We start from the raw sequence: 227959 nt of genomic DNA, 5'->3' as shown, positions 1-227959 counted from the left end.
CTGGCCCGCTACCCGCGCATGCTGTGACTGCGCCGCCGTGATCGCCTTCGTCGTGATATGAGTAGCGTTGTATGCCTTACGTTTCCGATATCCAACGAGCGCTCCAGCGCCGGGAAATATGTACTCAGCAATGCACGGAGTCGATTGATGGTGCGGGTTCGGTCCCGCATCAGATCGGTACGCCTCAAGGTCAGGACGGCCAGTTCGATACTGATCTCGTCGCCGGCCAGCACCGGATGCAGATCTCGGCGCATCCGCACCTGATCTCGCCGAAGTCATCGCGCGCACGGGCTGTGAGTTCCAGGCACATGGTTGTCCCGAGGAGTGAACTCTGATCCCAGGCGTGGACGGACACCCCGACGTAGCACCCGCCCCATCTGCCGATGAACGCCAGGTAGCCGTCGTCCGGCACGATGAATTCGGCAGCCAACCGCTCACGTGCTGCTGCTTCGGGAATGGGCCGTCCCGACCATAGGCTGCGGCCGCGACGTCAATGCGTTCGATCAGAGAGTTGGAGAACTCCCGAAGCGACACCGATTGTCCTCCTCTCGGACTGAGGCAAGCCTCGTCTCTGGTACGAATCTCCGGACCGCAGTGTGGCCGGCGAGCAAATGCTCACCGGCCAAACTACTTTCGACGGAAACTCAGATCAACGCGAAAGCAGCAAATGCTCCCAGTGCGATCAGTGCGGCGCCCGTGATGCTCTGCACCCGACGGTCTACGACGCACATGACCGAGAGGAAACCGGGCATCGAGCCACCGCGATTGGTGTGCACGATTGCCGCGAGGCTGGGCATGCAGCGGCCGAGGGAGACAACGGTGAACAGTGCAGCGCCGAGAGCCGGTGAGCCCGAGGCGATAACACCGAGTGCAAGGAGGTAGTACGCACTCGAGCGGATGAAGATCAGGAATCCGGGCCCGATGATAGCGCCGAAGATCAGTGAGACCTTCCACGGCGCCATGGTGCGGCGCAGATGGCGCGGAAGCTGTTGGCGCCGCATCGGAGTCGGCATCGTGAGAACACCCAACTCGTGCAGACCGTACGCAAGTGCCACAACAGCCCAGGCACCCAACGCCCAGCCGATCGGAATGAAACCGGACACCGCGGCGCCGAGAGCGCCGATCAGGGCGCCGGTGACGGCACCTGTCGTGACGGAACCCACTGCATGCCAACCGAGTCGGCGTACCGGAGTTGACGATCCCTTACGGTCGGCTTGCTTCGGTGCGGCAACAACTCCGGCAACCGACATTCCGCAGGTCGACCAGTTGGCGGCCAGTGAGGTGACCAGTCCGGCTCCGACAACCGCAGTGGTCAAAGCTGTTGTCGCAGAAGGCGCAGCCACGAGTGCAATGCCGGCACCCGCCGCAGCACCTGCGGCGATGAGGCTGGCGCGAGTAGCCGTGCCGACCGAGCCTTGAAGGGTCGGCCGGATGTCAGGGACATCGGTCTGGAGTGGGCCGTGTGAGAGAACGGTAGTCATCAGATCCTCCAAAATGTATGTAGTTCACGAAAAATGATGAGCCAGTAGTCACAGCACTGTGATGACTCCGATCATGTACGGGTGCACGGAGCACGAGTACTCGTAGACGCCTGCTTTCTCGAACGTGTGCCGGAAGGTTCCGTCTCCGGTGATGCCACTGTCGAACAGTCCGGGTGATTCCACATGATGCAGAAGTCCGCCGTCGTCGAAACGCCACTCGACGGTGCCGCCATGTTCAACGGTGACGTCCATCGGGCTGAACTGAACATTGCTGATCTCGACCACGACGTCGGGGGCGGGATCTTCTGTGCCGCAGGCTGGAACACACGTTGCTGCGACGGCAAGGCCGAAGACGGCGATCCACCTCCTCACTATTGAACGATCACGGTGCCGACCATCATCGGATGGGGCGTGCAGTGGTAGGTGAAGGTACCGGCGTCGTCGAACGTGAACGAGAAGGTTCCCTCGGTGAGCAACTCGCTCTTCAGTTTCCCTTCGAGCTCACCGTTACCGACCACGTCGTGGGGGAGTCCGCCGTCGTCGAACTTCCACTCGACGGTCTGGCCCTTTTCGATCGTGACCGACGCCGGTGTGTAGGCCATGTTCTTCACCTCGATCACGACGGCGGGTTCGTCCGACGCCGAACTGTCGCTGCTGCAGGCGGTGAGACTCAAAGCCGCACAAGCGGCGAGGAAAGCGGGAACGAGCTTCTTCATGAGAGGTCCTCTCGATTCTTCTTACTTGTCAGCGGACGTAACGCAGATTTGCCGTCATTCCGGCTTCGAAGTGGTAGGCATTGTGGCAGTGGAACATCCACTCGCCGGGGTTGTCGGCATCGAACTCGATGGCGAGTTCGCTGCCTGGTAGCACGTTGACGGTGTCACGGCGAAGCCCGCCGTAATCCGGTACCGCAAAGGTGTGGCCGTGAGTGTGCATGGGATGCCACATGGTGGACGTGTTCTTCATCGTAATCCGAACGCGTTCACCCTGTTTCATCACGAGTTTGCCCGCATCGGCACCGGCCATGCCCCACACGTAACGATCTCCGGCTTGGATCAACTCGATGTGGTAGTCGCGATCGGGTGACTTCGTCTCGAGGCGTGTGGATTCCGCGGGACGGAGAGCGCTTTCGAGCACCAAACGGCCGCCCAACTCCGAGATCACACCACCCACATCCGGATTCGAGAGTGCCAACGCGTCGGTGCTGCGCAGGACGGTCGACGCGTATCCGTCGCGGCCCTCGACCTTGGCGACCACCGGCCAGGTTCCCGACTTGACCGTCACGAGTACGTCGTAGCGCTGAGCCATTCCGACGATGATGGCGTCGGCGGGAGTCGGCTCCACGTCGGAGCCATCGGTGGCTACGATCGTCATCTCATGCCCGGCCACGGCAAACCGGTACGGAGTTTCGGCCGCCGCGTTGATGATTCGTAGTCGCAGAGTCGAACCGGGCGCAGCGGTCACCACAGCTGGATCGTTGGGCGGTCGCCCGTTGATCAAGTGCAATGGATACGCGATGTGTTGTGTCATGCCGCCCAAAGGCTCGGACGAACCATGGCCGGCGCTCACCAACTGCTGCGCAACTGCCATGTCACCCTCGGCGTGCTCAACGGGTGTTGATGCGGCTCCGCCATGGCCGCCGTGGCCGCCGGCAATTGCCGGATTGAGTGCCATCAGTATGGAATCCGGTGTGGTACCCAATCCGTCGACCCAGTCGTCGAGTACCAGAACGGCATCGGCGTCGGCCCCACTGGAGTCGTTCGGGTCCTCGACGATCATGGCGCCGAAGAGTCCGCGGTCTGCCTGTAGTCCGCTGTGCGAGTGGTACCAGTACGTTCCCGGATCCGGGGCGACGAAGTTGTAGTCGAAGGTCGAAGCCGCCGCGATGGGAGCCTGCGTGGTTGGTGCCGCGCCGTCCATGTCGTTGCGGATTCGAATTCCGTGCCAGTGCAGCGTGGTTTCGGCATCGAGGTTGTTCTGGACGGAGACGTTCACCCGGTCACCGGATTTCAGCCGAAGTTCCGGAGCGACAGCAGCGCCACCGTACGTCCATGTGTCCACGAGGCGTCCGCCGAGATCAACCGTCGAGAATCCGGCTGCCAAGGCAAACGCGGCGGTGGTTCCGTTCCAGGCTCGTGCCGACTCTGCAGCAGCAACTTCGGGGTCGGTGGGCATGATGAAGTCGAGATCGGTCAGCGGCGTCGGAGTTGCTGCAGTGGAACTGCATCCGGCGATCGTTCCCACGGCGCCGAGCCCGATTGCCCCGGCGCCGAGTGCTCCCAGACTCAGGAAGCGGCGCCGGCCCATCACTACACCGGATCCGGGACGACTCATCGAAGTACTTCTGGTGTGATCAACCCGGTGACATCACCGACATTGCCCGAGATATCCACGGAACTGACCTGCTCACCGGTGGTTGCGTTGTAGCCCACGATCTTCTGCGGAGCGGAGCCTTCTACCTCCGGTCCGGTGCCGAGCACGTAGAACGTTGCACCGTCAACTGAGAAGGCGGTGCTTCCGATATCGGTGAGGCCGAGGTCGGCCAGAGAAAGACTCTTGATCGGGGCGAACGTAGCCGCGTCGAAGAGATCGATCTTCACGATCGAACCACCGCGAGCGGAGTCCGGGTGAATTGCGCTGTCGGTGTATTCGATTGCCAGACGCGTTGCATCCGCATTGATGAGGTTCTCGGAGAAGCGTCCGGAATCCTGGCCCGCATTTCCGATGGGCTTGACGGCTTCCTTGGGTAGTCCGTTCGAGAAGTCGAAGACGAAGACGTCACCGTTCTCGCTGACCAACAACGCTTTCTGTGCGTCGGCCGCCCACGTCACTTTGCGAGTCGAGACGAAATCGTCGGGCAAGACCTTGGATCGGGCGGTCTGGGTGGGGACTCCGTCGTCGCTGATCGTGACCTGCAGCAGCTCACGGGTGTCCTCGCACACGCTGTAGAGCTCGTGTCCGACCATCCAGGTGAACGGTCCACATCCGACGATTTGGAGGGCGCCGGTCGCCTCCTGCTTCTCCAAGTCGACAACACGGATGCCGTACAGGCCGTCGTCCCAGGTGACAAAGAACTTGCCGTCGGAGGTGACGGCATTGGAGCCGGCACGCGAATGCACACGTGCGACGTCCGGAAGCATGACCTCGGCCGGCTCCAGCAGGTTGCCGGAGTAGGTGCTGACCGTGAAATCGGCTGCGCCACGCGAACCTCGGGGACGCCACACTTCGGCGGCGAGCACCGCTGGGTCATCGTCGGAGTCACCGACGAATCCGTGGATGACGGGATCCCAGATACCGGGTCCGACGGTGATGCGGCTCTCGGCCACACCGGTTTTCGGATCGATGACGTTAACGCTGAGTTCGAGCTGACCGAAGCCACCTTCGACGCCGAGGAGTCGGTCAGCGGCAATCGGAGTGATCGAGCCGACGTGCAGGGGTTCGGGAATGGTGTCGCCGATTTCCTGATCGTCGTGACCGAGCGAAATGCCATCACCAGGAGCAGTGAACGGGACGGTGGGATAGGTGACATCACCTGCGCTGGAAGGTTCGTCGTTGTCGGACGAACTGCAACCAGCCAGTGCGAGCACAACGGTGAGAGGCAGTATTGCGACGGCGGGACGGGCGAGCTTTCGGGTTCGTGAACTGATCATGATCCGGCACCGACCTTGGGGCGTGCAGCCGGACGGGTCTGGCAGTCCTCACCGATGATGGGAGCCATGGTGCAGGTGTACGCCTGCGATTCGTCGGAGACACACCAGATGATTTCCTGGTCGTAGCTGCCGGAAACCGGGTTGTACATCACTGCCTGCATGTCCGGCTCGCCGCAGAAGGCGTTGGAACACGAAGGCGCACCGCAGCAGTCGTAGTACGCGATCAGATAGGTCTTTCCGGTATCGGGATTGGTGCAGCAGCCAACCCAGAACTCGGCGCCTGGCTTACTGCCGGGCGCGCACGTGGTGACACCGCCGCCGTTGCAGGCAGCGCAGGATGTGCCGTCCATGTTGCACCAGCGCCAGTATTCACATTCCGCGGGATCCTTGCCGTCGTACACGGGAACAAGCGGTTCCGGGCCCGGTGCCGGAGCGGGAGGCGCGGCTTCTTGAGCAAACGCGGTACGAGTGACGGGCAAGGTGCTGATCAGCGCTACGCCGGATACTCCCATGGTCCACTTGCCGATTCGGCTGATCATCGACCGCCGCGAGACGCGTTCGGAGAGCTTGCGGCCGGTGCGGCTGGTCAGTGAACCACCTTGGCCTGCCATCCATTCGGCCTGTGCTTGAACGGTTGCCTCGTCTACCGGATATCGGTTCTCTGTCATGTTGTGCTGTGGAAACGCATTGTCGTCCAACAAATTTCTCCTGATTCGTGAAGAGGAACGAGCAGAACTCAGGGTGATCAGGCCGCGCTGCCCGACTTAGCCTGCGCATGAAGGTGCTGGAGTGAGGGGGTGCCGGACTCGAGTGCGTTGAGCAGGCTCTCGACCTGAGCCATGTGGTTGCACAGGCCCTTGCCGCGAATCTTGCCGTGCTCGTCGAGAATCACGCCGTACGGAGTGGTGCCCACCTGGTAGGCGATGCCGACGTCACGAGCGTCGATGTAGCTGAGCTCGGAACCGATGCCGCTGCCGGCCAAGAACTCTCGGTGTTCCTCGGGGGTTCCGTCGGAGATGATGACAACGTCGAGGTCGGATTCGGCTCGGGCCATTGCCCGCACGCCGGGAAGCAGGCTCTTGCAGGTCGAGCAACTCGGTGCTGTGAACAGCAGGAGCTGAGCCTTGTCTCGATGACCACCAACTCCGACGGTTCGACCTTCCTGGTCGATCAAACCGGCAAACGACGGCCCAACCTGTTCGACCTTGGGACCGGTATCCATCATTCGGGCACCGAGTGGTCCGAGACGCACCTGCACACGGCCGATTTCACGGGCGAGAGCGAGAACCATCAAGAACAGTACGGCCACGGCGATCACGAGAATCACGGTCGCTACGAGTAGAAAAGTAGTCATCGTCGAAGTCCTGCCTTTGCGCAGTCGGTGAATAGGGAGAAGGTCAAACGCCGTACCGAGACGTGGCGCCGGCGGCACGCAGTCGGACGGAAGCACTCGAGAGGTAGTCGTCGACGGGGCGCTTGCCGAAATGAACGACGGATCGGATCTGTGCGATGGCGACGCCGGCCAGCACCAGGAGGAGTGCGAGGGTGGCAGCTGTTGCTTGCGCGCCCGCGCCCGCGGCGCTGCCGATTGCCAGGATGGAGAGTGACGCAGCGGCAAGGATTCCGGCACGTACCGCGTGGAACCATCCGATACGCGGGATCTCGCCGATGCCGAATGCGAAGCAACCACAGTCGAGGTCGCGTCGTCCGCGAGCAAGGTTGACGACAAGGCCGACAAAGAACGACGCGAACATGAGTGCGGCAACCCCGGCCGCCCACTGCCGGGCGATGCCGGTCACGAGAAGTGCGCCCGCCACGGTCTCGGCGATGGGAAGTGCCCGGGCAACCGGTCCTTCGAGCCCGCTCGGAAGGACTTTGTATCCACGTACCGAACGCAGAACACCGTCGTAGTCCGTCAGCTTGGGGATGCCGGCGAGCAGTAGGACAAACCCGATGATCGCCGATACGGCAGCGATGGTGAAGTCCATGATTCCTCCCTTTCAGGTCGGCAAGCGCTGGTGTGTGGGACACATCCTGTACTGGTGATGCGGCGAACATGCTTCGGTGTCGATACGTCCGGGGGATACGCAACTGGGAATGCGCACCGCCGGTGAGAATCGATATTTGTGCAGGTCAGTAGGTTTCTTCGGCACGGGATCGACATGGTTCGGAGCTGTGGCAGGGCCAGCGGGCGAGACCTCGAGCGCGCGGATTCCCACTTGGATCGTCACTGCGCGCCACGGTGGAAACTGCCCGGAAACAAATGCGGACTAACTTGACCGAAATCGGTGAATCGGATATCGGACGGACGGTGAGACATGGCCGTGACGGCGGCGTTGCGCGCGGCACTCGCGCGGGCACAGAGTGCGGATCAGGACGGCGAGCCGGTGTACTCGCCGTTGCGCGGTCTGGGTCGGCGGCGGCTGACGCCGATCGATCTTCTCGGACAGTCGTTGTCGACCATCGCACCGGCTACGGGAATGGTGTTCATCGCATTGTGGATGATCACGTACAGCCCTGGGTACGCAGGTTTGGCCGCCATCGCCGCGACAACGTCGGCAGTTTTTCTGGTTGCGCTCTGCATCACGCATTTCACCCGCAGGCTGGCGGCGGCTGGTTCGCTCTACAGCTTTGTCTTCCAAGGTACCGGAACCCGAAGTGCGCTTTTAGTCGGAGCCGCGTTGGTCGTCGGGTATCTCGGGATCTCGATATCGGTGTTGGCCCAGGCGGTTCCCAGTCTGCTGGACACGATTTCGCTCATCGGCACCAATGTAGGCGGGCCGCTTTCGACGGTAGTCGTGACTGTACTGATCTCCCTCACCGTTGCCTGGATAGCGGTGCGTGGAGTTCGGTTTGCGACCCGCGCGATTCTGGTGATCGAAAGCTGTTCGCTGATCTTGATCATCGCGGTGATGCTGGCAACCCGTACCGATACGACAAGCACTGTGTCACTGCCGAATCAGTCTTTGAGCGTGGTTCCTTTTCTGGCGATGCTGACTGTTCTGAGTATGGCCGGATTCGAGAGTGCAGCATTCTTCGGTCCAGAGGCCAAGCGCCCGTTGATCACTGTCACACGCACAGTGCTGATTTCGCCGATCATCTGCGGGCTACTATTCGTCTTTGCAGCGTGGGCGGCGATGACGGGGCATGGCGCAACCATCGTCGGGGCGTACTTCCAGGGGACGGCATCCGGTGCCAGCGCCGGGGTGGTTCTGGCCGTCAAGATCGGTATGACGTGCTCGTGGCTGGCATGCACTCTCGGCTGCGCGCAAGCGGGTTCGAGGTTGTTGTACTCCATGGGCGTCGAACGGGTGCTGCCGTCATCGCTCGCCCGGATGCACCGTCGATTCCGAACCCCTTACATTGCGGTCCTCGCGTTTGTCTCCGTCAGCACAGTCGGCGTTCTTCTGTTTTCCGATGCGGTGAGAGATGATTCAGGCTCTTTCGACGGAGTGGTGGAAATTGCCCTCGTGTGTGCGTACACGTTGGTGGCCTTTGCGTCCTGGAAGTTCTTGAACCGAATCGGCGAGCACACAGCGGTGACGCGACTGTGCACGTTGTCGGTCAGCGTCGCCGGGGCCGGTTTGCTTGTGTACATCATTCTCGACGGTGCCGTCCACGGAATCTGGGCGCTGCCGTGTGCAGCTGGGGCGCTTGCTGCATCCGGAGTGATCTGGAGTGCAATTCTCCGGCGGGTGCGGCCTGAGAGTCTCACGGCGGTGGGAGCTTTCGACAGCCTTGAAACTGCGGACCTCCTGCCTGGCGCCGGAACACTCCTTATCGGCGACGACGGTCGACGACGCCTGGTGCCGGATCGTTCTGCCGCAGACCGCGACCTACCGGAGTGGGGCGAGTGAGCGCCGACCGCGCCACCACCGGCACCAGAGTCGGCAAACGGACCAGCGAAGAATCGCACTTCAGCGGGCAGCAACCTAAAGCGGTTCAGAAAGCGCTCGGGATGCTCGAGGCGGTTGCGCATCTAGGACCGGGAACAACCGCGAAGGAGATCGCCACTTTCGCGGGAGTTCCATCGGCCACGGCGTATCGGATGCTGAATCTGTTGGTGGCAGAGGGTTTTCTCGTGCGGGTACCTGACCTGTCCGGCTTTGCGTTGGGGCGTCGGACGGCTGAGTTGTCGCATGCCGCAACAACGAGTGGCCCGGCGCCGTCGCTGCACGAACAAGTCGAAGACATGCGTACCCACACGAGATACGGATTGCATGTTGCGTCGTTCAACGCCGGGCGACTCCGATTTATCGACAAGGACCCTGACCACGAGATCATCGGGATAACCACGCTTTCGAAGAACATCCATGCAAATGCGCTGGGCAAACTTCTGTTGGCCTACGACGAGCGGCTCGTTGTCGATCTGGAACTACGTCGACTCACCGAATTCACGATCGATGATCGTGCCATGCTGGCCGAGCAGTTGCGTTCGGTTCGATTGCAGGGGTTCGCGTTCGAGAATCAGGAATCCCGGCTCGGACGGTCGGCGTTAGCGGTACCTATTCGCGATCATGCCGACCTGGTCGCCGGCGGATTGTGTATCCAGGGTTCCTGCGAACGTGTCACTGTGGAAGACCGAGAGTTGGTGGGCTTTCTCCTCGATTGCGCGCGGCGTCTGACCGGGCTGATCTGAAATGTCAGCGTAGACGGGTGGGTAGTCCCGCGGTCATCAGGACAACCGACTCGGACGCATCGGCGATCCGGGCGTTCACTAGGCCTAGTAGATCGCGAAAGAGGCGACCGGACTTGGTTTCCGGAACAACCCCACTGCCGACTTCGTTGGTGACTGCAATGATCGGGACGGGGCAGGACTTCCAGGCCGCTAGCAACTGATCGATGTCTTCGCGAACCGCAGCCGTGTCGCCGTCCAGCCAGGCATCGTGGCGATTCATCCGTGCTGTCAGCCAGGTACCCAGGCAATCGAGCAGGATGGGGTCGGTTGCGCCGGAGAGTATTTCGATTATATCGACGGTTTCGAGCGTTGCCCAGGTTGCCGGCCGCCGCGCGCGATGTGACGCCACCCTTTCCGTCCAGTCGGGATCGTCGTCATGCGGATCTCCGGTGGCGATGTATGTGACGTGCCGGTATCCGGACAGTAATGCTTCGGCGTAGGTGGACTTGCCCGCCCGGGCGCCACCGGTAACCAGAGTTCGGCCAGTCGCTCTGGAGCCGATGCGCAGCACTGTGCCGTCGAGAATGGTTCGTGCGCCGCACTGTTCTAGTGCTGCCGAGAGTTCGTGTGCGAGCGGGTTGTGGTGGCCGAGGTGGACGGCCACGATGTCGGTTCTGTCTGTGACCGCGCCGATTTCGCGCAGTGTGGCGACCGTCCGGGCGAAGCTGGGCAGATCGTGGTGCCCGGTGCCATGATCGGTCTTGAATCCGAAGGTTTCCTCGAGGAAAAGGGCGTCGAACGAGGCGTTTGCGAGCTCGGCGATTGTCGACGGTGCGAGGGGCCCGGTGTCGGTGGCCCAGAAGATGCGGGCACCGGCATTGTCGGTGATGTCGTAGAGCAGGGTCGGAACTTCATGTGTCGCTTCGAGAGCACGAACGTCATAGGTACCCAGTGTGACCGATTGGCCGGCGACAAGCGGTGTGAAGGTGACCGGGTCGTGTGGCCCCACCCAGTCGCGGCAGAGATCAAGGGCGTCAGGCGGTCCGAGTACCTGCAGTGGTTCGGTGCGATCGGCCCATGACCGGAAGAGCAGCGCCATCGGGCCGAGATGATCGGGATGCGAGTGAGTGAGCAGGATGTGTTCGACTCCGGCAAGGGTGCGGCCGGATCGCGAAGCGGCGCGTGGTACTTCGGGGCCGCAGTCGAGCAGGATTCGATTGTCCAGCAGGGCCGCTGTGTGCCCTCGAACCGTGCCGCTTGCCAGTGCGGCGGTGCAGGATGTGCACTCGCAGAAGGGGTTGGGCCAACCGTCGGCGGCGCCGGTACCCAGCATCAGCAGTTCCATCAGCGGCCGTCCTTCTCGCGGATCGGTACCACGACGGGTCCGCTCGGTCGATCGAGAACCTCGACGCGGGCGCCGTAGATCTCGCCGAGGAGGTCGGAACGTAGAACGTCGGCCGGTGGTCCGTCTGCCACCACGCGGCCCCGATCGAGCAAGACGATGCGCGATCCGTACTGCCCCGCGAGAGTGAGATCGTGCATCGCGGCAATCACGGTGATGTTGTCCGACAAGCGCATTGCCTCCACAAGATCGAGGACCTGCTGCTGGTGTCCGATGTCGAGGGCGCTGGTGGGCTCGTCGAGGAGCAGCACTTTCGGTTCCTGCGCGAGCGCTCGGGCCAGCACTACTCGCTGCAATTCACCGCCGGACAGTTCGGTAGCCCGGCGATCGGCAAATTCAGTGAGGTCCAGGCGCTGAATGACGTTGTTGATCACCATGCGATCGGCGGCGGTCTCCGTGCCGAAGCGTCGTAGATACGGAGTTCGGCCGAGCGCGACAAGTTCGGTGACTGTTGCGCCCTCCGGTACCACGGGCCGTTGTGGCATCAGCGCGACAACTTGAGACATGGCTTTGCGACCGGCATCTCGAGGGTTACGGCCGGAGACGGTGAGTTGGCCGGCAGACGGAATCAACCCGGCGAGCGCATGCATCAGCGTGGTTTTCCCGGCGCCGTTCGGTCCCACAACAGCAACCCATTCACCCTCTGCAACGTCGAGTCCGATGCCGTCGACAACGTTGTTGCCGCCCAGGACAACCCGAAGGTCCTGGCAGTGAACGGCAAACTCGGTCATGCCGACACCCGACTGCGGCGTAGGACGAGCAGGAAGAACGGGGCGCCGATCATGGCTGTCACAACGCCGATGGGAAGTTCGGCGGGGGACATCAATGATCGGGCGGCAACGTCGGTGAGGACGAGGAACGCTGCGCCCAGCATCAGCGACAGCGGGAGAAGCAGTCGATGCGAAGGTCCTGCGACCAGTCGAACGGCATGGGGAACAACAATTCCCACAAAGCCGATGAGGCCGCTGGCACTGACCACTGCTGCTGTTCCGAGAGTTGCCGCAAGAACCAGGACGAGTCGAGAGCGGGCGGGATCCACACCGAGACTGGCTGCCTCCACGTCGCCAACTGCCATGACGTCGAGTACTCGACGGTGAATCAGGATGACTGCCGAGGCCACAATCACGTACGGCAGTACAACAAGAACTTCCGACCAACCGTCCGTCGACAGACCGCCGAGCAACCACGAATAGACCTCGCGCAGTGAATCGTCGAACCGTTGCTGCACAAAAGTTTGCGCGGCATTGGTGAACGCGGCCACCGCAACGCCGGCCAGAATGATGACGACCGCGTTCTGGGCGCCGCCGATACTGCGGCCCAGAGCGTACGTGATGAACACGGCTAGAACGCCACCGACAAAGGCGGCCATGGGGATTCCGAACATTCCCACAGCCCCGCCGGAGACGATAGCCAACGTTGCGCCAAGTCCGGCACCACTGGACACTCCCAGAAGATACGGATCGGCCAACGGATTTCGGAACACACCCTGATATGCGGCTCCCGCGACGGCCAGCATCGCGCCCACCAAGGCACCCAGGACTACGCGGGGAAGTCGGATCTGCCAGAGAATTGCCTGCTGTTGAACGGTCAGCCCGGAATCGATATCGACGCCCGGAATCCCGTCGAGCAGTTCGAGAATGACCCGATCAGGGGTAAGGCCTGCCGGTCCCACCAGAACGCCGATCAACAGTGACACGCATAAAATGAGTGCGGCACCGACCAGCGCGGTGGTTCGATGGTTCGCGAGACCGGCTTTGTGCATCAGAGAACTCAGGCCGTCGGAACCTGCGCCACGATCGCGGCAACAGCTTTCACCTGGTCGGTGACGCGGGGTCCCCATCGACTGGACAGGTCTTCGTCGAGTACGTGGATCTGGTTGCCGGTCACAGCCTTCATCCCGTTCCAACCGGGGCGCGCTGCAACAGCTTCCGCGGTGACACCGCAGCACTGCGAGTCCGCCAGGAAGATCAGATCAGGGTTGGCCTGAACCACGAACTCCGCCGAAAGCTGCGGGTAATCGCCCTGAGCGGCTGCGTCGGCGATGCTCTTCATGCCGAACAGGCCGTAGATCTGGCCGATGAAACTTGTGCTCGTCACCGTGTAGAGCGAGGAGTCGAGTTCGTGGAAGTACGTGAGGGGCTGCTCGCGGGCCGGAACGCTCGCCACCGCTGCGTCGATTTCGGCGCGCATGTCACTGACCACCTCGGCGCCCTCTGCCTCGTGGCCGGTTGCGATCGCGACGCGCTCGATCTGTGCGTAGACGTCGTCGATGCTCGTTGCCGCCGGCAGAAGGAGAGTCGGCACCTTTGCCTTCTGAAGCCCGGACACGAGGTCGTTCATGTCGTCGGACGCAATAACCAGATCCGGTGCGTAGCCGAGGATGGCTTCGACGTTGGGCGAGAAGCCGGACAGGTCGGTGACCGGGATGCCGGCCGGGTAGTCGGACTGGTTGTCGACGGCCTTGACCTGATCGCCCGCGCCAACAGCCCACAGCGTCTCGGTAGCGCTGGGGCTGAGTGAGACGATCGACGTCGGACGCGCCGCGATCGTGATGTCGGTGCCAGAACCGGTGGGACCGGATTCCACCGTCACGGGGAATGAGCCGTCGGAGACCGCTGACGTGGTGGGGGCGTCGGAGGTGGTGGAACTGCTGCAGGCACCGGCCAACAGCGCCGTACTCACCGCCAGCGCCGCAAAGATCGATCGGAACGTGCGTGTCGGCCGAATGTTCACAGCCACCCCTCCATCAGTGCGGAGAAAGTCGCCATGCGGCGCGGCCGGAGGGCTGGGCTGCACGAGCGTCCTTCGTCCGAGGACCATCGTGTCGCCACGAGGCTGGGTGACCTGACTCGTTCATCCGTGGGTACACGGACAACTTCACAGTTGCGTCGACAGTGCCGGGCTTTCACCGGACTTCACAAGCAGCGTGGCACCCCGGAAACCCGGGGCATGTGCACTTTACAGGGGCGGCCGCTCTTGACTCGAGCGGCAAAGGCACGGTAAATATCTATTCCACTAATGAACTAGTGAAAGGGTTCGGATGATCGACTTCCGTATCGACCGCCGATCCGGCATTCCCACCTACGTGCAATTGGTCGTCCAGGTGAAGCAGGCACTACGGCTCGGTGACCTACAGGTCGGTGACCGTCTGCCTACCGCCAAGGACGTTGTGGGGGCTCTTGCCATCAACCCCAACACAGTTCTGAAGGCTTACAAGGAACTCGAACGCGACGGTCTTGTTGCGCCGCGGCCGGGGTTGGGGACGTTCGTGACCAAGTCGCTCGCGAAGCCGGGCATGGCGGAGAACTCCGCTCTACGGGCAGAGCTTTCCCGGTGGATGCGTGATGCGGTGGCCGCAGGACTGGAGCGCACGGATATCGAGGCACTGGTCGACATGGAACTCGAGCGTGAGTTCGTCAAATCTGATTCGTCCGAGATTGAGGGGGAGACATCGTGACCGACCAAGAATCTGCGCTCACCATGGCTGACGTGGACAAGCGCTTCGGGCGCAAGAAGGTGCTCGACGCATGCACCTTCGAAGTCGAGGCAGGGAGCATCACCGCGCTTGTCGGCGTCAACGGTGCCGGCAAGTCGACACTCATGTCCTTGGCAGTGGGATTGACGACGCCGGATCACGGCGCGATTTCCGTACTCGGCGCCGCTCCGAGTCGTGACGGCATCAGCCCGGGCCTGGCCTATCTGGCCCAGCACAAGCCTTTGTATCCGAAATTCACTGTTGCGGAACTGCTTCGGTTCGGTGCCTACACCAACGACAACTGGGATGCGAAATACGCGCTTGGTTTGGTGGAACGTGCCGACATTCCGCTCGATGCGAAGGCCAAGACGCTTTCACCTGGCCAACGAACCAGGGTGGCATTGGCTTTGGCGCTCGGACGTAGGCCGAAGCTGTTGCTTCTCGACGAACCGCTGGCAGATCTGGATCCCCTTGCCCGACGGTCTGTCGCCACCTCGCTGCTCGAAGATGTCGCAGAGCACGGCACAACGGTCCTGTTGTCCTCGCACATCATTTCCGAATTGGCAGATGTTTCGGATCGGTTACTTCTTCTCGGCGACGGCAATGCTCGACTCTCCGGATCGTTGGATGAATTGGTCTCAGCCCATTACGTATTGGTTGGTGATGGCGATCCGTCGGACGTGGTAGGTGGCGGCACTGTTGTTCACACCGATGTCGGGCTGCGCCGAAATTCCCACCTCGTAGCCGGTCGTCGACCGAATGAACTACCAGGTTGGAGTGTCGACGATGCAACTCTGGACGATCTAGTGCTCGGGCATCTGAGCGCAGAAGCGAAGGTGTCGGCATGATCTGGGTTACCTGGCGGCACCATCGAACGTCGCTCATTGTCTCACTGGGAATCATTGCGGTGCTCGCGCTTACGGGCTTGGTCGGTGGTGCAATTATCAAGAGCGACGGCAGTGGCCGCCCCTTCGGATCGTTTTTCGGTTGTTTCGGCAACACAACGGCGATCTGTGCGGCTGAAACTGCTCTGACCGCGACCACTCTCATTGCAACGATGCTGCCGGTGTTCCTGGGAGCATTGGTTGGTGTAACAGTGTTTTCCCGGGATATCGAGCAGGGAACACATGTGTTGGGGCTTACCCAGTCGGTCAGCCGGGCTCGCTGGTTCTGGACCAGAGTGCTGGTTGTCTTTGTTCCGCTGACCGTCGCTGCTGCGTTGCTCGGTTTCGTGTTGGAGTGGACTCGGAGGCTGCCCGCCAACAGCAACTTCGCATTTGTTGCCGGCCGAGCGACATTCGTCGACCAACCGAACCTGTCGTATCCTTTCTTTCAGTCCAGCGGATTAGCCTTGGGTGCATACACATTCATGGCTCTGATTCTTGGCGCGGCTCTCGCGTTGCTGGTGCGGAGTTCGATCGGTGCAATGGCGCTGACTATGGTCGGCGTAGTTGGTGTACTGGTGATGTTTCAGTTTGTTGCCAGGCCGCACTACGCGCCGGTGGGGATCGAGAAGTCACCCCTGTCCGGGGGAAGAATTTACACGGCTGTTGAAGGTGCATTTGTTCCCGGACTGAATTGGGAAATCGAGCAGGGTTACGTCGATATCCAAGGCAATTTTGTGGACGTTCGCTACGACGAATGCACCTGGAGTGGATCGGACGACGGGAACGACCCGTACGAACAGCGGTCCGAGGAGACCGGCGCCCAGTACGACGTTCGTATGGAGGCGGTCTTGGCCCAGCAGGATCGGGACATGGAGGTCTGCTTGCACGAGCAAGGAGCAGACCACTACGAGGTCCGCTACCATTCGGCCGATCAGTTCCGCCGATTCCAGTTGACGGAAGCTGCTCTGACTCTCGTTCTTTCGGGACTGTTCTTGATCCCCGCGCTCTGGGGTCTACGACGCCTCAAGCCGTAATGCTCAGCCGGTGACCGGTGCGACGCTCAGCTGATTGATGTTCGCGCCGGTCATCGAGCAACCCTCGGTGGGGTAGGGGAGGAACACCGCATCGTAGGAGTTGGGCGGGTACACACGTAGTCCGGCGACGTCGGTGACACCACACTGGTCGGCCGGATAGTTCTCGACGTTGGTGGCGCGAACCAAGGCGGTTCCAGCGGAACCCGGTGCGAGGGAGACCGCAGATCCGGAGCCAGTGCGCGTTGCCGCTGCGCCCACCTCGCTGCCGTCTGCGCCGGTTACGTAGGAAACGCCGGGAAACCCGTCGAGGGTGCAGGTGCGCGTGCTGGTGTTGGTGAAGACCACCGGTAGTTCGGTGGAACCGGCGGCGCCGCTTGCCTGTCCGAGGGTGACGCTGAGTTCTGCGACCGTGCAGTTCTCAGGACTGACCTGTGTACTCGATGCTGCCGAGTGGGTCGCGTGCGTAGTTGTTGCCGGAGCCGGGCCGGGCGCTGCGGATGTCGGTAGCGCCGAGGTAGTGGTGGGAACAGTAGTGCTGGTGGCTGTGTCGGAGCTGTCGGATCCGCAACCGCTGACGAGGGCAATTGCGGTCAGCGGTGCTGCGAGCAGGACGATCCGACGTATTACTGTGGGATTCATGGTTCGCTCCTCCGGCCAGCCGACATGTGTGTCCGGTATATCCGAATCATGGCTGGGATGTGCGGGAATGCGGCAACTGAGTGCGCCATTTCACGCACCGAACGTGAGGAGATTCGATGCCGACAGTTCCGAACGCGAGGCCTGATCCCGACCCACATGACATCAAGCGCTGGCGACGCTATCTCGCCGACGAGCAGGCAGAAGCCGCGGTGTACCGCGACCTCGCAGGGCGGCGCACCGGTGAGGAACGCGAGATCCTCCTTGCGCTCGCCGAAGCTGAGGGTCGGCACGAGGCACACTGGCGTGCCCTCCTCGGCGAACACGTCGGAAAGCCGATGCCCGGCGACATACGCACTCGTATCCTCGGGTTCCTCGCCCGACGATTCGGCTCGGTTTTCGTTCTTGCGCTCGCTCAACGTGCAGAGACCCGATCGCCTTACCCGAACGACGCGGATGCAACTGCCTCGATGGGTGCCGACGAGAAGATCCACGAAGAAGTGGTGCGCGCGCTGGCAACTCGTGGGCGCAATCGGCTTTCGGGGACCTTCCGCGCGGCCGTGTTCGGCGCAAACGACGGTCTGGTGAGTAACTTGGCCCTGGTTCTCGGTATCAGTGGTAGTGGCGTCTCGAATCAGATCGTGTTGCTCACCGGCATGGCCGGACTGCTTGCAGGCGCACTGTCGATGGGTGCCGGTGAATACGTTTCCGTCCGCTCGCAACGTGAATTGTTGGAAGCGTCCACTCCAGGTACCGACGCGCGCGATGCCGTCGGATTGCTCGACGTCGACGCCAACGAGTTGGCTCTGGTGTACCGAGCCCGCGGTATGACGGCAGAGGAAGCCGAAGTGAGAGCGGCGGAGGTCCTGAAGCACAACAACTTCGGTGTGACAGATGTCGAAGACACTCACGAGTCTGTCGGCACCGGTTTGGGAGCTGCAGCCGCCAGCTTCTGTTTCTTTGCCTCCGGCGCAATCATTCCCGTGCTGCCGTACCTGTTCGGGCTGGAAGGTGTGACGGCCCTGATTGTGGCTTCGCTGCTGGTGGGTATTGCCCTTCTGGGCACCGGCGTTGTTGTCGGACTGCTCTCCGGCGGGCCGCCTTTCAAGCGGGCGCTCCGTCAGCTTGCCATCGGTTACGGCGCCGCGGCGGCAACATATCTACTCGGAATGCTGTTCGGGACATCGTTGTAGAGCACCGGCCTCGAGGCCGCACGATCTCGAGGCCGGCGTCACCAGCTCGCTACAGGTCTCGGGCCAGCGCTCGGCCTGCCGCGCGGCCCGAGAAGATGCAACCACCGAGGAAGGTTCCCTCCAAGGCGCTGTACCCGTGGACGCCACCGCCACCGAAGCCGGCAACCTCGCCAGCTGCATAGAGGCCGTCGAAGACGCTGCCATCGGCCTTGATCACTTGCGAGTCCAGATTGGTTTCCAAGCCGCCGAGCGTCTTTCGGGTGAGGAGGTGCAGGCGAACAGCGATCAGTGGGCCGTTCTTGGGGTCCAGGATCTTGTGCGGAGCAACGACGCGCACGATTTTGTCTGCCAGCAGATTACGGGCACCGTGGATGGCGGTGACCTGGAAGTCCTTGCTGTACTTGTTGTCTACCTCGCGGTCGCGGGCGATCATTTCGCGCTCGATGTCCTCGAAATCGAGTAGTGGCGTGTCGGTCAGGGCATTCATGCCGTCGACCAAGTCGCGAAGGTTGTTGCGCACCACGAAGTCCGCGCCCTTCTGCTTGAAGGCTTCGACAGGGCCGGGTGCACCCTTCTTGATGCGTTCGAGGAGGAGCTTGAAATCTCGATTGGTGAAGTCCGGATTCTGCTCCGATCCCGAGAGTGCAAACTCCTTCTCGATGATCTTCTGATCGAGGATGAACCACGTGTACTCGTGGCCGCTGTCGAGGATGTACTTGAAGGTGCCCATCGTGTCGAACCCGGGGAAGTTGGGTACCGGAAGACGCTTGCCGGTAGCGTCGAACCACATCGACGACGGTCCGGGGATGATGCGGATTCCGTGGTTGGGCCAGATGGGATTCCAGTTCTGGATGCCTTCTGTGTAGTGCCACATGCGGTCGCGGTTGACGATGTTTCCGCCCGCTGATTCGGTGATTTCGAGCATCCGTCCGTCGACGTGTGCGGGTACGCCGGTCAGCATGTGCTTCGGCGCCTTGCCGAGTCGTTCCGGCCAGTTCTTCTTCACCAGCTCGTAGTTGCCGCCGATTCCGCCGGAGGTCACCACGACGGCCTGTGCGGCGAACTCGAATTCGCCGACCGGGGTCCGGGAACTCTCAACTCCGCGAAGGTTGTTGGAAGGTTCCAGAACGGTGCCGCGGACGCCGGTGACAGCGCCGTCGGTGACCACCAGTTGATCGACCTGGTGGCGGTGCTTGAACGTGACCAGTCCGCGTTTCTGGGCGGCGATCACTCGGCTCAGGAACACGTCGACGACGCCGGGGCCAGTTCCCCAGGTGAGATGGAATCGCGGTACGGAATTGCCGTGTCCGAGAGCCATTCCGCGGCCGCGCTCGGCCCAGCCGACGTTGGGCATCAACCGAAGCCCCAAGTCGTGCAGGTACTGACGCTTGTCGCCGGCCGCGAATTCGACGTACGCCTTTGCCCATTGACGAGGCCAGTGGTCTTCGCGATCCCGATCGAAGGCCGCGGTACCCATCCAGTCCTGCATGGCGAGGTCGAGTGAGTCCTTGATGCCGAGTCGGCGTTGTTCCGGACTGTTGACGAGGAACAGTCCGCCGAGTGACCAGAACGCCTGAGCGCCGAGGTTGGCTGCATTTTCCTGTTCTACGACAAGGACTTTGCGTCCCGCCCGGGTCAGTTCGTACGTGGCGACAAGGCCGGCAAGCCCGGCCCCGACAACGATGACGTCGGCATGTTCGCTCATGGGGACTCCTCTGATGATGGGTGGGGCGGGATTGGTTCGGTGTAGGACAGCAGGATTCGAGTAAAGATGTCGAGGCGAAGGGCAAACGCGGCGTCGGTGTCGGGATCGACCAGGCACTGCACGCTGGTGCCGTCGTGAACGGCGACCAGGGCGCGCCCCAATGTGGTCGGATCTCCCACGATGCGCCGTCCGACGTCACCGAGTGCGGACTGCACCAGGGGAAGCAAAGTCTGGAGTATCGCGTCTTCGCGGTCGGCCACTGCAGTTCGCAGTGCATCGTTGCGGAGTGCGTGCGCCGTGAACTCGGCATTGATCCGGTACCACTGCGCGTCTACCGGGACTACGGAAACAATCCGTCCGACGACGGCAGTCATGTCGAGGGAGTCGGTACTGATTGCGGCGGTGGCTGACTTCAGGTCAGCGAGCATTGCGGCGGACTTTTGTTCCCACATGGCAAAAAACAGTTGGTCAAGGGAGTCGAAGTTGGAGTAGAAGGCGCCACGTGAGTATCCGCCTCGTTCGCAGATCTGCTCGACGGTTGCGTGTCCGAATCCCTGGTCGCCAAAAACCTCAGCGGCGGCGTCGAGAAGTCGTTGACGCGTTTGACCTCGACGTTTAGTGACACGTTTTGTAGGGGAGGTGTCAACATCCGTCATCGGTACCTCCTTGTGCTGGTTTCCTAAACGATACACGGATGTATCCGATGCGATCGCGTATCGATAAATTTGCCTTTGACCGGTGTTTCTATCCGTATCTAGAAAATTCACAAGATTAACGAATATCTGTATATGTGCGGTGGCTGACGGTAAGAATCATCGCGATTTCAACCCTGTTGCCGGGCGCGCTCGAACGGTCTAATGGAGTCTTTGCCCCTGTTTGTTGTTGTCGATCCGAAGGAACTGCCATGTCCTTGCGCTTCCACTGGTACCTGCCCACCTATGGCGATTCCCGGAATCTGATGGCCGGTGGCCACGGCAGTGGCATGTCCGGAGATCGACCGGCCACACTGAAGTACCTCAATCAGATCGGCGCCGCAGCCGAGGCCAACGGCTTCGAAGCAGTCCTCACTCCCACGGGAGCCTGGTGCGAGGATGCCTGGCTGACGACGGCGATGATGATCGACACCACCGAAACCCTGAAATTCCTTGTCGCTCTGCGGCCCGGCCTGACGAGTCCGACGTTGGCAGCTCAGATGGCAGCAACATTTCAGTGGCAATCAGGTGGACGGTTGCTCCTGAACGTCGTGACCGGCGGCGAGGACTACGAGCAGCGGACGTTCGGCGACTTCCTGGACAAGAATCAGCGTTACGCGCGTTGCGGCGAGTACCTCGACGTCGTCCGTCAACTGTGGGCAGGCAACGGTCCGGTCGATTTCTCCGGCGAGTACGTCAGCGTGGAAAATGCTGAGCTGCATCGCCTTCCGGACCCGGTTCCGCCCGTCTTCTTCGGCGGATCGTCGCCCGCTGCGGGAACCGTCGCTTCGCGCTTTGCCGATACCTACCTCACCTGGGGTGAAACACCATCTGCTGTTGCCGCGAAAATCGCGTGGATCAGGGACTTGGCGGAGATCCAGGGGCGGCGGCTCGATTACGGAATTCGTTTGCATGTCATCAGTCGTGACACGGCCGAAGAAGCCTGGGCCGAGGCTGATCGTCTGCTCGGCGCTCTGGATCCGGCGACGGTGGAGCGTGCGCAGGCGAACCTCGCCCGGTCGAATTCGGAGGGCCAGCGCCTGATGAACGAACTGCATGGCGGTGGATCCGCATACCGGGAAGGCATCGGTGCGCGTTCACTGGAAATTGCGCCCAACCTGTGGACGGGAGTCGGATTGGTGCGCGGTGGTGCGGGTACCGCTCTGGTCGGTTCGCACGAGGAAGTTGCCGACAGAATTGCGGAATACGCGGCAATCGGGTTGGACCACTTCATCTTGTCGGGCTATCCACATCTCGAGGAGACCTACCAGTTCGGTGAGGGAGTTCGTCCCATCCTCGAGCGTCGTGGTCTGGTTCGCGGCGCAGTGGCGACTCGGGTGTAACCGCATGCGGGACATTGGTCCTTGATCTGCCTTCGGTCCATGCGACTCCGGCGGTTCGAACGACCCGGCAGGATGGGTGGTTCTACCCTTTGCTGGTTGCCGTCGAACGTGATCGAGAGGGATGTCAATGCTGATTCAGCGCCGAAGTGCAGTTCGTCGTGTAGTCGGGACCGTCGCTGTAGCAGCGGCAGCGCTCGGTGTCGGGGTGCTGATCAACCCGGCAGTCGCGTCGGCAGCAACGACGGCTCCCGAGGTGTCGTACTCGGTTGACGGTAACGACCTGACGCTGACGGTGCGCAATACCAACACGACGATCACCTCGTGGTGCCAGGTATTTGTCCTGAACGCGGCGGACGCGGCGGCTGTTGCCCAGGAGCCCGGCAAACTACTCGATCCGAATGTTGTTGTTTATCCGGATGTTTCGGATCCATCCACGCTTTTCGGAGTCGGAGTGGGCTCGACCGTTACCAAGACTGCACCTGATCTTCCCGACGGTACGTACGCCGTTGTCGGCGGATGCGTCGACTTCCGCGACGGAAGTGGACTCACCCCGACAATCGGAACTCCCGCCGTGGTTATCATCGGCGGTCCCCTCGGCGGCATCAATACCGGTAGTCTCACAGGACTGTTCGGCAGCTGAGCGGAGAAGGTTATGGCCACACGTGGATTCACCAGAATTCTCAGCGGAATTGCACTGGCGTCCGCTGCGGCGATCGGAATGGCATTTCTGACGCCGGCTGCTGCGTCGGCAGAACGGGTTGTATTGCCACCCCCGCTCGCGGTGAGTGTGTCGGGCAACAACATTACGTTCACTATCAAGAATCCGAATCCGCGACTGAGCCTGATCAACTGCACACCGGCGATTGTCGATATCAGGAATCTGCCCGCCGTCATCAGTGACCCGGCGTCGTTGCTCGATCCCGGTGTCCTTGTCTATCCACAGGTTACGAACATCGGTGATCTGTTCGGAGTCCTTCCGCAGCGAGAGCTGACCAAGACTGTCACCGATATTCCCACCGGGGTTTACGCGGTTGTCGGTGCCTGCGTGTTCATTCCGAGTCTCATTCCGCCGATCACGACGCTTCCGGCAATAAGCTTGCCCGAAGTTGTGGTTGTCGGCGGATTCTTCGAAGGGCTCGGAACGGGAAGTGTTTCAGGCTCGTTGGAAGGTCTCGGGTTCGAGAGTGTGAACGATCTCATCGAGGCCTGGGAGCGGATCTCCGCCGGAAGTAGTGATTCGGGTAGCGGTAACGGCAGTGCCGTCAACACCGGTAGCAACAGCGAGAGCCTCGGCGCCAATCTCGGGAGCTTCGACTTCCAAGGCGGCTCGGGCATAGATGTAGTCGTGCCCACCTCGTAGCGAGTTCAGGTTCGCGCGCGATGGCGTCGTACCGCGTCTCGATTTGAACAGGTCGGGGAGCAGTACCGTTGTCTGCCGTTGCGTGAGGTGTCCGCATAGATGTTGGTGCACTCCTCGAGGGAACATCGGCCCAGACGATGCATTCCGCGGCCCACGAGGTGTAGTGCCGTCCCAACTGAAAACAAGGCTTTCAGGACCTCGGCAAGCGACTGCTGTGGATCGCGGTAGTGCAGATGCCAGCCATCGCCCGCGTGATTGGTCATGCGCGGGTAGGCCGACGCTTGCTCCAACATGACGTTCACCAGTTCGGCACGGGCATTCTCATCTGTGACGTCGACGATTTTCGACCATTCGATCAGGAGGTCGAGCGTCTCTCCGAGGTCTTTCTCGGCGATGGGGAAATCGAGAATGATGCCCGCCTCGACGCAACGTTCGACGAGTTCATTCAGGTTCTGGGGATGGCGATTGGCCAGGTCGGCGGCCAAAGTCACTGCATATTCGCCGTAAGGGTTGAGATGCATAATGGCATTACATCATGGTTGTCGTATGAAGAAAACAGAACTTGCCAGCGTCAGGTGCATCCACCGGTGGGAAATCGAATCGCGTCATCGGACCAGCGAAGGGACTGTCACCTACCTGCGCTGCCACTGCGGGTCGTGGCAAACCCTGCTCACCGAATGGATGTCGGGGGGTACTGGCTCAGCCATATCGGCACCGACAAAGGCGCGGTCCAGGTCGTGATCGAATGCGCCGGTTAGTCGGCGCGTTCGGGTTAGTGTGCCGACATGGGCTTCTCGTTGACCTTCATGCGCATCAAGCAGGACGAGCAGGTTGATGCCGACCGCGGCGGCGTCGCCGACTTCCTCGAACGGCGTGGCCTGCAACTCGTTGCGGGCCGGTACGGAGGAGAGATCTTCGATCTCGACGGCAAGCCTCTGAGCTTCGACGATCGTTTCTCTGACCTGTACCTCGACCCACTGGACCAGAGTGATCCTTTGAGTGGCGGTATCTTTCATGCCAGCCTTACCGGTGCAGAGTGCGAGTTCATCTACGAGCTGTGTGTCGCTGCCGGTTTCATGATCGTCAACCCCTCTGGTGATCCGACGTTTCTTGTGCCGCAGCGCAACCACGCGCCTGAAGACCTTCCGGAACTCGACGACGCGGCTTGGGTGGAGAGCCCCGCCGAACTTTTACAGGCCCTCACCGGGAGCTTCGACGAGTTCCGCGCGTATCGGAATAAAGTGCTCTCGCAGTACCCAGATCCCGGCAGAAAGCGCCTATAGCGTCAAAATCCAAGTGTCGCTGCCTCCGTCGAGGTGCCAATCCTGTCGCGGGCCATCCCATTCGCGTGCGACATCCGTGAGCCAGATGGTGGTGTCGGGGTCCCATCCGCCAATGACCGAAGCGGTCTCGGTGTCGACGTGCAGGACCCGCGTCGCGCTACTGAGATAGCCTAAAAGCGTGAGGTGCACGGCGTCCCACTCATTCGCGACACGCTCCCAATCGGGGATGACCCACCGGCCGTCGCGGCCGGTCGCCTGAAACCACACATGTCGGCGGGACGCGGTGACCTCGAGCGGAAACTCACGGCACAGCAGGATCCAGTCCTCGGCCGAACGAACCTCGAACGTCCGCCCGGCCCCGCGGACCGGGATCGCGGTCGCTTGCTTCCACCCGTAGCCGTCTTCCTCGAGGCCCAACCCAGCAGGAAGTCGACCGATAGTCTTGACAAGTCCGAGGGGGATTGACCACCATGTTCCGCCCCAACTGGCGTTGGGGTCGCGTGGGCGTTCCCGCGCGGCGCGTTCTTCTTCGGCGCGTTCCTCGATTGCCCACTGGCGCAGGGTTTGTCGCGGATGTTTCGGCAGTGGTGGCCAGGCATTGGCCGATCGCCAGTCGATGGCCCACTGCTCGGTCCGGCGAGACTCCGTGAACCACTCCATGATCGGGGACGTCGCAATTCGCTCGGCAATGTAGGCGAGGGCTGATCGGATGATCGGGTGGCCCGCGAGCACGTCAGCACCGTCCGGCTCCTGCCAGTACATGGCAGAGTTCACCGATCGTCCCAGAGCGGTCACTGTCTGCGTGGTGTCGAGGCCGGACAGATCGAGCGACGCAAGGTCCGCGGAGAGGTGCTCCAGCATGGAAGCGGGGAAGGGTTCGGCGTCGTCCACCCATGGCGCGGGAACGAGAATCCCCTCACTTGTTTTCTCGACACCGTGGGCGAGCCGGAAGATTGCGCTGGCAATGTCCGGTTCCAACTCCCTGGCAGGTTCGAGGCACAAACGTCGACCTCGCGGCCCTTCCAGGATCGATTCCACATGTGGGGTCATCTGACTACCTTTGCATCCAGTCGATATTGCGCTTACTAGTTCTCTCTAGGACACGCCCTAGATGACGGCATATTCGGCTAGCTGACTTGTACCGTCGATGGGCATGGACCCCGTACGCAATCCATATGCCCCTGGCGCCGGCCAACGGCCGCCGGAACTGGCCGGTCGAGACAAGCAGATAGACGCGTTCGACGTCGTGCTCGAGCGCATCGCGCGCGGTCGACCCGAGCGCAGTGTTGTCCTGACCGGGCTCCGCGGTGTGGGAAAGACCGTGCTGCTGAACCAGCTCAGGTCGGCGGCCATCTCGAAGAGTTGGGGGACGGGCAAGATCGAGGCTCGCCCCGACCAAGACCTACGACGCCCACTGTCGTCGGCCCTGCACATGGCCGTCCGGGAGATTGCGGTCTCGCATCGCGATCCTGAGCGGGTCGAGCAGTTTCTCGGTGTTCTGAAATCGTTTGCGCTCCGGGCGACGGCAGACAAGGGGATGCGTGAGCGGTGGCAACCAGGTATTGATGCGCCGGCGCTCAAAGGGCGGGCCGACAGTGGCGATATCGAAATCGACTTGGTCGAATTGCTGATGGATGCGTCGTCGCTGGCGCGGGACGTCGGTGTCGGTATCGCGATTTTCATCGACGAGATGCAGGACCTCGGTGCGGCGGACGTATCGGCGATCTGTGGTGCCTGCCACGAATTGAGTCAGGACGCAGCACCTTTGATCGTCGTGGGAGCGGGTCTTCCGCACCTGCCTGCAGTGTTGTCGGCGTCGAAAAGCTATTCGGAGCGGCTGTTCAGCTACCACCGGATCGATCGACTCGAACGTGATGCGGCAGACCAGGCGTTGATCGCACCCGCCGCACGTGAGGATGTCGAATTCACGGACGCAGCGCTCGACGCTCTGTACGACGCGGCGGACGGCTACCCCTATTTTGTTCAGGCTTACGGAAAAGCCACGTGGGATGTGGCCGCGTCGAGTCCGATCACGAAAGACGATGTGCGGGTAGGTGCTCCGACGGCCGAGGAGGAATTGGCAGTCGGGTTCTTCGGATCACGGTATGAGAGAGCAACTCCGGCAGAGCGGGAGTACATGCGAGCCATGGCAGACCTGTCCGGTGACGACGGGCCGGTGGCGACGGCAGCGATCGCGGTTGAACTCGGACGCAAGCCCGCGTCGTTGTCGCCGGCGCGTGACGGCCTGATCAAGAAGGGACTGATCTACTCCGCGGAGCGAGGCTCGATCGGATTCACGGTGCCGCACTTCGGCCGCTACTTGCGTGGGCAGGCAGAGTGAACGCGCTCGAGACCGCGTGGGATCGGGTTACGGCGATCAGCCCTGCTCCGCAAGCCTGGGTAGTTCCGCTGGCAGCGCTTGTCGCCGTGGTGATCGTCCTCGAACCACACCTGTGGCAGGTTGCCCGTAACGTCGTGACCATCGCGCACGAGGGCGCTCATCTCATTGTTGCTGTCCTGGTCGGCCGACGGTTGAAAGGTCTTCGGCTGCACTCGGATACGTCGGGGGTTGCCATCTCTTCGGGTAAACCGACGGGATTCGGCGTCATCGTGATGACGTTCGCGGGCTATGTGGGTCCGTCGATTCTCGGACTGGGAGCGGCCGCGTTGTTGGGTGCGCAACGGGCGGTGTTGGTGTTGTGGATCGGACTGTTTGTTGTTGCGGTGATGATGGTATTGATCCGCAATCTGTACGGAGTGTTCTCGCTTGCCGTTGTGGGGGCGGCGCTGTTTGCTCTCGTCTGGTGGGGATCGGCGGAACTGCAAGTGGCTGCCGCATACTTCTTGACGCTCTTCCTGCTGTTTGCCGGACCCCGCCCGGTCGTCGAACTGCAGCGTCAGCGGAGCCGCCGCGGCGGTGCGCCGGATTCCGATGCGGATCAACTGGCCAGACTCTCGCCGATACCCGCGATCGTGTGGGTCACGTTGTTCTTCGTGGTGAACGTGGGAGTGCTGGCTGTCGGCGGTTGGTGGATCCTGCGTCCAGTGATTGCTTGAGTATCGATTGATCTATCTACAAGTATCTAGCTAATGGGCTAGATACCTGTAGATATTGATCACGCGATGTCTTCCTCGTCGCCTGCAGCCACCCTCTGCAAACCTCGGTAAGCGTCGTTGGCGCTTTGACGGCCGGCGATGACCGCCTCGACCTCCGCCGCGATCGGCATGTCCACGCCGTACTCGCGGGCCAGAGCCATGACCGTCGGAGCGGTTTTCACGCCCTCGGCAACTTGACCCAGCTTCTCGACGGCTTCCTCGACTGTCAGCCCCTGCGCCAGTGCTTCGCCCACCCGGCGGTTGCGGGAGGTGGGAGCCATGCAGGTGGCAATCAGATCGCCGACGCCGGTCAAGCCGGCAAAGGTTCGTGGATTGGCGCCCATCGCTTCGCCCATCCGGGTCATCTCCGCGAGCCCACGAGCCAACACCATGGCGCGGGTGTTGTCGCCGACGCCCAGACCGTCGGCCATTCCGGACGCAATCGCGACGATGTTCTTGAGGACGCCGCCGAGTTCACATCCCAGGACGTCGGTGTTGCGATAGACGCGGAACACCGACGACGCAAAGAGTGGCTGCAGTGCTGCGGCAACGCGGTCGTCCTGCGTCGCGACGACGGAGGCGGCGGCCATGCCGTCGACAATCTCCTTGGCGATGTTGGGTCCGGCGAGAAGCCCGACAGGGTGTCCGGGCAGGCACTCGGCGATCACCTCGGTGGGTCGCTGACGCGTACCGGGTTCGAGACCCTTCGCGAGCGACAGGATCGGTACCCACGCGCGAACCTCGTTGGAGATCTCGGCAAGTGTGGAACGAACGGCATGCGACGGAACGCCGCAGACCAGAACGTCGGCCTCGCGCGCTGCCTGAACCAGGTCGGATGTCGATTTCAACCCTTTCGGAAGCCTGCGTTCACCGAGGTACCTGCTGTTGGTGCGCTGGGAGTTGATCTCGTCAGCGGTGTCCGCACTGCGTGCCCACAACAAGGTAGGGGTGTTGCGGGCGGCCAGTCCGGCAACCGTGGTTCCCCAGGATCCTGCGCCGAGTACAACGACGCGTACCGGGCGGGCCATCAGAGTGCGCTCTCGGGCGTAGCGAGTGATGTCATGGTTCCAAGCGTTCCACTTGCGGAGCGGTTGCGGAGCAAATCAGCAGAGTCTGTGGCTCGGCTTACTTACGGCGTGCTCGGCGGCGCGGATGTGCGCATGGTTTCGACGGCGTCGGCGGACTCCGCGACTATCGACCGCATCGCGGCTTCGGCGGCGTCGGCGTCACCGGACTGGATTGCCGACGCGACCACTCCGTGCAGGTGAATGGCTTCCGGATCAGCTTCGTGGGGCATCAGGGCATGGCGGGTTCGGCCCTCGAGGATCTCCACGACGATCTGTGACATCGCACGCAGCATCGGGTTTCCGGACGCTGCGAGCAGTGTGCGATGAAAGTCCGAATCATGCCCCAGATAGGCGTCGGTGTCTGCAGCCCGTGAGGTAGCTGACATTCCGATCACAGCCGCAGTGAGCGCGCCGCACTGCTGCGGGGTGGCCCGGGTCGCGGCCAAGCGAGCGGCCAGAGGTTCGATTCCCGAGCGTAGTTCGCTGAGGATCGACAGTTGCTCGAACCGACCGGGGCCGGCCAATTGCCAGCGGATGACAGTGGGATCGAGCGCGTTCCAATGCTCCGATCCGAGGATCGTGATTCCGACGCGTCGACGCACCGATGCGAGGCCGAGTGATTCGAGTACTCGCACGACTTCCCGGATGACTGTGCGGGACACGTCGTAGCGGGTTGCGACTTCATCCGCGGAGATCGTGGTGCCCGGCGCGAGGGCACCACTGACGATGTCCTGACCCAGTTGTTCCAGCATCGAGTCATGCAGTTGCTGAAACGGGAGTGAGGCCATGCGTAGATCGTCCCATGTGTATGGATTAAGCCCGATGAAAGTCCGATAAATACTACAAATTAGTGTCTGGTCTTGAAATTGTAGGTTAATTGAGGAACAGTGACCTCCATCACTCGTTGGACTGGAGTCCCTATGAACACCACAGCACTGCTGGCAGCCGAGGTCGTCCCGGCTGGAAGCGATGCTCGACTGATCATCGCCGCCGTTGCGGGCGTCGCCGTGATCATCGCGCTCATTACCTGGCTCGATCTGCACCCCTTTCTTGCTCTGTCGATCGGAGCGGTAGGCGTCGGATTGGCTGCCGGACTCGGATCGGCTGAGTCCGTTGCGGCCTTCGCGACAGGGTTCGGCTCGACGATGGGCGGCGTCGGCATTCTCATCGGCTTCGGTGCCATGTTCGGCAAACTGCTGGCCGACTCCGGCGGTGCTGATCGAATAGTGGACACCCTCGTCAGTCGATCCAGTGACCGGGCGCTGCCGTGGACGATGGCTCTGGTTGGCGCCGTCATCGGTCTGCCGATGTTCTTCGAGATCGGCCTCGTCCTGTTGATGCCCGTCATCATTCTGGTGGCCAGGCGGTCCGGGCAGTCCTTGATTCGTATCGCGATTCCCACCCTCGCGGGTCTGTCTGCGATGCACGGTTTGGTTCCGCCGCACCCCGGACCGCTGGTCGCCGTTTCCGCGTTGAACGCCAACCTCGGTCTGACATTGGCGCTTGGTGTACTCGTTGCCATCCCGACGGTGATCCTGGCCGGCCCGGTCTTCGGCAAGATCGCTGCCCGCTGGGTAGATGTCAAAGTTCCCGATCTCTTTGTCACAGGCGAGGATCGGGGCGAAGAGGAGAAGGTGCAGCGCCCCAGTTTTGCGGCCACTCTTGCCTCGATCATGCTTCCCGTGGTGCTCATGCTCGGCAAAGCTCTGGCCGAGGTCATCGCCCCTGATTCCGAATCGCTCCCCAAATCGGTACTGGACTTCCTCGGAACCCCGGTTGTCGCTTTGGGACTCGCAGTTCTGGTCGGCATGGTGCTGCTCGGACGCGGCGGCGGAATGGATCGCAAGGCCATTTCGAAGTCACTCGAGAGTTCACTGCCGCCGATTGCCGGCATCTTGCTGATCGTCGGCGCCGGTGGTGGTTTCAAGCAGGTGCTTATCGACACCGGTATCGCTGACGTGATTGCCGACGCGATCAAGGGCAGCAGCTTGCCGGTGCTCTTCCTCGCGTGGCTGGTCGCTGTATTGATCCGCGTCGCAACAGGTTCGGCAACCGTGGCGACAGTCACGGCTTCCGGGATCCTGGCTCCTGTTGCCGCCGAGCTCTCTTCGACTCACGTTTCGTTGATGGTGCTGGCAATCGGCGCGGGTTCGCTCTTCCTTTCTCACGTCAACGACGCAGGATTCTGGTTGGTCAAGGAATACCTCGGCGTCACCGTTGTGCAGAACCTCAAGACGTGGACGGTGATGGAGTGCATTATCTCGGTGTCCGGACTTGCCGGTGTCCTTGTCCTGAGCGCAATTATCTAGGGGTTGGGCATGACTGAGAAAGCAGCACAGAAGAATCCCGTGCTTGTCGTGATGGGTGTATCGGGCTCCGGCAAATCGACTGTCGGCGGAATGATTGCCGGCGCGATGGGCTGGGATCTCCAAGAGGGCGACGATCTGCACCCGCAGGCCAACATCGAGAAGATGGCTACCGGGCATCCGTTGAACGACGACGACCGTTGGCCGTGGTTGGACAAGATCGCGCAGTGGATCACGCAACATACCGATGCAGGGCAGCCGGGCATCGTCACGTGCTCGGCACTCAAACGCAGTTACCGCGACATACTGCGGGGTGAGAACGTCGTGTTCATTCATCTTGCCGGTTCGCGCGATCAGATCGGCCAGCGGCTGACTGCGCGCCTCGACCACTACATGCCGCCGTCACTGCTGGACTCGCAGATCTCCACGCTCGAGCCGATCGACCCGGATGAACAGGCGATCATCATCGACGTCGGTGGTAGTCCAGTCGAGATAGTGGAGGAAATTCTGCGACGGCTCGAAGAGCTCGGATACTGAGTTCGGGCGCCAGCCTGTCCTGTCGAAATTGCGTCGGTTATCGTTCAGTCAAGGTATGTGTAACTCGGATACACAAAATGCCTTGACCTGGGAGGACGCTATGCGGACGCGAGATTCGACGGTATGGCACTGGAACGTGAGCCCGCGCGCACGGTTCATCTTTGCTGTGACCAGGACATTTGTGAAGCCCGCATTCACCTACTGGCCGACCAGTGACCGCGGGATCCGGCAACTCGAAAAGCTCGACGCACTTGCCGACCGCCTGCCCAAGCCCAAGAATCTCGACATCGAACCGCTGACGATGGGCGGGGTTTCCTGCGAGAAGGTCACGCACCCGCGCCGCGCTACCGGCGCGCTCGAGGGAGCCACCATTCTCTACTTCCACGGCGGTGGATTCATCTTCTGCGGACTTGCCACCCACCGAGCACTGTGTGGCCTCCTGTCCGCCAAAGCCGGCGTCCCGGTGATCTCCGTTCGGTACCGGCAGTTGCCCGAAGGGTCGATCGGCACGTCCGTGGTTGACGCCATGGCCGCGTACACGGCACTTCTCGAGACCGCGGAAGACCCGAACAAGATTGTGGTTGCCGGTGATTCGGCAGGCGGCTACCTGGCAATGAAGGTCGCCGAGATAGCAGCGCTGCGCGGAATCACACGCCCGGCCGCCGTTGTCGGGTACTCGCCGCTCCTCAACGTAGACCTCGAAGAGCACGATCCTGATTTCATGAAACGCGATGCGTACCTGCCGATGTCGCAGGTCGAGAAACTCAAGGATCGATGGTTGAACGGACCGGACAACATTGTCGGCGAGCAGTCACCGATCAACGCCGATCCGAAGTTGCTTGCGCCCTCGTTTCTGGTGTGCGCCGAGTACGAACTGATGCGCCCGGACGTCGAAATAATGACCGAAAACTTCATCAAGGCAGAGCAAACCGTCGAAACCCACATCTGGAGTGGGCAGATCCATGCCTTCCCGGTGATCGGCAAGGCGCTGCGCGAAGGGCGCACGATCGTTGATCTGAGTATCGCGTTCCTGGAACGTACCTTGGCGTCGAAGCGTCAGATCAGCGCCTGACTTTTCTCTATTGGTCGGCTTCTGTCCGGGTAAGGAATGCCAGAACGGCCGAGACCCAGGCGTCGCGGGCCTCGATCATCGTCCAGTGACCGCACCTGGGGAAGATGTGTACTTCACCGTTGGGAATGTCGCGCATCGGCAGAATCGCCATGTCGACGGGGCTGACGCGGTCATCGCGACCCCAGGTGAGCAGTGTCGGAGCCTTGATCTTGTTCAACTGTGCCCAGTACGGAACATCCGTCGACGCAGCAGCGGCGGCGCCCATAGCGGCCATGGCCTTGCTGCTGTACATCCGGCGTGCGATCTCGAGGGTCGTCGGCTCGGTGGCGAGCGCCCAACGCTCTTCGATGAGCTGCTCGGTGACAACGGCCGGGTCGAAGACCATCGACTGCAGCCAACGAATCAGGGCTTCGCGGGTGGGGTTGTCGGTGAATTCCATGAGGAGCTTGATGCCTTCACCGGGGCCGGGCGAGAAGGTGTTCTTGCCCATGCCACCGATGGTGACGAGCTTGCTGACGCGGTGCGGTTCGTCGATCGCGACCTTGGTGGCGACAATGCCGCCCATGGAGTTGCCGATCAGGTGGACGGGACCGAGACCGAGTCCGTCGAGGAACGCGCTGACCGAAGCCTGAGCCATCATCATCGGATGGCCGTCGCCCGGGTCGCTGACGCCGAAGCCGGGGAACTCGAGAACGTAGCAGTGGAAGTGCTCGGCGAAGTCCGCGAGAACGCCGCGGTAGTTGCGCCACCCGGTGACTCCGGGACCTGATCCGTGCAGCAGCACCAGCGGCGGACCGTCGCCGGCCTCGTGGTACCGGAGCACACCGAGATCGGTCTGCAGCTCTTTCAGAGTGTCCTCGTAGCTCAGTTCAGTCGTCATATTCCCAACGGTGCCACCATAGTCGGATGCGCACCATCGCTCCTCCCGATCAGAGAGAACCTCGGTGCTGGAAGTGAAAGTCCTCCCGCCTGACGGTCATTCGAATTCCGTCGACTCCAGGTAGTCGGATATGACTGTCCGATGCACCTGGGAATCGTTACACCAGTTCTGATTCAGCATCCGAATACTCGAGCCGGCTGGGAGTCGAGTGCCGGAATCAACGAGGTCGCGCAGATCGCGGAGACGGCTGATCGGCTCGGATTTCATCATCTCACGTGCAGCGAGCACATCGCCGTACCCGAAGCGATTGCATTGGAACGCGGTGGAACGTACTGGGATCCACTCGCCACACTGGGTTTCTTGGCAGCACGAACGGATAACATCCGTCTTGCGACTCAGGTGCTTGTTCTCGGGTATCACCATCCACTCGAGATCGCGAAGCGGTACGGGACACTCGATCGAGTCAGCAACGGTCGCCTGGTTCTGGGGCTCGGGGTCGGATCACTAGAGGAGGAATTCGAACTCATCGGCGCACCCTTCGAAAGCCGAGGTTCCCGAGCGGACGATTCTCTTGCTGCGCTTCGTGTTTCACTATCAGTCCCGTGTCCAGAGTTTCACGGCGAGTTCTATAGTTACACGGGGTTTGTCGTGGAACCGCACGCGCTGCAGCCGCGTGTGCCACGGTGGATCGGTGGGCGGACGAAGCGGTCGTTGCGCCGCGCGACAACACACGGCGACGGCTGGGTACCGTTCGGGCTGCAGCTGTCCGAACTCGAAGAGATGCTTGCAGTGACGACGCTCCCCGACGGTTTCGATGTCGTCCTGTCCACTGGGGCATCACTCGACCCACTCGGTGATTCCGAATCGACGTCCCGCGCTCTGGCCGGAGTGCGAGATGCCGGCGCAACCATCGCGAGTAGTTCGATTCATGCAACGGACGTCGGGCACTACTGCGATCAAGTCAATGAGTTGCACCGTATTGCCCTCTCCGAGGGTGTCGATTTCACTACTTCCTGATTCAAACATCTCTCATTCGAAGGGCCGGAATATGAACGACTCCACCAATTTGATTGAATCCTTGTGCGCCCGTGTGGAACTTCTCGAGGACAAGCTGGCTATCACCGAACTCCTCACCACGTACGGTCCTGCCGTGGACAGTGGCTCTGCCGACGTGGTTGCAGGTATGTGGCTCGAAAATGGCGTCTATCACGTCGATTCCGGCCCTATGCATGGTCGTGGCGAGATCCGCACAATGGTCCACAGTGCCGCTCACCAGAACTGGATCATGAACGGTAGCGCACATATGATGACGCCGGCGCATATTCGAATCGATGGCAACAACGCTGTCGCGACCTGTCATTCACAGCTTGTGATCAAGGATCCCGAGAATCCAGCTGGATTCAAGGTACTTCGGATTACCGCGAATCGTTGGGAACTGGTCAAGGTTGACGGAGTATGGCAGGTCGAACTCCGCACCGGACACGTTCTCGACGGGAGTCCGCAGGCTCGTGCGCTTTTGGGAGCCGGTGTAAGCAACTGATTTTCACTGACGGAGCGACTCGATGCGGTCCGCGGACAAATCCCACAGGGTGTACTCACGATCTGCGAGTGCACCCTGTGGAGTATGCGCGGATCAGGAGCGATTCAGCAGAGCGCGCATCGCATCGGCAGCACCCTTGACCAGAGTGTTACGGGGGAACCCGCTCTGTCGCTCGGCCGACTCCTGATTACCTGTTGTAATCCAGATCGGACCGTCCGCGAGGTGCTCTAGCCCCTCGCGCGCAACATCTTCTGGCTCGGAGGCCTTCATTCCGGGCAGATCGAAATTCAGTCCAGCGCGAACCATCGCCGGGGTCCTCGTGAGTCCGAGGATCAACTCGAGAACATGCACGCCATAGGGAGCCAATTCCAGCCACAGGCTTTCGGCGAAGATTCGTCCGAAGGCCTTGGATGCAGCGTAGATGCCCAACTGCTCGGAGCCGATGTAGCCCGACAGTGAACCGAGCAGCAGGATGCCACCGCGTCCGCGATCTTTCATCAATCCGCCGAAATGATGCGAGAGTTCGAGCTGCTTGTTGACATTCAGTTCGATGACGCCCCGGAATCCGTCGAGGTCGCCGGTGACAAACTCATGCCCGTAGCTGTTTGCGCCGGCATTGAAGATGAGCAGGCCCACCTCGAGGTCGTCGGTGAGGACACGAATTTGGTCGAGCGCGTCCGGAACAAGCAGATCGAGTGCGAGAGTGCGTACTTCGACACCGCTGGCGCGTGCTTTTGCTGCAGTTTCTTCGAGAGGATCCGGCTTGCGGGCAATGAGTACGAGATTGACGCCGATCTTACTGAGCTCGTCGGCAAAACTCGCGCCTACGCCTTCGGAACCGCCCGCGATAACTGCCCACGGTCCGTAATACTGAGGATCGATCACACTAGCTCCTTTGAAAATTGTTCGTGCACAGTGGATTACTTCATCATGTGTTCGATTGCCCGATAGGAAAACACCATTGCCGTTCCGAGTGGGATACCGGGCCCGGGGTAGTGTCGACCGGTCAGGGATGCTGCCGTATTGCCAGCCGCGTAGAGGCCGTCGATGGCGGAGCCATCCGGTCGAAGAACACGCGCGTCGGCGTCCGTCCGGAGGCCGCCCTTTGTGCCGAGATCGCTGAGAACGATCCGTGCGGCGTAGAACGGTCCTTGTGAAATCCCATGCAGCGCAGGGTTGGGGGAGCCGCCCGAATTCGACGGCGGGCAGAAGAACAGGTCGTACGGATCTTCGCCGCGCGCAAAGTCTTCGTCGACTCCATGCTTTGCGAAGTCATTGAACCGCTCAACGGTTGTAGTCAGATTCGCTGCAGGCACATTGATCGCTGCTGCGAGGGCTTCGATGGTGTCGGCTCGTACCCAGGTTTCAGCGGCTAAGTGATCGGCCGCACTGACGGACGGAACCGAAATCGCGGGAAGGACGCCTTCCCCTTCTCTCGAATCGAACACCAAATAGGACGGAATCGCCTGTATCGACTTGTTCTGGGCGATCATCGCGCGGCCGAATTGATCGTAGGGAAGTGACTCGTTGAGGTAGCGGTCACCATGCGCGTCGACAACGATTCCGCCGCGGATACCGACCAGGAAAGCTCCTCTACCATCGGGGAGTTCGATACCCGGGCACCACCAGGCCTCGTCCAGCAGATCGGTGTCGGCGCCGAGTGCGACCGCAGCAGTCAAGAGGTCGCCGGTATTGGCCCCGCGTGGACCCATGCTCCACTGTGCTCGCCCGGGAGTGCTGTGCGCTGCTCGTATCTCGTCGCTGCCTTCGATTCCACCTGCGGCAAGCAGCACACCGTGTTTGGCTCTGATGTGGATGATGGCGCCGTCAGGGGCAGTGGCTTCGATTCCGACTACGCGCCCATCATCGACGATCAGCTTTTGGGCAGCGGTGTTGCTGCGTAGATCCGCATGTCCGGTTGCCTCGAGTGCAAGCAATAGTCGGCCGATCAAAGCGCGTCCGCCTACCAAGGTCTCCTCGGGCTGCGACCCGCCGGCGCGGTCGACACCGGGCTCCGGCCGTACCAGATGGCGGAGCTCTCCAATGTCGCTGCTGGGCAGATCGATCGGATTGATTGCTCGACCGGAGTCCATACGACCAGGACGCTTGTAGTAATCGGGAAAGGGCCGCCACTCGAACTCTATGTTCGGATCCTTCTCCAGGAATTCGACAACCCTCGAGGCTGTGTCGACAAACGCCTCCTGGCGTTCTAGTTCGTCGTCTCCGAGGAGGGCGCGAAGATAGGTGCGAGCCTTTTCGGGGGAATCACCGATTCCGGCGCGTTCCTGAACAGACGTTCCAGCAAGCCAGATTGCTGCGCCCGAGTAGGCGGAGGTACCGCCGAATCTAGCTGTCTTCTCAACAACGATGGTCTTCAAGCCCTGTGCTGCAGCGGTATACGCTCCGGTAAGCGCTCCGCCGCCGGAACCCACGACCAGCACGTCGCATTCCACTGTCTCGTTCTGCATGTTCGGTATCCTCACTGCAAATATGTTGAATCTCTACGCAATACCTTCTCGAGGGTGTTCGCCAGGGTGAATCCCATTGGTGGGTTATCGTTTCGAGTCGGCAACTGGGCCGCAGATTGCCGCCGCCGTCGCACAGCATTTCACCGTGGTGAGTTGTCCGTTCATCGGAACAAGGCGTTGTCCGCAGGCAGGCGCGCTGGCACCCTTGCGAAATGGGAAACGAAATCACTTTGACCGTGGGCGAACAACTCCTGGCCATCGAAAGTATCAAGAATACTTTTGCTGCCCGATTACGTTGCATGGACAACAAGCAATGGGAAATATATCCGACTCTACATACTGAAGACGTTGTCTCGGAGACGTGGGGAGGCGCGCCCATAGACAGGCAGCCGCAGACTGACGGTGTTGCGAATCGCGTTGTGGGTAACGAACGATTGGCGCGCACGATCAGTGCGCTGCTCGATGGCGCCACCAAGATCGCATCAGTTCATCACGGGCATACGCCAGAGATCGAATTGACGTCGAACACTACTGCGCGCGGTGTCTGGGCGATGGAGGACAAACTGTGGTGGACGAACGGAGATCATGAAGAGCATTTGCACGGGTACGGTCATTACCATGAGGAGTACCGCCAGGAAGGCGGTCGGTGGCTTATCAGTTATCGGTCGTTGACTCGGTTAAGGGTCGACGCCACTCCCGGCTTCCACTCGTCTGCCCGGTACTGATTGTAGGAGTGCGTGTGCGCTGCAACGAAAGATGCGTGGCCGGCAGATCGTTCGACTTCTGCCGGCCACGATACGTGGAGGAATAGACTGTGCGCCAATGGATGCGAAGACCTAGGGTTACGAAGCTTCGCGATGGTCCCCTGATTTGAGGTCATTCGCAACGCACGCGTCCCAGATGTTTCGAGCTGCGATGCGAACCGTGCCGACAAGCTGATTCATCTTCATGTCTTCGATGGGCCCACAGACCGAGATCGCTGCCCGATTGCCGTAGTGGTGGTCCCGGGGGCCGATTGATGTTGCAACACAGCCGATCCCCGGCACTGATTCTTCACGATCCATCGCCACGCCGTGATCGCGGACGCGTTCGAGTTCCTCGTGGAGCCGCTCGTGCGAGGTGATGCTGTAAGGCGTCGACTGACGAAGCGGACCCGCCGTCGCGTCGTGCATTCGTTCGGGTTCGAGATTGGCCAATATGGCTTTGCCTACGCCGGTCAGGTGCGCTGGGATCCGGGCTCCCACCTTGGTCGGAAGCGACAGGGGCTTCCGACCGGGGATGCGATCCAGATACAGAGCGTCACCCTTGTTCAGGACTGCAAGATGCACCGTGAGTCCGGAAGAGCGAGCCAGTCGGTTCAATACGGGAAGAGCACCATGACGGAGTCGGTTCTGATTGAGTGCCCATTGTCCGACTTCGTATGATCTGGTGCCGAATTCGTACCGGTGCTCTTCTCGCGCAACCCATTGCGCCTCTACAAGTTGCTCGAGAAGTCGGTGAGCGGTCGAACGAGGAATTCCGGTCTTGTGGGTTATCTGTGAAAGCGTCAGAGGGCCTGCCCCTTTGAAGGATTCGAGGATGACCGAAATTCGATCGACGACAGATACCAGATCGTCTACGTTGCGTGTACTTCTCACCGGATCTCCTGACCTTGACCTCAATGCTGTGATGGTCGTCACCCTAACGACGGTGGGTTGGTCTTCGCAAACGACTGACCCACCTCGCGGGAAAATCCGGTGCATCGATGCGTGGCTGCATATTTGCTGTCCGGGTAGTCGGCGGAGGTCTGATCGGAGTTACGGCTACTTTTGTCGAAATGCTCTGTTCGGGAGTGCTTCAGAGGCCGTAGCTGCCTCGGAAGAAAACCAGGGGCGACTCGTTCTCTCGCTCGACGCGGAGCTCACGAACTGCACCGACAACGATGTGGTGGTCGCCGCCGTCGTGGACCGTCTCGATGTCGCAGTCGATCCAAGCAAGTGCGTTCGCTATCAGAACGGCCCCGTGTCGGGTCGTCCACGGTGCAGATTCGAATTTGGTGCCGGTGGATGACCCGAACGCAACGCACACAGCTTGTTGGTCGTGTGCGAGGACGTTTGCTGTGAAGCGGCCGGTGGCGGCGATGCGTGGCCAACTCGTCGAGGTCTTGCCGGGGCACACGAGTATCTGCGGCGGGTCGATCGACAACGAAGTGAATGATTGGCAGGCGAAGCCGATCGGGTGCCCGTCCGAGGACAGGCCGGTGATCACGGTGACTCCGCTGCAGAAGTTTCCGAGTGTATATCTGAACTGCGCGGCATCCGGTCGCGCTTCGTTGCCGGGTTCGCGACGATCGCTTTGAATCATGTGTAGAGCATCGTCAGTAGGTATGTGTGGTAGGGACATTCGTCTCCCTCGGTGACTGTCGGCACGTGATGTGCAGAAGCAATTCTGGGGTTTCACGGATGTCACCGGAGCTGGCATTCCCGTCAGTCGGGAGGAAAAGTGGGTGTTCCATTCAGCGGGGACAGCCTTAGGCTGTGAATGCATGTCGTTGTTAGTCTTGGTCCGTGCCCGATCTCAATGACGCATCCTTACCGGCTTTGCCCGCGACGAGTTGGGCAGTGCTGGGAATGCTCACGTTCGGTGAAGAATTGAGCGGCACCGATCTGAAGAAGTGGGCAGATTGGAGCGTGGGGTTTTATTACTGGAGTCCGTCGCTCAGTCAGGTCTACACAGAGTTGAAGAAACTCGAGACAGTTGGCTTCGTTCAATCGCGAGAGATCTCCGAATGGGGCGAACGCACCCGCCGCGTCTATGGAATAACGCAGTCCGGAGTCGACGCCGTCCGGATATGGTCGCGGGAGTCGCCCGTTGAGTTTCCGGTACTGAAGCACGGTGTCATGTTGCGTTTGTGGATGGGGCATCTGAACGATCCGGATCACTTGAAGGCGATCGTCTGCAATCACATCGCGAACGTCGAAGAAAAGATGGCTAAAGCAACCCAGCATGCCGATCACTCGGAAGGTGAACCGGGATGGGCGTTTTCGAAGATGAGTCTCCGCTGGGCGGCACGCCACTTCCAAGCCGAGATCGACTTGGCTTATGATTTACTCGAAGAAATTGACGAAGCTGCCGAACTGTTCGCGCAGAGTCGTGTCGACGAACTCGGCCTACCGACTCCGGTCGATCCGGGAATATGGAAGTCTGTTGACGATGAAGTCCGGAAGCCCCAGTCTGACTGAACTTCCCTGAACAGTTGCGATGCAGATGGGATCAGCGAGCCGTTGATCCGTGCGGAGTTGACCGTAAGGTCTTGCTGCGCTGCATTGTTGGAACAACATGGTTGTTGACGCGACGCCAGACTGCGGTAGCGGTACTGACCAGGATTTCCGTCAGTCGTGGATCTGGTGGATTCAAGGGGAGTTGGTGACTCGGTCCGGAGAGCGATAGTGCCGTTGATGCCGACCCAATTGGCCCGATTGGGGCGGCGATCGAGCCGAATCCTTCGATCGGTGTATGCCGCTCACATGCGATACCGGTTTCACGAAGTCGGTCGTACGACGCTCCTGATGCTCCGTTGTACGCCAGCAAGATCCTGCCGAGTGCAACCCGGTCTGCTTTGTCGCGTGAGCCGACGCGATTCGGGACAGCGCCGGCAAGTCGGCCGCCGACGTACTCGTGAAATACGAGTTCGTCGCCGTCGAGGGCTGCAAGTTGAACCGCGAGTCCGGTGGCACGATGCAGTTCGTGTAGGTGCGGAATGATGGCCGAGTGCAGTCGGTCCTGTCGCACCGCCAATGATCCGAGTTCCATCAGACGCAAGCCCAGCGTGTAGTCGTGACCGTCACGCTGTAGCCATCGCAGTTGGACGAGATGCTCGAGCATGCGATGTGCCGATGAACGCGGCAATCCTGTGCGGCGAACAATCTGAGCCAGCGTCAGGTTTGCGCTCCCGTCGAAGGTGTCGAGCAGAAGAGAAATGCGATCGAGAAAGGCGCTCGGGGTTGAGCGGTCGATCGTCGACTGGATCGTCATTGGGCTAGCTCCTGTTCCGCTGTTTCTCCACCAAAAGCCTTGTACTTCGGTATTCCTATTAGGAATCATGACACGGCGTGGTGGATTTGTGAAGCAGCTCACCGGTCGAGGGTCATTGTTGTGGGGCGACCGCTGGACGGGAGATCTGGTTCTCATCGCCTGTTGGGCAACTTATCGTGGCGGCAAGCAAGTGTTCCGGTTGTCGGACATCGGCGACGGATTTCGAGAGGGATGTCGCATCGTGAGTACCAGTAAAAGTGTGGGCAAGAGTAGTGCCGACGTCGACGTAATAGTTGTCGGAGCGGGTATAGCGGGGATGTACGCAGTGCATACCCTGCGGCAACGGGGATTGAGGGTTCAGGGATACGAATCGGCTTCGGGCGTTGGTGGAACCTGGTATCACAACCGCTATCCTGGCGCGCGATGCGACATCGAAAGCTTGGACTACTCCTACTCGTTCTCCGAAGAGCTTCAGCAGGATTGGGAGTGGAGTGAGCGTTACGCCACCCAGCCGGAGATATTGAGCTATCTCGAACACGTGGCGGAACGGTTCGACCTGAATCGGAGCTTCCAGTTCGATACCCGAATCGCCTCGGCTACGTTCGACGAATCCACGTCGAGATGGCATGTCGTCACCGAAGGGAACGATCAAGCGTCAGCGAAATTTTGCATTTTCGCGACGGGATGCCTGTCGGCCGCGAATCTGCCTGATATAGCCGGGCGAGACGATTACACAGGCGAGTCGTACCACACCGGGCAGTGGCCGCACGACGGAGTTGACTTCGGAGGCAAACGCGTTGGCGTCATCGGAACCGGCTCGTCGGGTATTCAATCGATACCGCTGATCGCGGAGTCTGCGGAACATGTGTACGTCTTCCAGCGTAGCGCCAACTACTCGATCCCAGCCGGTAACCATCCGTTGGCTCCGGAGGCAAGGCACGAAAGCAAGGCGAATTACGCAGAGCGGCGAAGGCTTTCATGGATGAGCGGTGGTGGGTCGCCATTCACTCCGTATCCCAAGCGCGCGATGGAGGTCGACGACGCCGAGCGAACCCGCGTGTACGAGGAATGGTGGAAGCGTGGGGGAGTCCTTTTCGGTAAAGCCTTTCCTGATCAGACCGCGAGCATCGAAGCCAACGACACGGCGCGTAGGTTCGCGGAGGCGAAGATACGCGAACTGGTGCACGATCCGGAGATTGCCGAGGCGCTGACACCGAAGGATCATCCGATCGGTACCAAGCGCATTGTGACCGATGACGGGTATTACGAGACGTTCAATCGCGACAACGTCTCGCTCGTGGACTTGCGCAAGGCACCGATCGATCGCATTACCGCCGACGGTATCAAGACGAGCGCCGAGGACTTCGAACTCGATATGATCGTTTACGCAACCGGTTTCGATGCGATGACCGGATCGTTGAATCGCATCGACATTCGCGGGCGCGGGGGCCGTCAGCTCGGCAGCGAATGGTCCGCCGGACCGCGTACATATCTCGGACTGGGTGTGCACGGCTTTCCGAACATGTTCATCGTGACCGGGCCTGGCAGTCCGAGTGTGCTGTCGAATATGGTCCTCGCCGCTGAACAACACGTCAATTGGATTGCAAACTGCCTGGATTACATGGCCGAGCACGGTGCCGAAACAATCGAAGCGAGCGCCGAGGCGGTGGAGACGTGGGTCGAGGAATGCAACGACCGAGCGTCGGCAACTCTCTTTCCCATAGCGAATTCGTGGTACATGGGAGCCAATATTCCCGGCAAGCCCCGAGTGTTCATGCCCTACATCGGCGGCTTCGGCGTCTATGGGCAAATCTTGCGCGAGGTTGCGGAGGCCGGATACAAAGGATTTGAACTGGATGGTGCGGTGGCCCCGTAACAGACGATTTCCACACCCAGATAACAGAATTCGTAGACGATCAGGAGATCATTCATGGCAGTGCATCCCGAAGTTGCGGCAATGCTTTCCGCGCTGGAATCCGGATTCCCGGACGTCACAAAATTTCCACCAGTCGAATTGCGTGAGCTGATCCGTAGTCGACGTGCTCCACTGCAGGCTCTACCCGACATGCTTGCGGTTGACGATCTCACCATCGACGGTCCCGGGGGAGACTTGCCGTTGAGGGTGTTCCGGCCGCACGAAGATCGCCAAGATCTGCCGGTTGTAGTGTTCGCTCACGGCGGTGGTTTTGTATTCTGCGACCTGGATAGTCATGACGAATTCTGTCGCTCGATGGCGGAAGGCGTTGGCGCTGTTGTGGTTGCGGTCGACTACAGGCTTGCTCCCGAACATCAGGCTCCGGCTGCGCACGATGATGTGTACGCAGCCTTGGAGTGGGTGGCGAAGAACGCGGGCGACTATGGCGCAGATCCGTCCAAGATCGTCCTCGCCGGCGACAGCGCCGGTGGAAATCTAGCAGCCACGGTATCTATTGCCGCGAGAGATCGAGGTGGCCCGGCAATTGCGGCACAGGTTCTCATGTACCCGGTGATAGATGATGATTTCGAGACGGAATCGTATCGGCTGTACGGCACTGGTCACTACAACACCACCTCGGCGATGAAGTGGTACTGGCAGCAGTATGCTCCCCACGGGACCGACGATCCGCGTGTGGTTCCGACGCGGGCAGAGACTCTTGCCGGCCTACCGCCGGCGGTAATCGTCACCGCCGAGCTGGATCCGCCCTGCACATCGGGGGACACGTACGCGCAGATGCTGGAGATGGCCGGTGTGCCCGTCCGGCATCACCGTTTCGACGGACTGTTTCACGGATTTCTGACGTTCACGTCGCTCTCGTTCACGGAACCCGCTCGTCGTGATATCTGGACGATGCTTCGCGGAGTGCTCGACGAGAGTTAGGAGCGATTGGGGACCTGTGAAGCTTGAATGACAATCGAGTTCGGGTTGGCCGTGGCGGTGGACGAGGGCGCCCGCGGTCAACCCGAACTCGTTCCTCGGTTCAGGCCCGTAGGCCACGCCCTGATGTGAGTTCCTACTGGACTGAACCTTAACTGACACTTGGTAGTTCGATCCGGCTCTCGGTAAGTTCCTGTGAGCGCACCGCGTTGTCGATGCTGCGTCGCAACGCCGGGCAGGCCCGGTCGTTGTCTCCCAGGGGGCGGTGCGCTTCCGCGATGAACGTGCAGTCGTTCGCGTCGTCGACCCACTGGATGGTGGTGTGGGCAGTGCTGAACTTTTCGACGAGTACGCAACGGTCACACACTTCACACGTCAATTTCTGCAGCGTCATCGTAGATCCTCCTGTTGGTTCGGCGGGCGGCTATCCAAGGCTCGCTCAGTTCGCCGGAAATTAGTACGGGTAATCCCGTTGGGCCGACGCTCTTCTTGTGCGTCGGGTGTGCCGTCCCCGAATAGTTCTTGTGAATTGCTTCGGCGTAGTGCTCGAATGGGTATCGTCAGGTCAAATCTGGATCCAATTTTGAGTCCCAAGTTACCGGGCGTCAAAGAAATTAGTTGACAATCCGCATATACCAAGTAGTGTGAACGGCATCACATGCCCAAGGTTCGCCTTTGGATCCCTTGCATAGCAGCATGTTTCGTTGTTTATGGCGAGCGCATGGACGCCGCCACGGAAGGAAAAGTCATGACCAATGCCGTTGCTGACGCAGTTGCAGGCGCACGCATCCTCGAAGCGAACGAGATTGCCAAGGGATTCTCGTGGCCGGAGTGCCCCCGCTGGCACGACGGCGCCCTGTGGTTCTCGGACATGTACACGTCGACGATCAAGACTGTTGACGCGACCGGTGAGGTCCGCACGGTAGTCGACGCGACCTCGCGGGCGGCTGACACCACAGTTCCTATCGTGCTGGGAGGATTCGGTTGGCTGCCCGACGGACGCATGATCGTCACGTCCATGCATGAAAAGCTGGTGCTGGTGGTCGACGGCGAATCCTTGGAGGAGTACTCGGATCTGTCCGCGCACGCGCCGGGGCCTGTCAACGACATGGTGGTCGACGCAGACGGTCGTGCCTACGTCACGCAGCTCGGGTTCGATCTCTTCAACGGTGCGGAGCCGGTAGCGGCACCGCTGATCTCGGTCGAGATGGATGGCTCCGCCGCTGCAATCGACTCGATCGGTCCGCTCATGGGAGCCAACGGAATTGCCCTCTCCGAGGATGGAACTCGCCTGTACACGGCAGAGGCATTTGCCAACCGGCTTCTCGTCATCGATCGTGCGGCTGACGGCACGCTGTCGAACCCCCGCGAATTTGCACCGGCCCCGTTCCTTCCGGACGGTATTTGCCTGGACTCCGACGGTGGCGTCTGGGCGGCTATGCCGGGAAGTGGATACGTCGGCCGTTTCGTGGAGGGCGGCGAGATCACCGATGCGATCGCGATTCCTCTCGAGCGGGGTGTCGGGTCTGCCTGCATGCTGGGCGGTTCGGATCGCTCAACTCTCTTTGTCACGGTAGGTGTCGAGGTGTTCGATTTCGAGAAGTCTGCGCGCGAAGCACTCGCGTCGATCTGGTCGGCCGAAGTCCATCACGGTGGCGGCGGCACCCGTCCCTGATCTGCCAGACACGATTGATCCTGCACCGCATAGCCCTGGAAGAGGAAAGAGTATGAGCGAGTTACGTTTCGACGATCGTGTTGTTGTCATCACCGGAGCCGGGCGCGGAATCGGGCGAGAGTATGCATTGCTGCTCGGAGCACGGGGTGCAAGCGTGGTGGTCGGTGATCTTGGTGCCCGAACCGACGGGTCGGGAGTTGACGGCGACAACCCCGCTGCTGATGTGGCTGCTGAAATCGCTGCTACCGGGGGACGCGCCGTAGCCTGCACTGCCGACGTATCCACCGATGAAGGAGCACGCGCGTTGGTCGCGGCGGCAGTCTCCAACTTTGGACGACTCGACGCCGTCATTAACAATGCCGGAATAGTGCGCACCGCTTCCTGGACCGAAGTTGCGGACGAAGAATACCAGCGCCACTTGGACGTTCACTACTTCGGCTCGCTCATGCTCGCGCGTGCTGCCTGGCCGCACCTCGTCGAATCCGGTTCCGGCAGAATCGTCAACACTGTCTCGGCGGCGATGTTGGGTAACTCGATGATGACCCATTACGGGAGCTCCAAGGGCGCTGTGTTCGGACTGACCCGAAATCTTGCACTTGAAGGCGCTGAACACGGAATCAAGGTCAACGCTATTGCGCCCGGCGCGAGTACGCGAATGGCGGAGGCCGCAGCGGGTGGTCTGCCGCCCGAAGTCCTTGAATACATGCGTACTTCGCTTCGAGCTGAGCAGGTGGCACCTGTCGGTGCATATCTGGTCCACGCTGATACTGCAGTGACCGGTGAGGTGTTCAACGTGGCAGGCGGCGCAGTGAATCGCATGGCAATTGTCAACACGGTTGGTATTGCCGATCCCGAGTTGTCGATCGAAACGGTTGCAAACCGGTTCGACGAGATCATGGCAGTTACCACCGATGCCGTACCCCAGGTCGTCACCCCGCCGCATGTACCGGCTTCTTGACTCTCTCTGCCTCACATCCTCTTTGGAGATGACATGACTACCGTTGAAGAACCCGTAGCGGACACTACGTATCCGTTTGCCGCGGTCCCGCCCACCGAAGCTGCCGCCCGGTACAAGGCAATCGCAGCCGATCGACCGATGACCAAGGTGACGATGCCGATCGGCGGTGACGTCTGGATCATCCACCGCAACAGCACTGCCCGCGCCATGCTCAGCGATCCTCGGTTCGTGCGTGAGCCTTTCCGCACAGGTGAACGTAAGGTCCCCTACTTCGTGGAGTTCCCGGACTTCCTCAAGACGACCATTCAGTTCGAGGATCCGCCCCAGCACAGTAAGCTCCGTCGGTTGGTTCAGAAGTCCATCTCGCCGAAACGTGTTCGCGGTATGCGTGATTCGGCAGTCGAATTCGCGAACACCCTTATCGGCGAGATGGTAGCAAAGGGCTCACCGTCCAACCTCGTCGACGACTACGCCGTTGCGTTGCCCATTCAGATGATTTGCAATCTTCTCGGAGTCCCTCCGGAGGATCGGTCGAAATTCCAAAAGTGGAGTTCCGCGACTCTTGCGGTGGCGAATATGCCCGAGGAAGAGGTCATGACCAACATGGGTGAGCTAATCCAGTACATGATGGCCTTGATCGACGAGCGTCGTCGTGAGCCGCGCGAGGATCTGCTCAGCGATTTGGCCAACGCGCGAGACAAAGACGACAGCCTTACCGACGCTGAAATTATGCCGATCGCATTGATTCTCATTGTCGCCGGCTTCGACAATACCGCCAACTTCATTTGCTCGGGTGTGTACTCGCTTCTGAATAATCCCGACCAGCTCGCCGTCCTACTCGAGGACGTCGACGGCGTTGCGCCGACAGCGGTGGAGGAGATTCTGCGGCACGGACGATTCGAACTCGGTCAAGATATCGCCGGCAGTGGCGGTTTGGTTCCGTTTGTTGCCACCGAGGACATCGAACTCGACGGTCAGCTCGTGGCTGAGGGCGAGGCGATTCTCGTTGATCCTGCAGCGACAGCCCATGACGGGATCGCGGTCGAGGATGGCGAGCGTTTCGATGTCACCCGCGCAGACAATCCGCATTTGACTTTGAGCTACGGCCTGCATCATTGCCTTGGTGCGCCACTTGCGCGAATGGAGATGCAGGTCGGCATCGCCGAGTTGTTCCGGCGCTTGCCTGATATTCGACTCGCGGGCGACGTCGTTGTCGATTTCGACAATCTTGTGCAGCCGATCACGTCTCTCCCGGTCGCCTGGTAGGGGGGCACACATGCCAAAGGTTTTCTACACGCAGGCGGACGGGTCGGAGAAGGTGATCGACGGTGTTGCCGGCGACTCCGTGATGCAGACCGCTGTAAGAAACGGAGTTAGTGGGATTGTCGGACAGTGCGGTGGGGTGCTCTCGTGCGCGACGTGCCACGTTTTCCTTGCCGAGTCGGACATGGACAAGTTTTCCGGGCCAAGTGAAGACGAGGACGACATGCTCGACTGCGCGGCTACGGACCGTGAGGAGACCTCGCGGCTGTCCTGTCAATTGACGCTGCAGGACGGTGTTGATCTGCATTGCACGATTCCCAAGCTTCAACTCTGATTTGTTTGAACATCTATCCGCCTCCCGTATGTGGGGAAGGCGGATAGATGCGTTGGGAAGCTGTTCTTTTGGATGAGTTGTTGTGGAGGCGAAGTAGTGATGATGTCTGATTATTCACGGGATGATTTGTTTATCGGCGGTCGTTGGCTTCCCCCGGCGTCTGGTGATTCACTGATGCTGCTCGAGGCGGCAACCGGAAAGCCTTTGGGGGCAGCGCCTTTGGGAGGCTTGGCGGATGTCGATTCGGCGGTGCAGGCAGCGCGAGCGGCTTTCGATTCGGGACCGTGGCCGCGTTTGACCCCCGTAGAGCGTGCACAGGTTCTGCGGCGCTTCGCGGAGGAGTTGTCGGTGCGCGGTGATGCCACGGCGGAGCTGATCAGTCGTGAGAACGGGTCGCCGATAGCAGTGTCGCGCGGGGCTAATATTGCTGTGCCGGTGAGGCTTTTGCACCAGTACGCCGATCTGATCGAATCCGGATGGTTGGAGGAGATCAGACCCAGTGGCCGTGGGGCGACAATTGTTCGGAAGGCACCGGTCGGTGTGGTGGCAGCTATTGTTCCGTGGAATTTTCCGCTGCTGATTGCCGTGGCAAAGATTGCCCCGGCGCTTGCCGCCGGGTGTTCGGTGGTGGTGAAGCCGTCGCCGGAGACGGCGCTGGATGCGTTTGTGCTGGCGGATGCTGCGGAGGCAGCGGGGTTGCCGCCGGGTGTGCTCAATGTTGTACCCGCAGATCGGGCAGTCAGTGCAGCCTTGGTGGCACATCCCGGTGTCGACAAGGTGTCGTTCACCGGTAGTACCGCTGCGGGGCGTCGGATCGGGGAGTCGTGTGGCCGGCTGGTGCGGCGGGTGACGCTCGAGCTGGGTGGTAAGTCGGCCTCGATCGTGTGTGAGGATGCCGATCTGGATGTCTTTGCGGCAAACCTGAACTCGACGTCGTTCATCAACAATGGGCAGGCATGTGTTCTGCATTCGCGTGTTCTGGCACCTCGATCGCGCTACGACGAGGTGGTGGAGGTGGTGGAACAGGCCGCTCGTTCGTTGGTTCTCGGCGATCCGTTGAATCCGGAGGTGACCTGTGGACCGATGGTGTCGAGTGCTCATCGAGATCGGGTGCTCGGCTATGTCGACGCGGCCAAGGCTTCGGGTGCCCGCGTGGTAACCGGCGGTGGACGCCCGAAGTCGCTTCCGGACGGATGGTTCGTAGAACCGACAGTTGTAGCGGACGTGGACAATTCGAGTGAATTAGCGCAGGAAGAGGTATTCGGCCCTGTTGTGGCGGTGATCCCGTACGACGGGGTGGAGCAGGCTGTTGCGTTGGCGAATGCCAGTGAATTCGGATTGGCGGGCTCGGTGTGGACTCGCGACGAACAGCGCGGGATCGATATTGCGCGTGGCGTCCGTACCGGCACGTTCGGGGTGAATTACTACCAGATGGATCTGGGTTCGCCGTTCGGTGGTTTCAAGTCCAGTGGCATCGGCCGCGAGTTCGGTCCTGAGGGTTTGGCGTCGTTTGTGGAGTATCAGTCGATTTACGTCAGTGCCGATCAGTTGGCGGGGTCGGCGCGAGAAGAGGGAGAGGTCGAATAGTGAAGACTCGTGCGGCGGTGTTGTGGGCTCCGGGAGAGCCGTGGTCGGTGGAGGAGATCGAGCTCGACGAGCCCAAAAACGGTGAGGTGCTGGTTAAGATGACGGCCACGGGGCTATGTCATTCCGACGAGCATATGCGTGACGGCACGAACGTTATGCAGTACCCGTTCATCGGCGGCCACGAAGGTTCAGGTGTGGTGGAGCGTATCGGTTCCGGCGTCACGGACCTGGCCCCAGGTGACCATGTGGTGTTCAGTTTCATTCCGGCGTGTGGGCGTTGTCGCGCGTGCGCGAGGGGGATGTCGAGCGTGTGCGACATGGGCGCGCATATCGGTGTCGGCACGCAGATCAGTGACGATACCTCGCGACATCACGTGCGGGGCAAGGATGCTCGCCTGATGTGCATCGTCGGGACGTTTTCCGAGTACACGGTGGTCAATCAGGCCTCATGCGTGAAGATCACCAATGACGTGCCATTGGACAAGGCGGCTTTGGTCGGGTGCGGTGTCACCACAGGGTGGGGTTCGTCGGTGTACGTGGGCAAGGTGACAGCCGGCGATACCGTCGTGGTTCTGGGCATGGGTGGTGTGGGATGTGGTGCCGTGCAGGGCGCGGCTCAGGCTGGTGCGCGTCATGTTGTTGTCGTCGACCCGTCCGAGTTCAAGCGATCGGAGGCGAAGCGCTTCGGTGCAACTCATACGGCGGCCGATATCGAAGAGGCGCAGTCACTTCTCGTTGACCTGACGTGGGGCGCGATGGCGGACGTCGTGGTGATCACGGTAGGCAAGATGTCGCGGGATCTGTTGGCTCCTGCGGTGAATATGTTGGGCAAAGGTGGTGTGTGTGTCCAGGTTTCGATCGGCGATCCGCTCGAGATGACAGTTGATCTGAGTTTGATCGGTCTGACGTCGATGCGGAAGTCGATTTCGGGATCGTGGTACGGCAATGCCAATCCGCGTTCGGATATTCCGCTACTGCTACGGATGTACATGGAGGGAAAGATCCTTCTCGACGAAATGGTCACCAAGACGTACGTGTTGGATGAGATCAACGAGGCGTTCGAGGACATGCGGGCGGCGTCGATTATTCGCGGAATGATCCTGTTCTGATTATGCACTCGGATGAGCGTTCGGCACCGAACAGTTCTGAGACAGTGCGATGACGGCTGTCGTCGACGGGATTCGGGGTCTGCAAGCGAGGACGTTTGCTTCGCTGTCGAATCCTAATTTTCGATTGTTCATGTCGGGGCAGTCGGTCTCGTTGACGGGCAATTGGATGCAGACGATTGCTCAGTCCTGGTTGGTTCTCGAGTTAACCGGTTCTGCGACGGCAATCGGCATCGTGTTGGCGTTGCAAACGATTCCGATGTTGCTGCTCGGACCGTACGGGGGAGTGATCGCCGATCGATTCGACAGGCGCACTTTGATGATCGGATTGCAGACGACGTTGGGATTGCTCGCCCTCGTCCTCGGAGTTCTGGTTGTCCTCGACGTCGTCGCTTTGTGGCACGTGTACGTGATTGCCGGTCTGTTCGGTTTGGTGCAGTGCTTCGAGAATCCGGCCAGGCAGGCATTTGTCGCGGAGTTGGTCGGTCACGGAGATCTTCGTAACGCGGTCAGCCTGAACTCGACTGTGGGCAGCGTGGCCAGGGCCGTGGGACCGGCGCTCGCCGGCGTGACGATTGCTGCGGGCGGATTGGGGATCTGTTTTCTGGTCAATGCCGTGGGGTACGGCGCCGTGGTCGTATCGCTTGCCCGATTGGATGTCTCGGCACTGGTCGCTGCGCCGGGTATCGGCCGGGTCAAGCGTCAGATGAGAGATGGTCTGGCCTATGTGCGGTCCGAGACGAAACTTCTGACGCCACTTCTGATGATGGCTTTGGTTGGATGTTTGACGTACGAATTTCACGTGGTTTTCCCGATTGTCGCCACGCAGACGTTCGGAGCCGACGCGCAGATGTACGGGTTCATGACGACGGCTATGGCGATCGGTGCTGTGATCGGCGGTTTGCTGATGGCTGCGTGGGGCAGGACGGGGGTCATGCCGTTGCTTACCAGCTGCGCGGTATTCGGGTTGGCTCTTGTAGTGGCCGCTGTTTCGCCGGCGCAATGGATTTTGCTGGCGGTGTTGGTGGCCGTCGGGATGTGCAGTGTTTCGTTTGCGGTGACAGTGAGTAGCTCTCTGCAGCTCGAAGCGGATCCGGCGATGCGAGGGCGGGTCATGTCTTTATGGTCGGCCGCGTTCATTGGGTCCTCGGCGGTCGGCGCGCCAATTGCGGGTTGGGTGTGTCAGGAGTGGGGAGGCAGAGCGGGACTACTGCTCGGTGCCTTTACCTGCTTTGCGGCAACGGTACTCGGGTCGGTGTTGTTCGTGCGTAACCGAGTGACGGCCGCACGAGTTCCCTGACCCGCTGTCGACCCCCGGTACTCAGCCGTATCGGACCGCCGTCATGTCGGCAGTACTCAGAACGTCGTCGAGGTAGTGATCGTTAAGCACTGCGTAGTGCTGCGCCAGGTCCTGGTCGATATCGGCGAATAGGTTCCGCAGGCTGTCGAGTCGAGAGGTTCGTATCCGGGCCAGTATGGACGCGCCACTTGCCGTCGTTTCGACAGGACGACTGCGTCGATCGCTTCCTCCGTCGGTTCGGAGGACCAGGTTTTCCGATTCCAGAAACGAAATAGTCCGGGACGCGGCGGCTTGATCGAGCGCGAGTCGCGAAACAACGTCCGATACGCTCGTCGGCCCGAACCACCCGATGTCTTGAAGAACGAAGTACTGGGAGGGACTGAGTGATACGCGCGCTTTGGCGAGGGCAGCATCGAAATCGGCTCGACCGATCAGATAGACAAAATCTGCGATCGCGCTCAAACACCTTGCTTCTACGGGGTTTCCGGCGATCTCCGATATCGCAATCCGGGTTCCGCTCTGCTCGGCGACATCCGGTTCCGTTCCAGCGGGAACGGGAAGCGTTCTCCGAACTCGGTCGACTGCGCACTCGATCCAGTCGGCAAACCCATTGACGTCGTCGTCCGCCCACGTGTCCAGGGGGCGTCGCATTTCCGTCAACCACGATCTCTGCCATCTGAGCACAACTTGCAATCCGTAGTCGGACAGGAAGTGCACGATGCGCCGGCCGTCGTCCGGTGCACGCTCTTTGATCACTAGTCCTGCTCGCACCAGGCGTGTCACCTGACGACTCGATTGTGTGATGTCGACCCGGAGAGTTGCGGCGAGCTCACTCCCTGTGAGCGGGCTGTTCGCGAGAATCTCCAGCGTCTCGATGCCTGAACGAGGAACGGCCACACCGGTAGCCGACTCGAAACGTCGCCGGCTTGCACTGCTGTGTGAGGAGAAGGCAAGAAGGTCGATGTATCGAAGCAGTGCGACAGGAAGGGATGGAGTACGTGACACCGAAGGAATCGTAGTCCGCTTCCCGCTCCGGGGGAGTCACCGAGTGCCGGCGAACCGTGCTGCGACGAGTCCGCCAACCTCCGACATGGCGATTCGAGCGCGTTTTACCGACTGCGTCTGCATGAAGAATCCGTGCGCTACGCCGGGGTAGCGAATGATTGCCGTGGGCACCCCTGCGTCTTGGAGTCGATGGCCGTAATCTTCCACCGCGTCACGCAGCGGATCGGCGTATCCCGATACGACGACCGCGGGCGGCAGGTCCGTGAGGTCGGATGCCAGTGCTGGGACACCGTACTCGTCGTCGCGGCTGGAATCCTCGCCGAGGTACAACGACTTCATCCAGTCGATGTCGGCCGTGCACAGGAACGGGCTGTCGCCGAACTCGCGCATCGAGGGCCGGTCCTGCCGACGCTCGAGGCCTGGGTAGATCAGGACTTGTTGTGCGATGTGAGGACCGTGCTCGTTCCTTGACCGAAGCGCTGTCGCGGCAGCCAGGCTCCCGCCGGCGCTGTCTCCGCCTACGCCGATACGGAGTGGATCGATGCCGAAACGATCGGCTTCGCTGTGGGCCCATGCAAGTGCTTCGTAGGCTTCGTCATTCGCGACGGGGTACCGATGTTCCGGTGCGAGCCGATAGTCGACGTTCAGGATCACCGCAGAGGTCGCGGCGGCGATCTCACGCGCGAGCAGATCGAAGGAATCGAGCGAACCCATGATCATGCCGCCGCCGTGGAACCAAACGAGTGCGGGCGCTCCCGTCTCAGGTGCCGTGAATGGAATGTATACGCGCACAGGTACTTCGCCGTGTATTCCAGTGAACGACGTCGTCTCGACGGTGCGCATGTCGGGTCCGGGGCCGCGCACAATCGACTCGAGTGCGCGCCGGGATTCCTCGACCCCTCTTTCGTGGGATCGAGGAACGTTGTTCCGCTTCATGGTCTCGGCCATCGCCGCGACCTCGGGGTCCAGTTGATGATTCGTCCGGCTCGATTTCGAGTGTGGTGTGGCGGACATGGTCATGATTTCTGTGAGCCTCCGTCGAGGAAATATCTACCGAGCATCGGGGGTGAAGTGTCACCCACGGTACACGGATCATCTAAAAAGAATCATAAATTGGATCCAATAACGTATGGTGAGTTCGACGGGTCTTCGACAGACCGGACGAGGAGGGTGCTGTGACCGCCACCGAGATGGCGCCAACTACTGGAAGTGCTGATTCGACGCATCGAGAATTGCGAAACGAAGTTCGCAAATTTCTCGCGGCCGAGATCAGCACCGGGACTTTCATCCCACAATGCGATAGTTGGATGGCTGGCTTCGACCCTGCTTTCAGTGCGCGAGTCGGAGAGCGAGGTTGGCTCGGCATGGTCGTGCCTACTGCCTATGGAGGGCATGGCCGCAGCCCCCTCGAGCGACTGGTCGTCGCCGAGGAGATGCTTGCGCACGGAGCGCCCGTTGCCGCCCATTGGATCGCGGACCGGCAAACGGCACCAAACCTGCTGAAGTTCGGCACCGAGGAGCAGAAGGAACGCTATCTTCCCGGAATTGCCTCCGGTACAACCTTTTTTGCCATCGGAATGAGCGAACCGGATGCCGGGTCCGACTTGGCATCCGTTCGAACCAAGGCCGTCGAGGACGGCGACAGCTGGCGTCTGACCGGAACGAAGGTATGGACCACCGGAGCGCATCTCGCGCACGCCATGATCGTTCTCGCCCGTACAGACACTGACGAGTCGGGCCGCCACGGGGGACTGTCTCAGTTCGTGGTAGACCTACCGAACCCGAACATCGAGATTCGCCCGATCCGGAGCATCGACGGAGCGGCGCATTTCAACGAAGTCATCTTCCACGATGCGAAGATTCCCGGCTCGGCGCTACTCGGGACACGGGCCGACGGCTGGGTGCAGGTGATGAGTGAACTCGCCTTCGAACGTTCGGGGCCTGAGCGGTATCTGAGCACGATGCCGTTGCTGCGGGCGTGGGCGGAAAGGCTACGAGCACAGGGAGCTACGCCAGAACAACGCGTGGCTTTGGGCATGCTCACGTCCCGAGCATGGACATTGCGCAGGATGTCGTTGATCGTCGCCACGGAACTGGCGGCAGGACGGTCACCCGACGTCATGGCTGCGATGGTCAAGGATCTGGGTTCGACGTTCGAGGGAGATCTCGTCGACGTTGTCCGGCGATCGAGTGCCGTGGCCGCGCGTCTGCACACCGAGGATCCGTTTGCGGAATTGCTTGCGCAGAGCCTGTTGCACACACCAGCGTTCACCCTTCGTGGCGGAACCAACGAAATCCTGCGCTCCATCATCGGACGCGGAATGGGGCTCAGATGAGTGAATATCGAGCGGATCTCATCGATGCCGCGAACGCGATGATCGACCGCGCCGGCCCAAGCCACGAGGTGCCCCTCCAGCATGCGGACGACGCAGTATGGCGTGCGTTGCATGACGCCGGTTTCACCACGCTGGGAGTGCCGGAAGAATCGGGTGGAAGCGGTGGAAGCCTTTTCGACGCGCTCGAAATCGTGAGTGTCCTCTCTCGTCGCGGTGCCGCAACACCGATCGTGGAGCACGGTGTGTTGGCCGCCTGGATTGCTGCCGAAGCCGGTTTGAGTCTCGGCGACGACATTGCAACGGTATCGACGAAGGGCGAAATCGCTGTGCGTGACGATGGCGCCGGCGGCCTGATTCTCGACGGTCGACTCGAGGCAGTCGTGTGGGGTGAACTGGCGCGAACTGTTGTTGTCGTGATCCCACGCGAGCCGACCTGCCATGTTGCGCTGGTATCCACGGACCACGCATCGGTCACGGTGTTGCCCGGGACGGATACGACCGGAATTCCGGTGAACGACATAGTGCTCAGCGGAACGCCGGTTACCTGCCACGGCTGCGCCGAGAACGTAGATCGAGACGATGTGATCCGTCGAGGTGCGTTGGCGTACACAACCGCGTCGGCGGCGGCCGCACGCGCGGTTTGTGATGCGACCGTCCGATACGCCGGCGAACGAACACAGTTCGGCCGGCCACTGGCGAAGTTTCAGGCTGTGCAACAGCGCCTGGCCCAGTTGGCAAGCGTTACGAAGGCTGTCGAGACCGCAGCAGCGACGGCGCGCGCATCAGTTGACGCCGACGCGCCGTCGTCGGCAGTGGACGTAGCTGCCGCAGCCACTTTCGTGTTTGCATCGGCGCGTGAGATCGGGGCTGCCGGACACCAAATCCACGGTGCCATTGGATTTACCTCCGAACATGCGCTCGGTCGTTCGACCACGTCGCTCTGGGCGTGGCGTGAGAGATGGGAATCAGAGGAGTACTGGGCCGATCAGGTGGCCTCTCGGGTGCTCGATCACGGAGTTGATCTGTGGGACGTAGTTACCGGTTTCGAACCGGGTAGGGACATCGTGAAGGGAGAGATCAGCGCATGAGTGTGTTCACGTCGTCGAGCGAAGCCAATGCCGTCACACCACCCGTTGTGATCGACGGCCGAGCGGCGTGGCGGTCGGCACATCGCGACGGGGTTCTCTCCGGGTTGCGTGTTCTGGATCTGAGCCGGGTTCTGGCGGGGCCGTACGCAGCTCAGATGCTTGCGGATCACGGCGCAGACGTACTCAAGGTAGAGGCTCCCAGCGGAGACGAAACCCGTGGGTGGGGGCCACCGTTCGACGAGGACGGAATCAGTGCTTACTACGGCGGCATGAACCACAGTAAGGACAACATCTGCCTCGACCTGCGAACCGAACAGGGGCGTGAGGTACTCGGTCATCTCCTGAACGCGGCCGACGTAGTGGTCGAGAACTTCAAGGCCGGGACGCTCGCTGCATGGGGATTCGACTACGAGTCCGTTCTCGCTCCGGCGAATCCAGGCATGATCTATTGCAGGATAACGGGATTCGGTGTCGATGGCCCGATGGGCGGCCTACCCGGTTACGACGCAGTACTGCAATCGTTCGGCGGATTGATGAGCGTTAACGGGTATCCAGAGGGCAATCCGCTTCGAGTTGGTGTTCCGATCGTCGACATCGTGGCAGCGAACTTGGCGTTCAGCGGAGTTCTGCTAGCCGTGCTCGATCGGACGAGGACCGGGAACGGGCAACTGGTCGACATTGCACTTCTCGACGCGGTGATCTCGATTCTTCATCCCCACGCCGCGAATTGGACGGTCAGTGGTGTTGTGCCCCAGCGGACCGGCGAGCTCCATCCGACCGTCGTGCCCTATCAGGTCTTTGCTACAGGTGACGGTGATTTATTCATCAGTGCAGCAAATGACAGGCAGTTCGCCTCGCTTGCAGCGGTTCTCGGTGTTCCCGAGATCGTTACGGATCCTCGCTTCGTTGCCAATCGTGACCGCCATAAACACCGCGAGGAGTTAATTGCGCTGATCGCGCCTCTGATCGAGACCTGGCGACGCGAGGAGTTGGGTGCCCGGCTCACCGAAGCTGGTGTTCCGTGCAGTCCGGTAAACACAGTGGCGCAGGCGCTGCAGTCACCTCAAGTGCGCCATCGTGAGCTATTTGTCGAGCGTGACGGATACCGGGGAATCGGTGTTCCTATCTCGCTGGGCAATGCGAAGACGGCCGCTCAGACTCCGGCGGTGAAGTGCGGCGCTCACACCGTCGAGGTTCTGGCGGCCATGGGATACGACGCGGAGTCGATAGACACTCTCGCTTAGCAGCGGCGAGACGCGACCGAGAGGCAAGGGCAGCAGACAGCGGTGATGCAACAATGGTGTATCCGAGATCGGTGCCGATCGCCGCGCTGAGCATCGGAACCGTCGAGAAAAATGTCCTAGAGGAGAAATTCGTGTCCCCCAGATCGAAAGCGCGCCAGCTCGAGACCGAGTCGTCGTCGACCGGCGGAGTAGTAGCTCAGGGGCGATCGGTCTCGGAGCAGGCAGCATCTCGGGTCGTTGCGGAGATCGAGCGAATGATCATCACCGGGGAACTGCTGCCGGGACAACAGATTCGGCAGGAAACTATGGCAGAACGCCTGGGCGTCAGCCGACTGCCTATCCGGGAAGGACTGCGGCAACTCACCTCGGAGGGCCTTGTCCGGCACGTACACAATGTCGGGTACGCCGTAGCGCGGCTGGAAAAGTCGGAGTTCGATCAGATCTACCTCATGCGGGCTGCACTCGAGAAGGAAGTGCTTCTGTCGCTACCGGTTTTCGACGATGCGGCTCTGGCGGAAGTCAAAGATTTGGCCGTCGAAGTGGCTGCAGCGGCCGATTCGGAGGATTACCTACTGATGCGTATGCGAAATCGGGAGTTTCATTTCGCGATGTTCGATCGGTCGCCGCTGCAATTGATCGTTTCGGAATTGCGCCGATTGTGGACGCTGGCCATGCCCTATCACGCCGTGTACCTGTACGACCCTGAAGGGCGCGCTCGAGTGGTGCGCGAGCACGACGAAATGATCGCAGCGTTGTCTGTGGGTGACAACGAGCAACTTGTGAATCTGATGAATTTGCACCGACACGGTGGCGAAGCAAGTACCAGTCTGATGCTTCGCGCTGGTGGAGCGACGCGGCCGGCGCACTGACCTACCGTTCTGCCCCATTCGGTGGAATGGAGAGAACGGGTCCATCTGCATTCTGCTGGATCCAATTTCCTATACCAATAACGATAGAGAAGGCATATGAACGAATCGACCGACCAAGCTGCTGTGGAAACATTCGACCAGGAACCTGTTGCGCTTGACCGTGAGACTCTCGCCAGGAACCTGCAGGATGCGGATCCGGCGATCCTGCTGTTATGCGCCGCACACGCGACCGGTGATCTGACACTTCTCGATCGATACGCGTCGTCGATCAGCCGTCGGCCGGGAGAGGGGCGCAATGCGCTGCCTGTGGTCACGATGGAAGCAGGTGCTCGTGCATCGGTAACGGATCTTCTACTAGGAGCGCTTGGCGCTGCGCCGATCGTCCCGGAACTGCTTGTCGGAGACCTCGACGTGTTCGCACGCATGGTCGAGATCGCAGTGGGCGAGAAAGTGTCGCCCGAATTTCTGCCTCTGCTGTTGGAACAGAGCGGCTTTGTTCCGTCGCAATCGGTTGTACCGCGAACCAAGTCTCCGAAGCCGGGCATGCGAATCGCTGTCCTCGGTGCGGGCATGGCCGGTATCGCTGCGGGAATCATGGCGGAGCGCTTCGGCTACGAATACGAGATTTTCGAACAGAGCAACGACATCGGGGGCACGTGGCGAATGAACACGTACCCCGGAGTGGCTGTGGATACTCCCAGTCTGTACTACTCGTATTCGTTCGATCTGAATGCAGACTGGACTCGGTACTACCCCGTGGGCAACGAGTACCAGCAGTATCTGCGACGGGTCGTGGAATCGCACGGCATCAAGGAGCACATCAGTTTCGACACCGACGTCACCGGACTTCGATGGATCGAACGAGATTCGGAGTGGGAGTTATCGATTCGTGCCGTCGACGGCACGATGCAAACCTCGCGGGCGACCATCGTCATCACTGCTTTCGGATTCTTGAACCGCCCGAAGTTTCCGGAGGTCTCCGGAATCGAAGACTTCGAGGGCATCTCCATGCACACTGCCCAGTGGAAAGATGCAGATCTCCAAGGCAAGCGAGTCGCAGTAATCGGTGCGGGAGCTACCGCGGTGCAGGTGGTAGGAGAGATCGCAGACTCCGTTTCCGATCTGACTCTCTTTCAAAGGCAACCACATTGGGTGATGCCGGGTGCTCCGGGTTCGGGCGTCGTGCCGGACACCGAGCGCTGGCTCCTCGCGCGGTTGCCGTTCTACAACCAGTGGTTTCGACTCAAGACCTATTGGGGTCTGAGCGACAACCTGTACGACAACATTCGTGCAGATCCGGAGTGGGCGAAGAACAACGTGTCTATTTCGGCCGCGAACGATCGAGTGATGCAAACAGGGCTTGCCTACCTGCACAGTATGTTTGCCGATCGGCCGGATCTTCTGGCCGAGCTCACCCCCGATTACGCGCCGGCCGGCAAGCGGTTGATCCGGGATCCCGGCAATTTCTATGCCTCGCTCAAACTTCCGCACGTTGGCCTGACGAGTGAGCGCATCGAGAAGATTGTTCCGAGTGGGGTGGTTACTGCCGACGGCCGGACACATGAAGTGGATGTCATCATTTACGCCACGGGTTTCACTCTCGATTTTCTGTCTCCGATGGATATCGTCGGGCGTGAGGGTCGTGTTCTGAATGACGAGTGGCGGGGCGATGATCCGTTCGCTTACCTTGGCGGTACAGTCCCAGGCTTCCCGAACCTTTTCGTGACGTCGGCCCCGAATACCAGTCCCGGACACGGTGGTGGGCACAATTTTCCTACAGAATCCGTCCTGCACTACATCTTCGAATGCCTGCAGATCCTCGTGGAAAACGGCGGCAATTCCATCGAAGTGACTGCCGAGGCAACCGTGGAGTACAACGCCAGAGTCGCAGCGCAACTGGAGAACACAGTGTGGACTATCGCGACCGGTGCGCACACCTACTACCGCAATCGGGCAGGTCGTGTGATCCTCCCAAGCCCTTGGCGCATGGTCGACTTCTGGACGATGTTGCGCGAGCCTGATCTGTCGGCGTTCACGATTCGTTGACGATGTGAGCTCTATGTCAAGGCAGGATTTCTTGCCCACATTATTGGATCCAATAATTTGTCCAGACAGTTGACTTTTGTCATATAAAGTTGTGGACTGGATCACACGTCGCCGACGTGGCGTTCGTGTCTATCGAGAGGAGAAACCTTCGTGTTCAGCTTGGAAGGTCGGGTCGCACTTGTGACCGGCGCAGGTCAGAGTGTCGGAGCAGGGATTGCCACGGTGCTTGCGCGCCAGGGCGCAGCTGTAATCGTGAACGATCTGTTTGCCGATCGTGCAGAGAAAGTGGCGGCAGCTATCGAGGAAGAGGGCGGTCGAGCGCTCGCTTCCGCCTTTGACGTCACCGACTACGACGCGGTTGTCGAGCATGTGCGCGCTGCGGAGACGCTGTTCGGGCGGCACGTGGACATTCTCGTGAACAATGCCGGAATTGCCGAGGGGCGGTTCAACCTTCCGTTCCGGCAGCTCACACCGGAGCAATGGCGTGCGCCGATCGATCTCAATATCTTCGGTGCTTTCAATTGTGTCCAGGTGGTTCTCGAAGGCATGTGTGACGCCGGCTGGGGTCGTGTCGTCCAGATCTCGTCCGGATCTGCTCGTACCGGCCAGAATATCGGTGTCTCGATGTACGCGACGGGAAAGAGCGGTGTCGAGGGCTTTATTCGTCACCTTGCTGCCGAGACTGGCCAATTCGGCGTCACTGCAAACATTCTGGCGTTGGGACATCAGAAAAATCTCGAGGATAAGATGTCCGAGGAGACGATCAACGACATCATCGCAACCATACCGATCCGGCGTTTAGGGGATGCCATCGAAGTAGGCGCGGCATGTGCTTACCTGGCGTCCGATGAATCCGGGGGCATGACGGGGCAGACCATCGACTTCAACGGTGGCTCCCAGACCAGGTAGAGATATCTCTGGTTCCCCTCGTGAGATCCGGATGTGTCGTGTCCAATCGAGACCGTCGCAGCACCCGATTACTCTCCCGTTCTTCGGGAACGCGCCATCTGTCGGCCGGTTTTCGTTGAGAGGCTGATCACATTCACCTTCGGGGCGCTTTACGATCGAAACGCAGGAGGTTTCACATGAGCTCTACCGCAACGAATTCCGAAGAGGTAAGAACGATCGAGGCAGGTGCGCCGCCGGTCCGGTTTGCCCGTGGTTGGCACTGTCTAGGGTTGCTACGCGATTTCACGGACGGGAAGCCGCACCAGATCTCCGCGTTCGGAACAGAACTGGTTGTTTTCGCGGGAGAAAACGGAAAAGTCAACGTACTCAATGCCTTCTGCCCACACATGGGAGGGAATCTGGCACTCGGCGCCGTGAAAGGTGACACGATCGCCTGCCCATTCCACGATTGGCGTTGGAGGGGTGATGGCAAGTGTGCCGAAATCCCTTACGCGCGGCGTGTTCCTCCCCTTGCGCGAACGAAGTCGTGGACCACTCTCGAGCGCAACGGACAGCTGTACGTCTGGCACGACCCGCAGGGTAGTAAACCGACGGAAGAAGTCACCATTCCCGAAATTGCGGTCTATGGAGATCCGGAATGGACCGACTGGACTTGGAAAACGCTGAAGGTCGAAGGGTCGAACTGTCGGGAGATCGTCGACAATGTCGTGGACATGGCGCACTTCTTCTACGTTCACTACGGGATGCCGCAGTACTTCCGGAATGTCTTCGAAGGTCACGTCGCAACCCAAGTTATGCGATCGAAGCCACGAGCTGACGCTGTCGACGCAAGCATCGGAAGCAACTATGACCGCGAAAGTGCATCAGATGCATCATATTTCGGGCCTTCGTACATGATTGACAAATTGTGGACCGAATCTCTCGAAGATGATCCGAACATCATTCTGATCAACTGTCATTACCCGATTTCTCCGACTTCATTCGTTCTGCAATACGGCGTCATCGTCAAGAAGCCGGAGGGCGTGTCGGATGAGGTGGCCGCAGAGATCGCGGACACGATTGCCGACGGCGTCGCAATAGGTTTCGAGCAAGACATCGAGATCTGGAAGAACAAGTCTCCCATCGATAATCCTCTTCTGTCGGAAGAGGATGGGCCGGTATACCAATTGCGCCGTTGGTACCAGCAATTCTACGTGGATGTCGAAAACATCGAACCGGAAATGGTCAATCGCTTCGAGTACGAGATCGATACCGAACGAGCTTTGACGAGTTGGCAGGAAGAGATCGATGCCAACCTAGCTGCCGGACGTAGCGCGATTCCGGCGCCCGCGTCCTGAATCCCGACACATTTCGAAAATCTTCAGGAGAAGCACTGTGAGCCATCAAGTTCTTGACAACATCGTCGCTCTCGCAGACGACCTGCGTGCTCGCGCAGAAGAAGCAGAGTCGCTAGGTCGACTGCCCGACGACATGGCGAAGGGTCTCAAGAGCTCTGGGATCATCCGCATGCTCGCACGCAAGGAGTACGACGGGTTCGAAGCACATCCCCGAGACTTTTCCGAAGCGGTGATGAAGACTGCCAGCGTGTACGGTTCGGCGGGCTGGGTGGCCGGCATCGTCGGCGTGCATCCGTGGCAGTTGGCTATGGCGGATCCCAAGGTTCAGCAGGAAGTGCTGGGTTCGGACAGTGACACGTGGCAGGCATCGCCGTACATGCCGGGTGGCGTCGCGACCCCGGTTGACGGCGGTTACATCGTGTCCGGTCGCTGGCAGTTTTCTTCCGGTACCGACCACTGTGACTGGATCTTCCTCGGAGCGATGATCGGCGACAAGAACGGTGCGCCGCTCATGCCACCGCAGGGGCTGCATGTCATTCTGCCTCGATCCGACTACGAAATAGTCGAGGACAGTTGGGATGTCGTTGGCCTGCGCGGTACCGGAAGTAAGGACATCATTGTCACAAACCAATTTATTCCGAGCTACCGAGTAATGGACGCGGGTAAGGTCATCGACGGTACCGCTGCGCAGGAGTACGGCGTTACCGAGACGCTGTACAAGATGCCCTGGTCGACGATGTTCCCGCTTGGGATTACCTCCGCCACTATCGGGATCGCGGAAGGTGTTCTCGCAGCCGGGATCGCCTATCAGCGTGAGCGGGTCGGGGCAACGGGCGCAGCGATCAAGGATGATCCATACACCTTGCACGCCCTCGGTGAGGCTGCATCGGAAATCGACGCATCGCGGCAGCAGTTGTTGAGTCAAGTCGACCGCATATTCGACAAGGTTGATGCAGGGCAAACGATTTCATTCGAGGAACGAGCACTTGTGCGGCGGAACCAGACTCGCGCGGCCTGGCGTGCCGTGCGTGCTGCCGACGAGATTTTCGACCGATCAGGCGGCAATGCACTTCGGAACGACAATCCGCTGCAACGATTCTGGCGAGATGCGCATGCGGGCCTGCACCACGCTATTCACGTGTCGAGTATTCCGTACCACTCGTCGGCGCTCAGCTCACTCGGGGCAGAGCCGCAGGGAACACTACGCATCATGATCTGATCGTCGATGTTATTCCTGCGCAGTATCATTCACAGTCAGTGAGGAAATATGAGCGAGATCAAGGCCCTGGGGTATGTCAGGGTGGACGCAACCGACATCGACAGATGGCGGGAGTTGGCCTTCGACGTATTGGGATTCGCCGAAGGATCGGGCCCCGAAGAGGGAGCGCTACACCTACGGATGGATGAGCGTGGTGCGCGTCTGGTGATCGCACCGGCTGCGATCGACCGGGTGACGGCCGTCGGATGGGAGGTTCGTGATCAGTCAGCCCTTGCGCGACTTCGCGAGCGACTCGAGGGTTTGGGGCACGTAGTCAAGCCGATGTCCCTCGAAGAAGCCGATGCCCGTGGTGTCGAGGAGGCATTCTCGATGGACGATCCGGGCGGAACACCGTTGGAGTTCTTCCACGGGCCGGTGCTCGATCACAGCCCTGTACTGACCGGCTACGGTCAGAAGTTCGTTACGGGTGATCAGGGCTTGGGTCACGTCGTCGTGCCGAGCCCGAATTTCGACGAAACGTATCGCTTTTACACCGAGACACTGGAATTCCTGCCCCGAGGCGCTTTCCGAATGCCGGCTCCGCCGGAGTACGGGCCCATGCGCATCCGGTTCCTCGGAGTGAATCAGCGTCACCACAGTCTTGCTCTCATGCCTGTTCCAGAAGGCAAAGACCCAGGCTTGGTGCATGTGATGGTCGAGGTCGAGGATCTGGACACGGTTGGACGTGCGTTGGATCAGGTGATGAAACGGGACTTCCCTGTTTCGTCGACACTGGGCCGACACACAAACGACAAGATGATCTCGTTCTACGTCCGGGTTCCGGGTGGCTGGGACATCGAGTTCGGAACCGAGGGAGCCCTGGTCGACGAGAGTTATTACACGTCGGAAGAAATCACTGCGGACAGCTATTGGGGCCACGAGTGGTTGTGGGCCAAGGAGATGGCTGCAAACGCGGCAGAGTGAGCTTGCGAGTCCCGTTCGGGTGTTTACGTTTTCGCCCGAACGGGGCTTTTTCTCTACCTGAACCTATTTCCGTCGGCAAGTGATTGGACGATGAGAGAAGACATGACTCGATCTGATGGACCCGATATTTTCTCGCCGGCGAAGCTTGGCCCGGTTCGCCTGCGTAATCGCACTATCAAGGCAGCCACTTACGAGAATATGGCTCGCGACGGTCTGGTTACCGACCCGTTGATCGACTTCCACGTCGCACATGCCCGTGGCGGTGTTGCCATGACGACCGTTGCCTACTGCGCCGTGGCACCTGATGGACGCACCGACGGCCATCAGATTGTTTGGCGCGACGAGGCTATGCCAGGTCTCCGCAAGCTGACCGATGCGGTTCACGATGCGGGCGCGGCGATCTCGGCTCAGATAGGACACTCGGGGCCGGTCAATAACGGGAAGTCGACTGGCACTCGACCCATCGCCCCGAGCCGGCATTTCAACAAGCAGTTCTTTCGCGCTGTCGGCCCAGCTACACGAGAAGACATCACAAGAGTGGTGAAGGCGCACGGAAATGCTGCGCGAATGGCGATCGACGCGGGATTCGACGCTGTCGAGGTGCATCTCGGGCACAATTATCTGGCAAGTTCCTTCCTCAGTCCGAAACTGAACCGGCGTGAAGACAAATACGGTGGCTCACTGCAGAATCGAGCCCGACTGGCGCTCGAGATCCTTCGCGAGGTCCGTGAGGCAGCACAGGATCGCCTGGGCATCATCACCAAATTGAATATGGATGACGGTGTCCCTGGCGGCTTTTGGATCGACGAAGCATGCCAGGTCGCGCAGTGGATCGAGCAGTCGGGCACTGTCGACGCTCTGGAGATGACTGCGGGAAGTTCGCTGCTCAATCCTATGTACTTGTTCAAGGGGGATTCCCCGATCACGGAGTTCGCTGCTGCTGTGCCCGAACCTGTTCGATCGGGAATCAAGCTTGTCGGCAAGCATGTCCTTCGCGAGTACCCCTATTACGACGGGTACCTACTCGATGATGCTCTACAGATCCGGTCAGCTGTCGACATGCCGATGATTCTTCTCGGCGGCGTGACGAACAAGCAGACCATGGATCGCGCGATGTCGGAAGGTTTCGAGTTTGTCGCGATGGGACGTGCGCTGCTACGGGAGCCGGACCTGATCAACCGAATCGCGGCCGACTCAGCGGTTCGTTCGCTCTGCAATCACAACAACAAATGCATGACAACTATCTTTACCGGTACACGATGTGTCCTCGTACCCCAGGATTTACCGTCGCCGATTCCGAGCGAATCGCCGTTGATCAGCCCAGTGACACTGGTGCCTTGACGTATCGGAACTAACGAGGGCGTGAACAGTGGTCGAGATGAGATTCGATGAAAAGGTTGCTGTAGTAACGGGTGCAGGAAACGGCCTGGGGCGTGCGTATGCACTGGCTCTCGCTGAGCGGGGAGCGAAAGTTCTGGTGAACGATCTGGGAGGGAGCATTCACGGCGGCGGCGCAGACGAGAGTCCGGCGAAGAAAACCGCGGCGGAAATTGTTAATGCCGGTGGGTTTGCCGAAGCCAACTTCGATTCCGTCGCAACAGGTTCCGGAGGTAGTGCGATCATCGCCCAAGCATTGGCAACCTGGGGCCACGTCGATGTAGTCGTCAACAATGCGGGTGCAGTAGTGGCTCGTGGTCCTATCGACGAGAACACCGACGAACAATACGTAGCCGATTTGATGGTTGCGGCCGGTGGCGCCTTCTTTGTGACCAAGGCGGCGTGGAAACATATGTGGGATAGGGATTTCGGAAGAATTCTCAATGTTTCCTCGTCTGCATTTCTTGGGATGAACAGCTCCGCTGGTTACCCAGCGGCCAAGGGCGCAACGTGGGGACTCACTCGTAACCTTGCTTATCGAGCAGCCGCCGGCGGCAAGAATATAAAAGTCAACTGCGTAATGCCCACTGCTGCGGCACGCATGACCGGGCTGATGGGTGACACCATCTCGGCGGGTATGGACAAGTACTATCCGCCTGAAGCTGCAGCGGCGGCAGCAGCTTTCCTGGTGCATGACGATGTTCCGGTCAGTGGCGAGATGTTCGCTATCGGCGGCGATCACATGCGAAGGGTCTTTGTGGGTATTGCAACCGGATTCCAGGCCGGGCAAGGCGAATTGAGTATGGAGTTGCTTCGCGACAACTTTGACGACGTCATGGACACGAGCAGCTATATCATCGCTCGGAATGCTCTGGACAAGGTGCTTCTCGACTCTCGCGTCCCGTGGGAAGATGGCCGAGGTACGGTCTTCTGAGTGGCGGATGCGGCTGCGTTGCAGACCTGTGCGCGCCTTCGCAGATAGCAGGCCCGCTGAGATCTCGATAAGAGGCACCTGCGGTCGGCAGTCGAAGTGCGATGATTCACGAGAGTCCGCGAACTGATGAGTGATTCCATTGCGTAGATAAATGTCATTGCCACCGTGCGAATTTGGAATTCCTGCATCCGGCGACGGATGAGTGCTGTCCGCCACATGGGAGAAGGCCTTGCCTGAACATTCGATGGATGAGCTAATACAGAAGTCCGTCGCCTAATGGGGCGGAAGCACAATCGCGAAAGTGGATGACAGCATTCATCGTTATGCCGACAATGCAGTCGTCTACTTCCTCTTGGGCTTCTATTCTACTGAGTAACAAAGAGCTTCGCATCGCATGACGTCAATCGCTTCGTCTTTGTTGTCGCAGTGGAGGTGCGCCTCGGGGAAGATGAGGGACAAAAGCTACCGAGATCGATCATCCCCCTGGCGCCCAATGTTCAGGTTCGACAAGGCCCCCGAGGTCATTCGGTTCGAAATTCAGGACGCATACAACTATCAACCCAGCATCATCACCAGAGGAGTTACCGATTGAAAACTCGATCTCGCATTCTCATGGCGCTGAGTGCCGGCGCCGCACTGACCCTATTGCTGTCGTCGTGCTCGAGCGACTCGACTGCAGCTCCGAGTGGTCAGGCAGGCGAGCCCCAGCGTGGAGGCACTCTCACCTTCTCTTACAACTCGGACGCGCAGTCGGTGGATCCTGTTACATGCGCCAATGGGATTGGATTGGCGCCGTGTCAGGCGGTCTACGGCGCACTGCTCTACTACGACATCGCGTCTAGTGAAGTTTCGCCTGGTATGGCAGAGTCCTTTTCCAGTGAGGATGGCAAAGTTTGGACTCTCGCGCTGCGTCCCGGTCTGACCTTCACCGACGGAACGCCCTTTAATGCCGAGGCTGTTGCCTTCAATTGGCAGCGCATTCTGGATCCGAAGATGCTTTCACCCAGTATGGCTGCAGCCAAATCAATTTCGTGGAGCGTGGTGGATGAAACCACGCTTACAGTGACTGCAACCGAAGTTAATCATCAACTTCCGTTTATGTTGACCGAGTCGCTGGCATTCGTCGGGTCACCTACCGCGATAACGCAGAAGGGTGCAGATTTCGGCAATTCCCCGGTTGGTGCAGGTCCTTTCGTGATGACGTCCTGGGCCCGAGGCACCGAGATGGTTCTCGACCGTAACCCGGGCTACTGGGACCAGCCGCGGCCGTATGTCGACCGCGTCGTGGTCAAGACAATCCCCGCCGATGACCAGCGCTTCAATGCCCTCCAGTCTGGTGATGTCAACGTGATGATGGTCAGCGGCGCCAAGTACCCCTCCCGGGCGAAGAATGCGGGCATGGATCTTGTCTCGACGAATCTTCTTGGTGGACAGGGTGTCCGGTTGAGCAGCCGCGGGGCACTGGCTGATCCGGGGGTTCGGAGAGCTGTGGGCAAGTTGATCGACAATGACCAGATCATGGCTGCGGTCTTTCCCGATGACGCGGTGGCCGATCACTTCATACCGGAGGGAAACCCGCTCCACGACGAGACCGCCGTATGGCCGGACAACGATGTCGCAGGTGCTCAGAAGTTGATTGACGAGTACCGTGCCCGTAACGGTGGTGGCGATGTTGTGCTGTCGTATGTCACGACAGCAGGTAGTCCCAGCCTGACCCAGGTGGCGGAGCTGCTGCAAGCTCAACTCGAGCAGGTGGATGGTCTGAAGCTAGAGGTCAAGCCACTTGACGGAGCCGGCTTTTCGTCTGCATTGATCTCTGGCAACTACGATCTCATACTCAATTCGCTGGGTGGTGCGCATCCGGACAACCTATACAAGGTGTTCCACACGAAAGGTTCGAGCAACACCGCCGGCTACTCTGATCCGATCGTCGATCAAGCATTGGAAACGACACATTCTTCGAATGACCCGACTGTCGTGAACGAGGCCTACAAGACGGCGATCAGACAAATCATCGATACAACCGCCTACCACTTCTGGCGTCCCTCTGTGTCCACCCTGATCACTCCTACGTCCGTCCACGGTGTGGAGCCGGCATACCAGTATTGGTTCCGTCCAGAACTGGCGTGGGTGCAGAAATGACAGGTTTGTAGCGGTCTGTGCGTTGCAGGGAGCCTGGGTGGTTCGGTGCCATTCAGGCTCCTGAGGAGTTCTGGTATTTCTTGAGGTTTCTCCTGGAATGACTTCGGACATACATCTGCAGCGCGTCGAAATGTCCTGCATCGGCGAGCGATCCCGATGCAGGACATTCGTGCGTTGAGTTCCGGACCTGTCTGCTGATCCACACATGCTTGATCCAGATACATACTGCTCAGAGCCACGTACCGAGTTGTGAGCGCCTGCCGCTGGCGGGAGCGCAGAAGATCCTCGACTACGCGGTTGCCTGGAATCGACTCGGAACTGGTCGAGGCCGCGCCTCGTCCGAATCGATTGCATTTCGATTATCAGGCTCTGCGGTAGCCACTTCGGTGCCTCGAGATCGCAGATAAGTTCGGTTGGATTAAGACTGAGCCTTGGCGCCGATTCCGCATTTGGGCGCGTATCGCCCCACCCTGGCCCGTCCGTGGCATGACAATTTCCTTCATCGCCAGCGGAAACGCGGGAGTCTCCGGTCTGACCGGTCCGGTGAGAAGGTCAGGGGTCGTCGTTGCCGCCGCTGAGTCGGTGAATCTTTGTGGAATCTTTGTGCTGAGGTCCCGCGGTACGGTTGGGTGCACAGTGGGTTCGCCCGCTTGGGCCGCAAATGACTTCGTACCGTGTTGGTGGACGCGACAAGTCGACTAGTCCACCAACACGGTCCAGTGGACGTGGCTCGAGCGTCGGTGTGGGCACACGAGGCCGGCCAAGATCGTGTCCCCGATCCCCTGGTGGGCTGCTGTTGGATTCCGATTCGGAACCGACACGACGTCTTCCGTGATCTGGTGATTGTTGCAGAAAGGGTGACCACGCGGACTTTGCGAGATCGGCAGTTTCGGTTCGATCAGTCACCATGTGGTGTCGGTGAGACTTCCGTAGGCGATGTGATGTTCAGTGGTCGCCGCTTCAACGTCTCCGTCTTCCAGACAATGTCCTAACCGCTACCGGACAGCGTTCTAAGTACCGAGCAAGATTGGTGTGCCGAGCGCACAGAAGCTGTGGCAGACCCGATCACGGACGATGACCTCGGTGCATTCCGGATCGAACCAACGGTCTACGACACCCCAATGAATCGGATGATCGAGGTACTGTCCGAGCAACGAGGCATGGTCGGTGAATTCCTGCTCCCACACATGTGTCCACGGCGTCGGACCGACGGCAGTTGTCACACGGCTCAGCCGCCATGCGCCGATCGACGAGACGAGCGCAGGCATCCGCAACAAATCGCTTTCGAAATGCTCGATGCTGCTCGGTTCGGTGCCGGGCGCAACTCGCAAGAGCAACGTTCGGTAGACACTGTTACGGGTGTCGATCGCCGACCGTCCGCTGGTTCCTGACTGGTACTCAACGCCGTGGAACCGCTCGATCGCGGGATGCTCGAAGCTGCCGTCGAGGGCGCCGCTCGCCATTTCCCACGAATGTTCGTCGCTGAACTGTAAGTGGACGATCAAATCGCCGCCGTTGATCACGCCCGGCAGTGTTCTCGATACGATCTGGCGGGTAGCACCCGACGCTTCGGCCGCCGCTGTCACAGAGGCCACGGCGGCGTCCCACGTCTCGGTCGTTGCATTCTCGGCAGCGTGGACGATTCGAGTGACGTTATACATCGGAGAGCCCTTCGATATCGGCTGCTTCAGCGGCCATTGTGCGACTGCGCTCGACTATCAACGCAGAATGCCGTTCCCACCACTGGCTGGACTCCGGATCGGCTCGACCCTGGCGTGTCATATTCCACCAGCCGGACGTGCCCTCCACCGCCCAGTTGATCGTCACGATGTTGGTCTCGTCCTCGACCCATAGAGGGGGACTGACGAGAACATTTTTCAGGATCATGCCGCGGCGCTGCGCCGCTGGTACGTACTCGGTTGTGTACGCATCGACGAACTTCTTCCCGCACCCCGGTTCCGTGATGATCCGGTCTATCACGTATACCTTCTCGCCTGCCATGCTTTTAACCTACTTCTGGTCGAAACCCTTGCAGAAATGATCGTCTCGCGTAGCGGGAGATTTGAATCGAGCCCGTGGGGGCGGTGACTAGGACTTTTTTCCGTGTTTGCTACGCATGATGTCCAGCGGAGCTTCTGCGGGGTAGTGCGACGGCGCCATCGCGTACGTGTGCGTGAGTGTCGCGACGAAGTCGGCGTCGTTGAGCGGATCCGATGGGCTCGTGTACGACACGCCACGGGCGTCGAGGTCGTCGATCAGCATGCCGATGGCTTGTTCGACTGTCAGATCGTCGGTGTGATCGAGGTACCGTTTGACGTCCGTAAGATCATCGAAAACATTTGCGCTGTAGTGGAATAGAAAGCGCATGTCGCTATCGTGATATCGGGCGATCTCTTCGGATCCGTTGCGAATGACCCATTCGTCTGTGCCGACTCCTTCGATGACGGAATCGAGTTGGAGCTTGGAGATGGACCGCTTGTCGCGAGGACCGCTCGCCTCACCCCGATGGAACATCTTCTCGTTGTTGGTGAGAAGTCCGCTGTTCCAGAACGGAGCGGCGAATCGACTCGGTGCGAGGTCCGGGCCGTCGGGCCAGTAGGTGAAACCGCCATCGATGTCGGAGTTGTAGTAGTACGCGATAACCTGTCCGGTCTTGATTTCCCAGCGCTCGAACAGTCCGGACTTCGCCATGACGCTGATCAACCATAGAGGTGCGTTGCCCATGTCGACCCCGCGCCAGCTGGCGCCGTCGAAGTGACCGGCGTCGTAGCTGTGTGCCGGTGCGCGGAGGTTGAAGAGATAGCTGCTCGGAACTGCATAGGAGGCACCGTGGATGCCTTTGATCATGTCGAGGAGTCGCCTGTTGAAGTAAAGTTCGTGTGCTTTGTCCTCGTAAGCCACACCCCGATCGCCGAAGTAGCTGCGGAAGGTCGGTGTCAGGAGATCGGACAACTCCAGCTTCACATCAGGATCGCGATTCTTCGGCCCCGAGACGGCGAGGTACTCCTCAGCGCTTTTGAAATGGTGAGCTGCAATGAGCCGCCACGGTCCGTTGTTGCGGACGATGTCGAAGAGAACTGCCGTCTCGTCGGGCGTGTAGATGTCCTCGATGAATTGCGGTGGCACCGCTGGTGTCATGGGATGGCGTGTGCTTGTAGTCATGGCTGCTTCCTATCGTTCGGTTCGGACAGTGGAAAATGGCATGCGACAAAATGGTTCGGCGCAACTTCGCGGATCACGGGTTCCTCTGCAGAACAGAGCGAATCCGCCCTCGGGCATCGCGTGCGAAACCTACATCCGCTGGGCGGATCGTGTGGTGACGGCAATTCACCGACAAGTGCGTCGCCCGTCGGCGCCGCCATGGGGTCGGGTTCGGGAATTGCGGCGAGAAGAGCCTCGGTGTACGGATGGCGAGGTGCTGCATACAGCGAGTCCGGGGAAGCGACCTCGCAGATCTTTCCCAGGTACATCACCACCACTCGATCGCTGACGTTCTTCACCACCGCGAGGTCGTGGGCGATGAACAGCAGGGTCAATCCGTACCGTTCCTTCATGTCTTCGAGGAGGTTCAGGATTTGTGCCTGTACCGAGACGTCAAGTGCGGATACCGGCTCGTCGCACACCACCAGATCGGGTTCGACGACAATGGCTCGCGCGATCGAAATCCTTTGGCACTGACCGCCGGAGAATTCATGTGGACGACGATCTCCGGCGACTTCCGGATCCAGTCCGACGACCGACAACATGTTGTCGACGGCCGCGGCCCGTTCGGCTCGACTGCCCTTACCCGCTACGTCGAGGCCTTCGCCAACGATATGCCGAACGCGACGCAGAGGGTTGAGTGAGGAAATAGGATCCTGAAAGATCATTTGCAGCTTGCGACGCTCGGAGCGCAACTCGGAAGCGGACATCGCGGTGAGGTCACGGCCGTCGAATAACACTTCACCGGACGTCGGTCTGGGAAGTTGCATGATCGCTTTTGCGACTGTGGATTTGCCGCAACCGGATTCGCCCACCAAACCCAAGGTTTCGCCGCGAAGTATGTCGAGACTGATGTCGGCTACGGCCGCGAACTTCTCGCCGCCTCCGGTGGAGTATTCGACAACAAGATTGTGCACTCGAAGCACCGGATTCTCGGCTTCTCTCAAGTGTGCGGTACCAGTACCGGCCATGTCAGAGCACGTTCCTTTCGTCGACGGGAAGACCTGCTGCAGAACGACCTTCGCGCACGTTGTCGGCGAGAGCCTGGTCCCCGGATGGAGTCCCGACAGGAAAGAAACACGCATGCCGGTGACGATCGTTGATCCCGTTGGTGGGCATCAGCGCCGGCGTTTCGACCAGGCACCGTGGCCGCGCATGGAGACATCTGGCGGCAAACGCGCAACCAGGCGCCGGGTCGATCACGGACGGTGGTCGTCCGGGAATCGCTTGAAGGCGAGTGTGACTCGGATCCGAGACGCGCGGAATCGATCGTAGTAGTGCCTGCGTATACGGGTGACGCATTTCCGTGAAGAGGGCATTTGTCGGAGCCTGTTCGACGATGCGCCCGGCATACATCACGGCTATCTCGTCGGTGCGGCCGGCCACGACACCGAGATCGTGAGTGATGAGAATCATCGCCATGCCGTTCTCACTCTGAAGCCGCGCCAGCAGGTTGAGAACCTGGTGCTGGACCGTCACGTCGAGCGCGGTGGTGGGTTCGTCGGCAATGAGCAAGCGAGGTGAGCATGCCAGTGCGAGTGCGATGACCACACGCTGCCTCATACCACCGGACATGTTGTGCGGGTATTGCTTCAAGCGCTTGCGTGGGTCAGGGATGCCGACCCAGGTGAGAAGTTCCTCGGCCCGGGTCAGGGCATCGGCCTTACTCATCGTCATATGACGTCGCAGTGTCTCGGTCAGCTGATGCCCGATCGTCAGGACCGGCGTCAATGACGTCATCGGGTCCTGAAAAACCATGGCAACGCGTGATCCCCACAGATCACGAGCCTGCGCCTTGGACAGGGAGGCGGTGTCCCGGCCCTCGATCTCGATTCGCGATCGAGGTTGAATGACAGCGCTCGGTGCGAGGATGTTCATCACAGCTCGCGACAGCACCGATTTTCCGGATCCCGACTCGCCCACCACTCCAAGGGTGCGGCCCGCTTGTACGTCGAGAGTGACGCCGTCGACCGCACGAACCATGCCGCGTGGCGTATCGAACCACACGCGGAGATCAGACACCTCGAGAATAGACGGAGTCGGCTCGTCGGCGATGCCGACTGAGTCAAGTGTTGTCATGGCATTCTGCCTGCTTCCGGGAGTCACAGCGAAGACTCCCGACCCACACGGCCGCGAGCCCAGTCGCCGATTCGGTTGAGTGAAAACACCGTCAGAAAGAAGAAGACACCTGGCACGAGAACCAGAAATGGTGTTTCGTAAAGGCTTTCGCGTCCTGCAGCGATCATGCCGCCCCAGCTCGGGGTAGGCGGTGGAATTCCCAAGCCCAGAAAGCTCAATGACCCCTCGGCAACAACGAGACCCGCTGCAACGATGGTGGCAAACGAAACCACCGGCAGCAACACGTTCGGCAGAATTTCCCGAATGATGATCCGCAGATCGGTGCAACCCATCGACCTTGCTGCAGTGACGAATTCCCGGGAAGCGAAGGCAATTGTGTTGGCTCGCGCGATTCGGGCGAAGGTAGGAGCGCCTACCGCTCCGAGTCCAAGAGCCAACGTGGTCGCGCTTGGTTCCTGTACCGCAACCAGGGCGATCAGCAGGATGAGCGGTGGAAAAGCAAGCACCGCATCGGTGCTGATGCCCAGTATCGTGTCGACTGCGCCCCGGAAGTATCCGGAGAGAAGGCCCACGATGGTTCCGACCGTCAGTGCCAACAGCGTTGCGCCGATTGCGACGGCGAGGGAGACCCGCGCTCCGTAGAGCGCCCTGCTGAGTTGATCTCGGCCGAGCTGATCAGTGCCGAGAATGTGCCCCATGTCGCGAAAGGGGGGTAGCGAGTACACATTGCTGATCTGGTCATATGCGGGAAGCGGTAGTAAGTCCGCAAAAACTGCGGCGAGAACGATGATCACCATCCATGCTGCGCCGAGCCCGGCGCCGACGTCTCGCCGTCGGCGCCGACGGCGTTTGACCTCTTCGGGCACAACGGGGAGCGTGTGTGGGTCACCTTCCAGGCCGTTCGGCGCTTCGAAGGAGACCTGCGGCAAGACATCGACGGACGTGGAGTCGCGTGATGATCCAGTTACGCTCATGTTGTTCTCACTCTCGGATCTAGCAAGGGATAGGTGAGGTCCACCAGTGCGTTGATGAGTACGTAGCCCACGGCGACGACCAGAACAATGCCTTGAATCATGAACAGGTCTCGGCCGGTAATCGATGTCAGCACAAGAGAACCCAGCCCCGGAAGTGAGAAGAGTGATTCCACGATCACGGTCCCGCCGATCAGACGTCCGAGCGTCACTCCCATGACTGTCAGGAGTGAGAAGGCGGAGGGACGCAATGCGTGGGTCAAAAGAATCCGCGGAGCGGAAAGCCCGCGTGCTCGTGCAGAAAGGACAAAATCCTGCTGAAGTGTCGCGATCATGTCGTTGCGTAGCAACCGAATGAAGCCGACAGCCTCCAGTGCGGCGAGCGTTATTACGGGAAGAGCCAAGCTGCGCAGGTGGGGTATCAGGCCCTCGGACAGAGGAGTCCATCCGGTAACAGGAAGTGCGCCCAGGGTGACTGCAAAAACGAAAACCAGCAGCACCCCCAGGAGAAAGCTCGGAATCGACAGTGTCACAGCGCAGATCAATGTTGTGATCCTGTCGACGAGACCACCGGGTCGGTACGCCGAATACACGCCCACAGGAACCGCGATCAGGAGTGCGAGCAGAATCGACACGAAGGCAAGTTCCAGAGTGACGGGTAGACGATCGACAATCGCATCGGCCACAGGCATTTGCGATTGAATCGATCGTCCGAGATCGCCTTGTAAGGCACTACCGAGCCATTCGAAGTAACGCTGGAACATCGGTCCGTCGAGACCGAATCGTTCGTTCGCCGCGGCCCGCATCTCCTCTGTGGCCCCGTCCGGAAGCAAAGCATCGATCGGATCTCCCGGAATCAACTCCAGGAGTAGAAATGTCGCCAAGCTCACCAACAGCAGCACTGCTGCCAGCTTGGCCAGATACCGACTTACGTTCCGGCTCTTCACCATCGGACTTCACCTTCCGCCGAGCGTTGTTACTGCTGGATCCAGGCCATGGATTTCGACTTCTAGAAATTCTGGACGATCTCGAGCAGATGTCCTTCGGGGTCAAGGACGAAAGCGACGATGGCTCGCATTTCGGTGTATTCCTTTGGCGGTTCGGACACCGAACCGCCGGCCAGTTCCGCCAGTCGAAGCGTCTCTTCGATATCCGGTACGTTGAAACCCAGCACGGCCTCACCAGGGGCAGGCGTTGCGCGCTCCAGATATCGCCAGAGAATCAAGCTGGAGTCGTGGTCTCGACCGCTCGTCAGGATGATTTCCTCGATTGCGTCCTTGCCCTCTCCGATGTCGAGTCGGGCCTTGATCGTCAATCCGAGTGTCGCCACGTAGAAGTCTGCTAGTGACGTCACGTCATTCGCGAAAACCTTCGTAAAGGCAAAACGTGTACCGATACTCATGAATACCTCGCTGTAGGAGATGATTTGAGAGAGCTGATCCGCGTACGCGCGGGAAAAGTTGGCCTCGCAGTGAGGCTGATCACTCGTATTAGTCCATCGGTGGCCAGTGTGGTCAACTTCGTCTCCCGCTACGCGGGAGTGGGTCAACATCGTCTCCCGTTATGCGGGAGAGCAGCAACCAATTCGACTTCCCACCACGCATCATTCTGTGTGGTGCGCCGGATTTGTTCATACTGACCGCACGCAACCTCGAAACCTACAAGCCGGAGAATTACATGACAAACACATTGACGGGCAAGACCGCACTGGTCACCGGAAGTAGTCGCGGCATCGGACGTGCGATTGCTCGCCGACTGGCGGCCGAGGGCGCAACCGTGGTGGTTACAGCACGGTCGGCGGGCCCGACTTCGGCGATTCGAGGCGGGGAGAGTGTTGTAGTCGAAGGCTCGCTTGCCGAGACCGTCGCGATGATCGAGGCGAATGGTGGTAGCGCGCTGGCTATTCCGGCCGATCTTGAAGATAGCGATGCACGCGGCACCCTGATCGAACGGGTTGTCGAGGCCACGGGTGGAATCGACATCCTGGTCAACAACGCTGGGTTTGCCGACTATTCGACCGTCGAGAAGATGTCTCTCGAGACGTTCGACCGAACTATCGAGCACTACATTCGTGCGCCATTCGTGCTGGCACAAGCTGCAATCCCGCATATGCGTTCCCGCGGCGCGGGATGGATCGTGAATATCGGATCGTCGACAGGGCTGAGCCCGATCAGGCCGTTCCGCGAGTACAACAAGACCTCGGGTGACGTGATCTATGCGGCAACCAAAGCCGCCCTGCATCGCATGACTCAGGGCCTCGCAGCGGAACTGCTCGACGACAACATAGCGGTCAATGTTGTGGGTCCGTCGACAGCTATCTCGACGCCGGGCGCCGATGCACTACTTCCTACGGGTTACGAGACGGAACCGGTCGAATACCTCGTGGAGACAGTCCTCGCGATGTGCACTGTTCCCGCCGATGAACGGACCGGGCTCGTAGCGTTCAGTTTGCATTTTCCGTGGCATAACGAGCTCGATGTCAAGACATTGGACGGGCAGGGATCTATGCCACGCCGTGAACCGCCTGCATGGGCGAACCCCAATATCTCCCCGTCCGGCATGTAAATTCGGGCGGCACATCGTATGTGTCGCCTGAATGGAACAGATACTTTCGGACGAGAGCGTCATCACACTAACGTCGCTACGTATACGGCGTTTCCAAGTCACGGAATGTCAGTCGTCAGAGTGAGGAGTTCGAAGTGTCGTCCGACAGGGGTAATGCAGGGACCATAATCGGTGAGCTGGTCCAGTTGGTGGGTAGTTGGTGGTTTCACTACGACGAGTGGAACCGGGATGCCCTACGTGCCGTGATTGTCGACGACTTTGCCTTCAGTTGCAGAAGTGACACCGGCGCAACGGAATACGAAGACTTCATTCGTTGTGACGTGCGCGGCGCCGATGAAGTGATGGCGTGGCAGGAGTCTCATCGCCATGCGAGCCCGTATCCGTTGCGTCACAACAGCAATAACATATTCGTGACGGCGAGGACGGGCAATACCATCGCATTCTCGTCGTATATCTTCGTGACCAAAATTGTCGACGGCCGACCGTACGCTGTTTCGAGCGGGCTGGCGCATTGGACGGCCCAGGTTGCCGGCGACGCCGTGCTACTTGCGAGTCTTGAAGTTGTTCTCGATACCCGAGAGTCGGTTGTGTACTCGGAGTTGTCGCCCCATCACGACGCGCGTAGCTCCGCGGTTTGAGGTTGAGGTTCGCACTATGCCGTTGTCGCCCGCCGCGCAGAGCCTCGTAGATGCTGCCGCCGCACGATTTCCCCAGTCGATGAGTGGAACCCCGCTCGCCGAGTTACGTTCGGTGCTCGGGCGGATTGCAGTGCCGCCGACAACACCCATTTATCAGTCCCGTGATGTCATCGTTTCGACTTCACGCGCAGACATACCCGTTCGGATTTACCGCCCCTCCGCGGAGCCGAGGCTTCCCGTCGTGCAATGGATGCACAGTGGTGGCTTCACGATGGGTGGGCTGAATCAGAACGAGGAGTATCTCCGCAAACTGAGTATTGCAGCAAATGTTGTCGTTGTGTCCGTTGACTATCGTCTGGCGCCGGAGAATCCGTACCCGGCCGCGCTCGACGATTGCCGAGAAGTGTGGTGCTGGATCAAGTCGTCACCAATCGAGCTCGGTGAGACCACTGGGGTGAGAACGGCACTAGCTGGTGAAAGTGCTGGTGGAACATTGGTGTTCACGCTGGGGCAGCAGCTACGCGATCTTGGACTGCCGATGCCCGACGCCCAGGTGAGCTTCTACGGTGGTGCAGAAATGAGAGTTTCGAACCCGGAGCATTCGACAAAAATGTTGACGACTGCAGACTGTGAATGGTTCTGGGAGCAGTATGTCAGCACAGACGCCGAACGAAGGTCACCGTACGTGAATCCTGCCCTGGCGCAGGATGTCAGTGGACTGCCGTCCGCGCTCATTGTCACCGCGGAGATAGATCCGACCCGAGATGCGACGGAAGAGTACGCCCGACGTCTGATGCGGGCGGGGGTGCGAGTGGAGTTGGTGCGGTACGACGGAATGATGCACGGTTTCGCGACCCTGACCGCGGCGCTCGAGCCGGCGAGAGAACTGCTCGGTCGAACAATTGACTTTCTGCAGTCCAGTCTTCATCCCACCGATCTCGGTTCGGATGCATTGATCAGAGGGAGTAGAAATGTCTGAAGCTCAAAGTCGGTTCGGTTCCGGCACAGCAGTTGTCACAGGCGGAGCTGCGGGCATCGGCGAAGGGTTCGTTCTACACCTCGCACAGCTGGGTATGACGGTCGTCATTGCAGACATCGACACCGACAAAGCCGCCTGGGTTGCTGAAGGAATCAACGTGGCCGGGGGATCCGCAGTGAGCTACGGGATCGACGTCACCGACGCGGCCGCCGTCGAGGACATGGCCGAGAGCATTTTCTCGCGGTTCGGAAGTGTGGAATTGCTCATCAACAATGCCGGAGTCGAAACGGCTGGACTTCTCTGGGAAGTCGATGTCGAACGGTGGAAGCGCTTGATGGACATCAATGTCGACGGCGTCTTCTACTGTCTCCGTTCCTTTGTGCCACGCATGTTGGCAGTCGGCACACCCGCATGCATCGCCAATCTGTCGTCTGTAGGGGGATTGAACAGCGTAGCCGTGCAGGGTCCCTATGTCGTGAGTAAGTTCGCAGTGCTGGCGATGACGGAGAGTCTGTACCAAGATATTTCGTTGACAGGTGCGCCAATCCAGGTCTCGGCGGTTGTTCCGCATTCGATTCGGAGCGAGATCTTTCGAGCCGCGCAGCGCGAAGCACCGTCGAACAATCCCATCGCGAATGCCGTGTTCGACGCAATGCAACGTGACAACGTAACAACCGGACTCGATCCGGTCGAGGCAGCAGAGCACATGACCGAAGCAATCGCCCGCGGAGATTTCTGGGTCTTCTCGAACGACGAAGCTTGCCGGCGATCAGCCACTCAACGCGCTGATCAACTCAGAGACCTGACCCCTCCTGTAGATCCTCGTATCATGCTGGAGCGCATGGGGGTTTCTATTCCAGCGCGAACCTCTTTGCAATCTATTGATCCTTCGAAGGGCTGAAAATGACAGCGACCGATTTTGCCGACGGGGCAGGAACACAACTCGACGGTGATGATGCTGCCCAACTCGCGGCCGCGATTGCCGTATGTAACCCGGCTGCGCTGCTGATGTCCATGGTGCACGTGAGTGGTGACCTCGGCCTACTCGACGAGTTTGCAGCCGAACTGGATACTGCCAGAAAAGATATGGCCAATGCCCAGAACACGACCGGAGTTCACTATTCGTCGGGCAGTGGGACTCCGGCACTACCTCTTGGGGCTTTTCCGGACAGTGTTTCGGAGAAGATCCGAGCCCGTGCCGCGCAGCTGTTGCGAGCGGAATCAACTGCAGTACTCGGTGTTCCGGACGAGGTTCTGTTTCGGCGAATGGCCTCGCTGTGTACCGCGTCGGACGTTGACGCGGAGTTCATTCCGTTGTTGTTCGAACAGGCCGGTTTCCGTATCGGTCAACGCTGTGTACCGGTAACAAAATCTCCGCCAGAGGATTTCGACGTCATAGTCGTCGGCGCCGGCATTATCGGGATCAACGCAGCAGTCAAACTGGGCGACGCAGGATTTCGATACCGTGTCTTCGAAGCCCGCGACGAGATCGGCGGAACATGGTCGCGGAACACCTATCCCGGCGCTGCAGTGGACACCCCGAGTCACTACTACTCCTATTCGTTCGAGCTCAACCCCGACTGGTCGAAGTACTACCCGTCCGGGCCTGAATACTTGGCTTATCTGGAACGTGTCGTAGAGAAATACGATCTGAACCGTCACATCGAACTGTCGACGAAGGTTCTGTCGGCCGACTGGGTCGAGCGGGAGCAGAAGTGGCACGTGCGAACGCAATCTGCGGACGGTGAGATAACAGACCATCGAGCACAAGCGTTGGTGACGGCGCTCGGTGTCCTCAACGCGCCGAACATTCCGGATGTTCCAGGTTTGGATTCATTTGAGGGAACGCTCGTCCACACCGCGGAGTGGAGTGATGATATCGACGTCGAAGGGCGTCGTGTGGTCGTTCTGGGAACCGGGTGCACATCGGTTCAATTGGTGACGAACATCGTGGACAAGGTCGAGACACTTGACGTGGTCGTTCGTACCCCACACTGGATTGTTCCGGAAAAGACTGTGGTCAACGATGTTCCGCAGGCGGAACGTTGGGCAATGCGGCACTTGCCGTATTACCAGGAGTGGTTCCGACTCAGAGCGTATTGGCTTGCGTCCGACAATCTGTACCCGGTACCGAGGATCGACCCCGAATGGGCGAAGTCGCATTTGTCTGTCTCTCCCGTGAACGATCTCGTCATGCAGACCTCACTGCGATACCTGAACGAATCCTTTCCCGATCGCCCGGACCTGATTGAAAAGCTGACTCCCGATTTTCGGCCCTATGCAAAACGCATTGTCAAAGATCCGGGGTTTTTTCAGGCGCTCAGGCGCGAGAATGTGAACCTTCATCGTGCAGGTTTCGCCGAGGTGCACCCGGACGGAGTAACAACGACGGACGGAGAGTTCATCGCTGCGGACGTCATTATTCTCGCAACGGGTTTCAAGCTCGAGTACGCTTCGTTGATCGACATCACCGGGCGGGAAGGTCAACGGCTGGCCGAACTTTGGGAGTTCGGTGACGACCCCCGTGCCTATCTGGGTATTCAAGTGCCAGGGTTCCCGAACCTCTTTGTCACGGCCGGGCCAAATGCTGCGCCCAATCATGGTGCGGGGCACAATATCACCAGCGAAGAGCATGTGCATTATGTGGTCGAGTGCTTGCAATACCTCGTAGAAAACGACTACGCGTCGATGGACGTCGAGAACCAGGCAATGGTGGAGTACAACCAGAAGGTTGATGCTGCACTCGACAAGACGGTGTGGGCTCATCCTGGCAAGGACGTCACGGGTTACTACCGAAACAGCAAGGGGCGAGCGATCGTTCCTTGTCCATGGCGACTAGTCGACTACTGGACGATGCTGCGTGAGCCCGATGTGGAGAATTTCACCTTCACATCGCGATCCGCCACGAAATAGGCCGATAAGGCGATTAGCAAGGACATCCGGGAAGCGACGTCCGGGAATCCTTGCCGATTCATTCAGCCGGACCACCCAACTCTCTTGTCTGAGCCGGCGTCAACCCAACCATGACGAGCTGGTGTCTGTATTTTGCCGACGGCGGCCGAAGATCGAAGGAGCACCATGTCCACCAGTTCAGCACCAGCCGCGACGACAGCGCATGACATCACTGTGGATCTGCTCGTAGTGGGATCGGGTACAGGTATGGCCGCTGCGCTCGCAGCACATGAGCTTGGGCTCTCGACCCTCGTCATCGAGAAGACCGAGTACGTCGGTGGGTCGACGGCACGATCCGGAGGTGCATTCTGGTTGCCTGCCAACAAAATTCTGGAAAAGTCCGGAGCCGGTGATTCCCGTGCCAGGGCCGGCGAATACGTCCGATCCGTTGTACGCGATTCGGCGCCGGCAGATCGCGGTGAGAGCTTCCTCGACCATGCGTCCGACACGATGGATATGCTGCTTCGGACAACTCCGCTGAAGTTCTTCTGGGCGGAGGGCTACTCCGACTACCATCCAGAGGAACCGGGTGGATCCTCAGCGGGCCGCACCTGCGAGTGCTTGCCGTTCGACGCATCGGTTCTCGGTTCCGAGCGCAAGCGCCTGCGACCCGGACTGATGGAGGCGTCGCTGCCGATGCCAGTCACCGGCGCGGACTACAAGTGGATGAACCTGATGGCAAAGATGCCGGCCAAGGCATTGCCGCGCATCTTCCGTAGGCTTGCTGTTGGGCTTGGCGGTCTAGCTCTGGGGCGCGAATACATCGCTGGGGGACAGGCTTTGGCCGCGGGCTTGTTCGCAGGCATCCTCGATGCACAAATTCCGGTATGGACCGAGACGGCGCTCGTGCGACTGGTGGACACGAACGGCCGTGTGACTGGCGCTGTAGTCGAGCAGAACGGGCGCGAAGTGACGGTTACGGCCCGACGCGGTGTGATCCTTGCTGCCGGTGGATTCGATCATGATATGGATATGCGCCGAAAGTTCCAGTCCGAGAGTCTAGCCGAGCATGCGAGCCTGGGTTCCGACCAGAATACGGGCGACGCGATCCGGATTGCACAGGATCTCGGCGCGGACATCGACCTGATGGACCAGGCTTGGTGGTTCCCGGCAGTGGCACCGTTGCCTAGTGCTCAACCTGCAGTCATGCTGGCCGAGCGCTCCTTGCCGGGTTCGTTCATCGTCGATCAGACGGGCCGCCGATTCACGAACGAGTCCGAGGACTACATGTCGTTCGGTCAACGAGTACTGGGTCGTGAGCGTGCCGGAGATCCGGTCGAGTCGATGTGGATCGTATTCGATCAGCGCTACCGCAACAGTTACCTCTTCGCGGCCGGTCTTTTCCCGCGCCAACCCCTTCCGGAGTCGTGGTATGACGCCGGAATCGCCTACAAGGCTTCAAATCCGGAAGATCTGAGCCGGATGATAGGCGTTCCCGTCGATAGCTTTGTCGAGACCTTCGAGAGCTTCAACGAGTCTGCCCGGACCGGTATGGATCCCGACTTCCATCGTGGAAACAGCGCATACGACCGTTATTACGGCGATCCGACGATTTCGCCGAACCCCAATCTGCGTCCTCTCGCCGATGGCCCGCTGTACGCCGTCAAGATGGTTCTCAGCGACCTGGGTACCTGTGGCGGAATTCGGGCCGACGCCAAGGGACGGGTACGTCGGGAGGACGGCAGCGAGATCGAGGGCCTGTACGCGATCGGCAATACCGCAGCCAATGCCTTCGGAGACACGTATCCGGGCGCCGGCGCAACTATCGGGCAAGGATTGGTGTTCGGTTACATCGCAGCACGGGATGCCGCAGGGGTTCAGAACTGATGAGAGATCTTCAGGGCCGTGTAGCAGTCGTCACCGGTGGCGCAAATGGAATCGGGCTCGGCTTGGCTCGTCGCTTCTTGAAGGAAGGGATGAAAGTAGTCGTCGCAGACAACGATTCGGGTGATCTCGCCCGCGCGGAGAAAGAGCTGTCGACGATCGGCGAGGTCCTTGCAGTGCGCACCGATGTGGCTGATGCTGCCTCCGTCGAGGCGCTTGCTCATGCCTCGGTCGATCGTTTCGGTGCAGTCCACGTACTGTGCAACAACGCCGGTGTCGGAGGTATGCAACGGTTTTCGACCACAAGCGCGGCAACGTGGGAGTGGACCATCGGAGTGACTATGTGGGGCGCTATTCACGGATGCAGGATCTTCCTGCCGATTTTGGCGGAACAGGACAGTGCCTACATCATCAATACCGCTTCGATGGCGGGCTTCCTGACTGGTCCGTATCAAGCCCCGTACAAGGTTGCCAAGGCCGCTGTAGTGGCGCTGTCGGAGAGTCTGTCCAACGAATTTGCCACCGAGCATCCGAATGTCCGGGTGGCAGCACTGTGTCCGGCATATACGTCAACAGCTATACGACATGATGAGCGCAATGCGCCCGCCAGTCACGTTCCGAGGGCACTGGCCGATCCGGAACTCGAAAACTTGCGGGAATCCGTGAATGCGGCGATCGAGCAGGAAGGCATTTCGACCGAAGAAGTTGCCGACCTGGTCGTCCGGGCAATGGCGGAGGAGAAGACGCATATCTTCCCTCATCCCGAGTGGCTCGACAACTGGCAAGATCGGGTCGACAAGGTTCGGGAACAGGTGTCCGGTACCAATTGACGTGGCGGGTTCGGGGCTGGAATTTAGTTGACAGAAAACATCTATCTAGTAGCGTTGGGGATCAGTCCGAGCATCAATCGGCAGACGCCCGACGGGCAAGACGGAGGATCGTGAACAGCTCCCATCCCGGCACTCTCATTGTCGGAGCATCCCAGGCCGGCGTACAACTGGCGAGCAGTCTGCGGGTTGAAGGCTACGCTCATCCGATTCGCATCGTCGGCGCGGAGCTTCAGGATCCTTATCATCGACCGCCACTGTCCAAGGCGTTTCTGGCAGGTGAGGTATCTGTTGCCGACTTGATGTTGCGAAATCGGGAGTTCTATTCCGAGAACACAATTGATCTGGTCCTCGGTGAACGAGTAGTCGAAATCGATATGAATGGGGACGGTTCTGGAAGCGTCGTTACCCGACTGGGGGCACGCTACGAATTCGAACAGTTGGTGCTGTCCACCGGAGCCCGACCTCGCCGGCTTGCCATTCCCGGCGCTGATCCCGGGACGCGGGGTGTGGTGTATCTGCGCGACGTCGAGCACGCGCTGCATGTGCGTGAGCAACTGGCGCGCGCACAGCACGTTGTTGTCATCGGAGGCGGTTTTGTCGGGCTCGAAGCTGCTGCGACTGCACAAGCGATGGGTAAGAAGGTCACCGTCGTCGAGGTAGGGAGGCAACTGATGGGTAGGGCACTCGGCCCGCACACCTCAGCCTTCTTGCTCGACGCACATCGCACGGCCGGCATTTCCGTTCTACTCGAAACTGTCCTCACCGAGATTTTGGTGTCGACATCGAGCGACGTGATCGGCGTGATGCTCGGTAGTGGGCAGAGGCTCCCGGCGGATCTTGTCCTTATCGGGGTAGGCGTACTTCCGCGTGATGAACTCGGTACCGCAATCGGGCTCGATTGTGACAACGGCATTCTCGTGGACGAGCATTGCGTGGCATCCGACGGATCGACAATCGCAATAGGTGATTGCGCAAATCAACCCAATCCGATGACGCGACCGGGCCTGGGTGATCGTGTTCGGCTCGAATCGGTCGACAACGCCGTTGAACAGGCAACTGTTGCAGCAAGAACCATTGCGGGGAAGCCGTCGTCGCTACGGGGTTTACCGTGGTTCTGGTCTGATCAAGGGAAGTATAAACTTCAGATCACCGGTCTGATCGAAGGTTACGACCAGACCGTTACTCGCACGGATCCGGCTCGCCCACATCGGCTTACGTCGCTGTACTTCCGTGAGCGCACGTTGATTGCCGCCGAATGTGTGAATTCCCCGGCAGATTTTCTCACGTTGAAGTCTGCGTTGAGTTCTCGTATGGAACTGTCTCCGGATGATCTGTCCGATGTCGACGTGCCGATCAAGAAGTTGGTGGCGTCGGCTCGTAGCACGGTGGGATAGACAGCAGCGCACTCGATTGCGCCTTTGCGCAGCAATCGACTGAGCTGCAGACGGACGACGTGACCTTCGTATGGTTCGCGTCGTCCGTCTTTTCTCTGTGTAAGGCCTAGTTGACTGGAGTCGGCTTTGCGGGCTTGTTCTTCCACCCGGCGTCGCCCTTGCGTCCCATCGACCACATTTGTACGCCTCTTTCGATCTCGAGCGCTGAGGCCCAGGAGACCGCGGGGGGACCGAGTTCCAATCGGATGCTGTTCTTGATTGCCCTGGCGAGTTCCGGGTCGGCGGCTGCGTGCCGAACAAGTTGTGCGGCTTCAGCATCCATATCGTCGGCATCGGTGCACGCGTATGCAAGTCCCCGGCGTACGGCGTCGGTGCCTGAGAGCGCGATGCCTAGTCCGGCCATCGCGATGGTTTCGGATGTGCTGAGTGCACGTCCCAACAGTGACAAATGGCCGCCGCCGGGATGGATGTGCCGGGCGAGAAACCCGCTGTCCAGCACGGCATCCGGAGTTACCAGCATCATATCTGTGGCCATTGCCAGGTTGAGGCCGGCGCCAACTGCGCCGCCCACGACCATCGACACGGTCGGTACAGGCAGCGATCCCACGCGTACAAAGCTCTCGTAGACCGCCGAGGTCCGTCGGACGGCTTCCGCAGATGCGGGATCTGCGGATGATGCTGCCAAATCTCGTGTGTCGGCGCCGCTGCAGAAGTACGGGCCTTCAGCACCTACCAGGACGGCACCGATCGAGCTGTCTTTCTCGATTCGATCGCAGAACTCGACGATGGATGCAGCCATATCCAGAGTGATGGCGTTCTTTCTGGAGGGGTTGTCGAGCGTGATTCTCGCGACCGAGCCTTCAACTGCGAAACGTACGGGTTCATGGGATGGGTGCATAGGAGGTCCTCCGGCATTGGTTTCTGTGCGCTGACCAGCAGCAACAGATGATCATAATTGGATCCAGTACAGGATACATATTTGCGAGTCGGGATACGAGTCCGCGCGGCGTCCTGTCGGGGCGCAAGCCTCAGGGGAGTCTGCGTCACACCAGTCCCATAGATGTGATGTGGCGCACTTAGGTCTCCCGATAGTCGGGAGACTAGCGAATTTGCGCAGTGTGACGCGTTTACGCTCGCCGAACTGCATACCGAAGCTGACTCGCTGTCCGGATATCGCCGGGTCGAGTCGACAATGAGGAGAGCGATATCGTGAAACCCAACAAGACGACGAAGTTGGTTGTGGCACTTGCTGTGACCGCCGTCCTGGCGTCTGCCTGTTCGTCGGATCGCGGCGACGACCCGTCGGCTACATCGAGTGGTGGATCAGCTGCAACAGCCGATGCTGCGTCGAGCAGTTCCGATGCGAAGTTCGGAACCCTGGATTCGCCGTGCGGCGACGGGGATGCGAAGGGCGCGACGGATCAGGGTGTCAGTGACACCGAGATCAAGATCGGTTTCGGGGACGATCGCGGGTACGCGCAAGCTCCGGGGCTGAACAAGGAGATGAGTGACGCGGTCAGTGCGCTCATCTCGTGGTGCAACGATCAGGGCGGCATCAACGGTCGCAAGGTTGTCGGTACCGATTACGATGCAGCGCTCATGCAGGCGAACTCGGTTATGCAGGAAGCCTGCGGCAGCCAGTTCATGATGGTCGGCCACGGATTTGCGATGGACCAGACGTCGGAGCAGACCCGTGTGGCCTGCAACTTGGTTGCGGTTCCCGGATTCACGGTGTCGCCGGTTGCCGCCAACGGACCGATGACCTATCAGGGTGTCCCATTCCCCGTCGACTACGCCAACGCGTCGGCATGGTTCCAGATGGCAGAAATGCACCCCGATACGCTGAACGACTTCGACATCGTGAACAGCACAATTCCGTCGATCATTACGGCGTCCACCAAGGTGCGCTCGATGGCTGAGGCTGCGGGCTTCAAGCTCAAGGACTGCGGCGTGACCCTGAACTACGAGGGGGAGGCGAGTTACCTTCCGTTTGCCGAGAAGTTCAAAGCCTGTGGTGTCAAGGGTTTGTGGACTTCTCGTTCGCCGGTGCCGGCAGAACTGAATTTCATCAAGTCGCTCGATCAGGTTGGTATCGATCCGATCTTCGCCGGTGAGGCTACCTGGTACGACTCAGGAGTTGCCGCCTGGAACAAGGACACCGGACTGCTCGACAACCTCAGCGCGGGTTCGATCTTCCCGTTGATCGAGAATGCGGACAAGGTTCCGGCGGTCCAGAAGTACGTCGACCTCGTTTCGGAAGAGAACGGAAAGATTGCGCTGCTCGGTATGCAGTCGGCTTCGTCGTTCCTGCTCTGGGCCACTGCGGCGGATAAGTGCGGATCTGATCTGACGCGTCAGTGCATGGTTAACGAACTGTCGTCGATCCACGATTGGACCGGCGGTGGGTTGCATGCCGCTACCGATCCGGGCAAGAACATGCCGGCTTCGTGCGGGTTGATGGTGGGATTGACTGGCGGAACGTATGCGCAGTCATTCCCGGACACCGCTGCCGAGTTCAAGTGCGACCCGAAGTATCTGATCGCAACCGACAAGAGCACGTGGGGCACCGATTTGGGGGCTGATCGTGTCGCGACCCTCTATCAGAACGCGAATGTGATCAAGCCGCAGTCCTGATTCACCTGAGGAAGGTGGCGCGCTCCGTGTGCTTCGAGTGCGCGCAGTGTGCCGCCTTTCCTCCCCTAACGAGGGTTCAGTTATGAACACTTTTGTCACTTTCACGATCTTGGGTTTGGTCCTGGGATCGGTGTATGCGATCGCCGCTTCCGGGTTGGTGCTCACGTACAACACGTCCGGAATTTTCAATTTCGCGCACGGCGCTCAGGCGATGCTCGGTGCGTTCATCTACTGGCAGTTGCGGTACGGCTGGGAACTCCCGACCGTGGTTGCGTTGCTGATTTCTTTGGTTGTGGTCGGCCCGTTGATGGGGCTGGGCCTGTATCTGTTCATCATGAAGGGCCTGCGCGATACGGCGGAGGTCACCAAAATTGTTGTCACGGTGTCGATCCTGCTGGGTATGCTCTCGATCTCGCATTGGTTCTGGCATCCGGAGACCGCGCGCACTATGCAGATGTTCTTCGGTGATCAGTCCAAGATCACGGTGTTCGGTGCGAGCATCCGCTACCACGAGTTGATCTGCATCCTCGTCGCGATCGGTATCGCGGTGGGCCTGCGGATCCTGTTCACCAAAACCCGCGCCGGTGTCGCGATGCGCGGTGTCGTCGACGATCCGGATTTGTTGCGCCTGAACGGCCATAACCCGGAACGCTTGGCGGCGTTGTCGTGGGCGATGGGATCGACGTTGGCGGTGCTCGCGGGTATCTTGATCACCCCGATCAGCGGCGGCACCCTCGAAGCGAACATGTTGACGCTGTTGGTGATCGACGCGTTTGCCGCCGCGATGTTCGGTCGGTTGCGCAGTATTCCGCGCACGTTTGTCGGCGCCGTGGTTCTCGGTCTCGCCGGTACGTACGTGTTGGCGTACTTCCCGACAAGTTGGAGTTGGACGTCGAATTTCCGTGTCTCCCTGCCGATGATCGCGCTGTTCGTGGTGTTGATCGTGCTGCCGCAGGACCGTCTGCGCGGCGCCGTCACCCGTACCCGCGAGCGGTATCACGTCCCGTCGGTCCGCAAGGCCGTCATCTGGGGTGTCGCGCTCATTGTCATCGTGTATCTGTTGCGTCTGCTGATGGTGACGTCGGCGATCACGACGTTGACGATCGGGATGACGTTCGCGATCATAGCGCTCTCGCTGACGTTGTTGACCGGGTATGCCGGTGAATTGAACTTGGCGCCGGTCTCTTTCGGTGCCATCGCCACCATCGTGGCGTTCCATTTCGGTATCTCCGGTAGCGGGTTGGCGGCGCATCTGAACCTGTGGGGCATCGTCGTCGGTGTGCTTGTCACCGCCGTCATCGGTGGTCTCGTCGCGTTGCCGGCGCTGCGTCTGCGCGGGTTGTATCTGGCTTTGGCGACGATGGCGTTCGGTGTGTTCCTCTCCAACATGGTCCTGCGTGATACAACCGAACACGAGATGTTCGGCATCCGGTACTCGCTGTTCAAGGACGGCAACATCGCGATCCCGCCCCTGAAGGTCGGGCCGCTCGATCTCAGTAACGACACGGTGTTCCTGATGACCGTCACCGCACTGTTCTCCGTGCTCGGTGTCGGAGTGATCGCGTTGCGCAACAGCGGTTACGGCCGTCGACTCGCCGCGATGAAGGACAGCCCCGCCGGATCGGCGATGCTCGGCCAGTCCCTGGTTCGGCTCAAGCTGAGCGTGTTCATGATCTCCTCCGGCATCGCCGGATTGGGCGGCATCCTGATGTCGAGCGCGATGGGCTCGGTCTCGGGGGAGAGTTTCGCGATCATGGTCTCGTTGTCGCTGCTGATGCTCACCGTCGTCGCCGGGATCGGCTACGTCAGTGGCGCCCTGTTCGGTGGTTTGATGGCGGGCATCGGTTTTGCCGTCATCATGGTCTCGTTCACCAACCTCGCGTCGGCGCAGCCCGAACTCGAGGGAATGTGGCTGCTGCTGGGCAACATCGCGGCAGTGAGCCCGGCGTTGATCGGTATCGGTGTCGGCGCGAACCCCAGCGGCACCATCCACCAGGTCGTCGAAGGGTACCGCCGTTTGATGAACGCGAAGCCGGTCCTCTACGGCGGCGCCGCCGTGATCGCGGTGACGTATCTGCTCGCCTTGGGTGGGGTGCTCGGGAACTGGTGGTTTGCCTCCATCACCATCGCGGTGGTGTTCCTGTTGCCGGTGATCGGTGAAATGGTCATGCCGGCAGCAGTTCTCACCCCGGAGGAGTTGGCGGCGAAGAAGACGCTGGTCCCGGAAGAGGTCGGGATCGACGTCCCGTACAGCGACGACGTCCGCGACGAACTCGACCGTGAACTCGGCATCGACCTCGTCAAATCCGAAAAGGAGTTGGCCGCTCATGTCTGAGACACCTTTGCTCGAAACCCGCGGTGTCACGGTACGTTTCGGTGGCCACGTGGCCGTCAAGGATGTGTCCCTGACGGTGGCCCCGGGAACGGTGACCGGGTTGATCGGCCCGAACGGCGCCGGTAAGACCACCCTGTTCAACACCATCACCGGGTTGCAGAAACCGACGTCGGGACAGGTCTTCCTCGATGGCGTGGACGTGACGAAGTTGGCGCCGCACAAGCGCGCCAACAAAGGTTTGGCGCGCACGTTCCAGCGCCTCGAGTTGTTCGTCTCGTTGTCGGTGCGCGACAACCTGCGCGTCGCCGGCGACATCCACAAAGCGAACAGCGGCAACAAGATCGACGTCGACGCCGAAACGGATCGACTGCTCGAGCTGACCGGCCTGAGCGATGTAGCGGAAAAAGATGTCTCCGACATCCCCACCGGCCGCGCCCGAGTCGTCGAGGTCGCGCGGGCCTTGATGACGAACCCGCGGATTCTGCTTCTCGACGAGCCGGCATCGGGTCAGACCGAGCAGGAAACGGAGGTGTTCGCGCAGATGCTCACCGACCTCGCAGCCGGGGGTCTGGGAATTTGTCTGGTCGAGCACGATATTCCGTTGGTGATGAAGGTGTGCTCGACGATTCACGTACTCGACTACGGAGCGGTGTTGGCCTCGGGTGATCCGGAGAAGATCCGCACCGACCCGGACGTGATCGCCGCGTACATCGGCACCGAGGAGGAAGCAGTATGACCGCAGCAACGATCGACCCGGCAGCGGCCGAAACACCGCGTCCGGAGCCGTTGCTCGAATTATCGGGTGTGCGTGCCGGTTACGGGGCCATCGAAGTCCTCCACGGCGTGGACCTCGTCCTGCAGCCCGGCGCCGTTGTCGCGTTGCTCGGGCCGAACGGCGGCGGAAAAACCTCCACGTTGAAGGTGTGCTCCGGTGTCCTACCGGTCACACGCGGGGAGTTCAAACTCGCCGGACGGGTCGTCAACGGAATCGAAGCGTCCGAACTCGCCCGGTTGGGTGTGTGTTCCATCCCGGAAGGGCGTGGGATCTTCGCGAACCTGTCGGTGCGGGAGAACCTGTGGATCGCCACCGGAACCGGAGCCTCGCTCGCGGACCTGGAAGAGGTTGCGTACACACGTTTCCCGATTTTGGGGGAGCGTCGGGGCCAGTTGGCGGGTTCGATGTCGGGCGGTGAGCAGCAGATGCTGGCACTTTCGCGGGCATTGGGAACTCATCCGACGGTGTTGCTGCTCGACGAGTTGTCGATGGGTCTGGCACCTCGAATTGTCTCGCAGATGTACGACGTGGTGGGTTCACTTGCCGCGGAAGGTATTTCCATCCTCGTGGCGGAGCAGTTCGCGCGGGCGGTGTTGCCGATCGCGACGTCGGCGGCGTTGATGTTGCAGGGTCGCGTTACTCGGGTCGGTGACCCGCATGAGATCGAAGAAGAACTTTCTACCAGTTATCTAGGAGGATGACGATGACGACAGTTGAAGATCGCCGTGATGAGTTCAAGAAGAACATCACCGACCTCAAACTCGACAAGGGACAGTCCGGTGGCGACGCGAAAACACTGTTCGGCGGCCTGATCCTGATGGTGGTGGGGGTAGTCGGCGCGTTTGTCCTCTACATCTCCTCGCTCACCGAATCGGACCTGCGCAACATCGCGTCGTACCAGATCTTGGCTATCGCGTTCCTGGCGTTGACGGTCATCGGAGCGGCGATGTTCATCGCCGCGTCCGTGGCCAAGGTCCTGCGGCTGTGGTTGGTGCGTCAGCTGCTCGAGAACCAGGCCCAGACCGATCAGATCGCACAGGCACTGAACACCCGCATCTGAACCCGGCTCAACTGAAAATGCCCGCCACGGAAACCGTGGCGGGCACTTTCTTGGCTTTCTATACGGGGGTTCGTATCTGGTTAGTGTGGGAAAAGCCGGAGGGCAATCGATTAACGTAAGTCGGGCATGTACACACTACTGGCACTGATCAGCGGATCCAGTGACGGTCATCCTTGTGTTTGTAGGTCCGATGGTGACCAGATGGCTTTCATCGACACAATGCGCGCATCGTCGTCGAATGTCATGACGTCTATGGGTTCGACGACAACGGTCGTATCGTCTATCTTGGTGGTCACACGGAAATGAAACGCAGCGGTATTGGCCGCGATGCGAAGTGTCAGTAGCTCGATCTCGCGTTCTCCGCCTCTGACCGATTGGTAGAACTCGACGATCTGATCACGTCCCACGTGTGCGGGTGTGCCAACCGGGTCCTCGACAGTTGCCTCCGGGGAGTACAAATCGGCGATCTCTTCGCCTGTTCCCATCGCAGCCGCACTCAGATACCTGCGGACGATCTTTTCGATCTCTTCGTGTGTGGGCATGTCAGTTCACTCCGGTCCGCCGGGAAGCCCGGCGTGGTAGTAGCCGGCAGTCCAACCGCCATCGACTGCAAGTTCAGCCCCGGTCATGTAACTGGCCGCGTCGCTGATGAGAAACGCAGTCGCGGCGGCAATCTCATTCGGTTCACCGATTCGGCGAAGTGGAACTCGAGTGTACGGCTGGTTGAGTTCCGCCCCGGTGATGCCTGTCGGATTACCCAACTGTGTATTAACGCCGCCTGGATGAACTGAATTGACTCGAATGTCAGGGCCCAATTCGAGTGCTTGTGCTTTGGTCAACCCGCGAAGCGCCCACTTGCTGGCTACGTATGCGCTGAGACCGTTTACTGCCCTCAGTCCGTCCAGTGATGAAATGTTGACAATTGCACCACCCGATCCAGCCTGTTTGATACCGGGCGCAATGGTTTTCACGCCGAGCATGGCGCCGAGGACGTTGATCGACAGCAGTCGCATCACCTTCTCCTCCTCGATGTCCAACACACCGCTGAAGTAGTTGATGCCCGCATTGTTGACGAGAGAAGTCACGGTGCCATGATGCTCGAGAGTGTGAAGAAGCGCAGCCTGCCAATCGCTTTCGCTTGTGACATCGAGTCGGAAGAACGAAGCCGTATCTCCGAGTTTTGCCACCAGTGACTTTCCGGGTTCCTCGGCGACATCGGCGACCACTACGCGAGCGCCCTGCTCAGTGAGCAGCTTTGCGGTGGCGGCCCCCATCCCTTGTGCACCGCCGGTAATGATGACAGTCTTGTTGGTCAGTGCGTTCATCGTGACGTTACCTCCTAGAGAAATTTCACTACTCTTTTTGGCTCTGATTAGATTGGGGGAGAGGGTATTGCGTGTGCCAGAACTTCAATGTTGCCCATTGTCCCTGTGTGAATTTTGCAACGTCGAGTGAGCTTCCAACCGCTCGCGATTCTCGACCACGAGTCGTGGTAGTCGCCCAACGTTCGAAAGTACTGTCCCTCGAGGTGTCCTGTGCCGAGGTGCATATCTGCTACATACGCCCTACTCGTGGCTTTATCTCCGTCGACTTCGATCAAGACGTTTCCGATTAGGTGCTGGGTGGGGCCGCACTCGTCGAGGAATGAACGGAGTAGAGCAACAATTTCTTCAGCAGAGGTCAGTTGTCCGTTTCCGAAGTCGCCGGTTGCATCGGGAGCAGCGATCGCTTCGATCGTGGACCAGTCTCTCTCGTCCATTGCCCGCGCGATTTGGATGATCTTGCGGTAGATCTGGCGTTCGTCTTCTGCGACACTGTTCATTGCACTTCCTCCTCTTGAGCGGTGTTGGATTCATCCACCACCCTTGCGAGGGTAGGTCGAATGATGTTGTACGCGTTATGATCCCTCCCATTCAGATGGAGGAATTCGGGAACGCACGTGTTCACGATGAGGCAGGCGTCAGTTTTCAGAGTGGCATGATCGACAGTATGCGTGCAGTGGTGGACTGGTTCGATGTCAGAGCAGATCCCGTGGGTAAGTTGCCGAAGCTGATTGGCTACGCGACGGCAATGGTCGAAATAGTCTCGATGGGGCTGGACGGTCGCTTCGTCGGAGTGACATTGCTGCTCACTGTCGCAGCCTGCGTGCTGGTCTCGGTGAAGACCGTCCCACCTAAGCTAGTTTGTGCGGGCATTGTGCTCGGGATCTGCGCCAACGAGATGTTCGCCGACCCAAAGGCCGTCACTGTCATTGTGATGGCGTACGTGTGGCTGTTCGACATGTCAGTCGCACGACCCAGATCCGAAGCCTTGATCTACGTGCTTTGGGTTGGCGGGTCCCTCTGCGCGGCGCATATTCTGGGTGCGCGCTTGTCGATCGCCACATTGACGGTACTGGTCTACGCCTTGTGGGCGGCGGTAGTAGCGTCGCTCGGTGCGGCCATTCAGTCGCAGAGACTGTATGTGGCAAGTGTCGTAGATCGTGCCGCCCGAGCCGAGCGAACCAAGGAGGAAACTGCTCTGCGTCGCGTTGCAGAAGAACGGCTGCGAATTGCGCGCGAATTGCACGATGTCGTTGCACATCACATCACGGTGGTCGGAATGCAGATCAATCTCGCGCGGGCGCGCCTCGGTGGTGCCTCCGCTGATGTGGAGAGCGCTCTCGTGCAAGCAGGCGATTCCACTCATTCCGTCATCCTCGAGATGCAAGACATCCTGCAAGTGCTCCGGGATATGGGCTCTGATCAGAGTGAGGCATTGGCGCCGGCTGACGTTGGCTCTTCCGATCTCGGCCAACTGGTGCAGTCGTTCGAGCTACTGGAGAACCCTCCTCGCTTGGGTGTCGAGGGTGTGCCGCCGCCCGATATTCCCCCCTCGGTCGACCTGGCTGTGTATCGCGTTGTGCAGGAGGCATTAACGAATGCCTACAAGCACGGAATCGGGAGGGCAGAGGTGAACGTGAACTTCGGGACGAATGCCGATATCGCGGTAACCGTGCGCAACAGCACGGCGCCCCGAACCGAACAGACCGAGGCGAGTGGATGGGGGTTGGTCGGTATGAGGGAGAGGGTTCAGGCGGTCGGGGGCAGCCTCGATATTGTCGACGATGGGCGCGTCTTCACTCTGCGAGCAGTCTTCCCCCCTCGACGTCGTCATCACTCGGCGTAGACTTCTCGCACTGTGATGTCTGTACGAGTTCTCGTCGTCGATGATCAACCTGCAATCCGGGCCAGTTTGTGCGAGCTTCTCGAAGTCGCAGAGGATGTTTCGGTGGTAGGGGAGGCGGGAAATGGAGACGAAGCTGTGGCCTTGGCTCGAGTCGTGCTTCCCTCGGTTGTTGTGCTCGACCTCAGAATGCCCCGCAGGGATGGTCTATGGGCTATCGACACGATGCGGGCAGATCCACTTCTTGCGGATACAAGAATTCTCGTCCTGACCACCTTTGAAAACGATCAGAATGTGGTGACTGCACTTCAAAAAGGAGCCAATGGGTTTATCGGGAAGACGGCTCCCCAGGAGACGCTTGTCGAGGCAGTGCGTACTGTTGCCAGTGGCGGAAGCTGGTTGTCCACCACCGCCGCGACCAGTGTGGTTCAGTACTTGAACGCAACCGCTTCTAGTCAAATGCCTTCTATCGCAATTTATCCCGGCGTCGACGATCTGACTCAGCGTGAGCGAGAAGTGCTGAAAATGGTTGGCCGGGGTCTCACGAATGTCGAGATTGCAGATGAACTGACAATCTCCCAATACACGGTCAAGACTCATGTCAACAGGGCGATGATGAAACTGGGTGTGACGGATCGGTCCGGACTTGTCGTGATCGCATACCGTAGCGGTCTTGTTCCCCCCTCTGATGGTGAGCGCTAGCGAGATGTACTGCGTGTGCAGTAGATGGATACTGCGCAGGGACGACGCCGCAATATTCGTCCTCGACGATCCTTGAAGACAGTTCTGTTGCTGTCGTAGAGAAGGATTGAAATGGGTCGATTGCTGTACAGATTGGGTGCTTTCAGTGCTACTCACCGCAAAACTGTCCTGGCTGCATGGGTGGCAATCATGGCTGCGGTGCTCGTCGGGTTGATGTCAGGTCCACAAACCAACGCGGATAGCTTCGAAATCCCTGGCACCGAATCGAGTGACGCTCTCAATACACTCACGGAGAAGTTCCCAACGTCGAGCGAGGGCGATGTCACCAGTCTCGAGGTTGTCTTCCGTGCGAATGGCCCGTTGAGTGACCCCGCACTTTCGGCAGCCGTCACAGATACCGTAGCTGCGTTAGGGCAAGTTCAAGACGTAGTTATGGCGACGAATCCGCTTAGCGACAAAACATTTCGTGTATCCCCCGACGGGGAGACAGCAGTGTCCACCGTTACCTACACTCTCGCCGATGACGCTGACAAAGGGGAATTGCAGGACCGTCTCGAGCAGGTAGCTGCTCGAGGTTCAGTGCAAGGTATTGGCGTCATCGTGGGAGGAGACCTAGGAGTCGAAGGACCCCATCTGTTCGGTCCGAGTGAGATCATCGGTGTTGCGATTGCCTTCCTCGTCCTGATGATCACGTACGGCTCGCTTGTTGCAGCCGGAGTGAACATGCTCACTGCGCTCATCGGTGTTGCTGTCGGAATCTGTGGTGTGTTGGCCTATTCCGCGATGACGCCGATTCAGCCGACAACTCCGATCTTGGCGGTAATGCTCGGGCTTGCAGTCGGAATCGACTACACACTATTCGTGCTTGCCCGCTTCCGCTCTGAACTGCGCGAAGGAAAATCGGTATTCGAGTCGGTCTCACGTGCAGTCGGCACTGCTGGTTCGGCGGTGGTCTTCGCCGGTGCAACAGTCGTGATCGCGCTGGCAGGGTTGAGCGTCGTAGGGATCCCGTTCCTTACCGAAATGGGATTGGCTGCTGCTTTCGGGGTAATTGTGGCTGTCGCTGTGTCTTTGACGCTTTTGCCAGTCATTCTGGTGACCGTCGGGCGCCGAGTGCTTCCCCGTAAGCACCGCGACACAGACAGTAGGTCGGTCTCGGTCAAGGACTCCACGACTCCGACATTCTACGAACGCTGGGGCGCTCTCGTTGCCCACAAACCGAAGCGACTCCTGATTCCGGCCGTCGTGGCTCTCGTAGCATTGTCGGTTCCGGTGTTTTCGCTCAATACCTCGCTGAACACACCCGGAGGGGCGGACCCCAATTCGTCTCAGCGACAAGCCTATGACTTGATCTCCGAGGGATTCGGTGCAGGTTCGCAGAGTCCGATGGTGGTGCTGGTGGAGAGCGACGATGCCGGCACGGCCGGCTCTCGGGCTATCGATGCGATCTCGGGGGTGCCGTACTTGGCGTCACTGTCTCCGGTGATCATCAATGGAGACAACACCGCAGCGATGATCAACGTCATATCCGAAGGCGGGCCGAACGATCAACGCACAGCCGATTTGGTCAAGGAAATCCGCGCGGCAGTATCAGGTATACCTGATGCCTCGGTGGCTGTGACCGGAGAGACTGCTGTCTCAATTGACGTCGACGCCAAATTGCACACGGCGTTGATCATGTATATCGCCCTGATCGTGGGCCTTGCGTTCGTTCTCCTCACGGTGCTGTTCCGGTCATTCTTTGTGCCGTTGGTAGCAACCGTCGGATTCCTCTTGTCACTGGGTGCAGGAATGGGGGCGTCTGTTGCGGTCTTCCAATGGGGTTGGCTCGGAGGTCTATTCGGAGTATCGGAGGGTGCACCGATTCTCAGCTTCTTGCCGGTCATCGTTGTGGGTATTCTCTTCGGTCTCGCTATGGACTATCAAGTGTTTTTGGTGTCGCGGATCCATGAGGCACATGTGCGCGGCCTCAGTACGAAGGAAGCCGTCATTGATGGTTTCGCGCGCTCAGGGCCTGTGGTGGTAGCAGCAGCAACCATCATGGCCGCGGTTTTCGGTGGATTCATGTTGAGCGGTGACAGTCTCGTCGGTTCGATCGCTCTCGCGCTGACGGTTGGTGTCATCACGGATGCCTTCGTTGTTCGAATGATCATCGTGCCGGCAGCGATGTCGCTGATCGGGAGCAATTCGTGGTGGTTGCCGGCCAAGTTGGATCGTATCTTGCCCGAGATCGATGCTGAAGGACATGATCTCGAAGTAGAACCAAAGAATGAGCGCGCGCCGAGGCGCGCGATGCAAACGTAGATGCGGCTTGACGTTTGAATTTACCTCAGGCGCACTGACAGCATCGACAGGCAGGATCGGCGCCCTATGGGCAATGTCGATCCTGCTTCGGCGTTCCACCGAGCATTCGCACGAGCTGATCCGTACTGACCGTGATCCGTGAGGTTGATTGCACGGGTAACGGATCTGCAGATGTTCTCACGGATGCCGTTCTTACACAGACCAACTCGATCTTCCTCGGTGGCATCGTCAACGCGCTCGGGTCGTTTGCACCAGAATGGCAGTCAACACAGCGCCGATCAACAGAAATGCGCCCACATAGATCACCAGGCCGTTCCAGCCGGCATACGCGAAAGCGATTCCTCCCAGAGCGCCAACTACGGAGCTGCCGAGGTAGTAGCTGAGCAGGTAGAGGGAAGAGGCGCCGGCTCGATTGCGCGACGCTCTGGCGCTTACCCAGCTGCTGGAGATCGAGTGAGCACCGAAGAAGCCGATCGTAAGCAGCAGGACGCCGATCAGAACGGCGGACAAGTTGTCAGCCAGGCTGATGGCGAGTCCTGCGCCCATTAGCGCTAATAGACTGATCAACACAGATCCGCGGCCCCAGGAATCCGATATTCTGCCGGCGATTGCTGATGACGCGGCGCCGGCGAGGTACATCAGGAACACCAGTGCCACCACTGTCGGCGGGAGATTGAACGGGGCATCGAGCAACCTGTAACCGAGGTAGTTGTAGACCGTGATAAAGCCGCCCATCAACACGAATCCGAGACCGAACAGACAAAGGAGTGGACCGTCTTGCAGATGGGCTTTGAGCTGACGAGCCGTCATCGCAAGCTTGATAGGTTGTTGCGCAAAGTTTTTGGACGGCGGAATCAACCTCGTAAATGTCACCGCGAACGTGAGAGCGACAATTGTTGTCAGCTCCATGGCCCATCTCCACGTTGTGAGATCAACTGCGATGGTTGGGATCAGTCGCCCGGTGAGCCCGCCGATGGATGTGCCGGCGACGTACGTGCCCATAGCAGCGCCGAGCGATCCAGCGTCGATCTCCTCGGCCAGATATGCCATGGCTACCGCAGGCACACCTGCACACAGCATTCCCTGCAGCGCACGACCTGCCAGAAAAAACTCGAATGATGGGCTCCATGGCAGCACCAGTCCTAAGAAGGCTGCTGACAATGCGGAGATCGACATCACTCGGACACGGCCGAATCGTTCGGACAGCATGCCGGCGGGAACGATGGAGAAGGCCAGCAATGCTGTTGTCGCCGAGACGGCCAGGGCGGAGGCAGCAGGAGAAACCCCGTAGTGCTCGGTAAACACCGGGAGCAAACCTTGGACGTAATACAGCGTCATGAATGTCGCCATTCCGGCGGCAAAAAGTGCTACCGCGGCGCGACGGTAAGCGGCGCTCCCAGGCGAATGACCAGCGCGCTCAACTAATCCGGCGGCCGGAATACGGGTTGGCTCTGAGGGGCATTTCTCCTGAGTCATAGTGAGTACGGTTACTGAGCGGTGGTGGAGATCGCCCCGGCGAACTCGTCAAGTACTCGGAGCGTGGCATCCTGGGGAAGGGTGGGCAGCGTGAACAGTACCCGCTCGACGCCGAGCGCCGCGTATATGTCCAGCGATTCACGGTCGTGAGATGCACCGAAAACTGTTACCGGCGTGTCTGTTCCAGTAACTTGGCGCATACGATCCATCTGTATGCCGAGTTCGTGGGGTGGAATGCCGATGGGCATCCATGCCTGCCCGTACTCGGCGAGTCGCGCAAATGCTCTCTCACTGACCCCACCGACGTAGATCGGAGGGTGCGGTAGTTGGACCGGCTTGGGCCAGGAGTAGATCGGGTCGAAGCTGACGAGTTCACCGTGAAAGCCCGCTTCTTCCTCTGTCCACAATTTGATGATTGCTCGTATGCGCTCATCCATCAAGCGTCCGCGACTACGTGGATTCGTACCGTGGTTACGCATCTCGTCTTCGAGCCACCCTGCCCCTACTCCGAAGACCGCCCGACCGCCGGAGATCAAGTCCAGAGTGGCAACTTCCTTCGCTGTGATGATCGGGTCGCGTTGCGCTACCAACGCGATCCCGGTGCCGAGCAGCAAGGTCTTGGTGACTGCCGCAACGGCGCCCAGGGCAACAAAGGGGTCAACTGTTCGGTAGTACTCGCGAGCGAGTGTGAAGTCTGGGCTCGGTGACTGCCAACTCGTGGGGATATGAGTGTGCTCGGCCAGGAACAGTGCGTCGATGCCACGTTCTTCGAGGCCAGTGCCCAATGCAGTGGGACTGATGCTCTCGTCGGTCAGGAATGTAGAAACGCCGTATTTCATTCTTGGGCCTTCCGTGATGGTGTCGGTAACCGTAGACGTTACGACACTTCATTCCAATTTGGAACTGCATAATATTTTGGTACTCAGTTTCAAGAAGATACCGCTGTATAGTTGCGCCATGGCGAGTGTCGTAGGTGCATCGGAGGGATCCCCGGAGGTTCCGGGTTTGCGAGACCGGATGCGTCAAGCGATGCGAGTCGAGGTGGGCGAGGTTGCATGCCGGCTTTTCGCTGAGCGTGGATTCGACAAAACCACGGTCGATCAGATTGCTGCTGAGGCAGGTTTGTCGAGAACCAGTGTTTTCCGGTACTTCGGTACAAAGGAAGATATCGCGCTGGGGTCCATGGACACGTGGGGTGACCAGATTGCTCTCAGGTTGGCAGGCCGGCCCGAGCGCGAATCGTCGTGGCTCGCGCTGAGGCGTTGTTTCGATGTGATGGTGGAGGCTCGCGACCAGTCCCCGGAATCGGAACTGCCATATTGGCGAATGCTGTGCGAAACTCCTGAACTCAAATCCCGCCATTGGGAACGGCAACTGGGTTGGCAGGAAGCATTGATACCCGAGGTCGTGCGACGGCACTCCGCAGGACCGACCGGTGTGGCGAATCTCGAGGCACGGGTGCTGGTCAGTTCTGCACTCGTATGCTTGGGTATCGCGACTGATGCATGGCTGGCCGACAATGGTGATACCCGAATGTCGGATCTGTTGGACAGTGCTATGAGTACGCTAGTCCCGCTATGAGACTCGACTGATTGCAGCTGCTGGACAGTGGCCGTCGTCGAAGGCACTCTGGTGATGAGGCACGCACGAATGGATTCGGTTCGGCCACGAGGCTTGCTTCACAGGCCGTCGCCGACTGTGGGTGCCTCGAGGAAATGCTCTGCGCACATGGTCGCCAATGGTCGAGAACGTCGATCCGCGCGGACGGTGTTCGTTCGACTTAACCGAAACTGCTACGGGTGCAGGCTGATCGACACTGTTCACGACACACTCCTCACGAACATTCGAGAACTGAGATGGTCTTCGGACAATCACGTAGGCCGATCAGCGATACAAGTCCGATTTGGCTCAACTTGTCGAGGCGGGCGAACTCAACCCCTAGTAGTAGGTAAGAGGACTGCATACTCATATCAAAGCCCTTGAATGAACGGTCATTCGAGGAGCTCTCTCGGTGAATGGAAACCTTCCGTAATAAGCCGTCTCACGCGGAAGTCAGTAGCACGAAATTGAATCGGAGCGAGTTTCCGTGGGACGTGGTGTCCGAGTTTCCGGAGTTGGTTTGCCGCTCTGGCGCTCTCTCGGTGACTCGTGCTTGTGTGTCCGCCTCACGAGCGTGTTTGGGTGTGAGCGCCAGCGTTCGTCGCCTGGCTGTGGCACAGGTTCGGGTCTGTCGGATTCCCGTTTATCGGGAAGATGAGTTCGGCGCCGTAACCCCGTCATATAGCGTTTTTCGGCGTGGCTGCGAATCGTCAAGGGCTGCAAGCGACCGTGTAGTTCCGCCCGCCCGCCAGACTGGTACGGATGGTCAGACGGGCGAAATTCTGCTGGGCAGCCAATGTGCTTTACATAGTTCGATTGACGTCGGGGTCGTGCCTGACATAGCGACGACCCTCGTGCGGTCGTGAAGGAGCGCCGATGCACCGAGCAGTTGAAACGACGGACTCCGTACCCGAAATAGTCGTTGAGGGGGAGGGCAGTTCGGCCGACAGTCCACCGGTGGACCGGAAGGCGCGCATCGGGGTGATGATGCTGTGCGCCGCGGGTATAGCGATGTCCCTGACACAAACGTTAATAATGCCGCTTATCCCGATGTTGCCGATGATGCTTGATACTTCTGCTGGGAATGCGTCATGGGCTGTGACCGTGACGATGGCCGTTGGAGCGGTAGCGACACCAATAGCCGGTCGTTTGGGCGACATGTACGGCAAGCGACGGCTACTGCTGCTATGTATTGCGTCGGTCGCTGCAGGGTCAATGGTTTGTGCGGTTTCGTCATCGCTTCCGCTTTTCCTCGTAGGTCGGGCATTGCAGGGTCTCGGTGTTGCTTTCGTTTCGGTCGGGATCAGCGTGATGCGTGAGTTCCTGTCTGCGAAACGTTTGGGTGTTGCGGTTGGAATGATGAGCTCGTCGATGGCTGTGGGTGGCGCTCTGGGGCTTCCATTCGCTGCCTTCGTTGCAGAGGCATTCGGTTGGCGGGTGTTGTTCTGGGTCGGAGCGGCAGGGTCGGTGGTTTGCTTCGGGGGTATCTATGCCCTGGTTTCCCCCAGCCGAATCCGCATGGGGGGTCGCTTCGATCTGATCGGTGCGCTTGGCCTCGCACTGGTTCTGCTCACCTTGCTGCTGCCAGTGAGCAAGGGCTTGGATTGGGGTTGGACGAGTCCGGTCACTTTGTCGTTGTGTGGGTTGTCTGCGCTGGCTTTCGCTGGCTGGTTGGCGTACGAACGTCGACGGGTCAATCCACTTTTGGATCTGGGTATCGCATCCCGGCGCACAGTTGTGTTGGCAAATATTGTCGGTCTCACCGCGGCCTTCGCGTTTTACGGGATGGAGCTAGCTCCGATCCAAATGTTGATGGCCCCGACCTCAACTCCGCATGGATTGGGAGTCTCGATGCTCACTGCTGGTTTGCTCATGGCTCCCGCCGGGCTCGTGGCATTCGTATCGTCGAATATCGGCGCTCGAATGGGAGCGTCTTTGGGGACACGGCGCACTCTCGTGATTGCGGGTTGCTTGCTTTGTGTCGCTTTGCTCGCCATGTTGATTGCACTTGCTGTCAAGTGGGAATTCCCGGCGGTTTATCTCGTCGCTGTAACGTGTTTCGTCGGTGCATCTGTCGGAATTTCCTACGCAATTTTGCCCACTCTCATCATGGAAGCTACGCCGGTCGAGCAGACGGGAGAAGCCAACGGCCTCAATGCACTGATGCGCATCATCGGCTTGGCGCTGTCTTCCGCTGTCGTAGGCATGATTTTGGCAAACAACCTCACCCCGGTTCCAGAGTCGGCGCTAAGCGTGCCATCGCCGTCCGGATACATGTGGTCCACGGCGATTGCACTAGCTGCAAGTGTGGTGACTGTAATTGCCGCCCTACTCCTACCCCGAAGCGGGTACACACAGACAAAGTAAGGATCTCACCCGTTCTATCTAGGTGTGAATTGCTTTGAGGGCGTTCGAAGTAGCCGATCCACTCGACCTGAGGGTGTGGAGCGACGACTGACTCATCGAGTCAGTTCGGATCGAACATGGGATGTGGCCCATTCAATTAACGACGGACGGGATGTCCAGCGTGATCTTCGCTTCACTGGTCAGGGCTGCAGACTGGGAGTCGTTCCGTAAGTGCTGTTCTCGATCACACCCTCTGTGGTCACGTTGAGAGTGCCTGCGTACCCAGCCATGTAGAACTCCGGCGGGACACGGACCCGGGCGATCAGGCTTGTGGGTAGTCCACGTCCCGGCCGGTGCTCAGGTCTGAGCATTCCACGTGATCGGCGTGGTGCGCGCGCAGATACGCGTTGGCGCCGCTGTCGCCCGCCAGGGAAGCGATCAGGGCCGGCCAGTGATCGCGGCCGATGACAACGGGATGTCCTGGGGTGCCGTGAAATACAGCGCGTCGGAGGTCATCTGACTGAACCGTCGGGCCGGTCACTCGGGTGATGGTCGTGGTGTCGAGGTCCGGTAGGTCGACGAGGGTGATGACGGCGGCAACAGCATCCAGGTTCTGTGCCGCCTCCAGGCCCGAGCGTAGTGATTCGCTCATGCCTTTCTGCCAGTCTGATTCCACCACAAGGGTATCGGTGAACTCAGGTGGAAGGAGTGCTGCGGCGTCGGTTGCTCGAGCTCCGAGCACCACGATGACCGGCGAGCAGCCCGCGTCGCGGAGAGTCGATACACCGCGGCGTAGCCATGATCGGCCGTCGGCGTCGAACTTCAAGGCCTTGGGTGTACCCATGCGGGATCCTCCGCCTGCGGCCAAGAGGATCCCGCACGGTGTCATCGAACCTAAGCTCCGGTAACGCGAGGGCGCAGCCACTCGACAAGATCGTCCAGAACTTCTTCCTGCTCAGGCTCGTTGAAGATTTCGTGGTACAGGCCGTCGTAGACCTTCAGGGTCACGTCAGGGGAGCCTGCGAGGTCAGCGACCAGCTTGCTTCCGGCCGGGTCGGTGAGTCTGTCGGCTGAACCATGCTGCAGTAGAACGGGAATGGTGAGTGAAGGCAGGCGAGCTGGGAATCCCTCTGCCGCCGTGATCATTCCACGCGCAATGCCGGCCGGGACCTTGCCGTGATGGACCAGCGGATCTGCGTTGTACTTGTCGACAACCTTCTGATCGCGAGACACCGCCGCAGCTTCCAGGCTCTCGACCGGAACGTCCGGGAGGTACTTGCCGAGGAACTTGCCCACCTGCATGACGATTTTGGGAGTACCGGTGGCGATGATCACGGCAGGTCCTGAGAGAGCCAATGCCTTGAGATCCGATTGATGATCCAGGGCGTACGAGAGTGCAATCGCGCCGCCCATGCTGTGGCCGAGAAGGAACTTGTCCTTGCCAGGATAGGCGGCGGTGGCGATACCGAAGAGGGTGTTGACGTCGTCGGTGAAGTCGGAGAACTCCTTGAGGTGGACGCGTTTGCCGCCGGAACGTCCGTGCCCACGATGATCAGGTGCGTACACGACCAGACCGAGTTCACCCAGTCTCGCGGCCACGTGGTCGTAGCGCCGAGCGTGCTCCCCGAGTCCGTGGCACAGGACAAGGATGCCGGTGGGCTCACGGTCCGGCGTCCACACGTCGTAAACGATCTTGGTGCCGGACACTCCGGTGAACGACGACTCTTCACGCTGCATTGTTGTGCCCTCTCTCCCCACCGGTTCCGGTGCGCGGATTCTTCACATGTTATGCGCCGGGACCGGCAGATTGGGCGATACGGAACCCTAAGTCGTCGATTGCGAAGCTCGGGTGGCTACGACGCCGAACGCTGGCGCCACAACCCCGCGCCATCTCCGCCCAACTGCCACCGCGGAAGATGCGGTAAGTGCCGTATACCTCCGGGTCGTAGAGATCCCAGCACCATTCCCAGACGTTGCCGATCATGTCGTGAAGTCCCCACGCGTTCGCGGACTTCGATCCGACAGGATGGCAAGTGTCACCGGAGTTTGCTTCGTACCAGGCGATTTCATCGATCGGGCCGTAGCGATACCCGGGAGTCCCGGCTTTGCAGGCGTACTGCCATTCCGCTTCGGTGGGGAGCCGGTAGCCATTCGATGTGCGATCCCATGTCGGAGATTCACTGTCGATGTCGTGATAGGCAGGGGTTAATCCGTCCTGCGCTGACAGGCTGTTGCACGCTGCGATCGCGTCGATCCAGGACACGTTGACCTTGGGATTCGCTGAATCGCGCATGGTCGTGACGTATCGAGCCATCCGGAAGGGAGCGATGTCGACGCTCCAATGGGTGGCCTTGCGGTCGTCACGCAGATCGACCACGCCGCCGGGTATGTCGATCATCAACTCCGACGCTGTACTCACGTAACTCCCTCTGTGCTCGAGTAATTGCATCTGTCGAAGGCACCGGCGTCAATAGTTTTGCTCAGCGGAGGATGGGTAGGTATGGCGCCTCGATCCCGTGTTGCTCGAACGCAGTCAGGGCAGAGCGGGCAAATGCACGCTGGACTGCCCATTGCCGGCCTGGTTTGACCTGCGCGGTAACCCGGATGGTAATCGATTCTGCAGTAACGGAATTGACTCCCAGCATCTCCGGTTTTTCGATCATGTCCGATCGGATGGAGTCGGATTCAGCGGCCTCGAGAACGGCCCGCGTTGCGACTTCGCATGCCCGGTGCACGTTGGCGTTGTGGGCGATGGGGAGATCGAGTACAGCGGTCGCATAGCCCTGACTCATGTTTCCGACTCGGAGAATCTCACCGTTACGGCAGTACCACAAGGTTCCGTTTGCATCTCGGACCGTGGTGACCCGCAGACCGACGGTTTCGACAGTGCCCACCGCATCGCCGAGATCTACGACGTCACCGACGCCGTACTGGTCTTCGAGCAGCATGAAGATTCCGGAGAGGAAGTCACGCACCAGATTCTGTGCGCCGAAACCGATGGCCAGGCCGATGACGCCGGCAGAGGCGATGAACGGTGCAACGTTGACACCCAGGATCCCGAGAATCTGCAGCACACACCAGACCAGGATGACAATGGAGACGGTCGATTTGAGGACGGAACCAATGGTGCGGGCACGCTGTGTCCTGCGTGCGTTCACCGAAGGCTTGCGCCCGTTCGACATTCGATCGATCACACGGTGCAGAGCGAATCGCAGAATTACCGCCAGCACCACATAGATCGCGATTTCGATGGGTCGGTGGATGAGCCAGTCTCGATTGGTATCGGTCAGTTGCCAGGCCTGCATTTCGGAAATCATCCCCACGCAGTCTACGGATTCTGCCCGATCGGGGCATCACTGCAGCGCATGGCTCACATCGGGAGGTGATGGCCTCTCTAACCGGTACGACTACGCTTTACGCATGGCTGCGTTCACTGGAATACCTGTTGCTGCACTCGACTTCTACGAGGATCTCGAAGCGGACAACAGCAAGGTGTGGTGGGCGGCCAACAAGGAGACGTACGACGAGATCGTTCGTCGACCGATGGCGGCGTTGGTCACGGAATTGGAAGACGAGTTCGGCACAGCCAAACTGTTTCGGCCGTACCGCGATGTGCGTTTCTCGAAGGACAAGATTCCGTACAAGACGCACCAAGGTGCTTTTGTGGGCCTTGCGCAGAGTTGTGGCTACTACGTTCAGATCGATGCGGCGGGCCTGATGGTTGCCGGGGGCTTCTACGCCAGCACGTCCGAAACGATTGCGCGGTACCGAGCGGCGGTCGACGACGCCGTCCGAGGTGCGGAACTCGAGAAGATTCTCGCAGGTGTGCGCAAGGCCGGATTCACGGTGGGTGGTGACACGCTCAAGACGGCGCCGCGCGGGTACACCGTTGATCATCCGCGCATCGAACTGTTGCGGCACAAGTCGTTGACGGCCGGCCGCAGCTATCCCAGTCCGTCGTGGTTGGACAGTCCTCGGACGCTGAAGGAAGTCCGCAAGGCGTGGCGCGCATTGACGCCGTTGGTCGAGTGGTCCGGGCAGGTGCTGGGGGCAAACTGAGAACAGTGGCCGGAACCGAACACTTCTGGGCCGGTCGCGACGATGCGCGGTACGTACTCTATTAGGGCATCCTTATTCGCCTGCGAAGGGCGGATGATCACGTTCTTCTGGAAGGTCCGCGCACATGCCCGCTTCATCTACCCTGCTGCTCCCGCGGGGGTACACCGATAATCGCATCGTCTCGAATCTGACTCGACGCCAATTCGGAATCGGTGCAGGCATCGCCGGATTGGGTGCTTTTCTCGCGGCGTGCGGCGAGAGCGGAAGTAGTGCCGCCGCAAACGAAATGCGCTCGGTGACCACCCCGCTCGGAACGTACGACATTCCCGTCGAGCCCAAGCGTGTGGTCGCGATCGACTCTCGGCTCGATCTCGAACCTGCTGTGGCGCTGGAGCTTCCGCTGGTCGGATACACCTATGCAAAGGCCACGCCCTGGGTGCCCGTCGACGCATCGGTGCCTTTCCTGTCCGAAATCCCTAATCGTGAGCAGATTCTTGCGCTCGAACCTGACTTGATCGTGTGCCTGAACTATGAAAGTGAGTGGTGGCCCGTTGGTGAAATGCAGACCATCGCACCGGTTCTCACCACCGAGTTCACCGACGACTGGCGAACCAACCTCACCAGGCTGTCGGGCTGGCTCGGCCGAACCGAGACGCTCGACCAGCTGATTCTCGACTACGACAACCTCATTGCGGATATTCAATCGCGTCATGCCGAGAAGATCGCGTCGAAGACGGTTGCGAGTGTGTCATTCCTGCCGGACACCAACACTCTGTACGTCACCAGTATTCGTACGTCGGAAAAGGGCGACAAGCCCAGTGACATGACGCTCGGCGATATCGGCGGAAAGACCGTCACTGCGGAAGGTCTGGATCCGGAAGGCGGCGTCAGCCTCGAGGGTTTGGACGTACTGGCCGGCGTCGACGGTTTCATGATCACCGAGGACGAGGACAGTGCGGCGTATCAGGCGTTGGTGGCCAGCAAGCTGTGGCAGCGGCTCCCAGCGGTGCAGGCGGGCAACGTCACTAACCTCGGCGGATCGACTTTCTACGGTTCGATCTACACCATTTCGTACGTCGCCCAGGGGTGGGATGCTCTGTACGCCAAAATCAGCTGATGCCGAATCGGTGACTTCTGGAGTCTGCGGCGGTCTAATCAGGGAGGAGATGTCCTCCAACCCTAGGAGATGGTCATGGACACAGTGCGCTCCGCGGACGGAACAATGATCGCGTACGAACGCTCCGGCACAGGACCAGCAGTGGTTCTTGTCGCCGGAGCGTTCTGCGATCGGCAGTGGTTCGACTCCCTGGCCGCAGAGCTGGCAGCAGATTTCACCGTGTACTCCTACGACAGGCGTGGTCGCGGAGACAGCGGCGACGGCAGTGCATATTCCATCGGGGCCGAGGTGGAGGACTTGCGCGCCGTTATCGCCGCTACCGGGGAGGTGCCGCTGGTCTACGGGCTTTCGTCGGGCGCCGCACTGGCGTTGGAAGCTGCGGCGCAGGGCGTTCCGATGAGGAAGCTTGCCGTCTACGAGGCGCCGTACATGGACGAAGGTCAGTCGGATGCGGCCGCGCTAGGTGACCTCTGGCGATTGGTTGCCGCCGGGGACAAGGAGGGGGCGGTGGTCCGGTTCCTCTCACTGACCGGTGCGTCGTCGCACATGGTCGAGGAGATGAAGCAGAGTTCGGACTGGCCAGGCATGTGCGCCATTGCTCACACCCTGCCGTACGACGTCGCCATCTGTAACCACGGCAGTCAGTCGCTCGATTGGCTGACCTCGGCCGCTGTCCCCGCCTTGGTCATGCACGGCGGTGACAGTGGGCAGTGGGGCCGCTCCTCGGCGGCGCGAATCAGCGAAAGGATCGGGGGAGCAAAGGCGCTGGAGATTCCAGGGCAGGCACACGGTGTGTCCGACGATGCAATGGTGCCGGTGTTGCGCGAGTTCTTTTCCTGAAGCCGCCGATCGTCAACCCGGGGTTGACGATTCCCATGCGTCAACTTATGGTTGACGCATGGGTGATCCAGTAAAGATGACAAACCAAGTCCGACTCGACGACCTCATCGCCGCCATCAAGAAAGTTCACACCGACGCGTTAGATCAATTGTCCGACGCAATGGTTGCCGCTGATCATCTCGGTGAAGTAGCTGATCACCTGATCGGTCACTTCGTAGACCAGGCGCGGCGCTCAGGCGCGTCGTGGACCGACATCGGTCGGAGCATGGGCGTCTCCAAACAAGCCGCGCAGAAGCGTTTTGTGCCGAAAGCGGCTGGTGAGGGCAAGCTGATGGTTCCCGAAGACGGTTTCAGTCGGTTCACGGTTCGTGCCAAGAATGTGGTGATGGCTGCGCAGAACGAAGCCCGAGCGGCCGGTAATGCGGAGATTCGACCCGAACATCTTGTTCTCGGGCTCCTGGCCGAACCGGAAGCGTTAGGACCGCAGGCAATTGCAGCGCAGGGGATCGAACTTGCCGCAGTGCGCACGGCCATCGTAGAGGCTTTGCCTGCGGCCGAATCAGAGGAGTTGCCGCAACTCATCCCGTACGACGCTCAATCCCGGAAGGTTCTCGAACTGACCTTCCGTGCAGCTCTTCGCTTGGGGCACAACTACATCGGAACCGAACACATCTTGCTAGCACTGCTGGAACTCGAGGACGGTTCCGGTGTTCTGAGCGACCTCGGCGTCGACAAAGCTGTCGCGGAATCGAATATCGAGGCCGCGGTGGCTGCTGTGATCAAAGCCCGTGCGGACGATCAAGAGCAGTAGGAGAAACAGAAGAGGGCCGTACCCTTGCGGGTACGACCCTCTTCTTGTGTCACTGACTAGACAGCGCGCACATTGGTGGCCTGGGGGCCCTTCTGGCCCTGGCCAACCTCGAACTCCACACGCTGGTTCTCGTCGAGCGACTTGTAGCCGTTGCCTGAGATCTCAGAGTAGTGAACGAACACGTCCGGTGTTCCGTCGTCGGGAGCAATGAAACCAAAGCCCTTTTCGCCGTTGAACCACTTCACGATGCCCTGTGCCATACAAATACTCCCTACAAAATCGATCCGGGTTTCACATCGAAGTCCCGATCTCGATTCCCCCATCCTCCCATGCCGCGCAACAGGGCGCACGCCCGCGTGCGAAAACGCACTTCAGATGGGGTGAATCGGGCACATTTACCAGGCAAATGCTTACGATCGGGTAATGGTGGACATCGATCTGACGGCCCGCGCCGCAGTTGTCGGCGGATCCCAACCGCTCCGTGGCATCCTCGAAACTCCCGACACCCCTGGCCCGTGGCCGGGTGTGGTGATGATTCACGAGGCCTTCGGGCTCGACGACGTGATGAGGCGGCAGGCGCAACGCCTCGCCGCCGCCGGCTTTCTAACGTTGGCCGTGGATCTGTACAGCGCGGGTGGGGCGAGGCGCTGCCTCGTACCGACGATGACGTCGATGCTCCGCGGGCAGGGGCGGGCGTTTACCGACATCGAGGTCGCGCGCAACTGGCTGGTCGAATCCGCGGACTGCACCGGGAAGATCGGTGTCATCGGATTTTGTATGGGCGGCGGATTCGCGCTGATCAGCGCCGAAGATTTTGACGTCGCTTCGGTCAACTACGGACAGCTCCCGCGAAAACTTGATGCGGCAGTGGCAGATTCATGCCCGCTGGTTGGTAGCTTCGGCGGCAAGGACGTCACCTTGCGGGGTGCGGCGCTGAAACTGGGAACCGCCCTGAACAGGGCCGGCGTCGAACACGACATCAAGGAATATCCGACGGCCGGACACGCGTTCCTCAACGATGCCGAAGCCGGCCCCAAGGTGCTGCGTCCGCTGGAGCGAATCCTCGGGATGGGCCCTGATCCGGTTGCGGCAGAAGATGCTTGGAGGAGAATCGACTCGTTCTTCGGCCGTCATCTGCGCTAGATCAACGGCGGCTAGATCAACGACTTGTTCGTTCTCCGCCGTTGACCGCGATTACCTGACCGGTGATCTGTCCGGCGCCCGCCGAGGCCAGGAAGAGGACTGCGGCAGCGACGTCTTCCGGAGTCCCGGCGCGCTTGGTGCTCGTGGCTTCGATCAGTGCCTCCCGTCGAGCGTCGGTGAGAACGTCACGGAAGAATTCGGTGTCGGCGATGTAGCCGGGAGAAACTATGTTCGCGGTGATTCCCAGTGGACCCAATTCGGCGGCAAGGTCGATATTCCAGGTTGCGACAGCAGCTTTGGCTGCACCGTAGGCGCCCGCACCTTTGTCTGCGGCGATGGATCCGATAGTGATGACGCGGCCGCCGGGGGTGAGGCGATCGCGGACGGCAGCAGTGGTCAGAACCGCCGACAATAGATTGGAATCGAGATTGGCTCGCCATCCGGCGGCCAAGGTATCGAGATCCGACGGCGCCTCTCGATCGAAGTCCGTGTTACCGCCCGCGCAATGCACTACGACGGCGAGGTTCGCCGGGAGCGTGTCTTGTAGCCGCTTCAGATACTTCGGGTCAGAGTTGTCGCAGGTTACGGCGTGAACGTTCGAGCCCAGTTCGCTTGCTGTCTGCTCGAGCGGTCCGGTGCGTCGTCCGGTGATGAACACTGTGTCGCCACTCTGGGCGAATGCGGCTGCTACGGCGCGGCCGATGCCTGTTCCGCCGCCGGTGACCAGAACTGTGCGTGTCATGTCTTCCTCCAGTGAGCTACGTTTAGGTCTATACGAGAACGTATCATTTAGATCTAAATGAGGTGCAATGTGACTGGTGGCTTGGACCCTGACGACGACGTCGACGCGATTGCCTTGGCCTGGTTGCGTGAGCGTCCGGGAACTCCGGTCGAGGGGATCGGCATCGTGACCAGGCTGTGGGCGTGCGCAAAACTCCTCGGTGAGGACCGACGGCGAATCCTTGCCGCCGCGGGCGCAGATACGGCAACGCTTGATCTGCTGAGCGTCTTGCGGAGAGCTGGGGAGCCGTACCGATTGACGACCCGTCAGATCACCGAACGGACCGGAGTGACGGCAGGCGCAATTTCGCAAAGGCTGGCTCGGGCTGAAGCTGCCGGTTTGGTGGAGCGGTCGGCGACGTCGGGATCGAGGGTTGTCGACGTGTCGCTGACGGCCGCGGGGCATGAGGTGGTGGAGCAATTGGTCGACCGTGTGCTCGGCCGCGAGGCCGACTTGGTTTCGGTACTGTCTGCTCCCCAGCAGGCGCAACTTACGGAGTTGTTGCAGATCTTCTTGAGCGGACTGCATGGCGAACTAGGGGATCCGGGTGCGATGCACGTCGGAGCCCCTGGACAACTCAGTTAATGGTGATTATCTTAATTTGATCATTGGCTGACAGCCCAGGAGGCACTGTGACCGACCGTTTTCCGCAAGTAGAGCTGGCCGACGTGCCCGAGGATATCGCTGCCAAAATCCTTGCTGTTCAGGAAAAATCAGGGTTCGTGCCCAACGTGTTCCTGATGTTCGCGCGTCGTCCGGCAGAGTTTCGGGCCTTCTTCGACTACCACGACGCGATCATGCTCAAGGAAGACTCGGCGCTCACCAAGGGCGATCGTGAAATGATCGTTACCGCCATCTCAGCGGCGAACAAATGCACGTACTGTGTGGTCGCGCACGGTGCGATCCTGCGCATCTACGAAAAGAAGCCGCTGGTTGCCGATCAGGTGGCAGTGAACTATCGGACAGCGGACATCTCCGACCGTCAGCGGGCGATGCTCGACTTCGCAACCAAGGTCAACTCCGCGTCGCACGAGATCTGCGATGCGGATTTCGAGGCGTTGAACAAGCACGGCTTCGGTGACGAGGACGCCTGGGACATCGCTGCTGTTACCGCGTTCTTCGGCCTGAGCAACAGAATGGCCAGTTTCTCGGGGATGATGCCGAATCCGGAGTTCTATCTGATGGGCCGGGTGGCTCGTTCCTGAATTGGCGCGCACAGCAAAAGGCCCGTAGGTTGCTTGCGCAACCTACGGGCCTTCACTTTGTAGCGGGGACAGGATTTGAACCTGCGACCTCTGGGTTATGAGCCCAGCGAGCTACCGAGCTGCTCCACCCCGCGTCGGTGTGAAACCAACCTTACACTACAAAAACGGGTGCAATTACCAACCCACGTTCAGGCCCCGGTGTGGGTGCTCTCCGCGTAGTACCCACGGATGTGACCGGTGATGCGTTCGCGCGCCAACTCAGGATCTCCGGCCTGCACGGCGTCGACTATTCCGCGGTGTTCGTGGCGGAGCCGGCAGCACGTGGTTGGCCAGGACTCCAGGTTCACTCCGGAGAGGACGTACGCCTCGATGGATTCGCGCAGCCCCGTCATCATGGCCGCGACAACCTGGTTGCCGGCAGCATCGGCCAGCGCAACGTGGAATTGTGCGTCGAGGATCAGGAACTCGTGTGCGCTGAGATCAAGGTTGTCCATGGAGTCGAGTAATTCGACAGCTGCTCCCAGGTCCGGTGTGGGTTGCGTCCGCGCAAGTTCCTGCATGACCTCGGCTTCGAGAACCAGGCGCGTCTTCACTACATCTGTCACCGGAAACCCTTGTGCGGCAACTTGCATCCGCATCAGCATGGTCATGCCGCCGGTAGGGCGGGCCACGATCATCGCGCCGGAGGTCGGGCCGGATCCCGTCTGGGCTTTGAGTAGTCCGAGTGCTTCCATGACGCGTAGAGCCTCGCGTACCGATGATCGGCCGACGCCGAGTTCGGCCGCCAGAATGCGCTCACCCGGAAGCCGCTGACCCGGGACGACTTCTCCCGAGGTCAGCCGCTTCTCCAGGTGCGTCAGTACTTGTTCCCACGCGCGTGGACTCGAATCGGAGGGCATGAGCCAAGAGCCTAGGTGGCGCTTACGGGAGCATCCACGACAGGACCGGTGTGGACTGCAGATACACGAGCGTGCAGAGGATAAGCAGCATGCTGAGGCTGTATCCGATGACTTTGCGCAGCAGGATGGGCTCGCTGCCCACCTGGCCGACTGCGGTCGCGGCGATCGTCAGGTTTTGCGGGCTGACCAGCTTTCCTACGACACCACCCGATGTATTGGCCGCGACCAACAATGTCGGGTCGATGCCCGCGGTCTGTCCAGCAACCTGCTGCAGTTTGGCGAACAGGGCGTTTGCGGAGGTGTCTGAACCGGTCACGGCAGTACCGAGCCAGCCGAGCATGGGAGAGAAGAAGGCAAATGCAGCGCCGGTGCCGGCCAGCCAGGTGCCGATCGAGACGGTCTGTCCGGACTGGTTCATGACGTAGCTCAAGCCGAGCACAGTGGCGACCGTCGCAATGGCCAGACGCATCTTCACGACTGTCGTACCGAACGTGGTCAGCGATTGCCCGGCGGTCAACGGGAATCGTCCGCCGTGAGTCCAGAATCCGTACACGGCTGTGACGATGATGCCGCAGATCAAGAGCAGCGTGCCGGGGTTCGACAGCCAGGAGAACGTGTAGATCGCGCTCGACGAGGGAGTTCCTGTGTCGGTCAGCAGATTTCCGTACAGACCAGGCCATTCGACCTTGCGGTCAGTCTTGCTCAGCCAGGCGGGGAGGTCGAATCCGGCGGTCCAGAGTTTGGCGACGCCGAAGACCACGACTACGAGAAGGTAGGGGAAAAGTGCCAGGAAGGTTCTTGACGGACTGAGCTTTTCGGGTTCGACCTTGGAACGCTGATCGTCGGGAGTGGCGGGATGCCAGAAGCGGAGCATCGTCACAGCAGCCGCGAGGCCGGCGAGAGATGCGACGACGTCGGTCAATTCGTACGAGAAGTGGCTGGAGCACCAGAACTGTGCGAGCGCAAAAACGGCGCCGGTGACCAATGCGATGGGCCAGACCTGCTTCATTCCGCGTTTTCCGTCAACCAGGAACAGAAGCAGAAGCGGTACGAACAGTGCCAGGATCGGGGTCTGACGACCGACGACGGCTGCGATCTCGGTAGCGGGAATGCCCGTCAGGTTGCCGGCCGTCGTGATCGGAATTGCCATGGCGCCGAAGGCAACCGGTGCAGTATTGGCGACCAGGACGGTCACGGCCGCGCGGATCGGCGGCATACCGAGTGCGATGAGCATGGCGCCGGTAATAGCGACGGGGGCTCCGAAACCTGCGAGCGCTTCGAGCATTCCGCCGAAGCAGAATGCGATGAGCATTGCCTGCACGCGCATATCGCCCCGGCCCACGGTATTGAAGACGCGTCTCAAGTCTTCGAAACGTCCACTGACGACTGTCAATTCGTAGAACCAGATGGCGGTGACCACGATCCACATGACCGGAAAGAGCCCGAAGGTGATGCCTTGGAGAGCCGAGAGTGCTGTCAGCGACGTGGGCATGTCGAAGCCGACGACAGCCACGATCGCGGCAACTGCCAGCGCGCCGAGTCCGGAGTACCAGGCTTTGAGTTTGAATCCGGTCAGAAGGACGAAGAACGTCGCCAGGGGAAGCAGCCCGACGAGCGCCGACGCGGTCAACGACCCGCCGATCGCGGTAGTGGACGGTGTGAAAGTCACCGCGAGTAGCTCGGTAGCCACTGGTATCTCCTGACAGACGGTCTGAATGACGGTTTGTGTGGTCGGACCACAGGAACGTACACCATGACCCGGCTCACAATCGAGCATTGTGTGGATTTTTTGTTTTTTCGGGGTATTCGGGTTCCTTGTGGCGCTGACCGTGCTTTACTGTGGTCTGACCACACCGAAAGATTGCGGAGATCACATGCGAGTAGCGCTGTTCGCCACCTGTATCGGAGACACGATGTTTCCTGATGCGGCCAAGGCCACCGCCCTCCTGCTCACCCGTCTTGGGCACGACGTCGTGTTTCCGCCCGGGCAGACCTGCTGCGGGCAGATGCACGTCAACACCGGCTATCAGCCGGGCGCGCTGCCGCTGGTCGCGAACTACGCCGATACGTTCGGTGACACGTCGATCGACGCTGTTGTCGCGCCGTCGGGTTCGTGTGTGGGCTCGGTCCGGCATCAGCATGAGATTGTTGCCGAGCGCTACGGCACCGCGTCACTGTGTGGGCAGGTGCAGACGGTGAAGGCAAAGACGTACGAACTCTCTGAATTTCTCGTAGACGTTCTCGATGTCACTGATGTCGGCGCGTACTTCCCGCACCGGGTCACCTATCACCCGACCTGTCACTCGCTGCGCATGCTGCGAGTAGGCGACAAGCCGCTCCAGTTGCTGCGCAACGTTCGCGACATCGATCTGGTGGAACTCCCCGAAGCCGATTCCTGCTGCGGATTCGGCGGCACGTTTGCCATCAAGAACGCCGAGACGTCGACGGCCATGCTGGCCGACAAGATTCGCCATGTGGCCGACACCGGCGCAGAGTTCTGCAGCGCCGGAGATTCGTCCTGTCTCATGCATATCGGCGGCGGAATGTCGCGACTGCAGATGGGGGCCAAGACCATTCACCTCGCTGAGATCCTGGCATCTGTGGAAAGCCGGGTGCACGCATGAGCGCCGTGACGCTGGGTCTGCCCAGCTTTCCCCCGAGGTCGCCCGAAGGTGCGGGATTTCTGCGAGGAACCGAAAAGTTCCCCGTCGCAGCGCATCACGAGCTGGCCAATGCGCAACTACGACGCAATATCGGCAAGGCCACGCACACCATTCGCGCCAAGCGCCTCAATGTAACGGGTGAGCTTCCGGACTGGGAAGAGTTGCGCGACGCCGGATCTGCAATCAAAACCGACGTCATGGCGCGGTTGCCTGAACTCCTCGAACAGTTCGAAGCCGCGGTGATCGCACGCGGCGGACACGTTCACTGGGCGGCAGATGCCAACGAGGCCAACTCTATTGTGACCGAGCTTGTCAAAGCTACCGGCTCCGACGAGGTCATCAAGGTCAAGTCGATGGCAACGCAGGAGATCGGACTCAACGAACACCTCGAAACCCAGGGAATTTTGGCGTACGAGACCGATCTAGCCGAACTGATCGTTCAACTCGGCCACGACAAACCGTCGCACATCCTGGTTCCCGCGATCCATCGCAATCGATCCGAGATTCGGGAGATCTTCCTGCGTGAGATGCCCGATGTGGACCCCGATCTCGGGGACAATCCGGCCGACCTTGCCGGCGCTGCGCGAAAGTTCTTGCGCCACAAGTTCATGACCACCCCGGTAGCTATCTCGGGTGCAAACTTCGGAATCGCGGACACCGGCACGCTCACCGTCGTGGAGTCCGAGGGTAACGGACGCATGTGCCTGACGCTGCCGAAAACTCTCATCACCGTGATGGGCATCGAAAAGATCCTGCCGACATATCAGGATCTCGAGGTTTTCCTCCAACTTCTCCCGCGGTCCTCGACGGGTGAGCGGATGAACCCGTACACCTCGATGTGGACCGGTGTCACGCCCGGTGACGGCCCACAGGAGTTTCACCTTGTGCTGCTCGACAACGGCCGCACAGCCGCCTTGGCCGACAAGATCGGCCGCGAGGCGCTCAACTGCATTCGGTGCTCGGCCTGCCTCAACGTGTGCCCTGTCTACGAGCGCACGGGTGGACACGCTTACGGATCAACGTATCCGGGACCGATCGGCGCAGTGCTCACACCGCAGCTGGCCGGGATGCACGGCAAAGACGACCCCAACTCGACGCTTCCCTTTGCCTCGAGCCTGTGTGGCGCATGCTTCGACGCCTGCCCGGTCAAGATCGATATCCCTTCGCTGCTTGTCGAATTGAGACACCAGAAGGTGGAACAGGCCGGTGTGACGGCTGAATCGGTGGCGATGAAGGCAGCGTCGTTCGCGATGTCCTCGTCGACGCGCTGGACTGCCGCGCAGAAGGCAGCTGGGCTGGGCCGCATCGTAGCCGGCAAGAAGGGCAAGATCTCGACGCTTCCGCCGCCGCTGAACGGCTGGACCGCGGCCAGGGATATCCCGGCGCCGCCCAAGCAGACCTTCCGGTCCTGGTGGGACTCCGACGAAGGCCGAGCAGCGCTGGACGAGGCTCGTCGCGAAGGTAAGGCAGGCAAATGAACTCACGCGAATTGGTGCTCGGACGTATCCGTGACGCCATCACACTGGCTCCGGCTCGCGATGCCGAAGTCCCGCGTCACTACCGCACCGGCAGAACCTTGCCCGATACCGAGCGCATCGAGCTTCTTGTCGACCGTTTGGTGGACTACAAGGCGCATGTCTATCAGTGCAGCACAACAGATATCGCGGAGACGATCAACGGCATTCTCATCGCGAACGATCTGAAAACCGTGGGTATACCTGTCGGCCTTGACCGCTCCTGGGTTGCAGGCTTCAGCGGCGAACTGGTGGTCGACAGCTCCGAGGTGCCTGCGCCGGAGCTCGAGAGACTGGACGCGGTGGTTACGGGGTCCAGAGTGTCCTGCGCCGAGACCGGCACCATTTTTCTCGATGCCGGTCCGGATCAGGGGCGTCGCGCATTGACTCTGGTGCCTGATACCCACATTTGCGTCGTTCATCGCGCAAGCGTGGAAGTTGGTGTGCCCGAGGCGATGGCAAAGCTGACCCCCGAACGGCCCACCACCATGATCAGTGGGCCGTCGGCAACTTCGGATATCGAACTCGAGCGCGTCGAAGGTGTTCACGGCCCACGAAATCTGCATGTCGTGATCGTCGACTGAGGGGGTCAGTCGAGGTCGCCGAACTTCCCTTCGACTGCCGCCACGTTGATCGCGTCGCGTAGCCGTGGGCAGCTGCGCATCGGGGCGATGTCATGCGTCGCGGTTGCGGGAACGCCGAGTTCAGTGCAGTGGGACAGCGTCGCCGCGTCCCACTGCACCGTTGTGTGGTGCCAACTGAACTTCTCCACCACAACCTCGGCCGAGCATGTCCCACAGGTGATCTGAACAGGCTCGCTCACTGACGTGCTGCCATGTTGTCGGCAACCTCTTGTCGCCACGACTCGACGGGACGTGTGGTGTCGAGTTCGTATTCGAAGCGGGCCACCATGTCCGGGCTGATGTCGGCGACGTCGACGTAGAACTGCTCGTACCAACGGCGAAGCTGGTACACCGGCCCGTCCTGTTCGCAGAGGAGTGGATTGTCGATGCGTGCCTTGTTCTTCCAGATCTCGACGTCCTGCTCGAAACCGGTGCTGATGAACCCGCTCATGCTCTCGGCCATACTGGTCGCGGCTTCACCGTCGAGATGCTCGGAGTTCTTGACGATCACGCCGTACGTCAAAACGAAACTGTTCTCGTCGATCGGGTAATGGCAATTGAGCAGAATCGACTCGATATCGAAGTTCTCGTAGTGATACGTCAACTCGTCGATCATGAACGACGGGCCGTAATACGCTGCCGAAGAACTATTTCCCGACAGTTTCGGTTCACCGGCCGCGGCGGGCCGACGAAAATCGTCACGGCCAACGCCGTTCATGTACTGAGCCGCGACGTGGCCTTCGAAGACATTCTTGAAGTACGTCGGAAATGACTTGTGGATGTAGAAGAAATGAGCCATGTCGACGTTATTGTCGATGAGTTCGCGGCAGTTCGTGTTGACGACGATCTGCTTGAAGCCCTTCCAGTCCGTCCACTCGTCGGACAGTGCGCCGAGAATGCGCGGCGGTGCTACCTCTGGCGGCGGGGGATTGCCTTCGGGGTCGTTGTAGACGAACAGCATTCCGTCCTGATCGAGCGTCGGCCAGGAGCGAGTTTTGGCCAGCGGAGGTACACGGCGGGCGTAGGGGATTCCTGTGCATTTACCATTGCCGCCCCAACGCCAGTCATGGAATGGGCACGCTACCGAATCGCCCTTGACCTCACCTTGCGACAGATCGCCACCCATGTGGCGGCAGTAGGCGTCCAGCACCTTCAGGTCACCACTCTCGCCGGCAAAGACGACCAGCTTGGTGCCGAAAGCGTTGATCGAGTGTGGTTTTCCGTCGTTGAATTCGCGAGAGAGGCCAAGACAGTGCCAGCCGCGAGCAAATCGGGTGGGGGCGTCGCCGGCCTGAATCTCGCGGATAGCGTCGTCTGAGTCGGGTACTGATGTTGTCATTTGTGAGGCTCCTTTGGTCGAATACTGTTCGAGCGATGCGTGATCAGCCGGTGACGCGGGCAGCGTTACCGGCGTCGACCGGCATGACTGTTCCGCTGATGTGGGCGCTGCCCTCGGCAGCGAAAAAGAGCACCGCGCGCGTGACCTCGAAGGGATCAAGCCAGGCAACAGGCTGGCTGTGCAGTGACCGGAAGATGGGTTCCACATCGTCGGCGGTGGGGGATTCGAGGTCGGGGCGCATGTGCCGATAGAGCTTGTCGTTGTGGATCATGGGAGTGCTGATATTCCCTGGCGCAACAACATTGACGGTGATTCCGTGCTGCGCGAGATCGAGCGCGGAACTCTTGCTCAGCCCGATGACGCCCCACTTGGACGCGACGTAGGCTGCGGTGTTTGTCGCACCTTGGCGGCCGAGCATCGACGAGATGGTGATGATCCGCCCGTATCCGCGTTCGATCATCCCCGGTGCTACGGCGCCGATGGTATTGAACACCCCGGTGAGATTGCTTCCGATTGTTTCGTCCCACAGCGCTGTCGAGGTTGCTTGGACGGCACCCATTGCGGACACTCCGGCGTTGGCGACAGCGATGTCGATACGGCCGAATTCTGAGATTCCCTGCGCTACCGCGCTGTCCATCGCAGCTCGATCAGCCACATCGGCCCGTACGATCAGCGCGCGGCGTCCGGTCTTCTCGATCAGCCGTGCGGTTTCGTCCAGGTCCTCGACAGTTGCCATGGGGTATGTGACGGTCTCACGATTTTCGCACCGATCGACAATGACGACGTCGGCGCCTCGCTCGGCAAAAGACACTGCGTGAGAACGTCCTTGGCCTCGTGCGGCTCCCGTGATCAGTGCAACTTTGCCTTCGAATTCGTCCACGGTGATTCCTCTCGTCCTCTTGGGCAGTTAGTGCCGTACTCGAATCAGTAAGCCAAAGGCTCTGTATGGACAGTCGGTGCATCTCGACTATCGAGATGGAGCAGGTCAAACGGCTGCTGCTAGGTCGTCGGCGGCCTTCCTGACCAGTGGCGTGACTCGGTCGAGGTGAACCTTCTCAGCCTCGCCCGCGACACACAGTGACACCACCGCGCCGTCGGGAGTTCTTATCGCGCAACCCAAGCTGGAGATTCTTCCGGAACCGAACCCCGGGACCCTCCCGGTCGATTGATAGGCGATGCCGTGCGACGTACGAATACGTGCAAGTTCGGCGTGCAGGGCATCCAATTCTCGAGGGTCGTCAGAAGGTACAGCCGCAAGGTTTCTCTCGATCATCGGATCGACTTCTTCCGGGGAAAGCAGAGCCAGCATGGAACGCCCACCCGCGCCGCGGTGCGCGGGAAATCGTGCACCGACGCGTGAGCGCAACGCGGCGGCGAGCGGTCCACCCATCTTGTCCAGAAAGTACTCGTGTCCACCGTGGAGAACACCGAGATGAATCACCATGCCGGTGCGCAGATAGAGCTCGCGAATGATGTCGTTGGCCGCAATACGCACATGCGCTTGCGCCACTTCCGGGCCGACCGTGCCCAGCGCCCGAGGGCCGAGGCGGTACGCGCGATCGTGTCGCATGAGCCAATCCAGTTCGACCATCTCCAGGAGAATCCGGTGGGTAGTCGATCGCGGCAAACCGGTCCGCAGTGCCAGTTCTTCGAGGTTGAGCCGCTCGTGCGGTGAGGTGTATGCATCGACAATCGACGTCACGCGAGCCAACATGGATTCTCGGGTAGCTAGCCTGACCTTGGAGGTTGTGACCGTTCCATTCACGACTTTGGTGTCCTCAACTGCGTCGGAGGCAGGGAGTATCCCGCCACTCGCTGACAACAGTGGCGGTGATGCAGGACACATTCAAACGTCAGTCCCGGTGTTCGGAAGTCGAGTGCGAGGTGCGGCGCAGAGGACGTCGTCTCGACTTCCTTGTCTGCTCCCGTTGTCCGGGAGTCGACGACCTCGCCCAGTCGCAGTCGCATTACCGTCCGTGGAATGACACAACTGTTGGCAGGCAAGGTCGTTTTCATTACCGGAGCAGCGCGGGGTCAGGGCCGCAATCATGCGATTCGACTCGCTCAGGAAGGTGCCGACGTCATCGCCGTCGACGTGTGCGCGTCCGTCTCCGAGGATGTGGGCTACGCAGCTGCAACCGAGGCCGACCTCGAAGAGACGGCGCGCCTCGTTCGAGCCGAGGGGCGCGAGATCGTCACCGCAGTAGCGGATGTGCGTGACCTCGAGGCTCTGCGCGCGGCAGTGGCGTCAGGCGTCGAGAAGTTCGGTCGCCTCGACGTCGTGATCGCGAATGCCGGTATCGCAACGTGGAACCGGTTCTGGGAGATGCCGGAAGAGCAGTGGTCGACGCTGGTGGACATCAATCTCAATGGTGTCTGGCGCACGATGGCTGCTGCGGTTCCCGCGATGATCGAGGCCGGCAACGGTGGTTCCATTGTGCTTGTCAGCAGCGCTGCCGGCGTCGCCGAAGCGCCCGGTTGTGCGCACTACTCGGCGGCCAAGCACGGCCTCGTGGGCTTGGCCCGCACTGCAGCAACGGAATTGGGTAGCTTCGACATTAGAGTCAACAGCATTCACCCCGGCGCGGTGGAGACCGAGATGGGCAACGATCCCAACGTCGGCAAGGTGCTCACAACGCATCCCGAGTACATGAATTCCTACAAGTGGCCCCTCACCTCCGTTCCGCGCACGACGGTCGAGGACATCTCCAATGCGGTGGTCTACCTCGCGACAGATCTCTCCCGCGCAGTCACCGGAACGAAGATCGTCATCGATATGGGTCAGACCATGGCCTAGGGCACATTTGTGGGTGTCCATGTCCGGGTGTCCATGGCCGGGTGTCCATGTCAAGGGTTTATGTCAGTCTCGAGCGTCTCGTTGTCGTGTCTCGTCAGATTGGTTAGCGTGAAAAAGGAAGTTGACCAATTCTTTACCCTGAGGAACTGATGACTACCAAAAGCCTGCCTGCCCTCGTCGACGTCGCGTGGCTGAAGAGTCACGTCGACGATCAGAATCTTGTCGTGGTGGATGCAACCACACATCTACCGGTCCCCACGGACGGTCCGTACACGCCCGAGTCCGGCGGTGAGACGTACCGATCCGCACACATCGAGGGTGCGCTGTTTGCGGACCTGTTGACCGACTTCGCCGATCCGGACGCCAGCGAGGCGTGGACCGTCCCGAGTTCGCAGCGATTTGCCGCGGCAGCCGGTGCCCTGGGTATCGGGGACGGTGCAACTGTGGTGATTTACGACCAGCACGACGGATTCTGGGCGACCCGCCTCTGGTGGCACCTGCGCCTCGAGGGGTTCGATTCGGTAGCTGTACTCGACGGTGGGTTGCGCGCGTGGCAGGCTGCCGGACTGCCCGTGACCGACGCCGAGTCCACCCCGACAGCTCGCACGTTCACCGGCGTCCGCCGGCCGGAGTTGCTGCGCTCGACCGAGGATGTGGCCGCAGCACTCGACGATCCGGAAACCATCCTGGTCAACGTGCTCGATCCGGCCACTTACCGCGGTGAAACCAGCACATACGCGCGTCGCGGCCACATCCCGGGCAGTGTGAATCTGCCTGTCTTCGAGGTGCGTAACCAGGAGACCGGCGAGCTTCGCTCGGTCGAGGAGCTGGCAGCCCTATTCGACGAGGCAGGCCTCCTCGACACGACCAAGAAGATCGTCACCTATTGCGGTGGCGGAATCGCGGCCACCGGAGTTGCGCACGCTCTTGCCTTGGCCGGCCGTGAGGACGTCGGCGTCTACGACGGGTCCATGACGGCGTGGGCGGGCAATCCTGATCTGCCGTTGGTCACGGGGCCGTCGCCGCGCTGACAAAGACGAGAGGGGCGCCTACTTGCGAACTGCGAGTAGGCGCCCTTCCTCGTTCGGCGGATCAGACGGATAGTGACTGCTTCAGTTCGGGGACGAGCGGGAAGACCTGGGTGGCTATCCGCTCGAGTTCATCATGGGCTGGCGAAGTCTGGATCAACAGAAGCGTTAAGCCGGCATCTTGGTAGGCGCGGATCTTCTCGGCAACCTGTTCCGGCGTGCCGACGAGGTCGGGGCGAAGTCCGCGAGTGCCGACCGAGTACTCGCGCCTGGACAGCTCGACGTCGAGTTCGGAATTCGCGACGAATTCTTCGAAAGATGCATAGCCCGGGGAATTCGGGTCGACGGTGGTGATGCGTTCGAGTTCAGCGCGTGCTTCGGCTTCGGTGTCGCGGACGATGATGTAGGTGGACATACCGAATTCAGCCATGTCCCGCTGGTGGATTCGCTGTGATCGGGCGTTCATGTCCGCGATCTTTGTTCGGACTTCGTCGACGGTCCCGCCGTGCAGGACATAGGAGTCGGAGAACGTCGCGATGGATTCACGGCCGCTCTCGCTCTCGCCGCCCGCGAATATCGGGGGACGAATTCCGGGTTTTGGAGACAGGATGGAGTCGTGTACCTCGAAGTGATCGCCCTGGTAGGTGAACGGGGTGTGTTCCCACAGTCCGCGGAGGATGTCGACGAACTCCGTGGCTTGGCGGTACCGATCGTCGTGGCGAGTGAAAGCGCCGCCGTACTGACGAGCCTCTTCCTCCCACCAGGCTGCAACGACGTTGAGCGCGAACCGGGCGTCACCGAAATCGGTTGTTCCGGCGATGTCGGTGATCGTCGCAGATTCCTTTGCCGTCACCGCCGGCAAGTGGAATCCCGGCCGCACTGCCGTCATGACTCGAAGTTGCTCTGTGACAGCAAGAATCGCCGACGAGAGTGACCACGCCTCGAGGCTGGGAGCGTCGATTCCCTTGCGATCGTTGAGGTAAAGCTCGGGCACCAGGGTGGTGTGATAACCGAGTCGGTCGGCGAGTTGTGAGAGTTTCTTGACGTACTCCCACGTTGCGGGCATCTGCTCGTCGCCGAGGTTGCGTAGGAAACCACCGTAGATGGGTGTCCAGTAGCCGAAGTGCATGTCATTCCTTCTTAGATGGCGTCGAGTGATGCACGCAGATCGTCGACGAGGTCGTCGACGTTCTCCAAACCGATCGACAATCGGATTGTGCTGTAACCGAATCCGGCCTCGACCAGTTGCGTGTCGCTGAGGTGACTGTGAGTGGTGGTGGCGGGATGGACCACCAACGAACGAGCGTCTCCGATGTTGGCAACTATGGCAAACAGTTGCAGCGAGTCGACGAACTTCTCGATCTTCGAGTCTTCCACGTCGAGATCGAAGGAGAAAACCGAGCCAGCACCGCGGGGCAGGTACTGTTGGGCGGCGTTGTGCCACTTGTTGTCCGGCAGTCCGGGGTAGTTGACGCGGGCGACCGCGGGGTGTGCGTCGAGGAACTGTGCGATCGTCTGAGCTGAACTGACTTGTCGATCCAGTCGTAGGTCGAGCGTTTCCAAACCTTGAAGTAGCTGAAAGGAATTGAACGGGGACAAGGATGGTCCCAGGTCGTGGATGATCTTCGTTTTTGCGTAGACGAGGTACGCGCTGCGCTCGCGACCGAATTCCTCCCAGAGGACAAGGTCACCGATCCGGGGGTACGGCTCGGTGAACTGGGTCCATCGCTCGGGCTGAGCACCGAAGTCGAAGCTGCCGAGGTCCACGATCACACCGCCGAGCGAGGTGCCGTGTCCGCCGATGAATTTGGTGGCCGAGTACACGGCGATGTCGGCGCCGAAGTCCTTCGGACGAAGCAGGTACGGGGTTGCGATCGTGTTGTCGACGATCAGCGGAACGCCGACTTCGTGCGCGATGTCTGCCACGGCCGAGACGTCGAGCACAGAGGCGACGGGATTGCCTATCGTCTCGGCGAAGAAGGCTCGGGTCTCGGGGCGAGCGGCGCTGCGCCAGGCTTCGAGATCGTCCTGATCGACGAGGGTCACGTCGATCCCGAAGTCGGCGAAGGTATCGGTGAGGAGATCGACTGTTCCGCCGTACAACTGCCGCGCGGCGACAATGTGCTGTCCCGACTTGGCGAGGGTCAGGAGTGCAACGGCGACGGCCGATTGCCCGGACCCTGTTGCCAGTGCGCCGACCCCGCCGTCGAGGTCGGCGAGTCGCTTCTCGAACACGGCCTGTGTGGGGTTTCCGGTGCGGCTGTACAGGTTCCCGGTGCGGCGCAGAGCGAAAATGTCGCGCGCCTGTTCGAAGCTGCCGAAGTCGTAGGCAACCGATTGGTAGATCGGGGGAATCGCGGTGTTCTGTGCAGTTCCGGGTTGGTAACCAGAGCGGACCTGCCGGGTCGCGAACCCTGTGGTCTCGGACATCGGTGCGTCTGTCCCTTCGTTGATCGTGCCGTTTGATGAATCACAAAACAAATATGTTCGGAACAAAACACGAAGCGAGGAAGGAAAGCACCGGTTTTGTTCGGGGTGAGCCTTAGTCTTGTTCGCCATCGGATCGTGAGTCAGAGTCACTCTGTCTTCTCTGTGAACAACCACTCCGAATGAGGTAATCAGTGGAAATCGACTGGCTGGAACCTGAAGCGACAGCTCGAGGTTCCGTGATCGTGATCGGCGGTCGCGGCGAGCGGGCTGACGTGTACCGCAGGTTCGCTCGCCGGATCGTGTTCGACGGCTATCGCGTCGCTGTGGGGGAGAACGACTCCGCAGTGATTGCCGGGATCGTCGCCGATGCACGGCCCGATCTCCCACTCACGGTGATCGGGTCGGACAGCGGCGCCGAAGCAGCCCTCACGGTCGCGATTGCCAACCCCGCTGTTACCGGGGTGGTGGCCGCGGGTCTTCTTGTCGCCGATACCGAAGCGCTCGTGCAGGATTGGGACGGCGAACTCGATATCCGTTCAGCGTGCCCGGTGCATCGAGGAGTTCTCTCGACGGTCGACTCACTCGAACCAGGATCGCTGGGGCAAAAGGTGCCGTTGGCCACCGCGGAAACGCTTGCTCTGGTGGATGTACCGGTTTTGGTCGTTCACGGACAGGCCGACGCGCTGAGTTCCGCCTTGGATGTGTTGGCACTTCGCTCGTCGTTGCGCGATGCCCGGGTGGTCCTTGTCCGAGACGGTCGGCACGACATTCTCAACGACGTGTCCCACCGGTCGGTAGCCGCCGAGATCGTCCAGTTCCTCGAGCGGCTCCGCCTGCCCGACACGCCTGACATCATCCTCCGCGACTCGGCGCAGGCTCTCGCGCGGTAATTGTCCGTCCGGGGGATCGGGTAGTGATCAAACGAAAGGTTATGGATGTCAGCGGTATTGGAATCGGAGATTGTCGACCCGGAATGGTTGGTCGAGCGGATCGGCGGCCGGGCCGGGGACCTGGCCGATGCAGTCGCCGACCTCATTCGGTCAGGTGAACTCCGTCCTGGCGACCGCTTACCTACAGTTCGCGCACTCGCACAGTCGACAGACTTCAGCGTCGGCGCAATCGTCAGTGCCTGGGGCAGGTTGCAGGAACAAGGGTTTGTGCAAACCCGCCGCCGCGGCGGCACCGTCGTTCTCCCGCCGAGGGACACTGTGCCCGAACGTGGAATACCTGATTGGCGTGGCGTCGATCTAGCGCAGAACGCGCCGGATCTAGCGCTGCAGCCATCCCTGTCCGAAGCCTTGTTGTCGAGCCTGGACGCGGAGACCTTGAATGTCTTCGGGCGAGAGCTCATGACAGAACGTCTGAGAGATGCTGTCGCGCAGAGCTGGCCGTTCGAGCCGGAAGCCTGGGCCACGCCGGCGGCGGCACCGAGGCGTTGCTGTTGGCAGTCGAGGCTGCGGCCCCGCCCGGAACGATTGTCGCCGTCGACGAGCCCCTGGGTCCTGGAGTTCTCGACACACTTCGCGACCTTGGCCTCGAAGCTATCGGGGTGGCCGCAGACCGTCACGGTCCGCGCCCTGACGCTCTCGATGCGGCCTTGACCGCCGGAGCTGCGGCGTTCGTGTTTCAACCGGGGGCGCCGTTCGCGGTCGACCACGAGGTAAGCGCGGAGCGTATCGACGAACTCGCCGAGGTTCTGCGGCGCCATCCAGAAGTCTGGGTTGTCGAGGACGATTCGATAGGGCCTCTCGAACCCGAACAACCGCCGTCGCTCGGCGGTCGATTCCCACACCGAGTTGTTCGAATTCGAAGCTACTGCAAGGCATATGGGATCGATGTGCGAACCTCGGTGCTCGGCGGATCGAGCAAACTGATCGAACGGGCAATGAAGGTTCGAAGTCACGGTGTCGGATCGAACAGTCGAATTCTGCAAAACACGCTGGCACACTTGATCACCAGTGCCGATGCTGAACGTGTGGTGTCTACAGCGCATGAGCGTTACGCAGCAAGGCGCACAACACTGGTGAAAGCTCTGATCGACCGTGGTATCGAGGCGCTCGCAGGACCGCACAGTCTGGTTGTGTGGGTAAGAGTTACGGACGAGACAGCTTCACTGGTCGCGTTGGCGCGGCAAGGCATTTCGGTAGGGGCGGGTTCGCGTTCGTTCGTTCAGGTTCCCGCGCAACAACTTCTGCGGCTATCAGCTACTCAGTTGCCTGATGATGCGGATCTGATCGGGCAACTGGCGGATGTGGTCGCGGGTGCTGTCGCCGAGTCGTCGCGAGAGTTCTTCGACTGATCGACCTTTGTTCGATTGTGTTGTGCAACATAGAAATTATGTTTTGAACATCGAGAATTTAATACTCTGCACGCGTCTGTTTGCTCCATACACTTCAACTCGACGTACAGAGGCACATGCCTTTTCGGCGAAGGAGCGGAAACATGACCAGACGGCAATTGAAGTTGGGTGCAGTCCTTACCCCGACAGGTGGGCCGGGACACCCCTACACGTGGCTGGATCCGGAGATTCCCGGAGATGCGAGCGTGGACATCGATTGGTACATCCGCTACGCACGCTTGGCGGAGCAGGCGAAGTTCGACCTCGTATTCATCGTCGACAGTCAATTCATCACCCCGGACTCACCGCCGCACTACCTGAACCGACTCGAACCACTGACGTTGCTGTCGGCGCTCGCGGTGGCAACCGAGCACATCGGTCTGGTTGGAACCCTGACCACCTCGTTCAACCAGCCATTCAACCTCGCTCGGCGCCTCGGATCTCTGGATCTGATCAGTCGAGGTCGCGCCGGCTGGAACGTGGTCACCAGTGGAGACAGCGGAACCGCCGGAAACTACGGACTTGACGAGCATTACGACTACGCCACCCGCTACGGGCGCGCACTCGAACACGTCGAGGTAGTCAAGGCACTGTGGGACTCATACGAGGACAATGCATTTCCGCGAGACAAGGAGTCACGCAGCTTCCTCGATACCAGCAAGTTGCACACCCTCGATCATCGGGGTGAGTACTTCTCGGTAACAGGTCCGCTGAACCTCGAACGCTCACGCCAAGGACAGCCGGTGGTGTTCCAGGCCGGAGATTCCGATCAGGGCCGTGACCTCGGTGCCCGCATCGGCGACGGAATATTCACTCACGCACCAAATTTCGAGGCAGGGGTTGCCTTCTACTCCGATATCAAATCCAGGGCCGCGGCGTACGGCCGCTCGCCCGAGGACATCGTGGTCCTACCTGGTGTCACCGTCACGGTTGGCGATACCGATGATGATGCTCGCGAGATCGAACGCGCAACTCAGCTTGCGGACAACGATTTCGGGAGATCGCTCCGCGAGTTGGGGCGTCCGTTCGGTTGGCATGACTTCGGCCGCTACGACCTCGACGCACCCTTCCCCCGAGAGGCACTGCAATACGCCGAGCGGAGCTTCTACACCCAAGCCAAGAAGATCACCGAACTGGCCGCGGACCGTGGACTGACACTGCGGCAAACGGTTGAACTACTGAACGCGCCGAAACTGTCGCCGTTCACCGGCAGCGCCGAGACCGTTGCGAACGAACTGCAGCGCTGGTTGGACGGACACGCCCTCGACGGAATCAACATCCACATCGGTCATCCCGCGCAGTTCGGTCGATTCCTCGACGAGGTGCTGCCGATTCTGCGGGAGCGAGGCGTTGTCCGAGAAGAATACGAGCACAACACATTGCGCGGAAACCTCGGGCTCCCCTTCGCCGAGAACCGCTATACCCGAGCAGAGCGTGAAGGAATCAGCCTGGCCCCGTTGCCCGGTACCTCTGCATCGCTCTCCGCGATTGTCTGAAAACCCCACTCTTGCCTGACCTTACGAAGAAAGTTCACTGATGAAATTTTCCCGCCGTCTCACGGCTCTCGTGGGACTCGCCACGGCCTCCATCCTGGTGCTGGCCGGCTGCTCGTCGGCTGGCGGATCCACGTCCGGCGATGCTGTCGTCAAGTGGGGTCAGGCCGGGGTTGCTCCCGGCAACTGGGATCCGATTGTCACCGGCGCTACCGGAGCGACTGTCAACCTCACTCCGATCTACGAGCCACTGCTGACCCAGGACGAGAACGGCAAGCCCGCCCCCGCGCTTGCGGAAAGCTGGGAATACAACGCCGAGGGCACGGCGGTCACGTTCACGCTGCGCGCGGGGCTGACCTTCCAGGACGACACCCCCGTCGACGCAGAAGCGGTGGCGTACTACATCAATCGAGCGATCACGCAGAAGAACTCCGCGCTCGCCGGGTCGTACAGCAATATCAAAGACGTCGTAGTCGACGACGAACTCCATTTCACGGTCAATCTGAAGAGCGTCGATTATCAGATTCCGTACCTCTTCAGCATTCGAGCGGGTCTGATTACGAGCCAAGCCGCCGCTGAAAAGGACGTCGATGCCCTCAATACCCGCAACCCCGTCGGGGCCGGACCGTTCAAAGTTGTCGAGTTGGTTCCGGAGTCGCACATCATCCTCGAGAAGTTCCAGAACTACTGGGACGCCGACAACATTCACATCGACCGGCTCGAAATCAGTTTCGGCAACGATTCGGCGAGTCTCGTGTCGGCAGTGCAGACCGGCGTCTACAACTTCGTTTCGCTGGACCCGACCCAGATTCAGAATGCACGCACTGCTGGACTCGATATCGTCAGTGACATCACCAAGAACTGGTCGATCCAGTTCCTGAGTGTCAACCGCAATCTCGCACCGTTCACCGACCCGCGCGTCGTCGAAGCGTTCCGGCTTGCGGTCGACTCACAGGAGTTTGTCGACACGGGCACTCTCGGCGAAGGTGAAGTAGCACATCAGCTTCTTCCCGAAGGTCACCCGCTCTTTGCCGACCAGATCGAGGGTGTGTTCACGTACAACCCCACAAAGGCAAAGGAACTCCTCTCGGAGGCCGGGTATCCGACCGGGCTCGATATCACCCTTGAAGCCTTCCCCGGAGCATCTGATGCCAACTCCGAACTTATCCAATCGCAGTTGGCAGCCATCGGTGTGAAGGTCACGATCAACAAGAACCCGAACTGGGCCAAGGGCTATTTCGGCAAGACCCAGGCATTTTCTTTCTATGGCTATGTCGGTCGAAACTCGCAGGCACAGACACTGACCGAGCACTACGACGTCGGCGGGGTTCTCAATCTGAGCTCGCCGATTACATCGGACGCATTCCAGAAGGCACTTGCCGATCTGCGGGCCACTCCGATCGAGTCACCGGACTATCTGGAGAAGGCACGCGCAGCTTCTACCGCAGGATTCCTCGAAGGTTCCTCGATTCCGCTTGTCGCACTGGCGACGACGTGGGCGAAGTCTCCGGAGATCTCCTCGGATTTCCAGAACCGCGAGGGATTCCTCAACTGGCGCGGCATCACGGTCGGTTCCAAGTAGTCGATTCGCCGTACGGCATTCATCTCTTCAGTGAAGGACACAGCATGACAACGACGACAGCACTTCCCGGGCTCGCGCTCTTCGAGGTGCCGCCCGTCACCGACAATGCGGGCGCCGGGTATGCCGTGCTTCTCGACAATGCCGTACGAGCGGAATCTCTTGGCTACGAAACCTACTGGGTGGCAGAGGGTAGGTTCTCGAACATCGGGCTGCCCTCCGCACTGACCCTGCTGGCGGTGCTGTCGGAGCGAACAGATCGGCTGCGTCTCGGTACCGCCGTCATTCCGCTTGCGTTCGATCACCCCCAGCGGCTCGCGGAGACGGCGGCAGTCGTCAACACGTTGAGTGGTGATCGTCTCGAACTTGGTGTGGGCAAAGGGAATGGAGGCGGATTTTCGGCAGCGGCCTACGATGCGTTCGGCCTCGACGAGAACCGTCGTGAAGAACTGTATGCGGAAGCCCTCGCCCGACTACGAGGGGCATTCGGACTCCAGCGCGTAGTGGACGGGAAAACCTTCGGTTTCTACCCGCCGGCGGGGAACCTTCCGCAGCGCCTGTGGCAAGCGACGTCCAAGGTTGACACCGCGCGTTCGATCGGCCGGGCGGGCGACGCATTGCAGTTGCATCGCTTTGCCTCCGGTGGCCCGACCGGCGCGGTGCAGAAGGATCTTGTCGACGCATATTCGAGCGAACTTCCTGCGGATCGCTCGCCGCGAATCGGGGTGTCTCGATCGGTTCTTCCGGCTGAGAGCAAGAGGGATGCGGTGCGGCTTTTCACCGAGCACCTCGAACGTGATCCCGGAGCGACGCCGTGGATTAACCGTGGGTCTTCGCCGTCCGAGATCTTGCGTGATTTCTACATCCTGCACGGAACACCCGAGGAGATCGCCGCGGAATTGGTGGCGGATGCCGCGGTATCGGCGTCCACCGACTACCTCTTCAGCGTGCCACTTGCTTTGGACGACAAGCACTACCGGGACAGTCTCGCGGTAGTCGCAGAGGAGATCTACCCGACGCTGTCGACTGTGCGTCCGAACGCGTTGTCGCGAAACTCGTTATCTACGTTGCCGATTCCCGTCGGCTGACCTTCGGCCCTGGCAGAGAGGAAGAGCAATGGTCATCGAACTGCATTCAGCGGTCGCTCCGAGCGCTGTATCGCCGCGTATTCCGATTCGTCGGCCGTCGGTTGCGAAGCGCATCGCCGTGACGATTCTCCGTTCGATCGGGATCTTTGTGCCGGTCTTCGTGATCGCAACGTTCATCACGTTCTCGTTGCGCGAGATCAGCGGCTTGTCGCCGGCCTATCTTCAGGCCGGGGACAACGCCACTCCGGAACTCGTGGCCCAGATCGAGCGTGAGTGGGGCCTCGACCGGCCTTTCCTTCTGCAGTATTTCGATTGGCTGGGGGCGGTGCTCCGCGGTGATCTGGGGGAGAGCTGGTACAACGGGTTCCCGATCTCCGAGCTCCTCTTCGACCGAGCCCTGATCAGTCTGTCGATCGCGGGGCTCGCGTTGCTCATCGGTGTGAGCGTCGGACTTCTCCTTGGGGTGCTTGCAGCAGCTCGTCCGACCTCGCTACTCGACCGGGCCATCACGGCGTTCTCGACGCTCATCTCCACGATGCCGCCGTTCATCGTCGGCGTTCTGCTCGTGTCGATCTTCGCGGTAGGGCTCGGCTGGTTTCCTGCAGCGGGTTATGCGCCCGTTGCGCAGGGGATTGGGCCGTGGCTCTGGTACGCCACACTGCCCGCACTCGCCCTGAGCGTCGATACCGTCGCGGAGGTTGCTCGTCAGACGCGCGTGGGCCTCGTCGACGTCTATCGCCAGAATTACATAGTCGGGGCGCAGGTACGCGGACTCGGCACGCGGCGAATCTTTTTTGTGCATGCCTTGCGGAATGGGATCGGTCCGACCGTCGCTCTCCTTGGCCTCAAATTCCCGGCGCTCCTCGGTGGCGCGGTTGTCACCGAGACAATCTTCGGTATCTCCGGGTACGGGCGGTTCGCCGCCGACTCCGCCCAGCGCGGCGACGTTCCTGCAGTCCAAGGGGTGCTTGTGGTTTCGATTGTGCTCGTCGTGGCCTTCAACCTTCTCGTGAACATCATCCTCAACCGCATCATGCCCGCCGCGACGAGAGGACTCTAGAATGTTCCGCAATATCTGGGCGATTCGTAGTGGCCGCCTTGCCATTCTCATTATCGGTGCCGCGATCCTTCTCGTGGCCTTCGGTCCGCTCCTCGCGCCGTACGACCCGCTCGAGGGATCGAAGCTTATTCTCGCCGGACCTTCCTTCCAGCATCCTTTCGGTACCGATTACCTCGGCCGAGACACACTGAGTCGGTTGTTGGCCGGCGCACCGCTGAGCATCGTGAGCGCGGTCCAAGTAGGCGTGATCGGGCTAGTTGTCGGTGCCGTCCCCGGAGTGCTCTCGGTGTATTCGGGGCGCGTCTTCGAGTGGGTGACGCTCAGACTGATCGACACCCTTATCGCTTTGCCCTTTCTTGTTTTCGCGGTAGCGGTAACTGCGCTGCTCGGTAATGCACTCACCCAGGCGATGCTCGTCGTCGGTGTGCTCACGGCTCCCGCGTTCTACCGCGTAGCCCGCGCATCGACCCTCGCTGTTGCGAACTCGCCGTACGTCGAGGCCGCTCAACTCGCCGGTGCCGACGTCTCGTGGATCGTGCGCAAGCACGTGTCGGGCAAGGTGCTTCCGCCCCTCGCGGTAACTCTGGCGAGCACGCTCGGTGTCGGACTCATTGCCGTTGCCGCGCTGAGCTTTCTGGGCATCGGAGTTCAGCCGCCCGCACCGACGTGGGGCGGAATGCTTGCCTCCGATCTGAAATACCTGACCTTCCGTCCGTTTGCACCGATCATCCCGTCGATCCCGATCATCGTGCTTGTCTGGGCGTTCAACCTGCTTGCCGACGTCATCCGTGACGTGAGTGGTGAGTCGGGTCGACAACTGCTCGCTCGGTCACGTCGTCGACGGGGCCTCACACCGAAGCAAGGAGTATGAATCGATGTCGATACTGCTGACGGCGGACACCGAGCCGGAAACGGTTCTGCGCGTGCATGATTTGCGGATTGTCAACGAGGTCGACGAGGTTGTTCTCGTAGACGGTGTCGATTTCGAACTTCGACGCGGGGAGGTCCTCGGTATCGTCGGCGAATCGGGGAGTGGGAAGTCGATCAGTCTCCGGGCGGTGCTCGGTCTGCTGCCCGCAGGCCTCGCGATCTCTTCAGGCACAATCGAACTCTTCGGCGACGACACGTCACGTTTCACAGGTGTCGACTGGAATCGTGTTCGCGGATCAGGAATTACGGCGGTCTTCCAAGACCCGGGCTCGTATCTGAATCCGTCGATTCCGGTCGGAAAGCAGGTTGCGGAGGTGCTGCGTGTCAAACGAGGATTGGGTCGCCGGGCGGCAAAGGCGCAGGCGTTGACGTTGCTCGAGGAAGTGCGGATTCACGATCCCGAGCTTGTGTTCCGGCAGTATCCGCATGAACTCTCCGGGGGGATGCTTCAACGTGTGCTCCTCGCCATCGCCGTATCGCTCGAGCCGCGCATTTTGATTGCCGACGAAGCAACGACGGCACTCGACGTCACAGTGCAGGCGGAGGTGCTCGATCTGATCGTCGATCTGACCGAGCGCCATGGGCTTTCGCTGATCGTCGTGTCCCACGATCTTGCCGTTGTCGCTCAAGTGGCCGACGACGTGGTGGTGTTCCGTGACGGCGTCATCGTCGAACGCGGATCAACTGCGCACGTGCTGCACGATCCGCAGCATGAATACACTCGACTGCTCGTCTCGGAGCACGAACTTTACGGTATCGATCGATTCACGAGCGAGGTTGCCGCACATGTCTCTTGACCCGACACCCTTGCTCGACGTCCGGAACCTCGACGTCTCTTACGGCCGTGGCGCGAAGCGCCGTCAGATCCTCGACGACGTCAGCTTCCGAATCGCCCCCGGTGAAGCGCTCGGTCTGATCGGCGAGACAGGTTCGGGTAAATCGACAATCGCGCGCGCGGTACTCGGACTCGTCGAGACCGATGGTGGAGAGATTCACGTCGACAACCACGATCTCACATCGCTGTCGCGAGCCCAGTGGCGTCATTTCCGCCGAGAAGGCATCGTGCAGTATGTCTTTCAAGATCCGCTGCGCAGTCTCGACCCTGAGCGCACCATCGCACAGTCCCTTGCCGAGCCGCTCGAAATTGCGGGCGTACTCGGTCGTGACGAGATCCGTGAGCGCGTTGCGGCCCGTCTGGCGACAGTCGCTCTCGACGCCGACATCCTTCCCCGATTTCCTGGTGAGATTTCGGGTGGTCAACGGCAGCGGGTCGCGGTTGCGCGAGCACTGATCACCGATCCGCGGCTCATCATCCTCGACGAGCCGGTGAGCGCGCTCGACTCCGCAAACCGGGTCAATGTCATCGAGATCCTCGCTTCACTGCGTGACTCGGGTGCAACTTTGCTGTTCATCTCTCACGACCTCGGCTCCGTCGCGGGAGTCACGGATCGACTCATCGTGCTTTATCGAGGGCGGGTCGTGGAGGAAGGAACGACGGCTGATGTTCTGCGTCGGCCCGTGCATCCTTACAGCCGTCTCCTTGTCGGTTCGGCGCCGACGCTGCACGGCGGTGCGGTCGACCGCACGGAACGCGAAGAACTTCGGCGGCTACTGACCGAGCACGACGTCACTTCTCTCAGAGCAAATTGAACTGCGCCACCTCGATGGTGTTCTCGACTGCCTCGGACAGTGTGCGGATACGTTCGTCGGCGCCTGGCGCGGTCAATATCGCCAGGCGGTCGGCGTCGCCCATCGGAATGCTGCGGGCCAGGGCGTACAGCCGCGAACCCAACGGATCCAATGCAGACGGTGGGGCAGGCATTCGTGGAGTCTGTTCCCCGGCCCGCAGCGCAAGCTTTCCCAACATTCCGTACATGAACTCGATGCGCTCGAGCAAAGAGTCGTATTCGTAGGCGGTGACCGGTGTTCCGTTGTTTTCGTCCGGCCATAATTCGACCTCCGCAAGCGGATAAGGATCGTCCGGTAGCCACTGTTTGACGCGAATTCGGTCTTCCGTCCGGCAGTACAACTGATACCGCCCGGCACCCATCTCGACATGGGATTCTATGCGTGCCAATGTGCCGACATCGTGGCGTGATTCCCCTCCGCCCACCTCGTGACCTCGAGCGATGAGGACAACTCCGAACAGTGGACCGTCAGCGGCCGCGAGAACGTTCTCGACCAGCGCCCGGTACCGGGGCTCGAAGATGTTGAGCGGCAGCAATTCACCCGGTAGCAACGCGGAGCCGAGCGGGAACATCGGGAAGATAGGCATCAGGGAATTCTCAACCTCGGAATCGGAGGGGCGGGGAAATCTCCGGGACGATCGATCTCTGCGATCAGATGCTCGGACCATGTCAGTAAACCTGCAATGTCGAGGTCGTGGGGACTTTCGATCTCGTAGTGCCTGATCCGATCGTGCCCTTGAGTCAACAGCGATACCGCGCCGGTGGTGTTGCCGCGCAGCAAGTGCGTGAGCCCGACGGCAAGTTGGGCCATTCCCTGCCACAGGTCGCGCTCCTCGGCGGGTGCGTTTTTCCACGTTCCTTCGAGAATCTCGTGTGCGTGAAACGGCATCCCGTGATCGAGGAGGCGTTGTGCCTCGGTGATCGCCTCGTCCGGCGGTAGACGTACGTCGTCCGGAATTCGGGGAACACCGTCAGCGGAATCGCGAGGCAGAGGGCGCCCGAGACCGTCGCGCGGGCGTGCGTTGAGTGGCTTTCCGCCGACATCGCGGTCGCGTTCGGACATAAACTTCAGCCTAGCGGCAGCTCGTCGGAGTGCCTGCCAAAAGTTTTTTCGCGTCGTCTGTCGATTTGAGGAAGAACCGTTCGTCGTCATGTTGTAAGGCAAGAAAGCCGGAAGAGAAACAACAGACCAGGGAGTTCAGCCATGAAGTACATGTTGCTTATCTACACCGCACCCGGCGGAGACACCGAACCTCAGTGCACGATGGAGGACTGGGAGATCTACGACAAGGAAATGAAGGACGCCGGTATCTGGGTGTCCGGCGATGCACTCGCCGACCTGACCACTACGACGACGGTTCGGGTCTCGCCGTCCGGGGAAAAGACTGTTACTGACGGGCCGTTTGCCGAAACCCGCGAGATCCTCGGCGGCTACGACGTCATCGACGTTCCTGATCTGGATGCGGCGCTTGCGTGGGCTGCTCGATGCCCCGGCGCCCGTGACGGTGGCAGCGTCGAGGTGCGTCCGCTGGCCGGGTTCGGGGACTGATTCGACGTGGACGAGCAGGCTGAGAACTCGGTCGAGTCCGTGTTCCGGGAGGAACGTGGACGACTCTTGGCCTCGCTCGTCCGCCGTTTCGGTGATCTGGATCTGGCCGAAGAGGTCACCTCCGAAGCCGTCGAGGCTGCGTTGGTGCATTGGCCGGTGGACGGAGTGCCTGCCAAACCTGGCGCGTGGCTGCTGACAACGGCGCGTCGCAAAGCCGTCGACAGGCTTCGGCGTGATCAGGCCTATGCGGCGCGATTGGCCGTGATGCAGGTGGACGCCGATCGCGCCGACCCTGCGCCGCCCGTGGTCGACGGGGAACTTCCCGACGAGCGGTTGCAGCTCTTCTTCACCTGCTCACATCCCGCACTCGCGGAAGATGACCGGATCGCCCTCACCTTGCGTTGCCTCGGCGGGTTGACGACGCCTGAAGTTGCCCGCGCCTTCCTGGTGCCTTCGGCGACGATGGCGCAGCGGATAGTGCGCGCGAAGAAGAAGATCCGTCAGGCTCGGATTCCCTTCCGAACTCCCAGCGCCGAAGAACTCCCGGAGCGTCTTCCTGGTGTTCTGCAGGTGATCTATTCGGTGTTCACCGAGGGGTACGCCGCCAGCTCGGGTCCGGATCTGCAACGAATCGACTTGGCCGTAGAGGCGATCAGGCTGGCGAGGATCTTGCGCGGGTTGCTTCCCGATCAGCGCGAGATTGCGGGACTGCTGGCGTTGATGCTGCTCGTCCACGCGCGTCGGGATGCCCGCACCGATTCGAGCGGCGCGATTGTGTTGTTGGAAGACCAGGATCGTGCGTGCTGGGATACACCGATGATCGAGGAAGGCAGCGACCTCGTTGTGGTCGCGTTGACCGGGGGAGCGCCTGGTCCGTACGGAGTGCAGGCCGCAATCGCGGCGTTGCACGACGAGGCAGCGGATGTGGAGAGCACCGACTGGCCGCAGATCTGCGCGCTGTACGGAGTGCTTCTCAGCCTGACTCCGTCACCTGTCGTGGCTGTTAATCGCGCTGTGGCGCTGGCGATGCGCGACGGAGAGGAGGCGGGATTGATTGCTCTGGATGAGCTGTCCGCGGAGCCCAAACTTGCCGACTATCACCCGTACCACCTCGCGCGCGCCGAACTACTCGCGCGGTTGGGGCGCATCGATGCAGCCGAATCCGCGTACCGGCGAGCTCTGAAACTGGTTGGTACGGAACCAGAGCGGGCCTACTTGGAGCGTCGTCTCGGGGAGATAGTGGAGTAGCTACTTCGGTGGTTGCCGGTACGACGGCCTTCCTTGCCCGACCCAGTGAATGCCGTCTGCATCGGGCACATATGGATCCGGGAGATAACAAGGGTAGAACTCGCCCACGTGCCAGGCGCCCGCAATAGACGCGGGCTCAGCAGTTCCGAATCCGGACCGGATTGTGGGCAGGTGCTCCCGCCACCCCACAAGTTGAGAATCGTCTCGTTGCCACACTCGCACAACCAACGTCATGATCGAATCTGCCCACTCCAGGCGTTCGATTTCGTACACACCGGTATCCCACGGGCGTTTCGACAGCATCCTTGTCAAGGCTGACAGGAATTGCATGTCCCAGTCGGCCTGTTCGGAATTGCCGTGCCGCTCGGTAGGCTCGAAGGGGTCAGTCATCGCTCAGCTCGCGCCGACCATGCGTAAAGCCAAGTCTCCGTACAGCTTTCCGATGTCTTCCGGATTCGTGTAGTTGCCGGCCGGGAACCAGCGGCACACGTCGACGCACAGGGACATCAGTGCGAGCGTGACACCTTCTGCGTCGGGGATCGTGAAATCGCCAGACTGCACTCCGGCGTTGACGACTTCCCTGACCACTCGCGTCGTGCTGCGGCGAAGCGCGACGACAGTCCGGTAGTGCTCGGGGGTGAGTGCGGTGAGTTCGTATTGGACGACGCGCGCGAGTGAATGGTGCCCGGCCTGCCAACTGGCGAAGGTGCTGACCAGTTCACGCAGGCGAACCGCCGGTTCTTCACCCGGTCGGTCAGCGCTCTCGACAACCTTCAACGCTTCGGTGTGGCCTTCGTAGCTGATCGCGAAAAGCAGCTCTTCTTTCGAGCGGTAGTGCGGATACATGGCGGCGGGACTCATGTCGAGGCGCGCGGCGATGTCACGGGTAGTGGTGCCGCCGTACCCGGCGGACGCAAACGCGTCGACGGCGGCAGCACGGATGCGGGCTGCCGCTTTGGAGGGGCTGATCACCACGTCAGGTGAATCGCTCACAGTTCCTCCAGGTGTCACGGATGTCGGATGTTGACAATATCGCGCTCTCGAACCACTATAAGCAAGTGCTTAGATTCTAAGCATGCGCTTAGATTGGTCGTCACGTGCGGGAACGCCGCACCGAAAGGAAGCAACTCCTCATGCGTCGCACTCTGTACGGACCCGATCACGAGGCGTTTCGCGAATCGGCTCGCGAATTCGTCAACCGGAACATCCTTCCGGTCGCAGAGAAGCTGATCGATCAGCGCTTCATCGACCGCGAGATCTGGCTCGAAGCGGGACGCAACGGCTTCCTCGGTCTCGAGGTCCCGGAGGCGTACGGCGGAAGCGAAGCCGGTGACTACCGCTTCAACGCTGTGCTGGCAGAAGAACTCTCGCGCGCAAGTGCAGCGGTTGCTTCGAGTTTCGGCATCCACGCCGACGTTGTTGCTCCCTACCTCGTTCAGCTCACCACCGAAGAGCAGAAGCAGCGTTGGCTGCCCAAGTTCTGCACCGGCGAAATGCTGACCGCAATCGGCATGACCGAGCCCTCCGGTGGATCCGACCTCGCCTCGCTCAAGACCACGGCGGTCAAGGACGGCGACGACTGGATCATCAATGGCTCCAAGACCTTCATCACCAACGGCTACAACGCTGATCTCGTGATCGTCGCAGCCCGCACCAGCCCCGAGAAGAAGTCCAAGGGCATCACCCTCTTTGCCGTCGAAACCGGCATGGACGGTTTCGAGCGCGGACGCAAGCTCGACAAGGTCGGCCAGCACGAGTCCGACACCGCGGAACTGTTCTTCGAGAACGTTCGCGTGCCGTCCAACAACATCATCGGCGAGATCGACCGCGGCTTCATCCACATGATGGAAATGCTGCCGCAGGAACGCGTCGGCGCTGCAGTGTCCAACATTGCGCACGCTGCTCCGATTCTCGAGGAGACGCTGCAATATGCCAAGGACCGCAAGGCTTTCGGTCAGCCCATCGGCTCGCTGCAGTGGAACAAATTCCTGCTCGCAGATTTGGTGACCCGCGTCGAGGTCACCCAGGCTTACGTCGACAACTGCGTCGCCGCCCATGCGGCCGGCGAGCTGACCGCCATCGACGCAGCCAAGGCAAAGTGGTGGACCGCGCAGGTACAGAACGAGGTCCTCGATCACTGCGTCCAACTGCACGGTGGCTACGGCTATATGACCGAGTACCGGGCTGCTCGCGCCTGGATGGACGCTCGCGTCACCAAGATCTGGGCCGGATCCAACGAAATCATGAAGGAACTCATCGGCCGCGACCTCGGCCTGTAGTTTCGACCGCAAGCGCTATTTCCTCCCGAGCCCTTCGACCACAGGAGCATCACCGCGTATGTCTGTTCTCGACAAGTTCTCTCTGACAGATCGAGTTGTCATCGTGACCGGTGCGTCGTCGGGTCTCGGGGTGGCATTTGCACAAGCCGCAGCTGAGGCGGGAGCCGACGTCGTGCTGGCAGCCAGGCGCGTCGACAAGCTCGAAGACACCGCCAAGCTCGTGCGTGATGCAGGCCGTGAAGCGTTGTGTGTGGCCACCGACATTGTCGATCCGGCCCAGGCCCAGCACATGGTCGACGCAGCCATGGAGAAGTTCGGTCGCGTGGACGTACTCGTCAACAACGCCGGCGTCGGAACCGCGGTTCCGGCAACCCGTGAAACTCCCGACGAGTTTCGTTCCGTCATCGACATCAATCTCAACGGTTCGTACTGGGCTGCGCAGGCGTGCGGTCGAGTAATGCTGCCGGGCAGTTCCATCGTCAATATCTCCAGCATTCTCGGGTTGACCACGGCGGGACTGCCGCAGGCCGCCTACGCAGCCAGCAAAGCCGGCATCGTCGGATTGACCCGCGACCTGGCTCAGCAGTGGGGAACCCGCAAGGGCATCCGTGTCAATGCCATCGCGCCGGGATTCTTCAAGTCGGAAATGACCGACCAATACAACGACGGCTACCTCGAATCGATGGCTCCCCGCTTGATCATGGGTCGAATGGGAGATCCGGAAGAACTCGCGGCAACCATGGTGTGGCTGGCCTCCCCGGCCGGCGGATACGTCACCGGCCAGACCATTGCCGTCGACGGCGGGATCACGATCACCTGACGTCGATGACGGGAGGTCATCCCGTTTGCCGTATAAGTAGCAGGTGACTTCAAACGCCGACCCCTCGGAGAACTGGGAAGACCGTCCGCCGCCGTCCATGGCTGCAACGGAGCTTTTACGTGACCTCCCGGTGACGGCGCGCGGGGTCCGGACCAGGGCTTCTCTGGTTGCGGCAGCCCGGACGGTGTTCGAGCGAGCGGGGTACCTCGACGCCCGGCTGACCGACATCACGAAGGAAGCGAACTGCTCCACGGGCACGTTCTACACGTACTTCGACAACAAAGAGCAGATCTTTGCCGCTGTCCTCGAAGTCGCGCAGGAAGACATGCTGCACCCCGGCATGGGTCGCGTCCGCGACGCGGACAACCCTTACGCTGTGCTCGAGTCGAGCAACCGCGCGTACCTGATTGCCTTCCAACGCAATGCCAAATTGATGGGTCTGCTCGAGCAGGTGGCACAGATCGATCCGGCCTTCGCGAAACTACGACGCGATCGTGGTGCAACCTTCATCACGCGCAATGCAAAAGCCATCGAGCGGTTGCAGACGGAAGGGAAGGCCGACACGTCGCTGGATCCGTTGTTGGCGTCGCGGGCACTCTCGTCGATGGTGAGCCGCTTCGCCTACAGCGTGTTCGTGTCTGAGGAACCGGGCTCAGACGGCAAGCCGGTGCCCTTCGAAGAAGTGGTCAAGACCGCTACCCAGATTTGGGCCAACGCGCTCCGATTGCAGCGGTAGCAGCGGCTCAGCGGGTTCCGCGCGCGAACTCCGCTTCGAGATTCTGGCGCAGAGTTTCCTCACTGTTGCGGACCGCGTTCTCGATGAACGGACCCACTACGAGGCCCAGGGCTTTGCCGGCCAGACCGTCGGGCAGCTTGTAGGCAAAATCGACCGCCAACTCGGTTTTGGTGTCGTCTACCCGCGTGAATTCCCAGGTAGACGAATTAGCGACATCTCCCAGTGATGAGAGTGTGATGATGCGGTCTTTCTCCCACTCGGTGATTTCGAGCTTCGAGCGCACGGTGCTCGGACCAATTTGGATTGCGGCGTCGAATGTTGCGCCCAGACCTTGATCGAACTCGCCGTCGGGGTAGAACTCGGATACGCCGTACATCCAGTTCACGACATTCCGGTAGTCGTCTATGTAGGCAAACGCGACGTCAACGGGTACGGCGGCAACCGCGGAATGGCGAACGTGGATCATGACTGGTCCCTTGTTTATCGGTGGACATCGACTGTAACCAATGACGGTGACATGTTCGGTGTCGGCGCAAGTGGATCTACGGTAACGGTTATGACAAACGAGCCTGCTATGCCCGAATCCTGGCGACACTACGAAGACCTGGGTCTGTCCAAGCCTCTCGCGGCGGCACTGGAAGCGTTTGTCGAGCAGGGGTACCACGGGGCCTCGATTCGGGACATCGCAGCGCGAGCGGGGCTCTCGGTGCCAGGTCTGTACCACCACTATCCGTCGAAGCAGGCCTTGCTCGTCGGCTTGACCACGGTGGTGATGGGCGAGTTGCTCGAACGCAGTCGTGCCGCCGAGATCGAAGCCGGCCCAGATCCGTCGGATCGCTTCGACGCGGTGATCGAATCACTGTTGCGGTTCCACATGTTTCGACGGGAGCAGTCGTTCATCGCGTCTTCGGAGCTTCGGAGTATGGAACCGGAGGGGCGGGCGAGCTACATCGCTCAACGTGACGAACAGCAGAAGCAGGTCGATCGGATCATTCTCGACGGAGTTCGAGCGGGTGAGTTCGACGCCGAGTATCCAGTGGACGCGAGTCGGGCCGTCGTGACGATGTGTGTGGCGGTGGCGCAGTGGTATCGGCCGGATGGTGAATTGTCGCCGGAGGAGTTGGTGGAGCGGTATTTGGGGATTGCGAGGTGCACGGTGGGGGCGAAGCGGGTGGGGATGTGATGTTTGGTTGATGCTGCGGGACTTCGGCGATCACCTGGAGTTCTTCAGCAATTCGAGGGCCGCGTCCCGGCCGACGCCGAAGGGGTCGGTGCCTATACCGATCCCGTCTGCGACGAGGGCACCTTCGTGAAGCAGCATGAGGGACTCGACGAGGCGTTGGTCGGCCTGCCCTTCTGTCGCCAGGATGCGCCGAAAGAGATTCATCATTTCTTGCTTCTGTTCGGCGATAACAGCAAACACCTGATGCGAACGATCACTGAACTCGGCGTGCGCGTTGATCATGCTGCACCCCTTGCCTCCGCTCGCCTTGGACCAGGAGGCGGAAGCATCGAACACCGCACTCACCTGTTCGGCGCGAGTGTCTCCGGCTGATGCCAGCTTCTTGTCGCGAAAGGCTCGCCACCGCCGATCTCGGTCCTTCAGATATTCCACGACGAGACCGTCCTTCGAGCCGAACCGCTCGTACAGAGTCTTCTTCGTGACCCCGGCGTCCAGTGCGACGGTATCCACACCTACGGCGTGAATCCCCTGTTCGTAGAACAACTTCGACGCCGACTCCAGGATGCGACGCGCTTTCGGAGTCAACTCGGGTACGGATTCCTCTGCCATGGCCAAGAGTATACCGATCTGTATAGTCGAGGTATGAGTAAACAGATCGGTATACCTCGGATCGCGATCCCGAGATCTGCCGTGACGGCTACCTTGTCGGTCTTGTTCGTCGCGTGCTGGAGTTCGGGATTCATCGGAGCCAAACTCGGCGCGGGCAGCGCCGAGATCCCCACGGTGCTGATGTGGCGGTTCCTCCCGCTCGCCGCAGTACTCGTCCCGATTGTCTGGTTGTCCGCCCGGCGTCAGAACATGATGCCGACCCCGCGGACTCTCGGCAGGCAGGTGGTGATCGGGATGCTCTCCCAGAGCGGCTACCTGTTGTCTGTGTACTGGGCAATCGAGCTCGGCGTGAACACCGGAACCACTGCGCTGATCGACGGTATTCAGCCGCTGGTGGCAGCGGCGCTGCTCGGCCCGGTCCTCGGTGTCGCAGTCCCGCGCACACAGTGGGTCGGGTTGGTGATCGGGCTGGGCGGCGTCGCGTTGGTCACCGCCGCCGACGCCGGAGCCGGTACAGCGGCGCCGTGGTGGTCGTACGCGATCCCGTTCCTGGGGATGCTCTGCCTCGTCGCATCCACCTTCGTCGAACAACGTGCTCCCACGTCCACGCCGCCACTGCAGGCTCTGGCTATCCACTGCTCAACCAGCGCAATAGTTTTCACGGCTCTAGCGGTCGCTTCCGGAAATGCCGTACCGCCGAGTGTCAACACATTCTGGATCGCATTGCTCTGGTTGATCGTGCTGTCCACCTTCGGTGGTTACGGCCTGTACTGGTTGTTGCTCCGTCGGGTCGGCATTACGTCCGTCAATACGTTGATGTTCTTGATCGCTCCCGTCACCGGGGTCTGGGGTGCGCTGATGTTCGGGGAATCCTTCACTCCGTACACCGCGCTCGGCTTGGCGGTGGGCATCCTCGCCGTCGTCGTGGTCACCCGGGTGGGCAATCGCCCGAAGGAGCGGGACGAGGGCGAAGATGCCTGTCCGGTCAGGGCCCCGATCACGTCGCGCTGATGAAGCCCGATCGTGATGTGAACCGCTCGCGGAGCGCGGTGAGTTGCTCTGCGGTGAGCTTGAGTCCGTTGATTGCGTAGTCCTCGACGGTGCCGAAGAGTGTGCGCATCTCGTCGAGGGCGGCGTCGAAGTAGCTGTCACGGACGCCGAGGAGGGGCCGGAGCAGTTCGGCGTCGACGCCTTTGCTTGCGGCGAAGTCGAGTATCGGTGCCGTCATGGGTGCCAGGTCGGTGTTCGTCTGCAGGTAGTCGGCGCGTACATCGGCTTCGTCGGCGCCGAGGAGGAGCAGGAAGGAGGTTGCGGCCCATCCGGTGCGATCCTTGCCGGTGGTGCAGTGGAAAAGTGCTGCCCCGGTGCGTTTTTCGTCGATGAGGTCGAGGTAGAACGTGCGGTAGGCGTCGAGCGCCGATGGCAGGGTGACGAAGTTGCGGTTCGCTTCCTCCATCGGCGCGATCCCACGCCCGCCACTGATCGTCTCGGCGTACGCGGCCGGGTCCGTCATGAGTAGTCCGGTGGCCGCGGCGTTCTGGGCATTGTCGGCGAGTACGTCGAGCCAGACCGTCCGTGTCGAGTCAGGGAGATTGTCGAGTGCGCCATCGCGCTCGGCGGCGGTCCTCAGGTCGTACACAGTCCGGATGTCCAAGCGGGCGACCGCGGCAACGTCGTCGCCGTCGAGTTTCGCGAGCGTCGCCGAACGGTAGAGCGCGCCTGGACGGACGGTGCCACCTGCAACGGCAATGCCGCCGAGGTCGCGGAAGTTCGGGGCGGTTTTCAGGAGAACGCGACGATCGAGCGGGTGAGTTGGCATGGCTGACTCCTTTGGGTTCGGGCGGTGACGGCCTAGCCCGCGGGATCGGGCGTAATTCCGCGACGGAGACTGCGAACCGTCAGATCCAACGCTTGCAGTCGGGTGCCTGCGCCACGATTGACGTAGTCCATGGATGTGTAGAGCAGCGACCACAGCAGGTTCTGTACCCAGTCCGAACTCATGTCGGGATCGATGGAACCGTCGGAGTGTCCACGTTCGATGGCGTCGCTGACTCCGCTGTCGTTGGATGCGGATTCGGCAAAGGAATCTTCTTGATACACACCGGGTGTGAAGAACAGGACCGTCAGAAGGTCGGCCAGTTCGAAGTACTCGTGGCACAGGCGAACCAGTGCTTCGGCACCGGTGCCATCGCCGAGTCTCGCCGCTGCCGCGGCTTTGTCGACGGCGTGGGTGGCCTCTGACGCGACGGCCTCGACCAGGTCTGACCGTTCGGGAAAGTAGCGGTGCAGGGTGGTCCGGCCGACTTTTGCGGCCGATGCGATTTCGCTGAGCGTCGCGGCGGGTTTGGACGCGAACGCTGAAATGGCGGCATCGAGGATTGCCTTGCGAGTGCGCTCGCGGGTTGCGCTTTGTTCTGGTGCGCTGTGGATCGTTGTCACGAATTCGAAGCGTAGCCGTGTCCGGTTTCGGTATCCAGTCTTTCCGTATCGGAATTCCCTTGCCCTTTTTGGAACATTCGTGTTCCATAAATTCATGCTCGAATCTGACGCTCGCAAACCCACGCCGAAATGGAGCAATCTCCGCGTTCTTGCCGAGTTCGCTCACCCTCACCTGCCGTCGCTCCTGCTCGGGTTGGTCTTGGCCCTGGGTGGCTCAGCGGCGACGCTGGCGACGCCGATGGTCACCAAGTGGGTTCTCGATACGCTCGACACCGGCGCTTCGCTGCAAGGGCCGATCCTGACACTGATCGTCCTTCTCGTGGTGGGTGCAGTGCTCGGCTGTGCTCAATGGATCGTGCTCGGCACTGCCGCCGAGAAGGTCGTGTTCGACGCCAGGTCCTCACTGGTCCGGCGGTTCCTGGCCGCGACCGTGCCGTCGTTGCAATCGCGGTCGGTGGGCGAGTTGGTCACCCGAGTCACGTCGGACACCTTGCTGTTGCGCGAGGCCGCGTCGTCAGCCGCGGTGAACATTCTCAATGCCGCCGCCCTGACCATCGGAACGATTGTCCTGATGGGTGTTCTCGATCTGCCGTTGCTGGGCGTGACCATGGTGGCAATCGTGTTCGCCTCCATCCTCTTTGCCGTTCTGATGCCCCGGATTTCCGCAGCGGAGGCCAGAACCCAGGAATCGCTCGGCAAGCTCGGTGGAGTTCTCGAAGGTGGTTTGCGAGCAATCCGGACGGTCAAGGTGTCACTCGCGGAGGACCGAGTCGGCGCTCTCGTGACGAACAATGCGGCCGATGCAAAAAAGCATGCAGTCACAGCGGTTCGAGTATCCGCGACCGCATGGACTGTCGCGTGGACCGCCATTCAAGGGTCGATCATTGCCATCTTGGGGTTCGGTGCCTGGCGCGTCGCCGACGGTGAAATGGCAGTCTCCACACTCATCGCTTTTCTGCTCTACGCCTTCACTCTGATGGGTCCGGTCTCGGAGCTTGCGCAGAACGTCACCTCTGTTCAGTCGGGAATCGCGGCAGCCATCAGGATTCGAGAGATGCAGTCGATGCCTACGGAGACGCATGACGTCGCCTTGGGAGTTGTCCAGAAAACCGACCCGGTCGCGCCGTTGATCGAATTGCGCAACGTCACGGTCAGCTACCACGGGTCGACCGAGCCCGCGCTGAGCGACGTCTCGCTGGTCATCCCGCAGCGGGGACATATGGCGATCGTCGGACCGTCGGGTGCAGGAAAGACCACGTTGCTCTCGACCGTGCTGCGATTTGTCGAACCAGGAGCCGGTGAGGTTCTTCTCCACGGAGTCGGATACGACGCGCTCGATCACCGAGCAGTGCGCGAAAGCCTGGCGTATGTCGAACAGGAGACGCCGGTGGTGCCGGGAACGATCCGAGAGAACGTGGTCTTCAGTCATCCCGACGCGACCGATGACGAGGTGCAGGCAGTACTACGTCTGCTCCGGCTCGACGACGCGATCGAGGCCCTGCCGAACGGACTCGACACCGCTCTGACCGCCACGTCGCTGTCCGGCGGCCAACGTCAGCGGATCGCGATGGCACGTGCAGTTCTGCGGCCGAGTGCGTTGCTCCTGCTCGACGAAGCCACTGCCCAGGTCGACACGCTCACCGAGGCCGCGATAGTCGATGCGATCAACGAGCGTGCGCGCACCGGGGCTGTGGTGACGATCGCTCATCGACTCTCGACCGTGCGCGACGCAGACTGGATCGTGGTCATGGAAGCCGGCCGGATTCGCAACATCGGCAACCACGACGAGCTCATGAACAAGGACGACCTGTACCGAGACATGGTGGTTGCCGGTCGGCTCGATCATTCCGAGGCATTGCTCGAAGATTGTTGACCCGGTGAGTCGGCATGTGCGAGAGTGCTGGTACCGAACGATCGCTCGGTCGGTCTTACTTGGAGGTGGATGGTGGCAATCGATCTGACGTATGCGCCGGAGGTGACCGCGCTGATCGAGAAGACGCGCGCCTTCACTCGGGATGTCGTTCTCCCGATCGAGGACAAGCATGGCGGCGACATTGCCGTTGCAGGTGGCGACGCAACTCGTATCGAGATGCAGACCGCGGCAAAGGCTGCAGGCGTCTTCGCTCCCCATGCGCCGATCGAATACGGCGGGCACGGGCTCAACATGAGTGATCGTGCGCCGGTATTCGAGGAGGCCGGCTACTCACTGTTCGGTCCGACCGCACTGAACATCGCCGCCCCGGACGAGGGCAACGTCCACATGCTGGCCCACGTGGCAAACGCGGCGCAGAAGGAACAGTTCCTCGCGCCGCTCGCCCGTGGTGACAAGCGTTCGGCTTTTGCGATGACAGAACCGGCGCCCGGTGCCGGATCCGATCCGTCGGCCCTCAACACCCGCGCCGAGAAGGCTCCGGGTGGCTGGAAGATCAACGGCAAGAAGTGGTTCATCACCGGCGCTGACGGCGCAGGCTTCTTCATCATCATGGCGCGCACGTCGGGTGAACCTGGCCAACGTGGCGGTGCCACAATGTTTCTCGCGCCGGCAGAGTCCCCGGGATTGATCGTCGGTCGTCATATCGGAACCCTCGACAAGTCCATGATCGGTGGCCACTGCGAGGTCACTTTCGAAGATCTCTTTGTCCCCGACGAGGCTGTTCTGGGCGAGGTCGACCAGGGCTTCGCCTACGCACAGGTGCGTCTCGGCCCTGCCCGCATGACACACGTGATGCGCTGGCTGGGCGCCGCGCGTCGTGGGCACGACATCGCCGTGGCCCGGGTGGCGGAGCGTGAAGGATTCGGTTCCAAGCTCGGTGACCTCGGGATGATCCAGAAGATGATCGCGGACAACGAAATCGACATCGCGGCCACTCGCGCGCTGCTGGTTCAGGCGTGCTGGGAGCTCGATCAGGGTGGCCATGCAAGCAACTCCACGTCGATCGCAAAAACGTATGCAGCGGAGGCGATCTTCCGTATCGTCGATCGGTCCATCCAGATGTGCGGTGGTATCGGTGTGTCCGACGACTTGCCTCTCGCACGCCTGTCCCGCGAGGTCCGCCCGTTCCGCGTGTACGACGGACCGTCCGAGGTTCATCGGTGGGCAATCGCGAAGCGCGTTGTGGGCGCGGCACGTCGAGCTGCTCGAGACGGTGCGTGATGACTGAGTTTCCCGGTCTCGACCTGGTTGCCCTGCGGAAGTACCTGCTCGACTCGGACGTAGCGGTCAGCGGCGATCTGCGTGCGAAACTGATCTCCGGCGGCAAGTCCAACCTCACCTACGGGATCTACGACGACGCATCGAGTTGGATTGTGCGCCGCCCTCCGACTGCGGGATTGACGCCGTCGGCGCATGACGTGGCGCGCGAATTCCGCATCACGTCGGCACTACAGAACACTGCGGTGCCGGTGGCTCCCACCGTCGCCCTGTGTGAGGACGCGTCGGTGATGGGTGCGACGTTCACGGTCGTCGAGTTCATCGAAGGCAAGGTGATCCGGACGAAGTCGGAACTGGATGCTCTTCCGGCAGAACAGGTCACGGCCTGCGTCGATGAATTGGTGCGTGTTCTTGCGGCGCTGCACGATGTCGACTACAAGGCCGTCGGCCTCGGAGAATTGGGGCGTCCCGACGGGTACGTCGCGCGGCAGGTGAAATTGTGGGCCGGTCAGTGGTCGCGGGTGAAGGTCGAGGATTCCGCGGACGTCGACCGCTTGGCTTCTGCGCTCTCAGAGCTGATTCCGGAGAATTCCGAGTCGTCGATCGTCCACGGTGACTACCGGATCGACAACACGATCCTCGCTGCAGACGATGTCACGAAGGTCGCGGCAGTAGTGGACTGGGAATTATCCACTCTCGGTGACCCTTTGGCCGATATCGCCATGATGTGCGTGTATCGCCATTCCGCGTTGGACCTGGTTCTCGGGGAGCCGGCAGCCTGGACCAGTTCGTCACTGCCGTCTGTTGTCGATCTGGCCCAAAGCTATTCGCGCGTCTCGGGTCGGGATCTCGGCAACTGGAACTTCTACATGGCACTCGGATTCTTCAAGCTGGCCGTTGTCGCCCAGGGGATCGATCATCGTTTCCGGGCCGGCGCGACAGTCGGTGGTGGTTTCGAGAGTGCGGGAACGGCTGTACCCGAACTGATCTCGGCGGGGCTGAACGCGTTGAACGGGAAGTTCGCGTGAGTGCGTCGGCGCTCGTCACAGGCGCGTCCAAAGGCATCGGGCTGGGCATTGCGACGCGTCTCGCGACGCTCGGATACGGATTGACCATCACGGCGCGAGACAGTGAGAAACTCGACGCAGTTGCCGAGGAACTGCGCCGCGCCGGTTCGCCCGACGTTCTGGTGTTGGCCGGTGATATGGCGGACGAGAAATTTTCGGCGGAATTGGTTGCCGCCCATGGTGATCGATTCGGTTCGATGCGTGCACTCATTCTCAACGCTGGTGTGGGAACCAGTGGGCGGATCGCGGACTACCCCATGAAGCGCTTCGACAAGACGCTCGCAGTGAATCTGCGGACGCCGTTGGCGCTGCTTCAGGCGTCGTTGCCGTTCCTGCGCCTGGCAGCGGATGCACATCCGAGTGGCGGAGCAAAGGTTGTTGCGCTGGCATCAATTGCCGGGGTGTACGCCGAAAGCGGTTTGGGTGTTTACGGTGCGACCAAAGCGGCGTTGATCTCGATGATCGAGGCGCTCAACGCCGAAGAATCGGGAAACGGCATCAGCGGCACGGCAATTGCTCCGGGATACGTCGACACCGACATGTCGGCGTGGACGCACGATCGGATTACGCCGGAATCGATGATCAAAGTCGACGACATCGTCGAACTGGTCGACGGGTTGCTACGTTTGTCCGCCAGGGCAGTGGTCCCCAAGATCGTGATGACCCGAGCCGGTACCGAAGGCTACGGGGCCTGATCAACCCGGCCGATTCTCGCCACGCTTGCGGAAGAAGTGGAACCCGGGAACACCGACGATCGCCTGTTTCAGGTCTTTGACGACCCCCAGGAGTTCGTGGACTTCGGGGGAGACCGAGTCCAAGGTGGCGAGAATCGGCAGGACGGCAGTGACCCGCTCGGTGAGTTCCGGGAGCTTGTCGATCAGCGTGATGGCGGCAGTGACTTCGGATTCGCTGAGATCATCCGCAAACCTGGCAGCTAACGGAGCCAGTTGAACTGCGATGGGTTCGTACAGTTCGAGAAGTTGCTGCGCGATGTCAGATGTTTGCTCGACGGCTTCGATCAACGTCTCGGCGCGAACAGTGACGGAAGCTGCGCCGACTACGACGCGGTCTGCGTTCTCGGCTATCTGGCTGATTCGCGCAACCAGTCTCTCGACGCTCACCAACAGCGCCTCGAGGCGGGCAGGGAGCGTGAGCGCGAAAGCGACCGTCGACAGCGACCAGTGCACCACATCGCTGACGGAGTGGACCAGGCTGGAACGTCCCGGCAAAACTAGAGCCATCACTCGATACTGCCTGATAATGGTCGGAAGTGCAGGCATTTCTCACATTCCTGTGAGTCGGGGCGTCTTCGAGATATGAGTAGCTCAGGCGCTGGCGTTCCCACATCGTGGCCGTCGCTACTCGATACCTGGAAGGATCGAGACATGGCGGATAACCGTACCCACACAGTGATCGAGTCGCCGATCGGGCCGTTGACACTGGTCGCGACGGCAAACGGCTTGTGCGGTCTCTACATGGCAGAGCATCGTCACAAGCCGAACGAGTCGACTTTCGGGGAGAGTTCACCCGCGAATTTCGGTGCTGTCCGGGAACAGTTGGACGAGTATTTTTCCGGAGAGCGAACCGAGTTCTCGTTGCCGTTGGATCCGTCGGGCACGGAGTTTCAGCAACGAGTGTGGGATGCGCTGCGGACAATTCCCTACGGGCAGACGTGGTCCTATATGGACCTCGCGCAAACCCTTGGCAACCCTCTGGCGATTCGTGCTGTCGCGGCGGCAAACGGTAAGAACCCGATCAGCATCATCGTGCCGTGCCATCGCGTGGTCGGTAGTGACGGGAGCCTGACGGGCTTTGCGGGCGGTCTCGACCGCAAGCGCTTTCTGCTCGAGCAGGAGTCCGGTGGAATCTCGGACGTGCTGTTCTGATGGAACGAACTCACATATCTCGTGATGCGAGCGTTTACCGATCGTGGCACTGAAACCATTCGAGAACGTCGTGACAGAGCACGGAGCGGTGGTGCTTCGGGTGTGCCGCGCTGTGGTCGGTCCGGTCGACGCGGAGGACGCGTGGTCCGAGACCTTCCTGGCGGCAATGCGTGCCTATCCGGACCTGGATCCCGGCGCGAATGTCGAGGCATGGCTCGTGACCATTGCGCACCGCAAAGCCATCGACATCGTGCGAGTACGAGGGCGCGTCGCGGTTCCTACCGACGACCTTCCGGAATTGCCGACGCGTATCGGCCTTCCGGGAACCTGGAATCACGAACTCTGGGATGCACTCGAACAACTGCCGTTCAAGCAGCGAGCGTCGGTGGCGTACCACTTCCTGGGCGGGCTGCCGTACGCGGAGATCGCCGAGATTCTGGGTAGTACTCCGTCCGCCGCGAGGAAGGCCGGCTCCGACGGTATTGCGTCCCTGCGAAAAACATACTTACCCAACACCGTTCCGGAAGGGAGCCGATCATGACTACCGAAGCTGATGTGTTCGGCGCACTCCCCGCGTCCGACCCGGAAGCGCTGGCGCGACTGCACTCACGGCTGGCTGATGCCGCTGCGGCGGCGCAGTTGATCGATGTTGCCTATCGGATCGTTGATTCGCCGATCGGGAAATTGCTCCTCGCTGCAACGGACGTCGGATTGGTGCGGGTGGCGTTTGCCGTCGAGGGGCACGACGTCGTGCTTGGACGGCTGGCCGATACTGTCAGTCCGCGTGTCCTGCATCATCCGCGCAGGCTCGACGCCGTTGCGCGGGAGCTGGACGAGTACTTTGCCGGCGCCCGAAGGGAATTCGACCTGGATTTGGATTTCCAGCTGGCAAAGGGATTTCGGCGTGAAGTGCTGCGCCACCTTCCGGAGATCGAATACGGCCACACCGCAAGCTATTCGACGGTCGCCGCGGCGTCGGGTAGCCCGCGTGCAGTGCGGGCGGTGGGCACGGCGTGTGCGAAGAATCCATTGCCGTTGGTGGTGCCATGTCACAGAGTTGTCCGAAGTGACGGAAGCCTGGGCCAGTACGCGGGCGGCCCGAAGCTCAAGGCCGTACTGCTGGACCTGGAATCGCGGCAATGAACAAGGCTGCGACGCTGACTCTTCCGTTCACGCCGCCGTATGCGACGGAGCCGTTGATCGGCGCGTTGAAGGCCCATGCGGTAGCCGGATTGGAACGTCACGACGACGGGGTTCATGTGCGCGTCGTGCCGTTGCCGACCGGTCCCGTGATCGTGTCGGTGTCATGGCACGACGATTGTGTGTCGGTGAGCGCGGACAGGGACACGGACGCCGCTCAGCTCGAGTCGGTTGTACGGCGGTGGCTCGATCTCGACGGCGATCATCGTGTGTGGGAGGCGGTGCTGGCGTCGGACAAGACGCTGGCTCCGCTGATCTCGGCCCGGCCAGGTTTACGTGTGCTCGGTAGCGTCGACGGTTTCGAGACTGCGGTGCTGACTGTTCTGGGGCAGCAGGTTTCGCTGGGGGCGGCGCGAACATTTGGTGGACGGTTTGTCGGAGCGTTCGGTCTACCCGTGAATCACGAGTTCTCGGCCTTCCCATCGGCGGAGTCTGTAGCGGCCAGTTCTCCGGAGGCGATACAGAAAGCTGTCGGATTGACCAGTGCGCGTGCACGAACGGTGCACACCTTGGCGATTGCCGCTGCCGAGTATCTTGATCTCGGCTGGGATGCCGACCGAGTGCGATTTCGTGCTGATCTTCTAGCTCTGCCAGGAATCGGGCCGTGGACTGCCGACTATCTGACCGTGAGGATCCTCGGAGATCGGGACGCGTTTGTGCCGGATGATCTGGTTCTCAAACGCGCGTTGGGTGTGTCGTCCGGCAAGGAAGCTGCGGCATTGTCGGAGCAATGGCGACCGTGGCGCGCTTACGCGTTGTTTCATCTGTGGACGAAAGAAGCTTTTCTCTAGTCAGTCTTTCGAGGTCGCCAGGCTGGATGGCCACCAGATTTTCTTGCCGATGTCATGGGACAGAGCGGGAACCAGGACGCTGCGCACTATGATCGTGTCCAGCAGCACGCCGAACGCAACGGCAAAACCGATCTCGGCCAAGAAGACCAGTGGAAGAATTCCCAGGACGGCAAACGTTGCCGCCAACACGATCCCGGCCGAAGTGATGACGCCGCCGGTGACGGCAAGTCCGCGCAATACACCTGCGCGAGTGCCGAATTCACCCGTTTCCTCGCGAACACGGGTCATCAGGAAGATATTGTAGTCGATGCCCAGCGCTACGAGGAAGACAAACGCGTAGAGCGGGAACGACTGGTCTGCGCCTGCAAAACCAAAGACGTGAGTGAAGAAGAAGCCGCTGACGCCCAAGGTGGCTGCAAACGAAAGGACCACCGTTGCAATCAGAATTACGGGAATGACCAGCGCGCGAAGCAGTAGCGCAAGAACAACGAAGATAACCGCAAGCACGATGGGGATGATGAGATTGCGGTCGCGCACAGACGCTGCTTGAACGTCGAGTGTGGTTGCGGTGCTGCCGCCCACAAGAGCGTCGGCGCCTGGAACTGCGTGTACAGCGGTCCGGAGACGCTTGATCGTCTCGAGTGCCTGTGGCGAGTCGTATGAATCGACAAGCATCGCGTTGATCATGGTGCGACCGTTGATCGGCGGGGCAGTGAAGCCTGGTGGGGCACAGCCGGCGGCCGCTGCCTGGGCGACGGCCGCTGGATTGGTCTTGATCAATTCGCTGACCTTCGCCACGTCGACTTGCGTGCATACGGACCCGGCGTCCTGGGATATACCCTCGACAGCGCTTGCCGCCTTGATGACCGCATCGGACTGATCCGCGTTCGCAGTGATGACGGCCGGGGCACCGGCTCCCGGGTCGAACGCGGAATCGTAGAGTTCTTGCCCGACAACGGCGTCCGGAGTGTTGGTGAAGTTCTGGGCCGCGGTCAGCCCATCGGTTTTCAGGCTTCCGATTCCGGCCGCGAACAACACGATGAGCAGGATCGACGCGCCGATCCACAACGAGCGATCCTTATTGCCGACAGTTGTCGCGATCTTGCCCCACATGCCGTGCGTCGCAAGATCTGCGGCGTGATCGACGCGTGGAGTTCGGGGCCAGAACACCCAGCGGCCGACCACCGCCAGTGCAACCGGCATGAACGTCATCATCACCAGATACGTGCAGGCAATCCCGATCGCGGCCACCGGGCCGAGGCTCTTGTTGGAGTTCAACTGCGAGAAGGTCAGGCAGAGCAGTCCGAGAACGACAGTGACAGCCGATGCTGTGATCGCGGGCGCTGATTCACGCCACGCCCGGATCATCGCGTCGAATCGATTGGGGTAGCTGTGAAGTTCTTCGCGGTAACGCGAAATGAGCAGCAGCGCATAGTCGGTGCCCGCACCGATCACGAGTACGAACAAGATTCCTTGAGATTGACCGGTCAAGGTCAGGATCTCGGCCTTCGCGAGGAAGTAGATCACCATCGACGACAAGCCGATTGCCAGGAGCGCCGAGAACAGCGGGAAGAACCACAGCACCGGCGATCTGTAGACCACTAGAAGAATCAGGATGACAACGAGTAAGGCGGCGCCGAGGAGCGCACTGTCCAAGCCGGCAAAAGCGTCGATGAAGGCCACCAGGAGCCCGCCAGGACCGGCCGGTAGTACTTCCATGTCGCCGGCAGCCTGCTCGGCCGCGTCGAGGACTTTCTGTTCGGTTGCCGCCAGGTCCTCACCGGACACCGCGGCGCCGTCGTCCTTGGCGATCAGCGGAACGAAAATGGATGCAATGGTGCCGTCGGCGGAGAATTGAGTTGGCTGCATCCCGTCGGCATCGACGCCGGGTACTCGGGAAATGGCTTGACGTGCAGATTCGACAGCAGCTTTGTCCGCATCGGTCAGCGCGGAATCCCGATGGAATACGACAAACCCAGGAATGGTCTCCACCGGAAGGAATTTCGCGGATTCATTTGCGACGACGGTGGACTCCGCAGAACTCGGAAGATACGACGAGTTGTCGTTCTTCTGAACCTCTGCGAGTTTGCTCTGGAACGAACCGCCGAAACCGCCCGCGACAAAGGCGAAGATCGCCAATGCGATCACCGTGAAGATAGGCAGGCGAAAGGCTCTGATCGCTCTGCCGTCGTTCTTTTCCGCGTCAGTGGAATCCAGTTTGGTCATCGTTCTCCTGGGGGCACATGAGGCCGTCACCGATAAAACAACATTTTCAGTAGAACACGCGAGCAAGCCGGGTGGAACTACCGCAATTGGGGTACCCGCAGATGCGAGGAACACAACTTTCACGCGCAGGAGGTACAGCGACCCGGTTGTCGAAGCCGATATGAGTCACCACTTCTACCGATCGGTTGGAGAGATTTATGTCAACCACCGAAATGCTCGAACTCGAGCGCACCATCGACCATCTCCGTCACTGTGTCGGTTCGCTGCGGTCCTTGTACGGCGACGTGCCGCAGGTCCGCCGGTTGGTCAATGATCTGGAGCGGCTCGAGATCGACTCCGGCGATCTTGACGCATCGCCGCCGCACCTGACCCATCACGAACAGGCTGAACGAATCCCCGTGCCCGACACACCGTACGACGCGTCGATGTGGCAGGGCGCCGATGACGAGGGTATCGGCGGCCACCCGACCGAGCACGACGGATGAGTGCACCACCGATCGATTCGAGTGGGGTCGGTGCTTCTTCGCGTGCTCGCATTGCGGCACGCACGCTGAGAACGGACCGGTGGTGGCGAGCGCCGCTACTGACCGTACTGGGATTGTCCGTCTTCCTGGTCTACGCGACGATCCGGTCGTTCGTCCGCAGCGCGTACTGGGTCGCGGACTATCACTACCTGACACCGTTCTACTCTCCGTGCCTGAGCGACTCGTGTGCGCCGGGTTCCAGCGATTTCGGCACACCGATCGGTGAATTGCCGATGTGGATTCCGCTCGGGTTCCTGGTGCTGCCGTTCCTTCTCGGATTCCGGCTGACCTGCTACTACTATCGCAAGGCCTATTACCGGTCTGTGTGGCTGTCGCCGCCTGCCTGTGCGGTCGCAGAACCACATCGCGCGTACTCGGGTGAAACACGACTTCCGCTGATCATCCAGAACTCGCATCGGTACTTCTTCTACGTCGCGGTTGTTGTGTCGATCATCAATACCTACGACGCGATTCGGGCTTTCCACGGAGCGGACGGTGGCTTCGGGATGGGTCTCGGCACGCTGATCCTCGTCGGCAACGTGTGCTTGCTGTGGGCCTACACGGTGTCGTGCCATTCGTGTCGTCACGTCACGGGTGGACGGCTCACCCATTTTTCGAAACATCCGATCCGCTACTGGTTGTGGACGCAGGTGAGCAAACTCAACACGCGGCACATGCAGCTGGCGTGGACCACGCTCGGCACACTCATGATCACCGATTTCTACATCATGCTCGTGGCCAGCGGGACGATCGACGACCTACGTCTGATCAATTGACCACCCAATTCTTCAGGGAGAGTGAATGACCGAAGTCGAACGGCACACCTACGACGTCGTGGTGATCGGAGCCGGCGGAGCCGGACTACGCGCGGTGATCGAGGCCAGAGAGCAAGGACTCTCTGTTGCCGTGGTCTGTAAGTCGCTGTTCGGCAAGGCTCACACCGTCATGGCGGAGGGTGGGTGCGCTGCCGCGATGGGCAACGCCAACGAGAAGGACACCTGGCAGACGCATTTCCAGGACACGATGCGCGGTGGGAAGTTCCTCAACAACTGGCGGATGGCGGAGCTGCACGCGCGTGAGGCGCCGGATCGAGTGTGGGAACTCGAAACCTATGGCGCACTGTTTGATCGGACGCCGGACGGGCGAATCAGTCAACGCAACTTCGGTGGTCACACGTATCCGCGGCTCGCTCACGTCGGTGACCGAACAGGTCTCGAGATCATTCGAACGATGCAGCAGAAGATTGTCTCGCTTCAGCAGGAAGACTTCGCGGCCAACGGAGACTACGAGGCACGCGTCAAGATCTTTGCGGAATGCACCATCTCGGAACTGACGAAGGACGGCGACCGTATTTCCGGTGCCTTCGGATACTGGCGTGAGAGTGGACGGTGCGTGCTGTTCGAAGCACCGGCCGTGGTGATGGCTACCGGCGGAATTGGCAAGTCGTTCAAGGTCACATCCAATTCGTGGGAGTACACCGGGGACGGACACGCGCTGGCACTTCGCGCGGGCGCCAACTTGATCAACATGGAGTTCGTTCAGTTTCACCCGACGGGCATGGTGTGGCCGCCGAGCGTCAAAGGCATTCTCGTGACGGAGGGCGTACGCGGTGACGGTGGTGTGCTCAAGAACTCCGAGGGCGACCGCTTCATGTTTTCCTACATCCCGCCGGTGTTCAAGGGCCAGTACGCCGAGACGGCAGAAGAAGCCGATCGGTGGTACGAGGATCAGGAGAACAACAGGCGCACCCCCGATCTGCTACCCCGCGACGAGGTGGCTCGCGCCATCAACACCGAGGTGAAGGAGGGACGTGAAACCCCGCATGGCGGTGTGTACCTCGACATCGCGTCGCGAATGCCGGCCGAGGAAATCAAGCGCCGGTTGCCGTCGATGTATCACCAGTTCAAGGAACTCGCGGACGTCGACATCACAAAAGAGCAAATGGAAGTCGGTCCGACCTGCCACTACGTGATGGGCGGGATCGAGGTCGACCCGGACTCCGGTTCGTCGAACGTACCGGGGTTGTTCGCGGCGGGGGAGTGCTCCGGCGGAATGCACGGGTCCAACCGGCTGGGCGGAAATTCGCTGTCGGATTTGCTCGTGTTCGGTAGACGAGCCGGCCTCGGCGCCGCGACTTATGTGAAGTCGCTGCCTGCTCGGCCCGTCGTGGCGGACGGCGACGTGGATGCCGCGTCACGGATGTTGCTCTCGCCGTTCGAACCTCAGGGTGACGCCGGTGCCCTCGAGAACCCGTACACCCTGCACACCGAACTGCAGCAGACGATGAACGACTTGGTCGGCATCATCCGCACCGCTGAGGAAGTCGACCGCGCGCTGCGCACGCTCGACGACATCAAACGACGGATCGATTCGGTTGTGGTGGAGGGGCATCGGCAGTTCAATCCGGGATGGCATCTGGCTGTGGATCTGCGAAACATGGTGCTGGTCAGCGAATGTGTCGCGAAAGCCGCGCTGCTGCGCACCGAGAGCCGGGGCGGACATACTCGGGACGATCACCCGGCGATGGCTGCGCAGTGGCGCAACACCCTGCTGGTGTGCGCTGTGGATGCAGCGGTCGCCGGGCGAGCGGATGTTGTTGTTCCCGACGTGCAGGTCACCTCCGAGCCGCAATCGCCGATGCGACCGGACCTTTTGGCGCTCTTCGACATCGACGAGTTGGCGAAGTACTACACGGACGCCGAACTTGCCGGCCATCCGGGAAGGAAAACCTGACATGGGCTACGACGCGAGTTTCCGGGTGTGGCGCGGCGATGCCGATGGTGGTGAGCTGCGGGACTATTCGGTTCCGGTGAACGAGGGGGAGGTGGTGCTCGACATCATTCACCGGTTGCAGGCCACGCAGACTCCGGATCTCGCGGTGCGGTGGAACTGCAAGGCGGGCAAGTGTGGATCGTGCTCAGCGGAGATCAACGGGCGTCCGCGGCTGCTGTGTATGACGCGGATGTCGACTTTTGCGGAGGACGAAGTGGTGACTGTGACTCCGATGCGCGCATTCCCGGTCATCCGTGATCTGGTCACCGATGTCTCGTTCAATTACCGGAAGGCACGCGAGATTCCGTCGTTCACACCGCCGCCCGGCTTGGCTCCCGGTGAGTACCGAATGCAGCAGATCGACGTCGCCCGCTCGCAGGAGTTCCGCAAGTGCATCGAATGCTTCCTGTGTCAGAACACTTGTCACGTCGTGCGCGATCACGAGGACAACAAGGAGGCGTTTTCCGGCCCCCGCTTCTTCATTCGGATCGCCGAACTCGAAATGCACCCTCTCGATACAGCAGACCGTCGGGACGCCGCGCAAGACCAGTCCGGACTCGGTCTGTGCAACATCACCAAATGCTGCACCGAGGTATGCCCGGAGGACATCAAGATCACCGACAACGCAATCATCCCGATGAAGGAACGAGTCGTGGATCGGCGTTATGATCCGCTGGTCTGGCTGGGCAACAAGATCTTCCGTCGAGGTGAAACCTGATTCGGGTCAGGAAATTCCTCGGGAGATCGCGCGACTGGCCGCCTGCAGTGCCGGGACGAGGGGAGCGCTGCCGGTGTCGAGTGGAACGACAACAGATAATGCCGCGACAACGTCGCGAGAGCGGCGAATAGGCGACGCTATCGCCAGCGTGCCGAGATTGAGGTACTGGCGAGCTATGACGATGTCGGTGCGGCGGATCTCGGCCAGCAGAGAACGAAGCGTAGGTTCCTCGGTGATCGTGAACGGCGTCAGTGCCCGCAATCCGGCCGCGACAACATCGTCGAAGACGCCATGGGGAGCATGAGCCAGAAGCACCAGCCCACCGCTGGACGCGTGCAGCGGCAATCGTCCACCAGCCCGGCCGACAAGACCGACGGCGTCGTGGCTCGACAACCGCTCCAGGTAGACAGCCTCGAGGTGGTCGCGGACAACCAGTTGTACGTTCTGCCCGGTGATTTCGTGCAAGTCCTCCATGAACGGCATTGCTACGGAACGTAAACCGTGTGCTCGGGGTGCGCGGGACCCGATCTCCCAGACCCGAAGTCCGATCTGAAATCGGCCGTCGTCGCCACGTTCGAGGGCTCCGAGCCTGGTGAGTTCTCGGCAGATGCGAAAGACCGTCGGCACGGGCAGTTCGGAACCCAGTGCAAGTTCGGTGATTGTCTGGCGGGGGTGCTGCGGAGTGAACAGATCGAGCAGGACCATAGCTCGTTCCAGCATTCCCGGCGGAGTAGCGACTTCTTTCACTCAATGAAAACTACCTTGTTGACGGCCCTCATGTCCCGCGACCATCCAATCAGTGAAAAGTTGTTCTCTACCGAGGAGAGTTCTATGAGTCTGCCGCCCATTCGCACCCAGGTCGGTATCGTCGGGGCCGGTCCGGCCGGTCTGATGCTCTCCCATCTTCTTCATCTTCAGGGGATCGATTCCGTTGTCCTGGAATGCCGTACCCGCGAAGACGTCGAAGGAACGATCCGGGCGGGAATTCTCGAGCAGAACACCGTGGATTTGATGATCGCAACCGGCGTGGGTGATCGGTTACTCGCGGAAGGTCATCGCCACACCGGTACCCAGATCAGGTTCGCCGGTGAGGGGCGTCGCGTCGACTTCGAAGGGCTCACGGGTCGGGCTGTCACTGTGTACCCGCAGCATGAGGTGCTCATCGATCTGATTGCGCGCAGGCTGGCAGACAGCGGCGACATTCGCTTCGGCGTCAGTGACGTCGAGGTCCACGAGCACACTGGCGATCGCCCGTTCATCACGTTTGTCGACTCCGACGGTCAGGCGCAGCGGCTGGACTCCGAACTTGTTGCGGGATGCGATGGTTCGCGAACCGGGACGCGCCACCTCATTCCGGAGCCCGAGGTACGCACCGACTACTTCCGCCAGTACCCGTTCGTCTGGTTCGGCATTCTTGCCGAGGCCCCCCGAACCTCGGACGAACTCATCTACGCCCACAGCCCGCGGGGATTTTCACTCTGCAGCACACGATCCGAGACTGTGCAGCGGCACTACCTACAGGTTTCGGTCGACGACACTGTCGACGACTGGTCGGACGATCGAATCTGGGACGAGTTGCACCGACGCGTGGACGGACCTGGCGTCGAGGTCAAGGAGGGCGCCATCTTCTCGAAGAGCATCCTGCCGTTCCGTAGCTTTGTGTGTGAACCCATGCAATCCGGCCGCTTGTTCCTGGCCGGGGACGCCGCGCACACTGTCCCACCGACCGGCGCCAAGGGCATGAACCTCGCGCTGGCAGACGTGTGGGTTCTGGCCGACGCCATGGTCGGTTTCTTTACCGCTGGGGATCGACAAGCCCTCGACGGTTACTCCTCGGCTGTGTTGCCGAGGGTGTGGCGTGCTCAGCATTTCTCGTGGTGGATGTCGACGATGCTGCATACAGCGCCCGACGCGTCGCCGTTCGACATCAAACGGCAGGAAGCTGAACTCGACGTCGTGACCGGCTCCCAAGCAGGGCTGACCTTGATTGCCGAGAACTACACCGGCCTGCCGCTGCCCCAACTGGTTCACGCAGTGTCCTGACGCGCTGCCGTCTGGCGAAACGTCCGCATTGCCCATTTTTTATCTGAATATCTGTACAGATGTTATTTTTATTCAGAAGAAAAGGGGCAAACAGTGGGTCTCATCCGTTCCGGAGTTCCGACGTTCGCGATCGCTGCCGTCGTCGGCACCCTGCTCGTCACGTCGTGCAGCACCCCGTCGGGCACGTCGACCGCAAGCGACGGTCTGGTCCTCGCCGACGGCTACGAACTGGGCGGATACAACCCCGTTGCCGGCTTCGGTGCAGCCGGCGAAGCCAAGATGTACGACGGTCTGGTGCGCCTGCGCGGCGGTGAGGGAATACCTGGTTTCGAACCGGCTCTTGCGACGTCGATCCCCACCGCCAACGCCGACGCCACCCGCTGGACCGTCACTCTGCGCGGCGGCGTCACCTTCTCCGACGGCTCCACTTTTGACGCCGCCGACGTGGTTGCCACGTACAAGGCGATCCTCGATCCGACATCAGCGTCCGAGGCGAAGTCGTCGTTCGACATGATCAGCGATGTCGTAGCGCTGGACCAGAACACCGTGGAGTTCCGTCTCGCGTACTCCTACGCACCGCTACTCACCAAGATGCTGATCGGCATTGTGCCGTCGGAGTCCGTCGCGACACCGGCCCTGGCGGCCGAGTCGACGCTCAACACCGAACCGATCGGGACCGGGCCGTACACCCTTGTCGATCTTTCACCCGACCGCGCGGTGTTTGCTGCCAACGAGAACTACTGGGACGGCGCACCGGAAATCAAGAAGCTCACGCTGCTCTATGTTCCGGACGACAACACCCGGGCGCAGCGGATGGCCTCGGGTGAGATAGACGGCACCAATCTCCCGCCGCTGCTTGCCAATACGTTCGAATCGCGGGACGGCATGTCGGTGACGGCCCATCAGTCCGCGGACTGGCGCGGTGTTTCGCTGCCCACCGGCAATCCGGTAGCCGGTGACCCGGCGATGCGCATGGCGCTCAACCTTGCCGCCAACCGGCAGTCCATGATCGACAACGTTCTCGGTGGGCACGGCCGCGTCGCCGCCACGCCGATTCCCGAGGTCTACGGTGCCTCGTACAACCCGGACGCAACGTTTGCGTACGACCCGGCCAAGGCTGAGCAGATCCTCACCGATGCCGGTTGGATCGAAGGCAGTGACGGCATCCGTTCGAAAGACGGTCGACGTGCGCAGTTCACGATCATGTACAACTCTGTGGACACGGTCCGTCGAGACTTGGCCCAGGCCTTTGCATCCGACGCACTCGGGATCGGCGTCGAAGTAGATCTCGAAGCACTGTCCTGGGATCGCATCGATCCGCGAATCAATCGGGACTCCACACTGCTCGGCGGCGGCGACGAACCGTTCGATCCCGATACCCAGGCCTACGACGCACTCAATTCCGCGTCCATCGCTCCCGGTGTCGGCAGCATCTACGACAATCCCAGTGACTACTCGAATCAGGTTGTCGACGCTGGACTCGACGTCGGTCGCCGAAGCCTCGACCAAGCGACCCGCGACGCCGCCTACCGAGATGTGCAGCAGGCGTACGTCGATGATCCCGGTTATGTGTACCTGGTCTTCCTCGATCACACGTACGTGTCGAAAGATTCCGATTGGACGATGTCCGGTCCGGTGCTGGAACCGCACGCGCACGGAGTGACCTGGGGTCCGTGGTGGTCGTTGCAGACGTGGACGCAAGAACAATGACGGCGCTCGACGTTCGAGCCGGTGCAACGTCGGACCCGGTACGATCGCACAACGCTCGCCGACGCTCCATCCTCGTGATGGTCGGGCGCCGGATGCTGTTCATCGTCCCGGTGATCATCGTCGTGTCCGCCGGTTTGTTTGCCGCCGCGGCAATCTCGCCGTTCGATCCGCTTGTCGGCTATCTGGGCACGCGGTACATGACAACCAGCGACGCGGACAAGGCCATGATCGCCGCGCAGATGGGTTTCGACAACCCCTGGTACAGCACGTACTGGACGTGGCTGCATGCAGTGGTGACCGGCGATCTGGGCGTCTCTCGATCCTTCAATCAGTCAGTCGCCCAAGTCATCTCCGAACGACTGCCGTGGACGCTACTCCTGGTCGGCGTCAGTCTGGTGATTGCGATTCTCGCGTCGCTGGTGCTGGGAGTGCTCGCCGGAATCCGCAAGGGTGGGCTCCCGGACAGAACCGTGTCCGGGCTGTGCGTCGTCGTTCAAGGACTTCCGCCGTTTGTTCTCTCGCTCGGAGCTATCGCGCTCTTCGCGCTGACTCTCGGTTGGTTGCCAGTGGCCGGGTTGACCGACGGTGGTGCCGATCCCACACCGGCGCAGGTCATTCGGCACCTCATTCTCCCGGTCGCCGTCCTTGCGATCTCCCAAATGCCGTGGCTACTCCTCGCAGTGCGCGAATCCGTCGTCGGATCTACTGGTGAAGGATTTGTCGCCGGGGCGGTGGCGCGCGGAATACCGACTTCCACCATCACACAACGTCATATCGTGCCGACCTCGCTTGCGCCGTTCGTCAACATCATCGGAGTCCGATTGCCCGAACTTGTCGTCGGTGCGGTACTGGTGGAAGAAGTGTTCAGTTGGCCGGGAATTGCCGGTGCCATCGTCTCCTCCGCTCGGGACCTCGACATGGCGTTGCTCGCGTTCCTCACGGTCGGAACAACTCTGACGGTCATGCTCGGCTCGCTTCTCGCTGATGTGGTTGTTGCCCTCCTCGACCCGAGGGTGAGCACAGATGGCTAAACGCCGCTTCGCAATCGCCGTCGGTGTCCTGATCCTCGTCGCGCTCTACGCCGGCTTGGTTCCGTGGATCGCCGACGTCGACGACCGTGTCACCGACTTCGCGCAGGCCCGGATGGCTCCGTCGCTCACGCATCCCTTCGGCACCGACTCTGCGGGGCGAGACCTGTTTGTTCGAGTCGCTGCCGGTATCCGGACGTCGTTGCTGATCGCTCTCGCCTGCGCACTGTTGTCCACGGTGATCGGGGTGGCGGTAGGCACCACTGCCGGACTCCTCGGCGGCTGGGTGGACCGAGTTGTCATGCGCGGCACCGACGCGGTGAACGCCCTCCCGCACTTGCTGCTCGGCATCGTCATCGTCGCGATGTTCCGTGGCAGTATCCTCGCCATCGTTCTCTCGATCGCACTCACACACTGGACCCAGGTAGCTCGCATCATCCGCGGCGAGATCCTGAATTTGCGTGACCGCCCGTACATCGACGCAGCCGTCCTCGCCGGAGCCAGCCGGAGACATGTGATCACTCGCCACCTGGTTCCGGCTGCTGCGCCGCAGGCCTTGATCGCGGTGGTCCTCCTGCTGCCGCACGCCGTGTGGCACGAGTCGACGCTCTCGTTCCTCGGATTCGGCCTTCCGCCCCACAAGCCCAGTCTGGGAACACTTCTGGAAGAGGCTCGCAGTTCTCTGCTGCTCGGTGGTTGGTGGACGTTGGTGTTTCCCGCAGCCGTTCTGGTGATCACTACCGTTGCGGTGGCGGTGGCCGGTTCGGCATTGCGTTCGAAGCTCGCGCCGCCTCGGCCATCGGAGCTTCGACTGTGAATACCGGCCTTCGAATCGATGCGCTCACCGTCCGGATTCCGCTGCCCGGCGGCTCGGTTGTTCACGCTGCCAGCAATATCGACCTTGCGGTGCCGCCTGGGACTGTCACAGCGCTGGTCGGAGAATCCGGCTGTGGCAAGTCCATCATCGCAACATCGGTGATGAACATGCTGCCGCCTGGCACTCAGCGCACCGGTACCATCACCGTCGACGACATCGACGTGTTTTCCGGAACACCCTTCCGTGGTAGTCATGCCGCACTCGTGCCACAATCTGCCGCAACATATCTCACGCCGGTGCGGACGGCACGCTCGCAACTGCAGGAGACAATCGACGCACTCGGAACCGCCCACACCTGCGACGGCTTGGCGCAGCGAGTGGGTCTCGAACCTTCCGCCCTCGACTGCTACCCGCACGAACTGTCGGGTGGCATGGCGCAGCGGGTTGCCATTGCCGGCGCGTTGGCCGGGGACCCGTCGGTGGTCGTGGCCGACGAGCCGACCGCCAACCTGGACCGCGCGCTCACCGATCATGTTCTCGGCCTGCTGCGCGAGTGCGCCGATGCGGGTGCCGCGGTTCTGCTGATCACTCACGATCTGGCGTCGTTGACCCGAGTTGCGATCGCAGACAGGTTGGCCGTCATGTACGCCTCGCGCATCATGGAGATTGGCCCGGCTGCGCAGGTTCTGCAGGAGCCGCTTCACGATTACACCCGAGACCTGCTCGGAGCCTTGCCGTCTCGCGGGCTCAATCCCATCCCCGGATCACCCCCTCAATTGACGAATCTTCCGGACGAGTGCGTCTACTACCTGCGCCGACCGGAGTCCGCGCAATCCGGTGGGCCAACCGAACTGGTCACGTTCGGAGAGCGCACGTACCGAACCCGCCGGGAGGTGAGTGCACGATGAGTTTGCGCGCCCTGGATGTCACCGGTGGCTACGAGCGCGGGCGTCCCGTCCTCGAGAATGTCTCCCTCGAGATCCCGGCCGGCCATCTGATCGGGTTGACCGGGCCGTCCGGAACCGGAAAATCGACGCTGGCAAGGATTCTCGCGTCGCTGGACGCGCCGTGGTCCGGCGAAGTGCAGATCGACGGTTCTCGCGTTGCAGGAACCAAGTTCGGTGTTCCCGCTGAGTTCAGAGGGGCGGTGTCCATGCTCTTCCAATCGCCACGCGCCGCAACTGATCCCCGGCAGACGCTGGCACGGATCATCGGGCAGCCCGCCGACATCGCGCGCCGCGATATCGACATCGAAGCACTGGCCTCGGAAGTCGGACTCACACCCGACTTGCTGGCGCGTCGCCCGCATCAGGTCAGTGACGGCCAGCTTCAACGCGCGGCGCTCGCGAGATCATTGGCGCAGCAACCCCGTTACCTCATCTGCGACGAAGCCACCGCGATGCTCGACGCCGCGACCACCGCCACCATCGTACGGTTGATCGAGCGGCGGGCAACGGATCACGGTATCGGGGTGCTGCTCATCAGCCACGATCGTGATCTGCTCGACGCGTGCTGCACACGCGTTCACGAACTCGACGACATCCGAGCGGGCTAGACGCTGCTCTTTCCGTAGCTTTCGCGGACCCCGACGTCCATGGGGAATCGAACAACCGTGTCGCCGAACAGCAGTCGAGTTGCCGATGCTGCCGCAGCCAGTACGTGAGCTGTGCCGGACTCGGGGTTTCGCGTGTGCACCACAACCTCGTCGTGCTGGAAGAACACCAATTCGCCGTCCGGGTCCTCGGCGAGGCGTCGTCGCAGGTCGGCGAGGAGACACAGAGCCCATTCCGAGGCCGTTGCCTGCACCACGAAGTTGCGGGTGAAACGTCCGCGCGCGTGAGCGTCGCCGTGTGAATAGAAATCGGGAGACGGTGGGGGACACGCTCGGCCGAGCAGGGAGTGCACTACCTCGCCGCGCTCTCCGGCCTTGGCGGCCTGCTCGACGTACTCGACCGCTACGGGGAAACGCTTGCGCAGCAACGTGAGTAGCGCTTTGGCTTCACCGGCGGTGGCGCCGTAGAGCACTCCGAGGATGGCAACTTTGGCTTTGGCGCGGTCGCCGCCAAATGCCTCGGCGCCAACGAGGGCGTACAGATCGTCATCACCGGCTGCCGCCATCATGCGGCGGTCGCGTGACATGGCAGCCAGAATCCGGGGCTCGAGTTGACCGGCGTCGGCCACTACGAATACGTGTCCGGGATCGGCAACAACGCTCGAGCGCATGGTCTTCGGAATCTGAAGGGCGCCGCCGCCTCGGCTTGCCCACCGGCCCGAGACGACACCACCGGGAACGTAGATGGGGCGGAAGCGATCGCCACGCACCCAACTGTCCATCCATTGCCAGCCATTGGTGCTGTACAGCTTGGCGAGTTCGCGGTGGCGCAGGAGCAACGGAACCGCCGGGTGATCAACTTCCTGAAGAAACCACTTGCGCGTCGACGGCAGTTCGATGCCCTGGCGCCCGAATGCCTCGGTGATCTCGACGGACGACGCGGGGTTCACCGTCCGCCCGAAGGCGTCGCTGATCTGGGTGGCAAGTTCCTGCATGCGAACGGGGAGGTCGTACCCCGTTGGCCGGGGGCCAAGTCTCTCCTCGAGGAGTTCGCGGTGCTTCCGCGTCGAGAACGGCAAACCGGCGTGCGTCATTTCAGCAGCACTGAGCGCGCCGGCTGATTCTGCGGCAATCAGCAGATCCAGGCGCGCGTCGGCGCCGATGACAGTGCGTTGCTCCGCGAACTCCGCAACAACACCATCAGGATCGAGGACGGGAGCGGTGTCGAACAAGCCGAGACGGTCGTCGTCGGACTCCTCGGCCGGTGGTGACGGCTGACCCGCGCGCATGCTCAGGATCGCGCGGGTCAGCGAAATATCGTGGCAGCGCTGTACGTGGACGCCGGCGCGCAGCAACATCGGGTAGACCGAGGCGGTGCTCGGCCAGACCCACCGTGGGTGCTCGGCACTCTCGATAGCTTGGACCGCGGCAACCAGATCGGGATATTCGATGCGGTCGCCGACGGCAGTCCCGTCGGGGTCGGTGCGAACAACCGTCGCGGTGACTGCTCCCGTGGACGTCGTACTACCGGGAACCAGGACAACTCTCACTGCTCCAGTGTGACGGTTGGGTCCGACAACAACTGGCCCGAGTGCTTCTACCCCGCTTCCAGCCCGTGCATTCGGACTTCCTTTCCTTTCCAGCGGGATCGTAGCCACCGATCGTGGCTGGCCAGCACGATCGCGCCCGGACCGGTGCCCATGGCGTCCTCGAGTTCATCGCACAAGCTCGGCGACAGGTGATTGGTCGGCTCGTCCAGAAGCAGCAACTCGGGTGGACGGGCCACCAACAGTGCCAACGCCAGCCGGCGACGCTGACCGACGGACAACTCGCCAACCAACTTGTCCTGATCCCAAACCGCCAACAGGCCAAGGGAATCCAACGGAACCTTCTCGGCAATCTCCGCGCCGAGGGTCAGATCATAGATTTCCCGCGCAGATCGGTCAGCCCGATCGAACGCGGTGTCCTGCGCCAAAAGACCGATCGTCAGGTCGGGTTTTCGCGCCAGCGTGCCGGTGTGGTCCAGCGCACCGGCGAGTACTGCAAGCAAGGTGGATTTCCCGGCACCATTCGCTCCGATGACCAGTAGTCGGTCGGTGGATGAGATATCGAGACTGTCCATCGTCATTCGGCCAGGAACTCGAACCTGCCGCAATGACAGGAGGATTTCGTCCTCAGCCTGGGTGATGAACACGCCAGGACTGAATCGAAGAGGCTTCGGGGGTTGCTCAATCTGGTCTCGTTCCAGCTTGTCGAGCCGGCGGGTGGCACTGCGAACCCGGCGTGCGATCTGGTTCTGTACTCGACCCCCGGCGTGACCGTATCCCATTTTTTCGTTGTCGCGCTTCACATGATTCGGCGCAACCTCGTATGCACTGACACCGGCCGCGTAGCGCAACGCGTCCAAATCCTCCTGCTCTTGATCGAATCGCCGTTGCCAGTGTTCCCGTTCGGCGCGTTTCTGCAACAGATACGCGGTGTAGTTACCGCCGTAGCGGGTGGGGCCGTCCAGAGCGGGGTCGAGGTCGATCAGATCCGTACAGACGGCGTCGAGGAACGCGCGGTCGTGAGTGGCCACGACGACAACCCCGGACAGGCCGCAAAGATGCTCGGCCAGAAACGATGCCGCCTCGTCGTCGAGATGGTTCGTCGGCTCGTCGAGCAACAGCGCGGATGGTCGGCGAATCATCAGAGCCGCCAAGGCCAGCCGGCTGCGTTGACCACCTGACAACGACGAGAGGAGGCGTTCATGCTGAAGGTGTCCGAGACCTAACCCGCCAAGAATCATCGCGGCCCGCCGGTCCGCATCCCACACCTCGTGTCGCTGCGCGCGTGCAAGGCAATCCGTGTAGGCGTCGGCGGCAGTGTGATCCTCGGGCGCACAACTGAGTTCCTGTGCAGCTCTGTCGAGTTCGGCGATGATCTCGCGCGCGTCCCGGAGGGCTGTATCGAGTACGTCGGCGATCGTCGTCTTGTTGTCGTACACCATTTCCTGCTGCAGGAACGCGAGATCAGACGGTCGCTCCACGCTGCCCGCATCGGGCTCGTCCGTACCCGCGAGCACCCGCAACAGAGTCGACTTCCCGGCGCCGTTCTCGCCGATGAGACCAATCCGATCACCAGGTGCCGCGGTGAGTGAGACGCCGTCGAGTACCCGCCGCGTTCCCAGCGTGCGGACGAGATCTTGTGCAATCAACGCTGTTTCAGGCATGTTCAGCACCAAGGGTGACATTGGCCGGTGCGGCGACTTCGCGTAAACGTCCCTCCGACAGACGTAACCAGCGTTCGACCTTCACCTCGGACAAGAACCGTTCGTCGTGGCTGACGACCACGAAGGCACCCTGATAGGCATTGAGCGCACTCTCCAACTGCCCGACACTGACAAGGTCGAGGTTGTTGGTCGGTTCGTCGAGTAGTAGTAATTGAGGTGCCGGCTCGGCGAACAGCACGCACGCGAGGGTCGCTCGCAACCGCTCACCACCGGAGAGGACCCCGACTGGAAGGTGAACGCGAGATCCACGAAAGATAAAGCGTGCCAACAGATTCATCCGCTGAGGTGCCGGCATGTCCGGGGCAAAAGCAGCCAGGTTCTCCGCGACGGTGAGGTTCACATCGAGTAGATCGAGTCGCTGTGACACATACGCAACGCGGCCCTGCGCCTGTGCGATCTTGCCGCCACTCGGGGTCAGTTCGCCGTTGATGATCCGCAACAGCGTGGATTTGCCCGCGCCGTTCGGACCGGTCACCGCAATTCGCTCAGGTCCGCGGATCGCCAGATCTGCCCCGCCGTCGGCGAAGACCTCCCGATCGCCCAAACGGAATTGCATCCGTTCGCCCAGGAACACTGTCCGGCCCGCAGGAACATCGGTGCCGGGCAGTTCCAACGTGATTCGTTGTTCATCGCGCAACGCTCGCCCCGCGGTATCGAGTCGGGCCTTGGCCGAATCGACGCGGGCGTTATGCGTCTCGTTTGCCTTGCCGGCAGACTCCTGGGCATTGCGTTTCATCGTCCCGGCAAAAATTTTCGGTAGCCCGGCGTTTCCGAGGTTGCGTGCTGCGTTGCTTGCGCGACGAGCAGCGCGTTCGCGGGCCTGCTGCAATTCCCGTTTCTCCCGCTTGACGTCCTGCTCGGCATTGCGAATGTTCTTTTCGGCAACTTCCCGTGCAGCGTTCACGGCGCCTTCGTATTCGGTGAAATTTCCACCGTAGAAACGAATTTCACCATTGTCGAGTTCGGCGATGCGGTCCATTCGGTCCAGCAGAGCACGATCGTGGCTGACCAGTAGCAGGCAACCGTTCCAATCGTCGAGGACGCCGTAGAGTTTGTGCCGCGCATCGAGATCGAGGTTATTCGTCGGTTCGTCGAGCAACAGAACGTCCGGGCGACGCAGCAGTTGCGCAGCGAGACCGAGCGAGACGACCTGGCCCCCGCTGAGCGTGTGAAGTCGGCGGGTGAACGACAGGTCTCCCAAGCCGAGACGGTCCAGTTGGGCGCCGGTACGTTCCTCGATGTCCCAGTCGGAACCAATCGTGGTGAAGTGCTCTTCGGCGGCATCCCCCGACTCGACAGCGTCCAACGCCGCGAGGATCGGTGCGATCCCCAGAACCTCGGCAACGGTGAGGTCGCCGGTCAGCGGCAAGCTCTGCGGAAGGTACCCGAGCAGCCCGTCGACGGACACGCTGCCACCGCCTAACGGCAGTTCGCCCGCTATCAGTCGGAGAAGGGTGCTCTTTCCGGCGCCATTCGGTGCTACCAGCCCGGTCCGGTCGGCGGGCACACTGAAGGACAGTTTCTCGAAAACCGGTGTGTCGTCAGGCCAGGCAAACGACAGGTGTGAACAGACAATGTATGAATCGGACATGATGAGACCTCGAGTGTCGCGCGGGCGCGTCAAAGCGGCTCCGCGAAAGAAATGATGTGGTGAACGACAACATGGCCACTGCGGCAGCGCTCCGAAAGCGCTTACCGGTGGCCGTCAGTGCCGGGTATTACCCGGAGATGTCGAGTTCACCAACCATTTTTCGATCTTTCTCGCTCCGATTATTCGGAACCGACCATAACACCCGAAACTATTGCCGCGTCGATCACGTCGCACCAGGTTGATTGCGTGTTCTACGTCAGAAACCGATAAAGCGAATCTGCTGACCAGGGCGGGCCTGGCCGAGTCGGTCGATATCGGCGTCGGCCACAACACCGACAACGGGATATCCGCCGGTGATGGGGTGATCGGCCAGGAAGATCACGGGTTGGCCGCTGGGCGGCACTTGGATCGAACCGAGCGCAACGCCTTCGGTGGGCAATTCGAGTCCGTCAACCCGCTGCAGGAGTGCGTCATCGCCGACGCGGTCGAGCCGGGCACCGATGCGGTCGGAGTCGGTCGACACTGCCCATCGTCCCTGCGTCAGGGTTTCCGGATTGGCAAAACGATCCGCGCGCGGCCCGAAGATCACCCGAATGTCGAGTGTTCCGTTTGTAACCGGCTGAACAGGTGCCACGTCCAGGAGCGGAAATGCGACTGGAGTGGGCCCGACCTCAAGCACGTCGTTGGGTTTGAGGGGCGCCGGACCGATTCCGGAAAGTGTGTCGGTACTGCGTGATCCGAGAATCTTGGGCACCGCGATTCCGCCCCGGATGGTCAGGTACGTCCGTAGGCCGGTGGGCGCGTACTCCAAGCGGACTACCTGACCGGGGTCCGCGACGACGACGCTCGAATGTCCGACGGGGATGCCGTCGAGGTACGCCTGTGCGGGGGCTCCGGTGAAGGCCAGGGTGATCTGCTCTTGCGCGCGAAGACTCAGGCCACCCATCAGAATTTCCACTCCGGCAGCGTCTTCGGAGTTGCCGACAAGTCGATTGCCGAGTCGCAAGGATCGTCTGTCGGCAGCCCCGGACACGCCGACGCCGGAGCGCAGATGACCGGTTCGACCGAGGTCCTGAACCAAGCTCAGCGGACCGGTTTCGAGTATCTCCACCCCGGTCATCGCTTGTCCTCATTGACGAATCGCACCCGACGCCCGGGCTGTACGGCGGCAGGCGGTGTTTCGTCCAAGTCCCACATCACGGCGTCGGTGCTGCCGATGATCTGCCAGCCACCCGGGGAGGCTCGCGGGTACACCGCGCTGTATCCGCCGGCCAGGGCTACGGCGCCGGCGGGCACCGCGGTGCGTGATTGGGCTCGACGCGGGACGTCGAGCCGAGCGTCGCCGGACGTCAGGTAGGCAAATCCCGGCGCAAATCCGATGAAGGCGCAGCGCCACTCCGCTGAGGTGTGAGCTGAAATGACCTCGGCGCGGCTCATTTTCAGGATCCTTGCTACGTCGTCGAGGTCGGGTCCGTCGTAGCGGACATTGACGGTGAAGGGAGTATCGTCGCCGCGCTCGTCCGGGATTGCCTCGGACATGGTGCGTGCCAGTTCGTTCAGTTCATGGAGCACCGCAGTGACATGTGCCGTGGGCTTGCAGATCACGAGAACCGTGCGTGCGGCGGGCAGGAAATCCTCCACTCCAGCCGGAGTGTTGCGCGTGAGCGCATGGGTGAATGCCAGAACGTCGGCCTCGGTGTCGAGGTCCACCAGGAGCCCGTGTTCACCGGCCGGGAGGATAGTCGGGCGACTCATGTGAACGACTCCACCCGAATGCGGGAGTTGATCAGGCCGGCCTTGATGGCATTGGCCATGGCAACGGCGCCAGGCGAATCGCCGTGAACACAAATGCTTTTCACCGACATCGGGATGGCGATCCCGTCGGAGGTGAGAACAGTTCCGCTGCTGGCCAAGTCGATCGCCTGCGCCGTCGCGGCGTTCGGATCGGAGATGACGGCACCAGGTTCACTGCGCGGGGTCAGCGTCCCGAACCGGGTGTACGTGCGATCCGCGAATCCCTCGGCGACAAAGTCGACGCCGTGTGCTTCCGCAGCTTTCTGCAGATGAGACTGTGGTGGTCCCAGCAGCGCAAGGCGATTCGAGAATTCGGTCATGGCGGTCACGATAGCGTCGGCGAGTTCGGGACTCTTCGATGCGGAGTGGTAGAGCGCGCCGTGGGGCTTGACGTAGGTGACAGAAGACCCCGCGGAGTGAGCGAATCCTGCCAGTGCGCCGACCTGGTAGAGAGTTTCGTCCAACAGATCACCTGGTGTGATGTCGATGTGCCGTCGGCCGAATCCGACCAGATCCCGAAAACCGATGTGCGCTCCGATGGATACCGAATGTTCGACCGCCATCTCGCAGGTCCGTCGCATGGTGGCCGCATCGCCGGCATGGAATCCGCACGCGATATTGGCGCTCGTCACGATGTCGAGGAGCGCCGCGTCGTCGCCCATACGCCAGTCTCCGAAGCTTTCTCCGAGATCACAATTGAGGTCGATGTTCATGCCAGATCCAGGGTGTAATCGCTGTCCGGGGCGTCTGTGACCAGCATATGCCCGGGAGCATGAGTGATGGCGAACGGGAGTTTCGACGCCATGACCGCAGCTTGCGGAGTGACGCCGCAGGCCCAGAACATCGGTACGTCGCCCGGTTGGAGTTCCACAGCGTCGCCGAAGTCGGGACGGCTCAGGTCGGAGATGCCGAGTTCGGCTGGATCGCCGATGTGGATGGGTGCACCGTGAACCGCGGGCATACGCGCGGTGATGGAGCGCGCCTGTTCGACCTGGTCTGCGGGGACGGGACGCATCGACACCACGGTCGGCCCGCTGACCCGCCCGGCGGGTCGGCATTCGCGATTTGTGATGTACATCGGGACGTTTCGGTTCTGCTCGACGTGGCGAAGAGGAATCCCAGCGGCCATCAGAGGGTGTTCGAAGGTGAAGCTGCAGCCGATGTGAAATGCCACCAGATCGTCGCGCCAGTACTGCGTCGCATCTGGAATCTCAGCGGTCAGTTCGCCGTCGACCCACACGCGGTAGAGCGGAAAATCCGTCCTGATGTCTGCTCCGGGAGCGAGAATCGTCGTGAACTCCCCGGCGTCGGTGACGTCGAGTACCGGGCAGGGCTTGGGGTTCCGCTGCGTGAAGAGCAGAACGTCGTATGCCCAGTCCTTGGGGACCGCAATGAGATTGGTCTGGGCGAAGCCCGGTGCGATTCCCGACGTGGGGAACACGTCTCCGGCTCTGAATCCCGCGCGAGCCGAGCGTGGATCCGGGTTGGTGCGATTCTCGATCATGGTGAAGTCCAATCCTCTTTCCTGAAGACACCGATCAGTTGAGTTGGCGTCCCAGGGTTTCGGGTAGTCCGAAGAGTGCCAGGACAGCGATGCCGTAGCCGATGGCGCCGAAGATCATGGCGCCGCCGATACCGAGACTGCTGGCTGCGAGGAAACCGACGATGGCGGGGAACACCGCACCGACTGCGCGACCGAAGTTGTAGGTGAAGCCCTGACCGGTACCGCGGTGCGCGGTGGGGTAGAGCTCCGAGAGGAACGAACCGAATCCGCTGAAGATCGCCGACGTGCAGAAGCCCAGCGGGAATCCGAGAATCATGATGAGGGTGTTGGCGCCGTCGGGAACCTGTGTGTAGAGAACCATGAACACGGCAGACAAGGTGGCGAACAACTGCATGGTCCGCTTACGGCCGAGCTTGTCGGTGAGGATGCCGCCGCTGACGTAGCCGAGGAATGCGCCACTGATGAGGATCGCGAGATAGCCGCCGGTGCCCACGACGTCGAGGCCGCGTGAGTTCTTCAGGTAAGTCGGAAGCCACGACGCGAGTGTGTAGTAACCGCCCTGGACTCCGGTGGCCAGAAGTGAAGCAAACAGCGTGGTCTTGAGCATCGGGCCGCGGAAGATGGCGAGGAAAGAACCCTTGTCGGCCTTCTTCTCACGCTTCTCGGTGATTTCTTCCGGGTCCTTGAGGTTGCGGCGCACCCAGATGATGAGGAAGGCGGGGATGACTCCGGTCCAGAACAGAACGCGCCACGCGATGTCGGGATCGAAGAGTTGGAAGACGATCGTGTAGATGATGACCGACAAACCCCAGCCCACCGCCCAGGCGCTCTGGACGAAGGCGACCGCTCGGCCGCGGTACTCGGGCTTTGCGTATTCGGCCACCAGAATTGCGCCGGCAGCCCATTCGCCGCCGAAGCCGAGACCCTGGAACGCGCGGAAGATGAGCAGCGTCTCGAAGTTGGGTGCAAATCCGCACAGGACCGTGAAGATCGTGTAGGTCGCTACCGTCACCTGCAGGGTGCGGACACGTCCGATGCGGTCGACCAGGATGCCGGCGAGGACACCGCCGAGCGCGGAAACCACCAACGTGACGGTGGTCAGCAGACCGGCCTGTCCCGTCGTGATCGAGAAGTACGCGGCAATCGCGGCCAACCCGAGAGGGAGAACCTGGAAGTCGTAGGAGTCGAGGCCGTAGCCGCCGAAAGCGCCGACGAATGCCTTCTTGCCCTTCGGTCCAAGCGTGCGGAACCAGTCGAACGGGCGCGGAGGGGCACCTGCGGTTTGAATCGGAGCGGTCATCGGTACCTCGCGTGAAGATGGAATGTCAGGACTCCCAACGTACAAAATCGTTCAACGATCCTGCAATCCCATGAAGGGATAATTAATGTGCTGGAAACTTTTGGGGGCAGCCGTAGGCCGTCCGGACGCCCCGCTCTCACTATGATGAGGGCAGCAACAAACCACTAGGAGTGCACTTGACCAGCCTGAATCCTCCGAAAGAGGATGCTAACGCCGCGTTGGCCGCCCATCGAGGGCTCCTCGAGCGCACCAGTCGAACAGCGCGGGTCGCCGGGATTCTGCGCGAGCTGATCATCGACGGAAGCTTTCGTCCGGGCGCACGACTGTCCGAGCCCGACATCTGCGCGGCGTTGGATGTCTCCCGAAATACCGTGCGCGAGGCGTTCCAGATCCTCATCGAAGACCGGTTGGTTTCACACGAACTCAACCGTGGCGTATTCGTTCGAGTCCCGTCGGCTGAGGACATCGCCGAGTTGTACATCTGCCGTCGGGTGGTCGAGTCGGCGGGAGTACGAGATTTCGATCCGGAAACAGGCAATCTCGGTGACGTCGCCGCCGCGCTCGAGCTCGCAGAAGAACGTCTGGCCGCCGATGACTGGACCGGAGTGGGAACGGCCGACATCCATTTCCATCGCGCTATCGCTGGTCTGAGTAACAGCAGCAGAATCGACGAACTGATGGGCGGCGTGTGGAACGAACTGCGACTGGTCTTTCACGTCATGGACGACGCACACCGATTCCACTCGCCGTATCTCGCCCGGAATCACGAGATACACAGCGCGTTGAAAGCCGGTGACAATGCGACGGCGGTCGAATTGCTGCAGCGGTATCTGTACGACGCACGCGATCAGATCCTGGCCGACTATCCGGCCGCCGTCGAAAAGTTGTCAGGTCGAACGTAAAGCTTCTATTTCTTGGACACGCGGATCAGCTTCTTGTTGGCAAATTCGTCCATACCCCAAGGGCCGAGCTCACGTCCCACTCCGGACCGCTTGACTCCGCCGAAGGGAAGGCCGGGCAGGGTGGTGCCGTGTTCGTTGACGAAGGCCATTCCGACGTCGAGATCGGCGGCGACCGCACGAGCAGCGTCCAGGTCGGTACTCCAGACGGATCCGCTCAACCCGTACACCGACGAATTGGCAAGGTCAACGGCATCTTTCGCTGACTTCACCTTGTACACCACGCCCGCCGGCCCGAAGAGTTCTTCGCTGTAGGCGCGCATGTCCGGGGTGACATCGGTGAGCAATGTCGGTTGGACGTAGGCGCCGGGTCGGTCGATCTTAGCTCCACCGGTCAGAAGCGTTGCGCCCTTGTCGACGGCGTCTTGAACCTGCTCGAGCAATGTATCTGCTGCGGTTTGGGACGACAGCGGACCGAGGACCGTATCCGCTTCCAGCGGATCGCCGGCCGTGACGGATTGGAACGACGCGGTCAGTTTCCGAGTGAAATCGTCGTAGAAGTCCTCGACGACGATGAATCGTTTGGCGGCGTTGCACGCCTGACCAGCGTTGGACAATCGTGCTTTGGCTGCCGCCTTGACTGTGGCGTCCATGTCGTCGGAGTCGAGGACGATGAACACATCCGAACCACCGAGCTCGAGTACCACCTTCTTGAGGTTGCGCCCCGCCGTTTCCGCAACACTGGTCCCGGCGCGTTCGCTTCCGGTCAACGAGACACCTTGCACACGGGGGTCAGCGATCATGTCTGCGATCTGCTCGTTGCTCGCAAAAACGTTTACGTATGCATCCTCTGGCAGGCCTGCCTGCTGCAGAATCTCCTCCATCAGCAGCGCCGACTGAGGGCAGTTGGACGCGTGCTTCAGGATGACGGTGTTTCCGAGCATGAGATTGGGCGCCGCAAACCGGGCGACCTGATAGTAGGGATAGTTCCAGGGCATGACGCCGACGAGCGCCCCGATCGGGCGTCGGTACACCACAGACTCTTCGGCACCGGGAACATCGAGTCGTTCTTCTGCGAGCAACGCCGGTCCGTGATCGGCGTACCACTGGTAGATCGCCGCGGACAGTTGTACCTCGCCCTTGGCTTCGCGAACGGGCTTGCCCATTTCCAGGGCGATCATGCGTGCCAGTTCGTCGGCACGTTCGTTGTACAGTTCGGCGGTTCTGGTCAGTATCTGCGCGCGTTGCGTCGGCGCGCTCTTTCGCCAGTTCAGATAGCCGTTATGAGCCTTTTCCAGTGCGGCTTCCACTCCGGCGTCATCCAAAGTATCGAATTCCCTGACGGTTTCACCTGTCGCGGGATTGACTGTTTTGTAGTTGGCCATAGTTGTTCAACGCGCGAGGGCCCTCGAGGATTCCGAGATATCCACATCGAAAGTGAATCCGTCCAACGGGTTTCAGGGAAACGTGACTGGGTATGCACGGCCGTTTGTCCGAAATCGGCATCGAGCGGGATCGGGTGCAGCGACGTATGGACGCTCGGGCGAGTAGCGATCGGTAGGGTATTGCCCCGGCGCCCTTGCCGAGCCCGACGATTTCGGAGTGACCGTTGACGAACGTGCTGATAGTTGTACTGATACTTGTTGTGATCGCGGCAGTGGCCTTCGTGGTTCTGCGTGGTCGTAAGAGCGCTCCGGTGGGGCGTGTAGACCCGCTTGCGGACTATCCGGAAGTATACGACCCCCACAAGATCGGTGTCGGAGACATCGTCACCTACGCGGGGATCGATCACGTGGTTCGCGGGACCATCACCCTCGACGAAGAGGGGTACATCTGGCGCGAGCACCTTCTCGACGGTTCGACCGGCCGCCGCTGGCTGACCGTCGAAGATGACGAGGGTGAACTCGAGATGACGCTGTGGATGCGGCGTGAGGGCACCAACCTCGAGCCGAGTGGCGACGTCATTCTCGACGACAAGGTGCACCGCAGGATCGAAAGCGGAACCGCACGATTCACAGCCGAGGGCACGACAGGAACCGCGCCGTCGGGCGTGATGGACTACGCCGACTATGCAACTGCTGACAAAACCGGGCTCATTGCATTCGAGAAGTGGGCGCGCGGCCAGTCGTGGGAGGTTTCCACCGGCCGCGCAGTCACCCGTGCAGAGTTGACCGTCATACATTCCGGCCCTCCGCAGTGAGTGTGCATCTCCTCGACGTGGAGCCCACCGACGTGGATGCGTCTGCGCTCGGCCTTGTGGTGGACGCACCTGCGCCACCGGCCTTGGCCCAGCTTGTTATCGAAACAGTCGACGGTGCTTTGACTTTGGGAGTGCTGGGGGCATCGCATGTGGTGACGGCACGCTCGGGTGGTGAGACCTTGACCGAGCAGGTGTCCTGCGATGCGGTCACAGCTGGTGGCGATCCACTGCCGGGTGCTGAAGTTCTGGGACCGTATCGTTTCGAATCTTCCACGCAGACTCTCGATCGAACCGAGTTCGTTGCCGAGGCTGCCCGCCTGAAAGTGCAGGCAGCGGCAGATGGTTGGATTTGCGGTTCGTTTCCCGGAGACGACACCGCTGTCACGGTGTTGTTCGGCAGCAGCCTGGGGCATGGATGGGCTTGGCAGAGTTGGCATTTGTACCCAGGGGAGGGGACCGGAGTGATTGTGAAGACCAGAAGTAGGTGGCATCCGTGATCGGCAGGAAATGGGTTGTTCCCGTCATGATCGCCATGGCATGTGTGCTGTCGTCGTGCGGCAACGCGGTCAAGGACTTCATTGCGGACAATTATTCCAAGAGTTCGCAAACCGGCGACGTCGCTGTGTATTCGTCGAAAGATCCTGTCGGTACGACGGTGTCGCGGATCGTCGATGCGGAAGAACCTGCGGCCCGCAGCGCCGACGGCGGCAACGAGTACCTGCGTTACGACGACGACATCGTTACCGTCAGCGCAGCAGCAGGGGGAAGCACCATCAAGGTCGAAGACATCAACGGCACATACCGCAGCGGCGGATATGCCTATCTGGGACCAGGATTCAATCCGGGATCACCGGCCGGTGGCGGCAGCGGCAGCGGTGGATCGGGAAGTGCGAAATGACCACATCAAGTGACAATCGGACCAAACTCAGGAGAGCTTCGTGAACGCCAACCTTGCTGCTGAAACTGTGGAAATCGGCACTGTTGACCCAGCTCTGCTGGTCGGTGGTGTTCTGGGGACGCTGGCGTACTTCGTAGTCGGAGTTGCAGTTCTGGCCACCGGATTTCTGGTTCTCGATCTTATGACGCCGGGCAATCTCCGCCACCAGGTGTACGTCGACAAGAATCCGAATGCGGCAATTCTTCTGGGTGCCAACCATCTGGCGCTTGCCATTATCGTCGTGACCGCCATTCTCACCAGTTCCGACGGATTTGCCCAGGGACTTGCGGATTCAGCCGTGTACGGTCTGTTCGCAATTGTTCTCCAGGCCATTGCGCTGCGACTGATGAATGCATTCCTGCCGGGTAAGTTGGTTGCGCTGGTACAGGATCCGAAGATGTGCGGTGCGGCCTGGGCGGTGGGCGTGACCCTGCTGTCCATCGGCTTGGTGAACGCCGCTGCTCTCACCTGATGACTGTCACCGATTCACACGCTGTGCTCACTGCTCGGGCGCGGGTGCTGCTCCTTGCCGCCGTCGCTGCCTGCGCTGCCTGCGGACTGATCTACGAGTTGGCACTGCTCACTCTGTCGGTCAGTCTCACCGGCGGCGGAATCACACAGACGTCACTGATTGTCGCCGGATTCGTTGCGGCGCTCGGTATCGGTGCCCTCGCCGCCAAACCGTTGTTGGGGCACGCGGCTATTTCCTTTGTCACAGTGGAGATTCTGCTCGGCATCATCGGGGGATTCAGCGCGGTCACGCTCTACGTCACCTTCACGTTCTTTGGTTCCAGCGGGGCAGTTCTTGTTGCTGCCACGGCACTGATCGGCATTCTCGTGGGTGCGGAAGTGCCACTGCTGATGACGTTGCTGCAATCCGGACGCACCGACAACGACGCACAAAGTGCCGGAAAAGTGCTCGCCAATCTGAATGCAGCGGACTACTTGGGTGCGCTGATCGGCGGGTTGCTCTGGCCGTTTGTCTTGTTGCCGTGGGTCGGGATGATCCGGGGCGCAGCAATTACCGGCATGATCAACCTCGTCGCTGCGGCAGTCGTTGCCTTGATTCTGCTGCGGTGGCAGCTCAGCTTGCGCGCCCGACTGATTGCCGTCGTGGCAATGTTGTTGGCCGCGAGCCTGATCGGATGGTTGTTGATCGCCGCTTCCGACATCGAAACCACGGCCCGTCAGCGCTTGTACACCGACCCTGTGGTCGCGGCATCGCGATCGCAGTATCAAGAAATTGTTGTCACGGAACGTAAGAACGACGTCCGGCTCTTCCTCGACGGAGATCTCCAATTCTCGAGCGTCGACGAGCACCGCTACACGGAGTCTCTGGTGTATCCGGCGCTCTCGAACAATCCGCAACGGGTACTGATCTTGGGCGGCGGAGACGGACTTGCGGCACGGGAAGTGTTGCGGATGCCCAGCGTTCAGGAAATTGTGCAGGTGGAGCTCGATCCTGCCGTCATCGAACTGGCGAACACCCGACTGCGATCGTTGAACGGCGGCGCACTCGAAGACTCACGCGTACACGTTGTGCTCGATGATGCTTTTCGGTGGTTGCGCGAGGCGCCTCAACCCGGATTCGACTCGGTGATCGTCGATCTGCCCGATCCTGATACCCCGGCATTGGGCAGGCTCTATTCGATGGAGTTCTACGGTTTGGCCGCGGCAGCGCTCAATCCGGGCGGATTGATGGTCGTCCAGTCGGGCAGTCCCTATTCGACGCCCGATGCCTATTGGCGAACAGTGTCTACGGTATCCGCAGTTGGTTTGGGGGTCTCCCCGTACCACGTGTTCGTTCCCAGTTTTGGTGACTGGGGATACGTACTTGCTCAGTCCGGGGGAGTGCCACCGGAATTGCGTCTGCCTGAAAGCGCTCCGGAATTACGCTTCCTCGACGGACCTACTTTGGCGTCGGCTTCCGTCTTCCCGCGGGACCGTCCGCGCCGCGACATGGAACCGTCGACGCTCGACCAGCCTCGGATAGTAGATGATATGCGCAAGGGCTATGAGCGCTAACTAACCGAGAGGACCCACGTGCTTGATGCGCTAGGTCAATCATTGCCCGTTGCAGTCGGCTTGGCGATTGTGTCCGTGCCGATGGCAGTTGTGGTTCTCATGCTGGTCACTGCAGACGCACGACGCTCGGTTGCAGCCTTCATTCTCGGCTGGGTCGTGGGCATCGGAGCTGTGGTGGCACTGACTATCGCTTTTGTCGACACCGCCGTACCCGAATCCGAGACCACGCGGTGGGCAAGTGTCGTCCGGATAGTGCTGGGGTTAGCCTTGTTCGCGCTCGCATTCAGACAATGGCGATCCCGGCCACGGGGCGACGCAGAAGCCACTCAGCCGAAGTGGATGTCGAGTGTCAGTTCGCTCAGCCCGCTGAAATCCCTGGGGATCGCGTTGCTCTCAGCGGCCAATCCCAAGAATGCTGCACTGGCCGTCGCGGGAGGCGCGGCCATAGCCGCCGGAACCTACGTTGTGGCTGAGCAAGCCATCGCCGCTGTTGTGTTCACGATTGTTGCGAGCGCCGCAGTCGCCGCACCGGTTGTGGTCAACCTCGTATTCGGCGAGCGTGCCGCGTCGATGCTTGACTCGGCAAAATCGTGGATGGCCGCCAACAACGCCGTCATGATGATGGTGATCCTGGCTCTGCTCGGCGCGATGGTGTTGGGTGAAGGGGTCAGTGGACTCGGCTAGTCGAGGCAGATTGGCGAGCCTGCGCGCTCGCCTACTATTGGGTGGTGAACGAAGTCGACGACAATGCCCTCGCTACTGCTGCGATGACCGCTCTGCGTGAGCGCGGTCCGCTCAGTCTCGAAGAATGGGCGCAGTGTGTCAGTGAGTTCGGCTCGCCGTCCGACATTGCCGAAGTGCTCGAGTACCTTGATGATCCGATGATCGGGTACCTCCCCGGCGGCAAGTATGTCGCTCTGGACGAGCTGCTCGAAGGGTTGGTGTTCACGCACAGGCTCAGCGAAATCGAGATCGCGTCGGAGGTGCTCGAGGCGACGCCTGACCTCGAACCGGTGTTGCGTTTCGCGTCGAGTATCGACGGCGAAGTTCGGGTTGTCGAGGCAGAGTTCGAACAAGACTTGTTGCGAGAGCGCGGAATCGACGCTGCTTTCAGTCGCCGTGTTGTTGCCTTGCCCCGCGGGACTTTGGCCAACTTCGCAGCTGGTGATCTGATCGCGATTGCCATCGAAGACGGTGAACTGACGGTGTGGCAGGCGGATGTCGAAGACGAGCCGGATCTGGCGCCGGCACTCGAGAAGATATTCGCCGAAAACGGTGTGGAAGCGCTCGAGGCGGTGGGTTGGCAACTTGCTGTCGACGACTCGTCGTTGTTCACTGTTCCCAGCACTCCGTTGGGCGAGATGTTTGCCGCGGCAGGATACGAGCATCAACGAGAACTCCTTGCACGCAATGGATTCGACTTCGCTGCTTACGCAGTTCAGATTCAGACCGCAGAGATTGCGTCGACCTACGATCTCACGCACGACGAAGCCGTAGCTGTTGTAGCTTTTGTCGACCTGGCTCAGCGCGGATATGTCGACGCCGAGATCGAGAATCTCGACCTTCGTGACTGGGCACGTCGACATGTCGGTGTTGTTCCTGATTCGTTTGCCGCCCTTGCGGATGCGGGCGCAGCTGTGGCGGCGTTCGATCTGGGATTCCGGAACCAGGACCCCACCGCAGACATGATCCTCGAAGCGCTTGGCGGCGAGCTGGCCGAACGCGGTCCGAAGGCCGTCAAGCCGGCGGCACACTGGTTGGCAGGTAAGGCGGCTGATCGTCTCGGACGCGTTCTCGACGCGGAAGCGCACTACGAGAAGGCATTGGAATGGGAAGCTGACTGGGGTCCGGCACTTTTCGAATTGGCTCAGTTCGCCGCAGACCGGAGCGACGCGACCCGAGCACTGTCTTTGCTGGGCAGGATCGACGGTGGATCCGAGGAAACCCTGTACGAAGTACTGCAGGAGTTCATTCCGGTAGAGCATCCCGAGCTGGGACGAAACGACAAGTGCTGGTGTGGATCCGGCCGAAAATACAAGGTTTGCCATCTGGGGAAGGTCGACGAGTCGGTTCGAGAAGACGGCCGCTGGCTCTACAGGAAGGCGTGCATGTTCGCGTTTTCCTCCGAATTTGCCGACATGGTGGTTCAGTTCGACGATCTTGTCGCCGCCGGCAGCGATGACGACGATCGGAGTATCTTCGACGGGCCGGCCTTGGACATCGCGCTGTTCGAGGGTGGAATCTTCGCGCAGTTCGTCACCCGCCGCGGAAATTTACTCACCGAACATGAGGTGGCGACGGCACGTCAATGGCTCGATGTCGAGCGTTCCGTGTTCGAGGTGACCGAGATGAACACGCTGCTGGATCGCCGGACCGGCGACACCGTGACTGTCAGTGGTGCCGCCGATCTCGAGCCCGGTGATCTGGTGTGTGCTCGCGTTCTGCCTGCAGGTTCGAGCGCCCAGGTTGTCGGCAGCGTCATCGTGTCTTCCGAGTTGCAGGCCGCCAATGTGCTCCAGGTTCTAGGGCGGGATCATCACGATGTCGCCGAGCTGATCAGAGTGCTGAGCTGAGGGCGTCGACGCTGGTCGATGCGGAATACTCGTGCCGGGGCCTACCGGATAAAGTTGGATAGGTGAGCGAACCTATGGACCCCAATGACTTGATCGCCGAAGCTGCGATGGAGTTGTTGCGCGAACATGGCCCCCAGACCGCTGCTGACTGGGGAAACTTGCTGGCTGACGCCGGGCATGGAACGCCGGACGACATGACGGAGTTCGTGGAGTACGTCGAGGATCCGCTGTTGGGCTATCTGACCGGGGCCCGCTACGCCGCGCTCGACACACTGTTCGAGCACCGGATACTCACGCATCGCCTCACCGACGCCGAGATCAGCTCTGGCGTTCTCGACGCAAACCCCGATCTCATGGTCTTGCGTGTTTTTCTCGACAGCTTCGATGACACCGAGGATCGGGAGATTCGCGTCGTACATCGTGGGCTCGACGACGCCGCCCTCGCCGAACGCGGAATCGACGACCCGACGTTCCCGGCTGACGAAGGTTTTCTGCTTGCCCCCGACGCATTGTCGGAATGCGCGGCAGGCGATCTGATCGGGCTGTTTGTCGCAGATCGTGAGTTGACGCTCTGTACCGTTGCCGACGTAGTCGATCCGACACTCGGTTTTGCGGACGCCCTAGCGAACATCCTCACCGATACCGGCGCTGAAACACTCGACGCGATTGTCTGGCAGTTGATGCTCGAGGAGCCGACACTGTTCCGTCAGCCCGCCGCTCCGCTGGGGGAACTGCTCGAATCGGCCGGCTATGTTCGCGACGGCGATTACGTCGCGATCGAAGGGTTCGATTTCGAGGCGTTCCATTTGGCGAACCGCGCGCGGATGCTCGAGATTCGCGACAACCTGCACCCCGACGAGGCAGCTGCGGTTATCGCGCTGGTCGATCTGGTGTCGGCTGCGCATCTCGAATTCCCGGAAGACACGTCGGAAATCGGCGACTGGGCGCGTGCGCAGATCACGGAGAACCCGCAGATCTATGTGGCCGTTGCCGAACCGCCGGCAGCTGCTGCGGCGCTTGAATTGTTGTCCGAACTCGACGACCACGACGAGATCCTGCACGCGGTGGCTACGGCGCTGGCTGACAAGGGGCCGCGCCGGGTAAAGCCCGCCGCGTACTGGCTCGCAGGTAAGGCAGCTGATCGTCTCGGCAAGGTCATTGTGGCCGAGGCCTACTACGAGAGCGCGCTCGATCGCGATCCTGATTGGGTACCGGCGATTTTCGAGCTTGCGTTGCTCGCGGCGGATCGGAGCGACGCAACGCGGGCGCTTGCGTTGTTGGGTCGGATCGAAGGCGGAGAGTCGGAGATTCTGCACGACGTTCTCGCGCGCTATGCGCCGGCCGAACATCCCGAGCTGGGCCGTAATGACAAGTGCTGGTGTGGATCCGGACGCAAGTACAAGGTCTGCCATCTGGGTAAGTCGGAGATCACCTTCGACGACCGGGCAAATTGGTTGTACATCAAGGCGCAACTCTTCTCCCGCAGTCCCGAGTACTTCGATGTTGTCTTCGACCTCGCCGAGGTTCGCGCCCAGCATTGGGATGACGACGACGCGTTGACTCGTGCGCTCGAGGGTGGATTGGCTGTCGACACAGCACTTTTCGACAGCAACATCTTCGGAGTGTTTGTCGAGCGACGCGGTGAACTGCTGCCGGCCGACGAACTGGAACTGGCGCAGCAGTGGTTGCAGGTACCGCAGTCGGTGTACGAGGTTGCGTCGACGGTGCCGGGTACATCGCTGACGTTGCGCGATGTCCGAACCGACGTGGCGTACGACGTCGCCGACGAGTGGGGAAGCCTGAACCTCGAAGCTGGTTCGTTGGTCTGTGCGCGGGTGTTGCCCGCCGGCAGCGCTATGCGAACCTTCGGGGGAATCGAACCGATCGCTGCTGCCGACAAGGACGGACTGATTGCCTTGCTCGATTCGCCGGACACGGAGCCATGGCAGTTGGTCGAGTTTTTGAGCGCTCGGTTCGCTGCACTTCGGTAGCGCTTAACTGGTAACTTTGCCGCTTTCGGTGCTGGTATCAGAGCGGCATCATTCGAATATGAGCAAGCAGGAAGCCGTGATCAGGGCAATTGCTGATCGAGCGGCACGTCTGTGTCAAGATACCGAAGTTCGACGAGCTGCCCGCGCCGCCATTTCCGAGTACGGCCCGTTGCTCGACCGTCTCTCACAGTGATTCGGTATCTGACGGTCGACGATCTTTTAGTGCTTTGTGATGAGCTCGGCGGTCTGCAGGTTCGGGATGTCGGCTTGCTCGAATCAGCCGCGCATCGACCGAGTGCAACGGTCTTCGGTGACGAGGCTTATCCGGACATTCATGTCAAAGCAGCTGCGCTGCTGCAGTCCCTCGTCCGGAATCATGCATTGGTCGACGGAACAAGCGATTGTCGTGGGTTGCTGCTTTTGTCTTCTATTCGATCAACGGGCTACATCTCGATGCGCCCGAAGATGATGCGTACGACGTGGTTATCGACGCAGCGACTGGTGTCGCCGACATAGCGCAGATCGCGCCTCTGCTCGGCAGTTGGGCTGCGCCCGTGCGCCTTTCCGGTCGCGGCGACTAGCGGAAAGGCGCACAGGGGCTGTGCCCCTAAGGTGTGACCTGAGCGAGCATCATCTGCTCGAAGCTGTCACCGTACGGCGGCAACATGCCCCACTCGCCGCGCGGATCATGTTCTGCCGCTTCGAGAACCGTACGTGCGTGGCTGAACTCGAGGAATCCTTCGCGGCCGTGGTAGTGGCCGATTCCGGACGCGCCGACGCCGCCGAACGGTGCGTCGGAGAGACCTGGGTGCGCCATCGCGTCGTTGATCGTGACGCCACCGGAATTGGTGCGCTCGAGCACCGATTCCTTCTCGTCGAGATCGGTACCGAAGTAGTACAGAGCCAAGGGCTTCGGGCGCGAGTTGATATCGGCGACAACGGCATCCATCTCGTCGTAAGGCAAGATCACGACGGCCGGCCCGAAGATTTCTTCCTTCATGATCTCGGCATCGGCCGGAGGATCGACGACCATCCGCAGTGGGCGTCGACGCGTGTCGGCCGAAAGTTCTTCGTCGGGAACGGTAATGATGCGTGCCCCACGATCCGCGGCATCGGCGATGTATCCCTCGATGCGGGCGAGATGGCGGTCGTTGACGATGGAGACCATGTCGGTGTTGTCGGCAACGGTGGGGAAGAGGCCGGTGAACGAATTTGCGAACGCGGTGATGAAGCGTTCGATGCCTTCACGCGGAACGTAGATCAGGTCGGGGGAGACGCAGAGCTGACCGCCGTTGGTGGACTTAGCAATAGCCAGTCGGTGTGCAGCTTCGGCGAAGTCTGCGCTCTTGCCCAGGACGCTCGGCGACTTTCCGCCCAGTTCGAGGGTGACCGGCACGAGGTTCTTCGCGGCGTTTGCCATCACGAGCTTGCCGACGGACGTGCTTCCGGTGAAGACCAAGTGGTCGAAGGGCAGTGACGTGAGGTTGTCGGCGACATCGGGTCCGCCTGTGACAACGGCGATTTCGAGTGGATCGAGGGTGCGCGCCGCGGCGTCGGCCAGGACGGCAGCGGTATGCGGCACGATTTCTGAGGGCTTCAGTACGGCACGGTTACCGGCACCGAGTGCGCAGGCGAGGGGGCTCAAGAGTGTGAAGAGGGGTGCGTTCCAGGTGCCGATGATGCCGATGGAACCCTTGGGCTGGTACGCGACGTAAGCCTTGGCGCCCAGCTGATCCTGGACGGCGCCGGTGGAGCGCGGAGAGCGAACCATCCAGTCTTCGAGGGAATCTCGGACGTGCTTGAGTGAAACCATCGATCCGAGAACGTCATTCATGACCGAGTAGGCCGGGAGGCGTCCACCGAAGTCTTCGTTCATGGCTTCGGTCAGATCTTTGTGGTTCGCCACGAGCAGGTCGATCACCTGTTGAATGCGCCGGCGACGTTCCTCTGCAGTCGGCGCTCCCGCGGCGCGGGTGGCGTCGTGTTGCGCCTGCAGGATCTGCGCAAGGTCGGTGGTGATGATGGCGTCGGTGCTCATGGGCACTCCTCGTAGTGGCGAAGTATTAACTGAAAAGGTATCGACGCTTCGGTACGAGCTGCCCGTTTCGTCTCGTTGACCGGGACGGATTCGATTGGTAGAGAGGACGCATGTCGAAGACGCAGATAAACGAGAGTGCGGTAGCTACATCAGTCGAAGAGTCGACGGGCATCGGATTTCTGACGCTCGATCAGCCGCAGCGGCGCAATCCGCTCTCGGCGCAGACCATGAGCGAGGTGACAGCGGGACTTCGGGAACTCTCCGCCGATCCGCGAGTCCGCATCGTTGTCGTGCGGGCCGAGGGGCCCGTGTTTTCGGCCGGCCACGATCTGACGGAGATGATCGGCCGCACCCTCGATGACGAGCGCGCGATATTCGACGGCTGCACCGAGATGATGGAAACGGTCCAGCAGATCGCCCAGCCGGTGATCGCTGCCGTGCAGGGACCGGCAATCGCGGCAGGATGCCAGTTGGCGGCGTCCTGCGACCTTGTCGTGGCGGCGTCGAATGCTGTCTTCGGTACTCCCGGAGTGAAGATCGGGTTGTTCTGCTCCACACCGATGGTGGCCCTGAGCAGGGCAGTTGGCCGCAAACGGTCGATGCAGATGCTGCTGACGGGCCAAACCATCGATGCTGAGACGGCGGCTGATTGGGGGCTGGTGAACTTCGTGGTCGACCCGGCTGACCTCGACCGGGAAGTGCGCGACTTGGCTGCGAAGATCACGACCGCCAGCCCCCTGACGGTTCGGATCGGTAAGCAGGCGTTCTATCAGCAGATCGATCTGCCCCAGGCGCAGGCGTACGAGGCAATGGCGGAAACGATGGCAACAAACGCCGTGACCTGCGACGCTCAGGAAGGTATGCAGGCGTTTGTGGAGAAGCGGGCGCCGGAGTGGCAGAACAAATGAACTACACCCTTTCGGATTAGTTGGACGTCCGATAATCTATCGTTCATGAGCCTGGACCCGCGTACCAACACCATCGACGGAGTGCTTCGGCGCTCGGCAGCCAAGTACCCCGATCGGGTGGCCATTGTTTTCGAAGATCGCTCGCGCACCTATCGAGAACTCGACGAGGCGGTAACGCGGGTCGCGGCGCACCTCGTCGACCTCGGCTTGGAGCACGGCGATCGTGTGGCCGCGTACGGAACCAACTCCGACGCATATGTCATCGGGTTCCTCGCGAGTTGTCGGGCAGGATTGGTCCATGTTCCGGTGAATTACGCGCTCAAGGGTGATGAACTGCGCTACCTGGTTGCGCAGTCCGGCGCTCGGGCCGTTCTGGTGGATCCGGCATTGCTGCCGACGTTGGACTCCGTGCGCGGCGATCTCGATATCGACCACGTTGTGCCGCTGCGGGACGACACGAATTCAGTGGTCGCCATCAGCACGTCGGGTGAGGTCCCGGACTTCGAACCGCGAGCCTCGTCGACCGATCTCGCGCAGTTGCTCTACACGTCGGGAACGACGTCGAAGCCCAAGGGCGCGATGATGACTCACGCCGCTCTGGTCCACGAGTACGTGTCGTCGGTGATCGCGCTCGGGCTCGACAAGGCAGATAACCCCTTGATCTGCATGCCCATGTACCACTCTGCGGGAATGCACGTGTTCATGCTTCCGTACCTGTCTGTCGGCGCGACGGTCAACGTGATGGCGGCACCGGACATCCCGGAGATTCTGCGCCGCATCGAAGCCGACAAGATCGGCTCACTTTTCCTCGCTCCCACCGTCTGGGTGCCGCTGGCCAATCATCCCGATCTCGAGACCCGGGATCTGTCGTCGCTGAAGAAAGCGCAGTACGGTGCGTCGATCATGCCGGTCACCGTGCTGAACCGTCTGCGCGAGCGCTACCCCGACATCGGTTTCTACAACTGCTTCGGACAATCCGAAATCGGCCCGCTGGCAGCAGTTCTGCAGCCGGACGAGCACGCGGATCGGCCGTCGTCGTGCGGTCGGGCAGTGTTCTTCGTGGAAACCCGTGTTGTCGACGCCGAGGGTAACGATGTTGCGGACGGTGTCTCTGGTGAGGTTCTCTACCGTTCACCGCAACTCTGCAATGGCTACTGGGAAAACCCGGAAGCAACCGCAGAAGCCTTCCGCGACGGCTGGTTCCATTCCGGCGACCTCGTCGTGCGTGACAGTGAAGGGTTCATCACCGTCGTCGACCGCATCAAAGACGTCATCAACACGGGCGGGATTCTCGTCGCATCCCGTGAAGTCGAAGACGCCATCTACACGCATCCCGGTGTTGCCGAAGTTGCCGTCATCGGAACACCTGACGAGAAGTGGATCGAAGCGATCACCGCAATCGTTGTTCTCAAGGACGGTCAAGACGCCATGACGCCGGAGGCGTTGATCGCCTACGTGAAGGAAAAGATCGCTCCCTTCAAGGTGCCCAAGCACATTCGATTTGTGGAGGAACTTCCCCGGAATCAAAGTGGGAAGCTGTTGAAGCGGGAACTGCGCACGGTCTAGTAGACCTGCTTGCCGCCGATGATGGTTGCGAGTACTGACGGCAGCTGCGAGCGGGAGATCAGAACCAGATCGCCCGCTGCGCCGACTTCTACCCGGCGCGGTGGGCCGCCTGGATCCCCAGGACGGCCGAGATAGGCGTCCAGTGCGGTGTTGTAGTCGATTGTCTCCGCATCGCCCAGAACAGTGCCCGCGGGTGTCAACCGCGCCTGTGACGCTGCGATAACTGCCCACGGGTCGAGTGGTCCGTACGGTGCGTCGCTCGAAAACGCCACCGGAACAGATGCATCCAGCAAGGATCGGCAACGGTACAAATCCTGGTGGTCGATGGCAGCAACATGTTCGAGGTAGTCGTCACCGCGATCGGCAATGAACCCCGGCTGGGTTACGACAGACAAACCGAGGCGGTTGATCTCGGAAATGGATTCGATCGGAATCAATGCGCCGTGTTCGATCCGGTCACCAGGGATCGTGCCGATTTCGCCGAGTACGGAGAGCAAGATCAGCAGAGCTTCGCGGCTGACACTGTGTGCTGCAATCGCTCGCCCGATGGAGTGTGCGGACTCGATAACGGCGGCAAGCTGTTCGAGATCGGGAAGTCCGGAATCGGCAAGCACGATCTTGTACGGGCCGACGGTTGGTTCCGTCGACGGCAGTGAGACACCCAGTGGCACGCCGAGGAGATGAACCCGTTGGGGTAGTTCGCGCGAAGACATTGCTGCGCAAATGGTTTCGATGCTCTCCGGAGCGAGGTCCGGCGTTGCATCAGTTACCGCAGTGACGCCGAGTCTCGACAGTTCGGTCGCCACATCGCGTAACGGCGGTGGGGCATTTCCCGGAATCTGCGCTCGGAGCCAGGAATCTGCGCGCCACACTCGGCCGGTTGGTTTTCCGGCTGCATCGCGTTCGATACCGGGATGGTCAGCCTGTTCCAATCCGGCTGCAACGACGCCCGCTGTGTTGAGCACCCACATTGCGCCACTGCGATGTTGGATACGAACAGGTCGTGATGCGTGAAGATGATCGAGGGCATCGCGATCGAGATCGCCCGCTACCGATTCGAAGTATCCGACACCTCGCACCCAGCCGTCGGAACCTGGTGAAACCTGTAGTGCGGCAGCTAGTTCTCCGGAATTTCGGACGGCCGGCGGGCCACATTCCACGGAACTGCGTCGGGCAGCCAGCGCATGTAGGTGGATGTGGTGATCACACAGGCCGGGAATGATCTGATTGCCGTCGGCGTCGAGGACGTCCTCGCCGTGGCGAGTCAGTCCGCGGCCGATCTCCGTGATCACGCCGCCCGTGATGCGAATGTCGAGGCTGTGACGGCCACCGACAGAACAATTGGTGATCAGCAGATGGTTCACGGGGCGACGATTCCGAGGCCGCGGAGAACGGCGTGTGTGTCAGAGCCGGAGGTGGACGCACTGCCGACGTACTGGCGTTTCTCCGGAATAGCCACAATGCACGATGGGGGCAACGGAGCATCGGTTCCCTGGGTGAGCGTCGACGCGACGAGGTCGGCCATCGACAGGTCCCAGAGATATCCTGCGCCGGTGGGCGTCTCCGACATGGCGAGGGCGGCTGCCATGAGTCCGCTCAGGGGATCGGCTATCGCGTCGCCGACAAATACGGGCGCACCTGAATTATCTTGTGCAACAAGACCACTTGATGCTGCGATGTCGTCACCGAATCCGATGCGAGCGGAGTTTCTTCCTGCCGCCGTGATGGAGATCCAGGTGGTACCGGATGCGGCCGCAGCTTCTGCATCGAGCCCGAAGCCCGCGAGTGCGCGTGGCCGCGACGCCTCGATAACGATGTCTGCGCGTTCCACGAGCTGCGCCAGCGCCGACCTGTCGGGAGCGGCACTCGGATCGAGGACGACGGACTCGTGCCCGGCATGCAGTAGTTCGTAGAACTCACTGTTACCGCGACGTGCTCCGTCCGGTCGTGTCGGGGTCTCCACCTTGACGACCCGCGCGCCCGCGGCTCCGAGTAGGTGTGAGCACAGAGGACCCGCCCACAGTGCACTGAAGTCGACAACAAGCAGATTCTTGACCGATCGCCGGGTAGTGGGCGCGGGAACTGACGCAGTTGGGCGTGCGACCGGGGCAGCCGCCAACCCGAGTAGGGCTGCGCGCTCGGCCAACTCGACTCCGGGGTGTTCGGCTAACCAGGCACTGACCGCCGGCCAGGGATCATCATCGATCTCCGCGGAGATCAGTGCACCGAGCAGAATCGGGTCGTCCGGTCGGGCACAGGACACGGCTGCCCAGCCGTCCTGTGTAGGGAGGAGGCGGCAACTGCCTCCGAGAGAGATTGAACCGCTGCGGGTGAATCCGGTGAAGGCCGCGCGTTCGGAAAGAAAGCGGGCTCCGTCTTCGTTGCCGTTGATGAATTCACCGAGGTGCCGTGCCAGGGTGGCGGCGTTTCCCGGGGGAATTCTGGGAGATTCGTCGGGCGAGCCGGTGAGTGGCACTATCCCGCTGCCGAGCCAGTCGAGGACGCGGCGGTCCTCGTCCGCGTCGTCGGGCCAGGCAAACATTCTCCGATGTTACACTCCGAAAAGTATTACCGGAAAAGGTATCCCGCGTGCAGAACTGCCGTCGGGTGCAGGAAGCCGAGCAATGATTCGGCGCTCGAGAAGGATGAAGATGGTCAACCAGATGCACGCGCTGTCGCCGCAGGACATTCTCGACGGCAGGATCGATCTTCCACTTCTCGCAGACGGTGGCGCACTTGATAATCCAGTGGTCGTGGTCGACCTGGACGAGGAGTTCTCAGAGGATGAAGCCCGTGCGGTGTCGGCAAAAGTCCTCGGGTCCGACCGTGTTGTTCTCGGGCGGTACACGGGCCGCACACCGGATGCCGCAACAAGAACACTGGCGCGGTCGCTCGACTCGACGGTGTCGACGGTATTGACCGAGAACGTCCGAGAGTTTGTGGGTGTCGAAGATCCCGACGCTGAACTGGCATCTGTCTTCGACCGCTTCCAAGAAAATCCTTATGCATCAGTTGTTGCATCGCAGGTTCTGCGGTTGGGTGAAAACCTGTCGATCCCAGCAGCGCTTGACGTGGAATCCCTGGCCTACTCGACGCTGTTGGGCACTCCGGACTTCAAGCGGTGGCTCACTGGTCGAGGACCACGGCCGCTGCCGCCCCCAGCTCCGCAGGAACCGGTGCTGATCGAGCGTCGAGATGCGTTGTTACACATCACGCTCAACCGCCCGGAACGTCGGAACGCTTACGGGGCGCAGGTGCGTGACGGGCTGGTCGCAGCATTACAGGTCGCCGTGATGGACCCCGGCATCGAGAAGGTGCTGCTCGACGGCGCTGGGCCGTCGTTCTCCGCGGGAGGTGATCTCGACGAGTTCGGCACCACTCCGGATCTGGCGATCGCGCATCTGATTCGAACCCGATCGGGAGCCGCGCGGCTGATGGCGCGCCTGTCCGATCGAATCGAGGTACAGGTTCACGGAAGTTGCGTGGGAGCGGGCATCGAGGTGCCGGCCTTTGCCGCCGATGTGTGTGCGCACCCGGATACGGTGTTCCGCCTGCCTGAGATCTCGATGGGCTTGATTCCGGGAGCGGGTGGCACTGTGTCCATCCCGCGCCGGATCGGGCGTTGGCGCTCCTACCACCTGTTTCTCTCCGGTGCTGCGATCAATACGGAGCGTGCGCTCGACTGGGGCCTGATCGATTCGATAGCGCCGATATAGGCATCGCCTTACCTTCGGTTCGTTTTCAAGTCTTTGACTCATAATGCTCGACCGGATTGACTTCGGAAGACGCATTAACGTGGAACGAGCAAGGTGAGTGGTGGGTATGCAGGTCGACGCGGACGACTTCGCCGATATCTTGGCGACGGCAAGGGAATTCATCCGGAAGGAAGTTGTCCCTCGTGAGCAGGAGATAGCCGATACCGATGCAATTCCGGAGGACATCCGGAAGAAGGCCGCCGATATCGGACTGTTCGGTTACGCCATTCCCCAGGAATGGGGTGGTCTGGGCCTCGACCTCACGCAAGACGTCGAACTCGCGATGGAGTTCGGGTACACGTCGCTTGCTCTGCGCTCGATGTTCGGCACCAACAACGGCATCGCCGGACAGGTACTCGTCGGCTTCGGCACCGATGAGCAGAAGGCGGAATGGCTCGAACGCATCGCGTCGGGTGAGGTAGTCGCGTCCTTCGCACTGACCGAACCGGGCGCGGGATCCAACCCCGCCGGCCTGCGGACCAAGGCAGTCCGCGCCGGGAGCGACTGGGTGATCAACGGCAACAAGCGGTTCATCACCAATGCCCCGACAGCGCAACTGTTTGTCGTGTTCGCACGCACGCGTCCGGCCGACTCCGACGGTCCCGGTATCGCTGTCTTCCTGGTCCCGGCCGATACCGAAGGTGTCACGGTGGGGCCGAAGGACAAGAAGATGGGTCAGGAAGGTGCCTGGACCTCCGAGGTCAGCTTCGACAACGTGCGCGTCCCTGCATCGGCCCTGGTCGGGGGCGACGAAGACACCGGATATCGCGCTGCCATGACTTCCTTGGCACGTGGACGCGTTCATATTGCCGCATTGTCGGTGGGAGCAGCCCAGCGAGCCCTCGACGAATCTGTCGCCTTTGCCACTGTCACGGAACAGGGTGGGACTGTGATCGGTGACTTCCAATTGGTCCAAGCGATGCTCGCAGATCAACAAGTAGGTGTGATGGCCGGTCGGGCAATGGTCCGTGAGGTTGCGGCGCGCTACGTCAGCGGCGAGGACCGTCGACTCGGACCGTCTGCGGCAAAGCTCTACTGCACCGAGATGGTCGGAAACGTAGCTGACCTCGCTGTCCAGATCCACGGTGGCAGCGGGTACATGCGGGGCGTTCCTGTCGAACGGATCTATCGGGAAGTGCGGTTGCTGCGCTTGTACGAGGGAACCAGTGAAATTCAGCGGTTGATACTCGGCGGCGGTCTTGTGTCGCAAGCGAAGAAGCAAGCGAAGTAATACAGCACGTACTTTCTTCAACTGACGAATGGAGTGGACATGGGACTGTTGGACGGCAAGGTGACAGTAGTGACCGGCGGCGCACAGGGTATCGGGTTCGAAATTGCCCGAACCTTTATCAAAGAAGGCGCCACCGTGGTGATCGGCGATATCAACGAGACTGTCGGCGTCGCTGCCGCAGCTGAGCTCGGTGGCGACTCCGTGGCGCGGTTCATCTCGTGCGACGTTCGCCATTCCGACCAGGTCGAGGCAATGCTCGATCTAGCTGAAAGCGCTTTCGGCCCAGTCGATGTCATGGTCAACAATGCCGGCATGACACGTGACGCGACAATGCGGAACATGACGGAGCAGGACTTCGACGACGTGATTGCCGTCCACCTCAAGGGTGCCTGGAACGGAACTCGCGCAGCCGCGGCCCGCATGCGTGAGCGTGAGACGGGATCGATCGTGAACATCTCGTCGATCTCAGGCAAGGTCGGCATGTTGGGTCAGACCAACTACTCGGCCGCCAAAGCCGGAATCGTCGGTCTCACGAAGGCTGCTGCCAAAGAGGTTGCGTTCAAGAATGTTCGGGTCAATGCCGTCCAGCCCGGACTGATTCGCACTGCGATGACCGAAGCGATGCCGGAGCGCGTCTGGAACAGCAAGCTGGCCGAAATTCCGATGGGTCGTGCCGCGGAACCGTCCGAGGTTGCGTCCGTGGTGGTGTTCCTCGCGAGTGATATGTCGAGCTACCTGACCGGTACCGTCCTGGAAATTACGGGCGGGCGCCACATCTGAGGCGCGTGCTTCAATTCAGGAATGGACTCTGACATGGGACAGTCGCATTCGGATCTCCCACTCGACGGGATTACCGTGGTGGCGTTGGAACAGGCCGTTGCGGCGCCGCTCGCCAGTCGGCATCTCGCGGACATGGGTGCTCGCGTGATCAAGATCGAGCGGGTGGGTGAGGGCGACTTCGCTCGTCACTACGACGACGCGGTGCGCGGTCAGGGCTCGCACTTCGTGTGGCTCAATCGTTCCAAGGAATCGATTGCCGTCGACGTCAAGTCGGAGTCCGGCCGTCGAGTCGTGCTCGATCTCATCGCGGAAGCCGACGTCTTCTTGCAGAACCTCGCCCCGGATGCTGCAGATCGACTGGGCTTCGGTGCGGACACGCTCCGAGCAGAGTTCCCTCGGCTCATCGTGATCAACATGTCGGGATACGGCAGCGCCGGACCACGTCGTGAGCGCAAGGCGTACGACATGTTGGTGCAGGCCGAGACCGGAATGATCTCGGTGACCGGAACACCCGAGACGGCTACGAAAACGGGTGTTCCGGTTTCCGACATCGCAGCCGGGATGTACGCGCTGACATCGATACTGGGTGCCTTGTTCCGTCGGGAGAGAACTGGCAAAGGCGCAACGGTCGACGTGTCGATGTTCGACGCGACCGTCGAGTGGCTCGGCCACCCGATGTACATGAAAATGTATGCGGACAAGCAGATTCCGCGAGTCGGGCTCGGGCATGCGGCCATCGTTCCGTACGATTCGTTCCCGACGTCGGATGGTGAGATCCTCATCGGAGTCCAGAATGAGCGCGGATGGCGGACGCTCATGGTTGACGTCTTCGGGCGGGAAGATCTGGTGGATCATCCGCGATATGCCACCAATATCGTCCGGGTCGAGAATCGAGCCGAGGTGGATGAGATGGTCGGATCACTCTCGCGGCTGTATTCGACCGCAGAACTGGATAAGCGTCTGGCCGCTGCCGGTGTGCCCGCAGCAGCGTTGAACGACATGGGCGGATTGCTGAAACACCCTCAGCTGGACGAGCGTTCGCGGTGGCGATCCGTGGGAACAGAAGTTGGGCCCATCGACGCTGTGCTACCCCCGATGACCTTCTCCGACGTGGAAATGAAGATGGGTGATGTGCCCTCCCTTGGTCAGCACACCGAGTCGATTCTGACGGAGTTGGGGCGCACGGCCGATCAGATCGCCGACCTTCACCGAGACGGATCGATCGGATAGCGCCCCAACGTTTTATCGTCGTAGGTTTTCGAAGACCGCGGCGATGCCCTGGCCGCCGCCGATGCACATGGATTCGATTCCGTAGCGGCCCTGGCGACGGTCGAGTTCACGCAGCAGGTTCGCGAGGATTCGTCCGCCGGTAGCGCCGACGGGGTGGCCCAGTGAGATGCCGGAACCGTTGACGTTGAACCGTTCGAGGAGATCCGTCTCGCTCAGACCCCAGGCGCGGGCGCACGCGAGGACCTGAGCGGCGAATGCCTCGTTGACTTCGATCAAATCGATGTCGGAGAGTTGTAGATCGACCCGTGAGAGCGCTTTTGCCACCGCAGAAACGGGGCCGATGCCCATGCGGTTCGGTTCGACGCCGGTGACGCCCCAGCTGACCAGCTTCGCGAAGGGGCGCAATCCAAGTCGTTCGGCATTGGCGGGCGTGGTGACGATGGCCGCCGCGCCGCCGTCGTTCTGCCCGCAGGCATTTCCGGCGGTAACGGTCGCGTCCGGGTCGACGCGGCTACGCAGCGGGCGCAGTGCGGCGAGGTCGGACAGTTGCACATCTCGACGCGGATGCTCGTCCTGGGTAACAACTTTCGCGTCGCCGCGGCGGGATGGGACGGTGACAGGAATGATCTCCTCGTCGAAGTATCCCTTGTCCTGTGCGTTCACGGCACGCTCGTGCGAGCGAAGCGCGTAGCGGTCTTGTTCGTCGCGTGAGATCGCATATTCGCGTCGCAGGTTTTCGGCCGTTTCGATCATGCCGCCTTCGACCGGGAAATTGACGCCTCCCGAGTTGGTGCGGGGTTTGGCCAGGCGGTCGTGGAACTCGACCGAGGGTTTCTTCGTACCCCAACGAATGTCGTTGGAATAGAATTCGACGCCGCTCATGCTTTCGGCACCGCCGGCGATCACCAGATCACTCATGCCGGTCTGAACCTGCATGGCCGCGTAGATGATTGCCTGCAGACCGGATCCGCAACGGCGGTCGAGTTGAATGCCGGGAACCGAGATATCCAGTCCGGCATCGAGTGCTGCGATGCGCCCGATGGCAGCGGCCTCGCCGTTTGCGTAACCCTGACCGAAGACGACGTCGTCGATATCGGCGGACTGGAGTCCGGTCCGCTCGATCAGTCCCCGCATCACGGTGGCCGCAAGCGTGGTTACCGGAACGTCTTTGAAGACCCCGCCGAATCCGCCTACTGGCGTACGAACGGGTTCACAGATGACTGCGTCATACATGGAATGCGCCTGTCGGGAGAGTGTGGACGAGGAAGGTGCGTTTAGAGAAATACGAACGCGCGCCCTCGAATATTCAGCACGCGCGCCGTGGTTGTCAACAGTGGTAGAAGTGCTGCTCGGACATAGTTTTTCCCTAACCATTCGTATGGTTGTCGAACTTTGACACCTTTGCGTTTCGGGGATTGAATGGTCGGAGGATCTCCCTCGAAGAACAGGTGGAACAGTGACGCGTTTGGCGCAGACTGCAGGATTGACCGAGACGCAGAACGACATCATCGGTGCCGTGCGGGAATTCGTCGATCGTGTGGTGATTCCCGCCGCGCAAGAACTTGAGCACACCGACACGTATCCCACGGACATCGTCAAGCAGATGAAGGACATGGGTCTGTTCGGTCTGACGATCGACGAGGAGTTCGGTGGCATCGGAGAATCCCTCCTGACGTACGCACTGTGCGTCGAGGAATTGGCTCGCGGCTGGATGAGCGTGTCCGGCGTCATCAACACCCATTTCATAGTGGCACACATGATTTCGGCGCACGGGACACCGGAGCAGAAGGCGAACTACCTGCCGCGGTTGGCTACCGGGGAGCTCACCGGTGCTTTCTCGATGTCGGAGCCGGCTCTGGGTTCCGACGTTGCTGCCATCTCGACCAAGGCGAAACGCACCGAATCCGGCGACTACGTGGTGAACGGGCAGAAGATGTGGCTGACGAACGGTGGTTCGTCGACTCTGGTGGCTGTGCTCGTGAAGACGGACGAAGGCGCGGAGAAGGCGCACAACAATCTGACGACGTTGCTGATCGAGAAGCCTGCGGGGTTCGGTGAAGTTCTTCCCGGCCTGACCATCCCCGGCAAGATCGAGAAGATGGGCTACAAGGGAATCGACACGACCGAGATGGTCTTCGACGGTTTCGAGATCGGCGCGGACGCGGTTCTCGGTGGCAAGCCCGGCGTCGGGTTTCGGCACATGATGGATGGTGTCGAGGTCGGCCGAGTGAATGTGGCGGCGCGTGCATGCGGTATCGCGCAGCGTGCTTTCGAACTTGCGGTGACGTATGCAAAGCAGCGTGAGACATTCGGTAAGCCGATTGCCGAGCATCAGGCCATCGCGTTCCGTATCGCGGAGATGGGTACCAAAGTCGAAGCGGCCCATCTGATGATGGTGAATGCGGCTCGGCTCAAGGACTCGGGCGAACGAAACGACGTTGCTGCCGGTATGGCGAAGTACCTGGCCAGTGAGTTCTGTGCCGAAGTCACTCAGGACAGTTTCCGTATTCACGGCGGTTACGGGTACTCCAAGGAGTACGAGATCGAGCGCTTGATGCGTGAGGCGCCCTTCCTGCTGATCGGTGAGGGCACCAGCGATATCCAGAAGCAGATCATCAGCAAGGGACTGTTGCGCTCGTATAACTGAACCGCGTAGTGGCGTGCGTCGTAAAATCGACGGGTGGACCTACGTCAGATCGAGTATTTTCTCGCCGTTGCAGGCGGGGAGTCCTTGGCGACGGCGGCGCAGTCCATGTCGGTGACCAAGCCGTCGTTGTCGCAAGGTATTCGCGGTCTCGAACGTGAACTGGGCGTCGAACTCTTCCACCGCGTCGGTCGGGGTCTTGTCTTGACGTCGGCCGGACGCGCACTGATCGGGCCCGCTCGGCAAATGATGCGAAGTAGCGCAGCTGCGTCCACTGCTGCGATCGGGGTTGATATCGAACCAAAGGGCCGCCTGGACATCTGCTCTGCCGCTCAGGGACTGGAGGGGCCGGTGGCGCGGATCGTGGCCGATTTCCGTCGACGCTGCCCGGGAATCACGGTGCGTGTCAGCGAGCTCCCACGCGGCGATACCGCCGAACAGGTATTGGCTGACGGGGTGTGCGAGCTGGTTTTCAGTTATTGGCCACCGGAGATGTCTGAACTGTCGACACACGTCATCGGAGTGAACGACTACTGGCTTGCTCTTCCCCCGCAGGCGCCGCTCTCGGTCTGGCCACGTGGAATTAAACCTACTGTGGGAGAGCCTGTCTCGTTGACCGCGCTTCCTGATCTTCCCGTGGTCGGGGTGCTGAAGCACTCACAGGCCCGGATCGTCATCGAGTCTTCTTTGCATGCTGCTGGTGCCAGAACGCGGATGTCGACGGAACTTGCGCAGCGGGAAACCGTCGGGGAATTTGTCCTCGCCGGTTTGGGTATGGCGTTCATGGAACGTTCGCTTGCCGAGCGTGCAGCTGCGTCGGGGGCCGAGATTTTCCCGTTGAATCCAGTGATCTCGCTGACCTACGGCATCGAGTTCGATCCGGAGAGATTGTCACCGTTGGGGAAGATGTTTGTCGAAGGACTCTGAGCGGTAGGGAGATTCGAAACCAGCGCCGCCGCAGCCGGTGACAACGGACCGTCACGAAAGACGATGCGTGTCCGTCGGATGACTGGTGGGTCCAGCGATCGAACGCTCGCCGCGGGGGAGTCCTGCTCGGCGATGGAACGGGGTAGCAGTGCGGCGCCGACACCGTGGCCGACCATCTCACGAACGGCCAGGCGATCGGGGACCTCGGCGACGACGTTGACGAGGCCCCAGTCGCCTCCGATCGGGTAGCTGCGACGGCTTGTCCGTGTTTCGACGATCATGGGCAGGGCCCCGATCGACGTGCGGGGCACCGGATCGGGAAGGTCGGCTGCAAGTGCCGGTGGGATCGACAGAACCATCTCCTGAGCGCTGGTCTCGATCTCGAGAAGGCCGTCCGACGGTCCGTCCGCGAGATCGCGTTCGAGAAAACCGAGTTCGCACCTGCCCGACCGGACCAAGGCCAGCACCTCGTGGGCGCTGGGCGCCGCGGTTGTGGAGAAGGTGATACCCGGAGCGGTGCGGTGAAGCTGACCAGCCAGATCGGCGACCGAGTCGAGCGCAAGGTCGGATTGAACAGCGATGGTGAGTTCACCCGATTGCAGTGCGATTACTGCAGCGACTGCGGTCTCAGCCTTGGCGACGTCGCGCAGTAGTGTCCGAGCAGCGTCGGCGACGGCTGCTCCGGCCGCGGTGGGGATCAAGCCTCGGGCGGTGCGCTCGAACAGTGTGGAACCGAGAGTCCGTTCGAGATTGCGCACCGCCTGTGACAGCGACGGCTGGGAGATGTGCAGTGCGTTTGCGGCGGCGGTGACACCGCCGTGATCGACAACGGCAACGAGGTACTGCGCGCTGCGAATGTCCATCCCGGGTGCCTGCATCTGACGAATTCTCCCAGATGATGCCGTCTCGACTGTGATGACATCCTTCGACCTGCCGATATAGGTCTGAGCTATGGCTCGGTGCGCCTACTCGTCTTTGTGGCGCGGGCCATAGCGATGGTCGACTGTTCCAGTACCGCCGAATCTCAGGAGCGTGATGTGAGCGAGCTTCACCTGCCCAACCGGATACGTCACTCGGCGTTGGCGCGACCATCGGACCCCGTGATCACGTGCGGCGACCGGACATTGACGTGTGCCGATCTCGATGCCGAGACCAATGCGTTGGCGAGTGCACTTGTGGGGGTTTCCACGGGCGGTGCTCGTGTCGGAGCACTACTGCGAATGGGCCTCGAAGGCGCGGAAACTTTCATCGCGTGTGCAAAGGCGGGCGCGGTCTTCGTTCCGTTGAACTGGCGGCTCAGTCCGCGGGAGCTCGTGGACGTCGCCGAGGACGCAGAACTCGACGTCTTGATCGTCGACGACGAGTTCGCATTAGGGGCCACCGCGATCTCCGCAGTGTTGCCGGAGGTGACGGTTGTTACCGTGGGAGATGAAGGGGGCGTGACAGATTCGCGAACCTGGGCAGAGCTCGTGGCGTCCGGGACGGGCATCGACCCCGGACTGGGGCACGATCCGGACACCGCGGTTCTGCAGCTGTACACGTCCGGGACCACCGGCCGCCCCAAAGGCGTCGTGGCCACACACCGGAATTTGTACAACGAACCCGTGGGGTTCGAAGTGTACGAATTCGGTTCGAATGCAGTGGCTCTGGACGCACTTCCCCTCTTTCACATCGCTGGTGCCGGCTGGATGAGTACGTGTCTGTCGGCCGGGGTGCCGATGGTTCTGCTCGGCGACATGGCGCCGGCCCGGGTGGCTGAAGCCATTGCAACACACCATGTCACCCACGCATTTCTGGTACCGGCGGTAATTCAGACACTGGTCGATCTGCCCACTCTCGAGGGTTTCGATCTGTCCAGCTTGGAGGTGGTTGCGTATGGGGCGTCGCCGATCACGCCGGCGCTCCTCGCTCACGCTATGAATGTCCTGAACTGCAAGTTTGTTCAGCGCTACGGGATGACCGAAACAACGGGGTCTGTGTCCGTACTTCGTGCCTACGACCATCACGTCAGTGGGCCTCGCTCCGGGTTACTGCGGTCCGCGGGAAAGCCGATGATCGGCGTGGAGATCTCCATTCGCGACGTCATGACGGGCGAGGAGTTGCCGCCCAACGAATCCGGAGAAATTGTCGCGCGCAGCAGAAACAACACACGCGGATACTGGCGACGTGAACGCGAAAGCGCCGAATTGTTCACGCACGACGGCTTTCTTCGAACGGGCGACGCCGGGCACCTGGACGACGAGGGCTACCTGTTTGTCACCGACCGTCTCAAGGACATGATCATCACCGGCGGCGAGAACGTCTATCCGATCGAAGTGGAATCCATTCTGGCCGAGCATCCTTCGGTTGCCGAAGTAGCAGTTGTCGGGGTTCCCGACAAGCACTGGGGTGAATCCGTCACCGCGGTGATCAAACTGGTCGACGGTGCCGACATGCCAAGCGTCGACGAGCTGATCGCCTTCAGCGCAGCGAGGTTGGCGTCGTACAAGAAGCCCAGACAGATCCATTTCGTGGACTCCCTACCTCGCAATGCGAGCGGGAAACTGCTCAAGTCGAGCCTGCGAACCACGCTGAGTGCGAGCGGAGAAGCATCGTGATCGTGACCGAAGACGTCGGCGTCGCACAACGCGAGGCCTGGGCGAAGAACATTCTTCCGCCGGTGGAACAGGTACGGGACGGTTTGTGGTCGATTCCGGTTCCTATGCCGGACAACCCCTTGCGTTACGTGCTCGTCTACGCGCTCGCGCTCGATCATGGACTTGCACTCATCGACGTCGGTTGGGATCACGAACAGTCGTGGCAGGCTCTCGTGGACGGCATAGCGTCGATCGGTTACCACGTTTCCGAAGTGCGGTATGCGGCAATCACACACCTGCATCCCGATCACTTCGGTCTGGCGCCGCGTCTTCGACAAGTCAGCGGCGCAACACTGGCAATGCATGTGGCTGATGCGACGCTACTCGGATACCACGGTCCCGAGCAGACACGCGAGGACATCACCGGCTGGAATGTGCAACTGTCCGAACTCGGAGCGCCGACTGCAGTACTCGACGCGTCTCGGGTCGATCTGGTGCGGTTCGGCGAGCATGAATCAATCGACGTTGTTCTGGGCGATGGAGATCCACTCGATCTACCGGGATGGAATCTCCGCGCGCAATGGACGCCGGGGCACACACCCGGACACCTCTGCTTCGTGGAAGAGGGCAGGGGCTTGTTGTTCAGCGGTGATCACATGCTGCCGCGGATCAGTCCGAACATCTCCACGGTTCCCGGTGAACTCGAGAATCCGCTGCATCGCTACCTGCTCTCACTCGAGGCAACAACAGCCTTGGGTGAATGCGAGGTGCTGCCCGCACACGAGTATCGATTCCGCGGGATCGCCGATCGCGCACGTCAGTTGATGGGACATCACGAGGCGAGGCTGTCGGAAATCGTTGCGGCCGTTGCGGCCGATCCCGAATCGACGGCCTGGGAACTGTCGCGCACGATCTCCTGGTCTCGCCCGTTCGATCAGATGTCGCCGCGACTACTTCGCCTGGCAGTCCGCGAAACCCACGCTCATCTGGTGGTGTTGGCCAAGCGCGAGATGGTGACCGCGTCCGGCCGTTCGCCCGTGCGATGGAGTCTTCGATCGCTGTGACCATTCAAAAATTCTCATCACGGAAGTAGGAACCGAACATGAGCGTTGTGCTCACCGACTTCGCCGACGGCATCGCCGTCATCACACTCAATCGACCCGAGGCCAAGAATGCGGTCAACCTCGAACTTGCACAAGCCTTGGCTGCGGCGATCGACGAGTTCGAGGCGAGGTCAGATCTTACTATCGGCATTCTGACCGGATCTGGTGGAACCTTCTGCGCCGGTATGGATCTCAAGGGATTCGCGCGCGGAGAACGGCCGTCACTCCCCGGTCGTGGATTTGCCGGATTGACCGAGGCCCCGCCGTCGAAGCCGTTGATCGCAGCAGTCGAGGGTTGGGCGCTGGCAGGCGGCTGTGAACTGGCCTTGGCGGCCGACCTGATCGTGGCGTCTACCGATGCGAAATTCGGCTTGCCCGAAGTGAAGCGGGGGCTTGCCGCTGCCGCCGGCGGTCTTCTGCGTCTGCCCAAGATCCTGCCGTATCAGCTGGCCATGGAGATCGCAATCACCGGTGACCCGCTCAGCGCCACGTTGGCGCATCATCACGGGCTGGTCAATCGGCTCGCCGAACCTGGACAAGCACTGGCGGTCGCACGTGAACTTGCGGCGCGGGTGGCGGCAAACGGTCCATTGGCAGTTCGAGCAACCAAGCAGGTCCTCGCGATGTCCGCGAAGTACACCGACCCGGATGCTTTTGTCGCGCAGCGCGAATTCATCGATCCGGTCTTTGCTTCCCGTGATGCCAAGGAAGGCGCTACGGCATTTGCCGAGAAGCGTTCTCCCGTGTGGAGTGGCTCGTGAGTGCCGAAACCATCGAGCGTGCGGCCGTCAGTGTCGAGCGCATCGGCGCTGTTGCCACGATCGTGCTCGACCGACCACACCGTCGCAACGCCCTGGACCTCGAGGCCTGGATCGCTCTGCGCGAGGCACTGCACGAACTTCAGGAGGACTCGCAGATTCGCTCCGTGATCCTGACCGGCGCGGGCGGCACCTTCTGTGCGGGCTCCGATCTCGACAAGCGAGGCTCGTCGCACCCGCTCGATCGCATGCGAGTCATCAACGCAACCGCGATCGCACTGGGTGAGTTTTCCAAGCCCCTGGTGGCGAAGGTCGAAGGGTTTGCGGTCGGAGCCGGATGGAACATGGCATTGCTCTGCGACTTCGTGGTGGCGGCACAGGGTACGAAGTTCAGTCAGATCTTTGCCAAACGGGGGTTGTCCGTCGACTTCGGCGGGTCGTGGATCCTGCCGAGGCTGGTCGGCGTCCAGCAAGCCAAACGTTTGGTGATGCTCGCCGAGACGATCGACGCACGGGAAGCCTACGAACTCGGATTGGTGACCTATCTGGTCGAACCGGCCGAACTCGACGAACGCACGGCCGAACTTGCGCAGCGGTTGGCTGACGGTCCGCCTGCCGCATTGAGTCAGTCTGCTGCCATGCTCGAGCAGCACACCTCGCTGACCTTACGAGAGGCGTTGGACAACGAGGCGAGGGCACAGGCCGTCAATTTCGCGACGGACGCTACCGACGCAGTTCGAGCCTTCGTGGAAAAGCGCGAACCGGTCTTCACCGGAGAGTGGGCGGTACCAGGGGCACCTAGAGTGGAATGAGGGATGCATCGCTGGTCGTATGATGGGTGAGTGGATCTGCACTTTGTTACCTACTTCGTCGCTGTTGTCGACCACGGTGGGATAACGAAGGCCGCTCAGTCTCTCTACATTTCGCAACCTTCGCTTTCTCAGGCGATTCGTACGCTTGAACGCCGATTGGGTGCCACTTTGTTCGACCGGACGGGAAGACGTCTGGTCCTCACCGATGCGGGCCGCACATTCGATCTCGCGGCCAGGCGAATCCTTGCCGACGTCGAGCGCGCGAAGGCCAAGGTGACCGCCGTCCGTGAACTCGAGTTCGGTCGTGTCGACGTCGTGTCGTACTCGGCATTCTCGATCGATCCGATGGTCGAGTTGGTTCGGCGATTCCGGGCCAACTTTCCGAAGATTGTCGTGCGGGTTCTCGATACCTTCGGGCCGGCCGGAGTGGATGCTGCCCTGAGGCGTGGATCCGCCGAGGTCGGAGTCACCGATCTGAGTATCGGATACGAAGGTCTGGTCACCGCACCGATAACGACCCAGGAGATGGTGCTCGCCACACATGTGTCGTTGTCCGACAGGCTTGTGAAACCGTTGGTCGATCCGGTTCGGCGCGACGTCCTCCATGCTCTGCCACTGGTGGTAGATCTCGGAGATCAATCGAACCAATTCCGTTCTCTGCTCAGTGCCGGTGCAGAGAACGTCGTGGTGGATTGTGTGCACCCCGTGACCACCTGGGAACTCGTGCGTCGGGGCATCGGAGCCACGGTTGTGCCGAGAAAGGTTGCGCAGCAACAGATGAAGGATGTGCTCGCGTTCTCGTTCGATCCGCCGCTGGCCCGAGACGTCGGTCTTGTCTATCGCGCCGGTGAGCAGTCACCCGCGGCTGCCGCTTTCATCGCAACAGTAGCCGAAATGGCCACCGCTGCTGCAGGATCCACGGCGAGGGAGTGAACTGTGGAATTTCGGCAGATGGAGTACTTTCTCGCGGTTGTCGAGAACAAGGGAATCAGCGGTGCGGCTGCCGCGCTGGGCGTCGCTCAGCCGACAGTGTCTCAGGCACTGCGCGGGCTGGAACGCGAACTGGGAGTAAGGCTCTTCCATCGGATCGGGCGGGGGATGGTGCTCAGTGCGGCCGGACGCAGTCTGGTCGGGCCGAGCCGTCAGGTGCTCCGCGATGTTGCTGCCGCCGAGGGGCAGTTGACTGCTGCTGACGGCGCCGTCGTCGGTCGACTCGACATCATGGCGTTTCCCGCTCTCACGTCCGGGACCATCGTCGATCTGATCGCCGAGTTCTGCATTCGGTATCCCCGGGCGCGAGTGAGGTTTTCGGAGTTGGAGCGTGAAGACAATCTCGATTCTCTGATCCGTGACGGCCATTGCGAATTCGCGGTTGCCCATTTGCCCCTCGAAGCAGCGAAGGGATTCGAGATCATCGAGCTGGGGGAACAGGACTATCGACTGGTCTATCCTGTCGGAACCGAACTTCCGGAGGGGCCGGTGCGCCTTGCCGAGATGCCCGACATTCCCATGGTTTTTGTTCCTCGCGGAGCAGCGATGGGCGACGCTATCGAAGACTCGATTCGCAAGGCTGGGACGAGAACCGAGCTCGCCGTCGTCACTGAGCAGCGGGAATCGAGGCTGCCCATGGTCATTGCCGGGCTCGGCGGGTCGTTGGTCGAGCGTGCCGTGGCGAAGTCGATGCCGGGACAGGTTGTGGAGCGGGCCTGTGAGCCGAGATTCCTGCGGACGTACGGGCTTGTCTTCGACCCGTCCATCCTCTCTCCGGTGGGGCAGGCATTCGTGGACTTGGTCCACGAATGCCTGCCGGGCTAGAGACGGCAGATACGTTCGCGCGCAGCCTCGAACTCGGCGGCGAGACGCTCGACCACTGCGTGTGTCGGAAGGACAGCGTCGATCGGTCCGATTCCCTGACCGGCGCCCCAAATGTCGCGCCACGCCTTGGCATCGGTGTCGGTCGTCGCGAAACTCATTGCGGAAGGATCGGATTCGGCTAGGTTGTCCGGGTCCAATCCCGCGGCCTCGATGCTGCCGCGCAGGTAGTTTCCGTGTACTCCGGTGAACAGGTTGGAGTAGACGATGTCGGAAGCCCCGGAACCCACGATCATCTCCTTGTACGCGGGATCGGCGTTAGCCTCTTCGGTTGCGATGAATGCCGAGCCGACGTAGGCCAAGTCGGCTCCCGCAGCGAGTGCAGCGAGAATCGAATCTCCGTGAGCGATGGCGCCAGACAACAGAACTGGACCGGCGAACCACTCCCGGATCTCGCGAATCAGAGCGAACGGTGATTGCGTACCGGCATGACCACCGGCACCGGCAGCTACCGCAATCAGTCCGTCGGCACCCTTTTCGACGGCCTTGCGCGCAAAGCGGTTGTCGATGACGTCGTGAAGAACGATTCCGCCGTACGCATGGACGGCATCGTTGATGTCGGTGCGAGCGCCGAGCGAGGTGATGACGATGGGAACCTCGAACTCGGCGATGGTTGCCAGGTCCTCTTCCAGTCGGTTGTTGGACCGGTGGACGATGAGGTTGACGGCGAACGGCGCCGACGGGGTTTCCGGGTGCTCACGGTCGTGTTCCTCACGCGCCACCGTGATCAGTTTGAGCCAATCCCGAAGCGCTGATTGTGGGCGAGCATTCAGTGCCGGGAACGACCCGATGATCCCAGCGGTGCACTGTGCGATGACGAGGTCAGGAGTCGAGATGATGAACATCGGTGAGGCGAGAACCGGTACCCGCAACCGAGAGGTCAGATCGGCGAAGGTTGTCATCTAGGAACCACCTGTCTTGTCGACGGATTCGAGAAGCCTCGAGCGAAGGTCGGTCTTGAGGACCTTGCCCGCGGCGGAGGTGGGGAGTAGTTCGACCTCGACAACTTCGCGAATCTTCTTGTACGGCAGCACCTGTTCGGCGACAAACGACTTGATCTGCTCGGCGTCGAATTCAGCTCCGGGAATCATCACGACAAAAGCCACCGGCTCTTGACCGTTGCTTCCCACCTCGCGGCCGACGACCGCAGCCGTCGAGATCGCCGGGTGTGAGACCAGAATCTCCTCGAGTTCACGGGGGTAGACGTTGTACCCCTTGTAGATCAGCATGTCCTTGGCCCGGTCGCAGATGAAGAGGTATCCGTCCGAATCCTCGTACGCGATGTCTCCGGTATCCAGCCACCCGTCGACAAATTGCTGTGCGGTGGTTTCCGGGTGGCCGAGATAGCCGTCGGTGACCTGAGGTCCGCGTACCCATAGTTCGCCGCGTTCGTTCTCGCCGAGAACTGTGTGCCTGTCGATCTGGTCGCGAATCTGGATCTCGGTGTCGAAGATCGGGAACCCGACGCTGCCCTGACGGTATTCCGAACCGTTGATCAGCGGAGCTGCCGTGACAACACACGTCGCCTCGGTCAGCCCGTAACCCTCGACGACAAGAGCTTTGGGAAATGCGCGGCGGAGAGCTGCTAGCGTGACGCTGTCGATCGGGGCGGCGCCCGAGGACACGACGCAGACGCTGTCGGTGTTGCGCACGTTCGCGTCGGGGTGGACCGACAGTGCGTGCCACATGGCTGGTGAGCCGGTGAGATAGGTGGCCCCGTGCTTCTCGATCAATTCGAGCATCCGACCGGGTTCGAACCGGCCGGCAAAAACTTGAGTGAGGCCGGAAATCAACAGGAATGACGTGTTGAGCAACGAATGTGCGTGGAAGAGAGGCGAGACCACGATGGTCGCCCCCGTTCCCGGCGTCGGCCCGAGCACGTCGAGGCCGTCGATGGGCCTCGGCGTGACGAGTCCGTCGGCACCTACGTCCAACTCGTGCCCGGTTCGCCAGCCACACATCTGGGTGACGTTGCCGACTACGTTGCGGTGCAGAACGCGAACGCCTTTGGAGACTCCGGTGGTGCCGCCGGTGAACGCAATGTGCGCGACGTCGTCACTTCGGACGGAGGCAGGGGTGAATTCGGTGGGTAGACCCGCGATGAAGGAGCCGAACGCGACGACGGGCTCCGGTGCGTCAACGGCGACGTCGGGGTCCTGAACCATGACGATCGTGCGGACGGAGGTTCCCGACGCTGCCGCGAGGAGTGTGTGCAGCTGTGCGCTTTGAGTGACAGCAGCGACGGCCGACGTCTCCTCGATCTGCTTGCGCAATCCCGGTTCCGGCTGCAATGGGTTGACCAACGTGACCGTTGCCCCGGCCTGCAGGCAGCCGTAGTAGGCCTGCAGGAACTCGACGGAGTTTCCGAGGTGTAGCAACACGACATCACCGACACCGACCCCGGACTGTCGCAGCGCGCCGGCGAATTGTGCACTGCGCTCGCCGAGTTCGCGGAACGTGCACGCACGCTCACCGTCCACGACGGCGAGGCGGTCACCGTAGAGAGCCGCCATGCTGGGCGCCCAGTACGCCATGGTGGTGTCTGGATACTGCATGTTGTGGCGCAGTTGTGGATTGGCGGTCATGCCCCCGCCCGTCACCTGGGCGCCATTCGGATAGCGCCGTCGAGTCTGATGGTTTCGCCGTTGAGGTAGCCGTTTTCGAGGATGGATACTGCTAGCTGGCCGAACTCGTCGGGGCGCCCTAGCCGCGACGGATTGGGAACCGAGGCTTCGAGGCCTGCCCGCACGTCTTCGCGCAGACGTGCCAGCAATGGTGTGTCCATGATGCCTGGCGCGATGGTGTTGACGCGGATACCTCGGCTGGCGAGATCGCGGGCAGCGGTGACGGTCATACCGACGATCCCGGCTTTGGATGCCGTGTAGTTGATCTGGCCGATCTGACCTTCGAAGGCTGCGACCGACGCCGTCATGACGATGGCGCCGCGCTCACCGTCCACGACATCGAGTTCTGCCATCCGCTCGGCGCCGAGACGGAGTGCGTTGAACGAACCGACGAGATTGAGTTTGACGACGAACTCGAAATCCTCGACCGATCCGGCTTTACCGTCCTTGTCGAGAATGCGCATCCGACGTCCGGCGCCGGCGCAGTGGACAACAGCGCGTAGGCCACCACGCTCGTGTGCCGCGTCGAGTGCTTCCGCGAATTGTTCGCTGTCGGTGATGTCGGCCTCGACGAACTGTGCCGCTGCCCCGAGATCGGCGGCTATCTGCTTACCTTCGGAAGAAGGCAGGTCGATCAACGTGACGTGTGCTCCGGCGTCGAGCAGTCGTCGAGCGGTTGCCAGGCCCAAACCTGAAGCGCCGCCGGTGATCGCGGTGGAAAGTCCCTCGAGTTTCATAAATCAGTTCTTCTTTCCTGCTGGATGACGAGTAGACCGGACAATGACGTCGGGTCAGATCAATTCGAGAATTGTCGCGTTGGCCATGCCGCCGGCTTCGCACATCGACTGCAGTCCGTAACGGATTCCGTTATCGCGCATGTGATGCGCGAGCCGAGTCATCAGAATGGCGCCGGATCCTCCGAGCGGGTGGCCGACCGCGATCGCGCCGCCGAGCGGATTCAGCCGATCGATGGCGGCGCCGGTTTCCGCCAACCAGGCCAGTGGGACGGGCGCGAATGCCTCGTTGATCTCGAAGGCGCCGATGTCGTCGATGGACAACCCTGATCGCTCCAATGCCTTTGCCGTGGCGGCAATCGGACCGGTGAGCATGATGACAGGATCATCGGCCGCGACAACTGCTGTGTGAATACGGACGAGGGGCTTCCAGCCACGTGCTCGGGCGTACTCACTGGTCGTGACGAGTGTGGCGCCCGCTCCGTCGGAAATCTGAGAAGAGTTGCCGGCGTGGATCACTCCGTCAGCGTCGAATGCTGCCGGCAGTTTCGCGAGCGACTCCAGGCTTCCTCCTCGCCGAATTCCTTCGTCCTGAGATAAGTCGGCGATCGGAGCAATCTGTCCGGTAAATGCACCCGCATCGGTAGCGCGCGCCGCGAGTTCGTGTGAGCGGAGGGAGTATTCGTCAAGAGCCGTCCGTGTGAGTGTCCATTTGCGGGCCATCATTTCGGCGCCGGTTCCCTGACTGAATCCGTCGACGCCGAATCGTTCGAGTACCGAAGCGGGGAAATGTTCACCGTTCTTGCTGGCGGTTCCCATCGGCACTCGTGACATCGATTCGACGCCGCCCGCTACGACCACGTCGTTCTGGCCGGAGATGACGGTGGCCGCGGCGAAGGAGACTGCCTGTTGGCTCGATCCGCAGGCGCGGGTCAGCGTGACACCTGGAACGCTGTCGGGCCAACCGGCGGCGAGTGCCGCTGTGCGGGCGATGCTTCCGGCCTGTTCGCCGACCTGACTGACGCATCCCCAGATCACGTCGTCGACCGTTGCCGCGTCGAGTCCGGTCCGTTCGGCGAGTGCACGCAGCACGTGTGCAGACAGATCCGCCGGATGGATCTCCGAGAGGGCGCGGCCGCGTCGGCCGATCGGTGTACGTACTGCGTCGACGATGACGGCATCTCGCATGTGTCTCTCCTGCTGTTCGTGCCCGGTGTTGCGACTGTGTGGTCGGGGCGTGCTTCGAGTCGATCACGAGCAAGGGTGACCCGGCAATGTCTTTCGGTGAATGGCTTTGTTAGCGAATGGCTATGAGTGGAGTTCTCAGCCGCGGATGAGCTTTCGGTCGCGGTCGGGATTGGCGAAGACGAGTACCAGAACCGCTGCAATGACGCCGATGATGCCGATTGCCTGGAAGGACTGGGCATAACCGTCGGCAGCCGTTGCGGCGTTATCCACGATGACTCCCGTTGCGTAAGGCGCAATCAGGCCACCGATCGACATGATGGCGAGGAAGAATCCCATGGTTCCGGCAGTCTGCTGCGGCGGGCACAGTTCGGAGATCGCGGCGTTGATGAGTGGGAAAGTGATTGCCGAGAATCCGTAGCCGATCGACACCATGGCGACCGCGAGGGCGGGAGCGGAGATCTGGGGGAGGAACAGGAGAATCGATCCGCAGATCAGAACGCCGACACAGGGAACGATGATGCGAACTGTGCGAGACGTGAAACCGCGGCCGATCAACTTGTCGGTGACGGAACCGGAGGTGATCATGAGGATCAGGCCCACGATCGACGGCAGTGCAAACATCGAACCGGCTTGCATCGCACTGTAACCGAGGCCGACCTCGAAGTACGACGGCAGCCAGGTGAGGACGACGGTGGTCAGCGCGTAGATGGCGGCGATGAGGAAGCAGCAGCTGACAAACGTGCGGGAGAGCAGGATCTTGCGCCACGGAACGTTCGGTTCGGTGACTGCTTTTGCAGTCGTCTCGACTGCTTCTTCGGTATCTGCTTGCTTGGTCGCCTTGACTGCCTTGCTCGTGTACGGTCCTTCGGACCAACCGGCCAGCCAGCAACCCATCCACACCAGACCGAGAACGGAGAGCGAGAGAACTGCTGCGCGCCAACCGTAATGAACGGCGATGAACGTCAGCACGGGAGCGAGGGCAATCTTTGCGACGGAAGCGGATCCGGCGAGCATCGCGCCGGGAAGGCCGCGCTTGGCCGGTGGGTGCCACGAATATGCGGCGGTGTGCATCAGAGCCGAACTGGGTCCTTCGGCAAGTCCGAGCAGCATTCTCGAGACGATCAGCATTGCGAGACTTGCGCCGAGAACGAGGGGGAGCATGACCACGGACCAGATCGCCGCCAAGATCAGCAGCGCCCAACGAAGGGTCAGGTACTTGTTCAGGGGTCCGGCCATGAAGCCACCGATGCAGAACATCAGGAAGAACAGTGAGCCGACCATGCCGATTTGCGACGACTTCAGTCCGAGCTCACGTGCAAGCGGCTGAGCGATGATTCCGAGGACTGCTTTGTCGGCGTAGTTGACGACGTAGAGGAAGACGACCAGTCCGGTCATCGTCCATGCACGCTTGCGGGTGCCGAAGACCGGGACGACAGACGATTCTGGTTGGACGTCGTTACGATGCTGCGCGATGTTGGTCACGGGCGTCCCTTCGAGGTTGGTAGGCGGTGGCGATCGTGATCGAAGCACGGCCTCGAAGCGATCGATTGTGTGCGTTGCCGGCTGTCCTATTCAACGTGTTCTGGGTCACTTTCGGCAATGTCGCGTCGGTGATCGGAACGATAGCGGTTACCTATGTATCGCAGGTCAGGGGGTATTGGAATGCCCTATCGGACACATAGGTGATGGGTGTTGGATCGCACGCAGCAAATTGAGGCAAGGTGAGAAAAAGGATCACCCTCGTTTCCCTTGACCGACTGGAGTTCATACATGCAGCGCACCGTGTTCAACGAGGATCACGAGGCATTCCGGGCAACCGTCCGCGATTTCATCGCGAAGGAAGTGACGCCAGTCCACGAGAAGTGGGAAGAAGACGGTCACCCGCCCCGTGATTTCTATCGCCGGTTGGGTGAGCTGGGCGTACTCGGAATTCAGGTTCCGGAGGAATATGGCGGAGGCGGTGAGTCCTCGCTCAAGTTCAATGTCGTCGTAGCTGAGGAAGTTGCCGCGGCCGGGGCGTCGTTCGGCTCGCAGTCCGTCCATACGAACCTGATCCTGCCGTACCTGCTCGAGTACGCAAACGAGGAACAGAAGAATCGGTGGCTGCCCGGGTTTGCATCCGGCGATCTGATGTTCGCGATTGCCATGACCGAACCGGGAACGGGTTCGGATCTGGCGAACATCGCGACGTCGGCCAAGCTGTCCGAGGACGGTACGCACTATGTGCTCAACGGAGCCAAGACGTTCATCACCGGCGGCGTGCTTGCCGATCGCATTCTGGTGGTGTGCCGGACCGCGCCCAGTACCGCGGAGAACCGTCGTAGTGGATTGTCGATTCTGGTGGTCGATACATCGTCACCGGGTTTCTCGGTGGGACGCAAGATCAACAAGATCGGGCTCAAGACCTCGGACACCGCGGAGCTGTCGTTTGTCGACGTCCAGGTGCCCGTCGAGGATCGGCTCGGCGAGGAAGGTGACGGCTTCAGCTATCTGACCCACAACCTGGCGCAGGAACGACTGACCATTGCTTTCGGTGCGGCCGCGACGGCCACTGCAGCACTTCGATTTGCCATCGATTACGTCAAGGATCGCAAGGTCTTCGGCAAGCCGGTTGCGGCCTTCCAGAACACCAAATTCGTTCTGGCGGAGTGCGCTACCGAAGTTGATGCAATCCAGTTGGTGTCCGACAACGCACTGGAGTGTCATGACCGTGGCACGCTGACCATCGCCGATGCAGCAAAGGCAAAGCTGTTCTGCACCGAGGCGGCCGGTCGAGTAATCGACAAATGCCTCCAGTTGCACGGTGGGTACGGGTACATCACCGAGTACCCCATCGCTCGCCTCTACGCTGATACACGCGTCACGCGAATCTACGGTGGTACAAGTGAAGTCATGAAAACCATCATTGCCAAAGATCTTGGCCTCTGACAGTTCCCTTGCGCGCATACAACTTCGGCCTCGGAAAGCATCCCGAGGCCGAAGTTGTATGCGGGTGATCAGAGTGAGGCAGTGCCGACTATGCCGTTCTTTGCCAGTTCGGCCGCACGATCTGCAGTCGTGCCGAGGATCTCGGCCAGTACGGTCACGGAATCTTCGCCGACCACCGGGGCGGGTCCGGTCGTGAAGTGAGTTCCGTTGAATGATGCGGGATGACCGGCGGCGAGGTAGGAACCGATACGAGGTTGTTCGAGCGTCGTGAACATCGGGTTCTTTTCGAGTTCGCCGGATTCGACAACCGTTTCGAAACTCCGGTAGCGCTCGGACAGGATCGATGTCTGATCCAGTGCTGCAGCAACTTCGGCGCCAGTGTGTTCGCGGAACCATCGCGAGAACAGGGCAGTGAGCACCTCGCGGTGGGTGTACCTGTCAGCTTCGGTGGTGAAATCTGCGCCCAAGGCAGCTTCGACGGCTTCGACGGCTTCGGTTGTCGCGGTCACGGCCGTGAGGTCGCGGAAATGGCGGGTGGTCAGTGCGACGATCATGAAACGTTCGTTGTCGCTGGTGAGAAAATCGATTCCGTACGTTCCGTACACGGCGTTGCCGCCGGACGTGCGGCTGTGTCCGTTGATCTGGACCTCGGTGAAGTATCCGAGTGTGCCCGCCGTTGCGAGCGCAACGTCTTCGAGGGGGAGGGTGATCTGTGAACCCTCGCCGGTGGTGTCGCGTTTGCGTGCTGCGGATGTAATTGCCAGTGCCGCATGCAACCCGCAGGCCATGTCCCAGGCCGGAAGTACGTGATTGACGACGCCGGCATGGTCCGAAGGTCCGGTCATCATCGGAAACCCCAACCCGGCGTTGACGGTGTAGTCGACTCCGGGGGAGCCGTCGCGGCGGCCCAGGATTTCCAGGGTTATCACGTCTTCTCGCAGAGCAGCGAGGGTGGCGTGACTCATCCACGCGCGCCCGCCCGCGTTGGTGACCAGGATGCCGTTGCCGGGGCCGGGCGCGGTGACGAGTTGTTGCACCAATGCCTGCCCCTCTTCGGAGCGCATGTTCACGGCGAGTGACTTCTTGCCCTTGTTCAGGCCCGTCCAGTAGATGCTCTCGCCCTGGTCGGTCACCGGCCAACGGTTGTAATCGGAAGCGCCGCCGATGGGATCGATTCGGATGACCTCGGCGCCGAGTTGGGAGAGGGTCAGCCCGCACAGGGGAGCCGCGACGAAGCTGGAGATCTCGATGATGCGGAGTCCTGCCAACGGGCCAGCGGAGGTGTTCTGGGTGGTCATGATGGTCCTTAGCGTGTCGGTCATGCCATCAGAGCTGTGAATCGCCAGTCCAGCACCGGAGTGTCTGTGGCAGAGCTGTTGTGGGAGTATACAAGTGATCGAAGCTCGACGGCTGTGCCGTGTTCGAGTGGAGTGGCGCTCTCGACGCGGAGTTCGCTCGTGAGCGTATCGCCTTCGTGGACGGGTCCGGTGTGATCACACGAATGCCATCCGAGAACGGTGACCAGGTTCGGGAGTGCCCGAGTTGCCTGCGCGAGGGCGATACCGATGGTGTGGCCACCGTAGACAAGACGGCCATGGGCGCCGACGCGCTCGTCGTGATGCGTCGCCGCGATATTGAGGCTCAACCGGGCGAGCTCGGGTGCGCTGGAGACGACGTCGCCGCTGCTGCGGTGGATCGAACCGACCAGTGCCTGATCGAAGTGCTTGCCGGGAACCTTGTTTCGGTAAGCGTCGAGGTTCCAGTCTTTCGGCGTCACGTACGGGGCGAGCGCGTCAGGGCCGATGGACGACAGATCGTCGTCGTGCCGCGTGCGCCCGTCGTCGGGATTGCCGCTCAGTGGCAGCATTGCACAACGGTAGAAGTCGAGAACGGTGTTGCCGTTCTGATCCGTGGACGTCATCCGCAGTGCCGCAAGGCCGGTGGGGGCGCGGCCGGGCTTGGACGAGTTTTCGCGCAGTCCTACCACCTCGGTACGCGTGTACAGGGTATCGCCGAGAACGGGGAACCTGTGGAATCGCAGTCCGCGGTAGAACAGGTTGGCCTTCACGTGGTGGGTAACCACTGTGGACTGGCCGATCGCGATGTCGGTGACCAAGCCGGGATTGGCAACGGGTGCAGCGCTTCCCGTAACTGCCGTCGAGAGATGGGCGTCGAGGGAAAGTCGCATCCGGTCGCCGAGGATGGCCTGATGGGTGGCGGCAAGGCCACTCGTCAGCGTTACCGCGGGAGCTTCGTCGAAAACCTGCCCGTGGGTGAGCTCGTCGAAATACGGTCCACCTACATAATGCTCGGCGGCGTAATGGTCGCTCCCATTCTGTACGCTCATGCCCTGACTCCTTCTGCTCGGGCGAGTGTGCGACGTGCTGCGACGGCGACGGCTTCGTCGAGCATCTGGCCGTCGAGTTGCGCTGCGCCGGCGCCGGAGGCTTCGGCTTCTTCGAGTGCGCCCAAGACGCGTCGGGCGTCGGTGACATCGGAGTCCGATGGTGTGAATGCCGCAGTAGCGGAATCGATCTGCGCCGGGTGGATAACCCACTTTCCGTCGAATCCGAGCGCGCTGGTCCAGGCCGCGGAGTGGCGGAAGGCGTCGTCGTCGGCAATTCCGAGAAACGGCCCGTCGATGGCAGCGATGCCCGCCGTACGGCAGGCGATCAGAATTCTGTCCTGCACGGCCAGCCAGTGCTCCGGGAGAGCGGTGCGTGAGCGTCCCAGTGCTGCACCGAGATCGGCGTATCCGATGACGATTGCCTGCAGGCGCGTCGTCGATCGGGTGACGGCGTCGACGTTCGAGACGCCCAACGGCGTCTCGATGAGCGCTTGCAGGGTTACGGAGTTTCCGCCTGCTGCCACGAGAAGCCGCTGCGCTTCGAGGAGTTCCTCGGCAGACTCCACCTTCGGGACTATCGCACTGGTCAACGATTCGCCGAGTAGGCCGCACGCGGTCATGTCGGCGACGAACCACGGGGTGGTCGGTCCGTTGACGCGCACGGACACGGTCCGGGTTGCGCCGAACTCGCGAACAAGTTCGGCGACAAGCTCGCGGGCGGTGTGTTTGTTGGCCGTGGTGACGGCGTCCTCGAGATCGAGGACCACCTCGTCCGCGGTCGAGTTCAGTGCTTTGCGTGCTTTGCGCTCGTCTGATCCGGGAGCGACCAGGGAGGTACGGCGTCGGACAGGTCGGTACTCGTTGTTAGTCACGTGTGTCGATTACCTCGATCAGGGCCCAAATGTACGGCCAGTTGAAAATGTGGTGAGTTGCCGTGAATCAGTCGAAATTGCGTGGCTATTTCCAGAATTGCACTGGTTTTCCCACGATGCTGGCAGCATTTGCGGGTGACTGTCAAGGCGAGTGTTGACAAAGGGCCAACAATGGCTAAATATGGCCGTACAAACTTTGAACAATGTCGAGGCGGATTCATGCTCAAGCTCAACGACGAAGAGACCTTCCTGGTCGACACGGTGCGATCGTTCATAGATCGCGAGGTCAAGCCCTCCGTGCAGGAGGTGGAGCACGCGAACGAATATCCCGAAAAGTGGATCGACCAGATGAAGCAGATCGGGATCTACGGCCTCGCCATTCCCGAAGAATACGGTGGATGCCCTGTATCGATGCCTTGCTATGCGCAGGTAACCCAGGAGCTGTCCAGAGGTTGGATGACGCTAGCGGGTGCGATGGGTGGCCATACGGTGGTAGCCAAGCTCATCACCCTGTTCGGCACCGAGGAACAGAAACTGAAGTATCTGCCGCTGATGGCAACCGGTGAAATTCGAGCCACAATGGCTCTTACCGAACCGGGTGGTGGCTCCGATCTGCAGGCGATGACAACCAACGCCAAGAGTGACGGTACCGATCTGGTCATCAACGGAGCCAAGACCTGGATCACCAATGCGCGGCGATCCGGTGTGATCGCACTGTTGTGCAAGACGGATCCTTCGGCAAGTCCGCGGCATGCCGGTATCTCGATCGTCCTGGTCGAGCAAGGCGAGGGACTCAACGTTTCCCGTGATCTCCCCAAGCTCGGCTACAAGGGCGTCGAGAGCTGCGAGTTGTCCTTCGACAACTACCGCATCTCCGAAGACGCGATCCTCGGCGGCGTGCCCGGCAAGGGCTTCGGACAGATGATGAAGGGCCTCGAAACCGGCCGTATCCAGGTGGCTTGCCGGGCGCTCGGTGTTGCGACCGCTGCGCTCGAGGATTCGCTTGCCTACGCGCAGCAGCGTGAAAGCTTCGGCAAACCGATCTGGAAGCATCAGTCGATCGGTAACTACCTCGCGGACATGGCGACGAAGCTGACCGCGGCTCGGCAATTGACCTGGCACGCGGCAGAGAAGTACGACAGCGGCGAGCGGTGCGACATGGAAGCCGGAATGGCCAAGCTGTATGCGTCCGAGGTTGCCATGGAAATTGCGTTGTCCGCGGTCCGCATTCACGGTGGCTACGGTTATTCGACGGAATACGACGTAGAGCGCTACTTCCGGGACGCCCCACTGATGATCGTGGGCGAGGGCACCAACGAGATTCAGCGCAATGTCATCGTCGCGCAGCTGGTTGCGCGCGGTGGTCTGTGACCACTCGGTGAGCCAGTAGAATCTGAATGCTATGAGCGGTAAGGAAAGAGAGACGGAGCCGGCGTATCAACGCCTCTCCCGTGAGCTTCGTCAGCAGATATCCGCCGGAACTTACCGCGACGGCCTTCAGCTACCCACCGAATCCGAACTGGCGGCGCGGCACGGCGTGAGCCGCCAGACGGTTCGACGAGCATTCCACGACCTGGTTTCCGAAGGCATCGTGTATCGGGTCCCGGGTCGTGGCACGTTCGTGACGGAGAACACCGGCCAGTATCTGCGGCATCTGGGGTCCATCGAAGACCTGATGAACCTGTCGAAGGACACGACAATGGAAGTCGTCGCGCCACTGGTTCGGCGTGTGGACATCGAAGCGGCAAGCAGGCTCCGGTTGGATACGGATGTGGTGTATACGGTGGTGTTTCGCCGATTTCACGAAGGCATTCCCTTTGTGCAGACTACCGCGCACCTGCCCGAAGCTGTTGCCCGTCACATCGTCGACGCACCCGAAATGTTGGCAGGTGCCGTCAGCTCCTATACCGTGATCGGGTTATTGGAGCCACTGTTGGACAGTCCGATAATCGAAGCAGCGCAGTCGATTACGGTGGCACCGGCTACTGCTGACGTTGCCAGGGACGTGAATTGTGAACCCGGGCATGCGATGTTGCGCGTCGATCGCCTGTATACCAACGCTGCCGGTCTGGCCAACGAATTGTCCGTCAGCTACTTCCTGCCCGAGCAGTACACCTATCGAGTGACGCTACGGCGAGGCGCGCACTAGCGGTTCCCGCGGTCGTATCTCGTTGTCACCCAAAATCTCTCAGGAGAGACCATGCGAGTATTCAACGGAATTGACGACGTCGAGTCGGCAGTAGGCGAGCACCTCGGATACAGCGAGTGGTTTCCGGTCACCCAGGAGCGAGTCGACAAGTTTGCCGACGCGACCGAAGATCACCAGTGGATTCACGTGGATCCCGAACGCGCCGCGCAGGGTCCGTACGGCGGCACCATTGCACACGGCTACCTGACCCTGTCACTGCTGCCCGTGCTCGGTGCCCAGGTGATGCGCGTCGACGGCATTGCCATGACTGTCAACTACGGCAGCAACAAGGTTCGCTTCCCAGAGCCGGTCAAGGTCGGTTCGTCGGTTCGCGCAGGCGCTGAAATTCTGTCGTTCGAGCGCACTGCGAAGGGCGCGACGATTGTCGTGCGCTGCACGATCGAGATCGAGGGCGCTACCAAGCCTGCGCTTGTTGCCGAGACGGTTCGCCTGCTTGTCGCCTGAGTCATTCTCACACTTACAGAACAAGATTCGAGGAAATCATGAAACGAGCAGCGCTGGTTGCGCCGGTTCGGACCGGGGTGGGCCGCTTCGGCGGGGCACTGCGTGACGTACCTGCCGAGACTTTGGCAGCCACAGTGATCAAGGAGACGGTTCGTCGCAGCGGCATCGACCCTGCCCGAATCGACGATGTTGCGATGGGGCAGTCGTACGCCAATTCGGAGGCACCGTGCATCGGCCGGTGGGCAGCGCTCGAGGCCGGGCTTCCCATCTCGGTTGCCGGTTTCCAGACGGATCGCCGATGCGGAACGGGCCTGCAGGCCATCATCACCGCGGCGATGATGGTTCAAACAGGCGCTGCTGATGTGGTTCTCGCGGGCGGTGTCGAATCGATGAGTGGTATCGAGCACTACACCACCGGAGCGCGGTGGGGCACCAAAGCCG

The 227959-nt window shown here is 60.8% G+C and carries 223 protein-coding genes, 1 tRNA gene and 2 pseudogenes (1 of these 226 only partly in view); 135 read left to right on the top strand and 91 right to left on the bottom strand.

What is annotated here, in order from left to right:
• Positions 1-8 precede the first annotated feature (8 nt).
• The 9 genes from C7T36_RS10985 to C7T36_RS10945 form a co-directional block, all read right to left on the bottom strand.
• Complete coding sequence (locus C7T36_RS10985; RefSeq protein ID WP_084702498.1) at positions 9-254, bottom strand: transposase; 246 nt, start codon at positions 252-254, stop codon at positions 9-11.
• Between the two features lie 390 nt (positions 255-644).
• Positions 645-1481: a hypothetical protein gene (locus tag C7T36_RS10980; protein WP_045065326.1), complete on the bottom strand. Its 837-nt coding sequence runs from the start codon at positions 1479-1481 to the stop codon at positions 645-647.
• 48 nt (positions 1482-1529) lie between these two features.
• Positions 1530-1853, bottom strand: a complete 324-nt coding sequence (locus C7T36_RS10975; protein ID WP_084702497.1) for a cupredoxin domain-containing protein — start codon at positions 1851-1853, stop codon at positions 1530-1532.
• Positions 1853-2197 carry a plastocyanin/azurin family copper-binding protein gene (locus tag C7T36_RS10970; RefSeq protein ID WP_045065322.1) on the bottom strand — a complete coding sequence of 115 codons (345 nt, stop codon included), beginning with the start codon at positions 2195-2197 and terminating at the stop codon, positions 1853-1855. The genes C7T36_RS10975 and C7T36_RS10970 overlap by 1 nt, the downstream gene beginning before the upstream one ends.
• 28 nt (positions 2198-2225) lie before the next feature.
• Positions 2226-3815, bottom strand: a complete 1590-nt coding sequence (locus C7T36_RS10965; protein ID WP_045065320.1) for a multicopper oxidase family protein — start codon at positions 3813-3815, stop codon at positions 2226-2228.
• Complete coding sequence (locus C7T36_RS10960; protein WP_045065318.1) at positions 3812-5131, bottom strand: hypothetical protein; 1320 nt, start codon at positions 5129-5131, stop codon at positions 3812-3814. Before C7T36_RS10960 ends, C7T36_RS10965 begins: the two co-directional genes overlap by 4 nt.
• Positions 5128-5799, bottom strand: coding sequence for a methylamine dehydrogenase light chain (locus tag C7T36_RS10955; RefSeq protein WP_033233846.1), 672 nt, complete (start codon positions 5797-5799; stop codon positions 5128-5130). The genes C7T36_RS10960 and C7T36_RS10955 overlap by 4 nt, the downstream gene beginning before the upstream one ends.
• Positions 5800-5876: 77 nt before the next feature.
• Positions 5877-6485 (bottom strand): redoxin domain-containing protein, encoded by a 609-nt coding sequence (locus tag C7T36_RS10950; RefSeq protein WP_045065315.1) that lies wholly within the window; start codon positions 6483-6485, stop codon positions 5877-5879.
• A 43-nt stretch (positions 6486-6528) separates the two neighbouring features.
• Complete coding sequence (locus C7T36_RS10945) at positions 6529-7119, bottom strand: MauE/DoxX family redox-associated membrane protein (protein WP_045065313.1); 591 nt, start codon at positions 7117-7119, stop codon at positions 6529-6531.
• A gap of 330 nt (positions 7120-7449) precedes the next feature.
• Here C7T36_RS10945 and C7T36_RS10940 point away from each other — a divergent pair, with 330 nt between their 5' ends.
• Positions 7450-8988 carry an APC family permease gene (locus C7T36_RS10940; RefSeq protein ID WP_045065310.1) on the top strand — a complete coding sequence of 513 codons (1539 nt, stop codon included), beginning with the start codon at positions 7450-7452 and terminating at the stop codon, positions 8986-8988.
• Positions 8985-9770, top strand: coding sequence for an IclR family transcriptional regulator (locus C7T36_RS10935; RefSeq protein ID WP_045065308.1), 786 nt, complete (start codon positions 8985-8987; stop codon positions 9768-9770). Before C7T36_RS10940 ends, C7T36_RS10935 begins: the two co-directional genes overlap by 4 nt.
• 4 nt (positions 9771-9774) lie before the next feature.
• On the opposite strand, the gene cobU is transcribed toward C7T36_RS10935, so the two are convergent.
• From cobU to C7T36_RS10915, 4 genes are read right to left on the bottom strand one after another with little or no spacing between them, the layout of a single operon-like run.
• Positions 9775-11094, bottom strand: coding sequence for a bifunctional adenosylcobinamide kinase/adenosylcobinamide-phosphate guanylyltransferase (gene cobU, locus C7T36_RS10930; protein WP_045065305.1), 1320 nt, complete (start codon positions 11092-11094; stop codon positions 9775-9777).
• On the bottom strand, positions 11094-11882 hold the full coding sequence (locus C7T36_RS10925) for an ABC transporter ATP-binding protein (RefSeq protein ID WP_045065303.1): 789 nt from the start codon (positions 11880-11882) through the stop codon (positions 11094-11096). The genes cobU and C7T36_RS10925 overlap by 1 nt, the downstream gene beginning before the upstream one ends.
• A complete protein-coding gene (locus tag C7T36_RS10920; RefSeq protein WP_045065301.1) occupies positions 11879-12913 on the bottom strand; it encodes an iron ABC transporter permease in 1035 nt (344 codons plus the stop codon). The genes C7T36_RS10925 and C7T36_RS10920 overlap by 4 nt, the downstream gene beginning before the upstream one ends.
• Before the next feature lie 8 nt (positions 12914-12921).
• Entirely contained in the window at positions 12922-13884 is a 963-nt protein-coding gene (locus C7T36_RS10915) for an ABC transporter substrate-binding protein (RefSeq protein ID WP_045065298.1), read from the bottom strand.
• 307 nt (positions 13885-14191) lie between these two features.
• On the opposite strand from C7T36_RS10915, the gene C7T36_RS10910 reads away from it, so the two are divergent.
• From C7T36_RS10910 to C7T36_RS10900, 3 genes are read left to right on the top strand one after another with little or no spacing between them, the layout of a single operon-like run.
• A complete protein-coding gene (locus tag C7T36_RS10910) occupies positions 14192-14608 on the top strand; it encodes a GntR family transcriptional regulator (protein ID WP_045065297.1) in 417 nt (138 codons plus the stop codon).
• Positions 14605-15474 carry an ABC transporter ATP-binding protein gene (locus C7T36_RS10905; protein WP_084702494.1) on the top strand — a complete coding sequence of 290 codons (870 nt, stop codon included), beginning with the start codon at positions 14605-14607 and terminating at the stop codon, positions 15472-15474. The genes C7T36_RS10910 and C7T36_RS10905 overlap by 4 nt, the downstream gene beginning before the upstream one ends.
• Positions 15471-16547 carry an ABC transporter permease gene (locus tag C7T36_RS10900; RefSeq protein WP_045065296.1) on the top strand — a complete coding sequence of 359 codons (1077 nt, stop codon included), beginning with the start codon at positions 15471-15473 and terminating at the stop codon, positions 16545-16547. The genes C7T36_RS10905 and C7T36_RS10900 overlap by 4 nt, the downstream gene beginning before the upstream one ends.
• A 3-nt stretch (positions 16548-16550) precedes the next feature.
• Here C7T36_RS10900 and C7T36_RS10895 read toward each other — a convergent pair whose 3' ends face one another.
• On the bottom strand, positions 16551-17186 hold the full coding sequence (locus C7T36_RS10895) for a DUF4232 domain-containing protein (RefSeq protein ID WP_045065294.1): 636 nt from the start codon (positions 17184-17186) through the stop codon (positions 16551-16553).
• Between the two features lie 116 nt (positions 17187-17302).
• Here C7T36_RS10895 and C7T36_RS10890 point away from each other — a divergent pair, with 116 nt between their 5' ends.
• The gene (locus C7T36_RS10890; RefSeq protein WP_033233499.1) at positions 17303-18376 is read left to right on the top strand and encodes a VIT1/CCC1 family protein; all 1074 of its coding nucleotides are present in this window, start codon (positions 17303-17305) and stop codon (positions 18374-18376) included.
• Positions 18377-18425: 49 nt separating this feature from the next.
• On the opposite strand, the gene C7T36_RS10885 is transcribed toward C7T36_RS10890, so the two are convergent.
• Together C7T36_RS10885 and C7T36_RS10880 are read right to left on the bottom strand one after the other, a co-directional pair.
• Positions 18426-20081 (bottom strand): FAD-binding dehydrogenase, encoded by a 1656-nt coding sequence (locus C7T36_RS10885; RefSeq protein WP_033233497.1) that lies wholly within the window; start codon positions 20079-20081, stop codon positions 18426-18428.
• Positions 20078-20737, bottom strand: coding sequence for a TetR/AcrR family transcriptional regulator (locus tag C7T36_RS10880; protein ID WP_033233495.1), 660 nt, complete (start codon positions 20735-20737; stop codon positions 20078-20080). The genes C7T36_RS10885 and C7T36_RS10880 overlap by 4 nt, the downstream gene beginning before the upstream one ends.
• A 248-nt stretch (positions 20738-20985) precedes the next feature.
• Here C7T36_RS10880 and C7T36_RS10875 point away from each other — a divergent pair, with 248 nt between their 5' ends.
• From C7T36_RS10875 to C7T36_RS10865, 3 genes are all read left to right on the top strand, one after another.
• Positions 20986-22116 carry an LLM class flavin-dependent oxidoreductase gene (locus C7T36_RS10875; RefSeq protein WP_033233493.1) on the top strand — a complete coding sequence of 377 codons (1131 nt, stop codon included), beginning with the start codon at positions 20986-20988 and terminating at the stop codon, positions 22114-22116.
• Between the two features lie 127 nt (positions 22117-22243).
• A complete protein-coding gene (locus C7T36_RS10870) occupies positions 22244-22756 on the top strand; it encodes a hypothetical protein (protein WP_045065291.1) in 513 nt (170 codons plus the stop codon).
• Between the two features lie 12 nt (positions 22757-22768).
• Positions 22769-23476, top strand: a complete 708-nt coding sequence (locus tag C7T36_RS10865) for a hypothetical protein (protein ID WP_052683387.1) — start codon at positions 22769-22771, stop codon at positions 23474-23476.
• A 5-nt stretch (positions 23477-23481) separates the two neighbouring features.
• Here the strand turns inward: C7T36_RS10865 and C7T36_RS10860 are convergent, their stop codons facing one another.
• Complete coding sequence (locus C7T36_RS10860) at positions 23482-23997, bottom strand: CGNR zinc finger domain-containing protein (protein WP_033233491.1); 516 nt, start codon at positions 23995-23997, stop codon at positions 23482-23484.
• A gap of 264 nt (positions 23998-24261) precedes the next feature.
• Here C7T36_RS10860 and C7T36_RS10855 point away from each other — a divergent pair, with 264 nt between their 5' ends.
• Entirely contained in the window at positions 24262-24759 is a 498-nt protein-coding gene (locus C7T36_RS10855) for a hypothetical protein (protein ID WP_045065290.1), read from the top strand.
• Here the strand turns inward: C7T36_RS10855 and C7T36_RS10850 are convergent.
• Positions 24754-25809: a hypothetical protein gene (locus C7T36_RS10850; protein WP_045065289.1), complete on the bottom strand. Its 1056-nt coding sequence runs from the start codon at positions 25807-25809 to the stop codon at positions 24754-24756. The two genes, C7T36_RS10855 and C7T36_RS10850, sit on opposite strands and share 6 nt — an antisense overlap.
• A 103-nt stretch (positions 25810-25912) precedes the next feature.
• On the opposite strand from C7T36_RS10850, the gene C7T36_RS10845 reads away from it, so the two are divergent.
• Positions 25913-27100 (top strand): ATP-binding protein, encoded by a 1188-nt coding sequence (locus C7T36_RS10845; protein WP_033233842.1) that lies wholly within the window; start codon positions 25913-25915, stop codon positions 27098-27100.
• Positions 27097-27816, top strand: coding sequence for a M50 family metallopeptidase (locus C7T36_RS10840; protein ID WP_045065287.1), 720 nt, complete (start codon positions 27097-27099; stop codon positions 27814-27816). Before C7T36_RS10845 ends, C7T36_RS10840 begins: the two co-directional genes overlap by 4 nt.
• Positions 27817-27875: 59 nt before the next feature.
• On the opposite strand, the gene C7T36_RS10835 is transcribed toward C7T36_RS10840, so the two are convergent.
• Positions 27876-28883: an NAD(P)H-dependent glycerol-3-phosphate dehydrogenase gene (locus C7T36_RS10835; RefSeq protein WP_033233483.1), complete on the bottom strand. Its 1008-nt coding sequence runs from the start codon at positions 28881-28883 to the stop codon at positions 27876-27878.
• A 101-nt stretch (positions 28884-28984) separates the two neighbouring features.
• A complete protein-coding gene (locus C7T36_RS10830; protein ID WP_045065284.1) occupies positions 28985-29710 on the bottom strand; it encodes a FadR/GntR family transcriptional regulator in 726 nt (241 codons plus the stop codon).
• 132 nt (positions 29711-29842) lie between these two features.
• Between C7T36_RS10830 and C7T36_RS10825 the strand changes: the two genes are divergently transcribed.
• The 3 genes from C7T36_RS10825 (at position 29843) to C7T36_RS10815 (ending at position 32837) form a co-directional block, all read left to right on the top strand.
• Positions 29843-31231 (top strand): GntP family permease, encoded by a 1389-nt coding sequence (locus tag C7T36_RS10825; protein WP_033233479.1) that lies wholly within the window; start codon positions 29843-29845, stop codon positions 31229-31231.
• Positions 31232-31240: 9 nt separating this feature from the next.
• Positions 31241-31765, top strand: coding sequence for a gluconokinase (locus C7T36_RS10820; protein WP_045065282.1), 525 nt, complete (start codon positions 31241-31243; stop codon positions 31763-31765).
• 100 nt (positions 31766-31865) lie between these two features.
• Positions 31866-32837, top strand: coding sequence for an alpha/beta hydrolase (locus C7T36_RS10815; RefSeq protein WP_045065280.1), 972 nt, complete (start codon positions 31866-31868; stop codon positions 32835-32837).
• Positions 32838-32844: 7 nt separating this feature from the next.
• On the opposite strand, the gene C7T36_RS10810 is transcribed toward C7T36_RS10815, so the two are convergent.
• Positions 32845-33717 carry an alpha/beta fold hydrolase gene (locus tag C7T36_RS10810; protein WP_045065276.1) on the bottom strand — a complete coding sequence of 291 codons (873 nt, stop codon included), beginning with the start codon at positions 33715-33717 and terminating at the stop codon, positions 32845-32847.
• A 141-nt stretch (positions 33718-33858) separates the two neighbouring features.
• On the opposite strand from C7T36_RS10810, the gene C7T36_RS10805 reads away from it, so the two are divergent.
• Both C7T36_RS10805 and C7T36_RS10800 read left to right on the top strand, forming a co-directional pair.
• Positions 33859-34734, top strand: coding sequence for an LLM class F420-dependent oxidoreductase (locus C7T36_RS10805; protein ID WP_045065274.1), 876 nt, complete (start codon positions 33859-33861; stop codon positions 34732-34734).
• Between the two features lie 31 nt (positions 34735-34765).
• Positions 34766-35257: a nuclear transport factor 2 family protein gene (locus C7T36_RS10800; RefSeq protein ID WP_045065271.1), complete on the top strand. Its 492-nt coding sequence runs from the start codon at positions 34766-34768 to the stop codon at positions 35255-35257.
• Positions 35258-35350: 93 nt separating this feature from the next.
• On the opposite strand, the gene C7T36_RS10795 is transcribed toward C7T36_RS10800, so the two are convergent.
• Both C7T36_RS10795 and C7T36_RS10790 read right to left on the bottom strand, forming a co-directional pair.
• Positions 35351-36142 (bottom strand): SDR family oxidoreductase, encoded by a 792-nt coding sequence (locus C7T36_RS10795; protein WP_045065268.1) that lies wholly within the window; start codon positions 36140-36142, stop codon positions 35351-35353.
• 35 nt (positions 36143-36177) lie between these two features.
• Positions 36178-37725, bottom strand: coding sequence for an FAD-dependent oxidoreductase (locus C7T36_RS10790; protein WP_045065266.1), 1548 nt, complete (start codon positions 37723-37725; stop codon positions 36178-36180).
• Between the two features lie 212 nt (positions 37726-37937).
• Here C7T36_RS10790 and C7T36_RS10785 point away from each other — a divergent pair, with 212 nt between their 5' ends.
• Positions 37938-38450 (top strand): nuclear transport factor 2 family protein, encoded by a 513-nt coding sequence (locus C7T36_RS10785; protein ID WP_045065263.1) that lies wholly within the window; start codon positions 37938-37940, stop codon positions 38448-38450.
• Between the two features lie 117 nt (positions 38451-38567).
• On the opposite strand, the gene C7T36_RS10780 is transcribed toward C7T36_RS10785, so the two are convergent.
• Both C7T36_RS10780 and C7T36_RS10775 read right to left on the bottom strand, forming a co-directional pair.
• Complete coding sequence (locus C7T36_RS10780) at positions 38568-39362, bottom strand: IclR family transcriptional regulator (RefSeq protein WP_045065259.1); 795 nt, start codon at positions 39360-39362, stop codon at positions 38568-38570.
• A 199-nt stretch (positions 39363-39561) separates the two neighbouring features.
• A complete protein-coding gene (locus C7T36_RS10775; protein WP_045065257.1) occupies positions 39562-40068 on the bottom strand; it encodes a flavin reductase family protein in 507 nt (168 codons plus the stop codon).
• Positions 40069-40334: 266 nt separating this feature from the next.
• Here C7T36_RS10775 and C7T36_RS10770 point away from each other — a divergent pair, with 266 nt between their 5' ends.
• Positions 40335-40946 carry a PadR family transcriptional regulator gene (locus tag C7T36_RS10770; RefSeq protein WP_084702663.1) on the top strand — a complete coding sequence of 204 codons (612 nt, stop codon included), beginning with the start codon at positions 40335-40337 and terminating at the stop codon, positions 40944-40946.
• Between the two features lie 31 nt (positions 40947-40977).
• Here the strand turns inward: C7T36_RS10770 and C7T36_RS10765 are convergent, their stop codons facing one another.
• A complete protein-coding gene (locus C7T36_RS10765; protein ID WP_045065253.1) occupies positions 40978-41739 on the bottom strand; it encodes an IclR family transcriptional regulator in 762 nt (253 codons plus the stop codon).
• A gap of 316 nt (positions 41740-42055) precedes the next feature.
• On the opposite strand from C7T36_RS10765, the gene C7T36_RS10760 reads away from it, so the two are divergent.
• Positions 42056-43615 (top strand): NAD(P)/FAD-dependent oxidoreductase, encoded by a 1560-nt coding sequence (locus tag C7T36_RS10760; protein WP_239654686.1) that lies wholly within the window; start codon positions 42056-42058, stop codon positions 43613-43615.
• A 54-nt stretch (positions 43616-43669) separates the two neighbouring features.
• Positions 43670-44596 (top strand): alpha/beta hydrolase, encoded by a 927-nt coding sequence (locus C7T36_RS10755; RefSeq protein ID WP_045065252.1) that lies wholly within the window; start codon positions 43670-43672, stop codon positions 44594-44596.
• A 148-nt stretch (positions 44597-44744) separates the two neighbouring features.
• Here C7T36_RS10755 and C7T36_RS10750 read toward each other — a convergent pair whose 3' ends face one another.
• The gene (locus C7T36_RS10750) at positions 44745-44987 is read right to left on the bottom strand and encodes a hypothetical protein (RefSeq protein ID WP_045065251.1); all 243 of its coding nucleotides are present in this window, start codon (positions 44985-44987) and stop codon (positions 44745-44747) included.
• 354 nt (positions 44988-45341) lie between these two features.
• On the opposite strand from C7T36_RS10750, the gene C7T36_RS10745 reads away from it, so the two are divergent.
• From C7T36_RS10745 to C7T36_RS10715, 7 genes are all read left to right on the top strand, one after another.
• Positions 45342-46268: an SMP-30/gluconolactonase/LRE family protein gene (locus C7T36_RS10745; protein ID WP_045066741.1), complete on the top strand. Its 927-nt coding sequence runs from the start codon at positions 45342-45344 to the stop codon at positions 46266-46268.
• A 52-nt stretch (positions 46269-46320) separates the two neighbouring features.
• On the top strand, positions 46321-47226 hold the full coding sequence (locus C7T36_RS10740; RefSeq protein WP_045065249.1) for an SDR family NAD(P)-dependent oxidoreductase: 906 nt from the start codon (positions 46321-46323) through the stop codon (positions 47224-47226).
• A gap of 33 nt (positions 47227-47259) precedes the next feature.
• Positions 47260-48492, top strand: coding sequence for a cytochrome P450 (locus tag C7T36_RS10735; protein WP_045065247.1), 1233 nt, complete (start codon positions 47260-47262; stop codon positions 48490-48492).
• Positions 48493-48502: 10 nt separating this feature from the next.
• Positions 48503-48823 (top strand): 2Fe-2S iron-sulfur cluster-binding protein, encoded by a 321-nt coding sequence (locus tag C7T36_RS10730; protein WP_045065245.1) that lies wholly within the window; start codon positions 48503-48505, stop codon positions 48821-48823.
• Positions 48824-48925: 102 nt separating this feature from the next.
• Entirely contained in the window at positions 48926-50410 is a 1485-nt protein-coding gene (locus tag C7T36_RS10725; RefSeq protein WP_106939752.1) for an aldehyde dehydrogenase, read from the top strand.
• Positions 50410-51519, top strand: coding sequence for an NDMA-dependent alcohol dehydrogenase (locus C7T36_RS10720; RefSeq protein ID WP_045065241.1), 1110 nt, complete (start codon positions 50410-50412; stop codon positions 51517-51519). The genes C7T36_RS10725 and C7T36_RS10720 overlap by 1 nt, the downstream gene beginning before the upstream one ends.
• A 49-nt stretch (positions 51520-51568) precedes the next feature.
• A complete protein-coding gene (locus C7T36_RS10715) occupies positions 51569-52816 on the top strand; it encodes an MFS transporter (RefSeq protein ID WP_045065239.1) in 1248 nt (415 codons plus the stop codon).
• Positions 52817-52837: 21 nt separating this feature from the next.
• Here C7T36_RS10715 and C7T36_RS10710 read toward each other — a convergent pair whose 3' ends face one another.
• Both C7T36_RS10710 and C7T36_RS10705 read right to left on the bottom strand, forming a co-directional pair.
• Positions 52838-53821 carry a MarR family transcriptional regulator gene (locus C7T36_RS10710; RefSeq protein WP_045065238.1) on the bottom strand — a complete coding sequence of 328 codons (984 nt, stop codon included), beginning with the start codon at positions 53819-53821 and terminating at the stop codon, positions 52838-52840.
• 36 nt (positions 53822-53857) lie between these two features.
• Positions 53858-54769 carry an alpha/beta hydrolase gene (locus tag C7T36_RS10705; RefSeq protein ID WP_239654637.1) on the bottom strand — a complete coding sequence of 304 codons (912 nt, stop codon included), beginning with the start codon at positions 54767-54769 and terminating at the stop codon, positions 53858-53860.
• Positions 54770-55011: 242 nt separating this feature from the next.
• Here C7T36_RS10705 and C7T36_RS10700 point away from each other — a divergent pair, with 242 nt between their 5' ends.
• The 12 genes from C7T36_RS10700 (at position 55012) to C7T36_RS10645 (ending at position 70285) form a co-directional block, all read left to right on the top strand.
• On the top strand, positions 55012-56157 hold the full coding sequence (locus tag C7T36_RS10700) for an acyl-CoA dehydrogenase family protein (protein WP_045066739.1): 1146 nt from the start codon (positions 55012-55014) through the stop codon (positions 56155-56157).
• Positions 56154-57245 (top strand): acyl-CoA dehydrogenase family protein, encoded by a 1092-nt coding sequence (locus tag C7T36_RS10695; protein ID WP_045065236.1) that lies wholly within the window; start codon positions 56154-56156, stop codon positions 57243-57245. Before C7T36_RS10700 ends, C7T36_RS10695 begins: the two co-directional genes overlap by 4 nt.
• Positions 57242-58489: a CaiB/BaiF CoA-transferase family protein gene (locus C7T36_RS10690; RefSeq protein WP_084702488.1), complete on the top strand. Its 1248-nt coding sequence runs from the start codon at positions 57242-57244 to the stop codon at positions 58487-58489. Before C7T36_RS10695 ends, C7T36_RS10690 begins: the two co-directional genes overlap by 4 nt.
• Before the next feature lie 131 nt (positions 58490-58620).
• Positions 58621-59358: a GntR family transcriptional regulator gene (locus C7T36_RS10685; protein WP_045066737.1), complete on the top strand. Its 738-nt coding sequence runs from the start codon at positions 58621-58623 to the stop codon at positions 59356-59358.
• 96 nt (positions 59359-59454) lie between these two features.
• Positions 59455-61404, top strand: a complete 1950-nt coding sequence (locus C7T36_RS10680) for an NAD(P)/FAD-dependent oxidoreductase (protein ID WP_052683385.1) — start codon at positions 59455-59457, stop codon at positions 61402-61404.
• Between the two features lie 150 nt (positions 61405-61554).
• Positions 61555-62313 (top strand): SDR family NAD(P)-dependent oxidoreductase, encoded by a 759-nt coding sequence (locus tag C7T36_RS10675; protein WP_045065234.1) that lies wholly within the window; start codon positions 61555-61557, stop codon positions 62311-62313.
• A 176-nt stretch (positions 62314-62489) separates the two neighbouring features.
• Positions 62490-63650 carry a Rieske 2Fe-2S domain-containing protein gene (locus C7T36_RS10670; RefSeq protein ID WP_045065232.1) on the top strand — a complete coding sequence of 387 codons (1161 nt, stop codon included), beginning with the start codon at positions 62490-62492 and terminating at the stop codon, positions 63648-63650.
• Positions 63651-63687: 37 nt separating this feature from the next.
• A complete protein-coding gene (locus tag C7T36_RS10665; RefSeq protein WP_045065230.1) occupies positions 63688-64869 on the top strand; it encodes an acyl-CoA dehydrogenase family protein in 1182 nt (393 codons plus the stop codon).
• A 48-nt stretch (positions 64870-64917) separates the two neighbouring features.
• Entirely contained in the window at positions 64918-65832 is a 915-nt protein-coding gene (locus C7T36_RS10660) for a VOC family protein (RefSeq protein WP_045065228.1), read from the top strand.
• 102 nt (positions 65833-65934) lie between these two features.
• Positions 65935-67173: an NADH:flavin oxidoreductase gene (locus tag C7T36_RS10655; protein WP_045065226.1), complete on the top strand. Its 1239-nt coding sequence runs from the start codon at positions 65935-65937 to the stop codon at positions 67171-67173.
• A 37-nt stretch (positions 67174-67210) separates the two neighbouring features.
• The gene (locus C7T36_RS10650) at positions 67211-68143 is read left to right on the top strand and encodes an SDR family NAD(P)-dependent oxidoreductase (protein ID WP_045066735.1); all 933 of its coding nucleotides are present in this window, start codon (positions 67211-67213) and stop codon (positions 68141-68143) included.
• Positions 68144-68896: 753 nt separating this feature from the next.
• Complete coding sequence (locus tag C7T36_RS10645) at positions 68897-70285, top strand: ABC transporter substrate-binding protein (RefSeq protein WP_233365387.1); 1389 nt, start codon at positions 68897-68899, stop codon at positions 70283-70285.
• 1010 nt (positions 70286-71295) lie between these two features.
• Here C7T36_RS10645 and C7T36_RS10635 read toward each other — a convergent pair.
• From C7T36_RS10635 to C7T36_RS10600, 8 genes are all read right to left on the bottom strand, one after another.
• Positions 71296-71946, bottom strand: coding sequence for a Dabb family protein (locus C7T36_RS10635; RefSeq protein ID WP_045065220.1), 651 nt, complete (start codon positions 71944-71946; stop codon positions 71296-71298).
• The gene (locus C7T36_RS10630) at positions 71939-72286 is read right to left on the bottom strand and encodes a hypothetical protein (protein WP_045065218.1); all 348 of its coding nucleotides are present in this window, start codon (positions 72284-72286) and stop codon (positions 71939-71941) included. Before C7T36_RS10630 ends, C7T36_RS10635 begins: the two co-directional genes overlap by 8 nt.
• Positions 72287-72373: 87 nt before the next feature.
• The gene (locus C7T36_RS10625) at positions 72374-73447 is read right to left on the bottom strand and encodes a hypothetical protein (protein ID WP_045065216.1); all 1074 of its coding nucleotides are present in this window, start codon (positions 73445-73447) and stop codon (positions 72374-72376) included.
• A complete protein-coding gene (locus C7T36_RS10620) occupies positions 73444-74457 on the bottom strand; it encodes an ABC transporter ATP-binding protein (RefSeq protein WP_045065214.1) in 1014 nt (337 codons plus the stop codon). The genes C7T36_RS10625 and C7T36_RS10620 overlap by 4 nt, the downstream gene beginning before the upstream one ends.
• Position 74458: 1 nt before the next feature.
• Entirely contained in the window at positions 74459-75565 is a 1107-nt protein-coding gene (locus tag C7T36_RS10615; RefSeq protein WP_045065212.1) for an ABC transporter ATP-binding protein, read from the bottom strand.
• Between the two features lie 23 nt (positions 75566-75588).
• Complete coding sequence (locus C7T36_RS10610; RefSeq protein WP_052683381.1) at positions 75589-76539, bottom strand: ABC transporter permease; 951 nt, start codon at positions 76537-76539, stop codon at positions 75589-75591.
• Entirely contained in the window at positions 76536-77486 is a 951-nt protein-coding gene (locus tag C7T36_RS10605) for an ABC transporter permease (protein WP_045065210.1), read from the bottom strand. The genes C7T36_RS10610 and C7T36_RS10605 overlap by 4 nt, the downstream gene beginning before the upstream one ends.
• Positions 77487-77545: 59 nt before the next feature.
• Entirely contained in the window at positions 77546-77938 is a 393-nt protein-coding gene (locus C7T36_RS10600) for a VOC family protein (RefSeq protein ID WP_045065208.1), read from the bottom strand.
• Between the two features lie 275 nt (positions 77939-78213).
• On the opposite strand from C7T36_RS10600, the gene C7T36_RS10595 reads away from it, so the two are divergent.
• From C7T36_RS10595 to C7T36_RS10560, 8 genes are all read left to right on the top strand, one after another.
• Positions 78214-79101, top strand: coding sequence for an SDR family NAD(P)-dependent oxidoreductase (locus tag C7T36_RS10595; protein ID WP_045066733.1), 888 nt, complete (start codon positions 78214-78216; stop codon positions 79099-79101).
• Between the two features lie 134 nt (positions 79102-79235).
• Positions 79236-79739, top strand: coding sequence for a hypothetical protein (locus C7T36_RS10590; protein ID WP_045065207.1), 504 nt, complete (start codon positions 79236-79238; stop codon positions 79737-79739).
• A 16-nt stretch (positions 79740-79755) separates the two neighbouring features.
• Positions 79756-80718 carry an alpha/beta hydrolase gene (locus C7T36_RS10585; RefSeq protein ID WP_045065204.1) on the top strand — a complete coding sequence of 321 codons (963 nt, stop codon included), beginning with the start codon at positions 79756-79758 and terminating at the stop codon, positions 80716-80718.
• Positions 80711-81619, top strand: coding sequence for an SDR family NAD(P)-dependent oxidoreductase (locus C7T36_RS10580; protein ID WP_045065203.1), 909 nt, complete (start codon positions 80711-80713; stop codon positions 81617-81619). Before C7T36_RS10585 ends, C7T36_RS10580 begins: the two co-directional genes overlap by 8 nt.
• A 2-nt stretch (positions 81620-81621) precedes the next feature.
• Complete coding sequence (locus tag C7T36_RS10575; RefSeq protein WP_045065201.1) at positions 81622-83631, top strand: NAD(P)/FAD-dependent oxidoreductase; 2010 nt, start codon at positions 81622-81624, stop codon at positions 83629-83631.
• Positions 83632-83796: 165 nt separating this feature from the next.
• Complete coding sequence (locus C7T36_RS10570; RefSeq protein ID WP_045065198.1) at positions 83797-85497, top strand: 3-ketosteroid-delta-1-dehydrogenase; 1701 nt, start codon at positions 83797-83799, stop codon at positions 85495-85497.
• Positions 85497-86324: an SDR family NAD(P)-dependent oxidoreductase gene (locus C7T36_RS10565; protein ID WP_052683379.1), complete on the top strand. Its 828-nt coding sequence runs from the start codon at positions 85497-85499 to the stop codon at positions 86322-86324. The genes C7T36_RS10570 and C7T36_RS10565 overlap by 1 nt, the downstream gene beginning before the upstream one ends.
• 110 nt (positions 86325-86434) lie before the next feature.
• Positions 86435-87718 (top strand): NAD(P)/FAD-dependent oxidoreductase, encoded by a 1284-nt coding sequence (locus C7T36_RS10560; protein WP_233364118.1) that lies wholly within the window; start codon positions 86435-86437, stop codon positions 87716-87718.
• A gap of 106 nt (positions 87719-87824) precedes the next feature.
• On the opposite strand, the gene C7T36_RS10555 is transcribed toward C7T36_RS10560, so the two are convergent.
• Positions 87825-88616 (bottom strand): enoyl-CoA hydratase-related protein, encoded by a 792-nt coding sequence (locus C7T36_RS10555; protein WP_045065194.1) that lies wholly within the window; start codon positions 88614-88616, stop codon positions 87825-87827.
• 311 nt (positions 88617-88927) lie between these two features.
• Between C7T36_RS10555 and C7T36_RS10550 the strand changes: the two genes are divergently transcribed.
• From C7T36_RS10550 to C7T36_RS10530, 5 genes are all read left to right on the top strand, one after another.
• The gene (locus tag C7T36_RS10550; protein WP_045065192.1) at positions 88928-90352 is read left to right on the top strand and encodes an ABC transporter substrate-binding protein; all 1425 of its coding nucleotides are present in this window, start codon (positions 88928-88930) and stop codon (positions 90350-90352) included.
• Between the two features lie 82 nt (positions 90353-90434).
• A complete protein-coding gene (locus tag C7T36_RS10545) occupies positions 90435-92687 on the top strand; it encodes an ABC transporter permease (protein ID WP_106939713.1) in 2253 nt (750 codons plus the stop codon).
• The gene (locus tag C7T36_RS10540; protein ID WP_033236481.1) at positions 92680-93423 is read left to right on the top strand and encodes an ABC transporter ATP-binding protein; all 744 of its coding nucleotides are present in this window, start codon (positions 92680-92682) and stop codon (positions 93421-93423) included. The genes C7T36_RS10545 and C7T36_RS10540 overlap by 8 nt, the downstream gene beginning before the upstream one ends.
• Entirely contained in the window at positions 93420-94163 is a 744-nt protein-coding gene (locus C7T36_RS10535; protein WP_051730716.1) for an ABC transporter ATP-binding protein, read from the top strand. The genes C7T36_RS10540 and C7T36_RS10535 overlap by 4 nt, the downstream gene beginning before the upstream one ends.
• Positions 94160-94522 carry a hypothetical protein gene (locus tag C7T36_RS10530; RefSeq protein ID WP_172937029.1) on the top strand — a complete coding sequence of 121 codons (363 nt, stop codon included), beginning with the start codon at positions 94160-94162 and terminating at the stop codon, positions 94520-94522. The genes C7T36_RS10535 and C7T36_RS10530 overlap by 4 nt, the downstream gene beginning before the upstream one ends.
• A 167-nt stretch (positions 94523-94689) precedes the next feature.
• Here the strand turns inward: C7T36_RS10530 and C7T36_RS10525 are convergent, their stop codons facing one another.
• The 3 genes from C7T36_RS10525 to C7T36_RS10515 are packed head-to-tail and all read right to left on the bottom strand — an operon-like array spanning position 94690 to position 96344.
• Positions 94690-95064 carry a nuclear transport factor 2 family protein gene (locus C7T36_RS10525; RefSeq protein WP_045065185.1) on the bottom strand — a complete coding sequence of 125 codons (375 nt, stop codon included), beginning with the start codon at positions 95062-95064 and terminating at the stop codon, positions 94690-94692.
• Between the two features lie 6 nt (positions 95065-95070).
• Positions 95071-95847 (bottom strand): glucose 1-dehydrogenase, encoded by a 777-nt coding sequence (locus C7T36_RS10520; protein WP_045065183.1) that lies wholly within the window; start codon positions 95845-95847, stop codon positions 95071-95073.
• A 47-nt stretch (positions 95848-95894) separates the two neighbouring features.
• Positions 95895-96344 (bottom strand): nuclear transport factor 2 family protein, encoded by a 450-nt coding sequence (locus C7T36_RS10515; protein WP_045065181.1) that lies wholly within the window; start codon positions 96342-96344, stop codon positions 95895-95897.
• A 77-nt stretch (positions 96345-96421) separates the two neighbouring features.
• Between C7T36_RS10515 and C7T36_RS10510 the strand changes: the two genes are divergently transcribed.
• The 3 genes from C7T36_RS10510 to C7T36_RS10500 all read left to right on the top strand — a co-directional run bounded on the left by C7T36_RS10510 (position 96422) and on the right by C7T36_RS10500 (position 100693).
• The gene (locus C7T36_RS10510) at positions 96422-97690 is read left to right on the top strand and encodes a sensor histidine kinase (protein ID WP_052683376.1); all 1269 of its coding nucleotides are present in this window, start codon (positions 96422-96424) and stop codon (positions 97688-97690) included.
• A 15-nt stretch (positions 97691-97705) separates the two neighbouring features.
• Positions 97706-98389, top strand: a complete 684-nt coding sequence (locus C7T36_RS10505; protein ID WP_045065179.1) for a response regulator transcription factor — start codon at positions 97706-97708, stop codon at positions 98387-98389.
• A 111-nt stretch (positions 98390-98500) separates the two neighbouring features.
• The gene (locus C7T36_RS10500) at positions 98501-100693 is read left to right on the top strand and encodes an MMPL family transporter (RefSeq protein WP_045065178.1); all 2193 of its coding nucleotides are present in this window, start codon (positions 98501-98503) and stop codon (positions 100691-100693) included.
• Between the two features lie 228 nt (positions 100694-100921).
• On the opposite strand, the gene C7T36_RS10495 is transcribed toward C7T36_RS10500, so the two are convergent.
• A complete protein-coding gene (locus tag C7T36_RS10495) occupies positions 100922-102169 on the bottom strand; it encodes an MFS transporter (protein WP_045065175.1) in 1248 nt (415 codons plus the stop codon).
• An 11-nt stretch (positions 102170-102180) separates the two neighbouring features.
• Positions 102181-103008, bottom strand: coding sequence for an LLM class F420-dependent oxidoreductase (locus tag C7T36_RS10490; RefSeq protein ID WP_045065174.1), 828 nt, complete (start codon positions 103006-103008; stop codon positions 102181-102183).
• A gap of 118 nt (positions 103009-103126) precedes the next feature.
• On the opposite strand from C7T36_RS10490, the gene C7T36_RS10485 reads away from it, so the two are divergent.
• Together C7T36_RS10485 and C7T36_RS10480 are read left to right on the top strand one after the other, a co-directional pair.
• Complete coding sequence (locus tag C7T36_RS10485) at positions 103127-103750, top strand: TetR family transcriptional regulator (protein WP_045066730.1); 624 nt, start codon at positions 103127-103129, stop codon at positions 103748-103750.
• 894 nt (positions 103751-104644) lie between these two features.
• Positions 104645-106135: an MFS transporter gene (locus C7T36_RS10480; RefSeq protein ID WP_045065172.1), complete on the top strand. Its 1491-nt coding sequence runs from the start codon at positions 104645-104647 to the stop codon at positions 106133-106135.
• Between the two features lie 301 nt (positions 106136-106436).
• On the opposite strand, the gene C7T36_RS10475 is transcribed toward C7T36_RS10480, so the two are convergent.
• The 4 genes from C7T36_RS10475 to C7T36_RS10460 all read right to left on the bottom strand — a co-directional run bounded on the left by C7T36_RS10475 (position 106437) and on the right by C7T36_RS10460 (position 109431).
• Positions 106437-107003 (bottom strand): NTP transferase domain-containing protein, encoded by a 567-nt coding sequence (locus tag C7T36_RS10475; RefSeq protein ID WP_045065169.1) that lies wholly within the window; start codon positions 107001-107003, stop codon positions 106437-106439.
• 5 nt (positions 107004-107008) lie between these two features.
• Positions 107009-107851: an alpha/beta hydrolase gene (locus C7T36_RS10470; RefSeq protein ID WP_045065167.1), complete on the bottom strand. Its 843-nt coding sequence runs from the start codon at positions 107849-107851 to the stop codon at positions 107009-107011.
• A gap of 49 nt (positions 107852-107900) precedes the next feature.
• Positions 107901-108512, bottom strand: coding sequence for an SUMF1/EgtB/PvdO family nonheme iron enzyme (locus tag C7T36_RS10465; RefSeq protein WP_202026448.1), 612 nt, complete (start codon positions 108510-108512; stop codon positions 107901-107903).
• A gap of 82 nt (positions 108513-108594) precedes the next feature.
• Positions 108595-109431: a mechanosensitive ion channel family protein gene (locus C7T36_RS10460; RefSeq protein WP_033233458.1), complete on the bottom strand. Its 837-nt coding sequence runs from the start codon at positions 109429-109431 to the stop codon at positions 108595-108597.
• Between the two features lie 103 nt (positions 109432-109534).
• Between C7T36_RS10460 and C7T36_RS10455 the strand changes: the two genes are divergently transcribed.
• From C7T36_RS10455 to C7T36_RS10440, 4 genes are all read left to right on the top strand, one after another.
• Positions 109535-110173 carry a DUF2461 domain-containing protein gene (locus tag C7T36_RS10455; protein WP_045065163.1) on the top strand — a complete coding sequence of 213 codons (639 nt, stop codon included), beginning with the start codon at positions 109535-109537 and terminating at the stop codon, positions 110171-110173.
• Between the two features lie 124 nt (positions 110174-110297).
• On the top strand, positions 110298-111290 hold the full coding sequence (locus tag C7T36_RS10450) for an ABC transporter substrate-binding protein (protein ID WP_045065162.1): 993 nt from the start codon (positions 110298-110300) through the stop codon (positions 111288-111290).
• A gap of 75 nt (positions 111291-111365) precedes the next feature.
• Positions 111366-112130 carry an alpha/beta fold hydrolase gene (locus tag C7T36_RS10445; protein WP_239654636.1) on the top strand — a complete coding sequence of 255 codons (765 nt, stop codon included), beginning with the start codon at positions 111366-111368 and terminating at the stop codon, positions 112128-112130.
• A gap of 58 nt (positions 112131-112188) precedes the next feature.
• Positions 112189-112941 carry a Clp protease N-terminal domain-containing protein gene (locus C7T36_RS10440; RefSeq protein ID WP_045065158.1) on the top strand — a complete coding sequence of 251 codons (753 nt, stop codon included), beginning with the start codon at positions 112189-112191 and terminating at the stop codon, positions 112939-112941.
• A gap of 56 nt (positions 112942-112997) precedes the next feature.
• On the opposite strand, the gene C7T36_RS10435 is transcribed toward C7T36_RS10440, so the two are convergent.
• On the bottom strand, positions 112998-113201 hold the full coding sequence (locus tag C7T36_RS10435; RefSeq protein WP_003939930.1) for a cold-shock protein: 204 nt from the start codon (positions 113199-113201) through the stop codon (positions 112998-113000).
• Positions 113202-113364: 163 nt separating this feature from the next.
• On the opposite strand from C7T36_RS10435, the gene C7T36_RS10430 reads away from it, so the two are divergent.
• On the top strand, positions 113365-114084 hold the full coding sequence (locus C7T36_RS10430) for a dienelactone hydrolase family protein (protein WP_045065153.1): 720 nt from the start codon (positions 113365-113367) through the stop codon (positions 114082-114084).
• Positions 114085-114100: 16 nt separating this feature from the next.
• On the opposite strand, the gene C7T36_RS10425 is transcribed toward C7T36_RS10430, so the two are convergent.
• A complete protein-coding gene (locus tag C7T36_RS10425; protein WP_045065152.1) occupies positions 114101-114826 on the bottom strand; it encodes an SDR family NAD(P)-dependent oxidoreductase in 726 nt (241 codons plus the stop codon).
• A 69-nt stretch (positions 114827-114895) separates the two neighbouring features.
• On the opposite strand from C7T36_RS10425, the gene C7T36_RS10420 reads away from it, so the two are divergent.
• Together C7T36_RS10420 and C7T36_RS10415 are read left to right on the top strand one after the other, a co-directional pair.
• Positions 114896-115450, top strand: coding sequence for a MarR family winged helix-turn-helix transcriptional regulator (locus C7T36_RS10420; RefSeq protein ID WP_239654635.1), 555 nt, complete (start codon positions 114896-114898; stop codon positions 115448-115450).
• A 47-nt stretch (positions 115451-115497) separates the two neighbouring features.
• A complete protein-coding gene (locus tag C7T36_RS10415) occupies positions 115498-116070 on the top strand; it encodes a peroxidase-related enzyme (RefSeq protein WP_033233446.1) in 573 nt (190 codons plus the stop codon).
• Between the two features lie 60 nt (positions 116071-116130).
• On the opposite strand, the gene C7T36_RS10410 is transcribed toward C7T36_RS10415, so the two are convergent.
• The 3 genes from C7T36_RS10410 to C7T36_RS10400 form a co-directional block, all read right to left on the bottom strand.
• A tRNA-Met gene (locus tag C7T36_RS10410) sits at positions 116131-116204 on the bottom strand.
• A gap of 54 nt (positions 116205-116258) precedes the next feature.
• The gene (locus C7T36_RS10405) at positions 116259-116969 is read right to left on the bottom strand and encodes a FadR/GntR family transcriptional regulator (RefSeq protein WP_045065150.1); all 711 of its coding nucleotides are present in this window, start codon (positions 116967-116969) and stop codon (positions 116259-116261) included.
• A gap of 22 nt (positions 116970-116991) precedes the next feature.
• Entirely contained in the window at positions 116992-118659 is a 1668-nt protein-coding gene (locus C7T36_RS10400) for an L-lactate permease (RefSeq protein ID WP_045065149.1), read from the bottom strand.
• A 184-nt stretch (positions 118660-118843) separates the two neighbouring features.
• Between C7T36_RS10400 and C7T36_RS10395 the strand changes: the two genes are divergently transcribed.
• From C7T36_RS10395 to C7T36_RS10385, 3 genes are read left to right on the top strand one after another with little or no spacing between them, the layout of a single operon-like run.
• On the top strand, positions 118844-119593 hold the full coding sequence (locus tag C7T36_RS10395) for a (Fe-S)-binding protein (protein ID WP_033233840.1): 750 nt from the start codon (positions 118844-118846) through the stop codon (positions 119591-119593).
• Positions 119590-121110, top strand: coding sequence for a LutB/LldF family L-lactate oxidation iron-sulfur protein (locus C7T36_RS10390; protein ID WP_045065146.1), 1521 nt, complete (start codon positions 119590-119592; stop codon positions 121108-121110). The genes C7T36_RS10395 and C7T36_RS10390 overlap by 4 nt, the downstream gene beginning before the upstream one ends.
• The gene (locus C7T36_RS10385; RefSeq protein ID WP_045065144.1) at positions 121107-121730 is read left to right on the top strand and encodes an LUD domain-containing protein; all 624 of its coding nucleotides are present in this window, start codon (positions 121107-121109) and stop codon (positions 121728-121730) included. Before C7T36_RS10390 ends, C7T36_RS10385 begins: the two co-directional genes overlap by 4 nt.
• A 5-nt stretch (positions 121731-121735) precedes the next feature.
• Here C7T36_RS10385 and C7T36_RS10380 read toward each other — a convergent pair whose 3' ends face one another.
• The 4 genes from C7T36_RS10380 to C7T36_RS10365 all read right to left on the bottom strand — a co-directional run bounded on the left by C7T36_RS10380 (position 121736) and on the right by C7T36_RS10365 (position 124873).
• Positions 121736-121969 carry a hypothetical protein gene (locus C7T36_RS10380; RefSeq protein ID WP_052683372.1) on the bottom strand — a complete coding sequence of 78 codons (234 nt, stop codon included), beginning with the start codon at positions 121967-121969 and terminating at the stop codon, positions 121736-121738.
• Positions 121966-123108, bottom strand: a complete 1143-nt coding sequence (locus C7T36_RS10375; protein WP_033233432.1) for a Rieske 2Fe-2S domain-containing protein — start codon at positions 123106-123108, stop codon at positions 121966-121968. The genes C7T36_RS10380 and C7T36_RS10375 overlap by 4 nt, the downstream gene beginning before the upstream one ends.
• A 43-nt stretch (positions 123109-123151) precedes the next feature.
• Entirely contained in the window at positions 123152-123988 is an 837-nt protein-coding gene (locus tag C7T36_RS10370; RefSeq protein ID WP_045065139.1) for a mycofactocin-coupled SDR family oxidoreductase, read from the bottom strand.
• A gap of 105 nt (positions 123989-124093) precedes the next feature.
• Entirely contained in the window at positions 124094-124873 is a 780-nt protein-coding gene (locus C7T36_RS10365; protein ID WP_045065136.1) for an IclR family transcriptional regulator, read from the bottom strand.
• Between the two features lie 216 nt (positions 124874-125089).
• Here C7T36_RS10365 and C7T36_RS10360 point away from each other — a divergent pair, with 216 nt between their 5' ends.
• Entirely contained in the window at positions 125090-125905 is an 816-nt protein-coding gene (locus C7T36_RS10360) for a mycofactocin-coupled SDR family oxidoreductase (RefSeq protein WP_045065134.1), read from the top strand.
• A 149-nt stretch (positions 125906-126054) separates the two neighbouring features.
• Positions 126055-126936, top strand: a complete 882-nt coding sequence (locus C7T36_RS10355; RefSeq protein ID WP_045065132.1) for a sulfurtransferase — start codon at positions 126055-126057, stop codon at positions 126934-126936.
• A 61-nt stretch (positions 126937-126997) separates the two neighbouring features.
• On the opposite strand, the gene C7T36_RS10350 is transcribed toward C7T36_RS10355, so the two are convergent.
• Both C7T36_RS10350 and C7T36_RS10345 read right to left on the bottom strand, forming a co-directional pair.
• Positions 126998-128062 carry an LLM class flavin-dependent oxidoreductase gene (locus C7T36_RS10350; protein WP_045065129.1) on the bottom strand — a complete coding sequence of 355 codons (1065 nt, stop codon included), beginning with the start codon at positions 128060-128062 and terminating at the stop codon, positions 126998-127000.
• Between the two features lie 11 nt (positions 128063-128073).
• Complete coding sequence (locus tag C7T36_RS10345) at positions 128074-129363, bottom strand: O-acetylhomoserine aminocarboxypropyltransferase/cysteine synthase family protein (RefSeq protein WP_045065126.1); 1290 nt, start codon at positions 129361-129363, stop codon at positions 128074-128076.
• A 191-nt stretch (positions 129364-129554) separates the two neighbouring features.
• On the opposite strand from C7T36_RS10345, the gene C7T36_RS10340 reads away from it, so the two are divergent.
• The 10 genes and pseudogenes from C7T36_RS10340 (at position 129555) to C7T36_RS10300 (ending at position 139501) form a co-directional block, all read left to right on the top strand.
• Positions 129555-130253: an alpha/beta hydrolase gene (locus C7T36_RS10340; RefSeq protein WP_045065125.1), complete on the top strand. Its 699-nt coding sequence runs from the start codon at positions 129555-129557 to the stop codon at positions 130251-130253.
• Between the two features lie 45 nt (positions 130254-130298).
• Positions 130299-130493: pseudogene (locus C7T36_RS30515) on the top strand (GntR family transcriptional regulator); the annotation flags it as partial.
• A 101-nt stretch (positions 130494-130594) separates the two neighbouring features.
• Entirely contained in the window at positions 130595-131662 is a 1068-nt protein-coding gene (locus tag C7T36_RS30510) for an aminotransferase class I/II-fold pyridoxal phosphate-dependent enzyme (RefSeq protein ID WP_308811198.1), read from the top strand.
• Between the two features lie 143 nt (positions 131663-131805).
• Positions 131806-133197: an NtaA/DmoA family FMN-dependent monooxygenase gene (locus tag C7T36_RS10330; RefSeq protein ID WP_045065122.1), complete on the top strand. Its 1392-nt coding sequence runs from the start codon at positions 131806-131808 to the stop codon at positions 133195-133197.
• A gap of 40 nt (positions 133198-133237) precedes the next feature.
• Complete coding sequence (locus C7T36_RS10325) at positions 133238-134776, top strand: ABC transporter substrate-binding protein (RefSeq protein ID WP_045065121.1); 1539 nt, start codon at positions 133238-133240, stop codon at positions 134774-134776.
• A gap of 44 nt (positions 134777-134820) precedes the next feature.
• Complete coding sequence (locus C7T36_RS10320; protein WP_052683368.1) at positions 134821-135861, top strand: LLM class flavin-dependent oxidoreductase; 1041 nt, start codon at positions 134821-134823, stop codon at positions 135859-135861.
• Positions 135862-135889: 28 nt separating this feature from the next.
• Positions 135890-136921, top strand: a complete 1032-nt coding sequence (locus C7T36_RS10315) for an ABC transporter permease (RefSeq protein WP_084702480.1) — start codon at positions 135890-135892, stop codon at positions 136919-136921.
• A gap of 1 nt (position 136922) precedes the next feature.
• Positions 136923-137792, top strand: coding sequence for an ABC transporter permease (locus C7T36_RS10310; RefSeq protein ID WP_045065118.1), 870 nt, complete (start codon positions 136923-136925; stop codon positions 137790-137792).
• A gap of 4 nt (positions 137793-137796) precedes the next feature.
• Positions 137797-138648, top strand: coding sequence for an ABC transporter ATP-binding protein (locus tag C7T36_RS10305; protein ID WP_045065116.1), 852 nt, complete (start codon positions 137797-137799; stop codon positions 138646-138648).
• The gene (locus C7T36_RS10300; protein ID WP_045065114.1) at positions 138638-139501 is read left to right on the top strand and encodes an ABC transporter ATP-binding protein; all 864 of its coding nucleotides are present in this window, start codon (positions 138638-138640) and stop codon (positions 139499-139501) included. Before C7T36_RS10305 ends, C7T36_RS10300 begins: the two co-directional genes overlap by 11 nt.
• Here C7T36_RS10300 and C7T36_RS10295 read toward each other — a convergent pair.
• Positions 139488-140126 (bottom strand): LON peptidase substrate-binding domain-containing protein, encoded by a 639-nt coding sequence (locus C7T36_RS10295; RefSeq protein WP_033233429.1) that lies wholly within the window; start codon positions 140124-140126, stop codon positions 139488-139490. The two genes, C7T36_RS10300 and C7T36_RS10295, sit on opposite strands and share 14 nt — an antisense overlap.
• The gene (locus C7T36_RS10290) at positions 140126-140602 is read right to left on the bottom strand and encodes a DUF309 domain-containing protein (RefSeq protein ID WP_045065112.1); all 477 of its coding nucleotides are present in this window, start codon (positions 140600-140602) and stop codon (positions 140126-140128) included. The genes C7T36_RS10295 and C7T36_RS10290 overlap by 1 nt, the downstream gene beginning before the upstream one ends.
• A 141-nt stretch (positions 140603-140743) precedes the next feature.
• On the opposite strand from C7T36_RS10290, the gene C7T36_RS10285 reads away from it, so the two are divergent.
• A complete protein-coding gene (locus C7T36_RS10285) occupies positions 140744-141088 on the top strand; it encodes a YciI family protein (RefSeq protein ID WP_033233427.1) in 345 nt (114 codons plus the stop codon).
• Positions 141089-141094: 6 nt separating this feature from the next.
• Complete coding sequence (locus tag C7T36_RS10280) at positions 141095-142336, top strand: RNA polymerase sigma factor (protein ID WP_045065110.1); 1242 nt, start codon at positions 141095-141097, stop codon at positions 142334-142336.
• Here the strand turns inward: C7T36_RS10280 and C7T36_RS10275 are convergent, their stop codons facing one another.
• Both C7T36_RS10275 and C7T36_RS10270 read right to left on the bottom strand, forming a co-directional pair.
• Positions 142337-142726 carry a hypothetical protein gene (locus tag C7T36_RS10275; RefSeq protein WP_045065108.1) on the bottom strand — a complete coding sequence of 130 codons (390 nt, stop codon included), beginning with the start codon at positions 142724-142726 and terminating at the stop codon, positions 142337-142339.
• 3 nt (positions 142727-142729) lie between these two features.
• Positions 142730-143329 (bottom strand): TetR/AcrR family transcriptional regulator, encoded by a 600-nt coding sequence (locus C7T36_RS10270; RefSeq protein ID WP_045065105.1) that lies wholly within the window; start codon positions 143327-143329, stop codon positions 142730-142732.
• Between the two features lie 140 nt (positions 143330-143469).
• Here C7T36_RS10270 and C7T36_RS10265 point away from each other — a divergent pair, with 140 nt between their 5' ends.
• The 3 genes from C7T36_RS10265 (at position 143470) to C7T36_RS10255 (ending at position 146171) form a co-directional block, all read left to right on the top strand.
• On the top strand, positions 143470-144615 hold the full coding sequence (locus C7T36_RS10265; protein ID WP_045065102.1) for an acyl-CoA dehydrogenase family protein: 1146 nt from the start codon (positions 143470-143472) through the stop codon (positions 144613-144615).
• Positions 144616-144673: 58 nt separating this feature from the next.
• Positions 144674-145435: an SDR family NAD(P)-dependent oxidoreductase gene (locus C7T36_RS10260; RefSeq protein ID WP_045065099.1), complete on the top strand. Its 762-nt coding sequence runs from the start codon at positions 144674-144676 to the stop codon at positions 145433-145435.
• A gap of 97 nt (positions 145436-145532) precedes the next feature.
• Positions 145533-146171: a TetR/AcrR family transcriptional regulator gene (locus C7T36_RS10255; RefSeq protein ID WP_045065096.1), complete on the top strand. Its 639-nt coding sequence runs from the start codon at positions 145533-145535 to the stop codon at positions 146169-146171.
• Between the two features lie 7 nt (positions 146172-146178).
• On the opposite strand, the gene C7T36_RS10250 is transcribed toward C7T36_RS10255, so the two are convergent.
• Positions 146179-146637 (bottom strand): SRPBCC family protein, encoded by a 459-nt coding sequence (locus C7T36_RS10250; RefSeq protein ID WP_033233420.1) that lies wholly within the window; start codon positions 146635-146637, stop codon positions 146179-146181.
• A 90-nt stretch (positions 146638-146727) separates the two neighbouring features.
• On the opposite strand from C7T36_RS10250, the gene C7T36_RS10245 reads away from it, so the two are divergent.
• Positions 146728-147354, top strand: a complete 627-nt coding sequence (locus tag C7T36_RS10245; RefSeq protein ID WP_045066727.1) for a TetR/AcrR family transcriptional regulator — start codon at positions 146728-146730, stop codon at positions 147352-147354.
• Positions 147355-147384: 30 nt separating this feature from the next.
• Here C7T36_RS10245 and C7T36_RS10240 read toward each other — a convergent pair whose 3' ends face one another.
• Positions 147385-147963 (bottom strand): TetR/AcrR family transcriptional regulator, encoded by a 579-nt coding sequence (locus C7T36_RS10240; protein ID WP_045065094.1) that lies wholly within the window; start codon positions 147961-147963, stop codon positions 147385-147387.
• 33 nt (positions 147964-147996) lie between these two features.
• Here C7T36_RS10240 and C7T36_RS10235 point away from each other — a divergent pair, with 33 nt between their 5' ends.
• Entirely contained in the window at positions 147997-148974 is a 978-nt protein-coding gene (locus C7T36_RS10235) for a DMT family transporter (RefSeq protein ID WP_045065091.1), read from the top strand.
• Here C7T36_RS10235 and C7T36_RS10230 read toward each other — a convergent pair.
• On the bottom strand, positions 148961-149782 hold the full coding sequence (locus C7T36_RS10230; RefSeq protein ID WP_045065089.1) for a tyrosine-protein phosphatase: 822 nt from the start codon (positions 149780-149782) through the stop codon (positions 148961-148963). The two genes, C7T36_RS10235 and C7T36_RS10230, sit on opposite strands and share 14 nt — an antisense overlap.
• A 32-nt stretch (positions 149783-149814) precedes the next feature.
• Positions 149815-150402: a TetR/AcrR family transcriptional regulator gene (locus C7T36_RS10225; RefSeq protein ID WP_045065088.1), complete on the bottom strand. Its 588-nt coding sequence runs from the start codon at positions 150400-150402 to the stop codon at positions 149815-149817.
• Positions 150403-150496: 94 nt separating this feature from the next.
• On the opposite strand from C7T36_RS10225, the gene C7T36_RS10220 reads away from it, so the two are divergent.
• The 4 genes from C7T36_RS10220 to C7T36_RS10205 all read left to right on the top strand — a co-directional run bounded on the left by C7T36_RS10220 (position 150497) and on the right by C7T36_RS10205 (position 155315).
• Entirely contained in the window at positions 150497-152275 is a 1779-nt protein-coding gene (locus C7T36_RS10220) for an ABC transporter ATP-binding protein (protein ID WP_045065087.1), read from the top strand.
• A 72-nt stretch (positions 152276-152347) separates the two neighbouring features.
• Positions 152348-153556, top strand: a complete 1209-nt coding sequence (locus C7T36_RS10215; protein ID WP_045066726.1) for an acyl-CoA dehydrogenase family protein — start codon at positions 152348-152350, stop codon at positions 153554-153556.
• Positions 153556-154581 (top strand): phosphotransferase family protein, encoded by a 1026-nt coding sequence (locus tag C7T36_RS10210; RefSeq protein ID WP_045065086.1) that lies wholly within the window; start codon positions 153556-153558, stop codon positions 154579-154581. The genes C7T36_RS10215 and C7T36_RS10210 overlap by 1 nt, the downstream gene beginning before the upstream one ends.
• The gene (locus tag C7T36_RS10205) at positions 154578-155315 is read left to right on the top strand and encodes an SDR family oxidoreductase (RefSeq protein WP_045065085.1); all 738 of its coding nucleotides are present in this window, start codon (positions 154578-154580) and stop codon (positions 155313-155315) included. The genes C7T36_RS10210 and C7T36_RS10205 overlap by 4 nt, the downstream gene beginning before the upstream one ends.
• Here the strand turns inward: C7T36_RS10205 and C7T36_RS10200 are convergent, their stop codons facing one another.
• The gene (locus tag C7T36_RS10200; RefSeq protein ID WP_033233835.1) at positions 155316-155861 is read right to left on the bottom strand and encodes a hypothetical protein; all 546 of its coding nucleotides are present in this window, start codon (positions 155859-155861) and stop codon (positions 155316-155318) included.
• 144 nt (positions 155862-156005) lie between these two features.
• Between C7T36_RS10200 and C7T36_RS10195 the strand changes: the two genes are divergently transcribed.
• The 4 genes from C7T36_RS10195 to C7T36_RS10180 are packed head-to-tail and all read left to right on the top strand — an operon-like array spanning position 156006 to position 158497.
• Entirely contained in the window at positions 156006-156506 is a 501-nt protein-coding gene (locus tag C7T36_RS10195) for a methylated-DNA--[protein]-cysteine S-methyltransferase (RefSeq protein WP_045065083.1), read from the top strand.
• Between the two features lie 43 nt (positions 156507-156549).
• Positions 156550-157047, top strand: a complete 498-nt coding sequence (locus tag C7T36_RS10190) for an RNA polymerase sigma factor (protein ID WP_045065082.1) — start codon at positions 156550-156552, stop codon at positions 157045-157047.
• Complete coding sequence (locus C7T36_RS10185; protein ID WP_045065081.1) at positions 157044-157649, top strand: methylated-DNA--[protein]-cysteine S-methyltransferase; 606 nt, start codon at positions 157044-157046, stop codon at positions 157647-157649. The genes C7T36_RS10190 and C7T36_RS10185 overlap by 4 nt, the downstream gene beginning before the upstream one ends.
• Positions 157646-158497, top strand: coding sequence for a DNA-3-methyladenine glycosylase (locus C7T36_RS10180; RefSeq protein WP_045065080.1), 852 nt, complete (start codon positions 157646-157648; stop codon positions 158495-158497). Before C7T36_RS10185 ends, C7T36_RS10180 begins: the two co-directional genes overlap by 4 nt.
• On the opposite strand, the gene C7T36_RS10175 is transcribed toward C7T36_RS10180, so the two are convergent.
• Entirely contained in the window at positions 158498-160723 is a 2226-nt protein-coding gene (locus tag C7T36_RS10175; protein ID WP_033233406.1) for an MMPL family transporter, read from the bottom strand. It lies immediately after the preceding gene.
• Positions 160724-160920: 197 nt separating this feature from the next.
• Here C7T36_RS10175 and C7T36_RS10170 point away from each other — a divergent pair, with 197 nt between their 5' ends.
• The 4 genes from C7T36_RS10170 to C7T36_RS10155 are packed head-to-tail and all read left to right on the top strand — an operon-like array spanning position 160921 to position 164737.
• Positions 160921-161208, top strand: coding sequence for a hypothetical protein (locus C7T36_RS10170; protein ID WP_033233405.1), 288 nt, complete (start codon positions 160921-160923; stop codon positions 161206-161208).
• Positions 161205-162023, top strand: a complete 819-nt coding sequence (locus tag C7T36_RS10165) for a hypothetical protein (RefSeq protein ID WP_033233404.1) — start codon at positions 161205-161207, stop codon at positions 162021-162023. Before C7T36_RS10170 ends, C7T36_RS10165 begins: the two co-directional genes overlap by 4 nt.
• Positions 162024-162048: 25 nt before the next feature.
• Complete coding sequence (locus C7T36_RS10160; protein ID WP_045065079.1) at positions 162049-163980, top strand: fumarate reductase/succinate dehydrogenase flavoprotein subunit; 1932 nt, start codon at positions 162049-162051, stop codon at positions 163978-163980.
• A gap of 1 nt (position 163981) precedes the next feature.
• Complete coding sequence (locus C7T36_RS10155) at positions 163982-164737, top strand: succinate dehydrogenase/fumarate reductase iron-sulfur subunit (protein ID WP_033233402.1); 756 nt, start codon at positions 163982-163984, stop codon at positions 164735-164737.
• A gap of 6 nt (positions 164738-164743) precedes the next feature.
• On the opposite strand, the gene C7T36_RS10150 is transcribed toward C7T36_RS10155, so the two are convergent.
• Positions 164744-165457: an IclR family transcriptional regulator gene (locus C7T36_RS10150; RefSeq protein ID WP_033233401.1), complete on the bottom strand. Its 714-nt coding sequence runs from the start codon at positions 165455-165457 to the stop codon at positions 164744-164746.
• A 111-nt stretch (positions 165458-165568) separates the two neighbouring features.
• Here C7T36_RS10150 and C7T36_RS10145 point away from each other — a divergent pair, with 111 nt between their 5' ends.
• The 6 genes from C7T36_RS10145 to C7T36_RS10120 all read left to right on the top strand — a co-directional run bounded on the left by C7T36_RS10145 (position 165569) and on the right by C7T36_RS10120 (position 171890).
• On the top strand, positions 165569-166780 hold the full coding sequence (locus tag C7T36_RS10145; protein ID WP_045065075.1) for a 4-hydroxybenzoate 3-monooxygenase: 1212 nt from the start codon (positions 165569-165571) through the stop codon (positions 166778-166780).
• Between the two features lie 93 nt (positions 166781-166873).
• Positions 166874-168490 carry an ABC transporter substrate-binding protein gene (locus tag C7T36_RS10140; RefSeq protein WP_045065072.1) on the top strand — a complete coding sequence of 539 codons (1617 nt, stop codon included), beginning with the start codon at positions 166874-166876 and terminating at the stop codon, positions 168488-168490.
• Complete coding sequence (locus tag C7T36_RS10135; RefSeq protein WP_084702478.1) at positions 168487-169521, top strand: ABC transporter permease; 1035 nt, start codon at positions 168487-168489, stop codon at positions 169519-169521. The genes C7T36_RS10140 and C7T36_RS10135 overlap by 4 nt, the downstream gene beginning before the upstream one ends.
• A complete protein-coding gene (locus tag C7T36_RS10130; protein ID WP_033233399.1) occupies positions 169514-170335 on the top strand; it encodes an ABC transporter permease in 822 nt (273 codons plus the stop codon). Before C7T36_RS10135 ends, C7T36_RS10130 begins: the two co-directional genes overlap by 8 nt.
• Positions 170332-171243, top strand: coding sequence for an ABC transporter ATP-binding protein (locus C7T36_RS10125; RefSeq protein WP_045065069.1), 912 nt, complete (start codon positions 170332-170334; stop codon positions 171241-171243). The genes C7T36_RS10130 and C7T36_RS10125 overlap by 4 nt, the downstream gene beginning before the upstream one ends.
• Positions 171240-171890: an ABC transporter ATP-binding protein gene (locus C7T36_RS10120; RefSeq protein WP_045065066.1), complete on the top strand. Its 651-nt coding sequence runs from the start codon at positions 171240-171242 to the stop codon at positions 171888-171890. Before C7T36_RS10125 ends, C7T36_RS10120 begins: the two co-directional genes overlap by 4 nt.
• Here C7T36_RS10120 and C7T36_RS10115 read toward each other — a convergent pair.
• The 8 genes from C7T36_RS10115 to C7T36_RS10080 form a co-directional block, all read right to left on the bottom strand.
• Entirely contained in the window at positions 171887-173437 is a 1551-nt protein-coding gene (locus C7T36_RS10115) for a bifunctional 3'-5' exonuclease/DNA polymerase (protein WP_045065064.1), read from the bottom strand. The genes C7T36_RS10120 and C7T36_RS10115 overlap by 4 nt on opposite strands.
• 47 nt (positions 173438-173484) lie before the next feature.
• Complete coding sequence (locus C7T36_RS10110; RefSeq protein WP_045065061.1) at positions 173485-175098, bottom strand: ABC-F family ATP-binding cassette domain-containing protein; 1614 nt, start codon at positions 175096-175098, stop codon at positions 173485-173487.
• Positions 175091-176749, bottom strand: coding sequence for an ABC-F family ATP-binding cassette domain-containing protein (locus C7T36_RS10105; protein WP_045065059.1), 1659 nt, complete (start codon positions 176747-176749; stop codon positions 175091-175093). Before C7T36_RS10105 ends, C7T36_RS10110 begins: the two co-directional genes overlap by 8 nt.
• A 256-nt stretch (positions 176750-177005) precedes the next feature.
• Positions 177006-177869: a biotin-dependent carboxyltransferase family protein gene (locus C7T36_RS10100; protein WP_045065056.1), complete on the bottom strand. Its 864-nt coding sequence runs from the start codon at positions 177867-177869 to the stop codon at positions 177006-177008.
• Complete coding sequence (locus C7T36_RS10095) at positions 177866-178504, bottom strand: allophanate hydrolase subunit 1 (protein ID WP_045065054.1); 639 nt, start codon at positions 178502-178504, stop codon at positions 177866-177868. Before C7T36_RS10095 ends, C7T36_RS10100 begins: the two co-directional genes overlap by 4 nt.
• Positions 178501-179256 (bottom strand): LamB/YcsF family protein, encoded by a 756-nt coding sequence (locus tag C7T36_RS10090; protein ID WP_045065051.1) that lies wholly within the window; start codon positions 179254-179256, stop codon positions 178501-178503. Before C7T36_RS10090 ends, C7T36_RS10095 begins: the two co-directional genes overlap by 4 nt.
• Complete coding sequence (locus tag C7T36_RS10085; protein ID WP_045066724.1) at positions 179253-180047, bottom strand: putative hydro-lyase; 795 nt, start codon at positions 180045-180047, stop codon at positions 179253-179255. The genes C7T36_RS10090 and C7T36_RS10085 overlap by 4 nt, the downstream gene beginning before the upstream one ends.
• A gap of 34 nt (positions 180048-180081) precedes the next feature.
• Positions 180082-181347, bottom strand: a complete 1266-nt coding sequence (locus C7T36_RS10080; protein ID WP_033233390.1) for an MFS transporter — start codon at positions 181345-181347, stop codon at positions 180082-180084.
• Positions 181348-181517: 170 nt separating this feature from the next.
• On the opposite strand from C7T36_RS10080, the gene C7T36_RS10075 reads away from it, so the two are divergent.
• Entirely contained in the window at positions 181518-182249 is a 732-nt protein-coding gene (locus C7T36_RS10075; protein ID WP_045065048.1) for a GntR family transcriptional regulator, read from the top strand.
• A gap of 5 nt (positions 182250-182254) precedes the next feature.
• Here the strand turns inward: C7T36_RS10075 and C7T36_RS10070 are convergent, their stop codons facing one another.
• Positions 182255-183631, bottom strand: a complete 1377-nt coding sequence (locus tag C7T36_RS10070; protein WP_033233389.1) for an NAD-dependent succinate-semialdehyde dehydrogenase — start codon at positions 183629-183631, stop codon at positions 182255-182257.
• A 224-nt stretch (positions 183632-183855) separates the two neighbouring features.
• On the opposite strand from C7T36_RS10070, the gene C7T36_RS10065 reads away from it, so the two are divergent.
• From C7T36_RS10065 to C7T36_RS10025, 10 genes and pseudogenes are all read left to right on the top strand, one after another.
• Positions 183856-184446: a DUF4178 domain-containing protein gene (locus tag C7T36_RS10065; protein WP_033233388.1), complete on the top strand. Its 591-nt coding sequence runs from the start codon at positions 183856-183858 to the stop codon at positions 184444-184446.
• On the top strand, positions 184443-184943 hold the full coding sequence (locus C7T36_RS10060) for a DUF2617 family protein (protein ID WP_033233387.1): 501 nt from the start codon (positions 184443-184445) through the stop codon (positions 184941-184943). The genes C7T36_RS10065 and C7T36_RS10060 overlap by 4 nt, the downstream gene beginning before the upstream one ends.
• Positions 184944-184978: 35 nt before the next feature.
• On the top strand, positions 184979-185344 hold the full coding sequence (locus tag C7T36_RS10055) for a DUF4247 domain-containing protein (RefSeq protein WP_371851334.1): 366 nt from the start codon (positions 184979-184981) through the stop codon (positions 185342-185344).
• A 40-nt stretch (positions 185345-185384) separates the two neighbouring features.
• The gene (locus C7T36_RS10050; protein ID WP_033233385.1) at positions 185385-185855 is read left to right on the top strand and encodes a DUF350 domain-containing protein; all 471 of its coding nucleotides are present in this window, start codon (positions 185385-185387) and stop codon (positions 185853-185855) included.
• A complete protein-coding gene (locus C7T36_RS10045) occupies positions 185855-187408 on the top strand; it encodes a polyamine aminopropyltransferase (protein WP_045065045.1) in 1554 nt (517 codons plus the stop codon). The genes C7T36_RS10050 and C7T36_RS10045 overlap by 1 nt, the downstream gene beginning before the upstream one ends.
• An 18-nt stretch (positions 187409-187426) precedes the next feature.
• The gene (locus C7T36_RS10040) at positions 187427-188092 is read left to right on the top strand and encodes a GAP family protein (protein WP_045065041.1); all 666 of its coding nucleotides are present in this window, start codon (positions 187427-187429) and stop codon (positions 188090-188092) included.
• A 44-nt stretch (positions 188093-188136) separates the two neighbouring features.
• Positions 188137-189981, top strand: coding sequence for an SEC-C metal-binding domain-containing protein (locus C7T36_RS10035; RefSeq protein ID WP_084702657.1), 1845 nt, complete (start codon positions 188137-188139; stop codon positions 189979-189981).
• A gap of 62 nt (positions 189982-190043) precedes the next feature.
• Positions 190044-191972, top strand: coding sequence for an SEC-C domain-containing protein (locus C7T36_RS10030; RefSeq protein WP_230590083.1), 1929 nt, complete (start codon positions 190044-190046; stop codon positions 191970-191972).
• Between the two features lie 58 nt (positions 191973-192030).
• Positions 192031-192165, top strand: a complete 135-nt coding sequence (locus C7T36_RS30505) for a hypothetical protein (RefSeq protein ID WP_255285234.1) — start codon at positions 192031-192033, stop codon at positions 192163-192165.
• Positions 192162-192553, top strand: a pseudogene (locus C7T36_RS10025) (type II toxin-antitoxin system death-on-curing family toxin). The gene C7T36_RS30505 and the pseudogene C7T36_RS10025 overlap by 4 nt, the downstream one beginning before the upstream one ends.
• Positions 192554-192579: 26 nt before the next feature.
• Here the strand turns inward: C7T36_RS10025 and C7T36_RS10020 are convergent.
• Positions 192580-194010, bottom strand: coding sequence for an aldehyde dehydrogenase family protein (locus C7T36_RS10020; RefSeq protein WP_045065038.1), 1431 nt, complete (start codon positions 194008-194010; stop codon positions 192580-192582).
• A 110-nt stretch (positions 194011-194120) separates the two neighbouring features.
• Between C7T36_RS10020 and C7T36_RS10015 the strand changes: the two genes are divergently transcribed.
• A complete protein-coding gene (locus tag C7T36_RS10015) occupies positions 194121-194918 on the top strand; it encodes an enoyl-CoA hydratase (RefSeq protein ID WP_045065036.1) in 798 nt (265 codons plus the stop codon).
• Positions 194919-194963: 45 nt separating this feature from the next.
• Positions 194964-196484 carry an acyl-CoA synthetase gene (locus tag C7T36_RS10010; protein WP_045065034.1) on the top strand — a complete coding sequence of 507 codons (1521 nt, stop codon included), beginning with the start codon at positions 194964-194966 and terminating at the stop codon, positions 196482-196484.
• Here the strand turns inward: C7T36_RS10010 and C7T36_RS10005 are convergent.
• On the bottom strand, positions 196481-197848 hold the full coding sequence (locus tag C7T36_RS10005) for an amidohydrolase family protein (RefSeq protein ID WP_045065033.1): 1368 nt from the start codon (positions 197846-197848) through the stop codon (positions 196481-196483). The two genes, C7T36_RS10010 and C7T36_RS10005, sit on opposite strands and share 4 nt — an antisense overlap.
• Positions 197845-199026, bottom strand: coding sequence for a CoA transferase (locus C7T36_RS10000; protein WP_045065032.1), 1182 nt, complete (start codon positions 199024-199026; stop codon positions 197845-197847). Before C7T36_RS10000 ends, C7T36_RS10005 begins: the two co-directional genes overlap by 4 nt.
• Before the next feature lie 109 nt (positions 199027-199135).
• Here C7T36_RS10000 and C7T36_RS09995 point away from each other — a divergent pair, with 109 nt between their 5' ends.
• The 4 genes from C7T36_RS09995 to C7T36_RS09980 all read left to right on the top strand — a co-directional run bounded on the left by C7T36_RS09995 (position 199136) and on the right by C7T36_RS09980 (position 203480).
• Positions 199136-200200 (top strand): enoyl-CoA hydratase/isomerase family protein, encoded by a 1065-nt coding sequence (locus C7T36_RS09995; RefSeq protein WP_045066721.1) that lies wholly within the window; start codon positions 199136-199138, stop codon positions 200198-200200.
• A gap of 106 nt (positions 200201-200306) precedes the next feature.
• A complete protein-coding gene (locus C7T36_RS09990; protein ID WP_045066720.1) occupies positions 200307-201470 on the top strand; it encodes an acyl-CoA dehydrogenase family protein in 1164 nt (387 codons plus the stop codon).
• A 39-nt stretch (positions 201471-201509) separates the two neighbouring features.
• Entirely contained in the window at positions 201510-202250 is a 741-nt protein-coding gene (gene fabG / locus C7T36_RS09985; protein WP_033233311.1) for a 3-oxoacyl-ACP reductase FabG, read from the top strand.
• Positions 202251-202271: 21 nt separating this feature from the next.
• Complete coding sequence (locus C7T36_RS09980) at positions 202272-203480, top strand: CaiB/BaiF CoA transferase family protein (RefSeq protein ID WP_371851327.1); 1209 nt, start codon at positions 202272-202274, stop codon at positions 203478-203480.
• Positions 203481-203492: 12 nt separating this feature from the next.
• Here C7T36_RS09980 and C7T36_RS09975 read toward each other — a convergent pair whose 3' ends face one another.
• On the bottom strand, positions 203493-204713 hold the full coding sequence (locus C7T36_RS09975) for an acetyl-CoA C-acetyltransferase (RefSeq protein WP_045065029.1): 1221 nt from the start codon (positions 204711-204713) through the stop codon (positions 203493-203495).
• A gap of 223 nt (positions 204714-204936) precedes the next feature.
• Here C7T36_RS09975 and C7T36_RS09970 point away from each other — a divergent pair, with 223 nt between their 5' ends.
• Positions 204937-206127, top strand: coding sequence for an acyl-CoA dehydrogenase family protein (locus tag C7T36_RS09970; RefSeq protein WP_045065026.1), 1191 nt, complete (start codon positions 204937-204939; stop codon positions 206125-206127).
• A gap of 33 nt (positions 206128-206160) precedes the next feature.
• The gene (locus C7T36_RS09965) at positions 206161-207051 is read left to right on the top strand and encodes a LysR family transcriptional regulator (protein WP_045065024.1); all 891 of its coding nucleotides are present in this window, start codon (positions 206161-206163) and stop codon (positions 207049-207051) included.
• Here C7T36_RS09965 and C7T36_RS09960 read toward each other — a convergent pair.
• A complete protein-coding gene (locus C7T36_RS09960; protein ID WP_052683364.1) occupies positions 206985-207929 on the bottom strand; it encodes a LysR family transcriptional regulator in 945 nt (314 codons plus the stop codon). The genes C7T36_RS09965 and C7T36_RS09960 overlap by 67 nt on opposite strands.
• 159 nt (positions 207930-208088) lie before the next feature.
• Here C7T36_RS09960 and C7T36_RS09955 point away from each other — a divergent pair, with 159 nt between their 5' ends.
• The 6 genes from C7T36_RS09955 to C7T36_RS09930 are packed head-to-tail and all read left to right on the top strand — an operon-like array spanning position 208089 to position 214115.
• Positions 208089-209648, top strand: a complete 1560-nt coding sequence (locus C7T36_RS09955) for a long-chain-fatty-acid--CoA ligase (RefSeq protein ID WP_045066718.1) — start codon at positions 208089-208091, stop codon at positions 209646-209648.
• Positions 209645-210691, top strand: coding sequence for an MBL fold metallo-hydrolase (locus tag C7T36_RS09950; RefSeq protein ID WP_045065021.1), 1047 nt, complete (start codon positions 209645-209647; stop codon positions 210689-210691). The genes C7T36_RS09955 and C7T36_RS09950 overlap by 4 nt, the downstream gene beginning before the upstream one ends.
• A gap of 38 nt (positions 210692-210729) precedes the next feature.
• Positions 210730-211491, top strand: a complete 762-nt coding sequence (locus C7T36_RS09945; RefSeq protein ID WP_033233296.1) for a crotonase/enoyl-CoA hydratase family protein — start codon at positions 210730-210732, stop codon at positions 211489-211491.
• On the top strand, positions 211488-212300 hold the full coding sequence (locus C7T36_RS09940) for an enoyl-CoA hydratase/isomerase family protein (protein ID WP_045066717.1): 813 nt from the start codon (positions 211488-211490) through the stop codon (positions 212298-212300). Before C7T36_RS09945 ends, C7T36_RS09940 begins: the two co-directional genes overlap by 4 nt.
• A 30-nt stretch (positions 212301-212330) precedes the next feature.
• A complete protein-coding gene (locus C7T36_RS09935; RefSeq protein ID WP_045065019.1) occupies positions 212331-213233 on the top strand; it encodes a LysR family transcriptional regulator in 903 nt (300 codons plus the stop codon).
• Between the two features lie 3 nt (positions 213234-213236).
• Positions 213237-214115: a LysR family transcriptional regulator gene (locus tag C7T36_RS09930; RefSeq protein ID WP_033233289.1), complete on the top strand. Its 879-nt coding sequence runs from the start codon at positions 213237-213239 to the stop codon at positions 214113-214115.
• Here the strand turns inward: C7T36_RS09930 and C7T36_RS09925 are convergent.
• From C7T36_RS09925 to C7T36_RS09905, 5 genes are all read right to left on the bottom strand, one after another.
• Positions 214112-215074 (bottom strand): nitronate monooxygenase family protein, encoded by a 963-nt coding sequence (locus C7T36_RS09925; RefSeq protein ID WP_045065017.1) that lies wholly within the window; start codon positions 215072-215074, stop codon positions 214112-214114. The two genes, C7T36_RS09930 and C7T36_RS09925, sit on opposite strands and share 4 nt — an antisense overlap.
• A complete protein-coding gene (locus tag C7T36_RS09920) occupies positions 215075-216757 on the bottom strand; it encodes a class I adenylate-forming enzyme family protein (protein WP_045065014.1) in 1683 nt (560 codons plus the stop codon).
• 11 nt (positions 216758-216768) lie between these two features.
• Positions 216769-217533, bottom strand: a complete 765-nt coding sequence (locus C7T36_RS09915) for an SDR family NAD(P)-dependent oxidoreductase (RefSeq protein WP_045065012.1) — start codon at positions 217531-217533, stop codon at positions 216769-216771.
• 54 nt (positions 217534-217587) lie between these two features.
• Positions 217588-218718 carry a thiolase family protein gene (locus C7T36_RS09910; RefSeq protein WP_045065010.1) on the bottom strand — a complete coding sequence of 377 codons (1131 nt, stop codon included), beginning with the start codon at positions 218716-218718 and terminating at the stop codon, positions 217588-217590.
• A gap of 135 nt (positions 218719-218853) precedes the next feature.
• Positions 218854-220191 (bottom strand): MFS transporter, encoded by a 1338-nt coding sequence (locus C7T36_RS09905; RefSeq protein WP_374700884.1) that lies wholly within the window; start codon positions 220189-220191, stop codon positions 218854-218856.
• 297 nt (positions 220192-220488) lie between these two features.
• On the opposite strand from C7T36_RS09905, the gene C7T36_RS09900 reads away from it, so the two are divergent.
• Positions 220489-221646: an acyl-CoA dehydrogenase family protein gene (locus C7T36_RS09900; RefSeq protein ID WP_045065007.1), complete on the top strand. Its 1158-nt coding sequence runs from the start codon at positions 220489-220491 to the stop codon at positions 221644-221646.
• 68 nt (positions 221647-221714) lie between these two features.
• Here the strand turns inward: C7T36_RS09900 and C7T36_RS09895 are convergent, their stop codons facing one another.
• From C7T36_RS09895 to C7T36_RS09885, 3 genes are read right to left on the bottom strand one after another with little or no spacing between them, the layout of a single operon-like run.
• The gene (locus tag C7T36_RS09895) at positions 221715-222944 is read right to left on the bottom strand and encodes a CoA transferase (protein WP_045065005.1); all 1230 of its coding nucleotides are present in this window, start codon (positions 222942-222944) and stop codon (positions 221715-221717) included.
• A 20-nt stretch (positions 222945-222964) separates the two neighbouring features.
• Positions 222965-223993, bottom strand: a complete 1029-nt coding sequence (locus tag C7T36_RS09890; protein WP_045065003.1) for a MaoC family dehydratase — start codon at positions 223991-223993, stop codon at positions 222965-222967.
• Positions 223990-224865 carry a CoA ester lyase gene (locus tag C7T36_RS09885; RefSeq protein WP_045065000.1) on the bottom strand — a complete coding sequence of 292 codons (876 nt, stop codon included), beginning with the start codon at positions 224863-224865 and terminating at the stop codon, positions 223990-223992. Before C7T36_RS09885 ends, C7T36_RS09890 begins: the two co-directional genes overlap by 4 nt.
• Positions 224866-225084: 219 nt before the next feature.
• Here C7T36_RS09885 and C7T36_RS09880 point away from each other — a divergent pair, with 219 nt between their 5' ends.
• The 4 genes in view from C7T36_RS09880 to C7T36_RS09865 are tightly spaced (at most 51 nt apart) and all read left to right on the top strand, a layout consistent with a single transcriptional unit that may run on beyond the window.
• On the top strand, positions 225085-226236 hold the full coding sequence (locus tag C7T36_RS09880) for an acyl-CoA dehydrogenase family protein (protein WP_033233268.1): 1152 nt from the start codon (positions 225085-225087) through the stop codon (positions 226234-226236).
• A gap of 31 nt (positions 226237-226267) precedes the next feature.
• Positions 226268-227014 carry a GntR family transcriptional regulator gene (locus tag C7T36_RS09875; protein ID WP_033233266.1) on the top strand — a complete coding sequence of 249 codons (747 nt, stop codon included), beginning with the start codon at positions 226268-226270 and terminating at the stop codon, positions 227012-227014.
• Between the two features lie 51 nt (positions 227015-227065).
• Complete coding sequence (locus tag C7T36_RS09870; RefSeq protein ID WP_045064997.1) at positions 227066-227518, top strand: MaoC family dehydratase; 453 nt, start codon at positions 227066-227068, stop codon at positions 227516-227518.
• A gap of 38 nt (positions 227519-227556) precedes the next feature.
• Positions 227557-227959, top strand: the 5' end (the start) of a protein-coding gene (locus tag C7T36_RS09865) for an acetyl-CoA C-acetyltransferase (RefSeq protein WP_045064995.1). 794 nt of this gene lie beyond the right edge of the window; 403 of the gene's 1197 nt are visible here — the first part of the coding sequence; the start codon lies at positions 227557-227559; the stop codon falls past the right edge of the window.

This window comes from Rhodococcus sp. AD45-ID (assembly GCF_003023755.1).
Taxonomy (GTDB): domain Bacteria; phylum Actinomycetota; class Actinomycetes; order Mycobacteriales; family Mycobacteriaceae; genus Rhodococcus_F; species Rhodococcus_F globerula.
The sequence above is the reverse complement of the archived record's forward strand: the minus strand, read 5'-3'. Positions and strand labels throughout refer to the sequence as shown.

Bases quoted from the DNA above. Each gene is read 5' to 3' on its own strand.
- C7T36_RS10135 (WP_084702478.1), top strand. From the start codon at position 168,487: ATGACGGCGCTCGACGTTCGAGCCGGTGCAACGTCGGACCCGGTACGA.
- C7T36_RS09990 (WP_045066720.1), top strand. From the start codon at position 200,307: ATGCAGGTCGACGCGGACGACTTCGCCGATATCTTGGCGACGGCAAGG.
- C7T36_RS10620 (WP_045065214.1), bottom strand. From the start codon at position 74,457: ATGGCCGGTACTGGTACCGCACACTTGAGAGAAGCCGAGAATCCGGTG.
- C7T36_RS10150 (WP_033233401.1), bottom strand. From the start codon at position 165,457: ATGCTGGAACGAGCTATGGTCCTGCTCGATCTGTTCACTCCGCAGCAC.
- C7T36_RS10740 (WP_045065249.1), top strand. From the start codon at position 46,321: ATGAGCGAGTTACGTTTCGACGATCGTGTTGTTGTCATCACCGGAGCC.
- C7T36_RS10385 (WP_045065144.1), top strand. From the start codon at position 121,107: ATGAACTCACGCGAATTGGTGCTCGGACGTATCCGTGACGCCATCACA.
- C7T36_RS10220 (WP_045065087.1), top strand. From the start codon at position 150,497: ATGCTCGAATCTGACGCTCGCAAACCCACGCCGAAATGGAGCAATCTC.
- C7T36_RS10900 (WP_045065296.1), top strand. From the start codon at position 15,471: ATGATCTGGGTTACCTGGCGGCACCATCGAACGTCGCTCATTGTCTCA.
- C7T36_RS09980 (WP_371851327.1), top strand. From the start codon at position 202,272: ATGGACTCTGACATGGGACAGTCGCATTCGGATCTCCCACTCGACGGG.
- C7T36_RS10235 (WP_045065091.1), top strand. From the start codon at position 147,997: ATGAGTAAACAGATCGGTATACCTCGGATCGCGATCCCGAGATCTGCC.
- C7T36_RS10170 (WP_033233405.1), top strand. From the start codon at position 160,921: ATGTCAACCACCGAAATGCTCGAACTCGAGCGCACCATCGACCATCTC.
- C7T36_RS09945 (WP_033233296.1), top strand. From the start codon at position 210,730: ATGAGCGTTGTGCTCACCGACTTCGCCGACGGCATCGCCGTCATCACA.
- C7T36_RS10020 (WP_045065038.1), bottom strand. From the start codon at position 194,010: ATGAGCACCGACGCCATCATCACCACCGACCTTGCGCAGATCCTGCAG.
- C7T36_RS10545 (WP_106939713.1), top strand. From the start codon at position 90,435: ATGAACACTTTTGTCACTTTCACGATCTTGGGTTTGGTCCTGGGATCG.
- C7T36_RS10830 (WP_045065284.1), bottom strand. From the start codon at position 29,710: ATGGCCTCACTCCCGTTTCAGCAACTGCATGACTCGATGCTGGAACAA.
- C7T36_RS10070 (WP_033233389.1), bottom strand. From the start codon at position 183,631: ATGGCCAACTACAAAACAGTCAATCCCGCGACAGGTGAAACCGTCAGG.
- C7T36_RS10320 (WP_052683368.1), top strand. From the start codon at position 134,821: ATGACAACGACGACAGCACTTCCCGGGCTCGCGCTCTTCGAGGTGCCG.
- C7T36_RS10160 (WP_045065079.1), top strand. From the start codon at position 162,049: ATGACCGAAGTCGAACGGCACACCTACGACGTCGTGGTGATCGGAGCC.
- C7T36_RS10015 (WP_045065036.1), top strand. From the start codon at position 194,121: ATGTCGAAGACGCAGATAAACGAGAGTGCGGTAGCTACATCAGTCGAA.
- C7T36_RS10210 (WP_045065086.1), top strand. From the start codon at position 153,556: ATGACTGAGTTTCCCGGTCTCGACCTGGTTGCCCTGCGGAAGTACCTG.
- C7T36_RS10525 (WP_045065185.1), bottom strand. From the start codon at position 95,064: ATGCCCACACACGAAGAGATCGAAAAGATCGTCCGCAGGTATCTGAGT.
- C7T36_RS10515 (WP_045065181.1), bottom strand. From the start codon at position 96,344: ATGAACAGTGTCGCAGAAGACGAACGCCAGATCTACCGCAAGATCATC.
- C7T36_RS10105 (WP_045065059.1), bottom strand. From the start codon at position 176,749: ATGTCCGATTCATACATTGTCTGTTCACACCTGTCGTTTGCCTGGCCT.
- C7T36_RS10770 (WP_084702663.1), top strand. From the start codon at position 40,335: ATGCTCACGTTCGGTGAAGAATTGAGCGGCACCGATCTGAAGAAGTGG.
- C7T36_RS10275 (WP_045065108.1), bottom strand. From the start codon at position 142,726: ATGACTGACCCCTTCGAGCCTACCGAGCGGCACGGCAATTCCGAACAG.
- C7T36_RS10670 (WP_045065232.1), top strand. From the start codon at position 62,490: ATGAGCTCTACCGCAACGAATTCCGAAGAGGTAAGAACGATCGAGGCA.
- C7T36_RS09975 (WP_045065029.1), bottom strand. From the start codon at position 204,713: ATGTATGACGCAGTCATCTGTGAACCCGTTCGTACGCCAGTAGGCGGA.
- C7T36_RS30505 (WP_255285234.1), top strand. From the start codon at position 192,031: ATGAGCAAGCAGGAAGCCGTGATCAGGGCAATTGCTGATCGAGCGGCA.
- C7T36_RS10870 (WP_045065291.1), top strand. From the start codon at position 22,244: ATGCTGATTCAGCGCCGAAGTGCAGTTCGTCGTGTAGTCGGGACCGTC.
- C7T36_RS10625 (WP_045065216.1), bottom strand. From the start codon at position 73,447: ATGACTACAAGCACACGCCATCCCATGACACCAGCGGTGCCACCGCAA.
- C7T36_RS10575 (WP_045065201.1), top strand. From the start codon at position 81,622: ATGACAGCGACCGATTTTGCCGACGGGGCAGGAACACAACTCGACGGT.
- C7T36_RS10805 (WP_045065274.1), top strand. From the start codon at position 33,859: ATGCACCTGGGAATCGTTACACCAGTTCTGATTCAGCATCCGAATACT.
- C7T36_RS10095 (WP_045065054.1), bottom strand. From the start codon at position 178,504: ATGAGTCGCCCGACTATCCTCCCGGCCGGTGAACACGGGCTCCTGGTG.
- C7T36_RS10875 (WP_033233493.1), top strand. From the start codon at position 20,986: ATGTCCTTGCGCTTCCACTGGTACCTGCCCACCTATGGCGATTCCCGG.
- C7T36_RS10350 (WP_045065129.1), bottom strand. From the start codon at position 128,062: ATGCACTTCGGCTACTGGACACCCATCTACGGTGGTTTCCTACGCAAC.
- cobU (WP_045065305.1), bottom strand. From the start codon at position 11,094: ATGGAACTGCTGATGCTGGGTACCGGCGCCGCCGACGGTTGGCCCAAC.
- C7T36_RS10180 (WP_045065080.1), top strand. From the start codon at position 157,646: ATGAACAAGGCTGCGACGCTGACTCTTCCGTTCACGCCGCCGTATGCG.
- C7T36_RS10045 (WP_045065045.1), top strand. From the start codon at position 185,855: ATGACTGTCACCGATTCACACGCTGTGCTCACTGCTCGGGCGCGGGTG.
- C7T36_RS10585 (WP_045065204.1), top strand. From the start codon at position 79,756: ATGCCGTTGTCGCCCGCCGCGCAGAGCCTCGTAGATGCTGCCGCCGCA.
- C7T36_RS10865 (WP_052683387.1), top strand. From the start codon at position 22,769: ATGGCCACACGTGGATTCACCAGAATTCTCAGCGGAATTGCACTGGCG.
- C7T36_RS10690 (WP_084702488.1), top strand. From the start codon at position 57,242: ATGAGTGTGTTCACGTCGTCGAGCGAAGCCAATGCCGTCACACCACCC.
- C7T36_RS10375 (WP_033233432.1), bottom strand. From the start codon at position 123,108: ATGACAACATCAGTACCCGACTCAGACGACGCTATCCGCGAGATTCAG.
- C7T36_RS10595 (WP_045066733.1), top strand. From the start codon at position 78,214: ATGACAAACACATTGACGGGCAAGACCGCACTGGTCACCGGAAGTAGT.
- C7T36_RS10465 (WP_202026448.1), bottom strand. From the start codon at position 108,512: ATGATCGACATACCCGGCGGCGTGGTCGATCTGCGTGACGACCGCAAG.
- C7T36_RS10790 (WP_045065266.1), bottom strand. From the start codon at position 37,725: ATGCAGAACGAGACAGTGGAATGCGACGTGCTGGTCGTGGGTTCCGGC.
- C7T36_RS10530 (WP_172937029.1), top strand. From the start codon at position 94,160: ATGACGATGACGACAGTTGAAGATCGCCGTGATGAGTTCAAGAAGAAC.
- C7T36_RS10820 (WP_045065282.1), top strand. From the start codon at position 31,241: ATGACTGAGAAAGCAGCACAGAAGAATCCCGTGCTTGTCGTGATGGGT.
- C7T36_RS10835 (WP_033233483.1), bottom strand. From the start codon at position 28,883: ATGGCCCGCCCGGTACGCGTCGTTGTACTCGGCGCAGGATCCTGGGGA.
- C7T36_RS10495 (WP_045065175.1), bottom strand. From the start codon at position 102,169: ATGACTCAGGAGAAATGCCCCTCAGAGCCAACCCGTATTCCGGCCGCC.
- C7T36_RS10090 (WP_045065051.1), bottom strand. From the start codon at position 179,256: ATGAACATCGACCTCAATTGTGATCTCGGAGAAAGCTTCGGAGACTGG.
- C7T36_RS10485 (WP_045066730.1), top strand. From the start codon at position 103,127: ATGGCGAGTGTCGTAGGTGCATCGGAGGGATCCCCGGAGGTTCCGGGT.
- C7T36_RS10120 (WP_045065066.1), top strand. From the start codon at position 171,240: ATGAGTTTGCGCGCCCTGGATGTCACCGGTGGCTACGAGCGCGGGCGT.
- C7T36_RS10580 (WP_045065203.1), top strand. From the start codon at position 80,711: ATGTCTGAAGCTCAAAGTCGGTTCGGTTCCGGCACAGCAGTTGTCACA.
- C7T36_RS10480 (WP_045065172.1), top strand. From the start codon at position 104,645: ATGCACCGAGCAGTTGAAACGACGGACTCCGTACCCGAAATAGTCGTT.
- C7T36_RS10200 (WP_033233835.1), bottom strand. From the start codon at position 155,861: ATGGCTCTAGTTTTGCCGGGACGTTCCAGCCTGGTCCACTCCGTCAGC.
- fabG (WP_033233311.1), top strand. From the start codon at position 201,510: ATGGGACTGTTGGACGGCAAGGTGACAGTAGTGACCGGCGGCGCACAG.
- C7T36_RS09910 (WP_045065010.1), bottom strand. From the start codon at position 218,718: ATGCGAGATGCCGTCATCGTCGACGCAGTACGTACACCGATCGGCCGA.
- C7T36_RS09995 (WP_045066721.1), top strand. From the start codon at position 199,136: ATGGTCAACCAGATGCACGCGCTGTCGCCGCAGGACATTCTCGACGGC.
- C7T36_RS10295 (WP_033233429.1), bottom strand. From the start codon at position 140,126: ATGCCTATCTTCCCGATGTTCCCGCTCGGCTCCGCGTTGCTACCGGGT.
- C7T36_RS10245 (WP_045066727.1), top strand. From the start codon at position 146,728: ATGACAAACGAGCCTGCTATGCCCGAATCCTGGCGACACTACGAAGAC.
- C7T36_RS10435 (WP_003939930.1), bottom strand. From the start codon at position 113,201: ATGGCACAGGGCATCGTGAAGTGGTTCAACGGCGAAAAGGGCTTTGGT.
- C7T36_RS09895 (WP_045065005.1), bottom strand. From the start codon at position 222,944: ATGACCACCCAGAACACCTCCGCTGGCCCGTTGGCAGGACTCCGCATC.
- C7T36_RS10735 (WP_045065247.1), top strand. From the start codon at position 47,260: ATGACTACCGTTGAAGAACCCGTAGCGGACACTACGTATCCGTTTGCC.
- C7T36_RS10440 (WP_045065158.1), top strand. From the start codon at position 112,189: ATGGGTGATCCAGTAAAGATGACAAACCAAGTCCGACTCGACGACCTC.
- C7T36_RS10305 (WP_045065116.1), top strand. From the start codon at position 137,797: ATGTCGATACTGCTGACGGCGGACACCGAGCCGGAAACGGTTCTGCGC.
- C7T36_RS10555 (WP_045065194.1), bottom strand. From the start codon at position 88,616: ATGCACCCATCCCATGAACCCGTACGTTTCGCAGTTGAAGGCTCGGTC.
- C7T36_RS10260 (WP_045065099.1), top strand. From the start codon at position 144,674: ATGTCTGTTCTCGACAAGTTCTCTCTGACAGATCGAGTTGTCATCGTG.
- C7T36_RS10080 (WP_033233390.1), bottom strand. From the start codon at position 181,347: ATGACCGCTCCGATTCAAACCGCAGGTGCCCCTCCGCGCCCGTTCGAC.
- C7T36_RS10785 (WP_045065263.1), top strand. From the start codon at position 37,938: ATGGGAAACGAAATCACTTTGACCGTGGGCGAACAACTCCTGGCCATC.
- C7T36_RS10725 (WP_106939752.1), top strand. From the start codon at position 48,926: ATGTCTGATTATTCACGGGATGATTTGTTTATCGGCGGTCGTTGGCTT.
- C7T36_RS10660 (WP_045065228.1), top strand. From the start codon at position 64,918: ATGAGCGAGATCAAGGCCCTGGGGTATGTCAGGGTGGACGCAACCGAC.
- C7T36_RS10250 (WP_033233420.1), bottom strand. From the start codon at position 146,637: ATGATCCACGTTCGCCATTCCGCGGTTGCCGCCGTACCCGTTGACGTC.
- C7T36_RS10310 (WP_045065118.1), top strand. From the start codon at position 136,923: ATGTTCCGCAATATCTGGGCGATTCGTAGTGGCCGCCTTGCCATTCTC.
- C7T36_RS10920 (WP_045065301.1), bottom strand. From the start codon at position 12,913: ATGCACAAAGCCGGTCTCGCGAACCATCGAACCACCGCGCTGGTCGGT.
- C7T36_RS10655 (WP_045065226.1), top strand. From the start codon at position 65,935: ATGACTCGATCTGATGGACCCGATATTTTCTCGCCGGCGAAGCTTGGC.
- C7T36_RS09875 (WP_033233266.1), top strand. From the start codon at position 226,268: ATGAGCGGTAAGGAAAGAGAGACGGAGCCGGCGTATCAACGCCTCTCC.
- C7T36_RS10895 (WP_045065294.1), bottom strand. From the start codon at position 17,186: ATGAATCCCACAGTAATACGTCGGATCGTCCTGCTCGCAGCACCGCTG.
- C7T36_RS10610 (WP_052683381.1), bottom strand. From the start codon at position 76,539: ATGAGCGTAACTGGATCATCACGCGACTCCACGTCCGTCGATGTCTTG.
- C7T36_RS10880 (WP_033233495.1), bottom strand. From the start codon at position 20,737: ATGACGGATGTTGACACCTCCCCTACAAAACGTGTCACTAAACGTCGA.
- C7T36_RS10520 (WP_045065183.1), bottom strand. From the start codon at position 95,847: ATGAACGCACTGACCAACAAGACTGTCATCATTACCGGCGGTGCACAA.
- C7T36_RS10745 (WP_045066741.1), top strand. From the start codon at position 45,342: ATGACCAATGCCGTTGCTGACGCAGTTGCAGGCGCACGCATCCTCGAA.
- C7T36_RS10945 (WP_045065313.1), bottom strand. From the start codon at position 7,119: ATGGACTTCACCATCGCTGCCGTATCGGCGATCATCGGGTTTGTCCTA.
- C7T36_RS10285 (WP_033233427.1), top strand. From the start codon at position 140,744: ATGAAGTACATGTTGCTTATCTACACCGCACCCGGCGGAGACACCGAA.
- C7T36_RS09960 (WP_052683364.1), bottom strand. From the start codon at position 207,929: ATGCAGGCACCCGGGATGGACATTCGCAGCGCGCAGTACCTCGTTGCC.
- C7T36_RS10265 (WP_045065102.1), top strand. From the start codon at position 143,470: ATGCGTCGCACTCTGTACGGACCCGATCACGAGGCGTTTCGCGAATCG.
- C7T36_RS10510 (WP_052683376.1), top strand. From the start codon at position 96,422: ATGATCCCTCCCATTCAGATGGAGGAATTCGGGAACGCACGTGTTCAC.
- C7T36_RS10390 (WP_045065146.1), top strand. From the start codon at position 119,590: ATGAGCGCCGTGACGCTGGGTCTGCCCAGCTTTCCCCCGAGGTCGCCC.
- C7T36_RS10100 (WP_045065056.1), bottom strand. From the start codon at position 177,869: ATGACCGGGGTGGAGATACTCGAAACCGGTCCGCTGAGCTTGGTTCAG.
- C7T36_RS10345 (WP_045065126.1), bottom strand. From the start codon at position 129,363: ATGTCCGAGACCACAGGGTTCGCGACCCGGCAGGTCCGCTCTGGTTAC.
- C7T36_RS10860 (WP_033233491.1), bottom strand. From the start codon at position 23,997: ATGCATCTCAACCCTTACGGCGAATATGCAGTGACTTTGGCCGCCGAC.
- C7T36_RS10185 (WP_045065081.1), top strand. From the start codon at position 157,044: ATGACTACCGAAGCTGATGTGTTCGGCGCACTCCCCGCGTCCGACCCG.
- C7T36_RS10650 (WP_045066735.1), top strand. From the start codon at position 67,211: ATGAGATTCGATGAAAAGGTTGCTGTAGTAACGGGTGCAGGAAACGGC.
- C7T36_RS10980 (WP_045065326.1), bottom strand. From the start codon at position 1,481: ATGACTACCGTTCTCTCACACGGCCCACTCCAGACCGATGTCCCTGAC.
- C7T36_RS10950 (WP_045065315.1), bottom strand. From the start codon at position 6,485: ATGACTACTTTTCTACTCGTAGCGACCGTGATTCTCGTGATCGCCGTG.
- C7T36_RS10940 (WP_045065310.1), top strand. From the start codon at position 7,450: ATGGCCGTGACGGCGGCGTTGCGCGCGGCACTCGCGCGGGCACAGAGT.
- C7T36_RS10730 (WP_045065245.1), top strand. From the start codon at position 48,503: ATGCCAAAGGTTTTCTACACGCAGGCGGACGGGTCGGAGAAGGTGATC.
- C7T36_RS09920 (WP_045065014.1), bottom strand. From the start codon at position 216,757: ATGACCGCCAATCCACAACTGCGCCACAACATGCAGTATCCAGACACC.
- C7T36_RS10360 (WP_045065134.1), top strand. From the start codon at position 125,090: ATGACACAACTGTTGGCAGGCAAGGTCGTTTTCATTACCGGAGCAGCG.
- C7T36_RS10680 (WP_052683385.1), top strand. From the start codon at position 59,455: ATGAACGAATCGACCGACCAAGCTGCTGTGGAAACATTCGACCAGGAA.
- C7T36_RS10885 (WP_033233497.1), bottom strand. From the start codon at position 20,081: ATGAGCGAACATGCCGACGTCATCGTTGTCGGGGCCGGGCTTGCCGGC.
- C7T36_RS10240 (WP_045065094.1), bottom strand. From the start codon at position 147,963: ATGGCAGAGGAATCCGTACCCGAGTTGACTCCGAAAGCGCGTCGCATC.
- C7T36_RS10535 (WP_051730716.1), top strand. From the start codon at position 93,420: ATGACCGCAGCAACGATCGACCCGGCAGCGGCCGAAACACCGCGTCCG.
- C7T36_RS10000 (WP_045065032.1), bottom strand. From the start codon at position 199,026: ATGTTTGCCTGGCCCGACGACGCGGACGAGGACCGCCGCGTCCTCGAC.
- C7T36_RS10455 (WP_045065163.1), top strand. From the start codon at position 109,535: ATGGCTGCGTTCACTGGAATACCTGTTGCTGCACTCGACTTCTACGAG.
- C7T36_RS10630 (WP_045065218.1), bottom strand. From the start codon at position 72,286: ATGGCAGGCGAGAAGGTATACGTGATAGACCGGATCATCACGGAACCG.
- C7T36_RS10715 (WP_045065239.1), top strand. From the start codon at position 51,569: ATGACGGCTGTCGTCGACGGGATTCGGGGTCTGCAAGCGAGGACGTTT.
- C7T36_RS10760 (WP_239654686.1), top strand. From the start codon at position 42,056: ATGTACGCAGTGCATACCCTGCGGCAACGGGGATTGAGGGTTCAGGGA.
- C7T36_RS10695 (WP_045065236.1), top strand. From the start codon at position 56,154: ATGAGTGAATATCGAGCGGATCTCATCGATGCCGCGAACGCGATGATC.
- C7T36_RS10470 (WP_045065167.1), bottom strand. From the start codon at position 107,851: ATGCAGCGTGAAGAGTCGTCGTTCACCGGAGTGTCCGGCACCAAGATC.
- C7T36_RS10755 (WP_045065252.1), top strand. From the start codon at position 43,670: ATGGCAGTGCATCCCGAAGTTGCGGCAATGCTTTCCGCGCTGGAATCC.
- C7T36_RS09890 (WP_045065003.1), bottom strand. From the start codon at position 223,993: ATGAGCGTACAGAATGGGAGCGACCATTACGCCGCCGAGCATTATGTA.
- C7T36_RS10985 (WP_084702498.1), bottom strand. From the start codon at position 254: ATGCGCCGAGATCTGCATCCGGTGCTGGCCGGCGACGAGATCAGTATC.
- C7T36_RS10890 (WP_033233499.1), top strand. From the start codon at position 17,303: ATGCCGACAGTTCCGAACGCGAGGCCTGATCCCGACCCACATGACATC.
- C7T36_RS10845 (WP_033233842.1), top strand. From the start codon at position 25,913: ATGGACCCCGTACGCAATCCATATGCCCCTGGCGCCGGCCAACGGCCG.
- C7T36_RS10855 (WP_045065290.1), top strand. From the start codon at position 24,262: ATGGGCTTCTCGTTGACCTTCATGCGCATCAAGCAGGACGAGCAGGTT.
- C7T36_RS10765 (WP_045065253.1), bottom strand. From the start codon at position 41,739: ATGACGATCCAGTCGACGATCGACCGCTCAACCCCGAGCGCCTTTCTC.
- C7T36_RS10505 (WP_045065179.1), top strand. From the start codon at position 97,706: ATGTCTGTACGAGTTCTCGTCGTCGATGATCAACCTGCAATCCGGGCC.
- C7T36_RS10355 (WP_045065132.1), top strand. From the start codon at position 126,055: ATGACTACCAAAAGCCTGCCTGCCCTCGTCGACGTCGCGTGGCTGAAG.
- C7T36_RS09915 (WP_045065012.1), bottom strand. From the start codon at position 217,533: ATGAAACTCGAGGGACTTTCCACCGCGATCACCGGCGGCGCTTCAGGT.
- C7T36_RS09870 (WP_045064997.1), top strand. From the start codon at position 227,066: ATGCGAGTATTCAACGGAATTGACGACGTCGAGTCGGCAGTAGGCGAG.
- C7T36_RS10445 (WP_239654636.1), top strand. From the start codon at position 111,366: ATGGACACAGTGCGCTCCGCGGACGGAACAATGATCGCGTACGAACGC.
- C7T36_RS10605 (WP_045065210.1), bottom strand. From the start codon at position 77,486: ATGGTGAAGAGCCGGAACGTAAGTCGGTATCTGGCCAAGCTGGCAGCA.
- C7T36_RS10955 (WP_033233846.1), bottom strand. From the start codon at position 5,799: ATGACAGAGAACCGATATCCGGTAGACGAGGCAACCGTTCAAGCACAG.
- C7T36_RS10430 (WP_045065153.1), top strand. From the start codon at position 113,365: ATGGTGGACATCGATCTGACGGCCCGCGCCGCAGTTGTCGGCGGATCC.
- C7T36_RS10330 (WP_045065122.1), top strand. From the start codon at position 131,806: ATGACCAGACGGCAATTGAAGTTGGGTGCAGTCCTTACCCCGACAGGT.
- C7T36_RS09925 (WP_045065017.1), bottom strand. From the start codon at position 215,074: ATGACAACCTTCGCCGATCTGACCTCTCGGTTGCGGGTACCGGTTCTC.
- C7T36_RS10130 (WP_033233399.1), top strand. From the start codon at position 169,514: ATGGCTAAACGCCGCTTCGCAATCGCCGTCGGTGTCCTGATCCTCGTC.
- C7T36_RS10565 (WP_052683379.1), top strand. From the start codon at position 85,497: ATGAGAGATCTTCAGGGCCGTGTAGCAGTCGTCACCGGTGGCGCAAAT.
- C7T36_RS10405 (WP_045065150.1), bottom strand. From the start codon at position 116,969: ATGCCCTCCGATTCGAGTCCACGCGCGTGGGAACAAGTACTGACGCAC.
- C7T36_RS10850 (WP_045065289.1), bottom strand. From the start codon at position 25,809: ATGACCCCACATGTGGAATCGATCCTGGAAGGGCCGCGAGGTCGACGT.
- C7T36_RS10965 (WP_045065320.1), bottom strand. From the start codon at position 3,815: ATGAGTCGTCCCGGATCCGGTGTAGTGATGGGCCGGCGCCGCTTCCTG.
- C7T36_RS09880 (WP_033233268.1), top strand. From the start codon at position 225,085: ATGCTCAAGCTCAACGACGAAGAGACCTTCCTGGTCGACACGGTGCGA.
- C7T36_RS10110 (WP_045065061.1), bottom strand. From the start codon at position 175,098: ATGCCTGAAACAGCGTTGATTGCACAAGATCTCGTCCGCACGCTGGGA.
- C7T36_RS10010 (WP_045065034.1), top strand. From the start codon at position 194,964: ATGAGCCTGGACCCGCGTACCAACACCATCGACGGAGTGCTTCGGCGC.
- C7T36_RS10615 (WP_045065212.1), bottom strand. From the start codon at position 75,565: ATGACAACACTTGACTCAGTCGGCATCGCCGACGAGCCGACTCCGTCT.
- C7T36_RS10255 (WP_045065096.1), top strand. From the start codon at position 145,533: ATGGCTGCAACGGAGCTTTTACGTGACCTCCCGGTGACGGCGCGCGGG.
- C7T36_RS10230 (WP_045065089.1), bottom strand. From the start codon at position 149,782: ATGCCAACTCACCCGCTCGATCGTCGCGTTCTCCTGAAAACCGCCCCG.
- C7T36_RS10175 (WP_033233406.1), bottom strand. From the start codon at position 160,723: ATGACCAAACTGGATTCCACTGACGCGGAAAAGAACGACGGCAGAGCG.
- C7T36_RS10750 (WP_045065251.1), bottom strand. From the start codon at position 44,987: ATGACGCTGCAGAAATTGACGTGTGAAGTGTGTGACCGTTGCGTACTC.
- C7T36_RS10500 (WP_045065178.1), top strand. From the start codon at position 98,501: ATGGGTCGATTGCTGTACAGATTGGGTGCTTTCAGTGCTACTCACCGC.
- C7T36_RS10635 (WP_045065220.1), bottom strand. From the start codon at position 71,946: ATGTATAACGTCACTCGAATCGTCCACGCTGCCGAGAATGCAACGACC.
- C7T36_RS10290 (WP_045065112.1), bottom strand. From the start codon at position 140,602: ATGTCCGAACGCGACCGCGATGTCGGCGGAAAGCCACTCAACGCACGC.
- C7T36_RS10145 (WP_045065075.1), top strand. From the start codon at position 165,569: ATGAGTCTGCCGCCCATTCGCACCCAGGTCGGTATCGTCGGGGCCGGT.
- C7T36_RS10085 (WP_045066724.1), bottom strand. From the start codon at position 180,047: ATGATCGAGAATCGCACCAACCCGGATCCACGCTCGGCTCGCGCGGGA.
- C7T36_RS10815 (WP_045065280.1), top strand. From the start codon at position 31,866: ATGCGGACGCGAGATTCGACGGTATGGCACTGGAACGTGAGCCCGCGC.
- C7T36_RS10700 (WP_045066739.1), top strand. From the start codon at position 55,012: ATGGCGCCAACTACTGGAAGTGCTGATTCGACGCATCGAGAATTGCGA.
- C7T36_RS10155 (WP_033233402.1), top strand. From the start codon at position 163,982: ATGGGCTACGACGCGAGTTTCCGGGTGTGGCGCGGCGATGCCGATGGT.
- C7T36_RS10910 (WP_045065297.1), top strand. From the start codon at position 14,192: ATGATCGACTTCCGTATCGACCGCCGATCCGGCATTCCCACCTACGTG.
- C7T36_RS10600 (WP_045065208.1), bottom strand. From the start codon at position 77,938: ATGAGTATCGGTACACGTTTTGCCTTTACGAAGGTTTTCGCGAATGAC.
- C7T36_RS10395 (WP_033233840.1), top strand. From the start codon at position 118,844: ATGCGAGTAGCGCTGTTCGCCACCTGTATCGGAGACACGATGTTTCCT.
- C7T36_RS10970 (WP_045065322.1), bottom strand. From the start codon at position 2,197: ATGAAGAAGCTCGTTCCCGCTTTCCTCGCCGCTTGTGCGGCTTTGAGT.
- C7T36_RS10490 (WP_045065174.1), bottom strand. From the start codon at position 103,008: ATGAAATACGGCGTTTCTACATTCCTGACCGACGAGAGCATCAGTCCC.
- C7T36_RS10705 (WP_239654637.1), bottom strand. From the start codon at position 54,769: ATGGCCGAGACCATGAAGCGGAACAACGTTCCTCGATCCCACGAAAGA.
- C7T36_RS10475 (WP_045065169.1), bottom strand. From the start codon at position 107,003: ATGACACCGTGCGGGATCCTCTTGGCCGCAGGCGGAGGATCCCGCATG.
- C7T36_RS10450 (WP_045065162.1), top strand. From the start codon at position 110,298: ATGCCCGCTTCATCTACCCTGCTGCTCCCGCGGGGGTACACCGATAAT.
- C7T36_RS10775 (WP_045065257.1), bottom strand. From the start codon at position 40,068: ATGATTCAAAGCGATCGTCGCGAACCCGGCAACGAAGCGCGACCGGAT.
- C7T36_RS10315 (WP_084702480.1), top strand. From the start codon at position 135,890: ATGGTCATCGAACTGCATTCAGCGGTCGCTCCGAGCGCTGTATCGCCG.
- C7T36_RS10055 (WP_371851334.1), top strand. From the start codon at position 184,979: ATGGCATGTGTGCTGTCGTCGTGCGGCAACGCGGTCAAGGACTTCATT.
- C7T36_RS10165 (WP_033233404.1), top strand. From the start codon at position 161,205: ATGAGTGCACCACCGATCGATTCGAGTGGGGTCGGTGCTTCTTCGCGT.
- C7T36_RS10195 (WP_045065083.1), top strand. From the start codon at position 156,006: ATGGCGGATAACCGTACCCACACAGTGATCGAGTCGCCGATCGGGCCG.
- C7T36_RS10325 (WP_045065121.1), top strand. From the start codon at position 133,238: ATGAAATTTTCCCGCCGTCTCACGGCTCTCGTGGGACTCGCCACGGCC.
- C7T36_RS10800 (WP_045065271.1), top strand. From the start codon at position 34,766: ATGAACGACTCCACCAATTTGATTGAATCCTTGTGCGCCCGTGTGGAA.
- C7T36_RS10460 (WP_033233458.1), bottom strand. From the start codon at position 109,431: ATGATTTCCGAAATGCAGGCCTGGCAACTGACCGATACCAATCGAGAC.
- C7T36_RS10960 (WP_045065318.1), bottom strand. From the start codon at position 5,131: ATGATCAGTTCACGAACCCGAAAGCTCGCCCGTCCCGCCGTCGCAATA.
- C7T36_RS10540 (WP_033236481.1), top strand. From the start codon at position 92,680: ATGTCTGAGACACCTTTGCTCGAAACCCGCGGTGTCACGGTACGTTTC.
- C7T36_RS10300 (WP_045065114.1), top strand. From the start codon at position 138,638: ATGTCTCTTGACCCGACACCCTTGCTCGACGTCCGGAACCTCGACGTC.
- C7T36_RS10570 (WP_045065198.1), top strand. From the start codon at position 83,797: ATGTCCACCAGTTCAGCACCAGCCGCGACGACAGCGCATGACATCACT.
- C7T36_RS10825 (WP_033233479.1), top strand. From the start codon at position 29,843: ATGAACACCACAGCACTGCTGGCAGCCGAGGTCGTCCCGGCTGGAAGC.
- C7T36_RS10810 (WP_045065276.1), bottom strand. From the start codon at position 33,717: ATGACGACTGAACTGAGCTACGAGGACACTCTGAAAGAGCTGCAGACC.
- C7T36_RS10425 (WP_045065152.1), bottom strand. From the start codon at position 114,826: ATGACACGCACAGTTCTGGTCACCGGCGGCGGAACAGGCATCGGCCGC.
- C7T36_RS10925 (WP_045065303.1), bottom strand. From the start codon at position 11,882: ATGACCGAGTTTGCCGTTCACTGCCAGGACCTTCGGGTTGTCCTGGGC.
- C7T36_RS09900 (WP_045065007.1), top strand. From the start codon at position 220,489: ATGCAGCGCACCGTGTTCAACGAGGATCACGAGGCATTCCGGGCAACC.